Origin of the sequence: Nonomuraea sp. NPDC049419, assembly GCF_040676995.1 — a bacterium.
In the GTDB taxonomy this organism is placed as follows: domain Bacteria; phylum Actinomycetota; class Actinomycetes; order Streptosporangiales; family Streptosporangiaceae; genus Nonomuraea; species Nonomuraea salmonea.
This window is the reverse complement of sequence record NZ_JBFAQB010000003.1, coordinates 398,936-629,621: the sequence shown is the minus strand read 5'-3', so window position 1 is coordinate 629,621 and position 230,686 is coordinate 398,936. Positions and strand designations below refer to the sequence as shown.

186 protein-coding genes (1 of these 186 only partly in view) are annotated in these 230,686 nt (G+C 72.2%); 104 read left to right on the top strand and 82 right to left on the bottom strand.

Annotated elements, in window-relative coordinates; genetic code table 11:
• Positions 1-891, bottom strand: the 5' portion of a protein-coding gene (locus AB0K12_RS12810) for a Gfo/Idh/MocA family oxidoreductase (protein ID WP_364559209.1). It extends 183 nt beyond the left edge of the window; the window shows 891 of its 1,074 coding nt (coding positions 1-891); it begins with the start codon at positions 889-891; its stop codon lies off the left edge, out of view.
• Between the two features lie 128 nt (positions 892-1,019).
• Here AB0K12_RS12810 and AB0K12_RS12805 point away from each other — a divergent pair, with 128 nt between their 5' ends.
• On the top strand, positions 1,020-1,667 hold the full coding sequence (locus AB0K12_RS12805) for a helix-turn-helix domain-containing protein (RefSeq protein WP_364559206.1): 648 nt from the start codon (positions 1,020-1,022) through the stop codon (positions 1,665-1,667).
• On the opposite strand, the gene AB0K12_RS12800 is transcribed toward AB0K12_RS12805, so the two are convergent.
• From AB0K12_RS12800 to AB0K12_RS12790, 3 genes are all read right to left on the bottom strand, one after another.
• Positions 1,645-3,348 carry an ABC transporter ATP-binding protein gene (locus tag AB0K12_RS12800; RefSeq protein WP_364559204.1) on the bottom strand — a complete coding sequence of 568 codons (1,704 nt, stop codon included), beginning with the start codon at positions 3,346-3,348 and terminating at the stop codon, positions 1,645-1,647. The genes AB0K12_RS12805 and AB0K12_RS12800 overlap by 23 nt on opposite strands.
• Positions 3,345-5,144, bottom strand: coding sequence for an ABC transporter ATP-binding protein (locus AB0K12_RS12795; RefSeq protein WP_364559201.1), 1,800 nt, complete (start codon positions 5,142-5,144; stop codon positions 3,345-3,347). Before AB0K12_RS12795 ends, AB0K12_RS12800 begins: the two co-directional genes overlap by 4 nt.
• A 116-nt stretch (positions 5,145-5,260) precedes the next feature.
• Positions 5,261-6,217 carry a helix-turn-helix domain-containing protein gene (locus AB0K12_RS12790; RefSeq protein WP_364559198.1) on the bottom strand — a complete coding sequence of 319 codons (957 nt, stop codon included), beginning with the start codon at positions 6,215-6,217 and terminating at the stop codon, positions 5,261-5,263.
• 84 nt (positions 6,218-6,301) lie between these two features.
• Between AB0K12_RS12790 and AB0K12_RS12785 the strand changes: the two genes are divergently transcribed.
• On the top strand, positions 6,302-7,183 hold the full coding sequence (locus AB0K12_RS12785) for a hypothetical protein (RefSeq protein ID WP_364559195.1): 882 nt from the start codon (positions 6,302-6,304) through the stop codon (positions 7,181-7,183).
• Between the two features lie 548 nt (positions 7,184-7,731).
• Here AB0K12_RS12785 and AB0K12_RS12780 read toward each other — a convergent pair.
• Positions 7,732-9,075: an MFS transporter gene (locus AB0K12_RS12780; RefSeq protein ID WP_364559826.1), complete on the bottom strand. Its 1,344-nt coding sequence runs from the start codon at positions 9,073-9,075 to the stop codon at positions 7,732-7,734.
• A gap of 464 nt (positions 9,076-9,539) precedes the next feature.
• Here AB0K12_RS12780 and fxsT point away from each other — a divergent pair, with 464 nt between their 5' ends.
• Together fxsT and AB0K12_RS12770 are read left to right on the top strand one after the other, a co-directional pair.
• Positions 9,540-12,020 (top strand): FxSxx-COOH system tetratricopeptide repeat protein, encoded by a 2,481-nt coding sequence (fxsT, locus tag AB0K12_RS12775; protein ID WP_364559192.1) that lies wholly within the window; start codon positions 9,540-9,542, stop codon positions 12,018-12,020.
• A gap of 358 nt (positions 12,021-12,378) precedes the next feature.
• On the top strand, positions 12,379-12,831 hold the full coding sequence (locus AB0K12_RS12770) for a hypothetical protein (RefSeq protein WP_364559189.1): 453 nt from the start codon (positions 12,379-12,381) through the stop codon (positions 12,829-12,831).
• Between the two features lie 124 nt (positions 12,832-12,955).
• Here AB0K12_RS12770 and AB0K12_RS12765 read toward each other — a convergent pair whose 3' ends face one another.
• Entirely contained in the window at positions 12,956-13,414 is a 459-nt protein-coding gene (locus tag AB0K12_RS12765; RefSeq protein WP_364559186.1) for a hypothetical protein, read from the bottom strand.
• Positions 13,415-13,717: 303 nt separating this feature from the next.
• On the bottom strand, positions 13,718-14,896 hold the full coding sequence (locus AB0K12_RS12760; protein WP_364559183.1) for a hypothetical protein: 1,179 nt from the start codon (positions 14,894-14,896) through the stop codon (positions 13,718-13,720).
• A gap of 172 nt (positions 14,897-15,068) precedes the next feature.
• On the opposite strand from AB0K12_RS12760, the gene AB0K12_RS12755 reads away from it, so the two are divergent.
• Positions 15,069-15,368 carry a DUF6355 family natural product biosynthesis protein gene (locus AB0K12_RS12755; protein ID WP_364559180.1) on the top strand — a complete coding sequence of 100 codons (300 nt, stop codon included), beginning with the start codon at positions 15,069-15,071 and terminating at the stop codon, positions 15,366-15,368.
• Positions 15,369-15,459: 91 nt separating this feature from the next.
• Here the strand turns inward: AB0K12_RS12755 and AB0K12_RS12750 are convergent, their stop codons facing one another.
• Positions 15,460-16,683, bottom strand: coding sequence for a site-2 protease family protein (locus AB0K12_RS12750; protein ID WP_364559178.1), 1,224 nt, complete (start codon positions 16,681-16,683; stop codon positions 15,460-15,462).
• Between the two features lie 230 nt (positions 16,684-16,913).
• Positions 16,914-18,644 (bottom strand): ubiquinol-cytochrome c reductase cytochrome b subunit, encoded by a 1,731-nt coding sequence (locus AB0K12_RS12745; RefSeq protein WP_364559175.1) that lies wholly within the window; start codon positions 18,642-18,644, stop codon positions 16,914-16,916.
• A 235-nt stretch (positions 18,645-18,879) separates the two neighbouring features.
• Between AB0K12_RS12745 and AB0K12_RS12740 the strand changes: the two genes are divergently transcribed.
• The 4 genes from AB0K12_RS12740 (at position 18,880) to AB0K12_RS12725 (ending at position 22,859) form a co-directional block, all read left to right on the top strand.
• Positions 18,880-19,338 (top strand): hypothetical protein, encoded by a 459-nt coding sequence (locus AB0K12_RS12740; RefSeq protein ID WP_364559173.1) that lies wholly within the window; start codon positions 18,880-18,882, stop codon positions 19,336-19,338.
• A gap of 87 nt (positions 19,339-19,425) precedes the next feature.
• Positions 19,426-20,592 carry a zinc-dependent alcohol dehydrogenase gene (locus AB0K12_RS12735; RefSeq protein WP_364559824.1) on the top strand — a complete coding sequence of 389 codons (1,167 nt, stop codon included), beginning with the start codon at positions 19,426-19,428 and terminating at the stop codon, positions 20,590-20,592.
• A gap of 63 nt (positions 20,593-20,655) precedes the next feature.
• Entirely contained in the window at positions 20,656-21,477 is an 822-nt protein-coding gene (locus AB0K12_RS12730; RefSeq protein WP_364559170.1) for a DUF817 domain-containing protein, read from the top strand.
• A gap of 227 nt (positions 21,478-21,704) precedes the next feature.
• Complete coding sequence (locus tag AB0K12_RS12725) at positions 21,705-22,859, top strand: magnesium and cobalt transport protein CorA (RefSeq protein WP_364559167.1); 1,155 nt, start codon at positions 21,705-21,707, stop codon at positions 22,857-22,859.
• A gap of 4 nt (positions 22,860-22,863) precedes the next feature.
• Here AB0K12_RS12725 and AB0K12_RS12720 read toward each other — a convergent pair whose 3' ends face one another.
• The gene (locus tag AB0K12_RS12720) at positions 22,864-24,315 is read right to left on the bottom strand and encodes a protein kinase (protein WP_364559164.1); all 1,452 of its coding nucleotides are present in this window, start codon (positions 24,313-24,315) and stop codon (positions 22,864-22,866) included.
• A 304-nt stretch (positions 24,316-24,619) separates the two neighbouring features.
• Here AB0K12_RS12720 and AB0K12_RS12715 point away from each other — a divergent pair, with 304 nt between their 5' ends.
• From AB0K12_RS12715 to AB0K12_RS12700, 4 genes are all read left to right on the top strand, one after another.
• Positions 24,620-25,930: a family 43 glycosylhydrolase gene (locus AB0K12_RS12715; RefSeq protein ID WP_364559161.1), complete on the top strand. Its 1,311-nt coding sequence runs from the start codon at positions 24,620-24,622 to the stop codon at positions 25,928-25,930.
• A gap of 54 nt (positions 25,931-25,984) precedes the next feature.
• Positions 25,985-26,275: a DUF3817 domain-containing protein gene (locus AB0K12_RS12710; RefSeq protein ID WP_345400348.1), complete on the top strand. Its 291-nt coding sequence runs from the start codon at positions 25,985-25,987 to the stop codon at positions 26,273-26,275.
• 79 nt (positions 26,276-26,354) lie between these two features.
• A complete protein-coding gene (locus AB0K12_RS12705) occupies positions 26,355-26,933 on the top strand; it encodes a helix-turn-helix domain-containing protein (protein ID WP_364559158.1) in 579 nt (192 codons plus the stop codon).
• A 119-nt stretch (positions 26,934-27,052) separates the two neighbouring features.
• Entirely contained in the window at positions 27,053-28,531 is a 1,479-nt protein-coding gene (locus AB0K12_RS12700) for a hypothetical protein (protein ID WP_364559155.1), read from the top strand.
• Positions 28,532-28,622: 91 nt separating this feature from the next.
• Here AB0K12_RS12700 and AB0K12_RS12695 read toward each other — a convergent pair whose 3' ends face one another.
• Entirely contained in the window at positions 28,623-29,831 is a 1,209-nt protein-coding gene (locus AB0K12_RS12695; RefSeq protein ID WP_364559152.1) for an SRPBCC family protein, read from the bottom strand.
• A 288-nt stretch (positions 29,832-30,119) separates the two neighbouring features.
• Here AB0K12_RS12695 and AB0K12_RS12690 point away from each other — a divergent pair, with 288 nt between their 5' ends.
• Positions 30,120-31,508 carry an APC family permease gene (locus AB0K12_RS12690; protein WP_364559149.1) on the top strand — a complete coding sequence of 463 codons (1,389 nt, stop codon included), beginning with the start codon at positions 30,120-30,122 and terminating at the stop codon, positions 31,506-31,508.
• Between the two features lie 55 nt (positions 31,509-31,563).
• Here AB0K12_RS12690 and AB0K12_RS12685 read toward each other — a convergent pair whose 3' ends face one another.
• From AB0K12_RS12685 to AB0K12_RS12670, 4 genes are all read right to left on the bottom strand, one after another.
• A complete protein-coding gene (locus tag AB0K12_RS12685) occupies positions 31,564-32,055 on the bottom strand; it encodes a hypothetical protein (RefSeq protein ID WP_364559147.1) in 492 nt (163 codons plus the stop codon).
• A 129-nt stretch (positions 32,056-32,184) separates the two neighbouring features.
• On the bottom strand, positions 32,185-32,391 hold the full coding sequence (locus tag AB0K12_RS12680; RefSeq protein WP_139637865.1) for a cold-shock protein: 207 nt from the start codon (positions 32,389-32,391) through the stop codon (positions 32,185-32,187).
• A gap of 276 nt (positions 32,392-32,667) precedes the next feature.
• Positions 32,668-33,957 carry a tetratricopeptide repeat protein gene (locus tag AB0K12_RS12675; RefSeq protein ID WP_364559144.1) on the bottom strand — a complete coding sequence of 430 codons (1,290 nt, stop codon included), beginning with the start codon at positions 33,955-33,957 and terminating at the stop codon, positions 32,668-32,670.
• Between the two features lie 45 nt (positions 33,958-34,002).
• Positions 34,003-34,746 (bottom strand): hypothetical protein, encoded by a 744-nt coding sequence (locus AB0K12_RS12670; RefSeq protein WP_364559141.1) that lies wholly within the window; start codon positions 34,744-34,746, stop codon positions 34,003-34,005.
• A gap of 282 nt (positions 34,747-35,028) precedes the next feature.
• On the opposite strand from AB0K12_RS12670, the gene AB0K12_RS12665 reads away from it, so the two are divergent.
• Entirely contained in the window at positions 35,029-36,192 is a 1,164-nt protein-coding gene (locus AB0K12_RS12665) for a citrate synthase/methylcitrate synthase (RefSeq protein ID WP_364559139.1), read from the top strand.
• 266 nt (positions 36,193-36,458) lie between these two features.
• Positions 36,459-36,899 (top strand): cold shock domain-containing protein, encoded by a 441-nt coding sequence (locus AB0K12_RS12660; RefSeq protein WP_364559137.1) that lies wholly within the window; start codon positions 36,459-36,461, stop codon positions 36,897-36,899.
• Between the two features lie 29 nt (positions 36,900-36,928).
• Here the strand turns inward: AB0K12_RS12660 and AB0K12_RS12655 are convergent, their stop codons facing one another.
• Both AB0K12_RS12655 and AB0K12_RS12650 read right to left on the bottom strand, forming a co-directional pair.
• Positions 36,929-37,405: a hypothetical protein gene (locus tag AB0K12_RS12655; RefSeq protein WP_364559135.1), complete on the bottom strand. Its 477-nt coding sequence runs from the start codon at positions 37,403-37,405 to the stop codon at positions 36,929-36,931.
• Positions 37,406-37,453: 48 nt separating this feature from the next.
• Positions 37,454-38,236 carry an alpha/beta fold hydrolase gene (locus tag AB0K12_RS12650; protein ID WP_364559133.1) on the bottom strand — a complete coding sequence of 261 codons (783 nt, stop codon included), beginning with the start codon at positions 38,234-38,236 and terminating at the stop codon, positions 37,454-37,456.
• A gap of 84 nt (positions 38,237-38,320) precedes the next feature.
• Between AB0K12_RS12650 and AB0K12_RS12645 the strand changes: the two genes are divergently transcribed.
• Positions 38,321-39,043 (top strand): 4'-phosphopantetheinyl transferase superfamily protein, encoded by a 723-nt coding sequence (locus AB0K12_RS12645; protein WP_364559130.1) that lies wholly within the window; start codon positions 38,321-38,323, stop codon positions 39,041-39,043.
• Positions 39,044-39,047: 4 nt separating this feature from the next.
• Here AB0K12_RS12645 and AB0K12_RS12640 read toward each other — a convergent pair whose 3' ends face one another.
• Both AB0K12_RS12640 and AB0K12_RS12635 read right to left on the bottom strand, forming a co-directional pair.
• Positions 39,048-40,361: a hypothetical protein gene (locus tag AB0K12_RS12640; protein WP_364559127.1), complete on the bottom strand. Its 1,314-nt coding sequence runs from the start codon at positions 40,359-40,361 to the stop codon at positions 39,048-39,050.
• A gap of 82 nt (positions 40,362-40,443) precedes the next feature.
• A complete protein-coding gene (locus tag AB0K12_RS12635; protein ID WP_364559124.1) occupies positions 40,444-41,022 on the bottom strand; it encodes a TetR family transcriptional regulator in 579 nt (192 codons plus the stop codon).
• Between the two features lie 150 nt (positions 41,023-41,172).
• Between AB0K12_RS12635 and AB0K12_RS12630 the strand changes: the two genes are divergently transcribed.
• The 4 genes from AB0K12_RS12630 to AB0K12_RS12615 all read left to right on the top strand — a co-directional run bounded on the left by AB0K12_RS12630 (position 41,173) and on the right by AB0K12_RS12615 (position 47,256).
• Positions 41,173-42,714, top strand: coding sequence for an MDR family MFS transporter (locus AB0K12_RS12630; protein ID WP_364559121.1), 1,542 nt, complete (start codon positions 41,173-41,175; stop codon positions 42,712-42,714).
• A gap of 228 nt (positions 42,715-42,942) precedes the next feature.
• Positions 42,943-44,610: an aromatic amino acid ammonia-lyase gene (locus AB0K12_RS12625; RefSeq protein WP_364559118.1), complete on the top strand. Its 1,668-nt coding sequence runs from the start codon at positions 42,943-42,945 to the stop codon at positions 44,608-44,610.
• Between the two features lie 130 nt (positions 44,611-44,740).
• The gene (locus tag AB0K12_RS12620) at positions 44,741-46,489 is read left to right on the top strand and encodes a glycosyltransferase (RefSeq protein WP_364559115.1); all 1,749 of its coding nucleotides are present in this window, start codon (positions 44,741-44,743) and stop codon (positions 46,487-46,489) included.
• A gap of 143 nt (positions 46,490-46,632) precedes the next feature.
• Positions 46,633-47,256 (top strand): YoaK family protein, encoded by a 624-nt coding sequence (locus tag AB0K12_RS12615; RefSeq protein ID WP_364559112.1) that lies wholly within the window; start codon positions 46,633-46,635, stop codon positions 47,254-47,256.
• Between the two features lie 34 nt (positions 47,257-47,290).
• Here AB0K12_RS12615 and AB0K12_RS12610 read toward each other — a convergent pair whose 3' ends face one another.
• Positions 47,291-48,481, bottom strand: coding sequence for an aminotransferase class I/II-fold pyridoxal phosphate-dependent enzyme (locus tag AB0K12_RS12610; protein WP_364559109.1), 1,191 nt, complete (start codon positions 48,479-48,481; stop codon positions 47,291-47,293).
• A 442-nt stretch (positions 48,482-48,923) separates the two neighbouring features.
• On the opposite strand from AB0K12_RS12610, the gene AB0K12_RS12605 reads away from it, so the two are divergent.
• The 4 genes from AB0K12_RS12605 to AB0K12_RS12590 are packed head-to-tail and all read left to right on the top strand — an operon-like array spanning position 48,924 to position 52,773.
• Positions 48,924-51,446, top strand: a complete 2,523-nt coding sequence (locus AB0K12_RS12605; protein ID WP_364559106.1) for a nitrate- and nitrite sensing domain-containing protein — start codon at positions 48,924-48,926, stop codon at positions 51,444-51,446.
• Positions 51,439-51,864: a roadblock/LC7 domain-containing protein gene (locus AB0K12_RS12600; protein ID WP_345400254.1), complete on the top strand. Its 426-nt coding sequence runs from the start codon at positions 51,439-51,441 to the stop codon at positions 51,862-51,864. Before AB0K12_RS12605 ends, AB0K12_RS12600 begins: the two co-directional genes overlap by 8 nt.
• Positions 51,861-52,211 carry a DUF742 domain-containing protein gene (locus AB0K12_RS12595; protein ID WP_364559102.1) on the top strand — a complete coding sequence of 117 codons (351 nt, stop codon included), beginning with the start codon at positions 51,861-51,863 and terminating at the stop codon, positions 52,209-52,211. Before AB0K12_RS12600 ends, AB0K12_RS12595 begins: the two co-directional genes overlap by 4 nt.
• On the top strand, positions 52,192-52,773 hold the full coding sequence (locus AB0K12_RS12590) for an ATP/GTP-binding protein (protein ID WP_364559099.1): 582 nt from the start codon (positions 52,192-52,194) through the stop codon (positions 52,771-52,773). Before AB0K12_RS12595 ends, AB0K12_RS12590 begins: the two co-directional genes overlap by 20 nt.
• Before the next feature lie 18 nt (positions 52,774-52,791).
• Here the strand turns inward: AB0K12_RS12590 and AB0K12_RS12585 are convergent, their stop codons facing one another.
• Complete coding sequence (locus AB0K12_RS12585) at positions 52,792-53,721, bottom strand: LysR family transcriptional regulator (RefSeq protein WP_364559096.1); 930 nt, start codon at positions 53,719-53,721, stop codon at positions 52,792-52,794.
• A 113-nt stretch (positions 53,722-53,834) separates the two neighbouring features.
• On the opposite strand from AB0K12_RS12585, the gene AB0K12_RS12580 reads away from it, so the two are divergent.
• On the top strand, positions 53,835-54,677 hold the full coding sequence (locus AB0K12_RS12580; protein ID WP_364559093.1) for an SDR family NAD(P)-dependent oxidoreductase: 843 nt from the start codon (positions 53,835-53,837) through the stop codon (positions 54,675-54,677).
• A gap of 18 nt (positions 54,678-54,695) precedes the next feature.
• On the opposite strand, the gene AB0K12_RS12575 is transcribed toward AB0K12_RS12580, so the two are convergent.
• The 4 genes from AB0K12_RS12575 to AB0K12_RS12560 all read right to left on the bottom strand — a co-directional run bounded on the left by AB0K12_RS12575 (position 54,696) and on the right by AB0K12_RS12560 (position 58,844).
• Positions 54,696-55,169: a proteasome activator gene (locus AB0K12_RS12575; protein ID WP_364559090.1), complete on the bottom strand. Its 474-nt coding sequence runs from the start codon at positions 55,167-55,169 to the stop codon at positions 54,696-54,698.
• A 318-nt stretch (positions 55,170-55,487) separates the two neighbouring features.
• Complete coding sequence (locus AB0K12_RS12570) at positions 55,488-57,185, bottom strand: ABC-F family ATP-binding cassette domain-containing protein (RefSeq protein ID WP_364559087.1); 1,698 nt, start codon at positions 57,183-57,185, stop codon at positions 55,488-55,490.
• 135 nt (positions 57,186-57,320) lie between these two features.
• A complete protein-coding gene (locus AB0K12_RS12565; protein ID WP_364559084.1) occupies positions 57,321-58,157 on the bottom strand; it encodes a hypothetical protein in 837 nt (278 codons plus the stop codon).
• A gap of 132 nt (positions 58,158-58,289) precedes the next feature.
• Entirely contained in the window at positions 58,290-58,844 is a 555-nt protein-coding gene (locus tag AB0K12_RS12560) for a hypothetical protein (RefSeq protein ID WP_364559082.1), read from the bottom strand.
• Between the two features lie 124 nt (positions 58,845-58,968).
• Here AB0K12_RS12560 and AB0K12_RS12555 point away from each other — a divergent pair, with 124 nt between their 5' ends.
• Entirely contained in the window at positions 58,969-60,108 is a 1,140-nt protein-coding gene (locus tag AB0K12_RS12555; RefSeq protein ID WP_364559079.1) for an acyltransferase, read from the top strand.
• On the opposite strand, the gene AB0K12_RS12550 is transcribed toward AB0K12_RS12555, so the two are convergent.
• Complete coding sequence (locus AB0K12_RS12550) at positions 60,099-62,816, bottom strand: glycoside hydrolase family 78 protein (RefSeq protein WP_364559075.1); 2,718 nt, start codon at positions 62,814-62,816, stop codon at positions 60,099-60,101. The two genes, AB0K12_RS12555 and AB0K12_RS12550, sit on opposite strands and share 10 nt — an antisense overlap.
• Positions 62,817-63,025: 209 nt before the next feature.
• Between AB0K12_RS12550 and AB0K12_RS12545 the strand changes: the two genes are divergently transcribed.
• Entirely contained in the window at positions 63,026-64,102 is a 1,077-nt protein-coding gene (locus AB0K12_RS12545) for a LacI family DNA-binding transcriptional regulator (RefSeq protein WP_364559072.1), read from the top strand.
• On the opposite strand, the gene AB0K12_RS12540 is transcribed toward AB0K12_RS12545, so the two are convergent.
• From AB0K12_RS12540 to AB0K12_RS12530, 3 genes are read right to left on the bottom strand one after another with little or no spacing between them, the layout of a single operon-like run.
• Positions 64,085-64,741 (bottom strand): TetR/AcrR family transcriptional regulator, encoded by a 657-nt coding sequence (locus AB0K12_RS12540; protein WP_364559069.1) that lies wholly within the window; start codon positions 64,739-64,741, stop codon positions 64,085-64,087. The genes AB0K12_RS12545 and AB0K12_RS12540 overlap by 18 nt on opposite strands.
• On the bottom strand, positions 64,738-66,618 hold the full coding sequence (locus AB0K12_RS12535) for a TIM barrel protein (protein WP_364559065.1): 1,881 nt from the start codon (positions 66,616-66,618) through the stop codon (positions 64,738-64,740). The genes AB0K12_RS12540 and AB0K12_RS12535 overlap by 4 nt, the downstream gene beginning before the upstream one ends.
• Positions 66,619-66,641: 23 nt before the next feature.
• Complete coding sequence (locus AB0K12_RS12530) at positions 66,642-67,565, bottom strand: shikimate dehydrogenase (RefSeq protein ID WP_364559062.1); 924 nt, start codon at positions 67,563-67,565, stop codon at positions 66,642-66,644.
• 209 nt (positions 67,566-67,774) lie between these two features.
• On the opposite strand from AB0K12_RS12530, the gene AB0K12_RS12525 reads away from it, so the two are divergent.
• Positions 67,775-69,145: an MFS transporter gene (locus tag AB0K12_RS12525; RefSeq protein WP_364559059.1), complete on the top strand. Its 1,371-nt coding sequence runs from the start codon at positions 67,775-67,777 to the stop codon at positions 69,143-69,145.
• 32 nt (positions 69,146-69,177) lie between these two features.
• On the opposite strand, the gene pcaC is transcribed toward AB0K12_RS12525, so the two are convergent.
• From pcaC to AB0K12_RS12490, 7 genes are read right to left on the bottom strand one after another with little or no spacing between them, the layout of a single operon-like run.
• Complete coding sequence (pcaC, locus tag AB0K12_RS12520) at positions 69,178-70,269, bottom strand: 4-carboxymuconolactone decarboxylase (RefSeq protein ID WP_364559056.1); 1,092 nt, start codon at positions 70,267-70,269, stop codon at positions 69,178-69,180.
• Complete coding sequence (pcaB, locus tag AB0K12_RS12515) at positions 70,269-71,519, bottom strand: 3-carboxy-cis,cis-muconate cycloisomerase (RefSeq protein WP_364559053.1); 1,251 nt, start codon at positions 71,517-71,519, stop codon at positions 70,269-70,271. Before pcaB ends, pcaC begins: the two co-directional genes overlap by 1 nt.
• A complete protein-coding gene (gene pcaG / locus AB0K12_RS12510) occupies positions 71,506-72,030 on the bottom strand; it encodes a protocatechuate 3,4-dioxygenase subunit alpha (protein ID WP_364559051.1) in 525 nt (174 codons plus the stop codon). Before pcaG ends, pcaB begins: the two co-directional genes overlap by 14 nt.
• Positions 72,027-72,776 (bottom strand): protocatechuate 3,4-dioxygenase subunit beta, encoded by a 750-nt coding sequence (gene pcaH, locus AB0K12_RS12505; RefSeq protein ID WP_364559048.1) that lies wholly within the window; start codon positions 72,774-72,776, stop codon positions 72,027-72,029. The genes pcaG and pcaH overlap by 4 nt, the downstream gene beginning before the upstream one ends.
• A 16-nt stretch (positions 72,777-72,792) precedes the next feature.
• A complete protein-coding gene (locus AB0K12_RS12500) occupies positions 72,793-73,941 on the bottom strand; it encodes a thiolase family protein (RefSeq protein WP_364559045.1) in 1,149 nt (382 codons plus the stop codon).
• Positions 73,938-74,567 carry a CoA transferase subunit B gene (locus tag AB0K12_RS12495; RefSeq protein WP_364559043.1) on the bottom strand — a complete coding sequence of 210 codons (630 nt, stop codon included), beginning with the start codon at positions 74,565-74,567 and terminating at the stop codon, positions 73,938-73,940. The genes AB0K12_RS12500 and AB0K12_RS12495 overlap by 4 nt, the downstream gene beginning before the upstream one ends.
• Positions 74,564-75,316, bottom strand: a complete 753-nt coding sequence (locus tag AB0K12_RS12490) for a CoA transferase subunit A (protein ID WP_364559041.1) — start codon at positions 75,314-75,316, stop codon at positions 74,564-74,566. Before AB0K12_RS12490 ends, AB0K12_RS12495 begins: the two co-directional genes overlap by 4 nt.
• Before the next feature lie 121 nt (positions 75,317-75,437).
• On the opposite strand from AB0K12_RS12490, the gene AB0K12_RS12485 reads away from it, so the two are divergent.
• On the top strand, positions 75,438-76,979 hold the full coding sequence (locus tag AB0K12_RS12485; protein ID WP_364559038.1) for an IclR family transcriptional regulator C-terminal domain-containing protein: 1,542 nt from the start codon (positions 75,438-75,440) through the stop codon (positions 76,977-76,979).
• Positions 76,980-77,055: 76 nt separating this feature from the next.
• A complete protein-coding gene (locus tag AB0K12_RS12480; protein ID WP_364559035.1) occupies positions 77,056-77,979 on the top strand; it encodes an NAD(P)-dependent alcohol dehydrogenase in 924 nt (307 codons plus the stop codon).
• Positions 77,980-77,998: 19 nt separating this feature from the next.
• On the opposite strand, the gene AB0K12_RS12475 is transcribed toward AB0K12_RS12480, so the two are convergent.
• From AB0K12_RS12475 to AB0K12_RS12465, 3 genes are all read right to left on the bottom strand, one after another.
• Positions 77,999-78,766 carry a hypothetical protein gene (locus AB0K12_RS12475; protein ID WP_364559032.1) on the bottom strand — a complete coding sequence of 256 codons (768 nt, stop codon included), beginning with the start codon at positions 78,764-78,766 and terminating at the stop codon, positions 77,999-78,001.
• Positions 78,763-79,419 carry a hypothetical protein gene (locus AB0K12_RS12470; protein ID WP_364559029.1) on the bottom strand — a complete coding sequence of 219 codons (657 nt, stop codon included), beginning with the start codon at positions 79,417-79,419 and terminating at the stop codon, positions 78,763-78,765. Before AB0K12_RS12470 ends, AB0K12_RS12475 begins: the two co-directional genes overlap by 4 nt.
• A 72-nt stretch (positions 79,420-79,491) precedes the next feature.
• A complete protein-coding gene (locus tag AB0K12_RS12465) occupies positions 79,492-81,144 on the bottom strand; it encodes a metallophosphoesterase family protein (RefSeq protein ID WP_364559027.1) in 1,653 nt (550 codons plus the stop codon).
• A gap of 195 nt (positions 81,145-81,339) precedes the next feature.
• On the opposite strand from AB0K12_RS12465, the gene AB0K12_RS12460 reads away from it, so the two are divergent.
• The 4 genes from AB0K12_RS12460 (at position 81,340) to AB0K12_RS12445 (ending at position 85,501) form a co-directional block, all read left to right on the top strand.
• The gene (locus tag AB0K12_RS12460) at positions 81,340-81,804 is read left to right on the top strand and encodes a hypothetical protein (RefSeq protein WP_364559024.1); all 465 of its coding nucleotides are present in this window, start codon (positions 81,340-81,342) and stop codon (positions 81,802-81,804) included.
• Positions 81,805-81,869: 65 nt separating this feature from the next.
• Positions 81,870-82,340, top strand: a complete 471-nt coding sequence (locus AB0K12_RS12455) for a (2Fe-2S)-binding protein (RefSeq protein WP_364559021.1) — start codon at positions 81,870-81,872, stop codon at positions 82,338-82,340.
• Positions 82,341-82,343: 3 nt separating this feature from the next.
• Complete coding sequence (locus tag AB0K12_RS12450) at positions 82,344-83,345, top strand: xanthine dehydrogenase family protein subunit M (RefSeq protein ID WP_364559018.1); 1,002 nt, start codon at positions 82,344-82,346, stop codon at positions 83,343-83,345.
• The gene (locus AB0K12_RS12445; RefSeq protein ID WP_364559015.1) at positions 83,342-85,501 is read left to right on the top strand and encodes a xanthine dehydrogenase family protein molybdopterin-binding subunit; all 2,160 of its coding nucleotides are present in this window, start codon (positions 83,342-83,344) and stop codon (positions 85,499-85,501) included. The genes AB0K12_RS12450 and AB0K12_RS12445 overlap by 4 nt, the downstream gene beginning before the upstream one ends.
• A gap of 14 nt (positions 85,502-85,515) precedes the next feature.
• On the opposite strand, the gene AB0K12_RS12440 is transcribed toward AB0K12_RS12445, so the two are convergent.
• Complete coding sequence (locus AB0K12_RS12440) at positions 85,516-86,280, bottom strand: phosphotransferase (RefSeq protein WP_364559012.1); 765 nt, start codon at positions 86,278-86,280, stop codon at positions 85,516-85,518.
• 181 nt (positions 86,281-86,461) lie between these two features.
• Between AB0K12_RS12440 and AB0K12_RS12435 the strand changes: the two genes are divergently transcribed.
• Entirely contained in the window at positions 86,462-86,809 is a 348-nt protein-coding gene (locus AB0K12_RS12435; protein ID WP_364559009.1) for an STAS domain-containing protein, read from the top strand.
• Between the two features lie 125 nt (positions 86,810-86,934).
• Here AB0K12_RS12435 and AB0K12_RS12430 read toward each other — a convergent pair whose 3' ends face one another.
• A complete protein-coding gene (locus AB0K12_RS12430; protein WP_364559006.1) occupies positions 86,935-87,801 on the bottom strand; it encodes an FRG domain-containing protein in 867 nt (288 codons plus the stop codon).
• Between AB0K12_RS12430 and AB0K12_RS12425 the strand changes: the two genes are divergently transcribed.
• On the top strand, positions 87,713-88,006 hold the full coding sequence (locus tag AB0K12_RS12425; protein ID WP_364559003.1) for a zinc ribbon domain-containing protein: 294 nt from the start codon (positions 87,713-87,715) through the stop codon (positions 88,004-88,006). The genes AB0K12_RS12430 and AB0K12_RS12425 overlap by 89 nt on opposite strands.
• Positions 88,007-88,236: 230 nt before the next feature.
• Positions 88,237-88,464: an alpha/beta hydrolase fold domain-containing protein gene (locus tag AB0K12_RS12420; protein WP_364559000.1), complete on the top strand. Its 228-nt coding sequence runs from the start codon at positions 88,237-88,239 to the stop codon at positions 88,462-88,464.
• 117 nt (positions 88,465-88,581) lie between these two features.
• Here the strand turns inward: AB0K12_RS12420 and AB0K12_RS12415 are convergent, their stop codons facing one another.
• Entirely contained in the window at positions 88,582-89,964 is a 1,383-nt protein-coding gene (locus AB0K12_RS12415; RefSeq protein WP_364558998.1) for an OFA family MFS transporter, read from the bottom strand.
• Positions 89,965-90,109: 145 nt separating this feature from the next.
• Here AB0K12_RS12415 and AB0K12_RS12410 point away from each other — a divergent pair, with 145 nt between their 5' ends.
• Positions 90,110-90,256: a hypothetical protein gene (locus AB0K12_RS12410; RefSeq protein WP_364558995.1), complete on the top strand. Its 147-nt coding sequence runs from the start codon at positions 90,110-90,112 to the stop codon at positions 90,254-90,256.
• Between the two features lie 127 nt (positions 90,257-90,383).
• On the opposite strand, the gene AB0K12_RS12405 is transcribed toward AB0K12_RS12410, so the two are convergent.
• Positions 90,384-91,727, bottom strand: coding sequence for a hypothetical protein (locus AB0K12_RS12405; RefSeq protein ID WP_364558992.1), 1,344 nt, complete (start codon positions 91,725-91,727; stop codon positions 90,384-90,386).
• 136 nt (positions 91,728-91,863) lie between these two features.
• Here AB0K12_RS12405 and AB0K12_RS12400 point away from each other — a divergent pair, with 136 nt between their 5' ends.
• A complete protein-coding gene (locus tag AB0K12_RS12400) occupies positions 91,864-93,339 on the top strand; it encodes a hypothetical protein (protein WP_364558989.1) in 1,476 nt (491 codons plus the stop codon).
• Here the strand turns inward: AB0K12_RS12400 and egtE are convergent.
• From egtE to egtA, 5 genes are read right to left on the bottom strand one after another with little or no spacing between them, the layout of a single operon-like run.
• Positions 93,320-94,519, bottom strand: a complete 1,200-nt coding sequence (gene egtE, locus AB0K12_RS12395) for an ergothioneine biosynthesis PLP-dependent enzyme EgtE (protein ID WP_364558986.1) — start codon at positions 94,517-94,519, stop codon at positions 93,320-93,322. The genes AB0K12_RS12400 and egtE overlap by 20 nt on opposite strands.
• Positions 94,516-95,496: an L-histidine N(alpha)-methyltransferase gene (egtD, locus tag AB0K12_RS12390; protein ID WP_364558983.1), complete on the bottom strand. Its 981-nt coding sequence runs from the start codon at positions 95,494-95,496 to the stop codon at positions 94,516-94,518. The genes egtE and egtD overlap by 4 nt, the downstream gene beginning before the upstream one ends.
• Before the next feature lie 19 nt (positions 95,497-95,515).
• Entirely contained in the window at positions 95,516-96,223 is a 708-nt protein-coding gene (egtC, locus tag AB0K12_RS12385) for an ergothioneine biosynthesis protein EgtC (RefSeq protein ID WP_364558980.1), read from the bottom strand.
• A gap of 1 nt (position 96,224) precedes the next feature.
• The gene (gene egtB / locus AB0K12_RS12380; RefSeq protein ID WP_364558977.1) at positions 96,225-97,514 is read right to left on the bottom strand and encodes an ergothioneine biosynthesis protein EgtB; all 1,290 of its coding nucleotides are present in this window, start codon (positions 97,512-97,514) and stop codon (positions 96,225-96,227) included.
• On the bottom strand, positions 97,511-98,698 hold the full coding sequence (gene egtA, locus AB0K12_RS12375; protein ID WP_364558974.1) for an ergothioneine biosynthesis glutamate--cysteine ligase EgtA: 1,188 nt from the start codon (positions 98,696-98,698) through the stop codon (positions 97,511-97,513). Before egtA ends, egtB begins: the two co-directional genes overlap by 4 nt.
• Positions 98,699-98,809: 111 nt before the next feature.
• Between egtA and AB0K12_RS12370 the strand changes: the two genes are divergently transcribed.
• Positions 98,810-99,106: a zf-HC2 domain-containing protein gene (locus tag AB0K12_RS12370; protein ID WP_364558971.1), complete on the top strand. Its 297-nt coding sequence runs from the start codon at positions 98,810-98,812 to the stop codon at positions 99,104-99,106.
• Here AB0K12_RS12370 and AB0K12_RS12365 read toward each other — a convergent pair.
• Complete coding sequence (locus tag AB0K12_RS12365) at positions 99,072-99,311, bottom strand: zf-HC2 domain-containing protein (protein WP_345400157.1); 240 nt, start codon at positions 99,309-99,311, stop codon at positions 99,072-99,074. The two genes, AB0K12_RS12370 and AB0K12_RS12365, sit on opposite strands and share 35 nt — an antisense overlap.
• An 80-nt stretch (positions 99,312-99,391) precedes the next feature.
• Positions 99,392-100,030 (bottom strand): sigma-70 family RNA polymerase sigma factor, encoded by a 639-nt coding sequence (locus tag AB0K12_RS12360; protein WP_364558967.1) that lies wholly within the window; start codon positions 100,028-100,030, stop codon positions 99,392-99,394.
• Between the two features lie 183 nt (positions 100,031-100,213).
• Here AB0K12_RS12360 and AB0K12_RS12355 point away from each other — a divergent pair, with 183 nt between their 5' ends.
• Positions 100,214-100,762 carry an NUDIX domain-containing protein gene (locus tag AB0K12_RS12355; protein ID WP_364558964.1) on the top strand — a complete coding sequence of 183 codons (549 nt, stop codon included), beginning with the start codon at positions 100,214-100,216 and terminating at the stop codon, positions 100,760-100,762.
• A gap of 18 nt (positions 100,763-100,780) precedes the next feature.
• On the opposite strand, the gene AB0K12_RS12350 is transcribed toward AB0K12_RS12355, so the two are convergent.
• Positions 100,781-101,812, bottom strand: a complete 1,032-nt coding sequence (locus AB0K12_RS12350) for a TerC/Alx family metal homeostasis membrane protein (protein ID WP_364558961.1) — start codon at positions 101,810-101,812, stop codon at positions 100,781-100,783.
• A gap of 211 nt (positions 101,813-102,023) precedes the next feature.
• On the opposite strand from AB0K12_RS12350, the gene AB0K12_RS12345 reads away from it, so the two are divergent.
• Genes AB0K12_RS12345 through AB0K12_RS12335 form a run of 3 tightly spaced genes read left to right on the top strand, consistent with a single transcriptional unit; the run spans position 102,024 to position 104,124 of the window.
• Entirely contained in the window at positions 102,024-102,650 is a 627-nt protein-coding gene (locus AB0K12_RS12345) for a TetR/AcrR family transcriptional regulator (RefSeq protein WP_364558958.1), read from the top strand.
• Positions 102,647-102,847 carry a ferredoxin gene (locus AB0K12_RS12340; protein WP_364558955.1) on the top strand — a complete coding sequence of 67 codons (201 nt, stop codon included), beginning with the start codon at positions 102,647-102,649 and terminating at the stop codon, positions 102,845-102,847. Before AB0K12_RS12345 ends, AB0K12_RS12340 begins: the two co-directional genes overlap by 4 nt.
• A 2-nt stretch (positions 102,848-102,849) precedes the next feature.
• The gene (locus tag AB0K12_RS12335) at positions 102,850-104,124 is read left to right on the top strand and encodes a cytochrome P450 (RefSeq protein WP_364558952.1); all 1,275 of its coding nucleotides are present in this window, start codon (positions 102,850-102,852) and stop codon (positions 104,122-104,124) included.
• Here the strand turns inward: AB0K12_RS12335 and AB0K12_RS12330 are convergent.
• Positions 104,121-105,131, bottom strand: a complete 1,011-nt coding sequence (locus tag AB0K12_RS12330) for a LacI family DNA-binding transcriptional regulator (RefSeq protein WP_364558950.1) — start codon at positions 105,129-105,131, stop codon at positions 104,121-104,123. The two genes, AB0K12_RS12335 and AB0K12_RS12330, sit on opposite strands and share 4 nt — an antisense overlap.
• Positions 105,132-105,368: 237 nt before the next feature.
• Between AB0K12_RS12330 and AB0K12_RS12325 the strand changes: the two genes are divergently transcribed.
• From AB0K12_RS12325 to AB0K12_RS12315, 3 genes are all read left to right on the top strand, one after another.
• The gene (locus AB0K12_RS12325) at positions 105,369-105,962 is read left to right on the top strand and encodes a hypothetical protein (protein ID WP_364558946.1); all 594 of its coding nucleotides are present in this window, start codon (positions 105,369-105,371) and stop codon (positions 105,960-105,962) included.
• Between the two features lie 124 nt (positions 105,963-106,086).
• A complete protein-coding gene (locus tag AB0K12_RS12320) occupies positions 106,087-107,229 on the top strand; it encodes a beta-1,3-glucanase family protein (RefSeq protein WP_364558942.1) in 1,143 nt (380 codons plus the stop codon).
• Positions 107,230-107,289: 60 nt separating this feature from the next.
• A complete protein-coding gene (locus AB0K12_RS12315) occupies positions 107,290-109,311 on the top strand; it encodes an alpha-glucuronidase (RefSeq protein WP_364558939.1) in 2,022 nt (673 codons plus the stop codon).
• Positions 109,312-109,335: 24 nt separating this feature from the next.
• On the opposite strand, the gene AB0K12_RS12310 is transcribed toward AB0K12_RS12315, so the two are convergent.
• The 6 genes from AB0K12_RS12310 to AB0K12_RS12285 all read right to left on the bottom strand — a co-directional run bounded on the left by AB0K12_RS12310 (position 109,336) and on the right by AB0K12_RS12285 (position 120,467).
• The gene (locus tag AB0K12_RS12310) at positions 109,336-110,025 is read right to left on the bottom strand and encodes a DUF624 domain-containing protein (protein WP_364558936.1); all 690 of its coding nucleotides are present in this window, start codon (positions 110,023-110,025) and stop codon (positions 109,336-109,338) included.
• Positions 110,026-110,212: 187 nt separating this feature from the next.
• Complete coding sequence (locus AB0K12_RS12305; RefSeq protein WP_364558934.1) at positions 110,213-111,856, bottom strand: extracellular solute-binding protein; 1,644 nt, start codon at positions 111,854-111,856, stop codon at positions 110,213-110,215.
• A 47-nt stretch (positions 111,857-111,903) separates the two neighbouring features.
• Entirely contained in the window at positions 111,904-112,782 is an 879-nt protein-coding gene (locus tag AB0K12_RS12300; protein ID WP_364558932.1) for a carbohydrate ABC transporter permease, read from the bottom strand.
• Entirely contained in the window at positions 112,779-113,765 is a 987-nt protein-coding gene (locus AB0K12_RS12295; protein ID WP_364558929.1) for an ABC transporter permease subunit, read from the bottom strand. The genes AB0K12_RS12300 and AB0K12_RS12295 overlap by 4 nt, the downstream gene beginning before the upstream one ends.
• A complete protein-coding gene (locus AB0K12_RS12290) occupies positions 113,762-116,128 on the bottom strand; it encodes a glycoside hydrolase family 3 N-terminal domain-containing protein (RefSeq protein ID WP_364558927.1) in 2,367 nt (788 codons plus the stop codon). The genes AB0K12_RS12295 and AB0K12_RS12290 overlap by 4 nt, the downstream gene beginning before the upstream one ends.
• A 481-nt stretch (positions 116,129-116,609) precedes the next feature.
• Positions 116,610-120,467, bottom strand: a complete 3,858-nt coding sequence (locus tag AB0K12_RS12285) for a BTAD domain-containing putative transcriptional regulator (protein ID WP_364558924.1) — start codon at positions 120,465-120,467, stop codon at positions 116,610-116,612.
• 304 nt (positions 120,468-120,771) lie between these two features.
• On the opposite strand from AB0K12_RS12285, the gene AB0K12_RS12280 reads away from it, so the two are divergent.
• Positions 120,772-121,701: an alpha/beta hydrolase gene (locus AB0K12_RS12280; RefSeq protein ID WP_364558921.1), complete on the top strand. Its 930-nt coding sequence runs from the start codon at positions 120,772-120,774 to the stop codon at positions 121,699-121,701.
• On the opposite strand, the gene AB0K12_RS12275 is transcribed toward AB0K12_RS12280, so the two are convergent.
• Positions 121,698-123,026, bottom strand: a complete 1,329-nt coding sequence (locus AB0K12_RS12275) for an MFS transporter (RefSeq protein ID WP_364558918.1) — start codon at positions 123,024-123,026, stop codon at positions 121,698-121,700. The two genes, AB0K12_RS12280 and AB0K12_RS12275, sit on opposite strands and share 4 nt — an antisense overlap.
• Before the next feature lie 175 nt (positions 123,027-123,201).
• Here AB0K12_RS12275 and AB0K12_RS12270 point away from each other — a divergent pair, with 175 nt between their 5' ends.
• A complete protein-coding gene (locus AB0K12_RS12270) occupies positions 123,202-123,759 on the top strand; it encodes a hypothetical protein (protein ID WP_364558915.1) in 558 nt (185 codons plus the stop codon).
• Here AB0K12_RS12270 and AB0K12_RS12265 read toward each other — a convergent pair.
• The gene (locus AB0K12_RS12265; RefSeq protein ID WP_364558912.1) at positions 123,745-124,461 is read right to left on the bottom strand and encodes an IclR family transcriptional regulator; all 717 of its coding nucleotides are present in this window, start codon (positions 124,459-124,461) and stop codon (positions 123,745-123,747) included. The genes AB0K12_RS12270 and AB0K12_RS12265 overlap by 15 nt on opposite strands.
• A gap of 88 nt (positions 124,462-124,549) precedes the next feature.
• On the opposite strand from AB0K12_RS12265, the gene AB0K12_RS12260 reads away from it, so the two are divergent.
• From AB0K12_RS12260 to AB0K12_RS12235, 6 genes are all read left to right on the top strand, one after another.
• Positions 124,550-125,716, top strand: a complete 1,167-nt coding sequence (locus tag AB0K12_RS12260; RefSeq protein ID WP_364558909.1) for an aminotransferase class V-fold PLP-dependent enzyme — start codon at positions 124,550-124,552, stop codon at positions 125,714-125,716.
• Positions 125,713-128,484, top strand: a complete 2,772-nt coding sequence (locus AB0K12_RS12255) for an FAD-linked oxidase C-terminal domain-containing protein (RefSeq protein WP_364558907.1) — start codon at positions 125,713-125,715, stop codon at positions 128,482-128,484. Before AB0K12_RS12260 ends, AB0K12_RS12255 begins: the two co-directional genes overlap by 4 nt.
• Positions 128,485-128,509: 25 nt before the next feature.
• A complete protein-coding gene (locus tag AB0K12_RS12250) occupies positions 128,510-129,901 on the top strand; it encodes an SLC13 family permease (RefSeq protein ID WP_364558904.1) in 1,392 nt (463 codons plus the stop codon).
• A 103-nt stretch (positions 129,902-130,004) separates the two neighbouring features.
• The gene (locus AB0K12_RS12245; protein WP_364558901.1) at positions 130,005-130,316 is read left to right on the top strand and encodes an EthD family reductase; all 312 of its coding nucleotides are present in this window, start codon (positions 130,005-130,007) and stop codon (positions 130,314-130,316) included.
• 141 nt (positions 130,317-130,457) lie between these two features.
• Positions 130,458-130,847 (top strand): hypothetical protein, encoded by a 390-nt coding sequence (locus AB0K12_RS12240; RefSeq protein WP_364558899.1) that lies wholly within the window; start codon positions 130,458-130,460, stop codon positions 130,845-130,847.
• Positions 130,848-131,028: 181 nt separating this feature from the next.
• Positions 131,029-132,312, top strand: coding sequence for an NBR1-Ig-like domain-containing protein (locus AB0K12_RS12235; protein ID WP_364558896.1), 1,284 nt, complete (start codon positions 131,029-131,031; stop codon positions 132,310-132,312).
• A gap of 7 nt (positions 132,313-132,319) precedes the next feature.
• Here the strand turns inward: AB0K12_RS12235 and AB0K12_RS12230 are convergent, their stop codons facing one another.
• Positions 132,320-134,182, bottom strand: coding sequence for an ABC transporter ATP-binding protein (locus AB0K12_RS12230; protein ID WP_364558894.1), 1,863 nt, complete (start codon positions 134,180-134,182; stop codon positions 132,320-132,322).
• A 233-nt stretch (positions 134,183-134,415) separates the two neighbouring features.
• Between AB0K12_RS12230 and AB0K12_RS12225 the strand changes: the two genes are divergently transcribed.
• Positions 134,416-135,570, top strand: a complete 1,155-nt coding sequence (locus AB0K12_RS12225) for a hypothetical protein (protein ID WP_364558891.1) — start codon at positions 134,416-134,418, stop codon at positions 135,568-135,570.
• A gap of 99 nt (positions 135,571-135,669) precedes the next feature.
• On the top strand, positions 135,670-136,191 hold the full coding sequence (locus AB0K12_RS12220; protein ID WP_364558888.1) for a snapalysin family zinc-dependent metalloprotease: 522 nt from the start codon (positions 135,670-135,672) through the stop codon (positions 136,189-136,191).
• Between the two features lie 144 nt (positions 136,192-136,335).
• Here AB0K12_RS12220 and AB0K12_RS12215 read toward each other — a convergent pair whose 3' ends face one another.
• Positions 136,336-138,804: a glycoside hydrolase family 3 N-terminal domain-containing protein gene (locus tag AB0K12_RS12215; protein WP_364558885.1), complete on the bottom strand. Its 2,469-nt coding sequence runs from the start codon at positions 138,802-138,804 to the stop codon at positions 136,336-136,338.
• A gap of 235 nt (positions 138,805-139,039) precedes the next feature.
• Here AB0K12_RS12215 and AB0K12_RS12210 point away from each other — a divergent pair, with 235 nt between their 5' ends.
• From AB0K12_RS12210 to AB0K12_RS12200, 3 genes are all read left to right on the top strand, one after another.
• Positions 139,040-139,201 (top strand): hypothetical protein, encoded by a 162-nt coding sequence (locus tag AB0K12_RS12210; protein WP_364558882.1) that lies wholly within the window; start codon positions 139,040-139,042, stop codon positions 139,199-139,201.
• Positions 139,198-140,526, top strand: coding sequence for a glycosyltransferase family 2 protein (locus AB0K12_RS12205; RefSeq protein WP_364558879.1), 1,329 nt, complete (start codon positions 139,198-139,200; stop codon positions 140,524-140,526). The genes AB0K12_RS12210 and AB0K12_RS12205 overlap by 4 nt, the downstream gene beginning before the upstream one ends.
• 85 nt (positions 140,527-140,611) lie before the next feature.
• Positions 140,612-141,007 carry a peptidase inhibitor family I36 protein gene (locus tag AB0K12_RS12200; RefSeq protein ID WP_355419055.1) on the top strand — a complete coding sequence of 132 codons (396 nt, stop codon included), beginning with the start codon at positions 140,612-140,614 and terminating at the stop codon, positions 141,005-141,007.
• Between the two features lie 85 nt (positions 141,008-141,092).
• Here the strand turns inward: AB0K12_RS12200 and AB0K12_RS12195 are convergent, their stop codons facing one another.
• The 8 genes from AB0K12_RS12195 to AB0K12_RS12160 form a co-directional block, all read right to left on the bottom strand.
• On the bottom strand, positions 141,093-142,799 hold the full coding sequence (locus AB0K12_RS12195; RefSeq protein WP_364558875.1) for an ABC transporter family substrate-binding protein: 1,707 nt from the start codon (positions 142,797-142,799) through the stop codon (positions 141,093-141,095).
• Positions 142,796-144,862, bottom strand: a complete 2,067-nt coding sequence (locus AB0K12_RS12190) for an ABC transporter ATP-binding protein (protein ID WP_364558872.1) — start codon at positions 144,860-144,862, stop codon at positions 142,796-142,798. The genes AB0K12_RS12195 and AB0K12_RS12190 overlap by 4 nt, the downstream gene beginning before the upstream one ends.
• Positions 144,859-145,701 (bottom strand): ABC transporter permease, encoded by an 843-nt coding sequence (locus AB0K12_RS12185; protein ID WP_364558869.1) that lies wholly within the window; start codon positions 145,699-145,701, stop codon positions 144,859-144,861. The genes AB0K12_RS12190 and AB0K12_RS12185 overlap by 4 nt, the downstream gene beginning before the upstream one ends.
• 3 nt (positions 145,702-145,704) lie before the next feature.
• Positions 145,705-146,682 carry an ABC transporter permease gene (locus tag AB0K12_RS12180; protein ID WP_364558866.1) on the bottom strand — a complete coding sequence of 326 codons (978 nt, stop codon included), beginning with the start codon at positions 146,680-146,682 and terminating at the stop codon, positions 145,705-145,707.
• Positions 146,683-147,036: 354 nt separating this feature from the next.
• Positions 147,037-148,017 (bottom strand): aminoglycoside phosphotransferase family protein, encoded by a 981-nt coding sequence (locus AB0K12_RS12175; RefSeq protein ID WP_364558863.1) that lies wholly within the window; start codon positions 148,015-148,017, stop codon positions 147,037-147,039.
• An 8-nt stretch (positions 148,018-148,025) separates the two neighbouring features.
• Positions 148,026-149,405 (bottom strand): four-carbon acid sugar kinase family protein, encoded by a 1,380-nt coding sequence (locus AB0K12_RS12170; RefSeq protein ID WP_364558861.1) that lies wholly within the window; start codon positions 149,403-149,405, stop codon positions 148,026-148,028.
• Between the two features lie 139 nt (positions 149,406-149,544).
• On the bottom strand, positions 149,545-150,792 hold the full coding sequence (locus AB0K12_RS12165) for a RuBisCO large subunit C-terminal-like domain-containing protein (protein ID WP_364558858.1): 1,248 nt from the start codon (positions 150,790-150,792) through the stop codon (positions 149,545-149,547).
• Entirely contained in the window at positions 150,785-151,435 is a 651-nt protein-coding gene (locus AB0K12_RS12160) for an aspartate/glutamate racemase family protein (RefSeq protein ID WP_364558855.1), read from the bottom strand. The genes AB0K12_RS12165 and AB0K12_RS12160 overlap by 8 nt, the downstream gene beginning before the upstream one ends.
• A 216-nt stretch (positions 151,436-151,651) precedes the next feature.
• Between AB0K12_RS12160 and AB0K12_RS12155 the strand changes: the two genes are divergently transcribed.
• Genes AB0K12_RS12155 through AB0K12_RS12130 form a run of 6 tightly spaced genes read left to right on the top strand, consistent with a single transcriptional unit; the run spans position 151,652 to position 157,105 of the window.
• Positions 151,652-152,368 carry a FadR/GntR family transcriptional regulator gene (locus tag AB0K12_RS12155; RefSeq protein ID WP_355419037.1) on the top strand — a complete coding sequence of 239 codons (717 nt, stop codon included), beginning with the start codon at positions 151,652-151,654 and terminating at the stop codon, positions 152,366-152,368.
• Positions 152,369-152,382: 14 nt separating this feature from the next.
• Complete coding sequence (locus AB0K12_RS12150; protein ID WP_364558853.1) at positions 152,383-153,147, top strand: enoyl-CoA hydratase/isomerase family protein; 765 nt, start codon at positions 152,383-152,385, stop codon at positions 153,145-153,147.
• A 1-nt stretch (position 153,148) separates the two neighbouring features.
• The gene (locus tag AB0K12_RS12145; protein WP_364558850.1) at positions 153,149-154,339 is read left to right on the top strand and encodes a CoA transferase; all 1,191 of its coding nucleotides are present in this window, start codon (positions 153,149-153,151) and stop codon (positions 154,337-154,339) included.
• Positions 154,327-155,361 (top strand): hypothetical protein, encoded by a 1,035-nt coding sequence (locus AB0K12_RS12140; RefSeq protein WP_364558847.1) that lies wholly within the window; start codon positions 154,327-154,329, stop codon positions 155,359-155,361. Before AB0K12_RS12145 ends, AB0K12_RS12140 begins: the two co-directional genes overlap by 13 nt.
• Positions 155,358-156,062, top strand: a complete 705-nt coding sequence (locus tag AB0K12_RS12135) for an SDR family oxidoreductase (protein WP_364558844.1) — start codon at positions 155,358-155,360, stop codon at positions 156,060-156,062. The genes AB0K12_RS12140 and AB0K12_RS12135 overlap by 4 nt, the downstream gene beginning before the upstream one ends.
• A complete protein-coding gene (locus AB0K12_RS12130) occupies positions 156,059-157,105 on the top strand; it encodes an aldose 1-epimerase family protein (RefSeq protein WP_364558840.1) in 1,047 nt (348 codons plus the stop codon). Before AB0K12_RS12135 ends, AB0K12_RS12130 begins: the two co-directional genes overlap by 4 nt.
• Here AB0K12_RS12130 and AB0K12_RS12125 read toward each other — a convergent pair.
• Positions 157,102-157,989, bottom strand: coding sequence for an amidohydrolase family protein (locus AB0K12_RS12125; protein WP_364558837.1), 888 nt, complete (start codon positions 157,987-157,989; stop codon positions 157,102-157,104). The genes AB0K12_RS12130 and AB0K12_RS12125 overlap by 4 nt on opposite strands.
• A gap of 202 nt (positions 157,990-158,191) precedes the next feature.
• On the opposite strand from AB0K12_RS12125, the gene AB0K12_RS12120 reads away from it, so the two are divergent.
• The gene (locus AB0K12_RS12120; RefSeq protein ID WP_364558835.1) at positions 158,192-160,606 is read left to right on the top strand and encodes a glycoside hydrolase family 95 protein; all 2,415 of its coding nucleotides are present in this window, start codon (positions 158,192-158,194) and stop codon (positions 160,604-160,606) included.
• Here the strand turns inward: AB0K12_RS12120 and AB0K12_RS12115 are convergent.
• Complete coding sequence (locus tag AB0K12_RS12115; RefSeq protein ID WP_364558833.1) at positions 160,582-161,691, bottom strand: FCD domain-containing protein; 1,110 nt, start codon at positions 161,689-161,691, stop codon at positions 160,582-160,584. The two genes, AB0K12_RS12120 and AB0K12_RS12115, sit on opposite strands and share 25 nt — an antisense overlap.
• Before the next feature lie 161 nt (positions 161,692-161,852).
• Here AB0K12_RS12115 and AB0K12_RS12110 point away from each other — a divergent pair, with 161 nt between their 5' ends.
• From AB0K12_RS12110 to AB0K12_RS12075, 8 genes are all read left to right on the top strand, one after another.
• Positions 161,853-163,124 (top strand): extracellular solute-binding protein, encoded by a 1,272-nt coding sequence (locus AB0K12_RS12110; protein ID WP_364558830.1) that lies wholly within the window; start codon positions 161,853-161,855, stop codon positions 163,122-163,124.
• Positions 163,121-164,056, top strand: a complete 936-nt coding sequence (locus tag AB0K12_RS12105; protein WP_364558828.1) for a sugar ABC transporter permease — start codon at positions 163,121-163,123, stop codon at positions 164,054-164,056. The genes AB0K12_RS12110 and AB0K12_RS12105 overlap by 4 nt, the downstream gene beginning before the upstream one ends.
• On the top strand, positions 164,053-164,859 hold the full coding sequence (locus tag AB0K12_RS12100) for a carbohydrate ABC transporter permease (RefSeq protein WP_364558825.1): 807 nt from the start codon (positions 164,053-164,055) through the stop codon (positions 164,857-164,859). The genes AB0K12_RS12105 and AB0K12_RS12100 overlap by 4 nt, the downstream gene beginning before the upstream one ends.
• A 2-nt stretch (positions 164,860-164,861) precedes the next feature.
• Positions 164,862-166,769, top strand: a complete 1,908-nt coding sequence (locus AB0K12_RS12095) for a hypothetical protein (protein ID WP_364558822.1) — start codon at positions 164,862-164,864, stop codon at positions 166,767-166,769.
• An 8-nt stretch (positions 166,770-166,777) separates the two neighbouring features.
• Positions 166,778-167,545 carry a hypothetical protein gene (locus AB0K12_RS12090; RefSeq protein ID WP_364558819.1) on the top strand — a complete coding sequence of 256 codons (768 nt, stop codon included), beginning with the start codon at positions 166,778-166,780 and terminating at the stop codon, positions 167,543-167,545.
• On the top strand, positions 167,542-169,374 hold the full coding sequence (locus AB0K12_RS12085; protein WP_364558816.1) for a right-handed parallel beta-helix repeat-containing protein: 1,833 nt from the start codon (positions 167,542-167,544) through the stop codon (positions 169,372-169,374). The genes AB0K12_RS12090 and AB0K12_RS12085 overlap by 4 nt, the downstream gene beginning before the upstream one ends.
• 236 nt (positions 169,375-169,610) lie before the next feature.
• Positions 169,611-172,583, top strand: coding sequence for a glycosyl hydrolase (locus tag AB0K12_RS12080; RefSeq protein WP_364558813.1), 2,973 nt, complete (start codon positions 169,611-169,613; stop codon positions 172,581-172,583).
• A gap of 100 nt (positions 172,584-172,683) precedes the next feature.
• A complete protein-coding gene (locus tag AB0K12_RS12075; RefSeq protein WP_364558810.1) occupies positions 172,684-173,703 on the top strand; it encodes a LacI family DNA-binding transcriptional regulator in 1,020 nt (339 codons plus the stop codon).
• Positions 173,704-173,757: 54 nt separating this feature from the next.
• Here the strand turns inward: AB0K12_RS12075 and AB0K12_RS12070 are convergent, their stop codons facing one another.
• Both AB0K12_RS12070 and AB0K12_RS12065 read right to left on the bottom strand, forming a co-directional pair.
• Positions 173,758-174,630: a nucleoside hydrolase gene (locus tag AB0K12_RS12070; protein WP_364558808.1), complete on the bottom strand. Its 873-nt coding sequence runs from the start codon at positions 174,628-174,630 to the stop codon at positions 173,758-173,760.
• Positions 174,631-174,725: 95 nt separating this feature from the next.
• A complete protein-coding gene (locus AB0K12_RS12065) occupies positions 174,726-174,854 on the bottom strand; it encodes a hypothetical protein (RefSeq protein ID WP_364558806.1) in 129 nt (42 codons plus the stop codon).
• 208 nt (positions 174,855-175,062) lie between these two features.
• On the opposite strand from AB0K12_RS12065, the gene AB0K12_RS12060 reads away from it, so the two are divergent.
• The 17 genes from AB0K12_RS12060 to AB0K12_RS11980 all read left to right on the top strand — a co-directional run bounded on the left by AB0K12_RS12060 (position 175,063) and on the right by AB0K12_RS11980 (position 198,407).
• Positions 175,063-176,499, top strand: coding sequence for a pectinesterase family protein (locus AB0K12_RS12060; RefSeq protein ID WP_364558803.1), 1,437 nt, complete (start codon positions 175,063-175,065; stop codon positions 176,497-176,499).
• Entirely contained in the window at positions 176,496-177,872 is a 1,377-nt protein-coding gene (locus AB0K12_RS12055) for a hypothetical protein (protein ID WP_364558801.1), read from the top strand. Before AB0K12_RS12060 ends, AB0K12_RS12055 begins: the two co-directional genes overlap by 4 nt.
• 59 nt (positions 177,873-177,931) lie before the next feature.
• Positions 177,932-178,831, top strand: coding sequence for a nucleoside hydrolase (locus AB0K12_RS12050; protein ID WP_364558798.1), 900 nt, complete (start codon positions 177,932-177,934; stop codon positions 178,829-178,831).
• A gap of 143 nt (positions 178,832-178,974) precedes the next feature.
• Complete coding sequence (locus AB0K12_RS12045; protein WP_364558795.1) at positions 178,975-179,991, top strand: sugar-binding transcriptional regulator; 1,017 nt, start codon at positions 178,975-178,977, stop codon at positions 179,989-179,991.
• A 324-nt stretch (positions 179,992-180,315) separates the two neighbouring features.
• Positions 180,316-182,649, top strand: coding sequence for an Ig-like domain-containing protein (locus AB0K12_RS12040; RefSeq protein WP_364558792.1), 2,334 nt, complete (start codon positions 180,316-180,318; stop codon positions 182,647-182,649).
• Between the two features lie 20 nt (positions 182,650-182,669).
• A complete protein-coding gene (locus tag AB0K12_RS12035; RefSeq protein WP_364558789.1) occupies positions 182,670-184,661 on the top strand; it encodes an ABC transporter substrate-binding protein in 1,992 nt (663 codons plus the stop codon).
• 9 nt (positions 184,662-184,670) lie between these two features.
• On the top strand, positions 184,671-185,669 hold the full coding sequence (locus tag AB0K12_RS12030) for an ABC transporter permease (RefSeq protein WP_364558786.1): 999 nt from the start codon (positions 184,671-184,673) through the stop codon (positions 185,667-185,669).
• Between the two features lie 6 nt (positions 185,670-185,675).
• Positions 185,676-186,827: an ABC transporter permease gene (locus tag AB0K12_RS12025; protein WP_364558783.1), complete on the top strand. Its 1,152-nt coding sequence runs from the start codon at positions 185,676-185,678 to the stop codon at positions 186,825-186,827.
• 41 nt (positions 186,828-186,868) lie between these two features.
• Positions 186,869-187,918, top strand: a complete 1,050-nt coding sequence (locus AB0K12_RS12020; RefSeq protein ID WP_364558780.1) for an ABC transporter ATP-binding protein — start codon at positions 186,869-186,871, stop codon at positions 187,916-187,918.
• Positions 187,915-188,955 carry an oligopeptide/dipeptide ABC transporter ATP-binding protein gene (locus tag AB0K12_RS12015; RefSeq protein WP_364558777.1) on the top strand — a complete coding sequence of 347 codons (1,041 nt, stop codon included), beginning with the start codon at positions 187,915-187,917 and terminating at the stop codon, positions 188,953-188,955. The genes AB0K12_RS12020 and AB0K12_RS12015 overlap by 4 nt, the downstream gene beginning before the upstream one ends.
• On the top strand, positions 188,952-189,989 hold the full coding sequence (locus AB0K12_RS12010; protein WP_364558774.1) for a sialidase family protein: 1,038 nt from the start codon (positions 188,952-188,954) through the stop codon (positions 189,987-189,989). Before AB0K12_RS12015 ends, AB0K12_RS12010 begins: the two co-directional genes overlap by 4 nt.
• Positions 189,989-191,176, top strand: coding sequence for a sialidase family protein (locus AB0K12_RS12005; protein WP_364558771.1), 1,188 nt, complete (start codon positions 189,989-189,991; stop codon positions 191,174-191,176). Before AB0K12_RS12010 ends, AB0K12_RS12005 begins: the two co-directional genes overlap by 1 nt.
• A complete protein-coding gene (locus tag AB0K12_RS12000; protein ID WP_364558768.1) occupies positions 191,173-192,609 on the top strand; it encodes an extracellular solute-binding protein in 1,437 nt (478 codons plus the stop codon). Before AB0K12_RS12005 ends, AB0K12_RS12000 begins: the two co-directional genes overlap by 4 nt.
• Before the next feature lie 14 nt (positions 192,610-192,623).
• A complete protein-coding gene (locus AB0K12_RS11995) occupies positions 192,624-194,003 on the top strand; it encodes a DUF5060 domain-containing protein (protein ID WP_364558765.1) in 1,380 nt (459 codons plus the stop codon).
• The gene (locus AB0K12_RS11990) at positions 194,000-195,001 is read left to right on the top strand and encodes a DUF5605 domain-containing protein (RefSeq protein ID WP_364558762.1); all 1,002 of its coding nucleotides are present in this window, start codon (positions 194,000-194,002) and stop codon (positions 194,999-195,001) included. Before AB0K12_RS11995 ends, AB0K12_RS11990 begins: the two co-directional genes overlap by 4 nt.
• Entirely contained in the window at positions 194,998-197,094 is a 2,097-nt protein-coding gene (locus tag AB0K12_RS11985) for a hypothetical protein (RefSeq protein WP_364558759.1), read from the top strand. The genes AB0K12_RS11990 and AB0K12_RS11985 overlap by 4 nt, the downstream gene beginning before the upstream one ends.
• Complete coding sequence (locus AB0K12_RS11980; protein ID WP_364558756.1) at positions 197,091-198,407, top strand: glycoside hydrolase family 28 protein; 1,317 nt, start codon at positions 197,091-197,093, stop codon at positions 198,405-198,407. The genes AB0K12_RS11985 and AB0K12_RS11980 overlap by 4 nt, the downstream gene beginning before the upstream one ends.
• A 17-nt stretch (positions 198,408-198,424) precedes the next feature.
• Here the strand turns inward: AB0K12_RS11980 and AB0K12_RS11975 are convergent, their stop codons facing one another.
• Positions 198,425-200,308: a beta-L-arabinofuranosidase domain-containing protein gene (locus AB0K12_RS11975; protein WP_364558754.1), complete on the bottom strand. Its 1,884-nt coding sequence runs from the start codon at positions 200,306-200,308 to the stop codon at positions 198,425-198,427.
• Between the two features lie 131 nt (positions 200,309-200,439).
• On the opposite strand from AB0K12_RS11975, the gene AB0K12_RS11970 reads away from it, so the two are divergent.
• Entirely contained in the window at positions 200,440-202,146 is a 1,707-nt protein-coding gene (locus AB0K12_RS11970; protein ID WP_364558751.1) for a hypothetical protein, read from the top strand.
• Positions 202,140-203,315 (top strand): GDSL-type esterase/lipase family protein, encoded by a 1,176-nt coding sequence (locus AB0K12_RS11965; RefSeq protein ID WP_364558749.1) that lies wholly within the window; start codon positions 202,140-202,142, stop codon positions 203,313-203,315. The genes AB0K12_RS11970 and AB0K12_RS11965 overlap by 7 nt, the downstream gene beginning before the upstream one ends.
• 58 nt (positions 203,316-203,373) lie before the next feature.
• Here AB0K12_RS11965 and AB0K12_RS11960 read toward each other — a convergent pair whose 3' ends face one another.
• Both AB0K12_RS11960 and AB0K12_RS11955 read right to left on the bottom strand, forming a co-directional pair.
• Positions 203,374-205,197, bottom strand: coding sequence for an acyltransferase (locus AB0K12_RS11960; protein ID WP_364558746.1), 1,824 nt, complete (start codon positions 205,195-205,197; stop codon positions 203,374-203,376).
• Positions 205,198-205,207: 10 nt separating this feature from the next.
• The gene (locus AB0K12_RS11955) at positions 205,208-208,156 is read right to left on the bottom strand and encodes a glycoside hydrolase family 2 TIM barrel-domain containing protein (RefSeq protein ID WP_364558743.1); all 2,949 of its coding nucleotides are present in this window, start codon (positions 208,154-208,156) and stop codon (positions 205,208-205,210) included.
• Between the two features lie 144 nt (positions 208,157-208,300).
• On the opposite strand from AB0K12_RS11955, the gene AB0K12_RS11950 reads away from it, so the two are divergent.
• From AB0K12_RS11950 to AB0K12_RS11925, 6 genes are all read left to right on the top strand, one after another.
• Positions 208,301-210,400 (top strand): beta-galactosidase, encoded by a 2,100-nt coding sequence (locus AB0K12_RS11950; protein WP_364558741.1) that lies wholly within the window; start codon positions 208,301-208,303, stop codon positions 210,398-210,400.
• The gene (locus tag AB0K12_RS11945; protein ID WP_364558739.1) at positions 210,397-211,893 is read left to right on the top strand and encodes an alpha-L-fucosidase; all 1,497 of its coding nucleotides are present in this window, start codon (positions 210,397-210,399) and stop codon (positions 211,891-211,893) included. The genes AB0K12_RS11950 and AB0K12_RS11945 overlap by 4 nt, the downstream gene beginning before the upstream one ends.
• A gap of 12 nt (positions 211,894-211,905) precedes the next feature.
• Entirely contained in the window at positions 211,906-214,446 is a 2,541-nt protein-coding gene (locus tag AB0K12_RS11940; protein ID WP_364558737.1) for a family 78 glycoside hydrolase catalytic domain, read from the top strand.
• A complete protein-coding gene (locus tag AB0K12_RS11935) occupies positions 214,422-215,447 on the top strand; it encodes a hypothetical protein (RefSeq protein WP_364558734.1) in 1,026 nt (341 codons plus the stop codon). The genes AB0K12_RS11940 and AB0K12_RS11935 overlap by 25 nt, the downstream gene beginning before the upstream one ends.
• A gap of 135 nt (positions 215,448-215,582) precedes the next feature.
• Complete coding sequence (locus tag AB0K12_RS11930; RefSeq protein WP_364558731.1) at positions 215,583-216,959, top strand: glycoside hydrolase family 28 protein; 1,377 nt, start codon at positions 215,583-215,585, stop codon at positions 216,957-216,959.
• Between the two features lie 42 nt (positions 216,960-217,001).
• On the top strand, positions 217,002-220,523 hold the full coding sequence (locus AB0K12_RS11925; RefSeq protein WP_364558729.1) for a serine/threonine-protein kinase: 3,522 nt from the start codon (positions 217,002-217,004) through the stop codon (positions 220,521-220,523).
• Between the two features lie 8 nt (positions 220,524-220,531).
• Here AB0K12_RS11925 and AB0K12_RS11920 read toward each other — a convergent pair whose 3' ends face one another.
• The 3 genes from AB0K12_RS11920 to AB0K12_RS11910 form a co-directional block, all read right to left on the bottom strand.
• Entirely contained in the window at positions 220,532-221,167 is a 636-nt protein-coding gene (locus AB0K12_RS11920) for a hypothetical protein (protein ID WP_364558726.1), read from the bottom strand.
• Positions 221,168-221,250: 83 nt separating this feature from the next.
• Positions 221,251-222,537, bottom strand: coding sequence for an ArsB/NhaD family transporter (locus AB0K12_RS11915; RefSeq protein ID WP_364558723.1), 1,287 nt, complete (start codon positions 222,535-222,537; stop codon positions 221,251-221,253).
• Between the two features lie 223 nt (positions 222,538-222,760).
• Positions 222,761-223,216 carry a CBS domain-containing protein gene (locus AB0K12_RS11910; protein WP_364558720.1) on the bottom strand — a complete coding sequence of 152 codons (456 nt, stop codon included), beginning with the start codon at positions 223,214-223,216 and terminating at the stop codon, positions 222,761-222,763.
• A gap of 171 nt (positions 223,217-223,387) precedes the next feature.
• Here AB0K12_RS11910 and AB0K12_RS11905 point away from each other — a divergent pair, with 171 nt between their 5' ends.
• Positions 223,388-224,410, top strand: a complete 1,023-nt coding sequence (locus tag AB0K12_RS11905) for a histidine kinase (protein WP_364558717.1) — start codon at positions 223,388-223,390, stop codon at positions 224,408-224,410.
• On the top strand, positions 224,407-225,057 hold the full coding sequence (locus tag AB0K12_RS11900; protein ID WP_364558714.1) for a response regulator transcription factor: 651 nt from the start codon (positions 224,407-224,409) through the stop codon (positions 225,055-225,057). Before AB0K12_RS11905 ends, AB0K12_RS11900 begins: the two co-directional genes overlap by 4 nt.
• Before the next feature lie 89 nt (positions 225,058-225,146).
• Here AB0K12_RS11900 and AB0K12_RS11895 read toward each other — a convergent pair whose 3' ends face one another.
• The gene (locus AB0K12_RS11895; RefSeq protein WP_364558711.1) at positions 225,147-226,259 is read right to left on the bottom strand and encodes an FAD-dependent oxidoreductase; all 1,113 of its coding nucleotides are present in this window, start codon (positions 226,257-226,259) and stop codon (positions 225,147-225,149) included.
• A gap of 128 nt (positions 226,260-226,387) precedes the next feature.
• Here AB0K12_RS11895 and AB0K12_RS11890 point away from each other — a divergent pair, with 128 nt between their 5' ends.
• Positions 226,388-226,696, top strand: a complete 309-nt coding sequence (locus tag AB0K12_RS11890) for a helix-turn-helix domain-containing protein (RefSeq protein WP_364558708.1) — start codon at positions 226,388-226,390, stop codon at positions 226,694-226,696.
• Here AB0K12_RS11890 and AB0K12_RS11885 read toward each other — a convergent pair.
• A partial coding sequence (locus AB0K12_RS11885) for a tetratricopeptide repeat protein (RefSeq protein WP_364558705.1) occupies positions 226,697-230,686 on the bottom strand: 3,990 nt, incomplete at its 5' end. It lies immediately after the preceding gene.

Genomic DNA, 230,686 nt, shown 5'->3' with positions numbered 1-230,686 from the left:
CAGCTCCAGGTGCAGCGTCGTCGGGAAGTGCCGCACGTACGGGGTGTCGTAGCGCACCTTCATCGTGCCGCTCGCGCCGTACACCTCGATGTAGGTGTCGTAGCGCAGCTGCTGGTCCACGCCCGTCTCGTACGTGACGACGAAGTCGCCGTAGTCGAGCAGGGCGACGACGTAGCCGCCGCTGCGCCACATCTTGGCCGCCGATACCTCCTCGGGGCGGCCGAGCAGCTCGCGCATGGCCGACAGGTCGTGGCTGCCGAGGCCGCACAGCAGCCCGTACGTCCACTCCAGCTCCTGCGGGACGTCCCCGATCGCCTCCTTGACCAGCGCGGACCTGCGCGCCCATTTGTCGTCGATCGCCTCCTGGGGGACGTCGTCCGGGCGGTCGACGTAGGAGGTCTGGTCGACGATGAGCCGGTTCTCGCCGATCACGTCGTGCACCCGGGCGTAGCGGATCGGGCCCAGCTCGGGGAGCCGCTCGACCGCCTCGGTGAACGCCGGGGCGAAGCGCCGCATGTAGGCGACCATCACGGTCCTGCCCGACCGGTCGCGGGCGGCGATGACGTCCTGCGCCTCGCGGGGGCTGAGGCACATCGGCTTCTCGACGAGCACGTCGAGGCCCGCGTCGAGTGCCGCGATCGTGCAGTCGGCGTGGTATTCGTCGCTGTTCAGCACGATCACGCAGTCGAGACCGCCGGCGGCGATCATCTCCCGGTAGTCGGTGTGGCGGCGCCCGACCCGGTGGCGTTCGCCCATCCGCTCCAGCAGGCCGGGCGAGATGTCGCAGATCGCGGCGAGCTCGTAGCGGTCGGGCAGCGATTCGAGGACGGGCAGGTGGATGACCTGGGCGACCTCGCCCAGCCCGATGACGCCGACGCGCAGCTTGCTCAACTCTTCGCCTTTCGGTGGTGGTGTCCCCCAGCGATGCAAATCGGTTTGCAGAGCAACGGTAAAGGGACGCACACCGTCGGGTCAACGCCCGTGCGACGGGCGGGACGGCTCCCCATAGGCTGGTGACCATGGCACAGGACCGCGCGAAGGGCGTCGGCCGCCCGCCGCGCCTCACCCTCGAGGCGATCCTGGCGGCGGCCGACCGCATCCTGCGCTCGGAGGGCCCGGAGAAGCTGTCGATGCGCCGGCTGGCCCAGGAGCTGGGCAGCGCGCCGATGACGCTCTACTACCACGTACGCGACAAGGACGAGCTGCTGCTGCTCCTGATGGAGGAGCAGGCCAAGGCCCTCCCCCGCCCCGAGCTGCCGGAGGATCCGCGCGAGCGGCTGCTGGCGGTGGCGGCCCTGCTGTACGAGGAGCTCGCCGAGCGGCTGTGGATCGTGGAGGTGCTGGCGGGCGGCGACCTCATCGCGCCCTCCGCGCTGTGGTTCGTCGAGGAGATGATCGACGCCGCCGTCGAGTGCGGCAACCCGCCGGAGCGCGCGCTGTTCGTCTACCGGTCGATCTGGTTCTACATCGTCGGTGACCTGATGATCCGGGTGAAGGGCGCGCGCCGCCGGGCGGGCGTCCCCGCGTACGAGGACCGGGTGGTGGCCGGGCTGCGCGGCGGCACGCATCCGAGGCTGGCGGCGCTGGCCGGGCGCTGGGCCGAGCTCAACGCCCGCGACACGCATCGGGAGGCGCTGGCGGCGCTCATCGACGGTCTGCTGCGCTGACCGCCCAGAACGCGGCGTACCGGCCGCCCAGGCGCACCAGCTCGTCGTGGCCGCCTTCCTCCGCCACCCGGCCGCCGTCGAGGACCACGATGCGGCCGGCCCGCCGGACCGTCCGCATGCGGTGCGCGACCATCACCACCGTGCGGCCCGCCATCAGCCGCTCGATGCCCGCGTGCACGGCGGCCTCGCTGACCGGGTCGAGCGCGGAGGTCACCTCGTCGAGCAGCACGATGGGGGCGTCCTTGAGCAGCGCCCGCGCGATGGAGACGCGCTGGCGCTCGCCGCCGGACAGCAGCGCGCCGCCCTCACCGACGTGCGCCGACCAGCCGCCGGGCAGGCGTTCGACGACCTCGTCCAGCCGGGCCGCCCGCGCCGCGGCCCTGACCTCGGCGTCGGTGGCGCCGGGCCGGCCGAGCCTGACGTTCTCCTCGATGGTGCCGTCGAAGAGGTAGACGTCCTGGAAGACGATGGCGACGCGGGACATGAGGGCCTCGGCGCCGATGTCGCGCACGTCCACGCCGCCGACCCTGACGGCGCCCGCGTCCACGTCGTAGAAGCGGGCGAGCAGGTGCAGCAGCGTGCTCTTTCCCGCGCCCGACGGCCCGACCACGGCGAGCCGCTCGCCCTGCGCCACGGTCAGCGACACGCCGTCCAGCACCGTGCGGTCGCCATGCTTGCAGGTGACCGCGTCGAGCTCCAGGTCATGCCGGTCGGGGAGGACCGGCGTCGCGGGCTCGGGGAGCGGCTCGGTGCGGAGCACGGCGTCCAGCCGGTCCAGCTCGGCGCGCGCGGCGCGCAGCTTGCCGCCGATCTCCGACAGCGACAGCAGCGGGTCGGCGCAGCGGGCCGCCAGCACCAGGATCGCCGGCAGTTCGGCGGCGCCGATGCTCCCGCCCAGCGCCAGGTAGGCGCCGAGTGCCAGCAGCGCGGTGAAGACCACCTGCACGGTGAGCGTCAGGCCCACGGCGGCGGGCACCGTGGCCAGCACCGCGGCGCGGGAGGCCCGCCGCACGCCCCGCAGCGCGTCGTCGAGCAGCGCGAACCGCTCACTGCTCCGGCCGCCCGCCCGCAGCACGGGCTGGGCCTGGAGGAACTCGATGACCCGGCCGGTGGCCTCCTTGTCGCGCTCGTGCCGGTCGGCGTCGGCGGCGGCCGTCGCGCGGGCGGCCCGCGCCTGCACCGCCACGACGGCGGGCGCCGCGGCCAGCGCGGCCAGGCCCATCCGCCAGTCGTACGCGGTCATCACGGCCACGATCGTCAGCGGCGTCACCAGCGCGGAGACGAACGGCCCCAGCAGGTGCGCGGCCACGCCCATCGCCTGGAGCAGGCCGCGGCCCGCCATGACGGAGACCTCGCCGACGCGGGTGGTGTCGTACCAGCCGATGGGCAGCCTGGCCAGGTGCTCCCCGAGGCGGTGGTACATGCCGCGCAGCAGGGTGGTGCCGACGCGCATGCCGGACAGGTCGGCGGCGTAGCGCAGCACGGCGTAACCGGCCACCGCCGCGCCGAACGCGACCAGCCACGCCGTGGCCGGCTCGCCCCCGAGCAGCGCCCGCAGGACGGGGACGAGCAGCGCGTACGCCAGGCCCTCCGCGACGGCGGCCACCGTCATCAGGGCCAGGGTGCGGCGCATCGGGCGGGCGTAGGCGTCGCCCAGCACCCGCAGCAGCGTGGTGATCATCGCAGCTCCTCCTCTTGGCGCGTGGGATTCCTGGCGTGCCAGAAGGCGGCGAACCTGCCGCCGCGCTCCAGCAGCTCGCCGGGCGCTCCCCGCTCGGTGATCACGCCGTCCTCCAGCAGGACGACGGTGTCGGCGCCGGCCACGGTCTCCTGACGGTGGGCGATGACCAGGATCGTCCTGTCGCCGCCGAGGCTCGCGAGCGCGCGGCGTACCGCCTGCTCGGTCTGCGGGTCGGCGAAGGAGGTGGCCTCGTCGAGCACCAGGACGGGCGCGTCGGCCAGCAGCGCGCGGGCGAGCGCGACGCGCTGCGCCTCGCCGCCCGACAGCCGCGCCTCCTCGCCGATCACGGTGTCGTAGCCGCGCGGCAGCTCCATGATTCGGTCGTGGATGCCGGCCAGCCGGGCGGCGCGGACGACGGCGTCGCGGCTCGCGTACGGCACCGCGAGCGCGATGTTGCCGGCGACCGGCGCGCGCAGCAGCCGCACGTCCTGGAAGACGAACGCGACCCGCCGGTAGAGCTCGTCCGCGTCGATGTCGCGCAGGTCGGCGCCGCCCAGCAGGACCGCGCCGTGCTCCGGGTCGAAGAACCGCGGCAGCAGCCGGACCAGCGTGGACTTCCCGCCGCCCGACGGGCCCACCACGGCGGTCGTGGTGCCGGGCTCCAGCACCAGGTCGACGCCGCGCAGCACCTCGCAGCCGGGCTCGTAGCCGAAGCGCACGCCGCGCAGCTCCACCCGGTGCCCGTGCGGCGTGACGGGCGTGGCGGGCTCGGGCAGGGGGCGTACGGCGAGCACGTCCTTGATCCGGCCGAGCGCGCGGCCCGCGGCGGTCAGGTCGTCGAAGCCGTGGCCGAGTGCCGCCACAGGAGCGGTCAGCCCCAGCCCGAGCAGCAGGAACGGCAGCAGGTCCGCCGGAGCCAGGCCGCCATCGGAGATGAGCGCGGCGCCGCCGGTCAGCACCACCAGCAGCACGAACGGCGGCGACAGCGCGAGCTGCATCCCGGCGGCGACCAGCGACATCCCGCGCACCCAGCGCACGAAGGTGGCGATGAAGTCGTCCACGGCGACGAGGAACGCGCGGTGGGCGCGTCCCGACCCGCCGAACGCCTTCACCACCGCGATCCCCTGCACGAACTCGACCACGGAGCCCGCGATGCGCCCCATCGCCGCGTCGAACTCCTCCTGCTCGCGCGCCCTGGCGGGCAGCATGAGCAGCGGCACCAGCGCGAGGGCGAGTGCGACCGGGATCAGCGTGACGAGCGTGAGCCGCCAGTCGATCATGAGCAGGTAGACCAGCGACGCGACCGGCACCACGAACGCCGCCACCAGCTCGCCCGGGGCATGCGCGATGAGCGGGTGCACGGCGCCGACGTCCTCGCCTGCCACCTTGGCCAGCTCGCCGGTGCTGCGGCGGGACAGCCAGCCGATCGGAGCCCGGCCGAGCCGCGCGGCCAGCCTCCGGCGCAGCCCGAGCTGCACGTCGGCGTCGAGGACGTGCCCGAGCCCTGACGAGGCGGCGGTGCACAGGAGCCGGACCAGCAGTCCCGCGGCGCCCGCGATCACGACCGTCCGCACGTGGCCGGGATCGGCCGGGCCGGGCGCGAGCAGGGTGCGGCCCAGCTCGACGACCGCCAGCAGCGGCGCCAGACCGGCCAGCGCGCCGGCGATCTGGAGGGTCACGACGGCGGCGAAGGCCGGGAGGTGCGGGCGCAGCAGGGCTGTCATGCTCGCGTCGTCCGCGGGGTCACGGACACGTTCGCGCCGCGTCGCCGACGGCGCGGAGTCGATGGCGGTCATCGCGCTCCCTTCAATTTTCGTACGCGTACGAATAAGGGTACGCGAGGAGGACCGCCGGTGCGCGAGCCGTGGGGAACGACCGTCCGCGCAGGAAGGAGCCGGAGCGGCCGCCGGCGTCAGGGAAGCTGGCGGAAGGCGCGGCGGTAGGCGGCGGGGGCGATGCCCCGGCGGGCGGCGAAGTGGTGCCGCAGGGTGTCGGCGCCGCCGAACCCGGCCCGCGCCGCCACCGCGTCCACGCTCAGGTCGGTGGTCTCCAGCAGCTCCTCGGCCAGCTGCAGCCGGTGCTCCAGCAGCCAGCGGTGCGGCGTGGTGCCGGTCAGCGCCTTGAACCGGCGGGCGAACGTCCGCGGCGACATGGCGGCGCGGGCCGCGAGCGCGTCCACGGTGAGCGGCTCGCCGAGGTGCCGCAGCATCCAGTCGAGCAGCTCCGACAGCTCGTACGGCGTGCGCGGCGGCGGCATGGGCGCCTCGACGTACTGGGCCTGGCCGCCGGAGCGGTGCGCGGGCACCACGAGGCGCCTGGCCAGGGCGTTGGCCGTGGCGGCGCCGTACTCCACTCTCATGAGGTGCAGGCAGGCGTCGATCCCGGCCGCCGCTCCGGCGCTGCTGAGCACGGGGCCGTCGGAGACGTACAGGATGTCCGGCTCGACCTGGACGCCCGGATAAGTGCGGGCGAGCAGCCCGGCGAACTGCCAGTGCGTGGTGGCCCGCCGCCCGTCGAGCAGCCCCGCGGCGGCGGCGAGGAATGCGCCGGTGCAGACGGTCAGCACCCGCGCGCCGCGCTCCGCCGCCGCGCGCAGGGCGTCCAGCAGCGGCTCCGGCACGGGTGCGGTGAGCGCCGGCCAGGCGGGCACGGTCACCAGGTCGGCGCGGGCGACGCGGTCGAGCCCGTGCTCGACCCGCACGGCGAACCCCGACGTCGTCGGGACCATGCCGGGCTCCGGCGCGCAGAGCGCGAAGTCGTGGACGGGCAGCCCGTCGTCGGCGCGGTCGAGGCCGAACACCTGGCAGACGATCCCCAGCTCGAACGTGGCGGCCAGGTCTCCGACCACGGCGACGACATCCCGGATCACACCTCCGAGTATGGCAGGAAATTCCGGTATGTGGGCGTTCCTGCCACTCCCCCGCCACCCACTTGTCCCGCGACGCTGAGACGCATGACCCTCACCACGCACCTGCCCTTCCCCCTGCCGGGCCAGGGCCGCTCCGAGATCGCCGTCCCCGCGCCGGGCCCAGGGCCGCAGCGCTGGGCCGGCGCGCCGAGCGCCGCGCTCGACGACGACGGCACGTACGTGCTCGCCTACCGCGTACGCGACGGCGAGGACCACAACGTCATCGCCCGATCCACCGACGGCGAGCGCTTCACCACGGTCGCGCTGCTGCCCCGCGACCGGTTCCGCGCGGCCATGGTGGAGCGCCCCGCCCTGGTCCGCACGCCGTCGGGCCGCTGGCGCCTGTACGTCAGCTGCGCCACCCCCGGGACCAGGCACTGGTGGATCGGCGTGCTGGAGGCCGACTCACCGGAGGGCCTGGCGGCGGCCGGCGTGCGCACGGTGTTCGCGGGCGACGCGCGCACCGGCGTCAAGGACCCCGTCATCCGCCACGACGGCCGGACCTGGCGGGCGTGGCTCTGCTGCCACCCGCTGGACGTGCCGGGCGCCGAGGACCGCATGAGCACCGCGTACGCGACCAGCCAGGACGGCCTGAGCTGGCTCTGGCACGGCACGGTCCTGACCGGCCGCCCCGGCACGTGGGACGCCCGCGGCGCCCGCCTGACGAGCGTGCTGCCGGACGGCCGCGCCTGCTACGACGGCCGCGCCTCGGCCGCCGAGAACTGGCGCGAACGAACGGGCCTGGCCGTGCCCGGCGCATCGGGCCTCCTGACGCCGGTGACCGGCGGCCCCGTCGCGGACGTCCGCTATTTGGAGGTCCTCCCCCTCCCCGACGGCACCCACCGCCTCTTCTACGAGGCCCGCCGCCCGGACGGCAGCCACGACCTGCGTACGGAGCTGATCCCGCCGCCGAACCGCCCCTCATGACGCGCGACCCCGGACACCTCCACGGGGGCCGGGGCGTGGACGCACGTTCCTCAGGTGTCGTCTTACAATCCCTCGACACCACCGTGCGTCCTCCTTGCATATCGTGCAGACCTTCTTCGGATTGGCCGGGTCGGGCGCCATGTCGCATTCCCTGAGTTTCGGTTTGTTCTCCTTCTTCTCGCGGTATTGGCGTTTCCAGCCACCGCGCTTCCCCTTGCAGTGGAGACACTTCCTGCCGGAGTCGCCCGTCATCCCTTTGCACGGGGCCGCACGCGACTCCGAGACACCGGCCGCGATGCTGACGCAGGCCGCGGTACCGGCCTGGACCTGCGATGTCGACGGGAGGAGGGTGGCGGCCGCCAGTGCGGCGGTGGCGCATGCTTCCTTCAGCATGTCTCCTCCCTTTCCTCTCGCCCATCGCGACGGACGGCCTCGGGGAAACGTCAACAGCCTGTGCAATTTTCTGTTTCAGCATGCACCTATACGGCGTGAAACACGTCCTTGCGACATGCATACGGTGGAATGCGCGCGTCACCACCTTTCTCAGGCTAGCCACCGGAGATGCCGACCAGGTATTTGGGCATGCTTGGGTGCACGAAATGGTAAGTCGCCCGCGTGCGCCACTTCAGGACAGTTGTCACGAGCCAGGCCGAGGCGATCGTTTGCCCCGCCAGGATAAGCAACGCGACAGCGGGACCCACGCACTCGACGAGCAGACCCGCAAGCGGCGGTCCGGCGACCGCAGCACTGGAGGTGCAGAGCCAAGAGGTTCCGACGACACGGGCCACTCGGTCGCTGGGCACTCGGCTGAACGCCTGGCGCATGACGACATTACTCAGCCCGCCCGTCATACCGATGGCGAACAGGGAGAGCGCGAACGCCCACGGCAGACCGGCGAGCGACACGGGCAGCAGCAGCGCGAAAGCGCACGACCAGAAGTGCACCAGCATCATCAAGCGGCCCAGCCGGTGCGTGCCGTGCCGTCCGGCCAAGCGGGTGATCCAGCGCCGCAGTGCAGGCCACGCCTTGAACCGCCTCCGGATGCGGTGCCTCCGTGTGAACAGGAACGCCCCGACGACGCCACCCAAACCGGATGCGGCCAATATCGCGCCCGTGAAAAGGCCGGACAACTGATCGTTCGTCGCCTCGGTTAGGAAGATCGTGATAAGACCCTGCGCCGAGAAGTTGACTAAAGCGGTCACCAGGGTCGCTGCCCGCAGAAACCGGTCTTGCCACAGCCCCGCCAGCCCGACGCCGATCTCGCTCAGACGCCATGACCGGCGCCTCGGCTTGGAAGCAGGCATGCCGGGCCCCAACCGACGCAACATGAGAGCGGCAGAGAAGGACATGACGAAGTTCACGCAGAACGAGCTGCTCGGCCCGATGCTGAACAGCAGCCCGCCCAGCGGCCGGCCTATGAGCGCCGCGCCTTGGATGGAACCCTCCTGCAAAGCCGGCGCGGGCCCTGGCCGGTGGGGCTTCACCAGAGATGGAAGAAGCGCGGTGTCCGCGATGGACGCGGCAGTCGACAGTGCACCTTCGAACAGCGCGAAGGCGATGAGAATGTCGATCGTGAGTACCCCCCAGAACACCAGAACACAGAGAAGAGCGATGAGCACGCCACGGAACCCCGCGCTCCACACCATGACCCGATGCGGCCCCAACCGATCGGTGAGCGCGCCGGCAGGGAGCTGTGCGAGCAGAACCGGCACGGTGGAAGCGAACATCACCCAGCCAGTCCATGCAGCCGAGCCGGTGAGCTCGTAGGCCAGCAGAGGATAGGTGACACCAATCGTGCGACTGCCCAGCATGGACATTGTCGAGCCTGCCCAGAACCACCTGAACTGGGGATGCTCGGCGAGCAACTGTTTGAGGCCCTGATTCTCCCCCACGGCTGCCAACCTGATTCACTCCTTTGAAACTCAGAGGCCACTATCGGGAGCCGGCGGAATATCAAAAGAACGGGCACGCATTAGGAAGGACACCGTAGCAGCGTTTATTCTCGGGCTCGCACTCCGTCAGGCCGTTCCCTGCAAGCCCCGCGCGTGACGAGCCCTTCTCCGAGAATTACGGCGCCCACCGGAGAATAGCTTGTCGCCGCAGCAGTTGTGGACCTTTGAGACGCAGATCACTCACGCACATCGATCCCAAATCGTGCACTCATCTCCTCAAGCACACCCAATGACCGATTTCGGTCGCCTGAAATCTGCGCGTGTCATGCGAAAAGCAACGAAGGTACCAAACCCTTGACACAATCGACTCAGCCCAATCGCAGGACACATGGGAGGGTGAGAACAACGTGACGAAGTCAGCGAATCGGTCGACATCTCGCAGGCCCCCGATTTGGGGCACGTGCATGCCGGGGCGCAACAAACATTTCACCGGACGTGAGAGTCTGCTCGAAGGGCTGCGGACGAGCCTGGAGAGCAGCACCAAGACGGCCGCCGTCGTGCCACTCCCCCAGGCCCTCCAGGGCCTCGGTGGAGTGGGCAAGACCCAGCTCGCGATCGAGTACGCCTGGCGCTTCCGCGACCAGTACGACCTGGTCTGGTGGATCCCAGCCGACCAGCCGATGCTGGTGCCCAGCTCGCTGGCTGCGCTCAGCAACGAACTCAAGCTGCCGTCGGCCAGCAGCACCGGCATCGAGGAGGCGGCCGCGACCGTCCTCGAGACCCTCGAACGCGGCGACCCCATCGACCGATGGTTGCTCATTTTCGACAACGCGGACGAACCCGAGGACATCCGGGAGTTCATCCCACAGGGCGGCCCCGGCCACGTGCTCATCACCTCCCGCAACAGCCGGTGGAGCGGCGTGGCGGAGACAGTCCCCGTCGATGTCTTCTCCACCTCCGAGAGCGTCGCTTTCCTCCGCAAACGTCTCCAGCGCGACGTGGAGCAGAAGGAAGCCGAACGCCTGGCGGGCGAACTCGGAGATCTTCCTCTCGCCCTCGAACAGGCCGCCGCCCTGCAGGCCATGACCGGCATGTCCACCGACGAGTACGTCGAACTGCTGACCGAGCAGACCAGGGCGCTGCTCGGCATGAACAAGTCCACCGGATATCCGCACTCGATGACGGCGGCCTGGCAGCTGTCGGTGATGGAGATCGAGAACCGCCTGCCCGCCGCCGCCGAGGTGCTGCGCTGCCTGGCCTTCTTCGGTCCAGACCCGATTCCCCGCGATGTCTTCCGCCGCGGCAACAAGAGCGGTGCCCAGCGTATGGGGCCGATCCTGTCCGACCCCCTCACGCTCAACCAGGCGTTCGCCGAGCTCAGCCGGTTCGCACTGGTCAAGATCGAGATGGAGGCGGGCACCGTCCTGGTGCACCGGCTGGTGCAGGCGCTGCTGCGCGACTCGCTCGAACCGGACGAGCGCGACCAGATCCGCCACGAGGTGCACCAGCTCCTGGCCACCGGATCGCCGAGCGACCCAGAGAACACCCAGAACTGGGACGCGTACGCGACTCTCCTGCCCCACGTGCGCCCGTCCGGCATGATCGCCTGCAACGACGAGGCCGTGCAACGCTTCGGCGTCGGCATCGTTCGCTACCTCCACCAGACGGCCAACTACAACTCCGCCAAGGCCTTCGGTGAGGAGTTCCTTCAGAACTGGACCGCAGAGGGTGGTCCATACAACCGGAACGTGCTGAGCCTGCGCCGGAACGTCGGCCCGCTCCTGTGGCTGACCGGCGCCTATGACGAGTCGTACGCCATGAACGAGGAGACCCTCGACCTCATGCGGAAGGAACTCGGCCCCGACGACGAGGAGACGCTCTGTCAGACCTTGATCTACGCGGCCGACCTCCGCTCGCAGGGCAACTTCAACGAGGCCCTGGCCCAGGACAAGCGGTCACTGCAAGCGCACGAGGAGAAGTTCGGCCCGTACGCTCCGCAGACGCTGCGCGTGATCAACAACATGGCGCTCGATCAAGCCCTGCTGACGCGGTATGACGAGGCATTCGAATTACAACAGCTCGCGTTCGTGGAGCAGAGCAGCGCCGTCGTGGGCGTCAGCAAATGGGACGTGCAGTCGAGCTGGAACGGCCTGGCACGCGTGGCGTGCCTGGCCGGCGAGCACGCCAGAGCCGTGGACCTGGGTGAGGAGGCCTACGCCCACGGCATCCGCGAGCTGCAGATGGAACACGCGCTCACCCTCGCCACCGCTCGTGACCTGTCGATCGCCAAACGCCGCAACGGTGACCTGGAGGGAGCGCTGGAGCTCATCCAGGAGACGCACGGCCGATTGATGAAGCTGTACGGTCCCGACGACCCCGAGACGATGGCCGCCACGGTCGCGCTCAGCAACACGTTACGCCAGGCCGGTGAGCCGCAGGAGGCCATGAAACTGGCTCGGGAGGTGCTCCCCCGCTATCAGCGCAGGTTCGGCGCCGATCACCCGTTCACGTACGGCTGCGTGATCAACCTGGCCCTGTTCTACCGGCTGCGCGGCGACGCCAGGCGGGCCATGGAGATGGACGAGGAAGCCCGCGAAGGGCTGCTCGCCAAGATCGGCCCTGATCACGCTTACACCTTCAGCAGCGTCATCAACCTCGCCGACGACCTTGCCGCCCTGGGCGAGCACGAGAAGGCACGCAAGCTGGACGAGAAGAATCTGGAGCAGATCCGAGCCTTCTACGGCGACGAGAACCTGCTGTCACTGGCCGCCGCCATCAATCTCTCCATCGACCTGCGTACGGGCGGCGAGCTGACGCAAGGTGAGGAGCTGTACGCGGACACAATGGCTCTCTACGCCCGGCAGTTGCCGCCCGACCACCCTGAGCGGCTGGGCGCGGCAAGAGGCGAACGGTTCAGCTGGGACTTCGACCCGTTCAGTCTGTAGCCACGCTCGGTGAGACGTGGTCGAGCCATCCCAGCGGCTCAGCGAGCTTTTTTGCGCCGAAAGCCCTTCAAGCGCCGTCCAGAGGTTCGGATTACCGGGAAAGCGTTCTCCATTCACCGGCGACCGCCAGGCGATTTCTGAACAACGGATGAAAATTTCACCGCCTCCAACGCATTACGGGTGCGCTCGGCGGTCTTCCCGTGCTGGTGGCATACAAAAGGAACGGATCGCGACCGGTGGTGGTACGACCGGAAATAGTGGGCGTGTGGACCGGTGGTCATCGGTGATCGCATAATGCGCCGAGCTTTCCCTCGAAGAGATGAGGTGTGACTTGGCAGCACGTTCCACGGTCCGGCGCGTGGTGAGGGCGATGGCGGTCGTCGTCGCGGCGCTGGCCGCCGTCTTTCTGCCGCTCTCCCCCGCGCACGCGGCGTACGGGCCCGATCAGCCCGTCTACATCCAGCTGAACGCGACCGACCCCAGCAACACCGGGCTGGCCCGGCTGGAGGGCACGATCGCGTTCGACGACGGGGACACGATGTTCCGCTACGCGGTGCGGCTGTGCTGGTTGCACGCCTATCCCGCGCCCAACCTGCGGATCTACGTCAACGGCAGCACCCAGATCTGGCCGGTGTCGACCGGGACGACGTCCACGCCAGGCTGCCAGATGACCACCTTGTACGCCGCCGAGGTCGCCCACGGCGCCGCCGTCGCCAGCGTGCGCTTCGAGGTGACCGGTGGCTGGTTCTACCCGGGCAACCAATACAACACCCGTACCAAGTCGTACACGTCGGACAACCCGTTCACGTGATGCCGCGACAGGGCCGCGGCGCGGGCGGCCGGGGACGGGTCCGCGTGGCGCGTGGCGCCCGCGGTCCCGTCGCACCCACCGCTTGCACCGCGGCCCTGTCGTGCGTACGAGCACCGCTCGCGCATTAGCGCAGCTCGTTCGGCCACCACCAGCGGCCGTCGTTCCTCACGGGCTCGTTCTCCTCGATCTCTTCCTCGATCGGCGGCTGCTCTTCTTCGTTGCCCTCGGGCTCGACCTCCTGCTGCGGCAGAACCCGCTCGTGGCGGTGGTGGCGCATCTCGTGGTGGCGGCGGTTCTTGTTGTGGTTGCGGTTGTGGATGATCACCCTGATCCGCGGCATGTGGTACCGCGGGTTGTGCAGGATGGGCTTCTCCCTCGGGACGTGGCGCACCTTGGTGACGTGGCGCACCGGCGCCGCCGGGGCGGGCGGGCCGCCGGCCTGAACGGTGTGGAAGCCCGCGCTCGCGGAGGCCACACCCTGGGCCACTGGAAGGAAGATGACGCTGGAGGCGGCGGCGGCCACGGCCAGCATCGCGTACCGTCCGCGACGAGACGCGCGCGCTTGGCGAATGTTGGTATTCACTGCTCTCGTTTCCTTGCCTGGATAAATCGGCCAGAATCCGGCACCCGCACTTTTGTCGGGACACCTAGACGCAAGCAGACGTACCCATGCAGATGTTCTCAGTTACCTCCTTAAACCCAAACAACCCGTCAAAACCCACAGATTGCATTCAATAACAGGACGCTCATCCGGCCCCAGAAGACGACTGGAAGCGCTTCGTGGAAGGGGTTTCGGGCTGGAACCACCGGCGCGCCGAGGTCACCTGAGCGCGTGGGATCGCGAGCCCGTCAGGCGGCCGGACCGGCCTGGCGCGGGTGGGGTCGCTCAGCGGACGGTCCAGTCCTCCTTGGACGGCGGGTACGCGAACGTCTGCTGCCCGCGCCAGCCCTCGCCCCCGATGCGGTAATCGTGGGCGGCCTCATCCGCGACGTGATCGGGGCCGACGTCCAGGGTGTCCGCCGTGGACCAGCGGCCGCCGACCTGGTGCTGGACGTCGTACCGGAACTCGTTGAAGCCGTCGTTGTGCGAGGCGAACGTGTTCACGACGGTGAGGGAGCGGCGGCCGGCGGTCACCTCAGGGGGAAGGTCCACCACCTGGTCGCGCCACTTGTAGACGTCGTCGCCGAGCAGCGGCGGCCAGGCGCCGGCCGGGCGGCCGTTCACCGTGATGGTGGCCTGCTGGAGGGGGACGCCCACGTCGAGGCGGCGGATCAGCCGCACACCGGTGTTGGCCGGCGAGACCCGCACCGTGAACCGGCTCCACCCGCCCGGACCGAACGCCCGCCCGTCGTCGGTGACGATGCGGCCGACGACGGTACGGCGCGGCGGCGGATCCACCCGGTGCAGGCCGATGACGACCACCGCGGTCACCCCTGCCGCCACCACCGCCGCCAGCACAGTGGCCACGACCACCTTGCCCCAGCCTCGCCCGGGCGAGCGGCCCGCCACGGGCATCACCTCGCCGGGGATCAGGGCCGCACCCGACACGAGAGCCCCGCCCGCCGCGCCGCCGGGGACGAGGGGCGCCTCAGCGTAGGTGAGCGCCTTGGACGGCGCGCCGTGGGTGAGCTCCCCACCGGGTGTGAGAGCCTCACCGTCGGAACCGACACCACCCGCAGCCGCGCCCGCCTCGCCGGGCACCGCGGCGGCCGTCCCGCCACGCGCCGCGTCCTCCGTGGTCACGGGCAACCGCCCCACCCGTACGCGCTCCCAGGCCCGCTCCCACTCCGGCAGCCGCTCCTCAGGCACCCGGCAAGCCCGCAGGAACGCCAGCATCACCGCCTTCTTCGGGAACCGCCGCCCGGCCAGCATGTCGGCGCACGTGGCGCGGGGCAGGCGGGTGCCGCCCAGCTTGCCGGCCCGCGACTCCAGCTCCCGCAGCGACGCGTCGGCCCGCGCGAACTCCTCGGCCAGCAGCCTCACCAGCTCCTCGTGTGAGGTGACCGCCGCCAGCGCGTCGACGTCGCCGCGACGCTCCGTACCCCCTTGCAGATCCGCGCTCATCGCCCCTCTGTCCCGTCCGCCGATCCTTGCGGAAAGTTTACGATCCCTTACTCTCCGCGTCCGAGTCTGGCCGAATCCGTCCGAGGGCCTGTTGGACACCTCGCCGCCACGACTTCACTGGCGGACGTCTCCCGCCGCCCGGCGGGAGCGAGCAGCACGAAGGAGAACCACCATGACCAGGACGAACACCGCACGACGTATGGTCCTCGCCGCCTCGATCGGCGCGATCCTGCTCGCGGGCGGCACGGTGGCGGTGCCGGCCGGGGCGACGGCAGCGGCCGCGCGCAACCCGTGCGGGCTGTACCGGGACAACGACCAGGCGATGTACAAGAACTGCTCGCAGGCCAACGAGAACCTGTTCGTGACCCGCATCCTCTCGTCGAACACCTACCACTGCGTCACGCCGGGCAGCGTCGCCCACCTGGGCAGCTGGAACAACGTCTTCAGGGTCTACCACCGCGGCACCTGCTGACCGGAGACGAGCTCGGGGAACGCGGTCCCTTGCCGGCGGAACACGGCGGCACCCCGCCCGAGAAGGCCGGACGGGGTGCGCAGGGAGGGCGTCAGGTGGCGTCGTGGGGGTGACGGGCGCGGGCGTCGTCCTCGCGGCGCTGGTGCGGTACGGCGACGTCGGCGCCGCGCGGCCCCAGGTACGGGTCCGTCGCGCGCAGGCCGGCCGTGGCGACCACGCGGCTGATGTCGCTGGGCGTGATCAGGCCGACGAGGTGCCCGCCGGGGTCGAGGACGACGGCGCGGCCGTCCGCGCAGCCGTCCATGCGGCCGAGCAGGTCCGTCAGCGGCTCGTCAGGACGCGCCTGGGGCACCTCGTGCGGCGGGCAGGCGATGTCGCCCAGCCGGGTGGCCGCGCGGGCCTCGGGAGGCACCCGGCGGATGCGGTTGAGCGTGACCAGCCCGGTGAACACGCCGAGCCGGTCCACCAGCGGGTACGTCGACAGCCGATGCCGCATGACCACCCGATCGATCAGCCCCGCCACGGTCTCCTCGGGGTGGGCGGTGACGGGCCTGGCGGACATGACGTCGCCGACGCGCAGCCCGTACAGGGCGCTGCCGAGCTGGGTCTGCTGTTCCTCTGCGGTGGCGGCGTTCACCAGGAACAGGCCGATGAGGGCCAGCCACAGCCCCTGGAACCCGAGCCCGGTGACGACCTGGAGGAAGCCGAGGGCGATGAGCGCGTACCCGAAGACCCGGCCGGCTCGGGCCGCGGCGACGGCCGCCCGCGTACGGTCGCCCCAGCGCGCCCACAGGGCGGCCCGCAGCACCCGTCCGCCGTCGAGCGGCGCGGCCGGGACGAGGTTGAAGATCGCGAGCAGGACGTTCACCCCGGCCAGGTACCAGAAGACGCCGGCCAGCAGCGGCACCCCTGTCACGGCGCCGGCGAGCACCGCGATGACCGCCGACACCACGCCGGCCAGGAGGCTCGTCAGCGGCCCCACGACCGCGATCTTCAGGTCGGCGCCCGGCGTCCGAGGCTCGCCGCGCAGCTCGGCGACGCCGCCGAGCAGCCACAGGGTGATCTGCGACACCTCGATGCCGTGGCGGCGCGCGGTCACCGCGTGGGCCAGCTCGTGGGCGAGCAGCGAGGCCATGAACAGGACGGCGGCGACCAGCCCGGCCAGCAGGTAGACCGCCGGAGAGTGGCCGGGGAAGACGACCGGGAACCGCCCGAACGCCAGCCCTGCGACCAGGATGACGACGATGACCAGCACGCTGATGTTGAGCCCGACCCGGACTCCGGCGACGCGGCCAAGAGGAATCGAGGAGCGCATCTTCCCTCCCGCGAGAAGGCTGTCGCCGTCACTTACCCTCAGCCCGCCGCAGGTCACCTGCCCCGCGGTGAGGCCCCGGCGCAAAGGCGGGCCCGCGCGAGGACGGCAGCCACCGAAGGGCCCCGCGCGGAGGCAGGAGCCGCACAAAGGCGGGCATCGCATAGAGGCGGAGGCCGGCGCGGAGGCTGGGGCCCGCGAAGGCTGGGCCACCGAGACGTGTCCGGGGAGGGCTACCGTTCGGGCGGGCCGGTCCTGGCGGGTGGGGGGCTGTCGCGGTCGTCGAGGTCGGTGCCGTGCCCATGCCCGTACCCATCCCCGTACCCATCCCCGTGCCCATCCCCGTGCCCATCCCCGTGCCCGTCGCCATGAGGACCGTGCCCGTCCCCGTGCCCGGCACCCAGCCGGATCTTCTCGCCCCCGTACGCCCGGCTCATCTTCACCCTGAGCCGGCCGAGCGGCCCGCGCGCGACCTCGGGCGGCACCCCGTCCCCGTCCGGCGCGGACGGCAGCATCGGGACGGGGGTCTTGCCCCGTACGTGCGCCTCGATGTCGTCCGACGGTTTCGTGTGCACCTCGATGAACTCGCCGTGCGGCAGCCGCTGGATGACCCCCGACTCGACGCCGTGCGCGGCCACGGCGGCGTCGGAGCGCTGCAGGCCGAGGCAGATGCGGTAGGTGATCCAGTACGCCAGCGCGGGGGCGATGAAGATGAGCGCGCGCCCGATGTACGTCGTCCAGTTGAGGCTGACGTGGAAGTTGGCGGCGAACAGGTCGTTGGCGCCGAGCAGCCACAGCACCCCGTAGAAGGTGATGGCGGAGATGCCGATGGCGGTGCGGTGCGGGTTGTTGCGGGGCCGGTCGGCGATGTGGTGCTCGCGCCGGTCGCCGGTGACCCATCGTTCCAGGAACGGGAAGAGCACGAGCCCCGTGATGATCAGACCGAGGGGCACGAGGGCCGGGATGAGGACGCTGAGCGGCAGCGTCCCGCCGGCGGTGCCGAACAGGTTGATCTCCCAGGGCGGCATGAGGCGCAGCGAGCCCTCCAGGAAGCCCATGTACCAGTCGGGCTGGGAGCCGGCGGAGATGTCGGCCGGCGTGTAGGGGCCGAACAGCCAGATGGGGTTGATCTGCGCGAACGTCGCGAGCCCGCACACCACCGCGAGCGTGAACAGCAGGTACGCCCCCGACTTGCCCATGAAGGCGGGCAGCAGCGGCGCGCCCACCACGTTCCGCTCGGTACGTCCCTTGCCCGGCATCTGGGTGTGCTTCTGCACCCACATCAGGGCGAGGTGGGCGGTGATGAGCGCGAGCAGGATGCCGGGGATGAGCAGGATGTGCAGGGCGTAGAAGCGTTCGATGACGGTCTCGCCGGGATATTCGCCGTTGAAGAGGAAGAACGACACGTACGTGCCGACCAGCGGGATCGACTGCAGCACGCCCTGCGTGATCCGCAGCCCGGCGCCCGACAGCAGGTCGTCGGGCAGCGAGTAGCCGGTCAGGCCCTCGAACAGCGACAGCGTGAACAGGCCGATGCCGATCAGCCAGTTGATCTCGCGCGGCTTGCGGTAGGCGCCGGTGAAGAACACCCGCAGCATGTGGATGACCAGGCTGGCCACGAACAGCAGGGCCGCCCAGTGGTGGATCTGCCGCATCAGCAGGCCGCCACGCACCTCGAAGCTGATCTCCAGCGCCGACGCGTACGCCTCGGACATCTGCACGCCGAGCAGCGGCGCGTACGGGCCGTCGTAGATGACGTGGCCCATGCTGGGACGGAACCAGAAGGTGAGGAACGTCCCGGTCAGCAGCAGGATGATGAACGTGTAGAGCGCGATCTCGCCCAGCAGGAACGACCAGTGGTCGGGGAAGATCTTGCGCAGGTTGCGCTTGAGGAAGTTCGCGCCGCCGATGCGGTCGTCAAGGAACCTGGCCGGCCCGCTGATGAACTTCGGCGGTGTTTCCATCGATGGCCTCCCCCATAGCCGCGGCCCCGGCAGGACGATCTCAGGCCCCCGTGATCGCCTGCCCCCACGCTGGAACCGCCGGGGCAACTGGTAAGGCGGCTGCCCCCGATCTCCTCCACGAAAACACAAGCCCCAGCAAGGACTTCCCCGCCGAGCAGCGCACCGGCCCTGGGGGCGGGGGGCGGGCGAGGCGAATGGCGGTTTGCCCATGGGTGTGACGGGCAGCCGCGCAACCATGAGAACCACATCCACGATCACCGTGCGCACGCGCCGCCACCGCGCCCGCGGCTCGAAGCGGCGGGGGCTGCTCCTGGCGGGCGCGGCCGCGGCGGGGGCGGCCGCGATGGCGGCCAGGCGGGTGTTGCGCAACCGGCATCCCGGCACCGTCCCCTGGTACGCGGTCACCGTCGCGGTCGACCCCGCCGAGCTGACCGGCAGGGAACGACCGGACCTGCTCGCCCGGCTGGCCGAGCGGCACGAGGTGCGCATCACGCGGGCGCCGGGCGGCCGGGGCACCGAGATCGCGGTCCGCACCGCCGACGGCGCGACCAGGGAGCAGGTACGGGCGCTCAAGCAGCTCCTGGAGACCGGCGAGGTGCTGGTGGTGGAGGGACAGCCGGAGGGCCGGCGCACCCCGCTCGGCCGCGCCGCCCGCCCGGCGATCCGCCAGCTCACACGAAGGGGAGCCCGGTGACCACCCGGCACGCACGAAGAGAACCCCAAGGAGAACAGCGCAGGCGCGCACGATGAGCGCGCCGAGCGGGCGAAGGAGGAGGGCGTGATGAGGGCGTTGTGCTGGACGGGCGTCAACGAGGTGGCGGTCGAGGACGTGCCGGAGCCGAAGCTGCTCAACCGCCAGGACGCGCTGGTCAGGGTGACGGCCAGCTCGGTGTGCGGGTCCGACCTGCACCTGCTGGACGGCTACGTCCCCGCGATGCTGAAGGGCGACGTGCTGGGCCACGAGTTCGTCGGCGAGGTGGTGGAGGTCGGCGAGGACGTACGGCACCGCCGGGTGGGCGAGCGCGTCACCGTGTGCTCGATCCTGGGCTGCGGCCGCTGCCACTACTGCCAGGAGGGCCTGTGGTCGCTGTGCGACAACACGAACCCGAACCCGGGCCTCCAGGAGAAGCTGAACGGCCACTCCAGCGCCGGCATCTTCGGCTACTCCCACGCCATGGGCGGCTTCGCGGGCAGCCACGCCGAGTACGTCCGGGTTCCGTACGCCGACGTCAACGCCTTCCCCGTGCCGGAGAACGTCCCGGACTCGAACGCGGTGTTCGCCTCGGACGCGGTCCCGACGGGGTGGATGGGCGCGGACCTCGGCCAGGTGGGCCCGGGTGACGTGGTGGCCGTGTGGGGCTGCGGCGGGGTGGGCCAGATGGCCGCGCTGGCGTCCCTGCGCATGGGCGCCGAGCGGGTGATCGCGATCGACCGCTTCCCCGAGCGGCTCGGCATGGCCGCCGCGCTCGGCGCGGAGCCGCTCGACTACGAGCGGACGGACGTGCTGGACGCGCTCAAGGAGCTGACCGGCGGGCGCGGCCCGGACGTCTGCATCGAGGCGGTCGGCATGGAGAGCCACGGCACCGGCCCCCAGTACGCCTACGACCGCGCCAAGCAGGCGGTGCGCCTGCAGACCGACCGGGGTCTCGCGCTGCGCCAGGCGGTGCAGGCGTGCAGGAAGGGCGGCACGGTGTCGGTGCTCGGCGTGTACGTCGGGATGGTCGACAGGTTCCCGATGGGCGCGCTGATGAACAAGGGCCTGACGATGCGCGGCGCCCAGCAGCACGGACACCGCTACATCCCGATGATCCTGGAGCGGATGGGCCGGGGCGAGATCGACGCCTCCGCGCTGCTGACGCATCCGATGAGCCTGGACGACGGCGCGAAGGGGTACGAGCTGTTCAAGCGGAAGCTGGACGGCTGCGTCCGCGCCGTCTTCCGCCCGTGACCTGCACCGACATTTCACACAATCTCATGAACTCCGGCGTGGCAGCCGCCATCGGATACAGGCGTGAGATTCTTCGTCACCCAGCTGCTCCGCTTCGCCTGGGCGGAGGCGCGGTCGTGCACGTTCGCGCTCGCCATGTTCGCGGGCCTCGCCGCCTCGTCGGTGCTGCCGCTGCCGGTCCCGCGTTACGACGCGCTGCTGCTGTACGCCGTCGCGGTGACCGCGCTGCTGCGCCTGACCCGCTGGGAGACCGGCGCGGAGACCGCCGTCATCGCCGCGTTCCACCTGGTGGGGCTGGCCTTCGAGCTGATCAAGGTGAAGCTCGGGTCGTGGAGCTATCCCGAGGACGCCTACACCAAGATCGGCGGGGTGCCGCTCTACAGCGGCTTCCTCTACGCGGCCGTGGGCAGCTACGTCTGCTCGGCGTGGCGGATCTTCGAGCTGCGGCTGGCGAACTACCGCACGGTGCCGACCACCCTCGTCGCACTCGCCGTCTACGTCAACTTCGTCAGCCAGCACTACTGGATCGACCTGCGGCTCCCGCTGGCCGCCGCGCTGCTGCTCGTCACGTGGGGCACGGTGGTGCACTTCACGGTGGGCGGCCGGCGCTACCAGATGCCGCTGGCGCTGGCGCTCGCCCTCATCGGCTTCTTCCTGTGGGTGGCCGAGAACATCGCCACCTTCCTGGGCGCCTGGCAGTACCCGCACCAGCAGGAGACCTGGCATCTGGTGCACCCGGCGAAGTTCGGGGCGTGGGCGCTGCTGGTCAGCGTCACGTTCGTGATGGTCGCCTCGTGGCAGGCGAGCCGCGGACGGCTGCACCTCGCCGCCTCGCGCGGCCAGGTGAGGGGCTGGGCGGCGCCGGTGCGCCGCGTGCCCTCATGAGACACGAACCGTCCATCTGCACGTCACATGCGTGCGGTACGTTTAGCGGGTTCTTCCGGATGCCACCGCGCCGTGGCCCCAGGGCGAGGAGGTGAGGCTGCATGAGCAGTCAACCTCCTAGTCGCACTCACTGAGCCGCCGACGTCCCCCCTTCACCCGGCAGCGCCGCGCGTTCCCCCGTCGCGCGGGCCGGGTCGTCGCCCCTTGAGTCTTTCCGGAGGTCCCTGATGATGTCCGATTGGCGGTCCCGCGTTCTGCGTCCCGTCCGCCGCATCGCCACCGCTCAAGCAGAGCCCGCGCCCGAGCAGTCGATGGACCCGCGCGGCCGCCGCCCGTCCGGTGACCGTGAGCTCGGCGCGCAGGTGCTCGACGCCGCCCTCTACCGCGACGGCCGGCGTCTCGACAGCCCGTCGTCGCCCGCCGACGTACGCGCCCGCCTGCGCAAGGAGCCGGGCACGATGGCCTGGATCGGCCTCTACCAGCCCGACGAGGCGCACCTCGCGGAGCTCGGCGAGGAGTTCGGGCTGCACGAGCTGGCCATCGAGGACGCCGTCGTCGCCCACCAGCGGCCCAAGCTGGAGCGCTACGGCGACACCCTGTTCGTGGTGCTGCGCGCCGCCCGCTACGACGACGCCGCGGAGGAGGTGGAGTTCGGCGAGATCCACCTGTTCTGCGGCCCCGACTTCGTGCTGACCGTCCGCCACGGCAACGCTCCCCCGCTGCACCCGGTGCGCGCCCGCATGGAGGCCCGCCCTGGGCTGCTCGCCCGCGGCTCGGAAGCCGTCCTGTACGCCGTCCTCGACCACGTCGTCGACGGTTACGCCCCCGTCATCGCCGGCCTGCAGAACGACATCGACGAGATCGAGACCCAGGTCTTCGGCGGCGACCCGGGCGTCTCGCGGCGCATCTACGAGCTGTCGCGCGAGGTGATCGAGTTCCAGCGGGCGACCAGGCCGCTGCTGGCCATCCTCGACGGCCTGACGGCGGGCTTCGACAAGTACGGCACCGAGGAGGAGTTGCAGCGCTACCTGCGCGACGTCGCCGACCACGCCACCACGGTGGCCGAGCGGGTCGACGGGTTCCGCCAGATGCTGGCCGACATCCTCACCGTCAACGCCACCCTCGTCACGCAGGCGCAGAACGAGGAGATCAAGCATATGACGGAGGCCAGCCTGGCCCAGAACGAGGAGATCAAGAAGATCTCCTCGTGGGCCGCCATCCTCTTCGCGCCCACCCTCATCGGCACCGTCTACGGCATGAACTTCGAGGCCCCCGGCATGCCCGAGCTGCGCTGGACGTACGGCTATCCCTTCGCGCTCGGCCTGATGGCGCTGACCTGCCTCAGCCTCTATCTGATCTTCAAACGCCGCGACTGGCTCTGAGCCCCTACAAGCCCTGGGTCAGGGCGACGATCACCGTGATCAGCGCGATCGGGCCGAGGATCGCGGTGTTGACCACGACCGCGCTGCTGCCGGGCAGCACGCGGGCGAGGGCGCCGGAGGCGACGCGGCGCACCCGGCCGGCGCCGGGCAGCGCGAAGAGGCCGATCGTGAAGACCCCCGCCGCCAGCGACTCGGCGTGGCCGGCGCTCAGCAGGCCGGTCATGTTCAGGAGCGTGCCGGCGACGAGGCCGAACGCCAGTGACAGGAGCAGGTGGCCGACCGCCACGAGCGCGGCCCTGGAGACGTCTTCGCGCTCCTCGCCGAGGAAGTGGCCGGCGACCCGCAGCGCCAGCGAGAGCCCGGCCGCGATCAGGCCGACCGCGACCGGCTCCAGCACGGTGAACGCCGCCAGCATGACCAGCACGAGCACGCCGGAGAAGCCGCTGCTCTTCATGAACCTGCGCAGGTCGAACGGCTCGGCCGGCGGCGCGGGGCGCGGCGGCTCGGGCAGGGGGTCCTGCACGGTCTCTGCCGCGGTGGTCGCGGGGTGGCGCTGCTCGTGGACGCTCGTGGCGTACGCGACGGGCGGCAGCAGGTCGGAGACGGCGTCCATGGTGAGCGTACGGTCGGCCCGCGTGGCGGGGCGGGGGCTCCCGCCGTCGGGGTCGAGCTCGGCGGCCATGCGGGCCAGCTCGCGCGCGGTGGGCCGCTCGGCGGGGTCGAGGGTCAGCGCCCTGGTCAGCCAGCCGCGCAGCCACGCCGGGGCGTGCTCGGCCTGCCAGCGGCCCTCCATCGTGTTGAAGCAGACGGACTCGAACGTCCCCGTGCCGAACGGCGGCAGCCCCGTGGCGGCGAAGAACACCGTCGAGGCGAGCGCGTGCACGTCGGCCGCCTGGGTGACCAGCGACTCGCGGATGATCTCGGGCGCGAGGTAGCCGGGCGTGCCGACGAACATCCCCGTCTGCGTCAGCCTGGCCGCGTCGACCAGGTGCGCGATGCCGAAGTCGATGACCAGCGGCGCGCCGTCGACCATCATGACGTTGGACGGCTTGAGGTCGCGGTGGATCACCCCGGCCGCGTGGATGTCGACCAGCGCCTGGCACAGCCCCTGGGCGAGCCTGACGACGTCGTGCGGGCTCAGCGGGCCCCCGGTCAGCACGGTGTCCTCGAGCGTGCGGCCGTTGGCGAAGCGGGTCACGACGTAGGGCCGGCCCCCGGCCAGCTCGGCGTCGAGCACCTCGGCGACGAAGCGGCTGCGTACCCGCCGCATGGTCTCGACCTCGCGGAAGAGGCGGTCGCGCGCCTTGAGGTCGGCGGCCACGTGCGGGTGCAGCACCTTGATCGCGACGTGCCGTCCCGCCTCGTCGAGACCGAGGTGGGCGACCCCCATGCCGCCCTCGCCGATCTTCCTGAGCACCCGGTAGGGACCGAGTTGTTCCTGCGCCTGCGTGCTCATCCTCGACGTCATCCTCCGTGTTCCCCCGTTGGCCGCTGGTCGTCCGTACAGGACGGGACATTGTCCCGCATCTCCGCCCTTCGCCACGCGTTGTTCACCCTTCCAACGCCTGGGCGGGCCCGCAAGGTTTCCCACCGCAGCACTTCTCTGCGCCGGATCCCCCGTCCGGTACGGGGTTTCCGGGGCGTCCGGAACCAGCCAGCCGATTTCTTCCGGGTTATTGACGAAATTTGCGCGACTTCGGCAGACTCTCCGGCAGGTCGCGGCGAGCCGCGCCGGATCACCGCAGCGGGAGGACGTACTGATGACTGGTTCCGACAACGGCGCGCAGGTCGGCCGGAGGGCCCTGCTGGCCGGCGTGGCAGGTCTGGCCGGGGCGGCGGCGCTGCCCGCGACGGCGGCTCAGGCGGCGCCGGGACGCTATCCCGCGAACTGGCCGGAGCAGGAGCCGTACGGCATTGCGGACACCCGGCCCGACCTGTGGCCCAGGGAGGACAACTCGTTCGTGCTGCCGCTCGAACTGCGCCCCCGCGACAGGGAGCTGGGCCGGGTGTGGATGCGGGACACGTACGTCAACTGCTTCATCGTGCGCGGCCGCCCGCTCTATGTCGCGACGGGCACCACGCGGGTGCCCGGCCTGCAGGCGGCGGGCCCCTGGAACGACGGCATCTTCGTGTGGACCGCGCCGTCGCTGAAGGGCCCGTGGCGGCTGGCGGACACCACCCGCATCAGGCCGGACGCGGAGAAGGGCAAGGTGTGGTCGCCCGAGTTCGCCGGCGAGAACCGGGAGGGCCGCACGGTGGTGGCGCCGTGGCAGGAGTACTGGACCGACGACAGGTTCGGCAAGCGCGGCCAGGCGTGGGCGCCGGAGGTGCACTACTTCCGCGGCAAGTGGTACATCGTGGCCTGCATGGGCGACCACTCCCGGAAGGTGGGCTCGTTCCTGCTGGTGAGCGAGGGCGGGGTCGAGGGGCCTTACCGGCTCGCGGAGGGCAACCTGGACAAGCCGTTCGGCGAGTCCTTCATCGGCGGCCCCGAGTTCATCGAGCCGGGCGCGTACCACCACATCGACGGCAGCCTCTACAGCGAGGGCGGCGAGGCGTGGCTGGTGCTGCACAACCACCTGTACGCCAAGTTCCGCGACGACATGGAGGACATCGTCCCGGCCACGGGGCTGCCCGCGTTCCAGCAGCAGCCGTACACGCCGGAGCCTTACCTCGAAGGCGCGTACGTCTTCAAGCACGAGGGCAGGTACTACCTCCTGCACGCCGCCTGGGACCGCACCTCGACCAACCCCGACGGCAGCACCCGCTACGGCTACGACCCGGGCGGCGCCGGACGGACGCAGTACCAGTACGACGCGGTGATCGCCGTCGCCGACCGGTTCGAGGGCCCCTACTCCAAGCGGTGGACGCTGGGCGTCGGCGCCGGGCACAACAACGTCTTCCGCGACCACGCGGGGCGGTTGTGGGCCACGTTCTTCCGCAACCCGAACGTCGGCTACTGGGCCGACCCGTCCCGCGTCGGCGACGCGGCGGTGGCCGGCGTGGTGCGGCTGGAGTGGACGGGCCCGCGCGGGAACCGCCTCTACGTCCAGCGCCGCCACGGCCGCTGACCCGGCCTTGCTCTACAGGCTGTAGAGTGACGCGGACCTAGGAAAGGGGCGAAAGTGCTGCGCTGGTTCCGGATCGCGGCGGTGGCCGAGGCGTGCTCGTGGGCGGGCCTGCTGGTCGGGATGTTCTTCAAGTACGTGACCGAGACCGGCGAGCTCGGCGTCAAGGTGTTCGGGCCGATCCACGGCGCCCTGTTCGTGCTGTACGGGCTCGGCGTGCTGCTCTCGGCGCGGGAGGCGGGCTGGAGCCGCGGCGCGATCGTGCTCGGGCTGGCGTGCGCGGTGCCGCCGTTCACCTCGCTCTGGTTCGAGCGCCGCATGGCCGCCCGCACCCCGCAACCCGCCTGACCCACCCCGCCCCCGGCCCGCTGAGGCCGGGGGCTTTTTCTGTGTGCACGAATTGTCGTGCACGACTTATGATGCATACATGCCGGAAGACGGCATGGCCGACCTGGGCGCGGCCAAGGCGCTGGCCAACCCGCTCCGGCAGCGCATACTCAGGGAGCTGGAGCTGCTCGGCGAGGCCACCTCCACGACCCTGGCCGCCCGCCTCGGCGTCACCACCGGCGGCACCAGCTACAACCTGCGGATCCTGGCCGAGCACGGGTTCGTGGAGGAGGTGCCCGAGCGGGCGCGCGGCAAGGAACGCTGGTGGCGTTCGGCGCGCCGCAGCGTACGCTTCGAGCCACGCGGCGCGCAGGAGCCCGCCATGCGCGACGCCGTCGACCTGCTCGCCGAGGTGTGGTTCGGCGAGGACAAGGAGCTGCTGGCCCGGCTGGACGAGGTCCGCGACGAGCTGGGCCCGTGGGCTGACGCGCGGCCGTTCTCGCGCGGGGTCATCACGGTCGACCTCGACGAGCTGATGGCGTTCTTCACCGACTATCTCGCGCTGCTCAAGCGCTATCAGCGTCCGCACGGCCAGGCCGCGCCCGGCGCGCGCACCGTGCACACCAGGTTCGTCGCGTTCCCCGACCCCGAGGAGGGCGCCACCGGCCGACACGACTGACGACGATGATCCGGGCCGCCGAGCGGCAACTCGGCGACCCGGCCTCTGCGAAAGCTGCGATGCCTCGCCACCAGGCGAGTTCCTCATGCACACAACTTCCCTCGTTAGGAGAGCACTCCATGCTGTCCGTACGCAAATCAGCCGGATTACTGCTGCTGGTCGCGCTGCTGGCGCTGCTCCAGCCCGTACGCCAGGCCGCCGCCACCGACCTGACCACCGCCGGTCTGACCACCGCCGGTCTGACCACCGCCGACCTGACCGCCACCGACCTGACCGCCACCGACGTGAGCTTCACCAGCGACGGCCGGACGTTGCACGGCACTCTGCTCGCCCCCGCCGGCGCCCGCGGGCTGCCCGCGATGGTGCTGGTCGCCGGGTCGGGGGGCACGTCACGCGCGGAGTACCGGCCGGAGGCGGAGGCGTTCGCCAGGGCCGGCGTCGTCACGCTCGTCTATGACAAGCGGGCCGGCCACTCGCGCGCGACCACCTCGTTCGACGACCTGGCCACGGACGCGCTCGCCGCCCTGGACCTGCTGCGCCGCCGCCCCGAGGTCGATCCGCGGCAGGCGGGGCTGTGGGGGCACAGCCAGGGCGGCTGGGTCGTCCCGCTGGCCGCCGCACGCGCGGCCACGGTCGCGTTCGTGGTCACCGTGGGGGCCGGCGCCCTGCGCCCTGATCGCACGCAACTGTGGAGCAACCGCGCCCACCTCGCGCACGCCGGCGTCGCCGAACAGCTGATCGACCCGATCGGTACGCGGCTCAGCCGGGTGCTCATGGCGGCCGGCCTGTTCGGCGACACCGGCAACGACCCCGTCGCGAACCTCGCCCGCGTCCGCCGGCCGCTGCTCGCCGTCTTCGCCGAGCACGACCGCTCCACCGCGCCCGGGGAAAGCCTGGTGATCTTCCGGCAGGCGCTGGAGCGCGGCGGCCACGGGCACTACGCGCTGAAGGTCGTCCGCGACGCCGACCACGACCTGCGGGCGAGCCACGACGGCTTCACCCGGGGCACCGGGTTCGCGCCCGGGTACGTCGACACGGTCGCCTCCTGGGTCAAGGGCCTCGCCGCCGGTCCCCCGGCCGTGGTCGCCGACCCGCCGCCCGCCCAGCCGTTCGCCAGCCGGCCGGTCGCGGCGCCCGCCTGGCACGAGTCGCCTGTCCTGCACGTGGTGGTGTTCGCGGCGATGCTCGCGGCGTTCGCCTGCTACGGGATCGGCGGCGCCGTACGCCGCGTGCGCGGCCGGGCGGGCGACGGCCGGGCGGGCGACGGCCGGGCGGGCGACGGCCGGGGAACGGTGGCGCGGTGGGCGCCCAGGGTGGTGGCCGCCGGCGGGACGGCCGTGCTGGTCGGAACGCTCCTCTACCTGGGGTCCGTCGTCATGACGGGCGCCACGGAGGTGGACGCGGCGGTGCTCGGACGGCCTCCGTGGTGGCTGGCGCTGCAACTCCTCACCGCGCTGACCGTGGTCGCGGGCGTGGTGAGCGCGGTCGGCGCCCGGCGGTCCGGTTTCCGGCGATCCGGTTTCCGGCGGGGCGTGCTGCTGTCAGGGGCGCTGCTGCTGGTGCCGTGGGCGGCGTACTGGGGACTGCTGACCCCATGAGAGGGCTCGGCCCGCTTCCGGTGCGATCACCGGAAGCGGGCCCAGCAGCCCACGACCCGCGCGGGTGCGCGGTGGCCGCCCCCGTCACCCGTCAGGCGCCGACGATGACGGCGCCCTCCCTGCGGGCGCCGCGCCGCCGGTGCTCGCCTTCGACGTGCTGCTTCAGCCGCGCGAGGTCCTGACGCAGCTTGTGGCCGGGGTCCGCGCCGAGGAGCCTGGCGATCGCGTGCCCGGCGGCCCCCACCACCGGGTTGTACGTCAGCCGCACCTGCACGCGGGTCCTGCCCCGCCCCCTGTCCACCAGCCGCAGCGACCCGGTGTGCGCGATGAGCTGCCCCTCGGTGGACTTCCAGGCGATCTCCTTGCCCTCGTCGCGCTTGGTCTCGGTGGCGTCGAAGCGGATCGGCACCCCGGCGGGGCCCTTGATCATCCAGTGCGACAGCTCACCGTCGGGCGAGCGGCGCACCTCGTACACGTCGGGCATGACCCGGGCGAAGACCGAATAGTCGCTCACCAGCTCCCAGATGGCCTCGGGCGGGGCGGTGATCTCGACCGCCTCGGCCACGTCCACGGCGCTCCGGCCGGCGTTGATGCCGGTGAGCCTGCGCAGCGGCAGGTTCGTCAGCGCGCGGGCGGCCACGGCGACGCCCGCCGTGCGGACGACCCAGGAGAGCGGGCCCGGCAGGCGGCGGGCGGCGGTCAGCGCGTACGCGGCCGCCACCCCCGCCATGAACCTGGCGGTCGGCGACCAGCGCTGCTGCCGCAGCTCGGGCACGGGCTCGCGGGGCCGGCCAGGCCCCTGCAACGTGGGCACGCCGGTCGGGTCGAGATGCGGGGTCCAGCGGGCCACGACCGACTTGACGCCGGGGATGCGGCGCACGGCCTTCCTGGCCCGCTCCTCCTCGCCGGCCAGCAGGTCGCCGTCCAGCGTCACCACGTGGTCCGCGACCGTGACATGGACGGCGTGCGGGTGGCTGACGTGGCGGCCCAGCTCGGCGCGTACCCGCTCGGTCAGCACCCGGTCGTCGGCGGAACGGCCGCTGACCTGGTAGCGCAGCGCGGCGCCCGCGCCACGCCCGCGGTTGCCCAGGTCGCGGCTGAGCACGCCGGCGCCGTCCCGCACCTCGTGCGTGGCGTGCGCGGCCTGGTCGCGCACGCGCGCCCGGCGGGCTCGCCCGCGCGCGGGGTCCAGCAGGTACACGGCCGCGGCCCCCGCACAGGCCCCCGCCCCTGCCGACTTGAGGACGATCGGAAGGCGTGACCGGCCGTCCCCCGCGCTTACGTCGCGATAGGTGCTCATGACTCCCCCAGTTCGCACCCGGCATCATGCTCGCGTTCATGCTCGCGGAGGGCCGCTACCCGCCCATGACCTGCGCTAACCGAGGCGCGCGCCGACTCTGCGTGACGACGTATTCACGGATGACCACCGGAGCCGTAAAGTGTCAGGATGACTGTCGTGATCACGCGGCCGGTCCGGCCTGAGCAGCCTCCTGTCGGCGCCGTGGTCCCCCGTCTCACGAGGTTCCCGCGCGCGGGACGTGTTCCCCTCCCCCAGCAGCCGTACAGCTGACGCACGACAAGGACCCTTATGTCACAGATCAGTCCCCCCGGCCCTGCGGAAACGGGCAGCGACGGCCAGCCCGCGCTCAAGCGCGTGATGGGCCCAGGCCTCCTGCTGCTCTTCATCGTCGGCGACATCCTCGGCACCGGCATCTACGCCCTGACCGGTCAGGTGGCCGGCGAGGTGGGCGGCGCCGCGTGGCTGCCGTTCGCCATCGCGTTCATCGTCGCGCTGATCACGGCGTGCTCCTACCTGGAGCTGGTCACGAAATATCCGGAGGCGGCGGGCGCTGCGCTCTACGTCCACAAGGCGTTCGGCAAACACCTGCTGACCTTCCTGGTGTGCTTCGCGGTGATGTGCTCCGGCATCACCTCGGCGTCGGCGGCCTCGCGGGCCTTCGCCGCGAACCTCGCCACCGGCTTCGGCTTCGAGGCCGGCAACACCGTCATCCTGCTGATCGCGATGGCGTTCATGCTGCTGGTGCTGGCCGTCAACCTGCGCGGCGTGGGCGAGAGCGTCAAGGTCAACGTGGTGCTCACCGCGATCGAGCTGTCCGGCCTGCTGCTCGTCATCGTGCTCAGCCTCTACTTCATCACCGGCGGGCAGGCCGACTTCTCCCGGGTGGTGGCGTTCGAGACGCCCGAGGACAAGAGCGTGTTCCTCGCGGTCAGCGCGGCCACGTCGCTGGCCTTCTTCGCCATGGTCGGCTTCGAGGACTCCGTCAACATGGCCGAGGAGACGAAGAACCCGGTCAAGATCTTCCCGCGGATGATGTTCACCGGCATCGGCATCACCGGGCTGATCTACGTCCTGGTGTCGATCTGCGCGGTCGCGGTGGTGCCGGTCGGCACGCTGGCGGACAGCGAGACGCCGCTGGTGACGGTGGTGGAGACGGCGGCGCCGGGGGTGCCGATCGGCGAGCTGATGCCGTTCATCTCGATGTTCGCCGTCGCGAACTCGGCGCTGATCAACATGCTGATGGCCAGCCGCCTGCTGTACGGGATGAGCAAGCAGGGCGTGCTGCCGCCGTTCCTCGCCAAGGTGCACCCGACGCGGCGCACCCCGCACGCGTCCATCGTGTTCACCACCGGCATCGCGCTGCTGCTCATCGCCTACGTCTCGCTGGTGCCCGACAGCCCGGTCGTCGCGCTGCTCGGCGGCACCACGTCGCTGCTGCTGCTCGCGGTGTTCGCGCTGGTCAACGTCTCCGTCCTGGTGCTGCGGCGGGAGGACACCGGGGTCGAGCACTTCAAGGCGGGCCGGGTGCTGCCCGTCGTGGGCACGGTCACCTGCCTCTACCTGGTGCTCCCCTGGTCCTCCGGCCGCCCGGCCGGCCAGTACGAGATCGCGGGCGTCCTGCTGGCGGTCGGCCTGCTCCTGTGGGGCGTCACCTGGTGGTCACGAAGAAGAGCCTGACCCCAGGCACCAGGGCCGCTCCCCCGGGAGCGGCCCTTTCGCTTGCGAGATCTCGTCAGCCGGCCCTGGTGTAGATGAGCTTGAAGTCGTGGCGCCACGTGTGGCCGTCCTCCGAGACCTCCCAGGCGCCCTCGATCGTCTTGCCGTCGGCCGTGATCGTGCCCCGATAGCGCTGGGCGAAGGCCGGGTCCGCGCGCCAGAAGCGCAGCTCGCCGTTCTCGAGGGTCATCAGGTAGTCGCGGGTTTCGCCGCGCGAGTCGTGGTAGTGCTGGACGAACACCTCGGGCTGGTCGCTCAGGCCGATGGCGCAGAGGCCGTCGGGGGCGTCGGGGTGGTCGTTGGTGAAGGTCTGGGCGAGCACCCGCCGTCCCTTCAGCCAGGCGAACGTGGTGCGGCCGTGCCCGACGACCTCCGGGCTGCCGGGGCCGAAGAAGCCGGCGTCGAAGACGGCGGCCGTCTCCCACTCCCCCACCAGCACGTCGAGGCGGTCGAGGGCGGGTGAACGGCCGGACGTCGGGTCGGCGGGGGTCGTCTTCTCCTCGTTCATCGCGGTGGGTCCTCTCGTCGCGCCGGAAATCGTGCTTACGAAAGGTTGGACCGTCCACGGCGCGAGAACTCATCGGCGGGCACGCGAGAGCCCGGGCACGGTGAGGTGCCCGGGCTCAGGGAACGCGGGTCAGGCGGCGACGATGTTCTCCGCCTGCGGGCCCTTCTGGCCCTGCACGACGTCGAAGGAGACCTTCTGGCCCTCCGTCAGCTCGCGGTAGCCGCCGTTGGCGACGATGTTGGAGTAGTGGGCGAAGACGTCGGCGCCGCCGCCGTCCTGGGCGATGAAGCCGAAGCCCTTTTCCGAGTTGAACCACTTCACGGTGCCAGTAGCCATGTCGATCTCCTTAGATATGCGCAGATCTGACGGAATCCGCACCTTGCGGAATCCGTGTCGCCACGATGTGCCCATCCGGAAATGACCGGCGAACAAAAAATGCGCCCGAAGATTACAATCTGTCAGGCGCACACAAAGTCTTTTATGGGAACCACAACTGCAACGCCATCAGGCTAGCACACCCCCTCGGCATTGACGCATTGTGCGTGTCGTCCATTTATCAGAGCTTGTGCGGAATTTAAGAGGTTTACTCCGCATTCCGGGAGGGGAAAGCGGTCACGCGGTCTGGGCCAGCAGGGCGCGGGCGCGCACGGCGCCGCCCGGCGAGAAGTGCGGATTGATGGACAGGGCGCGCGTCAGGTGGGTGCGCGCCCAGGCGAGGCGGCCGCGGGCGTACTCGATCTCGCCCCGGTGGTAGGAGAACAGCGCGTTGCGCCCGCCGAGCGTGGCGGCGCGGGCGGCGTACCTGGCGGCCTCGGCGGACCGGCCGGCCCGGTGGAGCGCCCAGGCCAGCGCGTCGGCGACCTCGACGGCCTGCCGCCGCGCCCATTCGAGCCGCAGATGCCGTACGGCGGCGCGCGCGTCACCGTGCTCGGCCTGGAACACCCCGATGGCGTAATGGTCGGTGTCACCGTTGGCGGCCAGCACCTTGTGGTGGGCCACGAACGCGGCGTACTGCCGCCTGGCCTCCTCGCGCTCGCCGAGGTGGTCGAGCAGCTCGCCGTACTCGACGGCGTAGGCGGGCGAGCGGGCGACGGCGGTGGCGTAGTCGCGCCTGGCCTGGTCGGGGTTGCCGAGCGCGGCCTCCGTACGCGCCTTGCCCGCGCGGGCGGGCACGTGTCCAGGGTCGGCGGCGAGTGCCTGCGTGTATGCCGCCCGCGCCGCGGAAGGGTCGCCTTCGTGCCAGGCGAGATCGCCGAGCCGCCACTGGCAGAAGGCGTACTCGGCGGGGTCTCCGGCGACCTGGCAGGCGCGGCGCAGCAGCTCGCGGGCGGGGCCGACGCGGCCGCGGAGGTGTTCGACGCGGGCGGCCCTGGTGAAGGAGGCGAGGTCGGGGCGGCCGTCGAGCATGCGGCGCAGCGCCCGCTCGGCCTGGTCGTAGCGGCCCAGCGCCAGGTAGGCGTCGGTGAGCACGCCGTAGAGCGCCCAGCTGTTCGGAGCTGCGGTGCGGGCGCGGGCGGCCCAGCGGACCGCGCCCGCGTGGTCGTGCCGGGCGTTGGCCAGCTCGCCCATGCCGATGAGGGCCTCGACGGGGGGCCTGCCGAGCCGCAGGGAACGTTCCAAGGCGGCCTCGGCCTTGGCGTGGAAGGAGGTCTCCGCGGTGCGGAGTGCCTGCCGGAGGTACAGGTGGCCGAGGTTCGCCCAGTCCGCCGCGTCGCCGGGGTGACGGCTCAGGCGGCGCTGGGCGGCCTCGATGCCGTCCGGCAGGTCGTGCGGCGTCCAGCCCACGGGGCCCGGCGGCGGCTCCTCCTGGCTCAGGAGCCCGGTGGGGGCGTACATGGCCATCAAGGCACAGGCCACCAGCACGCATCCCAGCAGGGGCAGCACGAGCCGTACGCGTTTCATCTGATCGGGGTGTCCTCGTGGTGGGGGATGAACGGGACGGGAAGGTCAGGACGTGCGGCGGATGGCGGCGTTGACGAGCTCGATGCCGCGCAGGCCGGGCGACGTCCCGGCGGGGACCGGCCTGCTGGGCGTGCCCTGCCAGGCGATGGCGAGGTCGGCCCAGTGGGCGCCGCCGCGCAGGCGGGTGCCGAGCTCGCGGTTGAGGTCGTCGGCCCAGCCCTGGTGCAGGGTCAGAGCGACCTTGCGCGGGCCGACGCCGCCGCCGTGCCGGACGAACGTGCCGGGCGCGAGGGCCTCGCGGAGGCTGAAGCCGGCCAGCGTCAGCTCGCCGCGCGGCCGTGGCCGCCCGTTGACGGCGGGGGTGGCGAGGAGCGCGCTGCCGCCGGTGGCCGCGAACACCACGCGGAAGGTGTCGATCTCGTACGTCACGTTGGTCTCGGGGTCGGAGAACGAGAAACCGCCGGGGTGGCAGATCCGGCCGCTGGGCGTCGCGACGGTGTCGTACCGCTCGCCGACCGGCGTCCACAGAGCCTTGCCGCCGTCCACCGGTTCGACCGGGCCGAGCGCGGAGAGCCCGATGCCCGCCCGCCGCAGCTCGGCGAGGAAGCCGGGCGAGAGGGTCAGCTTCAACCCGCCCTCCCTGGACAGATAGCTGCCGACCTGCCCGTACGCCAGGCAGCCGGTGCCGACCGGGGCGGCCACGGCAGGCTGAGCGGCGGGCTGGGCAGTGAACAGGAGGGCGGCGAGGGCGGTGCCGCCCGCGACCAGGGACGCACGGGTCGAGCGCATGCTTGCTGCTCCTTCGGGGGGAAGAGCCGGGGGGACGGCGCCGGGGGTGTCCGCACCGGCACGCTTGGTCGATTACGGTGAGTAGTTATACCACCGCGTTACGCATCGGCGGGTGAGGTTCCCCCAGCTCGCCATCACCTTGGCGTGTTGATGAAAATCAATATGCCGCCATCCGGTGAGTGCCGTAAATCCTACGGTGATCTCGATCATGTGGACGAAAATCAATGTTGACGCGCCCATGGCGCAGGCCGGAGAGTGCCGGTATCGGAGGAGGTTCACCACATGATCAGCACCACCGCGCCGGCGGGCAATGGACACGGCATCGAGGTGCCCAGGGGGCTCAGCGGCGTCGTCGTCACCGAGACGCGTCTGAGCGACGTCCGCGGCCGTGAGGGCTTCTACCACTACCGCCAGTACTCCGCGATCGAACTCGCGGAGAAGCGCACGTTCGAGGACGTCTGGCACCTGATGCTGCTCGGCGCGCTGCCGTCCGCCGAGGAACGGCGGCGCTTCGCCGAGCGCACGCTGCCGCTGCGTCACGTGCCCGAGGCGCTGCGGCCCCTGCTGCCCGCGCTGGCCACGGCGGGCGGCGGCCCGCTGGACACCGTGCGCGGCGCGGTGTCGGCGGCCGGCTCCGTGCTCGGGATGCGGCCGCTCTACGACCTCGGGCCCGACCAGCGCCTTGACGACGCGCTGCTGGTGAGCGCGCTGACGCCGACGCTGCTGACCGCGCTGCACCGGCTCTCGCTCGGCCTGGAGCCGGTCGAGCCGCGCGACGACCTGACGTACGCCGCCAACTACCTCTACATGCTCACCGGCGAGGAGCCGGAGCCCGCGCACGCCAGGGCGATCGAGCAGTACCTGATCTCGACCGTCGACCACGGCTTCAACGCCTCCACCTTCACCGCGCGGGTGATCGCCTCGACGGGCGCCGACCTGGCGTCCTGCGTGGTGGGGGCGCTGGGCGCGCTGTCGGGGCCGCTGCACGGCGGCGCTCCGAGCCGCGCCCTGGACACCCTCGACGCGATCGGCACGCCCGACCGCATCGACGCCTGGGTCCGTGATCGCGTGCTCGCGGGCGACCGCATCATGGGCTTCGGTCACCCCGTCTACCGCACCGAGGACCCGCGCTCGCGCATGCTGTCGGGCATCGCGCGGAGCTTCGGCGGCGACCTGGTGGACTTCGCGCACGAGGTGGAGCGGCGGGTCATCGAGCTCCTGGCCGAGCTGAAGCCGGGCCGCGACCTGCACACCAACGTCGAGTTCTACGCGGGCGTGGTGATGGAGCTGTGCGGGGTGCCGCGCTCGATGTTCACGCCGACGTTCGCCGCCGCCCGCACGGTCGGGTGGTGCGCCAACATCCTGGAGCAGGCCGCCGATAGCAAGATCATCCGACCGGCGGCGCGCTACGTGGGCGACACCCCGCCGCAGCCGGTGCCCGCCTGAGGCTGGAGCCTTCGCCCATGAGTGCACGGTCATGGCGCGCTCCAGGTCCAGAGTCCCGCGGGGAGGGTGCCGGCGACGGGCATCGTGCGGAGTTCGTCCCGGGTGGCGATGGCCGGGCCGCGGTCGTCCATGGGGTGCGGCTCATCGCCGAGCGGCCGTGATCCGGCTCGCGGGGCGGGCCGTTGTGCCTGCGCTGCGGCGCGCGATAGCCTGCGCACGGGCGTTCAACTGGTGGAACGCCCGCGGTTTGGTCGAGTGAGGTGCTGGTGGTAACGGGTAGGGTCCTGCGGTTCGATCAGGTTCGGGGTTATGGGTTCATCGCGCCGGACACCGGCGGTGCCGACGTCTTCCTGCATGCCAACGATCTGCTGGACGACAAGCACGCCGTACGTCCCGGCACGGTCGTGGAGTTCCGGCTGGAGGGCGGCGACCGGGGGCTGAAGGCGTCCGACGTCCGCATCGTCGGGCAGCGGGCCGCGGTCTCGCCTTCGCACTCCCACGAGAGCTCCTACGAGAGCTCCTACGTGCCCTCCCATGAGGGCAACGCGGGCGACGACCTGTGCGAGGTGCTGTCGGAGTCGGAGTTCAAGCGGGAGATCACGGAGCTGCTCATCACGACGGTCCCGACGCTGACGGGCACCCAGATCGTGGCCATCAGGCAGGAGCTGTCGTCGCTCGCGAAGAGCTACAAGTGGGTCGAGAGCTGACCCTGGGCCGATAACCGGGCCGGGGCGGCTCAGGCGTCGGTGTGGGCCCTGAAGCGTTCGTGGGCGGCCTGCTTGGAGATGCCCATCGCCTCGCCGACCTCCGCCCACGAGGCGCCCGCCGCTCTGGCGCCCGCGACGGCCTGGTCGAGCAGTGTGCGCTGCCAGCTCTCGACCTGCGACAGCAGGGAGAGCGCAGCGAGCGGGCGGTCGCCGGCCAGCCGGACGATCTGCTCGCACAGCAGGTCCGACTTGACCACCAGCTCCTTCGGCGGCGCGGCGGCGAGCAGCGGCGGCACGTGCCTGCTCCACCACCGGTATTCGGCGTCCTTGACGCCCTCGGACGTGGGCGGCAGCTGGCGACGGTCGCTCCATCCGCACGAGCACGAGGCCCGGTAGCCGACGAACGTCTTGGTGAAGACGGGCGAGGTCGGGGCCTGCTCGCCGCCGGGGAGCACCGGCGCGGCGAAGCCTTCGTGGTCGGGGAGGTCAGCACACCTGAACGTCATAGTCGTCAAGAATCCCTGACGATTTCGTTGGGCGCAACTCGATCTCGCTCAGGTGAGCCTGCGGGTCAGCTCGGCGGCCAGCCGCGGCCAGTGATCCTCGACGTAGAAGTGGCCGCCGGAGAAGCGCTCCAGGTCCAGGCCGGCGGTGGTGTGCTCGGCCCACGCGCGGACCTCGGGCTCGGTCACCTTCGGGTCCTCCGTGCCCAGGAACGTGGTGATCGGGCAGCTCACGGTCGCGCCCTCCGTGCAGCGGTAGCGTTCCACGGCGCGGTAGTCGTTGCGCAGCGCGGGCAGCACGATGGAGAGGAAGTCGGCGTCCGCGAAGGCGTGCGCGGCTGACGGGTTCAGCGCGCTCACCTCGGCCACCAATCCTTCGTCGTCGAGCCGGTGCACGCCGTCGTCGCGCGAGCGGGACGGCGCCCGCCTGGCCGAGGCGAACAGCCGTACGGGCGGGGTCTGGCCCTTGCCTTCCATGAGCCTGATCACCTCGAACGCGACCGTCGCCCCCATGCTGTGGCCGAAGAAGGCGACCGGGCCGTCCAGCGGCGGGGTGAGCACCTCATGGATGCGCTCGGCCAGCACGAAGAGGTCGTCGATCATCGGATCGGCGAAGCGGTCCTGCCGCCCCGGGTACTGCACGCCGTACACCTCGACGGACTTCGGCAAGCTGCGCGCCAGCGGGACGTAGTAGCTCGCCGAGCCGCCGGCGTGCGGGAAGCACAGCAGCTTGACCGCGTGCCCGGGGGCCGGGCGCAGGGAGCGGATCCACGGCTCGCGGTCGGCGGCGGCGCGGGCGGGCATGTCGTCCTCCAGGCGGGTGGCACGAATCATCAGAAGTCCACCCAACTTACGCCGATCTCTGGGCCCGGCGCTCGCCTACAATGAGGCCATGATCGGCCCGATCCCGGTGTCCACGTGATCGACCACCTCCTTCCCCCGCAGGTCGTCGCGGTCGAGTCGCGCGGCGACGACTATCCGGACGGCGGCCTGTTCCCCGAGGAAGCGGCGCTGGTCGCCCGGGCCGTCGCCAAGCGCCGCAGGGAGTTCACCGCGGCCCGCGTCTGCGCCCGCCGGGCACTCGCGCGGCTCGGCCGGCCACCGGCGCCCATCCTGTCCGGGACGCGGGGCGAGCCGCTGTGGCCCGACGGCATCGTGGGCAGCATCACCCACTGCGACGGCTACCGGGGAGCGGTGGCCGCCGACTCGTCGGCGGTGGCGTCCGTCGGCATCGACGCCGAGCCCAACGGGCCGCTGCCCGACGGGGTGCTCGACACGGTCGCGCTACCCGAGGAGGCCGCGTTCGTCAGGAAGCAGGCGGGCGACGGCGGGGTGAGCTGGGGGCGGCTGCTGTTCTGCGCCAAGGAGGCCGTCTACAAGACCTGGTATCCGCTCACGGGCCGGTGGCTCGGCTTCGAGGAGGCCCGCATCGACCTCACCATCGGCCCGGCCACGGCGCCAGGAGCGACGCCGCCGGGGACGGGATGTGTAGCGGGCGCGGTCGCCGGGGGCTTTCGTGCGCGGTTGCTCGTCGAAGGGCCGCAGGTCGGAGGGCGGGCGGTGCAGGAGTTCTCCGGGCGGTGGCTGGCGGCCGAGGGGCTGGTTCTCGCGGCGATCGTGCTGCCCGCCCCCGCCGGATGACGGTTCATGACGTCCGGCGGATGCGGATGCCGTGGGGGTCGGCGCGTTCGACACCGCCCGCGTCCACGTTCGTGATGGGGATCAGGCCGCGTACCTGACCCGTCCTGCCGTCGCCGGTGAGGCGGAGGATCAGCAGGCCGGGGTCGGTGCCGTGGGAGGAGTGCGGGTCGCCGGAGAGCGGGTTCGGGCCGCGCGTGGAGGCGAACGCCCAGGCGCGGTCCGGCGACGAGGCGAACAGGTCCACCGTCGGGTCGGCGCTGAATCTCGACGTCAGCGGCACCGTGCCGGCGTGCGCGCCGGTGCGGCCGTCGAAGACCTCCGCCACGTTGGCGTCCCTGTCGCCCACCCAGACGTACCGGTCCTTGGCGCTGACCACGGTGCCGTGCGCGTCGCGGTCCGGCGCCTCGTCGTCGTAGAGGCGCTCGACGGGCGGCGTGTTCGGCGGGTTCGCGGCCGAGTAGCCGGTGCGCGGCAGCCGGAAGACGGTGAACTGGTCGAGGTTGGCCGGGGTGCCGCCGCCCCCGTCGCCGAACACCCGGCCGTGCGCCTCGGCGAAGCCGCAGCCGTTGGCGGGCACGTGCGCCGCGTCGTACTCCCCGGCGATGGCCATCGGCGTACGGCGCCAGTCCACGACGAACAGGCCACCGCCGCGCAGGCTGATGAAGACGGGCCCGTCGTCCGAGGCGATGAACGGGCAGATCGGCGCGTTGTCCGGGCGCAGCCCAGGGGCCTCGCAGGGGGCGCCGCTCGGGGTGGTGCAGCCGGCCAGGTCGAGCGTGGCGGCGGGCTCCTGGATGAAGGTGTTCGTCGCGTAGTCCGTACGGATGCGCTCCAGCTTCTTGCCGTTCTGGTTGGCGATGATCAGGTGGCGGTCGTCGCCCGTGGGCCACAGCGCGTGCGCCTGGCGGGCCCCGCCCGCGCCGGTCTCGGTGGCGAAGCAGGCGAGCGGCCGCCTCGCGGGGGCGTCGAAGACGACCACATGCCCGCTGGCGACGAACGCGAGCGCCGCGTGCGTGTCGCGCCGGCTGAAGACCAGCATGTGCGGCCTGACCGGGTCACGGCCCGTGCTCGCCCGGCACAGGGCGGACGTCGCGCCGCCCAGGTCGATCACGTCCGACGGGCGGGCGTCCGACAGGCGGCGGGTGACGTCGTGGCCGTCGTAGATGTGGATGGTGCCGCCGTGGGCGAGCCCGTTCGTGTCGGACTGGTCGACCAGCCAGATCTCGTACGCCTCCCGCCCGCCGGGCGCCGCCGCGGCCCCCATGGTGAACGTCAGCAGCAGCGCGGCGATCGCGGCCCGCCACCTCATACCCCGCATGAGCACCCCTCCGGCCCGTGACCATCCCCCGCCCGGAGTGTCTCCGCGATCCCCTTCCGCGACAAGAGCCGATTTCCGGGGATCAGGTGAAGGGCTGCGTCACCTGGTCGAGGGCCCGGGAGATCAGCTCGGGAAGCTCGCGGGTCTCGTGCTCCGCGCACCACTGCTGGCTCGCCACCCGCAGCGCCGCCATGAACACGGCGGCGACGAGCCGGGGCTCGACGGGGCACTCGCGTTCGGCCATCGCCTCGCTCAGGTCGTGCTCCAGCCGGATCCGGCCGGTGACCTGCCGGGCGAGCAGGGACGGGTGCCGCATGGCGAGGCGGGCGCGCAGGTGCCACTCGCGGTCGGGCCCGCCGTACTCCTCGAAGAGGCTCTCCACCGCCCCGCGCAGCGCGAGCCAGGCGGAGCGGTCGCTGGGTTGCGCGCGCAGGCGGTGGACGAGGGTGCCGAGGATCTGCTCGTCCCCGTACAGCAGCGCGTCCTCCTTGCCGTCGAAGTAGTTGGAGAACGTCCGCCGCGAGATGTTGGCGGCGTCGGCGATGGCCTCGACCGTGACGTTGTCGAGCCCGTGGTCGACGGTGAGCCGCAGCGCGGCCTCGTGCACCGCTCGCCGCGTCTCGGCCTTCTTGCGCTCGCGCAACCCTGCTGTACTTCCCATGGTGCGCCACAGTTTACCCGTTGGGAATAAATGCTCAATGCGCAAAGTTGCCACTTGAGCATGTAAAGTATCCCAGTTGCTTCCCTTAACACCCTTGATCGGAGGTTGCGTGTGAGTGCCCAGCCGGCAGCGCCGTCCGCGGCGGAGCCGATGACCCACCGCCAAATCCTCGAAGCCCTCAGCGGCCTCCTGCTCGTCCTGTTCGTGGCCATGATCAGCGGCACCATCGTCTCCGTGGCGCTGCCCCAGATCATCGGCTCGCTGAACGGCAGCCAGTCGCAGTACACCTGGGTCGTCACCGCATCCCTGCTGGCCTCGACCGCCTCGACGCCGATCTGGGGCAAGCTCGCCGACTTGTTCAACAAGAAGCTGCTGCTCCAGATCTCCATCGTGATCTTCATGGTCAGCTCGCTGGCCTGCGGGTTCGCCCAGGACACCGGCCAGCTCATCGCCTTCCGCGCCATCCAGGGCCTCGGCATGGGCGCGCTGCAGATCCTCACCCAGGTCGTCATCGCCGCGATGATCTCCCCCAAGGAGCGCGGCCGCTACAACGGCTACCTCGGCGCCGTCATGGCCGTCGCCACCGTCGCGGGCCCGCTGCTCGGCGGCCTCATCGCCGACACCTCGTGGCTCGGCTGGCGCTGGTGCTTCTTCATCGCCGTGCCGTTCACCATCGCCGCCTTCGCGCTGCTGGCCAAGACGCTGCACGTCCCGACCGTGCGCCGGGCCGACGTGAGCATCGACTACTGGGGCGCCGGCCTCATCGCCGCCGGCGTCAGCGTGCTGCTCATCTGGGTGACCTTCGTCGACAACTCCTTCGCCTGGCTGTCCTGGCAGACCCTCGCCATGGTCGGCGGCGGCGTGCTGCTGCTCGCGCTGGCCACGTTCGTCGAGACCAAGGTCCGCGAGCCGGTCGTGCCGCTGCACGTCATCAAGCGCCGTGACCCCGCGCTCGCCATCCTCGCCAGCCTCGCGGTCGGCATGGCCATGTTCGGCGGCGCGGTCTTCCTCGGCCAGTACTTCCAGATCGGCCGCGGCTACGGCCCCACGGCCGCGGGCCTGCTGACCATCCCCATGATGGTCGGCGTGCTGTTCTCCTCGACGATCAGCGGCCGGATGGTCTCCAAGAGCGGCAAGACGAAGCCGTACATCCTGGCCGGGCTGGTCGTGCTGCTGGCCGGGTTCGCCGGGCTGGCGACCATCGACCACGAGACGTCGCTGGTGCTGGTCTCGACCTACATGCTCCTCGTCGGCGTCGGCGTCGGCATGTCGATGCAGAACCTCGTCCTCGTCATCCAGAACACCGTCCCGCTGCGCGAGATCGGCGCGGCGAGCGGCGCGATCACCTTCTTCCGCTCGCTCGGCGGCACCGTCGGAGTGTCGGTGCTGGGCGCGGTGCTCGCCAACCGGGTGGCCACGAACATCGCGGAGGGCCTGGCCAAGGCCGGCATCCCGACGACCGGCGACGGCGCCGCGGCGGGCGGCAGCCTCAACATCGCCGCGCTGCCCGAACCGATCAAGGGGATCGTCAGGGCCGCGTACGGCGACGCGACCGGCCACATCTTCATGGTCTCGGTCGGCATCGCGCTCGTCGGCCTGATCGCGGCGTTCTTCCTCAAGCCGGCCGAGCTGCGTGACAGCCTCGACCTGCCCACGCCGCCGGTCAAGGACGAGGCTCCGACCCCGGCCTGACCGTCCCGAAGCCCGGAAGGCCGCGTTCCCGTCTCGCCCGCGGGGACGCGGCCTTCCGTTTCCCCGCGGCAGGACGACCGTACGGCCTCCTCCGTCCGCGCGACCACGGTCGTTCCGTCGCCTCCATGGATCCCGACGGTACCGGGGGTCTCATCACTTCTTCCTGATCAGGTCAGCTCTCCGCCCGGCGCCGCCGGGACCCGCGCGCTCCTCGCCTATACAGGTCCGATGAGAGCCGTACGGATCGTCACGGGGATGGGCCTGCTGGCCGCGCTGCTCGTACCGGCCCAGGCCACGGCGGAACCGGTCGCGCCGCGCCCGCTGAACCTGGTGCTGGACGGGCGTTCGTTCACGCTCGACGACGCCTTCGCGATCCTGGCGGGCCGCCCCGTGGCGGCCAGGATCGCGCCGTCCGCGCAGGCCACGATGGCGCGGACCAGGGCGGGCGCGCTGGCCGCGCTCAAGGACGGGCAGCGGGTGTACGGCTGGAACCAGGCGCTCGGCCCGCTCAAGGACCGGCCGCTCACGCCGGAGCAGGCCGAGCAGTTCCAGCGCAACGTGCTGCGCTCGCACGCCGCGGGGGTCGGCGAGCCGCTGCGCGACGACGTGGCCAGGCTGGCGCTGATCGTCAAGGCCAACCAGATGGCCAGAGGCAGGTACGGCGTCCGCCCCGACGTGCCGCAACGCCTGCTGGCCCTGGTCAACGCCGGGGCCGTGCCCCTGATGCCGCAGATCGGCTCGCTCGGCACCGGCGACCTGCAGCCGCAGGCCGCGGCCGGGCTGGCGGCGATCGGCGAGGAGGCGCCGGTGCGGTACGGCGGCGAGCAGGGCCCCGCCTCCGCCCTGCTGCCCAAGGCAGGGCTGCCGATCGGCTTCACCCTCCAGGCGGGCGAGGCGCTGCCGATCGTCAGCGGCAGCACGGTCGTGGCGGCCCTGCTCATGGACGCCGTACGCCGGGCCACGGTGCTGGCCGGGCAGGCGGAGGGCGCGCTGGCGCTGTTCATGGAGGCGACCAGGGCCGAGCAGGGGGCGCTGGACGCGCGTACGCACGCGGAACGGCACATCCCCGAGGAGAACGCGGTCGCGGCGCGGCTGCGGGCGATGGTGGCGGGCTCGGGCTGGATGACGGAGGAGGGCCGCAAGCGGCTCGACCCCGAGCACTACGAGCCGCGTGTGCAGGACGCGGTGTCGGTACGGGCCGCGCCGCACATCCTGGCCGGGCTGCGGCACGTGCTGGCCGACGCCCGCCGCACCCTGGTCCGCGAGGCGAACTCCGCCACCTCCAACCCGCTGGTCTTCAGGAAGAAGCAGGGCGCCGGGTACGAGTTCGTCATGGGCGGCAACTGGGACGCCTCGATCATGGGGCACCTCGCCGACAGCATGAACGCGGAGATCGCCGACGTCGCCGTCCTGTCGCAGGAGCTGTCCGGGCGGCTGCTGTCGCCCCGGTGGAGCTACGGCCTGCCGGCGAACCTCGCGGGCGGCGCCCCCGGGCTGAACTCCGGCATGGTGCAGGCGCAGACCGTGGCCGCCGCGCTGATCCCCGAGCTGCAGGTCAGGGCCACCCCGGCCGGTACGCTGTCCCGCCCGGTCAAGGACGGCCAGGAGGACCACAACACGATGGCCATGGCCTCGGCCCGCCACCTGCACGAGAACCTCGACCGGCTGGAGGTCGTGCTGGCCGTGCAGTACCTGATGGCGGCCCAGGGCATCGACCTGATCGCGGAGAAGATGGCGGGCCTGCCGCTCGGCCCCGCCGCCCGCGCCCTGCACGCGGAGCTGCGCCGGCACGTCGCGCCGCTCGGCGACGACCGCTACCTGACGCCCGACCTGGAGCGGGTCGTCACGCTGGTACGCGGCGGACGCCTCCTGCCGCCGGGCGCCCCCCTTCCTTGACAGATCCTGACAATCCTGACCTGCGACAACCCCCGATCCCGCGATATCGGCTCGTTGCTTTCTCAGGTAAGGGCTCTACAGTGGGCTCTCGCCAATGCCCCGACCGACGCATGAGGGAGCAGCAACGCGCATGTCCGCCACCCCTCGGGACCGTGCCGACAGCCAGGTGCCGCGCGTCCGCGGCAACGACTACCGCATCCTGCGGCCGCCGGAGGACTACACGCCCCGGCTGCGGGTCAGCGTGGTGATCCCCGCCTACGGCGCCCAGGACAAGCTGGACCTGGTGCTGCAGGGGCTGGCGCGGCAGACGTACCCGGCGGAGCTGACCGAGATCATCGTGGTGGACAACGGCAGCTCGCCGCCGCTGCGGGTGCCCGAGGGCAGCGCCGCGCGCCTGGTCGTGTGCGAGCGGCCAGGACGGGCCGCCGCCCGCAACGCCGGGCTGGCCGCGGCGGACGGCGACGTCATCCACTGGCTCGACTCCGACGTGGTGCTCACGCCGGGCGCGCTCGACGCGCACATGCGCTGGCACCACACCGCGCCCTACCTGTCGGTGACCGGCTACATCCGCTTCACCAGCGCCGCGCTGCCCGACGAGCTGCCCGACGACCTGGAGGCGGCGTTCGAGCCGGCCGAGCCGCACGCCTGGCTGGTGGGCCTGGTGGAGCGCACCGACGGGCTCACGAACAACCCGGTGCGGCCGTTCAGCCTGCACGTCGGCGGCGCGACCTCGGCCGGCCGGCGGCTCATCGAGGCCGCGGGGCCCATGGACGAGGAGCTGATACTCGGGCAGGACACCGAGATGGGCTACCGGCTCGCGCAGGCGGGGGCGGTGTTCGTACCGGAGCCGGCGGCTCGCGCGTACCATCTCGGGCCGACCATGCGGATGCGGCACCAGAAGCGCATCGACCGGGTCAGCCACGCCTTCGTCGCCGACCGCATCCCCACCTACCAGTGGCTGCGCGGCCATCCCGGGCGGCAGTGGAAGGTGCCGCAGGTGACCGCCGTCGTCTCCGGCACCGCCGGGTACGAGGCCGTGCGGGCGAGCGTGGACGCGCTGCTCGCCTCGACGGTGGCGGACCTGTCGGTGGTGGTGACCGGCCCCTGGGACACCCTGGGCCGCGACCGCCGCGCCCCGCTCAAGGACCCGAACCTCGACCTGGTGCTGGTCCACGGCCACTACGAGCACGAGGGCCGGGTACGCCTGGCGACGGCCGAGGAGGTGGACCCGTCGACGCCGTTCGTGCTGCGGCTGCCTGCCGGGTGGGTGCCGGGCGAGGACAGCGTGGCGCGGCTGCTGGGCCTGATGCGCAACGACGGGCTCGGGCTCGTCAGGGTGCTGCTGGAGGAGACCGCCGACGGCGTGGCCGAGGCGCGGCTGGAGCGCGTGTCGTCGTTCGCGCGGGCCCGGCTCGTCGCGCGCACCGGTGAGCCGCTGGACGACGCGGTGGACGACGTGTCCGGGGTGCGGTGGGTGACCGGCGAGGAGTACGCGTTCTCCGCCGCGCCCGCCGAGGGGCTGCCCGAGGTGGTGGGCCGGCGGGCGGCCTACAAGGCGCGGGTGCAGGCGGAGGCCGAGGTGGCCAGGCTGACCAAGGAGGCCGAGCGGCTGCGCGGGCAGGTCGACAAGTGGCGTGAGGAGGCGGGCAAGTGGCGTAAGAGCGCGGTGGAGCTGCGGCGCGAGGTGGGCACGCTGCGCCGCGAACTGCACGCGGCGCAGCGCCGGCAGCCCGCCGCGCCGACGACCCTGACGGGCCGCGTCAAGCGCGTCATCCGCCGGCGCGTCCTCAACCGCCTCCCCGCCGACGGCGGCCAGCCCGCACACGACGCCGCCCAGCAGCCGGAGCCGAAGGCGGGTGAGCAGCAGGGAAGCAGCTAGGCCGCCAGCGCGTCCTCCCTTCGCGAGCGGCAGGGAAGCAGCTAGGCGGCCAGCGCGTCCTCCCTTCGCGAGCGGCGGGGAAGCAGTCAGACGGTCAGCGCGTCCTCCCCGGGTGAGCGGGGCCGGCGTCGGACGATGGGGGGATGCGATCCGTCCGTCGCCTGCCGGTGCTGACCATGGCGCTGGCCTCGGGAGCCGTCGACGCCTTCACCTTCCTCTCCCTGGGCCAGGTGTTCACCTCGAACATGACCGGCAACCTGGTGCTGCTGGGCGTGTCGGCGAGCCGGGGCAGGTTCGCCGACGCGGTGGGCTCGCTGGTGGCCTTCGTCGCGTTCACCTGCGGGCTGGTGCTGGCGTTCCGGTTCACCCGCGGAGCGCGCGGGTGGGCGGTGCGCACCAGGCTCACGGTGGCGGCGGAGGCGGGGCTGCTGGTCGGACTGCTGACGGGGTGGGCGCTGTCGGGACCGCAGCTGGTGCTGATCGCGACGGCCGCGCTGGCCATGGGCATGCAGAGCGCGGTGACGCACCGGCTGCACACGTTCATCGGCTCGACGACGTTCATCACGGGCGCGCTGACCAGCACGATCGCCCGCCACCTCACTCCCGGCACCGGGCCGCCGCACGGGCCGGAGCTGGTGGCGGTGCTGGGCGCGCTGGTGCTCGGCGCGGCCGGCGGCACGCTGCTGGTCGTCCTGCTCCCCCTGGCGGCGCCCGCGCTCGCGCTGCTCGCGGTGACCGTCACCCTGGTCGCCAGCGCGTACGGGTGACGGGAGGTTGTCGGCGGCCGGCTTCCGTCCCTGATCAGGGGATCAGACCAAGGCGGCGGCCGGCCACCGCGAAGGCGGTGGCGATGCGGTCGAGCTGGGCGTCGGTGTGCAGGGCCGTGGCGCTGACCCGGATCAGCGCCCGGCCCTCCGGCACGCTGGGCGGCACCATGGCGGTGGCGAAGACGCCCTCGGCGAACAGCTCCCGCCACAGCAGGCAGCACGGCACGATGTCGCCGACGTGGACGGGGATGATCGTGGTGCGCGAGCCGCCGGTGTCGTAGCCGAGCCCGGTCAGGTCGGCGCGCAGGCGGTCGGCCGCGGCCAGCGCGCGACGGCGGCGCTCGGGCTCGGTCTCGACGATGTCGAGCGCGGCCAGCGCGGCGGCGGTGCTCGCCGGTGACAGGGCCGCCGAGTAGACCATCGAGCGCGCGTGGTGGCGCAGGTAGACGATGATGTCGGCGGGCCCGGCGACGGCGCCGCCCGTCGTGCCGAAGCACTTGGAGAAGGCCAGCGTGTGCAGGTCCACGGCGCTCTCCAGGCCGAAGTGCTCGGCGGCGCCGCGGCCTGCCGCGCCTAACAGGCCGATGTCGTGGGCGCCGTCCAGGACGAGGCGCACGCCGTAGCGGCGGGCCAGGGCGGCGGTGCCGGGCAGGTCGCAGAGTGTGCCGGTGGTGGAGAACATGCCTTCGGTGAGCACGAGCGCGGCGGCGGCCGGGTCGCAGCCGTCGAGCAGCCGGTCCAGCTGCTCCATGTCGTTGTGGCGGTAGCGGCGCAGGCGGGCGCGGGAGACCCGGACGGCGTCGATGAGCGAGGCGTGGATGAGCTGGTCGGCGAGGACGGTGTCGCGCGGCCCGACCAGGGCGCCGAGCGCCATGTTGGCGAGGAACCCGCTCGGCGTCACCATGGCGGCCTGCTGCCCGAGGAACGCCGCCAGCCTCGACTCCAGCGTCTCGTGCAGCGCGAGCGAGCCGTTGACCAGGCGCGAGCCCGACGTGCCGGTGCCCAGGCGGCGCACCGCCCGGCAGGCGGCGTCCTTCAGCCTGGGGTCGGCCGAGAGCCCTAGATAGTCGTTGGACCCCGCCGACACCAGCACCCGCCCGTCCACCAGCACCTCGCCGGTGGCCAGCCGCTCCTCCACCGGCCGGTAGTACGGGTTGGCGCCCATCTCGGTGACCGGCTCGAAGTCCTCATGGAGCCGGCACCTGGCGAACGCGTCGAGCATCATCACGACCCTTCTGCGCGGCGGCGTACCAGACGCGCGCCAGTCTGCCTCTTCTCGCGCCTCGGCGTCGTGTCGCGGGACGGGCGCCGCGTTCCCGATCGACCGGGTCGAGGAGTAAGCGCAGCCGGGCGCGCGGTGACGGGGCACGGCGCGTTCGTCTGATCGTGATCGCTCATTTGACCGGTCCTGCGATCGGTCACTTGATCAATCACCCGGATTCGTCACTGTGCGTGGACGTGACGGCGGTCACGGTTCACGAATCGTGTGTTGACAAAGAGTCAACACGTCATTCGCGATGATTCTTCGCATCCGTACCTTGAAGTACATGTGCCCCATCGGCATAGTGGACGAACCACAAGCGCACCGGTCGTGGCGGGCAACCTCGGGGGCGGCAGCACGTCCACGACTGCCCGGCAGCGCACACTCGCGCGGAATTGGATGAAGGATGAGCTCGCCCCCGCCGATCCGTACCAAGCTGCTCAGGATCCTCCTGCTTCCGCTGGTCTCCATGGTGGCGTTATGGGGATTCATCGCTTATTCCAGTGTGGATGAGATCGCCGAGGTCTCGCAGACGCAGGACCGCTGGGAGGCCATCGGCTCGCCGCTGCTCCAGCTGATCGTCGAGCTGCAGCGCGAACGCCAGCTCTCCGCCGAGGCGCCCGGCAGCACGGCCGCGTACAAGCCGCTGGCCGAGCAGCGGCAGCAGACCGACGTCCAGGTCGGCAAGGTCCGCGAGATCGTCAGGACCATCATCGAGGGCGACAGCGACGCGACGCCGGCCCAGGTCGAAGCGATGGTGCAGGCCCTCGACGGGCTCCAGTCGCTGCGGGCCTCCGCCGACGGCGGCGTGCTGGCCCCGACGCTGACCATCATCGAGGCGTACAACAACCTCATCGCGGTGGTGAACCGGCAGTTCACCGACCGCGACGCGCTCAGCGACGTCTCCTCCTACCGCGCGGTGCGCGGCATGGCCGCCTTCAGCGCCACCGCCGAATACCTGTGGCGCGAGCACGCGGTGCTGACCAGCACGATCGTGCAGCGCAGGATGACCCCCACCGACCGCGCCGCGTTCGTGGCCGCCATGTCCAGCCGCCGGCTCCTCTTCGCCAACGCCGAGCGCGACGCCGGGCCCGAGCTGCGGGCCGCCTACGACCGGCTGGTGGCGAGCGAGCCCTACAAGCGCGTGGTGGCGGTCGAGGACGAGCTGTTCACGTTCGACACGGGCGGCGCGCCGCCGGTCACCGCCCGGGAGTGGAAGGGCGACGCCGAGGTCGTGCTGGGCCAGATCAACCAGGCCACCCAGGCCGAGCTGACGCGCGCCGCCGCCGAGGGCCAGAGCCAGAAGGTCGGCGCGTACTGGCGGATCGGGCTGGTCCTGCTGCTCGGGCTCGCGGCGGTGCTGGTGTCGCTGGCGCTGTCGTACCGGTTCGGCCGCTCGCTGGTCGACGAGCTGCTCCGGCTGCAACGGTCGGCCGTCGAGCTGGCCGAGCAGCGGCTGCCCCGCCTCGTCGAGCGGCTGCGCCGCGGCGACGACGTGGACCCCGCCACCGAAGCCCCGGCCCTCGACCCGGCCGAGACCGCCGAGGTGGACCGCGTGGTGCACGCCTTCGCCGCCGTTCGCCGCACCGCCGTCGAGGCCGCCGTCGGGCAGGCGGCGCTGCGCAAGGGCGTCAGCCAAGTCTTCCTCAACCTGGCCCGGCGCAACCAGGCGCTGCTGCACCGCCAGCTCGCGCTCCTCGACACGATGGAGCGCAGGGTGGAGGAGCCCGAGGTCCTGGAGGACCTGTTCAAGCTCGACCACCTCACCACCCGCATGCGGCGGCACGCCGAGAACCTCATCATCCTGTCCGACTCCTCCCCCGCCCGCCGCTGGCGCGACCCGGTGCCGCTGTTCGACGTCGTACGCGCCGCCGTCCTGGAGGTCGAGGACTACACGCGGGTCACGGTCGCGCCCATGCCGGACGCGCCGCTCCTCGTCGGCGCCGCCGTCACCGACGTCATCCACCTGGTGGCCGAGCTGATCGAGAACGCCACCGTCTACTCGCCGCCCAACACCACCGTGCAGGTGCGCGGGGTGACGGCGGCCAACGGGGTGGCGCTGGAGGTCGAGGACCGGGGGCTCGGCCTGAACGACGCCACGCTCGCCGAGCTGAACGCCCGGCTGTCGGACAGGCCGGAGTTCGACCTGGCCGACACCGACCGGCTGGGCCTGTTCGTGGTCGCCAGGCTCGCGACCCGGCACGGTATCAAGATCATGCTGCGGCGGTCGCCGTACGACGGGACCACCGCGATCGTCCTCCTGCCCGCCTCGCTGCTGGCCGAGGCCGAACGCCCCGCGCTCACCGCCGGCGGCCAGCCCGCCCTCGGCACGTCGGCGTCGTCAGCCTCGTCGTCCTCGTCGGCCTCGTCGGCCTCGTGGGGGCAGGGGACGAGCACCGCTCCCGAGCGCGGCACGTGGTTCGACGCGCCCGACCGTACGGGCGACCACGACCCGGTCTGGACGCCCGACCCGGCCTGGCTGTCCGGCGGCACCGCGCAGGACCCCACGCCCGCCTCCTCACCGGCCTCCTCACCGGCCTTCTCGCCGGCGCCCATGACCGGCTCGGTGCTCGGGCCCGGCACCGACGACGTGGAGCTGCCGATGCGGCGGCCCACCGGCGGCGCCAAGCCCACGCCGGTGCCCGGCTCCGCCAAGCCCGACGGCCGGCCGGAGGCGTGGAGCGTCACGGTGCCCGCCCAGGACGCCGACGAGGATCTCGACGGGCTGCCCATGCGGATCCCGCAGGCCAGCCTGGCTCCCCAGCTCCGCGACTCGGGACGCGTGCACCGTCGCGTCGTCGCCGAGCGCACGCCGGAGGAGCTCGCACAGCTCATGTCGTCCATGCAACGCGGCTGGCAGCAGGGCCGCCGGCAGACGGGGCACGAGCACGACATGTGGAACCGAAAGGACGACCAATCCGATGCCTGACTCCAGAAGCGAACTGAGCTGGCTGCTCGACGACCTCATCCAGCGCGTGCCCGGCATCCGGCACGCCATCGTGCTGTCCGCCGACGGGCTGTCCATGGGCAGCTCCAGAGGCTTGACCAGGGAGGACGCGGAGCACCTGTCCGCCATCTCGGCCGGCAGCCACAGCCTCGCCATGGGAGCGGGACGGCACTTCGGGCTCGGCGGCGTGCGGCAGACCATCATCGAGATGGAGGAGGGCTTCCTGTTCGTCACCGCCGCGGGGCAGGGCGCCCGGCTGGCCGTGCTCGCCACGGCGGACGCCGAGCTCGGCATGGTCACGTACGAGATGGCCCTGATGGTCAAGAGGGTCGGCGAGCACCTCTCCGCGCAACCGAGGGGAGCTGCACCGGCACCGGCCTGGAACGGTACGAGACAGTGAGCGGGGACGATCCAGGACCGCTGATCCGGCTCTTCGGGCTGACCGGGGGCCGGGCGCGGCCCCAGGGCGAGACGTTCGACCTGGTGGCGATCGTCACCACGATCGGCGACATCCCGGAACCCGCGGACCTCATCCCCGAGCACCGCGCCGTGCTGACGCTGTGCCGCAGGCCCACCCCCGTGGCCGACGTCGCGGCGCACCTGCGGCTGCCGCTCAACATCACCCGGGTCATCCTGGGCGATCTGCGCCGCGACGGCCTCCTCGCCATCGACCGCCCACGCCCCGTCGCGCAGACGATCGACGAACGCATCTACAGGGAAGTGCTCCATGGGCTACGCAGTCTCTGAGGCGGGGACGGCGCCGGCCGTCCCCGCACTGGCCATCAAGATCCTCATCGCGGGTGGTTTCGGCGTCGGCAAGACGACCATGGTGGGCACGATCAGCGAGATCCGGCCGCTGCACACCGAGGAGCTGCTGAGCGACCGCGGCATCGGGGTGGACGACACCTCGGGCGTCGAGTCCAAGATCACGACCACGGTGGCGCTCGACTTCGGCCGGATCACGATCCGCGACGGGCTGTGGCTGTATCTGTTCGGCACGCCGGGGCAGGACCGGTTCTGGTTCATGTGGGACGAGCTCGCGCTCGGCGCGCTCGGCGCCGTCGTGCTCGCCGACACCCGCCGGCTGCAGGACAGCTTCCCCGCCGTGGACTACTTCGAGCAGCGCGGCATCCCGTTCGTGGTGGGGGTCAACTGCTTCGACGGCGCCCGCCGGTACGAGCCGGGCAAGGTGCGGCGGGCGCTGGGGCTCAGCGAGCACATCCCGATCGTGCTGTGCGACGTGCGGCGGCGCGACTCGGTCAAGGAGGTGCTGACGACGCTGGTCACGTACGCGGTGAAGGGCATGTGACCGCACGGCGCGCGGCGTCTATGGTGTGGGCGCGGCGTCGCGCAGCGCCCCGGCGAGGCGGGCGGCGGGCTCGGGCAGCGGGCCCGGCAGCCTGGCCAGCAGGCAGCGGCGCTGTTCCTGGGGGCCGCCGCGGACCGGGAGCACCCGTACCCCGTCAGGGACGGCTTCCGCGAGCATCGCGGGCACCGTGGTCAGCCCGGCGCCCGCGGCCACCAGGCTGAGCTTGGCCAGCCAGTCGCGGGCCGAGTGCACGATCTCGGGACGCTCGTCCAGGCCGGGCCACGCGCCCATGCCGGTGCTGTCGCCCGCTCCCCCGGCCGCCGCGCTGCCTGGACCGGCGATCCAGCGCTGCCCGTGCAGGTCGGCGACGTCGATGTAGTCACCCCTGGCCAGCGGATGGGCGGCGGGGACGGCGACGCGCAGGCTCCGCTCGTACAGGACGCTCACCTCAAGGGCGGGGCTCTCGGCGTCAGGCGGACGGAACGGCGGCGCCGAGCCGAGCAGCGCGAGGTCGATCGCGCCCGCCCGCAGCGCGCGGACCAGCGACGGCGTGCTGCCCTCCCGGGTGTGCACGGTGATGGCGGGATGCCCGGCGCGCAGGGCCGCCAGCGCGCGGGGCACCAGGACGGCGCCCGCGCTGGCGAAGAAGCCGAGGCGTACGGTGCCGGGCTCGTCCGGCAGCCCGGCCAGCTCACGCGCGCCCGCGTCCACCTGGTCGACCACCACTGCGGCGTGCCGCAGCACGATCCGCCCCGCCGGGGTCAGCCGCACGCCGTCGTGGCGGCGCTCCAGCAGCTCGGCGCCCGCCGCGCGTTCGAGTGCGGCGATCTGGCGGGAGACGGCCGACTGCGTGTAGCCGAGCGCGGTGGCGGCGGCCGTGAGCGTGCCGCGCCCGGCCACCTCGCGGAAGACCCGCAGGGCGGTGAGCGACGCGTCGGTGAATGCCATGAGGTTTACGCATACCATACTTGACGAACTTGCGCTGGCGGCATGGCCCTCCGCCTCCCTAGGCTGGACGACCGGGAGCTCCCTCCATCCCTTTCCGATTGAGGAGCACTACAGTGAGCAACGCCAAAGTCGCCCTGGTCACGGGCGCGACCCAGGGCCTCGGCCTGGCCCTCGTCGAGGGCCTGGCCCGCCGTCTGGGCCCCGGCGACACGGTCTACCTGACCGGCCGCGACCCGGAACGCGTCGCGAAGGCCATCGCGCAACTGCCTGAGACCGCCGCCGAGGTACGCGGGCAGCTTTACGACGTCGCCGACCCCGGCGCCGCCACCCGCCTGGCCGATCTGCTGCGGGACCGGCACGGCGGCGTGGACATCGTCTTCGGCAACGCCGTCATGCGCGTCGGCCCCGGCGACGACCCGGCCGCCGTGATCGACGAATACACCGAGGTCAGCAACTTCGGCACCACCCGCCTGCTGCGCGCCTTCCTCTCGCTGCTGCGCGACGGCGGCCGGCTGCTCGTGGTCGCCAGCTCACTGGGCACCCTGCACCAGCTGGCCCCGGTGCTGCACGACCGCTTCGACGGGCTGTCGTCGCTGGACGAGGTGGACGAACAGGTCGCGTCCTGGCGGGACGCGATCAAGGACGGCAGCGCCAAGGCGGGCGCCTGGCCGATGTTCGTCAACATCCCCTCGAAGATCGCCCAGGTGGCCGCCGTACGAGTCCTGGCCGGGCAGCGCAGGCCGGAGGACACCCGCCGGGGCATCCTCCTGGCCGCGGTGTGTCCCGGCATGATGAACACCCCCACCTCAGCCCTGTGGTGGGACGTCACCACTGCCGCCCTCCCCGCCGAGGCCGCCGTCCCGCTGCTGGACCTGGCGACGGGCCCGGTGAATCCCGGCCACTACGGCCGGCTGATCCGCCACGGCCGAGCTCTGCCCTGGTCACCAGCCGCCTGAGCCCCCGGTGCCCGAGCTCTAGAGGTAAGGGCCGGTGCCGGGGGCGGTGGGCGGGCGGCCTGGGGCGGGAGGAGGGCCGGGGAACTCGGGGTGGGCGGCCTGCTGGAGCGACAGACCCACCCTGATGCCCTGGAACACCCCTTCCAGCCAGCCCACGAGCTGGCTCTGCGCGATGCGGATCTCGCCCTGGGTCAGGGTGCCGGACGAGGTGGGCAGCAGCCGTTCCAGCTCCTCCCGCAACTCGGGCGCCACCGAGTCGCCGATCTCCGCGACGACCCGCGCGTGGATGTGTCCCAGCTGCTCGCGGGCGTGCTCGTCCAGCGGCAGCCCGCGGGCCTCGTCGAGCAGTGACCGGGCCATCGTGCTGACGCGCAACAGCCGCGCCGGCTCCTTGACGCGCCCGATCTCGGCCTCCACCGCCGACTCCGCCTGCTCCGCCGCATGGGGCGGGACGGGAGCTACCGGCCGGTGGGGATCGGGTGTAGAGGTCATGTCGCCGTCCTGTCATCGCAGGTCGCCCCACGCGGGGGCGCGGTCTCCACTGACCCCTGCCCAGGCACACGCCCCTCACGCCAGAGACCTCCGAGACAGAAGTGACACCCCCACCAGCCCCGCGCACCCCTCTCGAACGCGGAGGAAGCCGAACGCGGGGGTGGGAGCCGAAGGCGAGGGAAGCCCAACGCAGGGGAAACCGAACGCAGGGGAAACCTTACGCAGGGGAAACCGAACACCAGAGAAACCGAACGGGGTGCCTCTCCCCCGGCCGCCGATCCCGGGGAAGGGCCGTGCGGGCTCTTCCCCGGAGCGGGGTCAGGCGAGGGCGATGAGCTCGGCGTAGTCGTCGTTCCAGAGGTCCTCGACGCCGTCGGGGAGCAGCAGGACGCGGTCCGGGGCCAGGGCCTCGACGGCTTCCTCGTCGTGGGTGACCATCACGACCGCGCCCTCGTACGCCGCCACCGCCGCCAGCACCTCGGCCTTCGAGGCCGGGTCGAGGTTGTTGGTGGGCTCGTCGAGCAGCAGCACGTTGGCCTGCGAGCTGACCAGCCCGGCCAGGGCGAGCCGGGTCTTCTCGCCACCCGACAGCACCCCGACGGGTTTGTCCACGTCATCCCCGCCGAACAGGAACGACCCCAGGACGGTCCTGGCCTCGCCGTCCGTGAGGTGGGGCGCGGCGGTGGCGAGGTGGCGGGCGACGGTGTGGGCGGGGTCGAGGGTGTCGTGTTCCTGGGCGAAGTAGCCGAGCCGCAGCCCGTGGCCGTGCACCACCCGTCCTGAGTCGGGCCGCTCGTGCCCGGCGAGGATCCTGAGCAAGGTGGTCTTGCCGGCGCCGTTCAGGCCGAGCACGACGAGGCGGCTGCCCCGGTCGATGGCCAGGTCCACGCCGGTCAGCACGGGCAGGCCGCCATACGCCTTGGTCAGGCTGATCGCGCCGAGCGGCGTGCGGCCGCTGGGTGCGGGCTCCGGGAGCCGGATCCTGGCGACCTTGGCGGCGCGCCGTACGGGGCGGGTCTCGGCGAGCATGCGGTCGGCGCGGCGGGCCATGTCACGGGCGCGTACGGCGGTGGACGAGCGGGAGCGCATCCGGTCGGCCTGGGCGTGCAGGGCGGCGGCCTTGCGCTCGGCGGCGGCGCGCAGCCTGGCCCTGCGCCGTTCGTCGGCGTCCCGTTCGGCGAGGTACGTCTCCCAGCCGCTGTTACGGATCTCCAGCGCGCCCGCCTCCAGGTGCCAGACCCGGTTGACCACGTCGGCCAGCAGCCCGGTGTCGTGGCTGATGACGACGAGCCCGCCCGGGTAGCCGAGCAGGAACGTCCGCAGCCACGCGATCGAGTCGCGGTCGAGGTGGTTGGTGGGCTCGTCGAGCAGCAGCACGCCGGGCTCGGCGAACAGCACCCTGGCCAGCTCGACGCGCCGCCGCTGCCCACCGGACAGCGTGCCGAGCGGCTGGTCCAGCGCCCGATCGGGCAGCCCGAGCCCGGCGGCGACCCGAGCCGCCTCCGCCTCGGCGGGATAACCGCCGCGCGCCTGGAACTCGGCCTCGGCCCTGACGTAACGCGCCATCGCCCGCTCCGCGGCCATCGCCCCGGAGGCGGCGCGCTCGGAAGCGACACGCCCAGAGGCGGCGGGGTCGGGGGTGGCGGGGCCAGAGGAGGCGGGGTCGAGAGCGGCGGGGTCGGGGGTGGCCGACGCGGTTTCCGCGAGGGCCGTCTCGGCGGCGCGTAGGTCGCGGACCGCCGCGTCCAGGCCACGGGCGGACAGGATGCGGTCGAGGACCGTCGTCGCGGGGTCGGCCGCCGCGGGGTCCTGGGGCAGGTAGCCGACAGGGCCCGTACGGACGATGTCGCCGGACGCGGGCTGGAGGCGGCCGGCGAGGGTCGTCATCAGCGTGGTCTTGCCGGCGCCGTTACGGCCGACGAGGCCGATGCGGTCGCCGGGGCCGACGTGCCCGGTCACACCGGACATGAGCAGGGAGGCGCCGGCGCGCACGGCGACGCCACGGAAGGTGAGCATGGGATGACGCTCCGGAATGGCTAGTGGACACAAGGGTGCGTGGAAGCAGGTGTCCTAGCTAAGAAGTCCGGGGCGTAGACATGCGGCCAGAATACGGGCGGGCCACGAGGGCCCGCCACGGGTTTTTTCGGCGGGTCAGTTCCAGATGCCCGGCACCTGGGCCGGGGTCTCGTCCTTGACCTCGGTGCGGTCGATCACGTCGCCCTCCAGCGGGAGGAGGACCGTGGCCTCGCGGCCCCAGTCGGTGTAGCGGGTGTCGGACTCGACCTGGACGGTGCTCTTGTCGATGGGCAGCACGGCCTTGGCGGCGATGCGCCGCACGAGGCCCTTGTCGCCGAACCAGATGGTGTAGCCGATCTTCCCGTCACGCTTGGCGGTGAAGCGGGTGCCGTAGAAGGCGGCGAACGGCTTGGAGGACTTGGCGAGCGTGCTGGCCTTGACGCTGCCCTTGAGAATGCCGTCCTTCCACGAGGTACGGCCGGCGACGAGCGTCTTGAGCGTGGCCGGGTCGAGCGCCTCGACGACCAGGTTGCTGGGCGGCTGGACGACCTTGGGGTAACGCACCCAGCTCGTGCCCGGCGGCAGCGCCTGGTCGACGACGGGGCCGGAGACGTAGCTGACGCCGCCGGAGGAGAGCATGCGGACGGGCCCTTCCTGGAGGGCCTCGGTCTCGGCGGGGGCGGTCTTCTGCATGGTGCGCAGCAGTGCCGCGCTGTACTGCAGGGTGTGGGCCACGTCGGAGGCGACGGGCCCGCGCGGGCCGAAGCCGACCGTGCCGTCGAGGGCGGAGGTGGCCACCTGCCCGGCCTTGAAGGTCACCTTGGCGGTGGCCCGCAGGTTGACCGCCTTGCCCTGCCCTAACTGGGCCTGCAGTGCCTTGACCGGGTCGGTGGTGGGGGCGGCGTACGCGGGCATGGCGACGAACTGCGCCAGGCCCGCGACGGCGACCGCACCGATGAGGGTTCGCTTCATGAGGGTTTCCTTGGGAACGGTCCTGAAAGACGCGAACAATCTGGTGCATCTAAGATCGCGTCGTCAAGCCGGACCCATGGATGCGGCATGGGAGTCGCGGGCGGAGATCACCGGGCTCCGCTGCGTGATCGTTCAGGCGGGGAAGTCCTTCGGGTTGACGTAGGTGGTCCTGGCGTTGCCGCCCTTGACCGGGTTGAGGGTGAGCGTCCAGGCGGTCGCGGTCCTGGAGGTCGTGGTGAAGCGCAGCTTGCTGGTGAAGCGCTGGTAGCTGGCCGCGCGGGTGAACCTGCCCTTGGAGACGCTGAAGCGGGTGCCGGTGGTGAAGTAGATGCGGTAGGTGCCGTCCCTGACGTCTCTGATGGTCGCGGTGGATTTGGCGCGTACGTAGATGCTGATCGCCTTCTTCTTGCCCTTGACCAGGGCGACGACGCCGTCACGTGACGTGCCGTTCTTGATCTTGAGCCGGCCGAGCCCGCCGCTGATGCGGTCGTAGAGTATGCGGCCGTTGCGCGGGCGCACAGCGGCCTGCTGGGCGGTCAGCTGGGCGGTCAGCGTCACGGTGGTGACGGCGGGCGCGCTCGCCACGGGGGCGGCGCTCGCGGGCGGGGTGGCCAGCAGGCCGCCGGCGAGGGCGACGGCGGCGACGGCACTGGTACGAAGAGCTGCTCGGCCGGAGGGGCTTCTCACGATCACCATCTCCTTCGTGACGCGGGTCACGGCAAAGATAAGAGATCGAACGCGTGCGCGAAACCGGATATTCACGACGGGACTCGCAGCGGCTTTTCGTGACCCATGGCCTAGACTGCGGCAGATGTTCCTGGCCCCCGCCCGGCTGGCCTGGCTGGACGCCCTGCGGGGGCCGGCAGCGCTGGCCGTCACCCTGCACCACGCCGGCTGGACGTTCATCCCCGCCGTCTGGGCGGAGGTGGACCGGCACATCGACATGGGCACGTGGGGCGTGTTCGTGTTCTTCCTGGTCAGCGGCTACATCATCCCGGCGTCGCTGGAGCGCAAGGGCGACCTGCGCGCGTTCTGGACCGGGCGGGCCTTCCGGCTGCTGCCGCTGCTGCTGCTCGCCTGCGCGCTGATGCTCGGGCTGGCGCTGGCCGGCGTGCTGCCGGTGCCGGACGGCCTGGGCGACCGGCCGGCGGCGCTGGTCGTGCTGGGGAACGTGACCATGCTCCAGGAACTCCTGAACCTGCCGGCCGTCGTCAACGTCACCTGGACGCTGTCGTACGAGATGGCCTTCTACCTGATGTGCGTGGCGCTGTTCGCGGTGGGACAGGAGCGGCGGTCGGCGGGGATCGCGGTGGCGCTGGCGGTGCCGGCCGTGCCGCTCGGGCTGCTGCTGCCGAGGCCGGTGATCGGCGGGCGGGCCGACCTCCTGGCGGCGGCGCTCGGGCTCGCGGTGGTCGCGGCCGTCGCGGTGACGGTGCTGGCCAGGGACCGGTTGAGGACGGCGGGCGCGGTCGCGGGCGGGTTGCTGGGGCTGGCGCTGGTGGTGCTGGGCAGCAGGGGCGGCACCTGGCAGGGCGTGATCATCCTGGCCACGATGTTCGCGGGGACCGCGGTGTACCGGGCCGAGCAGGGCACGATCTCCTGGCGGGCCGCGATCACGGCGGTGCTGGTGGTGCTGGGCTGCGGCCTGCCCGCCAAGGACGACCCGGCGTGGGTGTCGGCGATCGTGCTGGCGTTCTGCACGTTCTGGCTGGCGTACCGGCTGCGCACGCGGACGTTCCCCGCCTGGCTGGCGCGGCTCGGCGTGATCAGTTTCTCCGTCTACCTGCTGCACCCGATCCTGCTGTACGTGCTCCCCGGCCTGCCCAGCTACCTCCTCGTCCTGATCCCGCTGAGCATGCTGACCTACCACCTGGTCGAGGCGCCCGCCCAGCGGCTCGGCAAGCGGCTGGCGGGCCCGGCAGGGCCGGGCCCGCACCGCGCTCAGCCCTGAAGCGCACCGGTGAAGGTGTGCGTGCCCGCCCCCGCCTCGGCGGGCCCGCCCTCGATCGGCAGGTCGAGCTCCGCGGTGGCGCCAGGCGGCACGGTGACGGTGACGGTCAGCTCGCCGCCGGCCCTGGTCCAGGCGACGCGGGCGGTCCCGTACGGGGTGTCGAGCGCCGCCTGCGCCTCGGTCAGCCCGCCGCCGGGACGCGGCGCGACGCGCAGCCGCCGGTAGCCGGGGGCCGCGGGGGCGAGCCCGGCGACCGTGCGGTGCAGGAAGTCGGCCACCGCGCCCAGCGCGTAGTGGTTGAAGGAGGTCATCTCGCCCGGATTGACGCTGCCGTCGGGCAGCATGCTGTCCCAGCGTTCCCAGATCGTGGTGGCGCCCATGGTGACCGGATACAGCCATGACGGGCATGCGCGCTGGGTCAGCAGCTCGTACGCGGTGCCGTACGCGCCGACCGCCGCCAGCGCGTCGCAGACCAGCGGCGTGCCCACGAAGCCCGTGCCGATGCGGTGCCCGTCGGCCGCGACCAGCTCGGCCAGCCGCCGCCCGGCCCGCTCACGCTGCCCGGGCGTCTCCAGCAGGTCGAAGCAGATCGCGAGGGCGTGCGCGGTCTGGGTGTCGCAGGCCAGCCGCCCCGACGGCGTGACGAACTCGCGCCCGAACGCCGCCCGCACCTCCCCCGCCAGCCTCGCGTAGTGGGCCGCGTCGTCGTCGTGGCCGAGCAGCGCGGCGGTCTCGGCGACGAGGTGGGCCGTCCAGGCGTGGTAGGCGGTGGCGACCAGGGCAGAGTCCGTGCGTGCCTGGCCCGGTTTGTCGGGCGGCGCCGCCGGGTCGAGCCAGTCGCCCCACTGGAAGCCGGTGTCCCACAGGTGGCTCTCGCCCGCCCTCTCTGCGATGTGGTCCACCCACGCCCTCATGCTGGCGTACTGGGTGTGCAGCAGCCCGATGTCGCCGTAGCGCTGGTACAGCACCCAGGGCACGATGACGGCGGCGTCGCCCCACGCCGCGGCGGGCTCTGCGGGCATCAGCGGCACCCACGGCACGTAGTGCGGCACGGTGCCGAGCTTGGCCTGCTCGGCGGCGAGGTCGGCGAGCCAGGAGGCCAGCGGGCCCGCGCAGTCGTAGAGGAAGGCGGCGGTCGGCGCGAAGACCTGGAGGTCGCCGGTCCAGCCGAGGCGCTCGTCGCGCTGGGGGCAGTCGGTGGGGACGTCGACGAAGTTGCCGCGCAGGCTCCAGACGACGTTGTCGTGCAGGCGGTTGAGGTCGGGATCCGAGCACCGGAACGTGCCGGTCGGCCGCAGATCGGTGTGACACACGACCGCCTCGATCGCGGCCTCGACCCCGGCACCGTCGCCACCGCCGGCCTCGACCCCGGTCCCGGCGCCGGGCTCGGGCAGCGGGCCAGGCCAGCCGTCGATCTGGGCGTAGCGGAAGCCGTGCATGGTGAAGCGGGGCTCCCACTCCTCCGGGACGTCGTCGCCGCGCAGCGTGTACGTGTCGGTGGCGGCGGCGTGGCGCAGCGGGCGGAGGCTGAGCGCGCCGTCCTCCAGGACCTCGGCGTGGCGAAGGGTGATCGTCTGCCCGGCGGGGCCCTGGACGCGGATGCGCAGCCGGCCGGTGAGGTTCTGGCCGAAGTCGAGGATGGTCTCGCCGGACGGGCCTGTCAGCACCTGCCGCGGCCTCAGCGTCTCGACCCGGCGCACCGGTGGACCCGTCGGCGCGACGAGCCGGGCGGGGTCGTGGCCGAGCACGTCGGCGAGCGTCCAGGCGGCGGCGTCGAAGCCGGGCTCCGACCAGCCCTGGGGCAGCAGGCGGGCGTCGTACCGCTCGCCGTCGTACAGGCCGGCGGCGGTGATCGGGCCCGTGGCGCAGCGCCAGTGCTCGTCGGTGACGACCAGGTCGGTGCCGCCGTCCTCGTAGGTGACCTCCAGCTGGGCGATGAGCGCGGTGCGATCGCCGTAGATGGCGGTCTTGCCGCCGCCGAAGCCGATGCGGCCGCGGTACCAGCCGTCGGCCAGGGTGGCGCCGATCGCGTTGGGGCCCTCGCGCAGCAGGGCGGTGACGTCGTGGGTGCGGTAACGCAGCCGCCGGTCGTAGCTGCTCCAGCCGGGGGCGAGCACGTCGTCGCCGACGGTCCGGCCGTTCAGCTCGGCCTCGTACAGGCCGTGGGCGGTGACGTACAGGCGGGCACGCGCGACGGGGCCGCGCAGGGTGAAGTCGCGCCGCAGCAGCAGGGCGGGGCCGTCGGGCGGGCCGAGCAGGTCGCGGGGCGGCGCGGCGGCCCCCGCCTGCCAGTCGGCGGCCTCCAGCAGGCCGGTCTCGACCGCCGCCCAGTCGCTCCAGCCGCCGGAGGAGCCGTCGGCGCCGTGCACGCGGACGCGCGCCTCGCGCCGCTCGCGCGACCCCAGCGGCGCGCCCGGCCAGGGCACGAGCACCGACTCCCCCGACTCGACCCGCCAGGCCGCTGTGCCGGACGCGTCGCGGATCTCGATCTCGTACGCCGCCTGCGTCCAGCCGGGCGCGTCGGTGGTCGTGGTCCAGGACAGTCGTGGGCGGCTCTCGCCGATGCCGAGCGGGTCGCGGTGGTGCTCGAAGGCAGGTGGTGTGACGTGTAGCAAGGCGCTCCTTCTGGTCAGCCCTGGATGGCCCCGGCGGTCGTCGCCGGCCACGATCGTGCGGAAGAGGCGGTGGTTGTTGAAACGTTTTAACACCCTGACGCGAGCTAACGTAAACCGCCGTGCGCCGGTGCGTCAAGACGTCATTTGGGGAACGTTGTCCACGATTGTTCCCAGTTCCAGCACCAGATCGGAGGCTTGAACAGCACAGCCAGGGCATCGTTGCTCATCAGGCTGCCGGGGGTGCGCGCGGGCTCCTACACTCGTCACCGACGAGCGGCGACGCGGGCGGGAAGGCGGGACACATGGCCGGACACAGGGCGGGCCGCAGGGCGGAGCGCGAGCCCAGGCGCCGGGTGACGATCGCGGACGTCGCCCGCCACGCCCAGGTGTCCACCACCGCCGTCTCCAAGGTCCTGCGCAACGCCTACGGCGCCAGCCCCGCCATGCGCGACCGGGTCAAGGCCGCCATCGAGGAGCTGGGCTACCGGCCCCACGCGGCGGCGCGGGCCATGCGCGGGCGCACGTTCACGATCGGCGTGCTGATCCCCCACGTGCGCAACCCGTTCTTCGCCGACGTGCTCGACGGCGTCGGCGAGCAGCTCGGAGGCAGCGGCTACCAGGCGATCCTGGTGCAGGGCGGCAGCACCGACCTGGCCGCCGAGAGCCGGGCCATCGAGGCGCTCATCGACCGGCAGGTGGACGGCATTCTCATGATCGCGCCGATCACCCCGAAGTCGCGGCTGGAGGAGGTGGCCGGGGAGATGCCGCTCATCGTGCTCGGCCGCCACGAGCGCTCGTCGGCGTACGACGCGGTCTTCGACGACGACGACGCCGGCACCGAGCTGGTCGTGCGCCACCTCATCAAGCTGGGCCACCGCCGCATCGGCCACATCTCGCAGCGCAACGCGGGCCGCGGCAAGCCGGTCGCGCTGCCGCACCTGACCAGGGCGGAGACGTACCGCAGGGTGATGGCCGAGCACGGGCTGGCCGGCGAGATCGCGATCGCGACGACGAGCTGGACCGAGGAGGGCGGCTACGACGGCACGCGCGAGCTGCTGGCCCGCTCGCCCCGGCCGACCGCGATCTTCGCGGGCGCCGACCAGGCGGCGTTCGGCGCGCTGTCGGCGCTGCACGAGGCGGGGCTGTCGGTGCCCGGTGACGTGTCGGTGGCCGGTTACGACAACACCCGGCTGGCGGCGATGGCCAACATCTCGCTGACCAGCATCGACCAGGACGGCACGCTCATGGGCAGGACGGCGGCCCGGCTGCTGCTCGAACGCGTCGAGGGGCGCACGGCCGCGATGCGCTTCTCCGTCACTCCGGCCCTGGTGCCCCGGCTGTCCACCGGCCCCGCGCCCGGGTCAGGGGCGGGGGCCTGAGCCGCACAGGTAGCCGACCGTCATCTCGCCGACCATCCGCCGCAGCCGGTCGCGGTGCTCGGGCGCGGTCATGTCGCGCCCGAACAGCGCACCGAACGTGTGCTGGTTGGCCACCCTGAAGAAGCAGAACGCGCTGATCATCATGTGCACGTCGATGGCGTCGGCCTCGGTGACGAAGTCGCCCGAGGCCCGCCCCGCCTCCAGGATGCGGGTGATGAGGTCGAGCACCGGCGCGCCCAGGCCGGCCAGCGCCTCCGACTTGCGGATGTGCTCGGCCTGGTGGATGTTCTCGATCGCGACGAGCTTGATGAAGTCGCGGTGGGCGTCGTGGTGGTCGAACGTCAGCTCCGCCAGCGTGCGGATGGCCTCGACGGGCGCCAGGTGCTCGACGTCGACCGTGCGCTCGACCGCCCGCACCTCGGCGTACGCCTTCTCCAGGACGGCGATGTAGAGCCGTTCCTTGCTGCCGAAGTAGTAGTAGATCATGCGCTTGGTGGTGCGCATGCGGGCCGCGATCTCGTCGACCCTGGCCCCGGCGTAGCCGTAGCGGGCGAACTCGCGCTGGGCGACGTCGAGGATCTCCGCCCGCGTGCGGTCGGCGTCCCGCCGGCGCTCGGCGGTGGCGGGGGTCGAGGTCATTCGCTCATCATAGGCGGCTCTGTCCGGCTTCCGTGGTGCTGGGCGGCGAGGCGGATGGGGGCGTTGACCGCGCCGTACCCGGCGTAGCCGTCGATCCGCTGGACGATCTCGAAGAACACCCGGCCCACGGTGACCGTGTAGAGGTGCAGGAACGCGCCGCCGTGCGCGTCGCGGTCGTACAGGACGCCCAGCTCCCGCAACTCCGGCGGCACGTCGTGGCGAGCCTCCAGGTCGTCGTAGTAGTTGGCGGGTATCGGCAGCAGCAGCTCAGGGTGCTCGGCGCGCAGCCTGCCGGCCACCGCCAGCACGTCAGGGCCGGCCAGCGCCACGTGCTGGGGCGGGGGCTGGCCGGCGCCGACCTGGGCCAGGTTGAGCACCATGCGCACGCCGGGCCCCTGCGCGGTGGACCCCGGCGGGGTGGACCCCTGCGAGCTGGACCCCCGCGAGCTGGACCCCCGCGAGCTGGACCCCTGCGAGCTGGACATGGCGCGGCTGCGCACCAGCCCGTACGGGTCGGGCACCTCCAGGCTCTCCTGCGGCTGCAGCCCGAGCACGCCCCGGTAGAACAGCGCGGCCTCGTCGAAGTAGTGCGGCGGCTGGGCCAGCGCCACGTGGTCGATGTGGGTGATCCCCGTGATCCCCGTGCCGCCGGTCCCCTCGGGCGCGAAGTCGGCGAGCCAGGCGTCGTCGCAGAAGAAGATCTCCGTGCCGTCGGGCGCGGCGACCGCGTGCAGCGGCGCGTCCTGCGGGGCGCGCTCGCGCGGCAGTACGGGCGACAGCAGGGACTCGGCGTGCGCGACGGCCCGCCCGGGGTCCGGGCTGTCCAGCCCGATCGCCACCAGCCCAGGTTCCGCGCCGGCCGCATGGGCCCGCCCCGGCTCCGGGTGCTCGCCCGTGCCGGTGGCGTTGACCAGCAGGCGGGCTTCGCCCTGGGACCACAGCTCGACCGGCTTGCCGCTGTGCCTGCCCGTACGGGCGAAGCCGAGGGCAGGGAGTACGCCGTTCAGCGAGCCGGTGCCGGACAGCTCGGCGAAGGCGAACCCCGACGGCACGGACGGGTGCGCCACCCCTTGAACCTGCCTTTCGAGCGCGATGAGCGAACGCATGCCGTCGCGCGCGGTCCGCCCGGTGCCGGCCTGCCGGAAGTGGTCGTTGAACACCTCCAGCGACAGCGGCCCCGCGTACCCGGCGTTCAGCGCGTGCCTGACCAGCCCCGCGACGTCGAAGCCGCCCTGCCCTGGGAAGCAGCGGTGGTGGCGGCTCCACTGCAGCACGTCCATGGCGAGCAGCGGCGCGTCGGCGAGCTGCAGGAAGAAGATCTTCTCGCCGGGGATGGCCTCGATGCCGAGCGGGTCGGAGCCGCGCGACAGGATGTGGAAGCTGTCCAGGCAGGTGCCCAGGTTGGGGTGGTCGGCCTGGCGGACGATGTTCCAGGCGTGCAGGTACTCGTTGACGTGCCGGCCCCAGGCCAGCGCCTCGTACGCGACGCGGATGCCGTGCCCGGCGGCCCGCTCGGCGAGCAGCCGCAGGTGCTCGGCGGCCAGGCCGTCGTCGCCGATCGACTCGGGCGAGACGTTCGAGCAGACCAGCAGCAGGTCGGCGCCGAGCCGCCGCATCAGCCGGAACTTGTGCTCGGCCCGCTCCAGGTTGGCCCGCAGGCGGGCGCGCGGCACGCCTTCGAAGTCGCGGAACGGCTGGTAGAGGTCGATGGTGAGCCCCAGGTCCGCCGCTCTGGCGCGGATCTCCTCGGGCGGGAGCGGGCAGGCGAGCAGGTCGTTCTCGAAGATCTCCACCCCGTCGAACCCGGCCGCCGCCACCGCCGTCAGCTTCTCCGTCAGCGTGCCGCTCACCGACACGGTGGCGATCGACTTGCGCATGGCTTCTCCTCGTGCCGGGGCGGTCAGGTGAGTTCGGTCAGGTGGGCGAGCATGCGTTCGGCGTCCGGGGAGCGGCCGGTGAACAGGCGGAAGGCGTGCGCGGCCTGGAAGACGACCATGCCGCCGCCGTCGAGGGTGCGGCAGCCGAGCGCCCTGGCCCGCTTGAGCAGCTCGGTCTCCAGCGGCCGGTAGACGATGTCGGCCACCCACAGGCCGGGACGCAGCAGCTCGGCCGGCAGCGGCAGCCCCGGGTGGTGGGCCATGCCGGTGGGCGTGGCGTGCACCAGGCCGTCCGCTTCGGCGAGCAGCGCGGGCAGGTCGCCGGTGCCGCCCTGGCGGACGCGGCCGGAGCCGTGATGGACGGCGTGGCGGCCAGCGTGGCGGGCGGCATCGCGCGCGGCATCGCGGGCGGCATCGCGGGCGGCGTGGTGGACGGCGTGGCCGGCGGCGAGCCGGTCGACCAGCGCGGCGGCTCTGGCGGGGTCGGCGTCCACGATCGTCAGCACGTCCACGCCGAGGGTGAGCAGCGCGTACGCGACCGCCGCGCCGGCGCCGCCCGCCCCGAGCTGGACGACGTGGCGGGTGGCCGCGCCCGGCAGGCCCCGGGTGAACGACTCGGCGAAGCCCGTCCAGTCGGTGTTGTGCCCGACGGCGCGCTCGCCGTCGAAGACGACCGTGTTGACCGCGCCCAGCATGGCGGCGTCGGGTGACAGCTCGTCGAGGTGCGGGATGACGGCCTGCTTGCAGGGGTGGGTGATGTTGAGCCCGTCGTAGCCGAACCGGCGGGCCGTGCGCAGCAGCTCGCCGACGTCGTCGCCGAGGCGGTCGGTGTCGAGCAGCCGGTAGACGTAGCGCAGGCCATGGTGCGCGGCCTCGCGTTCGTGCAGCGGCGGGCTGAGCGAGGGACCGATGCCCGAGCCGATCAGCCCGGTCAGGTACGAGGTCATGCGGCGCTCCCCGATCAGCAACGTACGGACTAGTGAGTTCGTTATAACCCACCATCCGCGCCCGCGGGAAGCCGTCCTTGACATGTGACGCGCGCCACGTCAGCATTGCTCCCACATTAATTAACTATCTAGTTCGTAAAACACGGGTAACCGGCGCCGGGGGCCGCCACCACCACGCTCACCGAGGAGCCAGAGCCCGAGGAGCTCACGTGACCGACAACGCACCAGGCAACTCCCCAGGCAACTCGCCAGGCAGCCCCCTCGGCAGGGGCACGCCGCGCAAGGCCGCCGTCGCCGCCTGGATCGGCAGCGCGCTCGAGTACTACGACTTCTTCATCTACGGCAGCGCCGCCGCGCTGATCTTCGGCCGGGTGTTCTTCGACGACTCCGACCCGGCGACCGCCACCCTCCAGTCGCTGGCCAGCTTCGGCGTCGCCTACGCGGCCCGGCCGGTGGGCGCGTTCTTCCTGGGGCACGTCGGCGACCGGTTCGGCCGCAAGAAGATCATGGTGTTCACGCTCGTCCTCATGGGGCTGTCGACGTTCCTCATCGGCTGCCTGCCCACCCGCGACCAGATCGGCGGGGCCGCGCCCGTCCTGCTAGTGCTGCTGCGCATCATGCAGGGGCTGTCGGCGGCGGGCGAGCAGGCCAGCGCCAACTCCATGACCCTCGAACACTCCCCCGCCGACCGTCGCGGCTACTTCACCAGCTTCACCCTGAACGGCACCCAGTTCGGGCAGATCCTGGCCACGTTCGCGTTCATCCCGGTCGCCGCCCTGCCCGAGGAGCAGTTGCTGACCTGGGGCTGGCGGGTGCCGTTCTGGCTGAGCGTGGCGGTGGCGGTGGCCGGGTGGATCATCAGGCGGCGGCTTGAGGAGACGCCGGCGTTCGAGGAGGAGGTGGCCGCGGGCACCGTGCCGCGCATGCCGCTCGCCGTGCTCTTCCGCGACCACTGGAGCAGCGTGCTGCGGGTGGTGTGCGCGGCGCTCATCGCCACCGTCAGCACGATCTTCACGGTCTGGGCGCTCAACTACGCCACCAGCGACGAGATCGGGCTCGACAACGCCACCATGCTCTGGGTCGGCGTGGCCGCCAACGCCGTCGCGCTCGTCGCGATCCCGCTGTGGGCGCGGCTGTCGGACCGGATCGGGCGCAAGCCGGTGTTCCTCATCGGGGCCATCGGCAGCCCGATCATGATCTTCGCCTATCTGGCGGCCATCAACTCGGGGAGCTATCCGCTGGTGTTCCTCGTCGGGATCCTCACGCTCGGCGTCGTCTACAGCGCCTCGAACGGCATCTGGCCTGCTCTGTACGGCGAGATGTTCAGCACCCGCGTACGTCTGTCCGGCATGGCCATCGGCACCCAGATCGGCTTCGCCATCGCCGGGTTCGCCGTGGCCTCCGCCGCCGGGATCGTCTCCCCCGACGGCTGGCTCGGGCTGCAGGGGTGGACAGGGGTCGGGGTGTTCACCGCGATCCTGTGCGCGATCAGCGCGGTCGCGGTGGCTACGGCGCGGGAGACGTACCGGGTGCCGACGGAGGAGCTCGGCCAGACACCCGCCCCGGCACCGGCCCGCTGACCACCTGCTTGGGGGGGCGCGGGGCCGACGGCTCAGCCCTTCTCCTCCTCGTGCAGGACGCGTTGGGCGACGGCGAAGGCGGCGTTGGCGGCGGGGACGCCGCAGTAGACGGCGCTCTGCAGCAGCACCTCGCCGATCTCGTCAGGAGTCAGGCCGTTGCGCAGCGCGGCGCGTACGTGCATGGCCAGCTCGTCCAGGTGGCCCCCGGCGACGAGTGCGGTGAGCGTGACGCAGCTGCGCGTCCGCCGGTCGAGGCCGGGGCGGGTCCAGATCTCGCCCCAGGCGTAGCGGGTGATGAAGTCCTGGAAGTCCCTGGTGAAGTCGGTGGTGCGGGCGACGGCGCGGTCCACGTGCGCGTCGCCGAGCACCTCGCGGCGCACCCGCACGCCGGGGACGGACGGCAGGTGGTCGAGCAGTGCCTTGGTGACGCGCTCCGGCTGGTCGGCCGGGGCCAGGTGGGCGGCGCCGGGCAGCTCGACCAGGGTGGCGCCGGGGATGCCGTCCGCCAGCTCCCTGGCGTGCGCGGGCGGTGTCGCCGGGTCGTCGCGACCGGCCACCACCAGCGCCGGCACGGTGATCTGGGCCAGCTCGGCGCGCAGGTCGTAACCGGCCAGGGCCTCGCAGCAGGCGGCGTACGCGGCGGGGTCGGCGGCGGCGAGGTCGTCCAGCAGCGCCTGGTCGGGCGGGCCCGCGAACCAGCGGCCCGCCGCGCCCTCCAGCAGCGGGCCCGTGCCCTCCGCGCGCACCAGCGCGGCCCGCTCGTGCCAGCCCTCCGGGTCGCCGAACCTGGCGCTCGAGCACACCATCGCCAGCGACCTGACCCGGCCGGGGTGGCGGACGGCCAGCGTGGCGCCGATCGCGCCGCCGATCGAGACGCCCGCGTAGTGGAAGCTCTCCATGCCCGCCGCTTCCGTCGCCTCCAGCACCAGCGCGGCCAGCTCCTCGACCGTGCTCGCCGGGAGCGGCTTGGAGCCGCCGTGGCCCGGCAGGTCGAACCTGAGCACCCGGTACGTGCGGGCCAGCGTCCGCACCTGCGGCTCCCACAGGCGGGTGGAGGTTCCGAGCGAGGGGGCGAGGACGAGCGGCTCTCCCCGCTCGGGGCCGTCCAGACGGTGCTGCAACATCAATGGCGTGCCTTGTCTCGGTGTTCGTGGTGGGTGAGGGCTTGGTCGACGAGGGCGGGGGCCGGGGCCGGGGTGCCGTCGACGGAGAGGTTGGCGGCCATGCGGTCCGGGTGGACGCGCAGGTCGGCGACGAGTTCGGCGGCGTCCCTGGTGGCGCCGGCGACCAGGCGGAGGGCCTCGCGCAGCGGCTGCCACTCAGCGTGCCAGGCGCCTGAGGGGCGTTCGTCCTCGGCGGCGAGTGCGGCGTACAGGGTGGCGGCCAGCGGGGGCACCTGGCGGGCGGCGGCGGCGATCATCGTCGCCCGCACCGGGTTGTGCTTGTGCGTCATGGACGACGACCCGCCGCCGACGCCCTCGGTCACCTCGCCGATCTCGGTACGCGACAGCACCAGCACGTCGGCCGCCACCTTCCCGAGCGCCCCCGCCGTGAAAGCCAGCGCCCCGGCCAGGTCGGCCACCGGCGTCCGCAGCACGTGCCACGGCAACACCGGCACGGCCAGCCCCAGCTCGGCCGCGAACCGCGCCGGCAGTTCCAGCGCCACCGGCCGCGCGCCGGACTCCGGCGACCCGGCTTCCCGTCCCCCTCCTGGCCGGGCGGCGGGCTCCTGCTCGGGCTCCCGTCCCCCACGTGACTTCTGGGCGTCGGTGTGGAAGGCGGTGAGGGTGCCGGCGGCGCCGCCCAGCTGAGCGGGGAGGGCGTGGCGGGCCGCCGTGAGGCGTACAGAGGCGTCCGTGACCAGGGTCAGCCAGCCCGCCGCCTTGAGGCCGAACGTCGTCGGGACCGCCTGCTGGGTGAGGGTCCGTGCGGCCATCGGGGTGGCGCGGTGGTCGGCGGCCAGCGTGGCCAGGCGGTCGATCACGGTGTCCAGCTCGGCGAGCACGGGGCCCAGAGCGCGGTGGGCGACCAGCATCAGGGCGGTGTCGAGGATGTCCTGGCTGGTGGCGCCCCGGTGCACGTACGGGCCGTGCGGCCCGGCCGCCCGCCGCAGGTCGGCGACGAGCGGGATGACCGGGTTGCCCCCTGACCTGGCCCGTACGACCAGGCCCGGCAGGTCGAAGGCGTCGGCGCGGCAGGCGGCCGTGACCGCCTCGGCAGCCGCGGCGGGCGCGAGGCCGAGCGCCGCCTGCGCGCGGGTCAGCGCGGCCTCGGCGTCCAGCATCGCCTGGAGCACGGCGGCGTCCCCGGTGGTCTCGGCCGCGCCCCGCATCGGGGACAGCAGGCCGAGGTCAGCGGGATCAGCCGAAGTCAAGGAAGACCGTCTCCTTCTCGCCCTGCAGATGGACGTCGAACCGGTAGACCCCGTCCCGCTCCTGCTCGGCCAGCAGCGTGTGCCGCCGCTCCGCGGGCACGGAGTCGAGGAAGGGGTCCTGCCCGAGGTAGATGCGGGTGTAGAGGTGGTGCAGCAGGCCGCGGGCGAACACGCACACGCTGATGTACCCGTTCCCGGGCCGTACGGTACGCAGCGCCCAGTGGCCGTCGAGGTCGGTGGCGACGCGGCCGAAGCCGGTGAAGACGACGCCGTCCCTGCCGAGCACGGCCCCGGTGGTGGGGTCGCGGCGCAGCGTGCCGGGCGCGCCGCGCACCTGCCCGTCCTCGCCGGCCTGCCAGAACTCCAGCAGCGCGTCGGGCACCGGGTCGCCGGCGCCGTCGTAGACGTACCCGTGGACGGCGATGCCGCCGGTCGCGATGTCGCCGCCGCCGGGGAAGGGCAGCGCGTACCCGTAGAACGGGCCGACGGTCTGCGAGGGGGTGGGGTTCACCGGCCTTCCTCCATCCAGGTCGCGGCGGGGCCGTCGAGCACGATGTCCCATCGGTAGCCGAGCGAGAACTCCGGCTCGGACAGGTCGTGCACGTACTCGGCGACGAGCCGCTGCCGGGCGCTCGCGTCGGTGACGGACTGCAGGATCGGGTCGTACGGGAACAGCGGGTCGCCGGGGAAGTACATCTGGGTGACCAGCCGCTGCGTGAACGCGCTGCCGAACAGCGAGAAGTGGATGTGCGCCGGTCGCCACGCGTTGCGGTGGTTGCGCCACGGGTAGGCGCCGGGCTTGATCGTGGTGAACACGTAACCGCCGTCGTCGCCGGTCAGGCAGCGGCCCACGCCGGTGAAGTTGGGGTCGAGCGGCGCCGGGTGGTCGTCGCGCTGGTGCAGGTAGCGTCCCGACGCGTTGGCCTGCCAGATCTCGACGAGCTGGCCGCGTACGGGCCGTCCCGACCGGTCGAGCACCCGGCCCCGCACGGTGATCCGCTCGCCCAGCGGCTCGCCGAGGTGCTGCCTGGTGAGGTCGTTGTCCAGGGGTGTCACGTCGGTGGCTCCGAACACCGGCCCCGACAGCTCCACCGCCTCGGGGTCCTTGACGGCGATGAGCGGCTGCTTGGGGTGGCGCAGGAGGGTGCTGCGGTAGGGGGCGTAGTCGCGGGCGGGGTGACCGGTCGGGGTGGGGGTCTGCTCGCCGTACTCGGCGATCTCCCGGTCGATGTCGGCCTGCTGGAGGGGTTCGGACATACAGCTGCCTTTCGAGCTATCTGTCGAGGACGACGGCCAGTCCCTGGCCGACGCCGATGCAGAGCGCGGCCAGCCCGGTGCCGGAGCCGGCGGCGGCCAGCCGGTGGGCGACCGCGCCGGTGACGCGGGCGCCCGAGGCGCCGAGGGGGTGGCCGATGGCGATGGCGCCGCCGTCGGGGTTGACGATGGCGGGGTCGAGGTCGGGCAGCTCGGCCAGGCAGCCGAGCGCCTGCGCCGCGAACGCCTCGTTCAGCTCGGCGGTCGCGAGGTCGCCGAAGCGCCGGCCCGCCTTGGCGAGTGCCCTGGTGGACGCCTCGACGGGGCCGAGCCCGAAGTAGCGCGGCTCCAGCGCGCTGACGCCGGTGGCGGCGATCCTGGCGAGGGGTTCGCGCCCGCGCAGCCCTTCCTCGTCGGTGAGCAGCAGGGCGGCGGCGCCGTCGTTGAGCGGCGAGGAGTTGCCCGCGGTGACGGTGCCGCCGTCCTTGCGGAAGACGGGCTTGAGCCGGGCCAGCGCCTCCAGGGACGTGTCGTGGCGGATGCCCTCGTCGCGGGTGACGCCTCCGATGGGCACGATCTCCCGCTCGAACGACGCCTTGGCCGCCTTCTGGTGGCTGGCCAGCGCGAACGCGTCCTGCTCCGCGCGGGTGATGCGGTGCTTGTCGGCGATCAGCTCCGCGCCCTCGCCGAGCGCGACCGTGTGCTCGGCGGGCATGGCGGGGTTGACCAGCCGCCAGCCGAGCGTGGTGGAGACCAGCTCCTGCCCACCGGCGGGGAACGCCCTGTCCGGCTTGGGCAGCACCCAGGGCGCGCGGGTCATCGACTCGACGCCGCCCGCGATCACGGTGCCGGCGTCGCCCATCGCGATCGCCCGGTACGCCTGCACGACCGCCTCCATGCCCGACCCGCACAGCCGGTTCACGGTCGCGCCCGGCGTGGTGATCGGCAGGCCGGCGAGGATGGCGGCCATCCTGGCGACGTTGCGGTTCTCCTCGCCGGCGCCGTTGGCGTTGCCCAGCACGACCTCGTCGGCGCCGTCCAGGTCGTTGCGCTCGACCAGCGCCTTGATGACGTGCGCGGCCAGGTCGTCGGGGCGGACGCCGGACAGGGCGCCGCCGTAGCGGCCGAAGGGGGTGCGTACGGCGTCGAGGATGTAGACGTCTTTCATGCCAGAACCTCCGCGTCGGTGCGCTCACGCACGTCGTCCACGCTCACTCCCGGCGCGCGTTCGACCAGCGCGAGCCCCTGCTCGGTGACGTCGAGGACGCCGAGGTCGGTGACGATCCGGTGGACGCACTCCTTCCCCGTGAGCGGCAGCGAGCACTCCTTGACGATCTTGGGTGAGCCGTCCTTGGCGGTGTGGTCCATGATCACGATGACCTTGCGCGCGCCGTGCACGAGGTCCATGGCGCCGCCCATGCCCTTGACGAGCTTGCCGGGCACCATCCAGTTGGCCAGGTCGCCGCGGGCCGAGACCTGCATCGCGCCCAGCACCGCCACGTCGATGTGCCCGCCGCGGATCATGCCGAACGACGCCGACGAGTCGAAGAACGCGGCGCCCTCCCGCACGGTCACGGTCTCCTTGCCGGCGTTGATCAGGTCGGGGTCCACCTCGTCCTCCGCCGGGTAGGGGCCGACGCCGAGGATGCCGTTCTCGGAGTGCAGCACGACGTCCACGCCGGGCGGCAGGAACGACGGGATGCGGGTGGGCAGGCCGATGCCCAGGTTGACGTAGTCGCCGTCGCGCAGCTCGGCGGCGGCCCGCGCGACCATCTCGTCCCTGGTCCAGCTCATCCGGTCACCGTCCGCTTCTCGATGGACTTGTCCGCGGCCTGCTCGGGGGTGAGCACGAGCACGCGCTGCACGAACACGCCGGGCACGTGCACCTCGTCGGGGTCCAGCTCGGTCAGCTCCTCGACCTCGGCGACCGTGACGCGGCCGGCCATCGCGGCGAGCGGGTTGAAGTTGCGGGCGGCCTTGCGGAAGACCAGGTTGCCGTGGCGGTCGCCCTTGGCGGCGCGGACGAGGGCGAAGTCGGTACGGATGCCGCGTTCGAGCACGTATTCGCGGCCGTCGAACTCGCGTACCTCCTTGGGCGGCGAGGCGACCGCGATCGAGCCGTCCGGGTTGTGGCGCAGCGGCAGGCCGCCGTCGGCGATGGGGGTGCCGACGCCGGCCGGGGTGTAGAAGGCGGGGATGCCGCTGCCGCCCGCGCGCAGCCGCTCTGCCAGGCTGCCCTGCGGGGTCAGCTCGACCGTCAGCTCGCCGGACAGGTATTGGCGGGCGAACTCCTTGTTGTCGCCGATGTACGAGGCGGTCACGTGGGCGATGCGCCCGGCCGCCAGCAGCACGCCCAGGCCGCCGCCGTCCACGCCGCAGTTGTTGGAGACCACGGACAGGCGGGTGACGCCGGTGTCGTACAGGGCCTTGATCAGGACGTTGGGGATGCCGCTGAGGCCGAAGCCGCCGACGGCGAACGACGCGCCGTCACGCACGCCTGCCAGCGCCTCCGCGGCCGTGGCGACCACCTTGTCTCTCGGCACGACGCTCCGATCGTGGATGTGTTCGCTCTGCGAACTTTTGTTCACTATTATGAGGATTTCAGTATGTGTCTGGGTTGGCTGGCCTGTCAAAGGTCTGCTTCATCCCTTCCAGGAGGAGCCGATGGAACCGGCCGGAACCCTCGAACGCGGGCTGAGCGTGCTGCGCGCGCTCGCCGCCGACCCGCGGCGACCCGCCCGCGCCACCGACCTCGTGCGGGCGACCGGGCTGGCCAGGTCCACCGTCGACCGGGTGCTCGGCACGCTCGCGCACCTCGGCTACGTGCGGACCGACGGGCGTGACGTGGTGCTGGCGCCGCGGCTGATGGAGCTGGGCGAGGCCTATCTGTCCGGCTCAGGGCTGCGCGACGCCGTCGCCGGTCCCGCCGCGCGGCTCGCTGACGAGCTGGACGAGTCGGTGTCGGTGGCCGTACGGGACGGGGACGGGGTGCGGTTCGTCGCGCAGTTCACCCGGCGGCGGCGCATGTCGGTGACCTTCCGCGTCGGTGACGTCCTGCCCGCCTCCCGCTGCGCCGCCGGCCTCGCCCTCCTCGACCCCGCGAAGCCCTGGGCCGAGGACGACCAGCTCATCGAGCCCGGCCTGATCGCCGTGGCGGTCCCGGTCCGAGGCGAGCCGGGCTGCGCGGTGAGCGTGGTGAGCCACACCAGCCGGCACACGGTCGCCGAGCTGCGCGACCACTGCCTGCCCGCCCTCCGCGAGACGGTCGCCGAGATGGAAGCCGCCCTCGCCGCCCCCGCCCCGCCGAACGCGCCCCCGCCCCCCGCCCTGCAAACCGCGCCCCCGGCCCCCGGCCCGCCGGCTCTTCCAGCGGGCCCCGCCGGAGCCGCCACCCCCGCGACCTCCTCGCCCTTGGACGCGGCCAAGGAGGCGAAGCGGGAGCTGGGGATGGGGTTCCTGCAGTCGCTGGCGCGGGGGCTGGCCGTCATGGTCGCGCTCGGGTCGGCGCGGGGCGGGGTGACGCTCGCCGGCTGCGCGAAGGTGACCGGCCTGCCGCGGGCGACCGTGCGGCGGGCGGTGCAGGCGCTGGAGCGGCTCGGCTACGCCGCCGCGCGCGGCACCCGGTTCACGCTGCTGCCCCGGGTGCTGGAGCTGGGCTACGCGCACCTGTCGGGGCTCACGTTCCGCGAGATCGTCCAGCCGCACCTGGCCGACCTCGCCGCCCGCGTCGACGAGTCGGCGTCCGTCGCGGTGCTGTCGGGCGACGACGTCCTGTACGTGGCGCGGGTCCAGACCGTGAGCCTGATGAGCGTGAACATCACCGTCGGCACCCGCTTCCCCGCGTACGCGACCTCCATGGGCCGGGTGCTGCTGGCCGAGCAGCCCGACGAGCGGCTGGCCGCGATCGAGCCGCGCCGGCTGGCCGCGCGGACCGTCACCTCCCGCGACGAGCTGCGCGCCCTCGTCCGGCGGGCCGCCGCCGACGGCTACGCGCTGGTGGACCAGGAGCTGGAGGAGGGCGTACGGTCGATCGCCGTCCCCATCAGGGACGGCACAGGGCGCACCGTCGCCGCCGTGAACGTCGCCACCCACGCCGGGCGGGCCGGCAACGACGCGCTGCTCCGCGACGTGCTGCCGGCGCTGCGCGAGACGGCCGCGAAAATGGCGGCGGATCTCGCGTACACGGGCGCCGTCGCGGCCGAGTGAACGCATTAGTATCCGAGGCATGAAAGCCGCAGTGCGCGCCAGATATGGCCCGCCGGAAGTGGTTCGCGTTTCAGAGGTGGAAAAACCGGTCCCCGCTCCTGGTGAGCTGCTCGTCAAGGTACGCGCGACCACGGTCAACCGCACTGATTGCGCGATGCGGGCGGCCAAGCCGTTCCTGTGGCGATTCTTCACGGGGCTCGTCCGGCCTGCGAAGATGCCCGTTCTCGGCACCGAGTTCGCCGGCGAGGTGGTGGCCGTGGGGGCGGGCGTCGGGTCGTACAAGGCCGGGGACGACGTGTTCGGCTACAACGACGGCAGGTCGGGGGCGCACGCGCAGTTCCTGACCGTTCGCGAGAGCGGCACGCTGGCGCCGTTGCCCGAGGGGCTGACGTACGAGGAGGCGGCGCCCGGCACCGAGGGCGCCCACTACGCGCTCTCGATGATCAGGGCGGCCGGGGTGCGGGCCGGTCACGACGTGCTGGTCCACGGCACGACCGGGGCGATCGGGTCGGCCGCCGTGCAGCTTCTCAAGCACCACGGCGCCTGGGTCACCGGCGTCTGCGGGCCGCATCATCTCGATCTCGTCCGCGGGCTCGGGGCCGACAAGGTGGTCGACCACACCTCCACCGATTTCACCGCCGACGAGCGCCGATATGACGCCGTGCTGGACGCCGTCGGCAAGAGCACGTTCGGGCGGTGCAGGAAACTGCTCAAACCCCGGGGCGTTTATGTCGCCGCCGACGTCGGTCCATTCTGGCAGAACCTCTTACTCGCCGCCGCCGGGCCCTTACTCGGGGGCCGGAGGGTGAAATTCCCGCTGCCCCGGCATGACGCGGAGATGGCCCGGACACTCAAGGAGCTGCTCGAGTCGGGCGCATTTCGGCCGGTCATCGACCGCCATTATCCCCTGGACGAGATCACGGATGCCCACCGCTATGTTGAAACAGGCCAGAAGGTCGGAAACGTAGTGATCGTCGTTACTCATGCCGAGGAGGCGTGATGCCTCGCAGAAAGGCCGGTCAGGGGGTCAGGGCGGTGACGGCGGTGGCCAGGTAGAGGCAGCCGCCGGCCGCCACGGCCACGCCGGCCAGCGCCGGCGTCCACGCCGCCGCCGCCCGCAACACCCGCAGCCGCGGCGTGCGATGGCGCAGCATCGTCGCCCCGCGCACGGTCACCACGCCGACGCCGGTCAACGTGACGGCCATCCCCGCGCCGAACGCCAGCACCAGCACGACCGCGCCGAACGACCGGCCGGTGAGCAGCCCGCTGACGAGCACGATGAACGCCGACGGCGACGGCACCAGCCCGCCTGACAGCGCCAGCGCGGTGAGCCCCCGCGGCGACCACGGATCCCGCAACTCCCCGTGCCCGTGCCCGTGCCCATGCCCGTGCCCGTGCCCGTGGCTGTGCGTTCTGCGATGGCGGAGGTGACGGTAGGTGAGGTGGGCGCCCACGGCGAACACGATCGCGCCGGCGAGCACCTGCAGCCAGGCGGTGACGGCCTCGGTGCCGGCGGCGGCGGCGCCGCTGCTCAGCCCCACCCAGGCGAGCGCCAGGGCGAGCACCGACACCGTGTGCATCAACGCCACGACCACGCCGAGGCGCAGCGCGTCGCGGTAGCGGCCGTGCGTTCCGATCAGGTAGGCGGCGGTGACGCTCTTGCCGTGGCCGGGCGCGACGGCGTGCAGCGCGCCGACGCCCAGCGCCACGAGCAACGCCACCCAGAACGCCCCTGCCCCGTCGAACAGGGTGATGAGAAAGTTCTCCGGCCCGGTCAGCCCGTTCATGCGCCCGCCCCCGTGGACAGGTGGCGGCGGCGTACCAGGAGAGCGACCAGCAGGGCGAGGACGGCGAGCAGCGCGACGGCGGGGACCACGAGCGGGACCCCGCCGCCCGCCTGCGCGTCGAAGCGCACGCGCCGGGTGTCGGCCGTCGCCGTGAGGAGCGCCTGCGCGGGTTCTGCCGGTGTGTCGGCGGTGAGCATGGTGCGGTACGCCTCGTGCAGGTCGGTCAGCGCCCCGACGCGGACGTCCACCGCCGTCACCGGCTCGGGGCACGCGAAGCTGAACCGGGCGCCCTCGGTCCGCAGCCGCTCCAGCGGGGCCAGCTCGGCGGCACACGGGCGGCCCGCCTGGGTGACGCCGACGTGGCCGAGCAGGTAGTCGCGGACGGCGGCGGACCTGGCCAGCTTCTGCTCGCCGGTCAGCGTGGTGTCCGCGCCCGCGGCCGGGTCCTCGAACGCGCCGAGCGACTGGCCGAGCGCCACCCAGTCGTCCTCGGCGGGCAGCCAGGCGAGCGTCACGCGGTCGCCGTCCACGGCGATCCTGGCCGTGGACGGCGGCCCGAACGGATGCGCCCCCGCCGCCTGCGCGGGCACCAGCAGCGCCCCGACGGCGGCGAAGAGCGGCACGCACACACGCGCCACGAAACCGAACCTCAAGAGGAGCTCCTTCAAGAGCCGGGCTGCCCCGCGATCGGGGCAGCCCGGCCGGTGTTCAACGCGGGGCCGGGGTCACTTGGTGACGGTGATGGGCGGGCTGGTGATCTTCTGGTGCTCGCTGTCCAGGTACACGACGTACTCGGCGCCGCGCTTGGCCAGCACGGGGACGCGCACGGTCTCCGAGAGGCGGCCCAGGTCGTCGGCCTTCTCGTAGCCGATCAGCGTGCCGTTCTTGCGGCCGGGCTCGCGCCACCAGATCGCGACGCGCTCCCCCGGGTCGTAGCCGTACGCGGACACCTTGACGGACTCCAGGCGGCGGACCGACGTCTTGTCGACGGTGACCTGCTCACCGACGGTGTTCTCCGGGGTGCGCAGGTCGTTGACGGTGCGTTCGCCCTCGCGGTTCTTGCGGATGACGAACCCGTCGTGGTGGGTGCCGTCGGCGTAGCGGGCCTCGAACGTGATGGTGTCGCCGGCGACGTCGATGAGCTGGTAGAGCTGGGTGTTCTCGCTGGTGCTGCGGACCTCGGCGCCGTTGCCCGTCCAGTTCTCGCCGCCGTTGAGCGCGTACATCTTGCCGCCGGAGACGGACACCACGTACGCGACCCCGTTGTGCACGGTGGTGGACTTGCGGGCCGCCACCTGGTTGCCCCGCCCGTACGAGTGGTCGTGCCCCTGGAGCACGAGGTCCACCCCGTACTTCTCGAACAACGGCGCCCACTGCTCGCGCACGTTCGGGTTGTTGCGGGTGCCGGTGGTGGAGTAGACGGGGTGGTGGAAGGTGACCACGGTCCACTTGTTCGGGTTGTCCTTGAGCAGCCCTTCGAGCCAGGCGGTCTGGGCGGCCATGAGCGTGGCGTTGCTCTGGTGGTTGGTGTCCAGGCCGATGAAGCGGACGCCCTGGTAGTCGAGGGTGTAGACGGTCTGCTTCAGCTCGGGGTTGCCGGGCCCGTTGTCGGGATACGGGAACTGCGGCCGCCAGAACGCGGACAGCCCGCCGCTGTACTCGTGGTTGCCGGGGATCGAGATGTTGTTGATCTGGCCGTCGATGAAGCCGCCGGCCTGGAACCACTGGCCCCACTGCTCCTCGCTGTTGGCGGAGTCGATGAGGTCGCCCGCGTTGACGATGGCCTTGGCCTGCGGCCGGTCGGCGAACGCCTGGCGGAAGACGCGCGGCACGGCGGAGTCGAGGTAGTTCTGGGCGTCGCCGTAGTAGATGAACGAGAACGGCTCGAAGCCGTCGGCGGCGGTGGTGAAGTCGGTCCAAGGGCTCCAGTTGGTGCCGTCGCCGACGCGGTAGGTGTAGCGGGTGCCGGGCTTGAGGCCGGTGAACTCGACGGTGTGGTACGTGGAGGCGTACCCGAGTGTGGTGTTGACCGGCGTGCTGGCCATGGCCCTGACGGTGGCGACGGCGCCGGGCGCGGGCTGCACCTGGCCGAGGGCGCGCGGCGCCTCCAGGATCTGGGCCTGCGCGGTGTCGGCGGTGGCCTCCGCCCGCCACGAGACGCGCTGGCTGGTGGCGGGCGCGGTGGTGGGGATGAGGATGACGCGGTCGGGGATGGGGGTGGGCTTGTGCGCCTCAGCGGCGGGGAAGACGGGCGGCGCCGCCGCGCCGACGGCGGCGGGGCCGAACGCTAACCCGGCGGCGAGCAGCGCCGCGGTGCCGGCGGTCGCCAGCTTCGCCTGCCGCGACCAGGACCGTCGCGGCTTGGTGGGGTGATTCACTGGGTGCTTCGCTCTCTTCGAGGGTGCTGTCGGGCGGCCCGTCCTGGTGCGGGACGGACGCGAGCGCATTCACCCAGACGTCGCTGACGATCTCCCGTCGCGCAGGGGACCGCCAGGTGAATTCGCGGGCGGAAAGCCGCCGTTCACCCGCCGTTGGCCGGCCGCCTCCTACGATCACTCGCGAAGGAGGGACGGATGGCGGTGACGCGGCGCTGGGGGCTGCTGCCCGCCGTGGCGGCGCTGGGGACGTTGTTCGTGGTGCCGCCCGCGCAGGCGACGGTCAAGACGGAGACGTTCATCACGGCGGAGACGACGGGCATCCTGCTGATCGAGGCGGGCGAGTGCTTCAGCGACCCGGCGTACTCGGTGCGGGCGGGCGAGCGGCTCGTGCTCTACACGCCGTGCGCGCGGGGGGCGGACAACCAGGCGTACGGGTTCACGCACGTCCCCGACGGCCCGTACGACCGGATGAAGCTGACGGCCTTCGCGTGGCGGAGCTGCGGTGAGCGGTTCGCGAGCCTGTGGGGTGAGAGGCGGGACGGCCTGGCGCACTACCCGATCATGCCGACGCCGGAGACCTGGGCGGACGGCGACCGCGACGTGATGTGCGCGGTCTACCGGCCCGAGGGGCGGCTGGAGGGCTCGGTGCTGCCGGGCTGAATCTTGACCCGCTCTTATAACGACATAGAGGGATGAACACGGCGGCTCCCGTTAGCGTTTCGCTTATGACCGGACCGACCGCGTTCACGGTGAACGGCCAGCCCGTGCGGCTCGACCTCGACCCGCGCGAGTCCCTGCTCGACGTGCTGCGCGAGCGGCTGGGTCTCACCGGCTCCAAGAAGGGCTGCGACCACGGCCAGTGCGGCGCGTGCACGGTCCACCTGGACGGCCGGCGGGTCGTATCCTGCCTGACCCCGGCCGTCCAGGTGCACGGCAGGTCGGTGACCACGATCGAGGGCGTGTCGGGCGCGGGCGGCCTGCATCCGCTGCAGGAGGCGTTCGTGGACAACGACGCGCTGCAGTGCGGCTACTGCACGCCGGGCCAGGTGATGTCCGGCCTGGCCTGCATCGCCGAGGGGCACGCGGGCGACGACGGCCAGATCCGCGAGTACATGAGCGGCAACCTGTGCAGGTGCGGCGCGTACACCGGCATACTCGCCGCCGTACGCCAGGCCGCGGCGCTCCGGGAGGAGTGAGCCGTGCGCCCCTTCGCCTACACCGCCCCCGCCACCCTCGACGAGGCCGTCAGCGCGCTGGCGGCGGCCGGCCCAGGAGCGCGGGTGCTGGCCGGCGGCACCACCCTGTACGACCTGATGAAGCTGGACATCGAGACCCCGCACAGTGTCGTGGACGTGCGCGCGCTGCGCGAGCTGGCGGGCATCGACACGGCGGGCCCGGGCGAGCTGTCGTTCGGCGCGGGCGCGCTGATGGCCGACGTGGCCGAGGACCCGGTGCTGCTGCGCGACTACCCGGCGCTGGCCGAGTCGCTGGCCAAGGCCGCCTCCCAGCAGCTGCGCAACATGGCGACGGTGGGCGGGAACCTGCTGCAGCGCACCCGCTGCGGCTACTTCAGGGGCGGCCCGCCGTTCGCCTGCAACAAGCGGGAGCCGGGCAGCGGCTGCGCCGCGATCGGCGGGCTCGACAGGGGGCACGCGCTGCTCGGCGGCAGCGAGGCGTGCGTCGCGACGTACCCGGGTGACTGGGCGGTCGCGCTGATCGCGTTCGACGCCGTGGTGGACGTGGCGGGCCCGGGCGGCACGCGGACGATCCCGCTGGCCGAGCTGCACGTCGAGCCCGGCGACACGCCCGCCAGGGAGCACACGCTGGCCGCCGGCGAGATCATCACCCGCATCCGCGTGCCGGTCACGCCGGTCGGGCGCGGCTCGACCTACCACAAGGTCAGGGACCGGGAGTCGTACGCGTTCGCGCTGGCCTCGGCCGCCGCCGCGGTGCGCATGGACGACGGGACCGTGGCGGAGTGCCGCATCGCGGTGGGCGGGGTCGCCACCAGGCCGTGGCGCTGCCCGGACGCCGAGCGGGAGCTGACCGGGGCGGTGCTGGACGAGCGGTCCGCGCGCCGGGCGGGCGAGGCCGCGTTCGCCGGGGCCCGTCCTGGCGCGCACAACGGTTTCCGGGTCGAGCTGGGCATCCGTACCGTGGCCGAGGCGCTGCGGATCGCCGGAGAGCGGGCCGTACGATGACGGACTTCGCGATCCCCCGGGTCGGCGCGCGGGAGAAGGTCACCGGGGCCGCCCGCTTCGGCGCCGACCGCACACCAGGGGGCTGCGCGTACGCGATGCCCGTGGTGGCGACCGCCGGCAAGGGCCGCATCACGCGCCTCGACACCACCGGGGCCACCGCCGTGCCCGGCGTGCTGCTCGTCCTGTCGCACCTCGACGACCTCGGCGTCGTCTCGGCCGGCTCGCTCATGCGCGGCGGCTACGCCTTCCAGAGCCTGCAGCCGCTGCTGGACGACCGGATCGCCTACCGGGGCCAGCCGATCGCGCTGGTCGTGGCCGACACCCTGGTCGCCGCGACGGAGGCGGCCGCCCTTGTGCGGGCCGAGTACGACGAGGAGCCGATCGCGGTGGAGCTGGGCGCGGCCGGCACCGAGACCCAGGAGGCGGCGCTGGCCGACGTGGTGGCAGGCGACGCCGACGGCGAGTACGAGCGCAGCCCGCTGCGCATCGACGAGACGTACGAGGCGGGGCCGCAGCACCAGGTGCCGATGGAGCTGATCGGCGGCGTGGTCGAGTGGCACGGCGACACGGTGGTGGTGCACGAGGGCACGCAGACCGTCGGCGCGCTGCGCGGCGGCCTGGCCAGGCAGCTCGGCATCGACCCCGCGCGGGTGCGGGTGATCTCGCCGTACGTGGGGGGCGCGTTCGGCCAGAAGAACGCGCTGCAGCCGCACCTCGCGCCGCTGGCCGTGGCCGCCCGGCGGCTGGGCAGGCCGGTCAAGCTGGTGCTGCCGCGCGCCCACACCTTCCACGCGGCGAGCTTCCGCCCGCTGAGCAGGCATCGTGTACGGCTGGGCGCCGACCGCTCCGGCCGGCTGCTGGCCGCGATCCACGAGGTGGAGCAGCAGGACTCCCGGCACGACCTGCTGCCGGCCACCTACACGGAGCTGACCTCCCGCCTGTACGACATCAGGAACTTCCGCGGCCGCCAGCGCCACGTCAGGACCGACACGCAGTCGCCCGGCTTCATGCGGGCCCCGTTCGAGCACCCGGCGGCGTTCGCGCTGGAGTCGGCCATCGACGAGCTGGCCGTCGCCACCGGCCGCGACCCGGTCGAGCTGCGCCTGGCCAACGACGCGCGCACGGACCCGGTGACCGGCAAGCCGTTCTCGTCCCGGCACCTGGCCGACTGCCTGCGGCGCGGCGCGGAGCTGTTCGGCTGGGCCGGACGCAGCCCCGACCCGTGCTCGATGCAGGCGGCCGACGGGACGCTGGTGGGCTGGGGCGTCGCGGTGGGCGCGTACCCGTCGAAGACCGTCCCGATCCAGGCCAGGCTCACCGCCGACGCCGATGGACGGGTGCTGCTTGAGGTGGGCGGCCACGAGATGGGGCAGGGCATCACGACCGCCCTCGTCTCCGCCGTGGCCGGCGACCTCGGCATCGCGCCCGACTCCGTCGCCGTCGCGGTCGGCGACACCGCCCGCGTCCCGCACCACCTCACCGCCGGTGCCTGGGGCACCAACAGCACGCTGCTGGCCGTGCACGCGGCGCTGCTGCGGCTGCGCGAACGGCTCGGCGCCGCCCCCGACGGGCCGGTGGACGTGGCGGCGGCGGTCAAGCAGGCGGGCGGGGACGACGTGGTGACCGAGGCCGTCACCCAGGCGCCCGGCCAGCCGCCGGAGATGGCCGACCGCATGCGCACCGGTCTCGCCGCGCCGGCCGGCCCCGAATATCCCGGCTTCGTCTCCTTCAGCTTCATCGCCCACTTCGCCGAGGTCAGGGTGGAGCCGGTGACGCGCCGCATCCGCGTGCCCCGGGTGGTCAGCGTGGCCGACTGCGGCAGGGTGGCCAGCCCGGTCACCGCCGACGCCCAGGTGCGCGGCGGGGTGGTGTGGGGCATCGGCGCGGCGCTGCACGAGCACAGCGAGGTCGATCCCCGCTACGGCGGCTTCGTCAACAGCGACCTCGCGGACTACGTGATCCCGGTCAACGCCGACGTCGGCACGATCGAGGTGGACTTCATCGGCGAGCCCGACTTCGCGCTCAACCCGATGGGCGTCAAGAGCCTCGGCGAGGTGGCGCTGGTCGGCGTCGCCCCCGCCATCGCGAACGCCGTCTTCCACGCCACCGGCCGCCGCGTCCGCCGCCTGCCGATCCTCATCGAGGACGTGCTGTGAGCCGTCCCGCGTGCTCAGCGGGGGAAGTCGTCGAGCTCACGGACGGCCTGGTCGAGGTCGTCGGCGACGCCGTCGCGCAGCAGCCGCCCGTACAGGCCCTCCCCGGCCGCGCCGTAGCGGCGGATGCGGGCCGCGCGGGCGGTCATGCGCGACTGCAGCTCCCTGATGAGCGCGTCGGTGCTGCCGTCCCAGCCGTAGGTGTCGAGGAACAGCCGCAGCCTGCGGGGGCGCGCGTCGAAGTCGGTGAAGCCCTCCAGCTCGGCGGTGCGGCGGGCGTGCAGCGGCACCCAGCCGTGCGCCATCCAGCTCACGTCGGAGTCGGCGCTGACGGGGCCGGCGAAGTCCCAGTCGAAGAAGCCGGTGATGCGGCCGTCGTGCCAGGCGGCGTTGAACGGGCTGGCGTCGTTGTGCGCGATGATCAGGCCGGGTGCCCACCTGCCGCCCATCCGCCAGCGCGCGCCCACGGACGGCACGAAGTCGGCGACCGCCTCGTGGTAGGCGCGCGTCCACTCGGCGACCTGGACGAGCGACTCCTCCGTACGGGTCCACCAGGGCCACACGACCTCGCCGCCCATGGTCTCGCCCTCGAGGTAGGTGAGGATCTCGCGGCCCTCGTCGTCGATGCCGAGCACGCGGGGGGCGCCCGCGAACCCCTTGCGCTCGAGGTGCCGCAGCAACTCGTGGACGGACGGGGTCCAGGGGCGTACTTCACGGCGTACGGTGTGGCCGATCCGCACGGCGCCGCCGTCGTTGCCGCCGTCGAGCCGATCCCGCCCCACGCCGAGGACACTGCCAGCCCACGCGGGTCCCGTCAACAGCCCTCGGCCCATGGCGACGGTCGCACACGGTTCCCGCGTCGTACACATCACCGTGTTGTACACGATCACTGCGAAACCCGTAGCGGGCGATTGCACCATGCAAAGATAAGAGGGGCGAACCGTAGGGATGCGGAGGGGTGGAATGGGCAGCATCGACCGTGCCGGCTTCTCCTGGGTGGTCACGCAACGTGATGACACCGCCGTCCTGAGTCCCTGCGGGGACCTGGACCTGTCGTCCATGGAGGAGTTCCGCAGCGGCCTGGCGGAGGCTATGTCGTGCCTGCGCCCGCCGCTCGTCGTCGTGGACCTGCACGAGGTGGACTTCTGCGACTCCTCGGGGCTGAACGCGCTGATCTGGGCGGCGAACACGGTGGAGGCCGCGGGTGGGCGGCTGCGCCTGAGCGGCCTGCAGCCGAGGGTGAGCCGGCTGATGCGGATGACCGGCCTCGACCGGCGTTTCCCCGTCCAGGACGCACCGACCGGGCAGTGAAGGCCGGGGCGGCCGGGGCGAAGGCGCCGGCCCGCGCCCCCGACGGCACGAGACCTCACGAGACCTCTGCCCACCCGGCTGCCCGGCCCCTGGGAGGCCGCCTCGGGCCCGGGCCGCTGGCCTGGTCAGCCGCCCATGCGGCCGTCCTGGCTGTGGCGGTTCTCCAGGCCGGCCATCGAGGAGCCGTCGTCCTGGACGCCGCGCCCGTTCTCTATGGAGCCGGGCGAGTAGTAGCGCCGCAGCCAGTCGGCCAGCCCGTCGAGGCCGGGCAGCAGCACGCGCTCGGTGATGTTGGCCTGGTCGAGCCGCTGCCTGATCTCGGCCTTGACCGGGGCCGGGATCACCCACTGCCGCCCCAGCCCGGGGTGGTCGGCCAGCCAGTCCTCCAGCTGGTAGGTCACGTCCGACAGCACCGACAGCACCGACGACTGGTTGATCACCCGCTCGTCCAGCGACGGCGGCTCGAAGAAGGCCAGGAACGGCCCGCCGTCGCCGAGCCGGTCGAAGCGGTCGAGCGAGGGGGCGACCCCGGCGAGCATCTCGGTGGTGAACACCAGCGCGCCCTCGGCGGCGAGCGGGGCCCGCAGCGGGTCGGGCAGCAGCCGGTGCGCGGCGGCGCAGTCGACGGACAGCAGCACGCCGTCGTCCTCCGGCCAGGTCGCGGTGGCGAAGTGGAGGGCGACGAGCGGGGAGAACGTCCAGTCGAGCAGGCGGGTGGGCAGGCCGTGGTGCTGGCCGAGCGCCAGCCAGTCCCAGACGGTCGGCCCGGGGGCCTGCCGATGAGCATATTTTCGGAAATTTCGTACGAGATGGGACTCGACCTGCCCGTAATGGCCGCGCAGCCGCGCCAGCCCCGACATGTGCGAGTACGTGCTGCGCGCGAGCCCGCGGAAGACCAGCGACGTGTGCGCAGGACCGCACCCCTCGCTCCGGCCCGCCTCCCCGATCGCGTCGTCCAGCTCGCGCCACGACGACACCGTGACCACTTCCATCAGACTCTCCCGAGGGGACCGTCGCCTTCAATCCGGCACCTCCCGCGCATGCGCCCGATGCGGGCATTGCGCGAAGGACAACCGCCTCACCCAGGCCGCGTTCGCCTGTACGGCGTGCGGGCATGCCGCGCACGCCGACGTCAACGCGGCCGTCGACATCCTCAGGGCAGGGCCTGCCCTTCGCCAGGCTGCGCATGCGGCTTAGCGAGAAGCCGCTCCCTTCACAGAGCGGAGGAGTCACCACCCTTGCGTTGCCCCAGCTCACGCCCTCCACACCTGCCGGCGGCCGAGGTCTGCACAAGGTCGGGCGCGGATCCTACGGTCGAGTGATCCCGATCACTCCTCCCTGATGAGGTGAGGTCTCCTGGCGCTGGACGAGGCCACGACCCGGTTTCTCGCGACGCTGCGGAGGCCGGAGGCAGACCGACCCACGAGATGAGCGTGGCCGAGGCGCGCGCCGTGAGTGCGGGGCCGGCGGCCGAGCACGACGTCCTGCGCGACGAGGGCGAGGTGTACGCCGAACGCCTGGCGCAGGCCGGGGTGCCGGTGGAGTTCAAGCGGTTCGACGGCCGGACGCACGTGTTCTTCACGATGGTGAACGTGCTGCCCGCCGGGGACGCCGCACTGACGATGGTGGCGTCGGCGGTGCGGCGCTCCCTGTGACGAGCGATCAGCCGGAGAAGAGCTGGGTGAGCTTCAGGAGCAGCTCGTACACCCCGTACGCGAAGGGCACGCCCACCCACACCCAGGCCAGCGCCATCAGCCAGGTACGCCGCTCGCTCATACGGTCTGTCCCTTCTGCACCGGCTGCGCGGGTCGTTCGTGGAACCTCTCGTGGACCGGCCTGATCAGCTCGTTGGCGAGGAAGCCGATGGCGAGCAGGCCGATCATGATGAACAGCGAGGTCGTGTAGAGGTCGGAGCCGGAGCGCCCGGCGTTCTCCTGGGCGTCGGCGATGGCGTTGACGATGAGCGGGCCGAGCACGCCCGCGGTGGACCAGGCGGTGAGCAGCCGGCCGTGGATGGCGCCGACCTCGTACGTGCCGAACAGGTCCTTCAGGTACGCGGGCACGGTGGCGAAGCCGCCGCCGTAGAAGGACAGGATGCCGAGCGCGCAGAGGATGAACAGCGGCTTGGACGCGTCGCCCGCCAGGGCGATGGCGAGGTAGAGCAGCGCGCCGACGCCCAGGTAGACCCGGTACATGTTCTTGCGCCCGATGAGGTCGGAGGTGGAGGACCAGACGAAGCGGCCGGCCATGTTGGCCAGCGACAGCAGCGCGACGAACCCGGCGGCGGCACCTGCCGCGACGGCGGCCGTGGTGCCGGCGAAGAAGTCCGTGATCATCGGGGCGGCCTTCTCCAGGATGCCGATGCCGGCCGTGACGTTGCAGCACAGCACGACCCACAGGAAGTAGAACTGCGGGGTGCGGATGGCGTTGCGGGCGGAGACGTCGGCGGTGGTGATGAGCGGCCTGAGCCGGGTGGTGGGCGGTTTCCAGCCCTTGGGCGTCCAGCCGTCCGGCGGGACGCGGACGAGCAGCACGCCCATCGACATGAACACGGCGTAGACGACGCCGTGCACGAGGAACGTCGTGGCGATGCCGGTCGTGCCGGTGCCGAAGGAGGAGAGCATCTGCGCCGACCAGGGCGAGGCGATGAGCGCGCCGCCGCCGAAGCCCATGATCGCGATGCCGGTCGCCATGCCGGGCCGGTCGGGGAACCACTTGATGAGGGTGGAGACCGGGGAGATGTAGCCGATGCCGAGCCCGATGCCGCCCACGAAGCCGTAGCCGAGCACGACCAGCCAGTACTGCCGGGTGATCACGCCCAGCGCCGACAGCAGGAACCCGGAGGAGAAGCAGGTCATCGAGACGAACATGGCCCAGCGGGGGCCGTTGCGCTCGACGAGCGTGCCGCCGAAGGCGGCCGACAGGCCGAGCATGACGATGCCGAGCTGGAAGGGCAGCGCGCTCTGGGTGCCCGACAGGCCGAGCGCCGACTCCAGCGGGGGTTTGAAGACGCTCCACGCGTACGCCTGGCCGATGGCGAGGTGCACGGAGAGCGCAGCGGGCGGAACGAGCCAACGGCTCCAGGTGGGCGCCGCCACAATACGGGAACGGCTGAGGAAAGCTTGGGGACTCGCGGACCTCGTACTGTCTGCCACGCACACACGGCTACCACATACGGTATGCAGTATTTAAAAGTTGTACGACCTTTACGACGAGCGGTCAGATCCTGTCGGCGAACGGCGGGAATCTTGGAGGCGACTTCGACGGAGCCGAGGGCCACGACGGGCGATCGCGCAGAGCGTGCCGGGCACGTACTTCTCGGCGCCACCGGCCGACGTCGCCGCCGCGCTCGCCGGCGAGCTGGGCCTGCCGCCCATGCCGAACCTCTCGTGCCCGTCACCCCCGAGCGGCTCGTGGGCGCCGCGGACGCGCTGGCGGCCAAGATGATCGCGTACGAGGACCGCTGGGGCGTCGTCGCCCACACGCCCACGCCGTTCTCGCCCGTCGTGGACGGCGACGTGCTGCCCCGCGACCCCTCCTCCGCCAGGTCCGGCCCGCACGTTCCTGACCGCTTTCAGCTCCTTCCCGCCATGGCGAGGTCCGCCTCGGCGACGAGCGGGCTGCCCCGGTGGCGCTGCCAGCCGGCTCGCAGGCGGCGGAGCTCGTCGCCCACGCGGGCCGAGGAGATCAGCGGGACGTCGTCGCGGAGGAGGAGCGCGGTCACGGCGGCCTGCTCCGGGTCGCCGGCGCGCAGGTAGGCGTGGGCGGTGCGGAGGCCGATGAGGACGCGGGTGCGGGTCTCGACCGGGCGGCGGGCGCGCATGGAGGCGGCGAAGTGGCGGGCGGCGGTGGCGTGGTCGCCGAGCCTGGTGAGGGTTAGCCCGATCTGGTGCTCCAGCGACTCGCGCCGGTAGTTGCCCGTCCACTCCGACTCAGGCGCCGAGTCGGCGCGTTCGAGCTGCGTCTCGGTGCTGCGCAGCAGGTTGAGCGCGTCCCAGCGGGTGCCGGCCGCCGCGTGCGTCTCGGCGCGCATGCCGGTGATCCAGGCCAGGGTCCGGCCGGGGCCGCGCCCGCCGAGCACGGACGCGGCGGCGTCGGCCAGCGCCAGCGCCTCGCCGTCGTGGCCCAGCTCGGCGGCCTGCACCGCCATGCTGCGCAGCGCCGTCGCACGCAGCACCAGGTCGCCCGCCTCGTCGGCGAGCCGCACGGTGCTGATGTAGTAGCGCTGGGCCAGGGCGTTCGCGCCGGCGTCCATCGCCATGTACGCCGCCAGGTAGCTCAGCTCGGCCGCCGCCGTGAACAGGTCGGGCCTGCTGCGCCCGGTCGCGTTCGCGAGCAGCGGCGTGACCTCGCGCGACAGGTACGCCGCCACCGCCTGCCTGGCGTGGCCGCCGCCGTACCGGTCGTCGAGGTCGGCGAAGCTCGCGGTGACGGCGCGGACACGGACCACGTCGCCCGCGCCAGGACGGCCCACGGGGCGCCGGGCCGGCCCCCGGGTCCCACCGTCTGCCAGGCCCGACAGCGCGGCCAGCGTGAACGTGCCGGCCGTCAGCACTGTACGGCGGTTGAGCAGGTCGTCCTCCCCCAACCCCGCCAGCCGGGCGACCGGGTCGCCGCGCCACGGGTCGTCGGGCGGCGGCGGCACCCCGGGGTCCGGCCAGCCGAGGTGCGCGGGGCGCAGGTCGGGCCGGTTGAGGCGGCGCCGGAACGCCTCCACCGCCGCGTGCACGGCCTCGGGCCGCGGCACCGTACCGGTCAGCCAGTGCCCCACCGCGGACCGGTCGTAGTGGATCCGCTCCCCGCTCTCCGCGGCGACCGCGTTGACCTGCCGCGCGGTGGCGGCGTGCGTCCAGCCGGCCTGCTCGATGAGCGCGGCGAGCGCCCGGTTCGCGACGGGGCGGGTGCGTCGTGGCGGCATCGCATCTTCACATCGCTTCACATCGCCGTGCCCTCGACTCTCCGCTCCACGCAAAGCACCGTCAATAGTGCGGACGGTGACGTTCTGCCACGGCCGGCCGGCGAGCGAGAGGAGGCGGCACATGGAGGGGGCGGCAATGGAAGGGGCGGCATACGAGGGCGCGACGTCCAAGGACGCGGCGTTCGAGGTGGCGCATGCCGAGTTGCTGGCGGCGCTCGACGGCCGGCCGCTGGTCGCGATCGACCGGTACGGCACCGTGCTCCGCACCGGCTACACCGGCCCGGCGCCCGTGGAGGCGCTGCGGCCGGCGCTGGCCGTCGGCTGCTACGCGGCGTGGGACCCGGCGCTGCCCGGTGTGACGGTGTCGGCCGAGGAGCGTACCGGAGTGCGGTCGGTGGCCGAGCGGCACGGCTGGCTGCGCCGGGTCCGCCACGACGCGGCCAGGCAGCTCGTCAAGCTGGACCGGCCGCCGGTCGTCGCCACCTGCATCGCCGGCGCCCAGCTGCAGGAGCTGGCGCACGGCGGCACGATCGCGGCCGTCGACCCGGGCGTCAGGGCCACCATCGAGGCCAGGCACCTCTTCGACGACCTGCTGCGCGCGGCAGGGGTGCCGCCGGCGGCGCGGATCACGAGCGTGCCGGTCGAGCGGCTGCCCGGCCTGGCCGAGCTGCGGCGGGCCGTCGGCACCGAGCGGGTCGTGGTGCAGGCGGGCGGCGCGGGAGGCGGGCGCGGCACGGTCGTCGTGTCGGGCGAGGACGACATGGGGCGCGCGGCGCGGCTGCTGGGGCCGTACCGGGTGGCGGCGTACGTGGACGGCCTGCCCTGCGCGGTCACCGCGCTCAGCGTGCCGGACGGCGCGGGCGGCGTCTCCGTGTACGTGGACCGCCCCGCGCACGCCGCCACCGGCGTCCCCGAGGCGGGCGCGGGTCCGCTGGACGGCGCCGGCCACGACTGGTCGCGCCCCTGGCCGCTGCCGGCGGCGGCGCTGCTCATCGAGTGCGCGGAACGCCTCGCGGTGTGGGGCTGGCGCCGCTACGGCGTGACCGGCCTGTTCACCGTGCGCGCGCTGCTGACCCCGGCCGAGCGGGTCTTCCTGTCGGCGATCAGGTGGCGGTACGACGCGGCCACCGAGGTGTCGGCGGCGAACCAGCAGGCGATGGGCGTGCCCCCGTTCACCGCCGCACACCTGAGCGTGCTGCTCGGCGGACGGGTCACCTGGCTGCCCGATCCGCAGGAGTTCAACCAGCTCAGCCTGCTGCGCGCGACCCGGCCGGGCGGGCCGTTCACGATCCGGCTGCGGGTGACCGGCGAGACCCCGGTACGGGTGACGGCCGGCCGCGGTCCCGGCGTCTACCGGCTGGACGAGGCCGACCGGCCCCGCTTCGTCCGCCGCGCCGCCCACCCGGCCGAGGCGACGGCCGACCAGGGCGAGTTCCTGCTCGCGGGCCTTCCCGGCCCGGACGTGCTCTGTCACCCCGGCGCCGACCTGGCGACGATCGAGGCGGTCACGGAGGGCGCGACGGAGCCCTTCCACGGCCCAGCGACCGCCTCCCCCTTCACCCGCCGCGTCACCGCCGCCGTGAACCGGCTCCTCACCCCCGCCGGCCCGTGAGGACCTCGGCGAGAGACTCCAGGGTCTCCGGCGAGGTGCCCGGCGGCGGGGAGACGCGGAGGAGCGGCTCCTGGAGGTCCAGCGGGGCGCGGGCGGCGGGGACCGTGCCGACCAGGAGGGACGCGGCGGCGGCGCGGGCGGCGGCCCCTTCCACCGTGTCGTGGGGTGGCGGGCGGAGGGTGATCAGGGCGGACGGCTCGTCCAGGGGTTCTGCGACGCGCCAGCCGCCGGCGCCGTCCAGGAGCTCGCGGGCCGTGCGGCCCAGTCCCGCCAGGTGCTCGTGGACGGCGGCGGGGCCGAGCTCGTGGTGTTCGAGGACTGCGGCGCCGAGACCGGCGCGGGCCGCGATGGCGCCCTCCGAGCTCTCGTAGCGGGCCGCGCCCGGCACGGGCTCCGGGTCCTCGGCGGGGTCGTCCCAGGTGTGGCCGCTGAGGGTGGGGGCCGGGGCGTCCATGGCGGGGGTCAGGCCGGGGGTGATGAGGAAGCCGACGCCGCGCGGGCCCGCCAGCCACTTCCTGGACGTCCCCACGTACGCGGCGGCCCCGGCGCCCAGGACGTCCACGTGGCCGAGCGACTGGCAGACGTCCAGCACCAGCGGCACCCCGGAGGCCCGGCACAACGCGCCCAGCTCGGCCACCGGTTGCACGACGCCCCGGTGGGAGGCGATGTGGGAGACGACGACCAGGTCGAGCCCGGCCGCCAGCGCCGCCCTGAGCCCGTCGGGGTCGATCCTGGTGTCGCCGCCGACCGGCAGGTCGACCAGCCGCCAGCCGTTCCGCTCCGCGAGGCGGTGCAGGAGCATGAGCGTGCTCCCGTACTCGGTGCGGGCCCGCCCCACCCTGGCACCCGGGCCGAGCCGCCAGCCGCCGAGCAGGGCCGCCATCGCCGCCGTGCCGCTCTCCAGGAACGCCACGTCCCGCGGCCCCGCCCCCACCAGCGCGGCCAGCGCCCGCCGCGGCTCGGTGAGGTCGGGGACGGCGCGGTACCCGCCGCGCTCGCGTTCCAGCGCCAGGTGGACGGCCATCGCGTCGAGCACCCGATCGCCGGGCACGTTGCACCCCGCCGCGTCGAGGTGCCCGCCCGGCATCACGGACCGCCCCGCCCGCCAAACCTTCCCGACGGACGACCGGCGCTCCCCGACCGGCCCGGCCCGCACCTCCCCGGCCTGGCCTGTCGTCATGCCCCGGCCAGGAGGAGGGCGAAGTCGCCGGCCGGGTCGGTGTGGTCGCGGAGCGGGGTGAAGCCGGCCGTCTCCAGTTCGGCGCGCAGCCCGTCGAGGCGGAACTTGGCGCTGATCTCCGTGCGCATCTCCTCCCCTTCGGCGAAGTCCACGCTCAGGCCGAGCCCGCCGACTCGCACCCGCATGGCGCGCGTGGCCCGCAGCCGCATCTCGATCCAGTCGTGCTCCTCGTCGTAGACGGCGACGTGCGCGAACGCCTCGGGCTCGAAGTCGGCGTCCAGCTCCCTGTTGATGACCCGCAGCACGTTCCTGTTGAACTCGGCCGTCACCCCGGCCGCGTCGTCGTACGCCGCCACCAGCCGCCCGGTGTCCTTGACCAGGTCGGCCCCGAGCAGGAACGTCTCCCCCGGCCGCAGCGTCTCGCGCAGCCCGGCGAGGAACGCGGCCCGCGCCCCCGGTTCGAGGTTGCCGATGGTGCCGCCGAGGAAGGCGACCATCCGCCGCCCGTCGCGGGGCAGCAGCGCCAGGTGCCGCTCGAAGTCGGCGCACACCGCCTGCACGGCCAGCCCGGGATAGCGCGCGGCCAGCCGCCTGGCGGCGCCCTCCAGGGTGACGGCGTCCACGTCCACCGGCGTGTAGCCGCGCAGCGTGCCGGCCGCGGCCAGCGCGTCGAGCAGCAGCACGGTCTTCTCGCTGGTGCCGGAGCCCAGCTCGACCAGCGTGTCGGCGCGGCCCGCCGCGGCAAGGTCCTTGGCCCGCGCCCGCAGGATCGTCAGCTCGCGGCGGGTCGGGTAGTACTCGGGCAACCGGGTGATCTCCGAGAACAGCTCGCTGCCCCTGGCGTCGTAGAACCACTTGGGCGGCAGCCACTTCGGCGTGGCCGTCAGGCCATTCCTGACGTCGGTCTCGAGCGCCTGGCGCAGGTAGCCGCGGTCGAGGTGGTTGATCAGGCGGACGGTTGACTGGGTGGCGGGCACGAGGCCTCCTGAGGTGAGTTCACAACGGCTGGACCTGGACGTCGTCGCCTGACACGGTCAGCAGGGCGCGGTCGGGCAGGGCCTGCCAGCCCGGCGAGTCGTCGAGCGGCTCGCTGGCGACCAGCACGCCGTCGTGGAGCCGGTGATGGAACAGGGTGTCGCCCCAGACGGTCGCGGCGATGGACGCGCCGTCGCAGGCGAGCAGGTTGAGCCGGGCGGCGGGGTCCTTCTCCCCCGCCCGTACGACCACGTCGGCCAGCGCCTCGCCCAGCCCGGCTCCCGCCCTGCCGCGCTGGAACACGGCGGCGGCGAGCCAGGCGGCGTCGCAGGTGGACTCGGCGCCGTCGGCGAGGTCCTTGACCGCGTCGCGGTCGACCCGGCCGTTGTGGCTGAGCAGCCACCTGCGGTCGGCGAACGGCGCGGTGGCGCTCTCCTCGATCGGCATGCCCACGGTGGCCGAGCGGACGGCCGCGAGCAGGCAGGTCGAGCGGGCGATCTCGGCGAGCGCGGTCAGGTTGGCGTCGGTCCACATGGGGACGGAGCGCCGGTAGCGGACGGGCTCGGCGCGGGCGGGGTCGTACCAGCCCATGCCGTAGCCGTCCGCGTTGATCGTGCCGTGCCGCTGCCGGCGCGGCGCGTACGACTGGGTGAGCAGCCCGTGCGGCGGCTGGTGGATGAGCGAGGTGAGCGGCCGTGCGGCGCCCAGCCAGGCGGCGTGCCTGCACACCTCAGGTCTCCGACCTGGCGCAGCGGAAGCCGGTGAAGATCTGCCGGCGGATCGGGTAGTCCCAGTTCCTGAACGTGGTCCGCACCGCCGCCGGGTCGGCCGCCCACGAGCCGCCGCGCAGCACCCGGTACTCCTCGCCGAAGAACACCTCGCTGTACTCCTTGTACGGAAAACTGCGGAACCCCGGGTAGCCGTCGAACCAGGACCCGGTCCACTCCCACACATCGCCCACCATCTGCTCCACCCCGTACGCCGAGGCCCCGCCCGGGTAGGCGCCGAGCGGCGCGGGGTGGGAGGCGCGGTGGCCGAGGTTCGCCAGGGCGGGCGTGGGCTCGGTCTCGCCCCACGGGTAGCGGCGGGAGCGCCGCCGCTCGGGGTCCCAGCCGCACGCCTTCTCCCACTCGGCCTCGGTGGGCAGCCGCTTGCCGGCCCAGCGGGCGTAGGCGTCGGCCTCGTACCAGCAGACGTGCTGGACGGGCTCGTCCATGGGGAGCGGCTCGGTGCGGCCGAAGCGGTTGCGGTACCAGGTGCCGCCGTCCTTGGTCCAGAAGAGCGGCCCGGTGGCGCCGCTGGTCTGCCGCCAGTGCCAGCCCTCGGGGGTCCACCAGCGGGGGTCGTCGTAGCCGCCGTCCTCGATGAAGCCGGCGTACGCGCGGTTGCCGACGGGCAGCCGGTCGATCCAGTAGCCGGGCAGGTCCACCCAGGTGGCGGGGCGCTCGTTGTCGTAGGCCCAGGGCAGCGTGTCGGTGCCCATGAGGAACGGCCCGGCCGGCACGTGCACCTCCTCGGGGCCGCCGCGACGTCCCTCCGGCAGCTCGCCGTCCTGGACGAGGCCGGGCTGTCCCGACAGCTGCAGGGTGGCCAGCATCGTCTCGTCGTGCTGGTGCTCGTGCTGGATGACCAGGCCGAAGACGAAGCCGTCGCGGTTGAGCGGGCTGGGGTCGTCCAGGTCGATGGCGTCCAGCACGTCGAGCACGCGCCCGCGCACGCCCTCGATGTAGCGGCGGGCCTCGGCGGGGCCCAGGAAGGGCAGGCTCGGGCGGTCCTTGCGCGGGGTCTTGAACGCGTCGTAGATGTCGTCGATCTCGGGGCGCAGCGGCGTGATGCCGCCGGCGGCCCGCAGCACCCACAGCTCCTCGTAGTTGCCCACGTGCGCGAGGTCCCAGACGAGCGGCGACATCAGCGGGGAGTGCTGGCGGACGAGCAGGTCGTCGTCGGCCTCGGTGTAGGCGAGCGAGCGGTCGCGGACCGCGAGGAGTTGCGCGGCGATGCGTTCCTTGGCGTCGGTCATAGCAGTCCTTCGAGGGTCAGGTCGGCCGCCGGCGAGCGGCCGGTCGTCACGTGCCGGTCGGCGAACGCGGCCACCGCTCCGACCAGGGCGGCGTCCGCGCCGAGCCGGGGCAGGGCCTCCAGCGCGGCCCTGAAGCAGGTCTCGGCGGCTCGTCCTATGCGCGGGTCCGCCAGCCCGCACCGCGCCGCCGCCTCCCACGCCTGCCGGTGCGGCTCCACGGCGGCCATCGCGGTGTCGGCCGCTCTGTCGTCGGTGACGAGCGCGTACGTCACCGCCGCGCACACCGGCCAGGCCGACGGGTGCTGCGCGTCGAGGTAGCGGATCTCCAGCCAGCCCCGGGGGCGTACCGGGGGGAAGACGGTGGTGGCGTGGTAGGCGAGGTCCTCGGCCGTGGGGCGGCGGGGGCCGCCGCCGGCCAGCCAGTCGCGGAACGTGGAGCCGTCGCGGATCGTGCGGTAGTGGTCGTCGTCCTCGCGTACCAGCATGAGGCGGGCGTCGAGCAGGTATTCCGCCCAGTCGGCCGCGGGGTCGCCGGTCCTGGGGACGGGTGCGGTCCTGGTGGGGTCGAGGTTGTCCCAGACCGCCTGGCGGCCGGACATCCAGCCGCTGGGCCGTCCGTCGCTCAGCGGCGAGTTGGCGAAGGCGGCGAGCAGCATCGGGCCGAGCGCGTGGGCACGCTCCCAGCGAGGGGCGGGGCGGTCCCCCAGGTCCAGGTTGACCTGGATGGAGGCGGTCGAGCACATCATCAGCGCCCCGTACGGGCGGCCGAGGAACTCCGCCATGGCGTCGTACCGGGGGAGCGTGAGCTGGCGGCGGGCCGGGCGCACCGGGTCGAGCCCGACCCCGGCCAGCGCCAGCCCTTCGGCGTCGAGGGCGTCGCGGACCGCCGCCACGTCGGCGGCCAGCGCGGTCAGCATCAGCGGGAGCGACCCCGCGGGCCCGGACAGCTCAAGCTGGCCGCCGGGCTCGAACGTCACCTTGCTCCCGCCCGGCAGCTGCGCCGGCAGGGCCCGCTCGACCCTGGACACCGGCACCTGCCCCGTGACGTCCGTACGGTCGAAGACCAGGAACTCGAGCTCCACGCCCACGCGGTCACCCGCCGATGGACGGAAGCTGTTGCGCGCGAAGTCGGCCACCTCTGAGGCGTCCCGCAACGGTGCGCTCTCGGCCGTGACACCGATCATCGTCCTCCCCTCGCCGGTCAGTACGGAGCTACAGATCCGCGAGGCGCGAGAACGTTACGCACAAATCGGGGTGTAACGGATAAAGCGGGCCGAGAACTAGGTCACATGGGCATGAAGCGACGGCGAGGAGGAGAAACGCGGACGTGCGAGCACGTGCTCGCCTCGCTGACCGACTATTTGGAAGGGGCGCTCCCACCGGTCCGGCACCGCGCCCTGACACGGCACCTGAACGCCTGCCCCGGCTGCGCGCGCCGGCTCGACCAGCTGCGCGCCACGATCGCCGCGCTCGGCTGCCTGCGCGCCGGCGCGCTCACCCCCGCCGTGCTCGCCGCCCTGCACGCCGGGTTCGCCCGCGAGCGCGAACGAACCTCCGCTAGACGCCGCGGCGCTCGCGGAAGGCGACCATGAGGCGGTCGCGGACCCCGGCCGACAGCTTCTCCGGCGGCTGGTCGCCGAGCGCCCTGATGGTGGCGCGGAACTGCTCGAAGTAGCGCTCGCACCACTCGCACCCGGCCAGATGGGCCTTAATGCCGTCGCGGGCGAGCCGGTCGAGGGCCCCGTCAAGGTAGGCAGTGAGGAGTTCCGCCAGCTCGTCGCAGGTGAACCGCTTCACGACGTGGACCGCCCTTGTCATTGAGATGAACCGCTTCACTTCATTGTCGCCGCTCTTCGCGCCAGATGGGACAGGCGACGTCATTCCGGTTGCTTGACCGAGTCGTAGTAGTCGGCCAGCCAGCCGCGTACGGCCGTGCGGGCGCGGTGCAGCAGCACCCGCTGGTTGGCCGCGGAGATCTCCAGGATCTCGCAGACCTCGTCGGAGCTGCACCCCTCGACGTCGCGCAACGTGATGACCACCCGCTGCCGCGGCGGCAGCCGCGCCAGGGCCTCCGCGATCAGCGTGCGCACCTCGGCGGCCAGCGCCTCACCCTCGGGCGTCGGCCACCAGCCCGGGTCGCCCCAGCCGCCGGGCAGCGGCCCGGGCCCGAACGCCCCAGGCTCATAGGGCTCGCCGTCGGCCCCGAACGCGCTCCACGGCAGCGTGCGGCTCTCCCGCACCCCGCGCTTCTTCGCGGTGTTGACGAGGATGCGGTAGACCCACGTCTTGATCGACGACCGCTGCTCGAACCCGTCGATGCCGTCGATGACGGCCAGCCACGTGTCCTGGACGACCTCCTCGGCCGAGTGGTCGGTGGACACATAGGACCTGGCGACCCGGAGCATGCCTCGTGACCAGGTGTCGAGCAGCACCGCGAACATCGCCTCGTCGCCGGCGCGCAGGGCCGTGACGACGACCTCGTCAGGTGGCAGCCCTCCGCCTGCGCATGACCCCACGATCGCTTCCCCTCCGGTCGGACGCCGGGACGCCCCGGACCCCCGTGCCGCCCCTCCGCGAAACGGCGCAGCCCAGGGTAGCCTCCCCCACTGACGTTTCCCCCGAGCGCCCGGCTCTAGCCCTACCGGTGCGTATCGTCGAGGAGAGTGGGGATAGGAGCGGTGAGCGGTGAGGAGAATCCCATGCGACGGCGGTCGGAGCGATTGCTCTACGCGGCGAACGGGGTCGGCCTCGGAGTCGCCGACGTCGAGCTGACCGGTGGTGAGCGCGTCGAGCGGCCCTTCATCAGGACGCCGCAGGCGGCCGGCGCGGTCGTCTTCCACGACGGGCGGGTGCTGCTGCTGTGGCGGCACAGCCCCATCACCGACACCCGCGGCTGGGAGATCCCGCTCGGCGACGTCGGCCCGGGCGAGGAGCCGGAGGAGGCGGCGGCCCGCCACGTCGAGGAGCAGACGGGCTGGCGGCCCGGCCCGCTGGTGCCGCTGATCCGCACCAGGCCGGCCGGCGACGTCGCCGACTGCGAGCACGTCGTGTTCGCCGCCCACCGGGCCACCGAGCTGGCCGGCGGCCCGGAGAAGGGCGAGGACGACGAGGAGCGCGGGCGGGCCGAGTGGGTGCCGATGCTGCGCGTGCAGGGGCTCATCGAGGAGCAGGCCATCACCTCCGCCACCACCTCGGCGGCCCTGCTGCACTTCCTCGCCGACCTCCTCCAGGCCCGCGCCGCCCACTGACCGGGCACTGACCGCCCACTAAGCGTGCCGCTCGGCCTCTTCGAGCGGTTGCCGCGGCGCGCGCCGCCGTTCGCGGCGGTTGGCGAGCAGGCTGGTCGCGGTGACCGTGGCCAGGACGCAGACGATGACGCCGAGCGAGAGCGGCGTCGGGATCTCCGGCACGCCGGGCCAGACGCCGTGCGCCCAGTGCAGGATCAGCTTGGCCCCGATGAAGGCCAGGATGACGGCCAGCCCGTGGTTGAGGTGACGCAGCTTGGCCAGCACGCCCTGCAGCACGAAGTACAGCGCGCGCAGGCCGAGCAGGGCGAACGCGTTGGTGGCGAACACCAGGAAAGGGTCCTCGGTGACGCCGTACACCGCGGGCACCGAGTCCACGGCGAAGACGATGTCGGTGGCCAGGATGGCGACCGCGGCCAGCGCGAGCGGGGTCAGCGCCGTACGCCCCTTCTCCCGGACCACCAGGCGCGAGCCCCGGTAGTCGGCGGTGACGGGGACGAACCGGCGTACCAGCCGGACCGTGCGCATGGAGGAGATGTCCACCTCCTGCTGCTCCCCCGCCATCACGTCCTTGACGATCTTTCCGGCGGTCAGGATGAGGATCCCGCCGAACAGCAGGAACGCCCACGTGCCGCTCTGCAGCGCGGCGGCGCCGAGCCCGATGAAGATCGCGCGCAGGACGAGGGCGCCGACGATGCCGTACAGCAGCACCTGCCTGGCCAGTGCGGACGGCACCGCGAAGGCGGCCAGCAGCAGCATGAACACGAACAGGTTGTCGACCGACAGCGACTTCTCCACCACGAACCCGGTGAAGAACTCCACCGCCACGCCGCCCCCGTGATCGGCCCACAAATAGAAGCCGAAGAGCACGGGCAGCAGCAGGTAGAACACCGACCAGCCGGCCGCCGCGCGCACGCTCTCCTCACGCGGCCTGCGGGTCAGCAGGAGATCGAGCGCCAGCAGCAGCACCAGGGCCGCCACCGTGATCGACCATAGGGCCGGTGAGGCGATGGTGCGCAGCTCGACGGCATGCGAGAACAACCCCGCGGACATGGGAAACCTCCCTCGAACGTACTTCTCCCGTTCGAGGTCTCCTTCACCCTGGGGGTGGCCGTCCGGGGACGCGTGGACGTCCGTACTGACCGGGCCGGCTCTTGCGAAGTACTCCCCTCGCCGCGTTCAGCCTAGATGAGATCAGGACGGCGGGCCACCCCCGGCCCTGGTGCACTTGACGCGGCAAATGAACGACTTTTTAAATTCGTTCATGGGACGCATCCCCGGAGTGACCGCCGCCGAGACCCGTGAGCGCCTGCTGCGCGCCGCCGCCGACGCCTTCGCCGAGCGCGGCTACGACGGCACCCGCGTGGCCGACATCTCCGCCGCGGCCGGCGTGAGCAACGGCGCCCTGTACGCCCACTTCGGCTCGAAGGCCGACCTGATGGTGGCCGCGCTGCGCGCGCACGGGCGGCGCATGCTGGCCGGGCTGTTCGCCGCCGACCCCGACAGGTCCGCCACCGACCTGCTGCTCGCCCTGGGGCGCGGCCTGCCGCGCCGGCGCGACGCGCAGGGCAACCTCATCGTGGAGGCGCTGGTCGCCGCCCGCAGGGACGACGACGTGGCCGCCTCGATGCGCGACTACCTCGGCGAGCGGGCGGGCTGGATCGCCGACCTCGTACGCGTGGCGCAGGCCGACGGCGAGATCGACCCGGGCGTCTCCGCCGACGCGTTCGCCCACTTCTGCACCCTGCTCGCGATGGGCAGCGCGCTCGTCACCTCCGACCTGCATCCCGTGGACGACGAGGAGTGGACGGCGCTGCTCGTCCGTATCATCGCCGCCCTCGCACCGACCGGCTCCACCGACCCGACACCTCAGACGGAGGCCACCCCGTGAAACTGCACATCGACCCGGAGCGCTGCCAGGGCCACGGCCGCTGCTACGACCTCGCGCCCGAGCTGTTCGGCGAGGACGGCGAGGGCTACGGCACGGTGCTCGGCGACGGCCTGGTGGCGCCCGGGCAGGAGCGGGCGGCCCGCCTGGCCGTCTCCAACTGTCCCGAGCACGCCATCGACACCGGCGAGGGATCCTGACGATGACCGTGGACGACCGTTTCACGGCGGGCCCGCAGGAGGCGTCCGAGGTGCCGGAGGGCACGCGGAGCGAGATCGTCACCGGCCCGGTCTCCGACTGGGCGACCGACTTCTCCCACCTGGAGCCCGAGTGGGCGGCCGACCCGTACCCGATCCTGGACGACCTGCGCGAACGCTGCCCGATCGCCCGCACGGAGCGGTTCGGCGGCGGCTGGCTGCCGACGCGTTACGCGGACGTGGCCGCGGTCGCGTACGACACCGAGCGGTTCTCCTCGCGCGCGATCATCATGGGAAACGTCCGGCCGCCGCGCGAGCTGGCCCCGATGGGCGACTCGCCGCCGATCTCGTCCGACCCGCCGTTCCACCACCACGCGAGGAAGCTGCTGCTGCCGGCGTTCACCAAGTCGGCGGTGGCCCGGCGGGAGGCCGCGACGCGCGCCTACTGCCACGCGCTCGTGGACACCCTGGAGGGCCTGCCGGTCGTGGACGCCGCCCGCGACTACGCCCAGCACATCCCGGTCCGGGTGATCGCCGACATGCTGGGCTTCCCGCCCGAGGACGGGCCCCGGTTCCGGCGCTTCATCGAGAACGTGCTCGAAGGCGTCAACAAGCCGGCCGAGGAGCGTACGGAGGCCCTGGACGAGCTGTACGACTACCTGCTCGACCAGATCCGCGACCACGTCGACCACCCCCGCGACGACCTGACCACCTACCTGGTGAACGCCGAGCTGGGCGGGAACAAGCTGGAGGCCGCGCACGTCGCCGGCACGATGGCGCTGCTGCTCATCGCGGGCATCGACACCACGTGGAGCGCGATCGGCGCCTCGCTGTGGCACCTCGCGAGGACGCCGGCCGACCGCGAGCGGCTGGTCGCCGAGCCCGGGCTGCTGCCGACCGCGATGGAGGAGCTCCTGCGGGCGTACGCGCCGGTCACCATGGCCAGGCTGGTCAGGGAGGACATGACCTGGAACGGCGTGCGCATGCGGGCCGACGACTGGGTGCTGCTGTCGTTCCCCTCGGGCAACCGCGACCCGGCCCAGTTCGAGCGGGCCGGCGAGGTGGTCATCGACCGCGAGGCGAACCGGCACGCCGCCTTCGGCCTCGGCATCCACCGCTGCGTCGGCTCCCACCTGGCCCGCATGGAGCTGCGGGTCGCGCTGGAGGTGTGGCTGGCCCGCATCCCGTCGTTCGAACTGGCCGACCCGGCAGCGGTGACGTGGTCCACCGGCCAGGTACGCGGCCCCCGCACACTCCCGATCCGGCTGGGCGTCCGCTAGCGCGCGGTCGCGGCCGTGGAGGCGCGGGCCATCAGGTCAGGCTGGAAGATGACCTGGCGGTGCTCGTGCTCGCCCGGCCGGTTGGCCTCCTCCAGCAGGAGCATGGCGGCCGTGCGGCCGATCTGCTCGCGCGGCTGGCGGACGGACGACAGCGGCACGGCGGCCGCCGCGGCGAAGTCGATGTCGTCGTAGCCGATGATCGCCAGGTCGTCGGGGACCTTCAGCCCGCGCAGCGTCATCTCCTGCAGCACGCCGATCGCGACCAGGTCGTTGGCGCAGAACACCGCCGTGGGCCGGTCGGCGGGCGGCCGGGCGGCGATCTCCTGGCCGACCGTGCGGCCGGTGGCGACCGTCAGGTCGGGCAGCGGGATCTCGGTGAGCGTGTCGCCGGGGCCGAGCGCGGCGGCCAGCCCGTCGCGCCGCTCGCGCACCTGGCGGACGGTGAACGGGCCGCCGGCGAAGGCGATGTGGCGATGGCCGGCCGCGCGTAAGTGGTTGCCCGCCAGGCGCCCGCCGAGCACGTCGTCCACGGCGACGGAGCAGCCGTTGCCGTGGCCGGCCGAGCTGTCGAAGCGCACCACGGGGATGCCGCGCGCGACGAGCCTGCCCAGCCGCTCCTCCTCGCCGCTGTCGTTGACCGGCGTGATCAGCACACCGAGCGGCCGCTGCTCCTCGAACGTGTCGAGCAGCCCCGCTTCCCTGGAGGCGTCCTTGTTGCTGTTGAACACCATGACGGTGAGGTCGGACTGCTGGGCCGCGGTCTCGACGCCGCGCAGGACGTCGATGAAGAACGGGTTGCCGAGGTCGAGCGCGACCACCCCGATGGTGCGGCTGCGGCCGGCGCGGAGCTGGCGGGCCGAGCCGTTGCGGACGTAGCCGAGCCGCTCGATGGCCGCCTGCACCCGGCGCCTGGTGTCGGGGGCGACCAGGTCGGGCCGGTTGAGCACGTTGCTCACGGTGCCTACGGACACCCCGGCGAGCCGGGCGACCTCTTTGATGCTCGACATCGTTCCTCGTGTCCCGTGAGCGGCGCGACCTGAACCGCGACCTGAACGACGTGTCCGGGCCGGTGCGGATCGTTCCAGGTCGCGAGCCCGTCGTCGCTGCGATCATAGCGCAGCACCTCGGAACGGCCCCTGGGTCGTTGGTCCCCGCTTGACCACGATCATCTTTCGTGCCTAGATCGAGAAACCCGTTCGTCCCCCCACCCCCCGGAGGACCCTCATGGCACGAACGCGTACGCCGTGCTGAGCGAGCGGCCCGGTCCGGCCGGTGCGCGGCGGCGGCGGGTGCTGGGCGTCTCGGCGTTGCTGGCAGGCGTGCTGCAGCTGGCGGTGGCCGGGGTGCTGATCGGGGTCCCGGGCAGCTCGCCGACGCTCGATCCGCTGACCTTCCCGTACGAGGAGGACGCGCGCGGCCGGCGCCCGCTGTCGGCCCTCAGCCCCCGCCCGATCGCGACCCCGGCCGGCGATCCCAGCGGCGGCCCCAGCGGCGACCCGAGCGACGGCCCCAGCGACGGCCCCAGCGACGGGCAGAGCGGCGCCCCGACCAGCGGCCCGCGTATCGGCGCGATCACGACGGCGCCGTCCTCCGCCGCCACCGCCGGCCCGAAGCCGTCCGCGCGGGACGGCGGCTCCGCACGGCCGCGGTCGCGCGAGAGCGAGGCGGTGCCGCCGCGTGCGGCGCGTACGTCACCCCGCGAGGTCTCGGTGCTGACCCCCGAGACGCCGCCCCTGGTCGCCGGCCGCCGCCCGGCCAGGACACCGCGCCCGTGGCGCACCCAAGCCCCATCCGGCCTGGTCCAGGGCCACCAGGCGACACCCGCCGCCGGCAGGTAGACCGGGACTCCGCATGCGGCCTTGACAGTGCGCCATTACAGGAAAGAAACTTAACCGAAATCGGCGAGAGAGCGCTCTCTCGACGCGTCGCTCTCTCGAAGCGCACCCCCCGAGGAGTCGAACGATGATCACCAGAAGGGCGCTGCTGGCCGGCGCGGCGGCCACCCCCGTACTGGCCCTCGCCAAGCCCGCCCAGGCGGCCACGTCGCTGCCCATGACCGTCGTCAACCACACCTTCCGCTACGCCAACAACCAGATCTGGCTGTACGTCGTCGGCACCGACCAGGCCACCGGCAACCAGGTCTTCGCCCGCGCCGACGGCACCAGGGTGCCGGTCTCGCTGTCGCACAACGGCCCCGACGGCTTCGCCGACCTGTCGATCCCGCTGGCCGCCAGCGGCGACACCCGCATCACGCTGCCCTGGATGTCCGGCCGCGTGTACGTCTCCATCGGCCAGAAGATCAGGTTCAGGGTCGTCATCGACGGCAACGGCCGCCCGGCGCTCCAGCACCCGGCCGGCTGGGTCAGCTCGGACCCCAGCTACAACGTGCTGCACGACTTCATGGAGTTCACCTTCAACAGCGGCGGCATGTTCTGCAACACGACCATGGTCGACATGTTCTCCATCCCGATGGAGCTCAAGCTGGACGGCCGCACCAGCCAGGTCTCCGGCACGCTGGTGCCGAACGGCCGCGACCAGATCTTCGCGGGCGTGGCGGCGCAGCCGGCGTTCCGCAACCTCGTCGTGGGCGACCTGCGGGTGATCGCGCCGGGCCATGGCATCGACTCGGGCCTGTTCTCCGGCGGCTACCTGGACCCGTACATCAACGACGTGTGGAACTCCTACACCGGCAGGAACCTGCGCGTGGTGGCCAACGGCGTCACCTACACCGGGCGCGTGCAGGGCGGGCAGTTCGTCTTCGACAAGGGCATCCGCTCGTTCTCCAGGCCGAGCACCCGCGACGTGTTCTACTGCAACGGCGCCCTGCACTCCGAGGGGATCTCGGGCCCGATCGCGGCGATCCTCGGTGCCGCGTTCAACCGCACGACCCTGCTCAGCCACCCCGACCAGCCGGTCACCGACCGGTCGCAGTACTACCGCACCTCGCTCACCAACCACTACGCCCGCGTCCTGCACGCCAACACCCGCAGCGGCAAGGCCTACGGCTACCCCTACGACGACGTGGCCGACGGCTCCACCTACATCGAGGACACCGCGCCCACCGCGATCAGGCTCCGGCTGACGCCCTTCAACGACGCTGCCTGAGGGCGGTTCGCGGGGCGGCGATAGATTCGCTCCTTGGAGTTTGACCTAAGGAGCCCCCCCGTGACCGTTCCCCATGTCGATGACGTCCATCCGGCCTGGCTGCCCCCCGAGGCGTTCCGTGCGCTCGGCGCGCGCCGCGTGCTCGTGCTCGCCGACGCCTCGGAGGTCGCGCAGACCGTCCGGGCCGAGGTGGCGGACGCCTGCGCGCGGCACGGCGGCGCCGTGGCCACGCCGGGCGGACCGTACGACCTCGTGCTCGCGCTGACCTCCGACGGCTCGCTGCCCGCGGCCGCGCAGGCGGTCAAGGGCCCCGAACTGGGTGCTGAGGGCTTCCTGCTGGCCCGCTCCGGCGGCGTGACCGTGGTGCTGGCGGACAAGCCGGCGGGCCTGCTGTACGGGTTCTTCGCGGTGGTCAGGCTGGGCGAGGCGGCGTTCGAGGGCGACCGCCCGGCCGAGACGCACCGGCCCGCGCCGGCCAGGCGCATGCTCGACCACTGGGACAACATCGACGTGCACCCCGTGATGGGCCAGGTGGAGCGCGGCTACTCGGGCGGCTCGATCTTCTGGCGGGACGGCGTCCTGCGCGAGGACCTGACCCGGGTACGCGCCTACGCCCGGCTGCTCGCGGCCACCGGCGTCAACGCGGTCGCGGTCAACAACGTCAACGTGCACGCCGCCGAGGCCCGCCTGCTGACCGACCGGCTCGGCGAGGTGGCCGCGCTGGCGGCGGAGTTCCGCGCGTACGGCATCCGCGTGCACCTGTCGGTCACCTTCGCCTCCCCCATCGTGCTCGGCGGCCTGGAGACGGCCAACCCGGTGGAGGAGGACGTGCGCGCCTGGTGGGCGCGGACGACGGAGCGGGTCTACGAGACGATCCCCGACTTCGGCGGTTACGTCGTCAAGGCCGACTCGGAGGGCCAGCCTGGGCCGTTCGCGTACGGGCGTGACCACGCCGACGGCGCGAACGTGCTGGCCGACGCCCTCGCCCCGCACGGCGGCGTGGTGCACTGGCGGGCGTTCGTCTACAACCACCGCCAGGACTGGCGCGACCGCAGGACCGACCGTGCCCGCGCCGCCCACGACCACTTCTCGCCGCTCGACGGCCGGTTCAGGGACAACGCGATCCTCCAGGTCAAGTACGGCCCGATCGACTTCCAGACGCGCGAGCCGATCTCCCCGGTGATCGCCGCCATGCCGGCCACGAAGCTCGCGGTGGAGCTGCAGGTGACGCAGGAGTACACCGGCCAGCAGCGGCACGTCTGCTATCTCGCGCCGATGTGGAGCGAGGTGCTCGGGTTCCGCTTCTGGGGCCCCGGCGAGCGGGCGGTGGCCGACGTGACGACGAGCGGCGGTCTCGTCGCGGTGTCGAACGTGGGCGACGACCCCTACTGGACGGGCCACCCGCTGGCCCAGGCCAACCTGTACGCCTTCGGCCGCCTGGCCTGGAACCCCGGCCTCGACCCGGCGGCGATCCTGGACGAGTGGATCGGGCTCACCTTCCCCGAGGGCGGCGAGGAGCTGCGGGAGACGCTGCACGGCATGATGGACGGCTCGTGGCGCACGTACGAGCGCTACACCGCGCCGCTGGGCGTCGGCTTCATGGTCAGGCCCGGCCACCATTACGGCCCCGACGTGGACGGCTACGAGTACACGCCGTGGGGCACCTACCACTTCGCCGACCGCGACGGCGTCGGCGTCGACCGCACCAGGGCCACCGGCACCGGCTACACCGGCCAGTACCCGGCGCCGTGGTCGCAGGTGTACGAGTCGCTCGCGGAGTGCCCCGACGAGCTGCTGCTGTTCTTCCACCACGTGCCGTACGAGCACGTGCTGCAGAGCGGCACCACGGTCATCCAGCACATCTACGACGCCCACTTCGCCGGCGCGGAGGAGGCCGCGGAGATCAGGGCCTTGTGGGCGAAGTTGGAGGGCGACGACGTGGTGGATCCCGCGCTGTACGCCCGCGTGTGCGAGCGGCTCGACGAGCAGGTGCGCTCGGCGGAGGAGTGGCGTGACCAGATCAACGCCTACTTCTTCCGCAAGTCGGGCGTGCCCGACGCGCACGGCAGGACGATCCACTAGGGACGGGCTGCGAGAGGCGGGCTGCTAGGGGCGGGTGAAGCGCTGCTGCACCTCGGTGATCATGGCGCGGCTGTTCCACAGGAGCGTCGCGGTGAGCACCGAGGCCAGCAGCGCCAGCACCGCCTCCGAGGCGATCAGCACGACGCCGCCCGCCACGATGAGCAGGCAGGCGTTGGCGAGGGTGGCGGCGGGGAAGCGGCCGAGCGCGTACGCCGCGAGCTTGGCGACGTCCACCGCCCTGAAGGCGAACAGCGATGTGATGACCAGCGCGTTGGCCACCCACAGCGTGCCGCCGGCGGCGAGCACGATCAGCAGGGCGCCCCACCAGCCGGGCACCCCCGCGGCGGCGAAGTTGGCCAGGTTGGTGCCGGCCAGGGCCAGCACGAGCAGCCACGGCACCCAGATCTTGAGCGCGGCGCCGAAGTTGAGCCTGTAGCCGCGCCAGAACGCGGTGGCCGGGCTCAGCTCGGTGAGGTCGCCGCTGCGGTGGCGCAGGGCGTAGAGGGCGGCGGAGAGCGCGGGGCCCGCGGGCAGCAGGCAGGCCGCCATCAGCGGGACGTTGCTGGCGTCGCGGTCGAGCAGCACCAGCGCCACCAGTCCTGGCACGGCGGTGAGCAGGACGAGCAGCTTGACGATCAGCAGCGTGTAGATCAGCGCGGAGCCGCGCGACAGCGGGCCGGTGCCGAACTTCCGCGAGGTCGTCAGGTCGCTCATCGCGTGTGCTCCTCCGAGGCGAGATTTTCCCGGAGGATACCGATCCGTCCGGATCCGGGCGCGGGGGTGGCCGGGACCGCCCTGGCGCTCGCGCCCGGGTGACCGGGCCGTCCGGGTTCGGGCGCGGGGCCGGCCGGGCCGTCCCGGTGCGGCGCGGACGGCCCGGCCGGCGGGGAGGTCGGCCGCGTCAGCTGCCGTGCTCCTTCTTGAACCGCTCGTACGCGCCGTTGACCAGGGTGACGTACTGGGTGGCGCCCTTGCCCTCGACCTCCTTGACGTAGGCGTCCCACTCGCTGAGGTCGCGCTGGCCGAGGATGAACTTGAGCGTGTTCTGGGTGACGTGGTCCTTCAGCGGCGTCTCCCAGAGGGAGGCCTGCTCGCGCTCCTCCTCGGTGAGCGGCGCGGGGGGCTCGACCGGCCAGGGCTTCCTGGCGTTCATCACGTTCTGGAACTCGATCTCCTCGTCCGAGAACGTGGACTGCAGGAGCTGGGTGGCGCCGCCGTAGGCGAAGACGCCGTTGCCGAAGCCGAAGTCCTTCTGCAGGTGCTTGGGCGCGCCGGCGTTGAGCCCGACGTAGTCGACGTCCTTGGCGAGCTTGTACTTGCCGGACTCCTTGGTGAAGGTGACGCCCTCGACGCCCCACTTGGCGAACTCCTGGCCGGCGTCGGAGTACCAGAGCCAGTCGATGAACTGCATCATGGCGACGAAGTTCTTGTTCTCCACGGCCTTCTTGGAGATCATGATGCCGTTCTCCAGCCGGGTGGCGATCTTGTACTCGCCGATGGGGCCGACCGGGACCGGAATCTTGACGATCTTGGCGTCGGGGATGTTCTCGATCAGCGGGCCGCGGTAGTCGTTGATGAGCGACTGCGCGTTGGTGCTGATCACGAACGACTTGCCGGAGACGAACTTCTGCTTGGCCGCGTCGTCCTGCTGGGTGAAGCTCTCGGGGTCGAGCAGCTTCTCCTTGACCAGCTTGTTCAGATACTCGATCATCTGCTTGTAGCCCGGCATGATGCCGGTGTAGACGAACTTGCCCTGCGCCTGGTCGAACGTGGCGTGCTGGTACTCCCAGCCGCCCTTGCTGCCGTACGCCTGGGCGATCAGCTTGATCAGGTTGCCGCCCGGCGTCGGCACGCCCCACCGGTCCGTCATCGGGTAGAGGTCGGGGTACTCCGCCTTCATCGCCTTGAGCATGTTGTAGAAGTCGTCGAGCGTCTTCGGGACCTCTAGCTTGAGCTTCTCCAGAATGTCGGTGCGCACCGCGAAGGAGTAGTCGGCCCAGGCCGCCTCGTGCAGGCCGGGCAGCAGGTAGATACGGCCGTCCGACTGCATGATCGAGTTGAGCTCCGGCTGGAGCTGCCACTTGGCGACCTTGTCCTGGAAGTTCGGCATGAGGTCGAAGTACTCGCTGACCGGCAGGATCGCGCCGGAGGAGACGAACGCCTCCTCCTGCGGGTGGTACGTCTTCGGGATGATCAGCGGGGCGTCGCCGGCGCCGATGATCAGGCTGCGCTTCTTCTCGTAGTCGCTGAGCGGCACGGTCGTCGGCTGGATGGTGACGTTCGTGCGCTTGGTGAGCTCCTGCCAGAGCAGCCAGTCGTTCTTGAGCGGGTAGAACGGATGGTTGTTGTAGAGCATGCTGAACGACACCGGTTCGGTGGCCTTGAACTGCTGGCCGACGGCGAAGCCCGCCATCGAGCCCGCCTTGTTGGCCGCCGTTTCCGCGCCCTTCGCCGGGGTCTCGCTGTCGCTGCCGCAGGCCGTCAGGGCGAGGGAGGCGAAGGCACCGAGACCGATGATCGCCTGACGCCGCGAGATGTCGCGCATGGGGGGATTCCTTCCCGTGATTCTGCTGGGTAGAGGGGGCGGGGACGTCAGCCCTTGACCGCGCCGAGCATGACGCCGGAGACGAAGTACCGCTGGACGAAGGGGTAGATCAGGAGGATGGGCAGGACGGTGAGCACGATCGTCACCGCCTGGATGTTGGCCGCCGCCTGGGTCACCTCGGTCGCGGCGGCGCCGTAGGAGTCGGCGCCGGTGGCGCCGGCGATGAGGTTGCGCAGGTAGACGGTGACCGGGAACAGCTCGGACTCGTTCATGTAGAGGAACGCGGGGAACCAGGAGTTCCAGAACGAGACCGCGTAGAACAGGATCATCGTGGCGATCACCGCCTTCGACAGCGGCAGCACGATCTTCCACAGGATGCCGTACGTGTTCAGGCCGTCGATGGCGGCGGCCTCCTCCAGGTCCTGGGGCAGGTTCTCGAAGAACGCCTTCATGACCAGGAGGTTGAACACGCTGATCGCGTTGGGCAGCACGATGGCCCAGATGGAGTTCTTCATGCCGAGGCTGGTGATCAGCACGTAGTTGGGGATCAGGCCGCCGGTGAAGAACATGGTGAAGACCGCGACGCCGATGAGGAACGTCCGGCCCTTGAGGTGCTTCTTGGACAGCACGTACGCGTAACACGTGGTCATCACGATCGCGATGAACGTCGCGACGATCGTGTAGACGATCGTGTTGCGGTAGTTCGTCCAGAACATCGGGTCAGAGGCGACGATCTTGTACGTCGTCAGGTTGAACCCCTTGGGCAGCAGGTTCACCTCGCCCGCGCTGATCGCGCTCTGGCTGCTGAACGAGCGCGCCAGGATGTTGACGAACGGATAGAGCGTCACGATCACGACGACGGTCAGGATGAGAGCGTTGAACCACTGGAAGACGCGGTAGCCCCGGGTCAGGTCGTGCGTAGTCACCACAGGCTCGTCCCAACTGTGCGACGGGAGATCACATTGGCCGAGAGGATCAGCACCAGGCCGACCAGCGCCTCGAACAGGCCGATCGCCGCCGCGTAGCTGAAGTTGCTGGCCTCGAGGCCCATCCGGTACAGGTACGTCGAGATGACGTCGGCCGTCGGATAGGTCAGCGGGTTGTAGAGCAGGAAGACCTTCTCGAAGCCCACCGCCATGAACGTGCCGATGTTGAGGATCAGCAGCGTGACCGCCGTCGGCCGGATGCCGGGCAGCGTCACGTGCCAGATCTGCCGCAAGCGGCCGGCGCCGTCGATCCTGGCCGCCTCGTAGAGCTGGTCGTCGATGGTGGTCAGCGCGGCGAGGTAGAGGATCGTGCCCCACCCGACCGTCTGCCAGACCTCCGAGCCGACGTAGATCGTCCTGAACCAGTCGGGGTCCTGCATGAAGGAGACCTTCTGGCTGCCGACGAAGTCGAGGAAGGCGTTGATGGGCCCGTCCAGCGCGGTGATCTGCATGACCAGACCGGCCACGATCACCATCGACAGGAAGTGCGGCAGGTACGTCACCGACTGCAGGAACCGCTTCAGCGTGCGCCGCCTGACCTCGTTGAGCAGCAGCGCCAGCACGATCGGCAGCGGGAAGCAGAAGATCAGCGTCAGCGCGCCGAGGACGAGGGTGTTGGTGAAGACGTTCCAGAACGTGGGGTCGTTCAGGAACAGCTTCACGTAGCGCAGGCCCACCCACTCCTCGCCGAAGATGCTGCCGCCCGGCTCGAACTTCCTGAACGCGATGACGTTGCCGATCATCGGCGCGTACCGGAAGATCAGGAAGAACAGCAGCGGCAGGATCGCCAGCGTGTAGAGCTGCCAGTCGCGCCGCAGCGCCCGCCGCCACGAGCCGTTCTTCTCGCGGCGGCGGCGGCCCGAGGCGGGTTTCTCCTTGGCCGGCTGCGGCCTGGCCGGGCTCAGCGTGTCGGGTGTGCTCATCCTCGGCCCTCCGGGGGGTTGCGATCGATCTGCGCCGGCGCCTGGAGCCGGCGGCCGTGGCCGATGTCGCGTACGTCGCCGGTGAGGCGCAGCGGCAGGGTCGCCACGGTCTCGGCGCACGAGCGGCCGAGCCGCAGCTCGACGTCGCCCGGCTCGACGATGCGCCGGCCGTGCGTCCCGGTGAAGGACGTCACGTCGGCCGGCACGGCGAAGCTCACCCGCGCGCTCTCCCCCGCCTCCAGCGGGACGCGCGCGTAACCGATCAGGCGGACCACAGGCCTGGTGGTCTGCGCCACGGGGTCGTGCAGGTAGAGCTGGACGACCTCGGCGCCGGCCCGGTCGCCGCTGTTGCGCACGGTGACCTCGACCTGCACCTCGCCGTCCACCGGCCAGTCCGTGACGCCGCCGGCGACGCGGGCCTCGCTCCACTCGTACGTGGTGTAACCCAGGCCGTGGCCGAACGGGTAGGCGGGCGTCGGGTCCACCGACGACACCTGGGTGCGGCGGCCGAGCGGCGGCGCGAGGTAGGTGGCCGGCAGCCCGCCCGCGTCGCGCGGGACGCTGACCGGCAGGCGGCCGGTCGGGTTCACCGCGCCGGTCAGCACCTCGGCCAGCGCCTGGCCGCCGCGCTGGCCGGGGAAGAAGCCGAACAGCACGGCCTTGGCCGCGTCCGTCTCCTCGCCCAGCGCGTACGGGCGGCCCGCGAGCAGCACCAGCACGACCGGCGTACCGGTCGCCAGCACTGCCTGGACCAGCTCCGCCTGCACGCCGGGCAGCCGCAGGTCGGTGGCGTCGCAGCCCTCGCCCGACGTGCCGCGCCCGAACAGCCCGGCCCGGTCGCCGACCGCCACCACGCACACGTCGCTGTCCTCGGCCAGCGCCACCGCCTCGGCGATGCCGGAGAGGTCGGTGCCGCTGATGTCGCAGCCGGGGGCGTAGGCGAGATCGGGCACCAGTCCGGCGAGCGCCTCGCGCAGGGACGGGATCTTCAGGCCCAGCCCGTGCTCGGGGTGCGGGCCGACGTGCGCGGGGAAGGCGTAGCAGCCGAGCATCGCCATCGGATCGTCGGCCACCGGGCCGACGAGCGCCACTTTCCGCCCGGCCGGTAGGGGCAGGACGGCGTCGTCATTGCGCAGCAGCACGATCGCCTCGCGCGCCAGCCGCAGCGCCAGCTCCTGGCTCTCCTCGTCGTCCAGCCGCACCTCGTCGGCCGGGCCGGGCAGCGGCTGCCAGTCCGGGTCGAGCAGGCCGAGCTCCGCCTTCTGCGTCAGCACGCGGCGCAGCGCCCGGTCGATCAGCGCCTCGTCCACGGCGCCCGCCTTGACCGCGTCCACCAGCGGGGCGCCGAACGTGTCCACCGTCGGCAGCTCCACGTCGATGCCCGCCCGCAGCGCGAGCCCCGCCGCCTGCCCGCCGTCGGCGGCCACGCCGTGCAGCCGCTCCAGGAACCGGACGGCGAAGTAGTCGGCCACCACCGTGCCGTCGAAGCCCCACTCGTCCCGCAGCAGGCCGGTGAGCAGGCTCTCGTCGGCCGCCACCGGGACGCCGTCGATCTCGGCGTAGGAGTTCATCACCGAACGCGCCCCGCCGAGCCGCAGCGCCATCTCGAACGGCGGCAGCACGACGTCCGCCAGCTCCCTGGCGCCCATCGGGACCGGCGCGAGGTTCCTGCCACCCCTGGAGGCGGAGTAGCCGGCGAAGTGCTTGAGCGTGGCCACCAGGCCGGCGCCCTCCAGGCCGCGGACGTAGGCAGCGCCGACCGTACCCACCAGGTACGGGTCCTCGCCGATCGTCTCCTCGGTGCGTCCCCAGCGGTAGTCCCTGGTCACGTCCACCACCGGCGCGAGGCCCTGGTGGATGCCCGCCGCGCGCATCGAGCGGCCGATCCTGGCCGCCACCTCCTCGACCAGCCCGGGGTCGAACGAGGCGCCCCAGCTCAGCGGCGCCGGATAGACCGTCGCCCGCCACGCCGCGAAGCCCGTCAGGCACTCCTCGTGGACCTGCGCCGGGATGCCGAACCTGCTGGCCCGCACGATCTCCTCCTGCGAGGCCGCGAGCGAGCGAGCGCCCGCCACCGGGTCCACGGGCGCGGTGCCGAACGGCCTGGTCAGCTGGCCCAGGCCCTGCCTGATGGCGTCGGGCCACTCGGGGCCGCCGCCCATGTCCGTCTGGTGCGGGGCGACGCCGCCCCCCGAGGCGTCGGCGCCGACCCACACCCCGACGAGCTGGGCCACCTTCTCTTCCAGCGTCATCAGAGGGATGAGGGCCTCGGCCCGCTGGGCGGGGGTCAACCGCGTGTCCCGCCACTGCTCGCGCTCGCCGGACTCCGCCGAGCGCGTGTCATCTGGTTCGTGGCCCCTCATGCCGTCCCTTCGCCCCATGCCCTTATGCCGGCGCCGTCCCGCGAGCGCTAGCGGGGTGTTACGCGAGAGTGACGCCGAAAGTTTCAAGCAGTTCCGGTTAATATTGCGGCAACATAAGGGGGCCAGTTGAATCGTGTCAAGAGCGCTGCCAACTGCTGCGTTGCCGGTCCAGCCGGTTATCGCGCCGGGCGAGCTCCGGGCGTCGCGACGGCTTCATCCGGCAACAAGTTGCCCGAAACTTTCGGAAAGACGAACGGAGCGAAGGGCGCCTCGCGATGGGCGATCCCACGCCACCACGGCCGCGCTCCTGACCGCCCGTTTTGACAAGAAGGTTACAACTACCCCTCTTATTCGTCAGCGCCCGTCACCGCCCGGCCCGCTCCTTTCCTGACGCCGGCTCTGCGGCTCCGCGGAGACCGCCCTCCGTGTTCTTCGCGGCGGCGTCCTTCGCGGTGGGGACGTCCTATGCGGTGGGGGCGTCCTATGCGGTGGGCGCGTCCTTGCCGATGGGGGCGTCCATCGCGACGTGGGCGTCCTTCGCGGTGACGGCGCTCTTCGCAGTGGCGGCCCAGTGCGGGGATTTTGCGCGGGCCGCGACGGCGGTGGCCTGGCGAAAGTGCTCCTCGGCCAGATCCGGCCGGTCCAGCGCGGCGGCCAGGCGGCCGAGGTAGAGCGCCACCGGCCCAAGGGTGACCAGCCCGCTGCCCGCTCCGGCCAGCTCGTCCCGGGCCGGCAGCAGGCGGTCGTACAGGTCCTGGAGGTGATCGGTCACGCCGGCCGCGAGCGCCGCCGTGGCGTGCAGGCAGGTCCTCAGCTCGTACAGCAGGTCGCGGGGCGACTCGGGCACCGCCCGCACGGCCTCGCGAGCCTGCTCGGAACGACCCTCCGCCAGCAGCACCAACGGCCGCACCCACTCCTCGTAAGGCCCCCACTCCAGACCGCGCTGGGCGAGACCCGGTCGAGTGGGGATGGGCGGGGCTTGACTGGGCTTGACTGACCCGGCATCGATGACGTCCAGCGTCACCAGGGCCAGAGGCAGCAGACCCTGCTCGACGCCGGGCATACTCGCCCCGTCGAGGCGGGCGGCGGCCGCCCGGTAGGCGGCACGGGCCGCGTCCCTGTCGCCGGACGTGACGGCCAGGCGGAGCGCGGCGTACCAGGTGGTGAAGACACCGACGAGCGGCAGGTCGTACTGTTCCGCCAGCCGATCAGCGGCGGCGGCGTGCCGGTCGGCGGCGGCGAGATCCCCCATCCCAGCCCTGGCCTGGAGCAGAACGAGATGCCCCAGCACCGCGAACGTCACCATGCCCTCCCGCACCCCGGCGCCCGCACGCTCCGCCGCCCCCGTACCCGAACCGGTGGCGCCCGCACACTCCGCCGCCTCCGCCCCCGCACCGGTGGCGCCCGCACACTCCGCCGCCTTGGCACCCGCACCCCCGCGTGCGCCCGCACCCGTGCTGTCCGCGCGTGCGCCCACACCCGCGTCCGGGTCCGTGGCGTTCGCTTGGGCTGGGGGTGCGGCGGCGGCGAGGGTCAGGAGTTCCTCGCCGATCGCGGCTCGTTCCGGTGCCAGGCCGGCTCGGTGGAAGGTCTGGAGGGCGCGGCCGTTGAGGGCGTAGGCCAGCAGCGTGCGGTCTCCCAGCCGCCGCGCGATGCTCTCCGCCTCCCGGGCCGCCTGGTCGGCCCGGCGGCCGGGGTCGGCGCGGCGTTCCATGGCGATGGTGATGAGCAGGCGGGCGCGCTCGGCCGCATACCGTCCTAGGGATACGGAGGTGGTGTCGTCGGGTAGGGCGGCAAGGGTGCGTTCGGCGGCGGCGACCAGGCGTTCGGACAGGGCCGGGTCGTCGTTGGTGGTCCAGTTGGCCGGCACGTCGAACGAGCCGATGACGGTGGCCGTCAGCAGCGGGTCGCCGAGCACTTCCGCCACGTCCACCGCCTCGGCCCGCAACCGGCGCGACTCCTGCAACCGCCCGGTCACCGCCAACGCCCGCCCGAGCCCCATGACGGCCACCAGCCGCTCCTCAAGCAGCGTCCCCTCCGCACCCTCAGGGTGCGGCGCGACCACCGTCCCGCCGCCCGAGACCGGGCTGCCGGATGATGCCGCCTCCTCCCAACCGGACGGACGAGCGAGCCCCGAGCCGCCGGCCTCGTCGCGGGCCGCACGGTCCGAGGACGTGTGGCCGGCAGCAGCCCGGTCGGGGCCGGCTGGAGCCGAGGGCGTGCGGTCCGCAGCAACCCGGTCAGGGGCGGCTGGGGTGGTGCGGGAAGGGGTGGGTGTCTTCCTGATGGCGCGGTCGAGGGCGGTGAGGGTGGCGTGCCAGAGGCGGGCGGCCTCGTGGGGAGCGGAGCGGTGTTCGGCGCGTTCGGCCGCCGCGCGGGCGTAACGGGCGGTACGGAGGTCGCCGGCCCGGCCCTCGGAGCGCACGCAATGGTGGGCGATGGTCTCCACCTCGCCGGGACGCGTCCGTTCCACGATGCCGGCCACGGCGGCGTGCCAGCGGGCGCGGCGGGCACGGGCGACGTCGTCGTACAGGGTCTCCTGGACGAGCGCGTGCGCGAACCTGAGCCGGTCGGCGTCGCGCTCGACGAGGAAGCCCGCGAGCAGGGCCGACTCGACCGAGTCCAGGACGGCGTCCTCGTCGCCTGCCAGCTCCGTCAGCACGTCGAGATCCACCTCCTGGCCGATGACGGCGGCCTGGCGCAGGTGCGTACGCGCCGCGCCGGGCAGCCCGGCCAGCCGGTGCCGGATGACGTCCCGCACCCCGGCCGGGACGGTGTGCAGGGCGGCGTCGCCGTCGCTCTCCCACAGGCGGGTCAGCTCGCGGACGAAGAACGGGTTTCCGGCGCTGCGCCTTTGGATCGTCCTGATGTGGGCGTCGACCGGCTCGCGGGTGGCCAGGGCGCCCACCAGCTCGCGCACCTCGGATTCGGTCAGCCCGCCCAGGTACACCCGCACCGGCTCGGCCCGCGCCGCCCTGCCCAGGGCCTCGGTGAGGGGGATGGTGAGATCGGTGGAGCGGTACGTACCGACGATCAGCACGCGCGCGGGCCCGAGCCCGGTCGCCAGCCTGGCGAACACGGCCAAGGTCTCCTCGTCCGCTTCATGCAGATCGTCGAACACCAGCAACACCGGCGCCTCACGCGCCGCGACCACCACCGTCTCAAGGGTCTCGCAGGTGGGCGGGGCTGTCTGCCAGCCGGTTGCTCGGAGGCGGCGGGCCAACGTGTCCACCAGGGCTGTCTTGCCCGCGCCTGCCGCGCCCGAGATCAGCACGAGTCGCGAGCGGCCGGATGTGGCGACGCATGCCGCCGCCCGTCCCAGCTCGGCCAGTTCCGCGTGCCGGCCCACGAAGGGGTGCTCCGCCACCGCGAAGTGCGCCGCGGCCAGGCCCGTCGCCCGAGCTTCCGGTGCCCCCGCCGCCAGGTGCGCGGTGGCCAGGCCCGTCGCTTGAGCTCCCGGTGCCGCAGTCTTCCGCGCCGCGAGGTGCGCCACTGGCAGAGCCGTCACTTCGTCTTCTGGCGCCGGTGTCTTTCGGGACGTGTTCTCCGCTCGTTCGGAAGGGCCGGTGGGTCTCTTCGCCGGGGGCGGGGTGAGGTGGGGGGCTTGGGAGAGGATGTCGGATTCGAGGGCGCGGAGGGGCTCGCCCGGGTCCACGCCCAATTCCGTCAGCAAAGTGTTTCTCGCGCGGCGCAGCGTGCCCAGGGCGTCGCCCTGGCGTCCTGTCGCGTACAGGCTGCGGGCCAGCAGGTGCCAGCCGTCCTCGCGGAGGGGGTGGGCGGAGACGTGGGCCTCCAGGTCGGCGACGCACTCGGCGGCCAGCCCGGCGGCCAGGCCGGCCTCGGCGCGGCGTTCCACGGCGAGCAGGCGGAGTTCGTCCAGGCGGGCGGCCTCGCCCCGCGCCCAGTCCTGGTCGGCGAATTCCGCGTACGCGGGCCCGCGCCACAACTTCAGTGCCGCGTCGAGCAGCCGGTACGCCTCGGCGGCCGGGCGGCTTGCGGCGTCGGTGAGCGCGGACTCGAAGCGCCAGGCGTCCACCGCGTCCGGTTCGGCGCGCAGGGCGTAACCCGGAGGTGAGGTGACCAGGAGGCGGGACGGCGTGCGGGGCGGGCGGTCCGGTTCGAGTGCCTTCCTGAGTGCCCCGACGAACGTCTGCACGGCCCCCACCGCGCCCTGCCCCGGCTCCTCCCACAGGTCGCCGACCAGCCACGGCACCGGCACGACCCGTCCCCTGGCGACCAGCAGCCGGGCCAGGACCGCCCGGTGACGCGGCCCCTTGAGCGGGATCGGGCCCCGCTCGCCGACGGCCGTCAACGGGCCCAGCACACCGAAACTCACCATGGCGCCACCCAACCTATGCGCCCGTAGGACCCGACTGGGACCGCTCCCCCTCAACCGGCCTCTGACCGGACTGCTGAGTGAGCGCTGAGTGGCTGCTGATCGGCGGGCGGCATGGTGGGGGCCGTTCCGGAACCCCGGACCACAAAGGCGTCGGCGGCTCCGGGGCCCGAATCCCGGCCCCGAAGCCCGAGCCCCGGAGCTCGGAGCCGGGGCCCCGAACCCGGGAGCCCGGAGCCCGGAGCCGGAGTCCGGAGTCCGGAGTCCGGAGCGTCACGACACCTAACTCTCAAGGAGGTGAGCCTTGATGGCTCCCGAGATTCCTGGATTCGCTGAGCGGCGGATCCCCGTCGCCGATGGGGTGGCGCTCAATGTGGCCGTCGGTGGGAGTGGGGATCCCGTCGTGTTGCTGCACGGGTTCCCGCAGACCCATCTCATGTGGCGTCATGTCGCCGCCGACCTGGCGGCCGATCACACCGTCATCTGCCCCGACCTGCGCGGCTACGGCGCCAGCGACAAGCCGGAGGACGTGGACGGCGAGACCTACTCCAAGCGGACGATGGGCAACGACGTCGTCGCGCTGGTGGAGGCGCTCGGCTTCGAGCGGTTCGCGCTCGTGGGCCACGACCGGGGCGCGCTGGTCGCGGTCAGGGCGGGGCTCGACCACCCGGATCGGGTCACGCACCTGGCGGCCCTCGACGTGCTGCCGACGCTGGACTCGTGGGAGGTCATGCAGGGGCGCTCCGCCGCCGTGGGGTTCCACCTGTTCCTGATGGCCCAGCCGAAGGGGCTGCCCGAGGCGATGATCGAGGCGACGGCGGACGCGTTCTTCGGGTACTTCCTCGACCTGTGGGTCTCCAGCCCTGACGCGATCCCGCAGGACGTCCGGGACGCCTACCTGGCGGCCTCGCGAGCGGCCGTGCCGTCCATCGTGGCCGACTACCGCGCCACCGCCACGATCGACGTCGAGCACGACGAGGCCGACCGGCGGGCGGGCCGCCGGTTGCGGATGCCGGTCACGGTCCTGCAGCAGGACTGGGGCTCGGCGCTGGGGTTCGACGCGGCGGCGCGGTGGCGGGCGTGGGCGGACGACCTGGATCACCGTACGGTCTCCAGCGGCCACTTCATGGCCGAGGAGGCGCCGGCGGAGGTGGTCAAGGCGATCCGCGACCTCCTCGCCAGGCGCCCCACGAAAAGCCCTGCGAAAAGCCCTGCGAAAAGCCCCGTGGACGGCTAGGACGTCGCCTTCGGGTCGTCGTACTCGATGGCGTAGTCCTGTTGTGAGCGGTCCTTCAACGCCCATGCCGCCACCACGCTGATCGCGGCGCAGATCGCCATGTAGACGGCGATGGCGAACGAACTCTCGTACGTCGCGTACAGCCACACCGCGATCAGCGGCGCGGGCCCGCCGGCCGTCAAAGAGGCGAGCTGGTAGCCGAGGGACGCGCCGCTGTAGCGCAGCCGCCCGGTGAAGCTCTCCGCGATGAACGTGGCCTGCGGCCCGTACTGGATGTCGTGGATGGGCGCGGCCAGCACGATGGCGAGGAAGACCAGGGCGGGCACGCGGGTGTCGAGCAGCGGCCAGTAGACGAACGACCAGACGACCATGAGCGCGGCGCCGACGATGTAGAGGCGCCGCCGCCCGACCAGGTCCGAGATGTACCCCCAGAACGGCACGGTGACCAGGGAGACGAGGCCAGCGACGATCACGTACGTGTAGACGTCGCTCGCCTCGAACCCCAGCGCCGTCGTGGCGTAGGTGAGGATGAAGACGGTGAAGATGTAGAACGGCGCCTGCTGCCCGGTGCGCAGCAGCGCGCTGAGCACGATCTCCCGCCAGTTCTTGACCAGCACCTCCTTGACGGGCACCCGCTCGACCTTGTTCTCCTTCATGACCTTGGCGAAGACGGGCGTCTCGAGGATGCCGAGCCTGATGTAGAGGCCGACGGCGGCCATCACGATGCTGAGCAGGAACGGGATGCGCCACCCCCAGTACGGGTGCAGCGGCTCGAAGATCTGCAGCGCCAGGTAGCCGAGCACGAGCCCGACCGGCACGCCGAACTGCGGCCAGCTGCCCAGGAACCCGCGCTTGCCCCCGCGCGTCTTGCCCCATTCGGTGGCGAGGAGCACTGATCCGCCCCATTCGCCGCCGACGCTGATGCCCTGGAGCAGGCGCAGCAGCGTGAGCAGGATGCCGCCCCAGATGCCGATCTGCTCGTACGTGGGCACGAGCCCGACGAGGGCGGTGGCCACGCCCATGGTGACGAGGGTGGTGATGAGGGCGGCCTTGCGGCCGATGCGGTCGCCGTAGTGGCCGAAGATGGCGGCGCCGATGGGCCGGGCGGCGAACCCGCCGAAGTAGGTGCCGAGGGCGAGCAGGAGTCCTGTGGTGGGGTCGCTGGTGGGGAAGAAGAGCTCCGCGAACAACGTGCTGGCGGCGAAGCCGTAGAGGAAGAAGTCGTACCACTCGATCGAGGTGCCGACGGCGGAGGCGACCACCGCGCGGACCAGTTGCCGTCTTCTCTGCTGACCTGATGCGTCGAGTTCTTGCTGCTCAACCATCTGCCGCTCCAGGGGAGGTCTGGCGTCACCCGCGACGGTACATGAACGTTGACCGGTGGTCATCAGCCGAATTCGCCGGGGGTCCCGGCTTTCCATGAACCGGGCGGGTTCCGGGTTGGTCACGTGGGGTAGCGGGAGGGCCACGAGGGGGACATGCCGGAAGGGGGGCGGCGCGATGCGTCGTTCGATCATCGCCGCCGTGGTCGTGGGCCTGGTGGTCACGGGCTGCACGAAGACGGAGAAGGACTGGGCGAACCAGGCGCCGCAGAACGACGGGGCCAACGCCAACGTGGGGCAGAGCCTGCAGTTGCGCAACGCCTTCCTGCTGGGCAGTGCCGACCCGGCGTCGCCGGCTCCCGAGCAGGCGCTCTACGTGGTGCTGGTGAACGGCTCGAGCCGCCCGAACCGGCTGGAGAACGTCACGATCGAGGGCGGCGGCCAGGTGCGGCTGGCCGGGCCCGTCGAGATCCCGCCCGACCACGCGATCGGCACCGGCAACCGGCCGATCGGCACGGTCTCGGGCGCGCGCGGCACGTCGGTGCCGATGACGTTCACGTTCCAGGACCGTTCGAAGGTGCGGGTGATGGTGCCGGTCATGGCGCGGACCGGCCAGTACGCGAACCTGCCGACCACCCCGACGGCCCCGCCGTCGGCCTCGCCGCCCGCCACCGCGCCGCCCACGGCTCCGACGAGCCCTGACACGATCAGCGGCAGCCCGTCACCGACGGGCTGAGTGTTCGGAGAGCGCGGCGGCCGCCCGCGTGACCAGCTCGCCGTATTCGGCGCGCAGGTCGTCCGGCATGCGGCTGGCCGGGGTGGAGATGCTGAGGCTGGCGACGGGCCCGGCAGGTCCGAGTACGGCGGCGGCGACGGCCGCGATGTCGGAGCGCCACTCGCCCCGGTTGTCGGCGTAGCCCCGGGCGCGGACCTGCTCCAGCTCGGCCCGCAGCGCGACGGGGTCGGTGATGGTGGTGCCGGTGTAGCCGGGCAGCTCGCCGAGCGGCCGGTCGAGGTGGGCGAGCACGGCCTTGCCGTTGGCGGAGGCGTGGAGGGGGAGCCTGATGCCGAGCGGCAGCACGATGCGCAGCGGCTTGTCGGTCTCCAGGCGTTCGATCAGGACGACGGCGTCGCCCTCGGGCACCATCAGGTGGATGGTCTCGCCGGTGCGCTGGCGCAGCTCCTCCATGACGGGCATGGCCGCGTCGCGCAGGCCCAGCTCGGTCGTACGCGCGATCTGTAAGACCTTGCTCGTCACCTGCCAGCGCGTGACCTCGCCGCCCGCCCGCCTGATCCACCCGGCGTCGTGCAGTGTCCGCAACGACCGCTGCACGGTGCTCTTGGGCAGCCCCAGCGCGCGGGAGAGCTCGCCGACGCCGATGGGCTGGCGCGCGGCGACCGCTTCGAGGGCTCGGAGGGCGTTGACCACGTTCTGCATGCATTGACTCCTCTGCGGGCCGATCTTAATGTTAATGAACCGTCAAGCGGCACGCCGTGCCGTCTCGCGGCACGGAGGTGATCCATCAGTGGGCCGGCACTTCCTGCAGATCCCAGGGCCGACCAACGTCCCCGACCGGGTGCTGCGCGCGATCGCGCAGCCCACGATCGACCATCGGGGGCCCGCGTTCGCCCGCCTCGCGGGCGAGGTGCTGGAGCGGCTGCGGGGCGTGTTCAGGACGTCGGGCCCGGTGGTCTGCTACCCCTCCTCCGGTACGGGCGCGTGGGAGGCGGCGCTGGTCAACACGCTGTCGCCGGGTGACAAGGTGGTGGCGTTCGAGACCGGGCACTTCTCCTCGCTGTGGTGCGAGATGGCCAACAAGCTGGGCCTCGTCGTGGACGTCGTGCCCGGCGACTGGCGGCACGCCGCCGACCCGGCCGCGCTGGCCGACCGGCTCACCCCCGACGTGGCCGCCGTCATGGTGGTGCACAACGAGACCTCGACCGGCGTGCGCAGCCCGGTGCCGGAGATCCGCGACGCCATCGACCGGGCCGGGCATCCCGCGCTGCTGCTGGCGGACACGATCTCGTCGCTCGGCTCGATGGAGTACCGCCACGACGACTGGGGCGTCGACGTCACCGTCGGCTGCTCGCAGAAGGGTCTGATGCTCCCGCCCGGCCTCGGGTTCAACGCGGTCAGCGAGAAGGCGCTGGCGCACCGGGGGCGGCTGCCGCGCTCCTACTGGGACTGGGAGCCGGTCATCGCCGCCAACCGGCGCGGCTTCTTCCCGTACACGCCGCCCACCAACCTCCTGTACGGCCTGCGCGAGGCGCTGATCATGCTGGAGGAGGAGGGCCTGGACGCGGTCTTCGCCCGCCACGACCGGCACGCGGAGGCGACCAGGCGGGCCGTGCGCGGGTGGGGCCTGGAGGTGCTGTGCGCGGACGAGCACGCGTACTCCAGCTCGCTCACCGCCGTGATGCTGCCCGCCGGCCACGACGCCGACGCGGTCAGGGAGCTGGTCCTCGACCGGTACGACATGTCGCTCGGCACCGGGCTCGGCCGGCTGGCGGGCCGCGTGTTCCGCATCGGGCATCTCGGCCACTTCAACGACCTGATGCTCGCGGGCACGCTGAGCGGCGTCGAGATGGGCCTGGCGGCGGCCGGGGTGCCGATCAAGGAGGGCGGGACGCGAGCGGCGCTGACCTACCTGGAAGGCACGGAGGGCACGGAGGGCGGGGAGGGCGCCGAGTGAGCCTGGCACGCACGCTGGCCCCGCTGCTGGCCGGCGACGTCAGGGACGACCCGTACACCCGGCACCTCTACTCCTCCGACGCCAGCATGTACGCCATCGAGCCGCTGGCCGTCGCCTTCCCCCGCCATGCCGACGACGTGCAGGCGCTGGTGGCGGCCTGCGGCGAGCTGGACGTGCCGGTGCTGCCGCGCGGCGCCGGCACCAGCCTGGCCGGGCAGACGGTCGGCGCCGCGGTGATCGTGGACTTCTCCCGGCACATGAACCGGATCCTGGAGATCGACGGCGATACCGCCCGGGTGCAGCCCGGCGTGGTGCAGGACCAGCTCAACAGGGCCGCGCGCAGGCACGGCCTGATGTTCGGCCCCGACACCTCCACCAGCAACAGGGCCACGATCGGCGGCATGATCGGCAACAACTCGGCCGGCAGCCACTCCGTCCTGTACGGCTCGACCATCGACCACGTCCAGGCGCTGAAGGTGGTGCTCGCCGACGCCACGACGCCCGACCTCGCCACCGACGCCCGGCTGCGGACGGCGGTCGGTGAGGCGCTGGACGGCGTCGATCTGTCGGGTTTCCCGCGTTTCTGGCGGCACGCCGGCGGCTACCGGCTGGACGCGGCCACGGCGGGCGGCGGGCTCGACCTGACGAAGCTGATCGTCGGCTCGGAGGGCACGCTGGCCGTGGTCACCGAGGCCACGGTCGGGCTGGTGCCGCTGCCGCGCGCGAAGGCCATCGCGGTGGGCCACTTCGCCTCGACCGCGGCGGCCGTCGCGGCCACCGCCGACGCGCTGTCGTTCGGCGCCGCCTCGGTCGAGCTGCTGGACAAGGCCATCCTCGACCTGTCCAGGCGGCGGGTCGACTACGCGGCGCTGGCCGGCATCCTGGAGGGCGACCCCGAGGCGCTGCTGTTCGTGGAGTTCTTCGGCGACAGCCCGGCCGAGGTGGCCGGGCGGGTGGACGAGCTGGCCATGACGTGGCAGGCCGGCGGGCACGGCTACCACACGCTCAAGGCGGTCACCAAGGCCGGGCAGGAGGCCGTGCTGAAGGTCCGCAAGGCGGGGCTCGGCCTGCTCATGGCGTCCAGCGTGGGCAGCCGCAGGCCGCTGGCGTTCGTCGAGGACACCGCCGTGCCGCCGGAGCGGCTGCTGCCGTACGTCGAGGAGTTCGCCCGCGTCCTCGACCGGCACGGGCTGAGGGCCGGCTTCTACGGCCACTGCTCGGTCGGCTGCCTGCACATCCGCCCGTTCGTCGACCTGCGGGCGCCCGGCGAGATCGCCACGATGCGGGCGGTCGCCGAGGAGGTCGCCGACCTCGCCGCCCGCTACGGCGGCGTCAACTCCAGCGAGCACGGCGACGGCCTGGCCCGCTCCGAGTTCAACCGGCACCTGTTCGGCGACCGCGTCTACGAGGCGATGCGGCAGGTCAAGCGGATCTTCGACCCGGAAGGGCGGCTGAACCCCGGCAAGATCGTGGACGCGCCGCCGATGACCGACCACCTGCGCGACCCGGCCATGCCGGAGCCGCGCCCGCTGGCCACCACGCTGGCGTTCGAGGGCGGCATGCACGCCGCGGCCGACCGGTGCATGAACGTCGGCGTGTGCCGCAAGGACGACACCGGCGTCATGTGCCCGTCGTACATGGCGACCCGGGAGGAGGAGCACTCCACCAGGGGCCGCGCCAACGCGCTGGTCAAGGCGCTGTCGTCGCCCGACCCCCGGCGGGCGCTCGGCGACGAGCGGCTGCACGGCATCCTCGACCTGTGCCTGGAGTGCAAGGCGTGCCAGTCGGAGTGCCCGCTCGGCGTGGACATGGCGGCGCTGAAGAGCGAGTTCCTGCACCAGTACCAGAGCGAGCACGGCGTGCCGCTTCGCGCCCGCGCGTTCGGCGCGATCAGGACGCTCAACCGGCTCGGCTCCGCGACAGCGCCGCTGTCGAACTGGCTGGCCGGCGCCGTACGCGGCCCGCTCGGCCTGAGCCGGCGCCGCCCGCTCCCCCGCTTCCGCCGCGACACCCTGCCGCGCTGGTTCGCCCGCCGCATACCTGCTGAGGGCAGGGACGTGATCCTGCTGGCCGACTCGTTCACCAGCTTCACCGAGCCCGGCATCGGCCGCGCCGCCGTCGAGCTGCTGGAGCGGGCCGGTCACCGGGTGCGGCTGGAAGCCTCCGGCTGCTGCGGCCGGTCCAGCATCTCCAAGGGGCTGCTCGACCGGGCCCGCACGATGGCCGCCGACATGGTGGGCCGCCTGGCCGGCTCGGACGCGCCGATCGTCGGGCTCGAGCCGTCCTGCCTGCTCACGCTCAAGGACGAGTACGCCGCCCTGCTCCCCGGCGACCCCCGGGTGGCCGACGTCGCGGCGCGCGCCAGGCTCGTCCCCGAACTGCTCACGGAGGCCATCGACGACGGCCGGCTGGTGCTCGGCGACGCGCTGCGCGGGCGCGAGATCCTGCTGCACGGCCACTGCCACGAGAAGGCCGTCACCGGCACGGCCGCCACCCGCGCGCTGCTGTCCAGGATCCCAGGAGCGGAGGTGACCGAGATCGACGCCGGCTGCTGCGGAATGGCCGGATCGTTCGGCTTCGAGGCCGAACACTACGACCTGTCCATGAAGATCGGCGCTCTCCGGCTCTTCCCGGCGATCGCCGCATCGTCGCCCGACACCCTGCTCGCGGCCACGGGGGTCTCGTGCCGCCAGCAGATCGCTCACGGCGCGGGACGCACGGCGCGCCACCCGGTCGAGCTCGTCCACGAGGCGGCCGGTCCGACCTGACTCTCGGGGGAGATCGGAGTTAGCAGTGTCCGCAGAGCTCCTGTCCATTCTCGCCCTCATCCTCATGTTCGTCGTGGCCACGATCTTCCCCGTGAACCTGGGAGCGCTCGCACTCGTCGGCGCCTTCCTGGTCGGGACGCTGGCCGCGGGCATGAGCACCGACGACATCCTCGGCGCGTTCCCCGGCGGCCTGTTCGTGATCCTCGTCGGAGTGACGCTGCTGTTCGCCATCGCCACCAACAACGGGACCGTGGACTGGCTGGTGCGGGCCGCCGTGCACCTCGTACGGGGGCGGCTGGCCGCCATCCCGCCCGTCGTCTTCGTCATCTCGGCGCTGCTGACGGCGGTCGGCGCGCCGGCGCCCGCCGTGGCGGCCATCCTGGCGCCGATCGCGTTCGGCTTCGCCGCCGAGTACCGCATCCACGCGCTGCTGATCGGGCTGATGGTGGCGCACGGGACGCAGGCGGGCGCGTTCTCGCCGATCAGCGTGCTCGGCGGGATCGTGAACGGGGTCGCCAAGGACGCCGGGCTGCCGATGGATTATCTGGTGCTGTTCCTGGCCAGCTTCGCCTTCAACGCGGCCGCCGCCGTCATCGTGTTCTTCCTGTTCGGTGGGCGGGAGCTGATCAGGCGCGGGACGTACGTGCCGGAGGCGCCCGCCGGTGACGAGAGCCCGCCGGCGCCGGACGCCGGCGGCACGGGCGGCGGCGGGGGCGGCACCGCGACCACCACCGCGACCACCTCTAAGGCGGCCTCCACAGCGGCCTCCACGACGACCGGCGTGGCCGCCCCCACGGCCGCCGGAGGCGGGCTGCGGCTGACCGCGCACCAGGCGCTCACGCTGACCGGCATCGTCGCGCTCTGCGTGGCCGTCCTCGCCTTCAAGCTGGACGTCGGCCTGACCGCCGTCACCGTGGCCGTCGTGCTCTCCCTCACCTCGCCCAAGTCCAACAAGGGTGCGGTGGAGCGGGTGGCCTGGCCGACCGTGCTGCTGATCTGCGGCGTCGTCACGTACGTCGGCGTGCTGCAGGAGATCGGCACCGTCGACCACGTCGGGGCGACGGTGGCCGCGATCGGCGTCCCACTGCTGGTGGCGCTGCTCATCTGCTACGTGGGCGGCGTGGTGTCGGCGTTCGCCTCGACGGTCGGCATCCTGGGCGCGCTGGTGCCGCTGGCCGTGCCGCTGCTGTCGCAGGGCACGCTCGGCCCCGTCGCGATGATCGCCGCGCTGTCGGTGTCGTCGGCGATCGTGGACGTCAGCCCGTTCTCCACGACCGGCGCGCTGCTGGTCGCCAACGTGCGAGGCATGCCGAGGGACGACTTCTACCGCAGGCTGCTGGCGTACGGGGGCGCGATCGTGCTGGCCGGGCCGCTCGCGGCGTGGGCGGTGCTGGTGGCGCCCGGCTGGCTCGGCTGACCCGCGCGATCTTCCGGTGCCGCCGCCGCGTGCCCCCTGTCGCGCGGCGGCGGATCCCGGTTTGATCGGGGGGACATTCCGCGATCAGGGAGGACGACCACCCATGGCTTTCCAGCTCATCGTCATGTACCACCACCCCGAGGACGTCACGGCGTTCGACGAGCACTACGACTCGGTCCACGCCCCGATCGCCGCCCGCCTGCCGGGGCTGTGCTCGTACACGGTCATGCGGCCCGCCCCCGTACGCGGGGAGCGCCCGCCGTACCACCTGATCGCCGTCCTGACGTTCGACGACGAGGACGCCTATAACGCGGGAATGGCGGGCGAGGAGGGCAAGGCGGCGGTCGCCGATCTGGCCAATTTCGCCGGCGCCGGCGTCACGATGGTGACGGGACCGGCGAACGCGGTCGTCTGAGTCCTGACCAGCCGCGTCAATTGTCCAAATGGCTTTTGGAGAAATGCCCGGACAATTGCTGGACGGTCACCTCATAGGCGCATTTCCGCGTAGCTGGCATGGTGAGTGGCGAAAGGAACACGACAACCGGGGGAATTCATCATGAGAATGCGTGTGAAGGCCGCTCTCGCCATGGCGTCCACGGCGGCGGCCCTGTTCACCCACGCGCCGGCGGCGGGCGCGACGCCCGCCACCGCCGCTCCGGCCGCTCCGGCCGCTCCGGCTGCGGGCCCGGCCACCGCCGCCCTCGGCGTCCTCGACGTCAACCGCGGCAAGACGCGCTGCTTCAGCTACTCGTACGGCGACGACGGCACCACCAGCGTCACCGTCTACTTCCACAACCGCTGCAAGCACTCGCGCGGCATCAAGATCCGCGTCGCCCAGGCGAAGGACGCGTGCATCTGGGTGCGCGGCGGCGACTACGACAAGAAGAAGTTCAAGGGCCCGCACCCGACCGTCCAGTCGATCCGCGAAGTCTCCCACTGTGGCTGACATGTGGCTGACATGCGGCTGACATGCGGCTGCCGCCGGTCCGGAAGCGTCCTGGGGGCCGCTTCCGGACCGGCCCATGCTTGGCGAACTTCGTCCATCCGATAGACGTTTGCTAACCTCTCGTGGTCTTGGTGTGGTACGGCATCGTGCCGTACGTGCGGCTGACCGAAGCAGGGGTGGGATGGCGCAGTCATCCGGACGTCAGGACGAGGGGACGGGCACCCGGCGGGGTCGCAGACCCATCCGCCCGGATCCCGCCTCAGGCCCCGTCGCGCTGTTCGCCCACCGTCTCTGGCAGCTCAAGGAGGAGGCGGGCGACCCGTCCTTCGCCGACATGGCCACCAAGCTCGGCGCCGCCGCCTCGAAGTCGTCACTCGCCGCAGCAGCCCGTGGCACCTCGTTGCCCAGCTGGGAGACGACGTGGGAGTTCGTCAGGGTCCTGGCAGTGGACCGCCTCGGCCACGACGAGGAGGAAACCCGCCGTAAGTGGCGCACCCACTGGGAACAAGCCACCACCCCACCCGAGCCAACCCGCACCACCGACACCACCCCGGCATCTCCGGACGACACACCCCGCGACGCCGCGCCTCCCGAGCACACGCACCCCGGTGACCACGCGCGGAACACCGCGCCACACCTGAGCGCCACGGATGACCGCGCGCAGGACACCGCTCCACACCAGCGCGACACAGATGACCACGCGCAGGACACCGCTCCACACCAGCGCAACACGGATGAAGCCGCCCCCACGCCCAGCGACTCCGTTGCGGCAGGGCCCGGCACCTCATCCCCCTCCGGCCTCTCCGACTCGGGCGGCCCTGCCGGGGGTCCCGGCGACTCCGGGGCTGAGCTTGGCGCCTCATCCCCCTCCGGCCTCCCCGGCGCGATCGGCCCTGCCGGGGTCTCCAGCGGCTCCGCCCGGGGAGAGCCCGGCGCCTCCTACGCGGAGCCGGTCGTCGCCGGGCGGCGGCGCAGGGTGGCGATCGTGACCGTGGTGGCGGCGGCGGTGGGAGTGGTCGCCGTGCTCGCCGGGTGGCTGTGGCCGGTGGTGACCGATGACGGGCCGCCTCGGACGACGCCGCACGCCCAGCCCAGCCCGGCGCCCACCTCGACCCCGGCCGCGTCGCCGCACGACGACTCCGTGTTCGAGCGGGACGTGACCTACCCCGACGGCTCCGTCGTACGGGCCGGCGAACGGTTCGACAAGACGTGGCGGATCAGGAACTCGGGCGGCGTGCACTGGCACGACCGCTACCTCACCCGCATGAACGACACCCCCTGCAAGGCCCCCAAGCGGGTCGGGATCGGCCCGGTGCGGCCGGGCGAGTCGGTCGACATCACCGTACGAGTCAAGGCCGCCGAGTCGCCGGGCCGATGCAAGGTCTATTGGAAGATGACCGACAAGGACGGCACCCCGCTCATGGCCGGCAAGCGCCCCATCTTCCTCGACGTCACCGTGGCGTGAGGTCAGGTCAGCGGTAGGCGGTGGCCTGCAAGGTGTAGAGGTCGGCGTACAGGCCGCCCAGGGTCATCAAGGTGTCGTGGTCGCCCTGTTCCGTGATCTCGCCGTGGTCGAGGACGTAGATGCGGTCGGCGTAACGCACGCTGGCCAGCCGGTGCGTGATGAGCAGGACCGTGCGGCCGTCGGAGTGGGAGCGGACGCGTTCGAAGAGGGCGTGTTCTGCGCGGGCGTCGAGGGCGGCCGTGGGTTCGTCGCAGATGAGCAGGGCGGCGTCCCGATGGAAGCCTCTCGCCACGGCGATGCGCTGCCACTGGCCGCCGGACAGCTCGTGGCCGTCCTTGAAGCGGCGGTCGAGCAGGGTGCGGTAGCCGTGGGGCAGCTCGGCGATGACCTCGTCGGCGCCGGCGACCGATGCGGCGGCGTGGAGGGCGGCCTCGCCCTTGTCGGTGCCCATCGTGATGTTGTAGTGGGCGGCGAGCGGCCAGCGGGTGTGGTCCTGGGCGATGACGGCGGTGCGCAGCCGCAGGTCGTCGGGGCTGACCTGGCGCAGGTCGGTGTCGTCCCAGCGGACGGTGCCCGTGTCGGGCTCGTAGAGGCCGGACAGGATCTTGGCGAGGGTGGTCTTGCCTGAGCCGTTCTCGCCGACGAACGCGATCACCTCGCCCTGCTTGATCTCCACCGACACCCCGCGCAGGGCCGGGCGGTCGGCGCCGGGGTAGGTGAAGGTGACGTGCTCGGCCGTGATGCAGGAGAAGCGGCCGGGGGCGGGAAGGGGGCGCGGGCGGGTGACGCGGCGCTCGGCCTCGGCGCAGAACTCGAGGAAGTCGGTGAAGTAGAGGCCCTGCTCGTAGAGGCGGTTGGTGGCGTACATGAGGTTGGCGAGGGAGTTCTGGCCGGAGCGGATGGCGAGGACGGCGGTGCCGGCAACGGCGAGCGGGATGGCGGCGACGGCCAGCAGGACGCCGAGCGCGACGTAGACGAGCGCGGTGCCGATGCCGCCGAGCGCCTCGCCCACCAGCCTGGCCGCCGTCTGGCGGCGGGCGAGGCCGAGCATGACGTCCTGTTCGGAGCGGGCCACGATGTCGTAGAGGCGCAGCAGGAAGCCGCGCATGGTGAACGAGCGCACCTCGGCGGCCGACGATCGCTCGGCCAGCAGGTCGGCCATGATCCACTTGCGGCGGCGTACGGGGATCAGGGCGTACATGGCGGCGTAGCGCATGCGGGCGCTGCGCACCGCCGCCCAGGCGTCGGGCAGGACGGCGAGCAGCAGCAGCGGGAGCAGAACGGGGTGCAGCACGCCGAGCACGCCCGCGGCGGCGGCGATGCCGACGGCGGCGGTGACGACGTCGACGGCCGAGCTGACCACGGAGTCGGGCACGGTCACGCCGCGCGTGGTGGCGCGTTCGAGCGAGTCGTGGAAGTCGGGGTCGTCGTAGGCGACGAGCTCGACCTGGCTGGTCAGGCCGTAGAGGCGCTCTTCCGTGAGCCGGGAGATCTGCGGGGTGAGCCGGGACTGCGCCCAGCCGGCCCCGGCCTGGACGGTGGTGCGCAGCACGGCGGCGGCGCCGACGAGGGCGAGGCTGGGCAGCGCCGCCATGACCCTGTCGGGGGTGGGGCCTTCGCTGAACAGCGCGGTCAGCACGCCGGTGGTGGCCAGCAGGCCGAACGCGGTGAACAGCCCGCCGAGCAGGCTGAGCGCGACCGTGGCCAGGGTGTCGCGGGGGCTCGCCTGCCAGGCCATGCGCAGCGCCTGGCCGACGAGCGAGGGCAGCCGTCTGGCGATGGTCAGGAAGCCGACCTCCGCCATCTTGTCGGTGTGGGCGCTCCAATTGGGAACGGTGAGTTCGCCGATGTCGAGCGGCTCGTTCTGCATGCTTTGAGTGTGCACGCGGGCACCGACGGTTTCCGGTGGCGGCAAGGGTCGGCTTTTGTGAGGCGTTCGATGGTGGTCAGGGGGCTTGTCATGTAAGTTTCACGGCCGGTTGACGGCCGATTTGAACGTTGTAATACTCCGTGCGATTCATCCCCCGTTCCATCTGCTTTCCATCGCATAAGTGAGCAGGTCAGCAGTTTCGTCGTAAATGAATCGATTCATGGGAGCGGAGTATGTCCAGCAGAAAACTCCTCACCGGTCTCGCCGCGCTCGTGCTCGCGGCGAGCGCGCTGTCCGGCCCGGCCGCCGCCGCAGAGACGCGCTCCAGCAAGGCGCTGGCCTGCGGCGACGGCTCGTACAACGCCGAGGCCGTGCTGAGCGGCGGCACCTGGACCGCGCGCAACGGCTCCAGGACCGTCTACACCGGCGGCAGCATGCTGTCGGCCATGCAGGCCGCCGTGAACAGCCTCACCGCGGGCCGCACCTCCAAGCAGCGCGTCGTCGTGCGCGGCTCGGGCTCGATGAGCGCCGGCTCGCGTCTGTCGCTGCCGAGCTACACGGTGCTGGACGTCTGCGGCACCGTGAACGTGACCGGCTCGGGCTCGGGCGACCAGGCCGTCGTGTACGCCAGAGGCGTCACGGACGTCGAGGTCCAGCACCTGAACGTCACCGGCGCCCCGCTGTACGGCATCTTCGTCCGCAACGGCGTCAACGTCACCCTCGGCCAGATCGACCTGCGCCTGTCCAGGGGTCTCGGCATCCGCATCGACAACCACGGCGACCGCAGCGTACGGACGAGGAACGTGCGCATCGACAACGTCTACGTCTCGGGCACCAGCACGCACGGCGTGGAGACGTACGGCGTGGACGGCCTCACCGTCGGCACCGTCACGGCCAGGAACACCGGCCACTCCGGCCTGCTCCTGAACGACACCGTCAACGCCACGGTCGGCACCGTGGACGCGCAGAACGCGGGCACCGGCACGGGTTACGCCGCCTTCCGCATGGCCAACAGAAACGGCAGGATCGGGTCGAGCTATCCCACCAACATCCGCGTCGACCAGGTCATCGCGCGGGGCGGCGGCCGGGGCGTGTTCTGCGTCTCGGAGAGCGGCGGCGCGGTGATCAACCGCATCGACATCGCCCAGACCGGCAGCAACGCGATCCTCATCGAGAACTGTTACAACGTGAACATCGCCGCCCAGGGCGGCAGCGTGCAGGGGCCGGGCGACATCAGGCTCGCGGCCCGCTCGGAGTTCCCCAACACCTCCGACGTCATCATCCAGAACCTCACCGTGACGAACTCCGCGATCAACGAGAACCCGTGCGGCGTCAACACGACCTTCAGGAACAACACGCTGGTCAACAGCCGCCAGACGATCTGCTGAAGGGCCATATCACGGCGATAGGGGCAATCTGCTACCTCTTCCGGGGCCGATGGGGCGCATACCGTCACAACGACCCCCAACTTCCCCGGAGGAGGCTCCGTGTCGAAACGCCTTCGCATCGTCCTGTCCGCCGTCCTGAGCCTGGCGTTCCTGCTCGTCACCGCGCCGGCGCAGGCCACCGCCCTGGTCACGGTCATCCGGTACGACGCGAGCCGCGCCGCCGAGTTCAGCGCCACCCTGGACCAGGCGGCCCAGGTCTGGAACGCCGGCGTGTCGAACGTCCGGCTGGTCCGCGGCACCCCCGCGCACTTCGTCGTGCTGGCCGACAACGGCTGGCCCCGCGCGCTGCCCACCGGGCTCGGGCGCGGCACGATCTGGATGGGACGGCAGGCCGTGGACCAGGGCTACTACCCGCTGCGCATCGCCACCCACGAGATCGGCCACATCCTCGGCCTGCCCGACCGGCGCACGGGCCGCTGCACCGACCTGATGTCCGGGTCGAGCGCGCCGGTGAGCTGCCGCAACGCCAACCCGAGCGCGGCCGAGCGCGCCGAGGTCGACCGCAACTTCGCGGGCGCCACCCCGCAGGTGGAGTTCGGCACGCTCCACGTGAACCGCTGACCCGGGCGGCGCGCCGCAGGCAGGGTCCCCCGGCCCGGCGCCGGGGACCGTGGCGCGTCGGCGACAGTGGCAGGAGGGGCGGCCCGCCCACCGGGGCCGCCCCTCCCCCGCCGCTTCCCCCCTGGGGTGGGAGCGGCTTTCCGTTCAGTCGCAGGTGTAGCCGGAGGGGAGGGAGGTGTCGCCGTTGGGGCGGCTCGCCTGGAAGCCGAACGACGTGCTCGCGCCCGCCCCCAGCGTCCCGTTGTGCGGCGCGTTGCGCGCCGTGACGGTCCCGCCGCTGACGCTCAGGCCGGCGTTCCACGAGCCGGTGATCGTGTGCCCGGCGGGCAGGGTGAAGGTGGCGGTCCAGGAGGTCCTGGCGGCGCCGCCGTTGGTGACGGTGGCCTGGACGACGTACCCGTTGCCCCACTGGCTCTGCGTGGACGGCGTGAGCGAGCAACTGCCGCCCGTGCCGCCGCCGGACGTCGTCAGCGTCACCGTACCCGAGCGGGGCGAGCGGTTGCCCGCGGCGTCCCTGGCGTAGACGGCGAAGGTGTAGGAGGTGTCCGGCGACAGGCCGGTGATGGTGGTGGAGGTGGTGCTCACGGAGGCCGCCGGCGACTCGGCGGAGCCCTGTAAGCGGACCACGTCGTACCCCGTCACGCCGACGTCGTCGGTGGCGGCGGCCCAGGCGAGGGTGGCCGAGGTGGAGGTGACGCCGGAGGCGGCGGGCGTGCCGGGCGCGGTGGGCGGGCTGGTGTCGTCCTCCTCGCCGCCCGGCTCGTACGTCAGCCCGAACCCCTGCGCGAACAGCGGCGTCTTGCCGTCACCGGCGTTGATCGGCTGCTGGGACGCGCTGCTCATCCAGGTCATGGGCAGCTTCCCGGTCGGCTCGACGGCGCCGAACAGCACGTCCGCCACTCCCCGCCCCTCGGTGCCCGGCAGCCAGGCGGCGACCAGGGCGTCCCAGCCGGGCAGTTGCGCGGCGATGTCGAGCGGCCGGCCTGAGACGAGCACCACGACGAGCGGCACGCCGGAGGCCCGCAGGGTGGCGAGCGTGCTGAGGTCGGTGGAGTCGAGGCCGAGGCCGCCGGGCCGGTCGCCCTGCCCCTCGGCGTACGGGGTCTCGCCCACGACCGCGACGGCCACCCGGTAGGAGCCGTCGATGCCGCTGCCGTCCCTGCTGTAGGTGACGGTGGCGCCGGAGCCGACGGTGTCCCTGATGCCTTCGAGGATGGTGGTGCCGGGGGTGATGTCGCCGGACGAGCCCTGCCAGGAGATCGTCCAGCCGCCGCTCTGGTTGCCGATGTCGTCGGCGCTCTTGCCGGCCACGAAAATCTTGCCGCCGGTCCTGGCGAGGGGCAGCAGGTCGTTCGCGTTCTTCAGCACGACCTGCGACTTGGCGACCGCCTCGCGGGCCAGCGCCCGGTGCGCGGCGCTGCCCACGGTCGAGGTGTACGACCGGTCGGTGAGCGGCTCCTCGAACAGCCCGAGCTCGAACTTCTTGGTCAGGATCCGGCGTACGGCGTCGTCCACCCGGGCGGTGGTGACGCGTCCTGCCTGCACCTCGGCGCGCAGCAGCTCGATGAAGCGGCGCCACTCGGTGGGCACCATCGCCATGTCGACCCCGGCGTTCACGGCGGTGCGCACGTCCTGCGCCGAGGTGCCGGGGGCGCCGTCGATCTGGTCGATGCCGTTCCAGTCGGAGACCACGAAGCCGTCGAAGCCCAGCTCGCCCTTGAGCACGTCGGTGATGAGGTAGCGGTGGCCGTGCAGCTTGGTGCCGTTCCAGCTGCTGAAGGAGATCATCACGGAGCCGACGCCGCGCTCGACGGCGGCCTCGAACGGCGGCAGGTGCACCGCGCGCAGCTCGGACTCGGACACGCGCGCGTCGCCCTGGTCGGTGCCGCCTTCCGTGCCGCCGTCGCCGAGGTAGTGCTTGGCGGTGGCGAGCACGGACGCGGGGCCGTTCAGCGTGTCGCCCTGGAGGCCGGTGATGATGGAGGCCATCTGCGAGGGCAGGTCGGGGGTCTCGCCGTACGACTCGTACGTGCGGCCCCACCGGTCGTCGCGGGCCACGCACAGGCAGGGGGCGAAGTTCCAGTCGATGCCGGTGCCGGCCACCTCCTCGGCGGTGGCGCGGCCGATGCGCTGGACGAGGCCGGGGTCGCGGGTGGCGCCGAGCCCGATGTTGTGCGGGAAGATCGTGGCGCCGACGACGTTGTTGTGGCCGTGCACGGCGTCCACGCCGTAGACGAGGGGGATGCCGAGCGGGGTGGCCAGGGCCGCGTTCTGGAACCTGTCGTACATGTCGGCCCAGCCGGTGGCCGTGTTCGGCGACGGGGCCGAGCCGCCGCCCGACAGCACCGAGCCGAGCCGGTACGTGGTGACGTCGGACGTGCTGACCGAGCCGCGCTCGGCCTGCGTCATCTGGCCCAGCTTATCGTCCAGCGACATCCTGCCCATGAGGTCGTCGACCCGGGTGGCGACCGGGAGGCTCGGGTCCTGATAGGGCAGAGCCGCCGCGCCCATCACAGCGGCCGTCGCCGGGGAGGGTGCCGTCAGGGTCGTGGCGAGGAGGGCGAGCACGACGGCCCCGCCCGCCCGCCTCCTTCTGCTCGGGTTGCTGCTCATCGCACGCTGCTCCGGCTGGCTAGAAGGGATATGGGAGCGCTCCCAACAGCACTGTAGGTCACGATCCCCGAGTTTCCCCGCCGCGTTCGACGCACCACCCCGGCGACGGCGGGCACCAGCGGAAACGGGCCGTACGCCGGTGAAACTTTCAGCTCCTCTTGACCGGCGGCGAGGCCGGCGGGTCCCCGGTTCAGGCGACACTGTCCGCCGTCACTTCCACCTCAGGAGGCCCTCGATGGCGTACGGATCCCTGGCCGGCTACGGCGGCGGCGTCGCGGTGGCCGCGCTCGCCGGCGGTCACCCCTGGCTGGTCGCGCTCTGCGCGTCGATCGCGCTGGGCACCGCCTTCCTGGTACGCGCCCGCTTCCGCCGCGACCGCACTCCCCTGCTCCCATGACGGACCCGTCCGCCGAGCACGCCGGCCACCCCAGGCTCCTCGCGCTCCTCGTCACCGGCGTCACCGCCTGGAGCGTGGCCAGGCTGGCGGCGGCCCTGCCCGAGAACGACGCGGGCCCGGCCACCTGGCTGCTCGCCGCGATGCTCCTGTGGTGGCTGCCGCTGTCGTGGTGCGAGCGCCGGATCATCGCGCCGCCGGGCGAGCAGGCCCGGCTGGACGCGCTGCGGGTGACCGTCCAGGTGCCGGTCTACAACGAGGATCCTGAGGCGCTGCGCGCCTGCCTGCGCTCGGTCCTGGCGCAGAGCAGGCCGGTCACGCGGGTGCGGGTGGTGGACGACGGCTCGCACGTCCCGTACGACGACGTCCGCCACGCGTTCGAGTCGGAGGCGGCGGCCCGCGGCGTCGAGACGACCTGGGACCGCACCAGGAACCGGGGCAAGCGCCACGCCCAGATGCACGCGCTGGCCGAGGACGACGGCGACGTGTTCGTCACCCTCGACAGCGACTCGGTGCTCGACCGGCACGCCGTCAGAGAGGGCCTGGCCCCGTTCGCGGACCCGGCCGTGCAGTCGGTGGCCGGTCAGGTGCTGGTGCTGAACCGGACGGCGGGCTCGATCGGCCGCCTGACGGGCCTGCTCTACCTGCCGTTCACGCTCGGCCTGCGCAGCGCGGGCTCGGTGCTGCGCAGGGTGACGCTCAACTCGGGCGCGCTGGCCTTCTACCGGGCAGGCGTGGTGCGCCGGTGCGCGGGCGCGTACGAGAACGAGCGCTTCCGCGGCCGGGAGATGCAGATGAACGACGACTCGCTGCTCACCTTCCACGCCCTGCTGGCCGGGCGGACCGTGCACCAGCCGTCGGCGATGGTGTTCACGCTGGCCCCGGCCCGCCTCGGTCATTACGCCAGGCAGCAGGTGCGGTGGATGCGCGGCACGGCCGTACGGCACCTGTGGTGGCTGCGGTACCTGCCGCTGACGAGCGTCGTCTTCTGGACCACGGTGGCGCAGCACCTGCACCTGCTGCTCATGGCGGCGCTCCCGGTCGTGCTGCTGGCCCGGCAGGACGTCGATCTGGGTGCGGTGGCGGCGGCCGGAGCACAGGCAGGGCTGGCCATGAACTACGTGATGGCGCTGCGGCTGTTCACCGTGCGGCGCGCCGACGAGAGCACGGGGGCGCGGCTGCTGGCGTTCGCGCTCGCCCCGCTGGCCGCGCTGTGGCGGCTGCTGGTGCTGCGCCCGCTGCTGGCGTACGCGGTGCTGACCTGTCACCGGGTCGGCCGCTGGGGCACCAGGGACGGCGTGGAGGTCGGACTGACGGCCGGAAAATGATCCCTTTCCTGACAAGATCGCGGCGTGTATGTTCGAGCTGAAAGAAAGTTTCACCCTTGGAGGAAGTGTGGGCAAGAAGCTTCAGATGCTGGCATTACCGCTCGCCGCCGCCGTCGTGGCGGCGCTCGGCACGCCGGCTCAGGCCGCCGAGGGCTACGACCGGTGCCAGGAGGGCTACTACTGCATGTTCTCCGGCCTCGACGGCACCGGGGACGTCATCCAGATCAACGCCGACACCCCCGACCTGGCCGCGCTGGGCATGGCCGACCGCGCCAAGTCGGACTGGAACCGTACGGACAGCCTCATCTACCTCTTCTCCGAGGCGAACTACGACGGCTGCGCCGCCGTCACCTTCGCCCGGGACAAGGGCAACTTCTTCTCCACCTACCGCGACTTCTTCGACTCCGTGCGCTTCGACGGGCCCGGCGGCCCGTCCTGCGGCATCACGGTCAAGAGCGGCGCGGCCGACTCCCACGGCTGACGGGCCCCCGGCACGGGAAGACCCCCGACACGGGAAGACCCCCGGCCGGAGCAGCTCCGGCCGGGGGTCGCCCGGTGAGAGAGGGTCAGCCGGTGAAGCCGACCATCGTCCAGTCGTAGGTCTTGTAGCCTTCGGCGCCCAGGTTGGCGAGCGTCTTCTTGGCGGCCTGGATGTCGGGGCGCTGGTACAGCGGGATCGTGTGCACCATGTCCCAGATCATCTTGTCGGCCGCGTTGGCCTTCTCGATGGCCTTGGCCGGGTCCATCTCGCCCACGGCGTCATCGATGGCGGCGTCCAGCTCGGGGTTCTCCGACTTCGGGAAGTTGCTCTCGGAGCCGGTCTTGTAGATCTGCGGCAGCGAGCCGAGCGGCAGCGGCGTGCCGATCCAGGAGAACGGCACCAGGTCGAAGTCGCCCTTGATGATGTAGTCGGTGAAGAACTTGTCATCGGGGACGGCGCGGATCGACAGCTTGATGCCGGCCTCGGCCAGCATCGCCTGGGTGAGCTCACCCTCGGTCTTGGCGTACGGCACGCCCGCGGGCACCACGAAGGACAGCTCGAACTCCTTGCCGTCCTTCTTGCGGGTCGCGCCCTCGCTCTCCTGCTTCCAGCCGGCCGCGTCGAGCAGCTGCTTGGCCTTCTCGACGTTGTACTTGCCGAGGTCGCCGGAGTTGTCGACGTAACCCTTGTGGTTGTTCATGAAGACGTGGTTGCCGAGCGTCTGCAGCGGCCAGTCCATGTCCTTCAGGTCGGACTGCGTGATCACGTCACGGTTGATCGCGTACTGGACGGCCTGGCGGACCGACTTGTCCTTCAGGAACTCGCTCTGGTTGTTGACGGTGATGTGCCGCCAGTTGGGGCTGAGCGCCTTGCGGATGTCCACGTTCGGGACTTCCTTGGCCCGCTTGAGGTCGGCGGGGCTGCCCGGCGGGATCTCCACCATGTCGATCTCGCCGTTGGCGAAGGCGTTGACCTGCGCGGCGGGCGTCTCGATGGTACGGAAGATGACCTTGTCGAGCTTGGCCTTCTTGCCCCACCACTTGTCGTCACGCACGACGGTCAGCGTCTTGGTGCCCTCGTCGATGCTCTCGACCTTGAAGGGACCCGCGGTGACCGGAACCTTCTGCAGGTAGTCCTTGTCGAACGCGTCGGGCGAGTCGATGTGCTTGGCCGGCATGAGGGGCGAGAACAGGCCCTGCCACTCCGGGTACGTCTTGGAGAAGGTGACGACCACGACCCGGTCCGAGTCGCCCTTGGCGACCGACTCGATCCGGTCCCAGCCGTCGGTGGAGGCCGGCTTGTACTTCTTGTTCTCGCCGTTCTGGGCCTTCCAGGCCGCCTCGAAGTCCTTCCACGTGATCGGCTCGCCGTCCGACCAGGTGGCCTTCTCGTTGATGGTGTAGGTGATGACCTGCTTGCCGGACGCCGTGTCCACCTTCACGTCGGTGAGGTAGTCGGGGTTCGGCGTGAAGTTGGCCTCCTCGTCCGCCACCATCACGCTCGGCAGGAAGGTGTCACGCATCTCCGTCGTGTCGGCCTGGTTGCCGTCCACGTGGTACGGGTTCCACTGGCTCGGCCACTGGCCGACGGTCAGGGTGAGCGTGCCGCCGTCCTTCACCTGCTCGTAGGGGACGGGGTTGATGCTGATGGCCGGGGTCTCCGACATCTGCTGCTGAGCCTGCTGCGACTGCTCGGCGCTCGGCTGCTTGGTCTCGGAGCCGCCGCCACCACAGGCCGCCACGGCCATGGCCAGGACCGCCAGCCCAGCGGCCGCACGGTGATGAACCTTCACTCTTCCTCCTGATTGTCCGAGGCCGTGATGACCTCGACTTCCTCCGCGTAGTGGCAGGCGGCGCCGTGATCGGCGCTCGTCAGCCGGGCAACCGAGGGCTCTTCGTCCACACACCGCTGCCGCTGGCCCTCACTGAGCCGGGCGAACTTGGGGCAGCGGGTGCGGAACCTGCACCCGGACGGGGGGTCCGCCGGGCTGGGCAGGTCGCCTTCGAGCAGGATCCGCTTGCGGGTGCGTTCCATCTCGGGGTCGGGCAGCGGGATCGCCGACAGCAGGGCCTGCGTGTACGGATGCGCGGGCCGGTCGTAGACGTTCTCCACCGCGCCGATCTCGGCGATCCTCCCGAGGTACATGACGGCCACCCGGTCCGCCAGGTGCCGTACCACGGCGAGGTCGTGCGCCACGAACAGGTAGGACAGGCCCAGCCTGTTCTTCAGCTCCTCCAGCAGGTTGATCACGCCTGCCTGGATCGACACGTCCAGGGCCGAGACGGGCTCGTCCAGGACGAGCAGCTTGGGCTCCAGGGCCAGCGCGCGGGCGATGCCGATGCGCTGCCGCTGGCCGCCGGAGAACTGCTGCGGGTAACGCTCGGCGTGCTCCGGCGCGAGACCGACGAGCCGCAGCAGCTCGGCGACCTTGGCGGCGACGTCCTTCTTGCCGTGCGCGCGCAGCGGCTCGGCGATGATGTCGCCGATCGGCATGCGCGGGTCGAGCGCCGCCATGGGGTCCTGGAAGACGATCTGCAGGTCCCGCCGCAGCTCGCGGCGGGCCGCCTTGTCCAGCTTGCCGCTGTCCTTGCCGAGCACGACGACGCGGCCGTCCTGCGGCGGCTCCAGCTGCATGATCTGCTGCAGCGTGGTGGTCTTGCCGCAGCCGGACTCGCCGACCAGGGCCAGCGTCTCGCCTTCGGCGATGTCGAAGCTGATGCCGTCGACCGCGTAGACGGTGCCCACGCGGCGCTTGAAGATCGCGCCCTTCATCAGCGGGTAGTGCCGCTTCATGCCGTCGAGCTCCAGCACGGTCGCGCGCTCGGCGCGCGGCACGCGGACGACGTCGCTCGGCGGGATGACCGGCACGGGGAACACGTCCGCCCCGGTCAGGCCCTTGTGCTCGATCTCGTGCGCGCGGATGCAGGCCACGTGGCGTCCCCCGCCGAACGGGGTCAGCGGCGGCTCTTCCTCGTCGCACATGTCGACCTTCATCGGGCAGCGCGGCGCGAACGGGCAGCCGGGCGGCAGCGAGGCCGGCGACGGCGGGTTGCCGTCGATCGGCACCAGCGGCCCCTCCTCCCCGTCGACCCTGGGGATCGAGGCGAGCAGGCCCATCGTGTACGGCATGCGCGGCCGGTAGTAGATGTCGTCCACCGGTCCCTGCTCGACCGGGCGGCCCGCGTACATGACGAGCACCCGGTCGGCCATGCCGGCGATGACGCCGAGGTCGTGGGTGATCATCACGATGCCGGCGCCGGTCTCCTGCTGCGCGGTCTTGAGCACCTCCAGGACCTGCGCCTGGATGGTGACGTCGAGCGCGGTGGTCGGCTCGTCGCAGATCAGCAGGTCGGGGTCGTTGGCGATGGCCATGGCGATCATCGCGCGCTGGCGCATGCCGCCGGAGAACTCGTGCGGGAACGCCTTGGCCCGCAGCTGCGGGTTGGGGATGCCGACCAGGTCGAGCAGGTCCACGGCGCGCTTGGCCGCCTTGTCCTTGCCCACCTTCTGGTGCACGCGGACGGCCTCGGCGATCTGGTCGCCGATGGTGTAGACGGGTGTGAAGGCCGACAGCGGATCCTGGAAGATCATGCTGATCGCCTTGCCGCGTACCTTGATCAGCTCGTCTTCCTGCATGCCGAGCAGCTCCTGCCCGTGCAGCTTGACCGAGCCGTCCACCACCGCGTTCTTGGGCAGCAGGCCCATCACGGCCAGCGACGTCACGGACTTGCCCGAGCCGGACTCGCCGACGATGCCGAGCACCTCGCCGCGCTCGACCTCGTAGCTGACGCCGCGCACGGCGTCGATGCCGCCTGGGAAGGTGACGGTGAGGTCCTTGACCTCCAAGATGCTCACGAGTTGCTCCCCGGGTCGAGTGCGTCACGCAGCCCGTCGCCGATCATGTTCACGCTGAGCACCAGCGCGACCAGCAGGCCGGCGGGGAAGGCGAACAGCCACGGGTAGCCGGTGGCGTTGCGCGAGCCCTCCGCGATCAGCGTGCCGAGCGAGACGTCGGGCGGCTGGATGCCGAAGCCGAAGAAGGACAGCGCCGCCTCGCCGATGATCGCGCCACTGACGTTCAGCGTCGCGTCGATGATCAGCAGCGACGACAGGTTGGGCACGATGTGCCGCATGATGATCTTCCAGCGCGGGATGCCCATGTAGACGGCGGCCAGGACGTACTCGCGCTCGCGCAGCGAGAGCGTCATGCTCCGCACCACCCGTGAGGTGATCATCCAGGAGAACGCGGCCAGCAGCACCACGAACCACAGCCAGGACGCGCCGTCCTTCAGCTGCGGCGAGACGATCGCGATGATGAGGAAGCTGGGCAGGACGAGGAGCAGGTCCACGCCCCACATGAGGGCCTTGTCCGCCCAGCCGCCGAAGTAGCCGGCGAACGCGCCCACCAGCGCGGCCAGGCCGGTGGAGATCAGCGCCACCAGCAGGCCGATGACGATCGACTTCTGCATGCCGCGCAGCGTGACCGCGTACATGTCCTGGCCGATCGAGGTGGTGCCCCACCAGTGGTCGGCGCCCGGCGGCGACAGGAAGGCGAGGAAGTCCTTGTCGGTCCAGTCGTACGGGCCGATGAAGGGGCCGACGTAGGCCAGCGCCACGAGCAGGATCAGCGCGATGACCCCGTAACGGGCCTGCTTGTTGCGCAGCAGGCGCCTCAGGACGACTTTCGATCGCATCTTCTAGCTCACCCGCACCCGTGGATCGAGGGCCGCCACCAGCAGGTCCGACAGGAACGACGCCGCGAGCACGCACACCGCGGCGAAGAAGGTCACCGCGGCCACCGAGTTCACGTCGTTCTGGTTGATCGAGTCGACCAGCCAGGCGCCCATGCCGTGCCAGGCGAAGATCTTCTCCGTGAACGTGGCGCCGGTGAACATCGTCCCGAACGCGAACGCGAAGTACGTCGCCGACGGGATCAGCGCCGTGCGCAGCGCGTGCTTGATGAGCGCCGTCCTGCGCCGCAGGCCCTTGGCCATCGCGGTGCGGACGAAGTCCTGGTTCAGCACGTCGAGCATCATGTTGCGCTGGATCCGGCTGTAGAACGCGATGGAGCCGAGGCTGAGGGAGATCGTCGGGAGGATGAGGTGGTTCAGCCGGTTGAGGAACTGGTCCCAGCCGGAGAGCCGGGGGTCGTACTCGCCGGTGTACTCGATCAGCGTGAACCCGAGCCCTCTGTTCAGGTTGTACGTCGCGATCGCCAGCAACGTGGCCAGCACGAACACCGGGATCGCCATGATGACGAAGGAACTGACCCCTATTAACCGATCACTGAGCCTGTACTGCTTGACCGCGGAGATCGCACCCAGCGCCACGCCCACCGCGAACCCCAGCAGGGTGCCGATGAGCAGGAGCCGGAGGCTGACCATGACCCGGCGGCCCATCTCGGAGTTGACCGAGCCGCCGTTCCAGGTCTTGCCGAAGTCTCCGGTGATGACGCCGGAGGCCCAGGTCGCGTAGCGCTCGAGCACGGGCGTCTTGTCGTTCAGGTTGTAGGCATCAAGTGTGGCGTCGATGGTCGCCTCGGGAACCGGGGGCTGCCGCCCCTCGTACGCCGCTCGCGGGTTCATGGTGGTGGCCGCGAGCATGTACGCCAAGCTTGCCGCGATAGCGACCAAGATCACATTTATCGCCAACCTGCGGAGCAGGTACTTGCCCATCACTCTCCGTTCGCGTTGATCGAGGGCGCGAACCCCTCGCGGAGCGACGCCTCCTCAACGGAAATCCCATCTCACATCGCGAAATTCACGTGACGCCAAGATGACTGATCACCGCGCAATATATAAGCAAAGCGATAACAGTCAGAATCGTGAAATATAACGGTCAGGTCACTCGCAATAGATCGTCCCAGCCTGCTCCGAGACCCGGAAAACAGGGGGCCACCTGCGGAAATGCGGCTGATCAGATGGCCGTTCCGGCGCCTCTCGCGGGGGCTTGTGTCACAGAATCCGGACATCAATTGACGGCCCTGATCGATGATCAACATCATATTCGGAGAGGCGGCGCTGTGAGCCTCAATCGATCTCCGCGAGCACGGCGGCCACGTCGTCGTAGGACCGCGCGACGCCGTCGCACTCCCCGTGACGGTGGCGCTCCAGCCGGACGGCGCCGAGATGGCGGATCTCGTAGATCAGCGAGCGCCAGGCCGCGGCGGGGCTCGGGTCCTGCTTCCCGTACGTCTCCCAGAACGCCAGCCGCTCGTCCTGCTTGGCGTTCGCCATCCTGATCGTCCAGTCGGCGGCCGGGTCGCCCCACCACGTACGGTCGAAGTCGAGCACCCCGGTCAGCGTGGGCTCGGGCGCCTTTTCGGCGATCATGGTGTTGACCGTCCACAGGTCGCCGGTGAGCAGGCGCGGCTCGGTGATCTCGTCGAGCACGTCACGCCGCTCCTCCGCCAGCGCGGCGGCCTTGCGCAGGTCGGCGGCGTGCAGGCCGGCGTCTTCCGCGTCCGCCGCCAGCTCGCGCAGGGCGCCGGCCACGGCCTCGCTCCACGTCCGGTACGCGGGCGCCGCCACCGGGCCGAATGCCGGGCCGCGCACGTCGTGGACCTTTCTGGTGATCTCCCCCATCTGCCTGAAGAAGCTCGTCCAGGTGGGGCGGGGGTAGCCGGGCAGGCCGTCGGGGGCGGGCACGCCGTCCAGGAGCGTCTGCACGAGGTAGTCGCGGCCGATCAGCTCGTGCGACCAGTCGGCGGCGATGATCCTGGGCATCAGCGGGGCGATCGGGGCGAGGTAGGGGGCGGTCGCGTACTCGTTGCGCATCAGCTCCCGCTCGGAGCGGGCCTGACGGGCGGGCTCCGGAGCGAACCGCATCACCACCGGCCGGTCCCGCCCCTCGATCGTCACCTTGTACGTGGTGTTGTACATGCCGAGCCCCAGCTCGACCGCTTCCACGGCGTCGCGGCCGAAGACCCGGCGGCTGATCTCCTGGAGGTGGGTGGCGGTCACGGGCTGCTGGAACGCCTGGGCGGGGCGCTCGATCGGCTGGAAGTGCATGCCGACCATCATCCCGCCCCGCGCCCACCGCCGAGGGCCGGAACGGAACCCTCGGCCGCCCGCAGAAAGAAGTCATCCGCCCCCACTTGGCCGCCCTTGAGCGCCACCTCCAGCCCATCGACCACCGGATCATCGGAGGAGAGCACGCACACGGGCCCACCCACCGCCAGGGATCCGGCCACGTCGAGCGCGTAGGCACCCAACGCCGCCACCACCTGCCCCGAGGTGTCACCCCCGGCCACCACCACCCGCCGCGTCCATCCACCCCGCACCGCGGCTACGGCCACCCGCCCCAGCGTTTCGCCGATGCCTTCCGGAGCACGAAGGGGCCCCAGGGTGGACTGCACAATGGTGTGCCGCCCCGCCCGCAACCTCTCCTCCACCGCTGAGAGCCCCTCAGCCACATCCACGACCTCCCACCCGGCTCGTGCAGCGACGGCGATCTGCCGCGCGGTAACGGGCGACCGGCTTCCAGAGACCACCAACACCGGCACCGCCACCCCCAGCACCGGCTGCCCGGCCGCCGGGCGAACGGGAGCGGGGTGGACCGGAGCCGGATGGGCGGGAGCTGACAGCGGCTCTGCGCCTCCCGGCGGCTGCCCGGCCGCTGCCGGGCTCTGTCCGACCGGTCGGGGCCCGTGTCCCATGGGCGCCCGCCGCTCTGCCGCCGCCCACGCCAGCGCCTGGCTCAGTCCCCCGGACCCCGCACACCACAGCACCCGCCCGGCGGGGAGAGGCTCCGAAGCCGAGGGGCGAATGGTGGAGAGGAGGAGGTGGCCGAGGGCGTGGAGGTGGGCGTCGGTGGTGGCGTCGGCGATGAAGGCGTCGTCGCCCCGGCGGGCGAGGTACTGCTCGGGCGTCGCGTCCGCCGGCAGCCGGCCGACCCGCCCAGCGCCCTGCTCGGTGAGCCGGACCCGCAGGTCCGCCTCAGTGGCGGGGGTGACCGGATGGTCGCGGGCCGGAGGGTAACGGTCGAGGCGGAGCACGTCATCGCCATAGCGGACGAAGTGGGTGGCGTACCAGGTGTAACGCCCGAACTCGGGCTGCGCGGCCAGCACCGGCACCGGCCCTTCAGCGAGCCCGGCGTGGTGCAGGGCCGCGATGACGGCCCCGATGCTGCCCCGCTCGGGCGAGGAGTCGAACGTCGAGCAGACCTTGTACTGCACCACCGCCGGCCCGACAGCCGCCACCGCCTCAAGCGCCGGCAGCGCGACCGCCACCGGATCCTCGGCGGCCCTCGCCGTGGTGGCGAGCCCGATGACGTCGGTGCGATCATGCAAGCGCCGCACATCGGTGACCAGCGACCCGCTCAGCCCGAAGCGCCTGAACTGCCACAAAGCGTCCGTAGCCCCGGTGAAGTCATCGGCAACAAACCCGAAAAGCGTCACGACACCACCCCTGATCGGAGGCTTCCGAAGGGGCGGGGCTGGGGCGACACGGTGGCCGCCCCAGAGGAGCGGGAAGCGGGCGCGAAGGTGGCGGGCCGCAGGGTGTGGGGCGGGAGGGTGCGCGTCTTCGACGGGTGGGTCATCGGGGGACCGCTCCGCCGAAGTGGGTCAGGGCGCGGGTCAGTTCGGGGGTGTCTGCTTGCTCCAGGGGGATGCCAGAGGTCGTCGCTGTCCAGGCTTGGCGGATGCTGGCCACTCCGGCCGCAGGGCCGTCGGGGTGACCGAGGATGCCGCCGCCGGCCAGGATCAGCAGGTCGTCCGTGCCCGTGCGGTCGAAGGTGACGGGGGCGGTGCCGGCCCATTGGGCGGAGGACAGGACGGGGAGGCAGGAGAAGCCGCTGAGCAGCGGGGTGCGGACGGCGGTGACCGTTGCGGCCACCTCGTCGTCGGTGACGTAGAACTTGCTGTGGAAGCCGCCGCAGTGCAGGTGGTCCACGCCGGCCAGGCGGGCCAGCTTCTGGTACGCCACGTACCCGATCCCCAGCCCGGGGTGCCGGGTGAGGGCGCCGATGCCGGTGACGTGGGCGTGGATGGGGACGCGGGCGTGCCGCCGCAGCATGGCGACGGCCGGGAGGCCGACGACGTTGAGATTGACCATCACGCAGGTCCCGCCCGCGGCCACCACCAGGTCATGGTTGCGCAGCATGCGGTCGGGCTCGTCGCTGATGTTGAAGGCGTACATGGGCCGCCGCCCCGTACGCCGTTCGACCTCGTCGAGCGCCCCGGTGACGGCCTTGACCCGCTGGGCGAGCGGCGCGGGCGGGCAGTCGGCGTTGACCTCGTCGTCCTTGATGAAATCGGCCCCTGCCAGCCCCAGCTCGCGCACGAGCGGCACGTAGTCGGCGGGCCGCAGCCCGACGTTGGGCTTGACGATGGTGCCGATGAGCACCCCGTCGGGCCGCCCGACGAGCCGCCTGGTGCCTTCGACGGCGTACGCGGCCGGCAGGTACGCCGTCCCGAACGCGGCGGGCAGCTCCAGGTCGACGAGCTTGAGCCCGGCCGCCTCGCGCAGCTCGTAGAGGTTGCCGGCGACGACGGGCAGCAGGTTCGTCAGCGAAGGCCCGGTGTTCTCCAGGGGAAACCCGATGCGGACGAGCGCCGCCCGCAGCGGCCCGTCACCGCGCGCCCCCGGCAGCGGCTCGGAGATCGGCGGCGGGACCTCGGTGAGGTCCAGCACGACGGCGCCGTGCCGGGCGCGCAGCTCGTCGGTCTCGCCGGCGACGCTGACGAACGTCCCGGTGCTCTGCTCGCCGGCGATCGCGCCGGCCGCCTGGTCGAGCGGCAGCCGGGTGACGACCTGGTAGGTGGCGACGGTCAGCTCACGCATGCAGCTCCTTCGCGAGGTGCTCCATGGCCAGGGGCGGGCTGGCCAGGATGGGCACGGGCGAGACGACGGCGTCCGCGACCCTGGCCATGGACGCCTGGGCGAGCACGATGACGTCCACCTCCCCGGCCAGCTCGGTGAGCGCGGCGGCGACGCGGGCGTCGTGGGTGGCGGCGTCGCCGCTCATCAGCGCCTCGAACGCGCCCTCGCACAGCCGGGCGGTGAGCGTGACGCCGGCTCCTGCCGCTTCGGCGCGGCGGCGTACGAGGCCGGCGGTGGGGTCGAGGGTGGTGGCGAGGGTGGCGATGACGCCGATCCTGCGCCCGATGGCGACGGCGCGGTCGGCCATGGGCCGGTCCACGCGGGTGACGGGCACGCCGGTCAGCGGCTCGGCGGCCTCGACGGCGGCGCCGATGGACGAGCAGGTGACCAGGATGCGGTCGGCGCCCGCCGACTCGGCGGAGGCGATGTGCCCGGCGACGCGGCGCGCGGTGCCGGGGGTGAGGCGCCCGGCGGTGACGGTGTTCTTGATCAGGCTGTCGTCGACGATGTTGAACGTCTCGATGCCCGGCAGGTGCCGCGCGCACAGGTCGGCGAAGACCGGCACGAGCGTGGCCGAGGTGTGGATGAGTCCCAGGGTCGTCATGGCCGCTCCCTCGCGAACGGAGGTGGGGGTGGGTCGAAGTCGGCAAATGTCAGCAGATGTCCGGAAGATGTCGGTCGGCGCCTCACGGCGAGCTACCAGCCTCACGGCAAGCTACTACCGGACCGCGGCCCTGTGAAGACTTCATCAGATGAAACTCGAACTTCATCTGATGAAGGGTCTAGGAATTCGGCCGCGCTCGGGATAGCGTGCGGGTCCGTGGCTACTGATCCCCGCAGTGACGCGGCCCGGCACGTCCAGGTCGTACGCGCGCTCGGCGCCCGCATCGTCAACGGCGAGCTGGCGCCGGGCACCTCCATCCCCATCGAGGAGGAGCTGGTCGGCGAGCTGGGCGTGGGCCGCTCGGCGGTGCGCGAGGGCGTGAAGGTGCTGGCCGGCAAGGGCCTGCTGGAGACCAGGAGGAGCGCGGGCACGATCGTGCGGCCCCGCGAGTCGTGGAGCCTGCTCGACGCCGACGTGCTGAGCTGGCGCTTCGAGCCCGAGCCGCGCCCCGAGGACATCCGGGTGCTGGCCGACCTGCGGGTCGCGCTGGAGCCCGGCGCCGCGAGGGTGGCGGCCGAGCGGGCCGACGCGGCGGCGTTGCGCCGCATCGACGAGGCCCTGGCCGCGCTGTACGCCACGGCCGATGACCCCGAGCCGTTCATCGAGGCCGACCTGGCCTTCCACCAGGCGGTGTTCGCCGCCGCCGACAACGACCTGCTGCTCTACCTCTACGACATGATTAGCATCGCCCTGCGGTCCGTGCGCCAGGTGCACACCCGCTCGGTGGCGCACAACAAGGAAACGCTGCCGAACCACGAGCGCGTGGCCCAGGCCATCAGGCGCCGCCACCACCGCAAGGCCGAGGAGGCCATGCGCACGGTGGTCGAGGTGGCCCGCGCCGACGCCGAACAGCACGTACGTCTCTGCTGCTAGAAAAGAGCCTCCCCTTGGACGTCCTCATCGACGTCGACGGCCCGGTGGCCGTCGTCACCCTCAACCGACCCGCCAAGCTCAACGCCATCACCCCCGACATGGCCGCCGCGCTGCGCGCCTGCCTGACCAGGGTGGACGCCGACCCGCAGATCAGGGTGGCCGTCCTGACAGGCGCGGGCGAGCGCTCGTTCTGCGTCGGCAGCGACATCCGCGAGCTGGACGAGTACGCGACGCCGTGGGAGTTCCGCAACCGCGGCGACTACGGCGACGCGGTCCGGGCGCTGCGCAAGCCGATCATCGCGGCGATCAACGGTTACGCCTACGGCGGCGGCCTGGAGCTGGCGCTGGCCTGCGACATCCGGCTGGCGTCCGAGACGGCGACGTTCGCCGCGCCGGAGATCAAGCTCGGCTGGATCGGCGGCAGCGGCCAGTCGGCGCTGCTGGCGCACGCGGTGGGCCCGAGCAACGCGGCCACGATGCTGCTGACCGGCGACCCGATCGACGCCACCCGCGCGCTGTCGTGGGGCCTGGTCACCGAGGTGTACCCGCCCGGGGCGCTGGCCGCGGCGGCCAAGGAGCTGGCCGCCACCATCGCCGGGCGCCCGCCGATCGCCGCGCAGACCGCCAAGGCCAACCTGGGCGCCGCCTACTCGATGCCGCTCGACCAGGCCATCAGGTACGAGCGCGACCTGCAGACCGTCTGCTTCGCCACGGCCGACGCCGCCGAGGGCAGGGCCGCGTTCGCCGCCCGCCGCGCGCCCGTCTTCGAGGGACGCTGACGTGGGCGTGCTCGACGGCTACCGGGTGATCGACCTGTCCATCGCGATGGCGGGGCCGCTGGCCGCGATGCGGCTCGGCGACCTCGGCGCCGACGTGGTCAAGGTGGAGCCGGTCACGGGCGAGTGGCAGCGCCACGCCCCGGCGGGCGGCGCGACCGGCACCAAGGTCAACGCCTCGTTCCTGTCGCTCAACCGCAACAAGCGCAGCCTCGCGGTGAACCTCAAGTCCGAGGCGGGCCGTGAGATCGTGCACCGGCTGGCCGCGACGGCCGACGTGTTCCTGCAGAACTACCGGCCGGGCGTGGCCGAGCGGCTCGGCATGGACCACGACACGATCAGCGGGCTCAACCCGTCCATCGTGTACGTCTCCATGTCCGGCTACGGCGAGACCGGGCCCTATGCCGCCCGCCCAGGCCAGGACCTGCTGCTCCAGGCCATGAGCGGGGCCATGCTGAGCACGGGCAGGGAGGGCGACCCGCCGGCGCCCGCGGGCTCGTACGCGATCGACGCCATCACCGCCTACAGCGCCTTCGAGGGCGCGCTGGCCGCGCTGCTGCACCGCGAGCGGACCGGCGAGGGCCAGCGGGTGAGCGTGAACATGCTGGACGCGGCGGTCGCCGTGCAGATGCAGGAGCTGTCGATCTTCACGGTCGGCAAGGTGCCGCAGCGGCGCGGCCGCGAGCCGCACGGCCACACCTACATCAGGGCCCCGTACGGCGTCTTCGCCACGAAGGACGGCCACGTCGCGCTCGGCATGCCCAGGCTCGACGGCCTGGCCGTGGCGCTGGACCTGCCGGAGCTGGCCGCGATGGACGGCGACGCCGACGGCCACACCAGGCGCGACGAGATCACCGCGCTGGTGGCGTCCCGGCTGCCTGAGCGCACGACGGCGGAGTGGCTGGAGATCTTCGCCCGCCACGACCTGTGGGCCGGCCCGGTCTACGGCTACGCCGACCTGGTCGCCGACCCGCAGGTGGAGCACAACGGCTCGTTCGTCACCTACGAGCACCGCACCGAGGGCACGGTCACCACGCCCGGCTTCCCCTACGGCCTCAGCGCCGCCCCACCGGAGGTGCGCAGGGGCGCGCCGCTGGTGGGCGAGCACACCAGGGAGCTGCTCGCGGAGCTCGGCTACCCGGCCGAGCGCATCGCCGAGCTGGTGGCGGAGGGCGTGCTGGCATGCGAGGACTGACCTGGGACCATCCGCGCGGGTACGCGCCGCTGGAGCGGCTGACCCGGCTCGACCAGGCGGGCGAGCACCCGTACGGGCGGGTGCCCGAGCCGATCAGGTGGGACCGGCAGCCCTTGGAGGGCTTCGAGTCGGAGCCGATCGCGACGCTGGCCGAGACGTACGACGTGCTGGTGATCGACCATCCCGGGCTGGGCGCGGCGGTGGACGCGCTGGTGCCGATGGAGGAGCTGTTCGCCCCTGGGGAGCTGGCCGGGCTGCGGTTCGCGGGCCGGTCCTGGGAGAGCTACCGGCTGGACGGCCGCCAGTGGGCGCTGCCGCTGGACGCCGCGGCCCAGGTGGCCGCCGCCCGGCAGGGCCTGCGGGTGCCGGGCACCTGGCCGGAGGTGGCCGCGCGGGCGCGGGGCGCGCGGATGGCGCTGTGTCTCGGCGGGCCGCACGCGTTCCTCATGTTCTGCGCGCTGACCGGCGGCGACTTCCTGGACGCGGCGGCCGGCGAGCGGGCGCTGGAGCTGATGGCCGAGCTGCTGGCGCACGCGAACCGCGAGGTGTCGCTGCTCAACCCGATCGGCGTGCTGGACGCGATCGCGGCGGGCCGGATCGACTGGTGTCCCCTGCTGTACGGCTACGTCACGTACCCGCTGGCCTTCTCCGACGCGCCCGCCTGGCCCGGCGGGCCGCCCGGCAGCGTGCTGGGCGGCACCGGCCTCGCGGTCTCGCGCCGCGCCGCCGGCAGGCGCGAGTCGGTGCGGACGCACCTGCTGCGGCTGACGTCGGAGCCGGTGCAGGCCGGGCTGTTCCCCGCCACCGGCGGGCAGCCGGCCGCGCACTCCGTCTGGGAGAACGGCGACGGCTTCTACCGCGACACCCGCGCGACCCTGGAGGCCGCCTGGATCAGGCCGCGCTTCCCCGGCTACATCGAGCGGCAGCGGCGCTCGTCCGCGATCGTCCGCGACGGGCTGCTGGCCGGGACACCGCCCCGGCGCCTGCTCAAGGACCTGCACGAGGAATGGAGGACCACATGACCACGGCGCTCGTCACGGGAGCCGCCGGCGCGCTCGGCGGCGCGATCGTGCGCCGCCTGACCGCCGACGGCCACCGGGTGGCGGCACTCGACGTCGACGCGGGCGGCCTGACCGGCGCGCTCAACCTGAAGACCGACCTGCGCGACCCGGCCGCGATCGAGGCCGCCTTCGCCGAGACGGCCGAGCGGCTCGGCCCGGTCGGCATCCTGGTCAACAACGCCGCCGTCTACCCGGCCAGGCCGTTCCTCGAGGTGCCGCCCGCCGAGTACGACGAGGTGGTGGCGGTCAACCAGCGCGCCTACTGGCTGTGCGCGCAGCACGCCGCCCGGCAGATGCTCGATCTCGGCGGCGGCGCGATCATCAACGTCGCCTCGATCACCATGCACGGCGGCTGGCCCGACCTGGCCGCGTACGTCTCGACCAAGGGCGCGGCGGCGGCGCTCACCCGGGCGCTGGCCCGCGAGCTGGGCCCGCGCGAGATCAGGGTCAACTGCGTCTCGCCCGGCGCGTTCCCGACGGCGGCCGAGGAGATCCACGAGGACCTGGAGGCGTACAACCGCATGGTGCTGGAGCGGCAGGCGCTGCAGCGGCGCGGCACGCCGGACGAGCTGGCCGCCGTGGTGTCGTTCCTGACCGGCCCCGACGCCTCCTTCGTCACGGGCCAGACCATCGAAGTCAACGGAGGGTGGGTGATGGCATGATGCCGAACCGCGGCCGGCTGGCCGAGCTGACGGGCGATCCGAGCGCGGCCGGCGGGGTCCGGCTGGTGACGCTGGGCGACGGGGTCGAGCGCGGCATCAGGACGCTGGAGTTCCGCACCGGCTCTGGGCTGGCGTTCGACGTGCTGGTGGACCGGTGCATGGACATCGGGCACGCCGAGCACGCCGGGCGCGCCTTCGGCTGGCGCTCACCCACCGGCTTCCGGCACCCGGGGCTGCACGAGAACAACGATGAGGACGGGCTGTCGTGGCTGCGCTCGTTCTCGGGGCTGATCGTGACGGCCGGGCTCGACCACACGCTGTTCGGCGGCGACGTGCCGGCCGAGGGCTACCGGTATCCGCCGCGCGCGTCCGTACGGCACGGGCTGCACGGCCGGGCCGGGAACCTGCCCGCGCGGCTGACCGGCTACGGCGAGCGGTGGGACGGCGAGCGCTGCGTGCTGTGGGCGGAGGGCGAGATGCGGCAGGCGGCGGTCTTCGCCGAGAACCTGCGGCTGGTCCGCCGGATCGAGGCCGACCTGGGCGGCGACGAGATCCGGCTGACCGACACGGTGACGAACGCCGGGTTCGAGCCGACGCCGCACATGTACCTGTACCACATCAATCTGGGCTGGCCGCTGCTCGACGAGGGCGCCAGGCTGGAGGCCGACGTCCGCGAGACGCTGTGGCAGAGCGACAGCGTCGCCGAGCAGAAGGCCGACCACGTCGTCTTCCCCGGGCCGACGCCGGGGTTCGTGGAGCAGGTGTACGAGCACGCGCTCGTGCCGAGGCCCGACGGGCTGCACCGGGTGGCCGTGGTCAACGACCGGATCGGCATGCGGGTGGCCGTCGAGTGGCGGGCGGCGGAGTTCCCGTACTTCTTCGAGTGGCTGAACCTGCGCTCGGGCAACTACGCGGTCGGTCTGGAACCCTCCACCCACCACGTGGCGGGCGACGCGGCGGCCCGCCAGGACGGCAGCATGATCTGGCTGGGCCCGCAGGAGTCGCGCGGCTACCACACGACGTTCAGGGTGGAGGCCGTCTAGATCCGGTACGCGCGGCGGGCGGTCCCGGCGAAGACGGCGGCCCGCTCGTCCTCCGACAGGCCGGCGCACAGCTCGTCGGCGGCCGCCACGACCTGGTCGTAGCGGGCGGCGAGCAGGCAGACCGGCCAGTCGGAGCCGAACATCACCCGCTCGGGCCCGAACGCCTCCAGCACGGTCTCGGCGTACGGCCGCAGGTCGGACACCCGCCAGGACGTGCGGCCGGCCCCGATGTCGGCCTCGGTGTCGGCCTCGGTGTCGGCCTCGGTGTCGGCCTCGGTGTCGGCCTCGGTGACCATGCCGGACAGCTTGCAGAAGACGTTCGGGTACGCGGCCAGCTCCCTGATGTGGCCGCGCCACGGCTCCAGCTCGCCGCTCGCGATCGGCGGCTTGGACAGGTGGTCGAGCACGAACGTCAGCTGGGGCAGCGCGGCCACCGTCCTGATCGCGGAAGGGAGCTGGTGCGGCAGCGTGAGCAGGTCGTAGGCGAGCCCGGCGGCGGCCACGTCGGCCAGCCCGCGGCGCACGCCTGGCCGGTCGAGCCAGGCCGGGTCGGGCTCGGACTGCACGCCGTGGCGCACGCCCACGAGGCCTGGCGGCAGCGCGGCCAGCGTGTCGGCGACGCCCGGCGCGGTGAGGTCGATCCATCCGACCACGCCGGCGACCAGCTCGGACGCGGCTGCCAGCGCGAGGAAGTCGCGGGTCTCGTCGAGGTCGGGCAGCACCTGCACGAGCACCGTGCGCGTCACGCCGGCCGCCGCGGCGTGCCCGGCGAGGTCGTCCAGCGTGTACGTGCGCCGCACCGGCGCCATCGGCTCGGGGTCGAGCCAGGCGTGCGGGCGGGCCGCCAGGTCCCAGACGTGGTGGTGGGCGTCGATACGGCTCACGGCTTTCCTCCGATGTTTCAACGAAATTACGCCGGGTCTGGACAGATATCGGCAGTGTGACGTAAAGATACATCCCATGTATAGGGCGTTTCCGCCCTTGGCTCGTGCTCACGGCAGTGCGCACCCGGCACTGACCCCGGGGCAGCCGGCTCGTCTCCCCCGGGCGAGCGTCCATCCCCCACCCCACCGAACAGGAGCAACCGTGACCAACGACGGCTACACCCGCCGAGGCGTGCTCGCGACCGGTCTGACGGCCGCCGCCGGATCCCTGCTCGTGAACGGCGTCGCGGCCGGCCCCGCCTGGGCCGCCGCCGGCGACGACGCCCTGACCCTCTGGTACACCCGCCCGGCCGCCCAGTGGCTGGAGGCGCTGCCCGTCGGCTGCGGCCGGCTGGGCGCGATGGTCTTCGGCGGCGTGGCCACAGAACGGCTCCAGCTCAACGAGGACAGCATCTGGGCCGGCGGCCCGCACACCTACGACAACCCCGAGGCGCTGGCCGCGCTCCCCCAGATCCGGCAGTGGGTGTGGGAGGACAAGTGGAAGGCGGCCCAGAACCTGGCCGACCAGAAGTTCCTCGGGCAGCCCAGCGAGCAGGCGCCGTACCAGGTGCTCGGCGACCTGACGCTGACCTTCCCCGGCTCCGAGGAGTTCACGGACTACCGCCGCGAGCTGGACCTGACCACCGCCGTCACCTCCGTGAGCTTCGTGCGCGACGGCGTGCGGCACACCCGCGAGGTCTTCGCCAGCAACCCCGACCAGGTCATCGTGGTCCGGCTCAGCGCCGACAAGCCGGGCTCGGTGACGTTCCATGCCGCCTTCTCCAGCCCGCAGGACGTCACCTCGTCGGCGGCCGGGCGCGACACGATCGCGCTCGACGGCGTCAGCGGCGACACCCAGGGCCTGAAGGGCGAGGTGCGCTTCCGCGCGCTGGCCAAGGCGGAGGCCGAGCGGGGCAGCGTACGCACCGAGGGCGGCACGCTGTCGGTCGAGGGCGCCGACGAGGTCACCCTGCTCATCTCCATGGGCTCCAGCTACCGCAGCTACCGGGACGTCGGTGGTGACCCCGCCGAGGTGGCCGGGCGGCATCTCAAGCGGGCGAGCGGGCAGCCGTACGAGGTGCTGCGGCGCAGGCACGTACGCGACTACCAGGAGTTGTTCGGCCGCGTGTCGATCGACCTCGGCACGTCCGGCGCGGCCGCGCTGCCGACCGACGAGCGCATCGCCCGCCGGCAGCTCGACACCGACCCGCAGCTCGCCGCGCTCTACTTCCAGTACGGCCGCTACCTGCTCATCTCCTCCTCCCGCTCCCCCGGCCACGCGGCGAACCTCCAGGGCGTCTGGAACGACTCGCTGACCCCAGCCTGGGAGTCGAAGTACACGATCAACATCAACCTGGAGATGAACTACTGGCCGGCCGCGCCGGGCAACCTCATCGAGTGCATGGACCCGCTCTTCGACCTCATCAAGGACCTGTCGGAGACGGGCGCGAAGACCGCGAAGACGCAGTACGGCGCCAAGGGCTGGGTAGCGCACCACAACACCGACGGCTGGCGCGGCACCGCGCCGGTGGACTTCGCCTTCTACGGCATCTGGCCGACCGGCGGCGCCTGGCTCTGCCTGACCCTGTGGGAGCACTACCTCTACACCGGTGACGAGCGGCGGCTGCGCGAGCACTTCCCGCTGATCAAGGGCTCGGTGGAGTTCTTCCTCGACACGCTGCAGACCGACCCCAGGTCCGGCTACCTGGTCACGAACCCGTCGCACTCCCCCGAGGTCGGCCACCACGAGGACGACGACGAGAACGTCAGCATCTGCGCGGGCCCGACCATGGACATGCAGATCCTGCGCGAGCTGTTCGGGGCCTTCGCCGAGGCGTCGGAGGTGCTCGGGGCCGAGCCCGAGCTGGCGGCCAAGGCGTCGGAGGCGCGCGGGCGGCTCGTCCCCAACCAGGTCGGGCATCTCGGGCAGATCCAGGAGTGGCAGGAGGACTACCGGGGCGACGCGGCGCTGTCGCGCAGCCGGCACATCTCCCACCTGTGGGGGCTGTTCCCCGCGCACCAGATCGACCCCAGGCTCTCGCCGGAGCTGGCCCGGGCCGCGCGGCGGACGCTGGAGCTGCGCGGCGAGGCCGGCGCCGGGTGGTCGCTGGCCTGGAAGATCAACTTCTGGGCGCGGCTGCTGGACTCCGTCGAGGCGTACAAGCGGCTGTCGAACCTGCTGGTGCCCGCGCGGACCGCGCCCAACATGTTCGACCTGCACCCGCCGTTCCAGATCGACGGGAACTTCGGCGGCACCTCGGGGATCACCGAGATGCTGCTGCAGAGCCACGCCGGCCAGGTGCACCTGCTGCCCGCCCTGCCCGCCGCCTGGCCGGCCGGGTCCTACCGGGGGCTGCGGGCCCGTGGCGGGTTCGAGGTGGACGTGGAGTGGGCCTCCGGCGCGCTGCGGCGCGGCAGGATCAGGTCGGACCTCGGTCGGCGGCTGACGCTGCGCACGGCGGGGCCCGTGACGGTCACCGAGCACGGCCGGCCGGTCAAGGCCGGGCGGCCGGAGCCGGGCGTGATCGTGCTGGACACCCGCCGCGGCGCCACCTACGAGGTCACCCCGTCCGCCTGAACCATCACGGTGTCTCCCGCGCTCGCCGCGTTCTTGGGGCGGGTGCGGGAGGCCTCGCCGCGGGCGTGGGCGGCGAAGAGCCGGGCGGCCTCCTCGGGGTCGCCCGCGGCCAGCGCCGCGACCAGGTCGTCGTGGTGGCCGGCCATCGCGCCCCAGTCGCCGTCGTAGAGCGGGTTGCCCACGACGTGCAGGCTCCACAAATTCGACTCGATCGTCCGCCACAGCCGCAGCAGGAAGGAGTTTCCGCAGGCCGCGCAGACCCGGCGGTGGAAGGCGAGGTCGGCGTCGCGGAAGGCGCCGATGTCGCCGTCGCGTGCCGCCTTGCGCATGGCCAGCACGTCGGCCGAGAGCTGGCGCAGCGTCTCGGGCTGGATGCGGGCAGCCGCACCTCGTGCGGCATACTCCTCCAGCAACACCCTGATGTCGCGAACCTCCCGGGCCTGCTCGTCCGAGATCTCGGCGACGTAGCTGCCCCGGTTCGGATAGGAGATGACCAGGCCCTCGTGCGCCAACCGCTTGATCGCCTCACGTGCCGGCGCCTGGCTGGTGCCGACCCGGCGGGCGATCTCGGCTTCCACCAGGCGCTGCCCGGCCGTCAGCTCGCCGGAGACGATCCAGCCGCGCAGCAGCGCGTAGACGCGGTCGGACAGCAGCTCTCTGGGCAGCAGGCGGGCGGCGGGCGGCGCGATCTGCTGCTCCTGCCAGATGCGCGCCACCGTGGACTGCGAGAGGCCGAGCTGGGCGGCCATCGTCCTGGTGGACGGCACGGCGGCGCCGTCGGCCGCGGCGGCGATGACCCGCTCGGCCTCCTGCCGCTCGGGGCTGCGCGGGCGGCCCGGCCTGGGCGCGTCGTCGAGCCCGTCGATGCCTCGCTCGACGAAGCGGGCCCGCCACTTGGCGACCGTGGCGGGGCTCACCCCGAGCCTGCTCGCGATCTCCTTGCGGGGCAGCCCCTCGGCACAGGCCAGGACGATGCGGCTGCGCAGCGCCGTCCCCTTGGCCGGCTCGCGTGCGGCCCACTCTCGCAGCGTGGCGAGCTCCTCGTCGCCCACCACCAGCCGCTTGTCGTCATCGGGTGCGTTCACGGGCCAACTTTAACGTACTTATGACTCAGCAAGCCGCTAGAAACGTTTTTGTAGCGTCACATATCCCCTTGACGACCCCATGTGACCAACGTATTAAATAATCGCTAATCGAGTGCCGACCCATTAAAAGGCGTCGCAGATCTCGCCCCTTTGGAGGTGCGATGCGTTCCCCCCGACCGTCCCTCGCCCTATCGGCCCTCGGCTGCCTGCTCGTCCTGACCGGCTGCGGCGGGGGCGGCTTCGCCGGCGACTCCCAGGCGCAGCAGAACGAGGACGGCCAGGTCACCGTCCGGATGCTGGTGAACATCAGCCCGAACCTCACCCAGACGTACTGGGAGGGCCTGGTCAAGCCGTTCGAGCAGGCCAACCCCGGCATCGACGTCAAGATCGAGGCGCCGACCGGCAAGGGCGTGGCCGACACGCTGCCGCAGCAGCTCGCCGCGGGCAACGCACCCGACGTGGTCGAGACGCTGATGGCCGACGAGACGCTGGCCCAGCAGCTCCTCGACCTGACCGACCAGCCGTGGGCCAAGGACACGCCGCTCGCCGAGCAGGCCAAGCTGGGCGGCAGGATCTACACCGTCGGCGTCGGCGTGCAGGCCCAGTCGCTGGTCTTCTACAACAAGACCGCGTTCGAGAAGGCGGGCATCGAGGAGCCGCCGACCACGTTCGACGAGTTCGACGCCGCGATGGGCCGGCTCAAGGACGCGGGCTACCTGCCGCTGCAGACCGGCGGCGACTTCCTCACCGGGCTGCAGCTGCTGCAGCTGTCCAACCCCAGCAGGGCGCAGCTGCACCCTGCCTGGCAGCAGGACGTCAAGGCGGGCAAGATCAAGGCGGGCGAGTCGCTGCTGCCCTACCTGGAGCGCTACCGCACCTGGATCGACAAGGGGTACGTCGACAAGAACGCGCTCGGCATGAAGTACGCCGACGCCGAGACCAGCTTCCTGTCCGGCAAATCCGGCATGTACGTCATGGGGAGCTGGTTCACCGCCACCGAGGCCAAGGCGAAGAAGGACTTCGAGGTCGGCGTCTTCCCCGCCCCGGTCGACAAGGGCCAGACCTACCCGGGTCCGCAGGGCGCGACGCCGGCGGCCCCGTACATGATCCTCAAGTCCACCCCCAACAAGGACGCCGCGCTCAAGCTCGTCCAGTGGCTCGTCACCGACCCCGGAGCGGTCAAGAGCCAGCTCGCTCAGGACGGCAACTTCCGCACCGGCGTTGAGCGCGAGTTCACCCCGCTGGAGAAGCAGGTCCAGGAGATCCTCGACCAGGCGCCGCAGGGCGTGCCGCAGGGTGAGGGCTACGGCGACGCCACCCTGCCCAAGGGCTTCAACGCCGCGTGGAACACCGAGGTCCAGGGCCTGTACGTGGGCAAGTCGCCCAAGGAGGTCGCCGAGGGCGTGGACCGCTGGGTGGCCTCCAAGTCATGACGCTCACCCGGGAGGCACCCCCGACCGTGCGACGGCCCCCCGCAGGCGAGCGCTCCAGGCGCCGCACCGAGGGCCTGGCGACCACGCTGATGGTGGCGCCGGCGACCGTGCTCTACGTGGTCATGCTGATCGTCCCGGTCGGCCTGGCCCTCTACCTGAGCCTGACCGACTGGGACGGCTTCAGCGCCGACCCGGCCTTCGTCGGCGCCGCCAACTACGTCGACCTGCTCGACGACCCCGAACTGCGCCGCGCCGCGCTGGTCACCCTGCTCGTCGCCGCGGCCGGCACCGCCGGGCTCAACCTGTGCGGCCTCGGCTTCGCCCTCCTGGTGAACGGCGCCTCCCGGCTCAACACGTTCTTCCGGATCGTGCTGTTCTACCCGCACGTGCTCAGCGCCCTGGTGGTCGGCTTCCTCTGGTCGGCCATCCTCGGCACCACCGGCGCGGTCAACAACCTCATCACCACGTGGGGCGGCGAGGTGCTGCCGTTCCTGTCCGACCCGGCGTGGGCCACCGTCACCATGATCGCGGTGCTGGTCTGGGCCGGGTTCGGCGTCAACGTGGTGCTCTACCTGGCCGGGCTGCAGGCGGTGCCGCACTCGCTGATCGAGGCGGCCCGCATCGACGGCGCCACGCGGTGGCAGGTGTTCAGGAACGTCACGCTGCCCGCGCTCGGGCCGTCGGTGACGGTGAACGTCGTGCTGTCGCTGGTGACGCTGCTGAAGACGTACGACCTGGTCGTCTCGCTGACGGCGGGCGGCCCGGCCGGGCAGACCCAGACCGTCGCCTACCTCATCCTCTGGAACTCCTTCCACGACGCCCGCCTCGGCTTCGGCTCGGCGCAGTCGGTGATCCTCATGCTGGTCACGGCGGCGCTGGCGTTCGTGGTGACGAAGCTGCGCAGGCGCGGCGAGCTGGCGGTGCACCAATGAGAAAGACGTTCCTCTGGGCGGCCGCCGCCTTCATGCTCATCCCCCTGTACGTGCTGACCGTCAACGCCTTCAAGGGCCAGCAGGACATCCTGGCCAACCCGTTCGGCCTGGGCGGCCTGACCCTCGAACCGCTCGGCAGGGCGCTGACCAACCCCAGCTTCAACGTGGCCAAGGGCTACGCGATCACGCTGCTGTTCGTGGTGGCGGTCAACGTGCTGTCGGTGGGGCTGGCCGCGCCCGCCGCGTACGTGATCGCCCGCAGCCCCAGGCGCCGCTTCCGCGTCCTCATGCTGTTCTTCCTGGCCGGCACCTTCATCCCCGGCCAGGTGCTGGTCATCCCCGTCGTGTACGTGCTCAAGACCCTCGGCCTGATGGGCACCATCCGCGGGTTCGTGCTGTTCGAGACCACGCTCACGCTGCCGTTCTCGATCTTCCTGTACGCCGGCTACATCGCGACCATCCCCGCCGTGCTCGACCAGGCGGCGGCGGTGGACGGGGCGGGCAGGCTGCGGACGTTCTGGCAGATCGTCTTCCCGCTGATGCGGCCCGCGGTCGCCACGATGATCATCCTGAACACCTTCTCGGTGTGGAACGACTTCGTGAACCCGCAGATCATCCTCGGCCCCGGCAGCGGCCTCTACACCGTCACCACCGGCGTCTACGCGGCGGTCAGCCAGTACTCCACCGACTACTCGGTGGTCTTCCCGACGCTGCTGCTGGCCATCGCTCCCCTGCTCGTCTTCTTCGTCTTCATGCAACGGCACATCATCAGCGGCCTCACGGCAGGAGCTACGAAAGGGTGACCATGCGCGAGATCAGAGCGACCGTACCGCTCGGCGCGCCCCCGGCCTGGGCGGTGCTCGAACGCCGGCTGTTCGACGCCCTCGACGAGGCCTGGCGGGCCTTCGCCGGCCGCTACTGCGGACCCGACGGGCGGCTGATCTACCACGGCCCGGCGGCCGACCGCGACGGGGCCGACGACTTCTACGAGGCGTTCTTCAACTGGCCGACCCTCTACCAGCTCGGCGGCGCCGACGACCTGCTCGGCGCGGCCAAGCAGCACTGGGAGGGCGTCACCGCCCAGCTCACCGAGCTGGGCTACCTGGTGGAGGAGTACGAGCGCGGCTACGACTGGTTCCACCAGGGCGAGTCGATGCTGCTGTTCTACGGCATCTGCGCCGCCGACCCGGGCGACGAGCGGTTCGCCGAGCGGGCCCGCCGCTTCGCCGAGCTGTACCTGCCGGGCTCGGCCAACTACGACGCCGAGCACGACATCATCCGCGCCCCGCACAACGGCGCCGTCGGCCCCCGCTACGGCCTGCAGTGGGAGTGGGCCTCCTACCACACCGACCTGGTCAGCATGCGGCCGTTCGGCCTGCCGCTGCGCGACCTGCCCGGCATCACCCGCTGGGAGGACCTCGGCGACCCGTGCAACGCCGCCCGCATGGGCGCCGCCATGAGCGAGCGCATCGGCCGCGGTGACGTCGCGGTCAACCTCGCCGCGACCAGCCTGGCCGTCAACGCCTGGCTGTACGACGGCGACGACCGCTACCGCGACTGGGCGCTGCGCTACATCGGCGCCTGGCAGCGCAGGGCCGAGGCCAACGACGGCATCATCCCCGACAACGTGGGCCCGTCCGGGATCGTCGGCGAGCTGCACGACGGCCGCTGGTACGGCGGCAACTACGGCTGGCAGTGGCCGCACGGCCTCTACAGCGTGGGCGCCGCCGCCGCGATCGCCGCCGTCAATGCCCACCTGCTGACCGGCGACGACGCCGCGCTCGCGATCGGCCGCGACCCCTTGGAGGCGGTGTACGAGCGCGCCACCCAGGGCGCCGTCACCCAGACCGAGATGAGCATCAGCGACCGCTGGCTGGCCGAGCTGGGCGACGAGGCGGGCAAGCCCACCATGCTGGTGCCCAACCGGCACGACGACTCCGGCTGGTTCGACTTCCAGCCGCCGCAGCTCGGCCTGCCCGTCTGGCTCTGGCACCGCTCGCTCGGCGGCGCGGACGCCGACCGGCTGGAGCGGCTGCGCCGCGCGTCCGGCTACGACTGGACGACCGTGCGGCCGTTCCGCAACAAGGAGGAGGCGGGGCACGAGGCGCCCTGGCTGGAGTACCTGCGCGGCGCCAACCCGGCCTACCCCGAGCTGATGCTCACCACCGCGCTCGGCCAGGTGCAGCGCCGCATGGCGCTCATCGAGGCCGACGACGCCGACCTCGCCACCATCCACGTGCACCACTGGCAGCGGCTCAACCCCGTGCTCACCGAGGCGCTGCTGCAGCTCGTCACCGGCACCCCGCAGGTGCTCTACAACGGCGGCCTGCTGCCGACCCGCCTGGCCTACTTCGACGCCGACCGCCACCGCCCCGGCCTGCCGCCGGACGTGGCCGCCCTGGTCAGCGCGGTCCGCGCCGACGGCGCCGAGCTGGAGCTGGTCAACCTCAGCCTGAGCGGCACCCGCCGGGTCGTGGTGCAGGCAGGCCAGTTCGGCGAGCACGACATCGACCACGTCACCACCACCAGCTTCGCCGGTGACGGCTACCCGGGCGACCCCCGCGCCTACACCGCGCCCCCCATCCACGAGAGCGAGCAGGACGTGCCGGTGCACGGCCCGCGGCTGCTCGTGGAGCTGCCGCCCGGCCGCCGCATCCGGCTCGACCTGTACACGACCGCGCGCGTCCGCACGCCGTCCCACCAGCACTACTGAGGAGTCACATGGACGAGGCCATCTGGGATCTCCCCGTTCGCGGGCCGCTGCCCGCGGACCCCGATCCCGCGCTCATCGCGGGGCTGTCCCGGATCAGCTCGGCCACCGCCTGCGCCAAGCTGCACGCCCAGGGCATCCGGCGGACCTTCATCGAAGGCCCGCGCCCCATCGCCCAAGGACAGAAGATCGCCGGACGGGTCCGGACGCTGCAGTTCATGCCGCAGCGCGAGGACATCGCCTCCGGGCTCGGGCAGGAGTACGTCGAGCGGCACACGGCCCTGTGGCACGTGCTCGAGGACATCAGGCCGGGAGACGTGCTCGTGGTGCAGGCGTACGGGAGCGCCTACACCGGCTGCTTCGGCGACATGCTGGTCCGCTACTTCAAGCGCAGGGGCGGCGCGGGCATCGTCGTGGACGGCAGGATCAGGGACCTGCCCCGCGTCAGCGGCGTCGGCCTGCCCATCTGGTGCACCGGAGCCACCCCGCACTACGCCTCGCAGGCCGAGTTGTTCCCCTGGGCGTACGACGTGCCGGTGGCCGTGGGCGGGGCGCTCGCGCTGCCCGGCGACCTGTGCGTGGCCGACGACGACGGCGCCGTGGTGGTGCCGCTGCGCCGGGCCGGCCAGGTGCTGGAGGCCGCCGCCGACCACGAGCAGTGGGAGCGCTACAGCAGGGCCCGCATCGAGGAGGGCGGCGCACTGTCCGACTACTACCCCCTCACCCCCGAGACCCGCGCCGAGTACGAACGGTGGCGGGAGGTTAAGGAGAGCCAGTGATCCTCAGGTCCATCGGCGCCGTCGCGTTACTCCTGGGCGGGCTGACCGCCCCGGCGACCACGTCGGCCGCCACCAGCGCCACCACCAGCGCCAGGACGTGCGACTACTACGTGGCCACCACCGGCAGCGAGCGTGGCGACGGCAGCGCAGGAAACCCGTGGAAGACGATCGAGCAGGCTCGGGACGCGCTCAGGAACCCGAAGTACCAGAAGAACTGCGACATCGTGGTCAACGTCAAGGCCGGTGACTACGTCGTCGACAAGACCATCGAGTTCACCGACGCCGACTCCGGCCGCGACGGCCACACCATCACCTACCGCAGCGCCGACGGCCCCGGCAAGGCCCGCCTGGTCGGCGCCCGGCCGGTCACCGGGTGGGAGAAGTACAAGGACAACATCTACAAGACGAAGGTCGACCGGACCTTCTACACGCTCTTCGAGGACGGCGCCCGCGCCACCACCGCCCGCTACCCCAACAGGACCGCCGACGACCTCTGGTCTCCCTACCTGTTCTCGGTGACGCCCGAGGCCGAATACCAGGCCGTGCACAACTGGCTGTTCTTCGACCCCAAGGACATCCCGCAGGAGTGGGACGCCGACTTCGACAAGAACGCCCAGATGGTGGTCTGGTCGGGCGGGTCGTGGAGCTGGTTCACCGACCACGTGCCGCTCGGCGGCGCCGACTTCCGCAAGAACTTCTTCACCCTCAACCACGACAGCCGCTTCGCCCTGGTCAACAGCCGCAGCGGCTCCCGCTACTTCGTGCAGAACACGCTGCGCTTCCTCGACCAGCCCGGTGAGTACTACTTCGACTTCGCCAACAGCGAGGTCTACTACTGGCCGAAGACCTCCATCGACAAGGTCATGGCGCCGACCGTGAAGACGATCATCTCGCTGGCCGGGTCGTCGCCCGACAAGCGGGTCGAGCGGCTCACCTTCGACGGGCTCGCCCTGCAGTACTCCGACTTCGTCAACTGGTACCGCTACGGCTGGAACTCCTCCGGCGACTCCGGCTACGAGCACAAGTACCCGATCTACGACCGGCAGATCGAGATGCCGCGCAACCGGTTCGGCATGATCACCCTGGAGAACACCCGCGACATCGGCCTGACCAGGCTGCACGTCTCCGACACCGGCTTCACCGGCATCTTCCTGCTCTTCGCGAACGAACGGGTCACGATCGCCGACAGCCTGCTCGCCAACCTCGGCGGCGACGGCATCAAGGTCGAAGGCGGCTACCCCGGCGAAGGTGACATCTCCGGCCACCACACCATCAGCAACACCTACATCGACCACGTCGGCGAGCTCGTCCCCGGCGACGCCTCCGGCATCGAGCTGATGAGCACCGGCCACAACGAGGTCAGCAACGTGGTCGTCAAGCACAGCGCCCGCTACGGCATCAGCCTGGAGGTCCGCCCCGAGATCGCCAACGCCGACAACTACGCCAGGGGCAACCGCTTCTCCTACATCCGCCTGGAGGAGACCGGCCTGGACAGCGGCGACATGGGCGCCTTCTACACCTACGGCGTGCACAACGTCGAACCGCACGCCATCGACAACCACGTGACGCAGATGGTCATCGGGGACGTCATCAACGACCCCGCCGGCCAGATGCCCGACTCGGGGACGCGCGGCGTCCACATGGACGCCGGCGGCTGCGGCTTCTCCCTCTCGAACGTCGAGGTGGGCGAGGTGAGCGACGACAAGTACCAGTCGTACCAGTGCAACGAGGTCACGAACGCCAACTGGCAGGACGACTTCGACCCCTCGAAGATGGAATACGACAAGATCGGCGTCACCAGTTCCTTCCCCTACCCCCTCCCCTCCTGACCACCTGACCACCCGGCAGGCGCTTGAGGCCGGCGCCCGGGAACGTCCGGACACCGGCCACCGCCCGCGGGCCGACAGCGCGTGTCGATCAGCAGGCCGGACCGGCCACCCGAACCGGTCGCGGCCCGCCGGGCGGCCTCGGGTGGTCGCGTTCAGGTCGGTCTTTGACCGGGGCGTCGGGCCCAGTGGCCCGGCGCCCCATCCACCCCGGCAGGACCTTGTCTCCTGGAGGACCCGTGCCCGATTCCACTCCCCACGGCCACACTCCTGCTCCCACCTCCACGCCCTCCCCTGCCGCTTCCGTGACGCGGCGGGGGTTTCTTGTGCTGGGTGGGGTGGCCACGGCTTCCGTTGCGCTGGCCGGGCAGCCCCTTCCTTCCCCCGCTGCCGCTGCCCCCGCGCCCGGGGCGGGGTGGTTTCAGCGGCCTGAGGCTGCGGTGCGGCCGATGGTGCGGTGGTGGTGGCCGGATGCGCATGTCACGCCCGGCGAGGTTCGGCGGGAGGTTGATCAGCTGGCCGATGCCGGGTTCGGTGGGGCGGAGATCGCGGCTGTTCATCACAGCATTTCGGATAAGTCCGTACTCGATCCCGCGCAGCACGGCTGGGGCACGCCCGCCTGGAACGCGGCCGTCGAGGCGGCGCTGGATCAGGCCGCCCGGCGGGGCATCACGATCGACCTGACCATCGGCCCCTCGTGGCCGGCCGCCGTCCCCACCATCACCCCCGAGAGCGAGGCCGCCTGCAAGGAGCTGGCCCACGGCTCGGTGCAGGTGGCGGGCGGGAGCACGTACCGGGGTCCGGTGCCGCCGCCCGCCGTCGAAGGGCGGAGTGAGCGTACGTTGCTGCTGGTCCAGGCGGCCAGAATCGAGCCCGCCCACTCGGCCCGCGACGAGACCGGCCTCGACCCCGCCTCCGTACGGACCGTCCCGGTGGACGGCGGCACGATCACCTGGACGGCCCCCGGCGACGGCGATTGGCTGCTCATCTCCTACTGGCAGCGCGGCTCGGGCCAGCGCCCCGAGTCGGGCCCGCACACCGCGCCAGAGGCGTACGTGGTGGACCACTTCAGCCGCACCGGCACTCAGGCGGTGATCGACTTCTGGGAGCGGCGGCTGCTCACCCCCAGCATCAGGAAGCTGCTCAAACGAGCGGGCGGAGCGCTGTTCGAGGACTCGATCGAGATCGAGAGCGACGCCCTGCCGTGGACGCCGGAGTTGCCGGCCGAGTTCGAGCGGCGGCGCGGCTACCCGCTGACGGACGTGCTGCCGGTGGTCGTGCTGGCCGACGAGGACCCGGTGTTCGCGTTCGACCCGGTGCTGACCAGACACGCCCGCAAGGACTACTGGGACACGGTGTCCGAGCTGTTCAACGAGCACCACTTCACCGCGCTGCGCGACTGGGCGCACTCGCTGGGGCTGCGGTTGCGGGCGCAGCCGTACGGGCTGCAGACCGACGCCATCGAGGCGGCGGCCATCCTCGACGTGCCCGAGGGCGAGTCGCTCGGCTTCAAGAACCTCGACGACTACCGCTGCCTGGCCGGCGGCCGGGACATGGCGGGGCGCGCGGTGCTGTCCTGCGAGGCGGGGGCGTACCAGGGCGGGGCCTACACGACGACGTGGCGCAAGCTGCTGCTGACGATGGGCGGCGCGTACGCGGCGGGGCTCAACCAGACGGTGCTGCACGGCTTCTCGTACGCGAGCGCGCCGGGCGCGGGGTGGCCGGGGTTCGCGGCGTTCACGCCGTACGGGGGTTCGGTGGGGTACGCGGAGTCGTGGGGCCCGCGCCAGCCCACCTGGGACCACGTCACCGACATTTCCCGATATTTCGCGCGAATTCACCTGATCATGCGGCAAGGGACGCCTCGGGTGGACGTGGCGGTGTTCCGGCAGACCGGCTACACCAAGACCGGCATCGGCGCCACCTGGTTCACCGCGAACGGCGTACCGACCGGCTGGACCCACCAGTTCGTCAGCGGCCCGCTGCTCGACCTGCCCGACGCCCGCGTCAGGGACGGGCGGCTGGGGCGGCCCGCGTACAAGGCGCTGTTCGTGGAGGGCGACCGCTTCGGGGGCAACGCATGCACGATGACGCCGCGAGTGGCCGAACGGCTGCTCGCGTACGCCAGGGACGGGCTGCCCATCGTGCTGCTCGGCGCCTGGGAGTCGGCGTCGGTGCCCGGCGTCCCCCGCGACGGCGACGACGAACGCCTGCGCGCCCTCGTCTCCGACCTCCTCACCCAGCCCACCGTCCGCCGCGTCTCCACGGCCGACGAGGTGCCGGGCGCGCTCGAAGACCTCGGGGTCCGCCGCGACGTCCGGTACGCGACCCCGTCCACGCTGCTCACCATGCGCCGGGTGGCCGGCCGGGTGGACTACTACTACCTGTGCAACGGCAAGCATCAGGAGAACGCCAAGCCCCCGGTCACCGCCGTCGACCACGAGGTCACGCTGGCGCGTACGGACAGGAACGGCGTCCCGTACCTGCTGGACCCGTGGACCGGCCGGGCCGAGCGCATCGCTTGCTACACCGAGGACGCCGACGGCATCCACCTGCGCGTCGCCCTGCACCCCGGCCAGGCCCGCGTGATCGCCATCGGCCGCCCGGGCCTCTTCGGCGACCACACCGGCACCCGCCCGCACGCCACCGACACCTCCGCCGACCTGGTCCGCTACGACAACGCCCACCTGGTAGTCCGCACGACCAAAGCCGGCCGGCACACGACGACCCTCTCGACAGGCCGCACGATCACCACTCGCATCGACGAGATCCCCCAGCCCACCGAATTGCGAACCTGGCACCTCAAGGTCCGCGACCGCCGCCCGGACGGCGACCACATCCACACGCTCAACCTCGACCAGCCGGCGCCTTGGCACGACCTCCCGGGCCTGGCGGACGTCTCAGGCGTCGGCACGTACACGACCACGGTGCACCTGGACGGCCCCGCGTACCTGGAACTGGGCGAGGTCACCGACACCTGCCGCGTCCGCGTCAACGGCCACCTTCTCGACCCGGTGGACCTCCTCCACCCCGTCATCGACCTGGGCCCGCACCTGAAACGCGGCAGGAACACCATCGAGGTAGAGGTCGCCACCCCCCTGGGCAACCGCCTCCGCCAAGCCGACCCCACGACCTACGCCTCCCTGACCCCCCAGGCCTACGGCCTGCTGGGCCCGGTCCGGCTGGTGCCGTACGGCGAGAAACGGATATAGAAGTGGACTTTTAATAGGCTCGTCCCCCTCTCGGCCGGCGCGGGCCGGGTGAGGGGCTCGGATCGTAAGCTGGGGGCGTGAGAGCCGAGGTGGGACGCGTATGGTGACGCGCAATGATGTGGCGCGTCTGGCGGGCACCTCGCCGGCCGTGGTCAGCTATGTGATCAACAACGGGCCCAAGCCTGTCTCCGAGGCGGCGAGGCAGCGGGTGCTCGCGGCGGTCGAGCAGCTCGGATATCGGCCCAATGCGGTGGCCAGGTCGTTGCGGTCGCGGCGTACGTGGACCATCGGGGTGATCGCGTCCGACAGTGCCGGGGGCACCAGTCCGTTCTTCGGGCAGTTCACCCGGGCCTGCGAGGAGGTGGCCTGGCAGCGGGGGTACTCCGTGTTGCTGGGCAACTCGGCCGAGGATCCTGAGCGGGCCGAGGGGTATGTGCGGCGGTTCATGGAGCGGCGGGTCGATGGGCTGGTGCTGATGCGGGTGCCCGTCTCGGTCGAACGGGCGGCCGAGTTGCGGGGCGTGCCCGTGGTGACGATCGACCATGAGGCGCCGGCGCATTTCTCCCGGCTCGCGGTGGACGACGAGGAGGGCGGCTACCAGGCCACCCGGCATCTCATCGCGCACGGCCACCGCCGCATCGGGTACGTCGCCGGGCCGCTCGGCGTCACTCCCGTCGGGCTGCGGGCCGACGGGTGGCGCCGCGCCCTCCACGAGGCCGGCGCCCAGGCGGACGCCGATGCGCTCGTCGCCGAGGGGGAGCTGAGCCTGGAGGGCGGGTACGACACGGCGCTGCGGCTGCTGTCCCGGCCCGAGCGGCCGACGGCGTTGTTCGCGTCCACCGACGACCAGGCCATCGGGGCCATGCGGGCCGCGGCCGATCTCGGGCTGCGGGTGCCGGACGACGTCGCGGTGGCCGGGTTCGACGGGGCGCGGGAGGCGGCGTACACGGTGCCGGGGCTGACCACGATCAGCCAGCCGATAGACGAGATGGCACGACACGCCACCGAGACCCTGGTCGGCGCGATCGAGGAAGCCGCCGAGCCGGTCACCAAGATCTTCTCGGCGAGCCTGGTGACTCGCGGCTCCTGCGGCTGCCCGGAGCCCCACCTCATCCGCTGACGGCCGGGGCCGGATCCGGCCCCGGCCGTCACCCGCCGTCCCGCGGCCCCGCCGTCACGTCGCGGCTGCCACGATGCGCCGGACGATCTCCTGGGCGACGCGGTCCGGTGGGGCCGAGGTGGTGATGCGGGTGCGGCCGTCGCCCGGGGTGAAGGTGCTGGAGCCGTCCGGGCCGATGGTGACGTGGCCTTCCGGGCTGAAGCCGAACAGGTCGGGCACCAGCATCGTCAGGACGGTGATCGGGTCGTGCGGGCAGTTCCACTCCTCGTTCCAGAACCGCCACCACTGCTCGATCTCCGCCTTGAGCGTCTCCCCCAGCGGCCCGGCTCCGGCGATGGCGGCCACGTCGGCGGCATCCATCCGGACGGTCGTGGTGATCTCTAGGCCGGTGACGGTGATGGGCGCGCCGGAGCCGAAGACGATGGCCGCGGCCTCGGCGTCGCACGTGAAGTTGTGCTCGGGCTCGGGGCCGTCGAAGCGGCCGCCCATGATCCACAGGTGGCGGACGTCGCGGGCGAAGGCGGGTGACGCGGCGACGGCGTGGGCGATGTCGGTGAGCGGGCCGACCGCCACGACGTCCACCTGGCCGGGCGCGGCGGTGACCCGGTCCACGAGGTACGCCACCGCGTCCCCTTCGTCCACCTGCTCGGTGCCGAGGTCGGGGAACAGCCGCCCTTCGTGCCCCGCCCACCACACGGGCCGCCCGCTCAGCGTCTCGGCGGCGCCGGCCACCACGGGCAAGGTGCGACCGGCCAGGCCGGCCAGCCGCTTGGCGAGGCGGGCCCGCAGGAGTGTGTCGCCGTAGACGGTGGTGCAGCCGATCAGGTCCACCTCGGGCGAGCCGAGCAGCACGGCGAGCGCGAGCGCGTCGTCCACGTCGCTGCCGATGTCGGTGTCGAAGATGACGCTCCTGGACGAGGGTGCCATGGTGACCTTTCTCGAGAGCCACGTGAGCCCGGTGGTGGCGATGGACTGCGTGAAGTGCCGCTGGAACCGCAGAATGATCAGCAGCGGGATGACGGTCAGGACGACGGAGCCGGCGAGGAGCTGGCCGTAGTCGATGTGAACTGGCCGCGCAGGTTGGCCGGCGCGATCGGGCCGAGCTGGTGGGCGGTGTCGGTGCCGATGAGCAGCGGCCGGACGACTGCCACTGGATGTCGACATCCTCCCCCTCGTCAACGAGGGGGATTCCCACGGTCGCCCGTGGGCGAGTCTACACGTGTCACTCGGAACGATGGCCGCCATCGTGCCATGGGCGCGCGGGAACGGACAAGGTCTCACAGCCCTTGACCTTGGATGCCAGACGGTCTACATATATATTCACAGCCAACTATCCATTCGTGCATAGAAGGGCCGAATGTGAAGGCATCGATCCCGGTTCTCGCCGCCGTCACCGCACTCGTCTTAGGCGCCGTCCCCGCCGCGGCGGCCGAGGCGGGCCCCCGCTTCTCGGTGCCCGGCCGGGCGGGCGCGACCTGCGTGGACGCACCACTGACCATCACGTTCCCCGAGCCCGTCGAGCTGGGCACGTCGGGGGCGATCGAGATCCGCGCGGCGGACGGCACGCTCGCCGACCGCATCGAGGCGGCCAAGGCGAAGGACGACAGGAAGAACGTCGGCCAGGCGGTCTCGGACACGGGGCTGCCGCACGACTTCTCGTACGAGTCGATCATGGTGGACGGGAACACCGCCACCGTCTACCCGCACCACCACCTCGACCACGGCAGCACGTACACCGTCACCGTCGACGCCGGCGTCTTCCCCGGCCACGACGCCGCGCGCTGGCGCTTCACCACCGCCAAGCGCCGGCCGCACGACCAGCGCAGGCTGACCGTCTCCGCCAAGGGGAACGGCGACTTCTGCACCGTGCAGGGCGCCATCGACGCGGTGCCGCTCGGCAACGACCGGCCGGTGACCATCGACGTCAGGCCCGGCGTCTACACCGAGATCGTCTACGTCCGCGAGGACCGCCCGCACCTCACCGTCAAGGGCGCGGGCCCCGGCCGCACGGTGATCCAGTACCCCAACAACGACCTGCGCAACGGCGACAAGGCGCTGAGCGACGGCGGCCCCGCCGACGTGTGCCCGCGCCGCGTGCTCGACACCTCCGACCTGCACAACTGCTGGCGGCAGACGTTCGGCGTGGACGCGGCCGACTTCCGGCTGACCGGGCTCACCGTGCACAACACCACCCCCGACGGCGGCTCGCAGGCCGAGGCGTTCCGCGGCAACAACGACAGGATCGTGCTGGACCGGGTGCACCTGGTCAGCTTCCAGGACACGCTGCGGCTGCAGGGCAAGGGCTTCGTCACCGACAGCAGGATCAGCGGCGACACCGACTTCGTGTGGGGCACGGGCACGGTGTTCATCCAGGACTCGGTGCTGGAGTCGACCGACCGCGGCTACATCTCGCAGAGCCGCAGCGACGAGACGCGCCCCGGCTACGTCTTCGTGCGGACGAAGCTGACCAGGGCGCCCGGGGTGCCGGACGCGTCGGTGGTGCTCGGCCGCACCGCCGTGTGGCGCTTCACGCACAGCCAGGCCGTGTTCATCGACACGAAGATGGACGCGCACGTGGCGCCGGTCGGCTGGCAGATCGACCCGGACGACTGCGCGCGGGCCCAGACGGCCCGGATGTGGGAGTACGGCAGCTCCGACCTGGCCGGCAACCCCATCGACACCTCGCAGCGGCTGGCCTGCTCCCGGCAGCTCACGCCCGAGGAGGCGGAGCGGTGGCGCGACCCGGCGTTCGTCCTGGACGGCTGGGACCCCCAGGCCAAGGGAGCGACCCGATGACGGACCAAGACCCGATGACGGACCAAGACGCGATGACGGACCACAGCGCAACGGACCCGCAGCAACCCGGCGGCCGGCCCGCCGCACTGCGCGGTGAGCAGGGCCGCGCGCGATCCGACGGCCGCGCGAGCCGGCGCGGGCTCCTGGGCGGCGCGCTCGGCAGCATCGGCCTCGCGTTGGCCGCGGCGGGCCCGGCCGCGGCGGCGGCCCGCACGGGAGGCGGCACGGCGCAGGTTCAAGCGACGCCGGGGCGGCCTGCCGAGGCGCGGCCGGTGGCGCCGGTGAACGAGGAGGTGGCCGCCCGGTTCGGCCCCGAGTACAAGACGCTGCCCACCGCCGCGGCAGGCGTGGACATCGAGCCGCTCATCGGCATCGACCGGCCGGACGACATCGAGACCAGGCGCCGGCAGATGATCGGCTTCATCTGGAAGGGCGCCGGCCTGCCGCAGGGACGGCCGGAGGTCGAGAAGGGCGTGAGCGCCCCCGACTTCGCCCCGCTCACCGGCGTCCGCGGGATCGACCTGCTGACCGTCCCCCTGCGCTACGGCATCAACGCCAAGGTGTACGACCTGCGGCCCCGCAAGCCCTGGAACCGCCGCCTGGCGCTCTACCACAACGGCCACGGCGAGCCGCTCGACACGATGCTCCGCACCGTGCAGGCCCTGCTGGACCGGGGCTACCGCGTGATGGCGTACGCGATGCCCTTCCATCACTGGAACGGCGGCCAGCTGATCGAGGACCCGGCGAACCCGGGCACGATGCTGCCGCCGCCGTCGCACCGGGAGCTGGTGCCGTGGGAGAGCGAGACGTTCTCGACGCTGACGTTCTTCCTGGAGCCGCTGGTCGTCACGCTCAACCACGCGGAGGCGACCTACCGCCCCGCCTCGGTCGAGATGCTGGGCCTGTCGGGCGGCGGCTGGACGACCACCGTGTACGCCGCGCTCGACCCGCGCGTCAAGCACAGTTACCCGGTGGCCGGCTCGCTGCCGTTCTTCCTGCGCCCCGCCTCCCCCAAGCCCAGCCCGACGGTGGGCGACTGGGAGCAGACGAAGGCGTCGTTCCCCGGCTTCTACTCCTCGATCACGGCGGGCACGGCGGACGACTATCTGCAGATGTACGTGATGGCGTCCGTCGGCGAGGACCGGGGCCAGCTGCAGATTCTCAACAGGTTCGACGACTGCTGCTTCAACGGGGTCAGCCACCGGGTCTACCAGGCGCCGGTGCGCGACCGGGTGCGGCTGCTGGCGGGCGGCAGGCCGGAGCGGGGCCGCTGGGATCTGCTGGAGGACGGCAGCCACGGCGATCACACGATCTCGCCGTACGCGCTTTCCGTCATCCTCTGGGATCTTGACAGCGCAAATGTCACAACCTAATATCAGAATATAGATACATTATCGAATAGATATTCACCACGGCCATTCTGGAGGGCCGCATGGCGGGCAGGACCTTTTCCCACCGGCGCCGCGTCATCATCGACACCGATGCGAAGAACGAGGCGGACGACCAATTCGCCGTCGTGCACGCCCTGCTCTCCCCGAGCTTCGACATCAGGGGCCTGATCCCCGCGCATTTCGGCAACCGGCGCACCCGGCACAGCCTGGAGGAGAGCCGCGCGGAGATCGAGCTGCTGCTGCGGCTGATGAAGCTCGACGGGCAGGTGCGGGTGGCGGACGGGGCGCCGTACGCGCTGCCCGACGCCCGCACCCCCGTGCCCTCGCCAGGGGCCGAGCTGATCGTCGAGGAGGCCATGCGCGACGTGGAGGAGCCCCTCTACGTCGCCTTCCTCGGCCCGCTGACCGACATGGCGGCCGCCCTGCTCATGGAGCCGCGCATCGCCGAGCGGGACCTCACCGTCGTCTGGATCGGCGGCGGCGGTTACGACGGGCGCGGCCCCCAGGACGGGCGGCCCGAGTTCAACCTGTCCAACGACATCGCGGCGGCCAACGTGGTGTTCTCCTCGGCGCTGCGGGTCTGGCAGGTGCCCGCGCCGACGTACCGGATGACCGCCGTGAGCTACGCCGAGCTGGACGCCAAGGTCGCGCCGTACGGGGAGATCGGCGACTACCTCGTACGCCAGCTCGTCGAGTGGAACGAGCGCGAGCACGGCGGCTCCATCGAGTTCCGGGTGCTCGGCGACTCCCCCGCGGTCGGCCTGATGCTGCACCCCGACTGCGGCACCTGGGTCGAGCGGCCGGCGCCGGCCTTCCGCTACGACGGAAGCTACGACTTCTCGGCCGCCAACCGGCCGATCCGCACGTACGACAGCATCGACGCCCGGTTCATCCACGAGGACTTCTTCGCCAAGATCCGCGCCTTCACGGAGGGCCGATGAGCACCGGCTGCATGGCCGGCGGCACGCGCCCGTGCTGACGGTGTGCGGACGGCGCCGCGTGCTAGCACAATGGCACTCGGCAGTGGCCCGGGCTCGCCACCGGACCAGCAGGAGCGGCGGAGCCGAAGCGGAGGCCAGCGATCGTGGGAGCTGACAGTGGGTTCGACAAGGGCCGCTCGGGCGAGGTGAGGTTCGGCGGCCGGCGGCTCGGCGCGGAGTCCGAGCGCATGCGGCTGCTCGTCCGCGTCGCCCGCCTCTACCACGAGCACGGCGTACGCCAGCCGCAGATCGCCGCCCAGCTGCGCATCTCGCAGCCCCGGGTGTCGCGGCTGCTCAAGGAGGCGGCGGAGCTCGGCATCGTGCGCACGGTGGTCGTGGTGCCGTCCGGGGTGCACGCGCTGCTGGAGGAGGACCTCGAGCGCAAATACGGCGTGGAGCAGATCATCGTCGTCGACGCGGCGGGCGAGAACCACGACGTGGTGGCCGCGCTGGGCTCGGCGGGGGCTACCCACCTCGACGCCACGCTGATCGGCGGCGAGCACCTCGGCATCTCCTCATGGAGTGCGAGCCTGCTGGCCACGGTCGAGGCGATGCAGCGCCGTCCCGTGCGGGTGGCGGAGGAGGTCGTGCAGCTGATCGGTGGCGTCGGCAAGGGCTCCGCGCAGGTGCAGGCGACCCGGCTGGCCGCCCACCTCGCCGACCTGACGGGCGCCGAGCCGGTCTTCCTGCCCGCTCCAGGGCTGGTGGGCTCGCCGGTGGCGCGGCAGGCGCTGTCGGACGACGACGTGGTGCGCCAGGTGGTCGAGGCGTGGTCGCGGCTCACCACGGTGCTGGTGGGCATCGGCAGCCTCAACCCGTCGCCGCTGCTGCGGGAGAGCGGCAACGCGATCTCCGAGGACGAGCTGGAGGCGCTGCGCGGGCTCGGCGCGGTGGGCGACGTGTGCCTGCGCTTCTTCGACGCGGAGGGCCGGCTGATCGACTCGCCGCTGGAGGAGCGCATCCTCGGCATCCCGGCCGCCGACCTGCGGCGGGTGCCGCGCCGCATCGCGATCGCGGGCGGCCGCCGAAAGACGGCCGCGATCAGGGCCGCGCTGAAGGGCGGCTGGGTCAACACCCTCATCACGGACGTCGGTGTCGCCGAGGAGCTCCTCAACGGCTGACCCCCGCCCCGCACGAGGACCGGGCCGCCGGAGCCTGGCGCCGCCGCTCGCGGCGGCCGTGATCCGCCCAGGGCCCTGTGCCCCCTTTCCCTTCGACGGCCGTCGCGCCATGCGCGGCGGCCTTTGTCGCGTTCCCCGGCGCACGCGCGAAAGTTGACCAGCAGGGAAACGACTCTTGACAGTCACATCGGCGTCGTTCACGATGTGATGAATCCACTCCATTCATGGCTGAATAAAAATTCTCACCCACTACAGGGTGGTCCGGAGTGTGCCGATTCAGCGGCACGGCCCTGCCTATTTCCAGGGCGGAAAGAGAGCGTTTCGATGACCGAGGCCCTTGGCTTCGACCCCCTGAGGTCAGGATTCGGCCGCCGCGCTTTCATGCGCTCGGCGGCCCTCGCCACGCCCGCCGTGGCCTGGGGGACGACAGCGGGTCAGGCCGCGGCGGCGGCCCCCACCCCGACGCCCAGCCCGCCGGCGACGGCCTCCGCCGATGACGCGCTCGCCGAGAAGGCGCCCGCCTTCCCGGGGGCGGAGGGCGCGGGCAGGTACGTGACCGGCGGCCGGGGCGGCGCGGTGTACGAGGTGACCACCCTGGACGACGACGGGCCTGGCTCGCTGCGCGAGGCGGCCGCCAAGTCGGACGGCACGATCGTGTTCCGGGTGGCCGGCACCATCAAGCTCAAGGGCGGCCTCGACGTCACCGGCTCGAACCTGACGATCGCCGGCCAGACCGCACCCGGCCACGGCATCACCGTCACCGGCAACGAGACGCAGATCAAGGGCGACAACATCATCCTGCGCCACCTGCGCTTCCGCGGCGGCGACGAGTTGGGCACCCCGATCGACACGTTCAGCGCGCGGGGCGTGCGCGACCTCATCATCGACCACTGCTCGTTCAGCTGGGGCGTGGACGAGTGCTGCTCCGTCTACGGCAACACCAACGTGACCGTGCAGTGGTGCATCATCTCCGAGGGCCTGACGAACTCGGTGCACGACAAGGGCCGGCACGGCATGGGCGGCCTGTGGGGCGGCGACACGATCACGTACCACCACAACCTGCTCATCCACCAGAACGCCCGCAACCCGCGCTTCAGCTTCGAGGAGGGCATGGCGCTGCTGGTGGACCACCGCAACAACGTGATCTACAACCCCGGCATCACGTCCTGCTACGGCGGCGAGTGGTCCAACGGCATCAACCTGGTGGGCAACTACTACAAGCCGGGCCCCAACACGCTGCCCGCGATCGCCAGGGAGATCGTCGCCCCCGGGCGGTTCGGCCAGTGGCACGTCAGCGGCAACGTCATCGAGGGCCACGCCGACGTCACGGCCGACAACGGCAAGGGCATCACGTTCCCGATCGGCGGCGTCACGCTGCTGCCGAGGCCGGTGGAGTTCGCCGAAGGCATCACCGAGCAGACCCCTCAGCAGGCGTTCGCGAGCGTCCTGGAGCAGGCCGGCGCCACCCTGCCGCGCCGGGACGCCATCGACGCGCGGCTGGTCAATGAGGCGCGCACCGGCACGGGACGGCACATCGACTCGCAGAAGGACGTGGGCGGCTTCCTCCCCTTACCCGGTGAGGTGCCCGCGCCCGCCGACGGCGACCACGACGGCATCCCGGACGCGTGGGAGAGCGCGCACGGCCTCGACCCGGCCGACCCCGCCGACGCGCAGGCGATCGGCCCCGACGGGTACACGAACCTGGAGCGCTACCTCAACTCCATCGAGCGGGCCGGCGCCCGCAACCCCGAGGTGGCCATCACCTCTCCCGCGATCGACGAGGTGTTCGCCGCGGCCAAGGACGAGCAGAGCGTCACGATCACCGCCGACGCCACGGCACTCGACGGGGCCTCCATCGCGAAGGTCGAGTTCTTCCACGGCGCCACGAAGATCGGCGAGGCCACGGCCGCGCCGTACCGGGTGACGTGGGACGGCGTGAAGGACGGCAGCTACTGCCTGACCGCCAGGGCCACCGACAGCACCGGCACGGCGACCACCTCCTCGCTGGTGCCGATCCACGTCAACCGCACCAGGACGCACACCGGCTGGCAGGTCAAGGACATCGGCCAGGTGCCCATCCCCGGCAACACGGCGCTCAAGGACGGCGTGTTCACGATGAAGGGCTCCGGCAGGATCGCCGGCTGGAACGACTCCTTCCACTTCGCCTACAAGGCGGTCGGCTTCAGCAGGCGCGGCGAGGTGCTGGAGATCACCGCCCGCGTCGACGGCGTCAGCAAGAACCACGTGGACGCGGTGGCCGGGATCATGGTCCGGCAGGACCTGGAGCCGAACTCGCCGTTCATGATGGCCGGCATCGGCTACTCGGCCAGCGGCGAGGACGGCTCGGGGCGGCGCGCCAAGGCGATCAGGGTCGCCTCGCACGGCCGCCGGCCGAGCGTCGGGTTGTGGTCCGACGCGCTGAGCGAGAAGCCGTACTGGCTGCGCCTGGTCTGCCGGAGCCTGGCGACCGGCTCCGACCTGGAGTTCGAGGCGTTCCTGTCGGACAACTCGCTCAACTGGGACCGCATCGGCTACGAGCGCATCGTGATGCGCACCAGCCGCTTCTACGTCGGCCTCGCCGTGGACGGCAACCAGGAGGCCAACGGCGTCCACCCCTACATCACCGCGACCTTCAGCCAGGTCAAGGTCAATCGTTAGACCCCCGGAACGGAGCACCGATGACAGAGCACGTGTTCACGCGGAGGAGCCTGCTCCGCGGCGGCGGCGGGCTGCTGCTGCTGGCCACGGCCGGTGGCTGCGGCTTCTTCGACACCAGCCCCGACACGGGCGGCGCGGGACCCGCGGCGGCCGCCGACCCGGCGGCCAAGGAGGCGCCTGCGCTGGCCGAGCTGGTCAAGGCCGGCAAGCTGCCCCCGCTGGAGCAGCGCCTGCCGAAGAACCCGGTGGTCGTCACCCCGCTGAAGGAGGCCGGCGCATACGGCGGCACGTGGACCTCGGCGATCGTCGGCGAGGACGACTTCGACTGGCTGTATTACTCGCTCGGCTACGAGCCCCTGGTCAGGCTCAAGGCCGGCACCAACGGCCAGAAGGGCCCGGACGACATCATCCCGAACGTGGCCGAGTTCGAGGTCAGGGACGACGGCCGGGTGTACGTCTTCAAGCTGCGCGAGGGCCTGAAGTGGTCGGACGGCGAGCCGTGCACGGCCGACGACCTGCTGTTCGCCTTCGAGGACGTGGCCGTCTACAAGGATCTGCACACGACCGGCGTCTACGACCTCTACCTGGAGAACGGCAGCACGGACGAGCTGGTCAAGGTGGAGAAGGTGGACGAGCGGACGGTCACCTACACCTACAAGGAGCCGAAGGCGGGCCTGCTGTTCCAGATCGCGGTCTCGACGTTCGAGCGCGGTGGCGCGGCCGGGTTCCTGCTGCCCAAGCACTACCTGAAGCAGTTCCACAAGAAGTACAACCCGGACGCCGACAAGCTGGCCAAGGAGGAGCAGCTGGAGGACTGGACCCAGTTGTTCATGAACAAGAACGACGTCGCACACAACGCCGACATGCCGACCTTGCACCCGTGGAAGATCACGAACCCCGTGGGGCGCGGCACGGCGGTCGTGGCGGAGCGGAACCCGTACTACTGGAAGGTCGACGAGCAGGGGCGGCAACTCCCGTACATCGACCGGTTCAGGGCGGAGGTGCTCGGCGACGTCGAGGTCGAGCTGCTGAAGATCATGAATGGCGAGCTCGGCCTGCAGCTGTACAACTTCAACACGCCGGAGAACAAGCCGCTGGTCGCCCAGAACGCGGCCAAGGGGAAGTACCGGCTGTTCGACGTGCCGAGCCGGCTGAGCAACACGATGATCCTGCAGTTCAACCAGACGATCAAGGACGACGGCCTGCGCGAGCTGTTCAGGAAGAAGGACTTCAGGATCGGGCTGTCGTACGCGATCAACCGGCAGGAGATCATCGACGGCGTGTACGCCGGCCAGGGCGAGCCGTGGCAGGGCGCGCCGTCGAAGAACAACGCGCTCTACGACGCCGGCTTCGCCAAGCAGTACACCGAGTACGACGTCGCCAAGGCGGGTGAGCACCTGGACAAGGCCGGCCTGACCGAGAAGGACGCCGACGGCCGACGGCTCGGCCCCGACGGCAAGCCGCTGATCGTCACCGTCATGGCCTCCACGGAGTTCCCGCATCACGTCGAGGCGCTGGAGTTCGTCAAGAAGGGCTGGGAGGCGGTCGGCGTCGGGCTGCGCGTCGATCCGGTCGCGGCCACGCTCTTCACCGAGCGCTCGATGGGCAACCAGCCGCAGTGCTCGACGTACACGTGCAGCGACTTCGACGTGATCACCGGCACCGGCGGCGACCACTACTACGTGCCGAGCAACTCCGGCAGCGCGCGTTACGCCATCCGCTGGGCGCAGTGGTACGGCAGCAAGGGCAAGAGCGGCGACGAGCCGCCGGCCGAGGTGCGCGCGCAGCTGGAGAAGTTCACCGAGATGCGCACCGAGCCCGACTTCACCAAGGCGCTGGAACACGCCAAGGAGGTGGTGCGGGTGGCCAAGGAGCAGTTCTACGCGATCGGCGTCAGCTCGTACCCGAACGAGTACGGCATCGTCGGCACCGCGTTCAAGAACGTGCCCGACGCGATGGCGAACACGGCCGTGAACCCCGGGCCGACGCAGCCCGAGCAGTACTCCCTCTGAGGGGCCGGCGTGCTGGGCTACTTCGGGCGCCGCCTGGTCTACGTGGTGGTGACGCTGTGGGCGATCTCGATCGTCACGTTCGTCATCATCAACCTGCCGCCGGGCGACTACGTCTCGACCCTCGTGGCCAACGCGCAGGCGGGCGGCGAGGGCATCACTCCGGCGGAGATCGCCAACCTGCGGCAGCGGTACGGCCTCGACGACCCCCTGCTCGTGCAGTACTGGCAGTGGATCTCCGCCATCGTCCTGCACGGTGACTTCGGTCAATCGTTTGCCTGGAACCAGCCGGTGTCCACGCTCATCGGCGAGCGCATCGCGCTGTCGGCGATCCTGTCGCTCAGCTCGCTGCTCATGGTCTGGGCGATCGCGTTCCCCATCGGCATCTACAGCGCGGTCCGCCAGTACTCCTGGGGCGACTACGGCTTCTCCTTCCTCGGCTTCATCGGGATGGCGGTGCCGGAGTTCATGCTCGCGCTGGTCCTGATGTACATCGGGTTCCGCTTCTTCGGGCAGAGCGTGGGCGGCCTGTTCTCGCCGGAGTTCCAGGACGCCGCATGGAACCTCGGCAAGGTGCTCGACCTGGCGAGCCACCTGTGGGTGCCGATCGTCGTCATCGGGGTGTCGGGCACCGCCGGCATGATCCGGGTGACCAGGGCGAACCTGCTGGACGAGCTCTACCGCCCGTACGTCGTCACCGCCAGGGCCAAGGGCCTGCCGGAGTGGAAGCTGCTGCTGCGGTATCCGGTGCGGATGTCGCTCAGCCCGTTCTTCAGCACCGTGGGCTGGCTGCTGCCCGGCCTGATCGGCGGCGAGACGATCGTCTCGGTCGTCATGAGCCTGCCGACCGGCGGCCCGCTGCTGCTCAGCGGCGTGATGAACCAGGACATGTATCTCGTCGGCAGCTTCGTGCTGATCCTCAGCACGCTGACCGTGATCGGCACCGTGATCAGCGACCTGGCACTGGCGTGGTGGGACCCGCGCATCCGCAAAAGGTACAAGAGAGAGTAGCGCCAGATGTTCCTCAGGCGACCGACGGCGAGGGAAGCAGGGACGCTGCCGCAGTGGCGGCTGATGTGGCGGCAGTTCCGCCGGCACCGGCTCGCGATGGCGGGCGCGGCGATCCTCATCCCGATCTACTTCGTGGCGATCTTCGCGGAGTTCTTCGCGCCGATGTCCAGCTCGACGGCGGACACGACGATGACGTACGCGCCCCCGCAGGTGCTGCGCGTCTCCGGCGAGCACGGGCTGCACGTGTACGGGTACACCAGCGAGCGCGATCCTGACACGTTCGCCCAGACCTACACCGAGGATCCCTCCCGGGTGATCGAGGTCGGGCTGTTCGTGCACGGGGATCCGTACAAGCTGCTCGGGGTGATCCCGTCCGACATCCACCTGATCGGGCCCGTGCACAAGGGCGAGCCGTTCTTCCTGCTCGGCTCCGACCAGAACGGCCGTGACCTGCTGTCGCGGCTCATCCACGGCGCGCGGGTGTCGTTGTCGATCGGGCTGGTGGGCGTGCTGGCGAGCTTTATGCTCGGCATGCTCATCGGCGGCGTCTCCGGCTATTTCGGCGGCGCGGTGGACAACGTCGTGCAGCGGGCCATCGAGTTCCTCATGGCGATCCCGACGCTGCCGCTGTGGATGGCGCTGTCGGCGGCGCTGCCCACGGACTGGGGGCCGCTGACCCGATACTTCGCCATCACGGTGCTGCTGTCGCTGATCGGGTGGACCGGGCTGGCCAGGGACGTGCGCGGCCGGTTCCTGTCGCTGCGCGAGGAGGACTTCGTCACCGCGGCCCGGCTGGACGGCGTGGGCCGCCTGTCGATCATCTTCCGGCACATGATCCCGTCGTTCGCCAGTCACATCATCGCCTCGTTGTCGCTGGCCATCCCCGGGATGATCCTCGGCGAGACCAGCCTGAGCTTCCTCGGCCTGGGCCTGCAGGCGCCGGCCGTGAGCTGGGGCGTGCTGCTGGAGGGCGCCCAGAACGTGCGCGTCGTCGCCGACGCCCCGTGGCTGCTGGCGCCGGGCGTCGCGGTGGTGGTCGTGGTGGTCGCCATGAACTTCTTCGGGGACGGCCTGCGGGACGCCGCCGATCCGTACGGAGCGGCGAGCGGAGCCCGGAGAAGGAAGCCGTTCAGGCGTAACCGCGTAGGGCGACAGTGAGCGCGACCATTCGACACGCGACAACAAGGGGGTGGGCAGGCGTGGCCGCAGGCGACGTGCTGCTTGAGATCGAGGACCTGCGTACGCACTTCCACCTGGACGACGGCGTCGTGAGCGCCGTGGACGGCGTGGACCTGCGGGTGCGCAAGGGCGAGACGCTGGCCATCGTCGGCGAGTCCGGCTGCGGCAAGAGCGTCATGGCCCGCTCGATCCTGCACCTGGTGGACCCGCCAGGCCGCATCGAGGGCGGCAAGGTCACCCTGCACCGCCCCGACGGGCCCGTCGAGCTGGTCGGCGCGGGCAAGCGGCTGCTGCGGCAGGTCAGGTGGAACGACATCGCGATGGTCTTCCAGGAGCCGATGGCCTCGCTGAGCCTGGTGCACACGATCGGCAGCCAGATCATCGAGGCGGTGCGGCTGCACGAGAACGTCGGCAAGGCCGAGGCCCGCAGGCGCGCGATCGACCTGCTCGACCGGGTCGGCATCCCGATGCCGCAGCGGCGGGTCGACTCCTACCCGTTCGAGCTGAGCGGCGGCATGCGGCAGCGGGCGATGATCGCGATGGCGCTGTCGTGCCGACCGAGCCTGCTCATCGCCGACGAGCCGACCACCGCACTCGACGTGACCACGCAGGCGCAGATCCTTGAGCTGCTGCGCGACCTCCAGGGCGAGCTGGGCATGGCGATCATGCTGATCACCCACGACCTCGGCGTTGCGGCGCAGGTGGCCGAGCGCATGGCGGTGATGTACCTGGGCCGGGTCGTCGAGTACGGCTCCGCCGAGCAGGTGCTGTCGCAGCCGCGCCACCCGTACGCGCAGGCGCTGCTGCGCTCGATGCCCCGGCTGGGGCAGGCCAGGCAGCGGCGGCTGACGGCGATCAGGGGCACGGTGCCGCCGCCGTACGCGCGGCCGGACGGCTGCTTCTTCCACCCGCGCTGCGACCACGTGATCGCGGGCCGGTGCGACGTGGTGCCGCCGCCTCTGGCGGACATCGGTGATCGGGAAGTGGCGTGCCTGCTCTACCAGGACGAACCAGACCAGGACGGACCAGACCAGGACGGACCGGACCAGGACGAGAGGGAGACGGCGTGAGCACGGAGCCGCTGCTCGAAATCGAGGGGCTGAGCAAACACTTCCCCGTCCGCAGCGGCCTGCTGGGCCGGCAGGTGGGCGCGGTGCGCGCAGTGGACGAGGTCGATCTGAGCATCGCGCCGGGCAGCACGCTCGGCCTGGTCGGCGAGTCGGGCTGCGGCAAGACGACGCTCGGCCGGTGCATCGTGCGGGCGCACGACCCGACGGGCGGGCGCATGCTCTACCGGCGGGCCGACGGCTCGGTGATCGACGTGGCGGGGCTGAGGGAGAAGGAGCTCAAGCCGTACCGGGCGGAGGTGCGGATGATCTTCCAGGACCCGCACTCGTCGCTCAACCCCCGCAAGACGCTGCGCGAGATCATCGGCGAGCCGATGCGGGTGCACGGGTACGGCTCGTCCGACGAGGTCGCCGAGCGCGTCGGCGAGCTGCTGGAACGGGTGGGCCTGCGCCGCGAGTACGCCGACCGCTACCCCCACGCCTTCAGCGGCGGCCAGCGGCAGCGGGTCGGCATCGCGCGGGCCCTGGCGCTCTCGCCCCGGCTGGTGGTGGCCGACGAGGCGGTCAGCGCGCTGGACGTGTCGGTCCGCGCGCAGATCCTCAACCTGCTGATGGACCTGCAGGAGGAGTCGGGGCTGGGCTTCCTGTTCGTCAGCCACGACCTCGGCATCATCGAGCACGTCGCGGACGTGGTGGCGGTGATGTACCTCGGCCGGGTGGTCGAGGAGGCGCCGACGGAGGAGCTGTACCGGCGGCCGCTGCACCCCTACACCGAGGCGCTGCTGTCGGCGGTGCCCGACCCCGACCCGGCGGCCAGGCGGCAGCGGGAGCGGATCAAGCTGCTCGGCGACATCGCGGACCCGGCGAACGTGCCGCCCGGCTGCCCGTTCCATCCCCGCTGCGTGTACGCCAAGGAGGAGTGCCGGGTGGACCGACCGCCGCTGCGCGAGGTCGGCGGGCGGCGGGTGGCCTGCCACTTCGCCGGCGAGCTCGACCTGCGCGGCGTGCCGGGCCCCGGCGTTCGGGAGGTGACGGCGTGAGCGACCCCCGATTCGACGGCGTCGTCCGGCCGTCCGCGGCGCTGCCCGGCGCGATGGAGGCGCTGCTGCCCGCCCCGCACGGCGTCGACAACCACGCCGCCAACCTGCTGCTCACCTCATCGGGCGAGCTGCTGTGCACCTGGTTCAGCGGCCCGCAGGAGGGCGATCCCGGCACGAACGTGGTGGTGTCGCGGCTGGCCGGTGGGCGCTGGGAGCGGCCCGCGCTGGTGGCCGCCGACCCGGAGCGCACCGAGCAGAACCCGGTGCTGTTCGAGGCGGGCGGCCGGGTGTGGCTGCTGAACACCTCGGGCGAGCCGCACGACCAGGCCACCGCGCACGTGGTGGCCCGCACCTCGGGCGACGGCGGCCGCACGTGGAGCGCGCCGCGCGTCCTGCTCCCCGAGCCGGGAAGCTGGGTCAGGCACCCCCCGATCGTCCTGGACGACGGCACGTGGCTGCTGCCCGCCTACCACTGCGCCGCCGCGGGCGACCGCAGCGTCGTGCACGTCAGCACGGACGGCGGCGGCACCTGGGCCGCGCACGACGTGCCGGACAGCGCGGGCGTGGTGCAGATGACGATCGCGCCGCGGCCCGGCGGGCTGCTGGCGCTGTTCCGCGACCGGCGGGCCGGGCGCATCCACGCCTCGGTCTCGGCCGACGGCCGCACCTGGTCCGCTCCCGAGCGGACCGAGCTGCCGAACAACGACTCCTCCGTCCAGCTCACGAGGCTCGGCGACGGCCGGCTCGCGCTCGTCCACAACGACGCGAGCCTGGAGCGCGACCAGTTCAGGTGGGTGACCAAGAACGGGCGGCGGCGCAGGAAGGCGCTGCGCACCCCGCTCGTGCTCGCCCTGTCCGAAGACGGCGGCCTGACCTGGCCCGATCGGCATGTCCTGCAGGAATCCGACTCCGAGTACTGGCAGAACGAGCTCGGCTACTCGTATCCGAGCGTGATCGACGGCGGCGGCGGGCGGGTGCACGTCGCCTTCTCCTACCTGCGCAAGACCATCAAGTATCTAGAGATTGGCGTGTGATGAAAGTTCGGCAGAGCCTTTTATACGGCGCTCTGGCCGTGGCGGTCGCGGTGCCGTCGTACGCGGCGGGCGATCGCGGCGGAGGCGACGACACCGTACGGGTCCAGCCGACCGGCGCGTACGCCTGCCGCCAGGACGTGGCGCCGCCCGACCCCGACGTGCCCAAGGTGCACGCGGCGGCGGTGGCCCAGGCCCCGCAGGGCGACGTCCTCACCGTCTACTACGGCGGCACCACGGAAGGAGCGCCGGACCAGGCCCTCTACCTGTCGCGGCTGGCGGCCGGCAAGCACACCTGGTCCAAGCCCGAGGTGGTGTTCGACGAGCCCGGCAAGGCCGACGGCAACCCGGTGCTGTGGTCGGACGGCCGGCGCCTCTACCTGTTCTTCGTCACGATCGAGGGGCACGGCTGGGAGCAGGCGCCGATCCGGCTGATCACCTCAGACGACGGCGGCCACACCTGGAGCGAGCCGGTCACCATCCGCGAGGAATGGGGGTGGATGGTCGGCACCAACCCGATCCGCATGTCGAACGGCGAGGTGCTGCTGCCCCTCTACGACGAGTCGCGCTCCACGTCCGGGTTCTACGTGTTCAGCGAGGACATGAGCACGTGGAAGGCGTACCCGGAGGACACGGGGAGCTGGATCCGCACGCCGGAGGGCTCGATCCAGCCGACCGTGGTCGAGGTGGAGCCGGGGCGGCTGGTGGCGTACCTGCGGACCGGGGACGGCGCGATCTACACCAGCCAGTCCACCGACTTCGCCCGCACGTGGAGCGCGCCGGTGGCCGAGCCGATCGGCAACCCGAACTCGCGGGTGGCCGCGCTCAAGCTGGCGAACGACAAGCTGGTGCTGGCCTACAACCCGTGGGTCGAGCACCGCTCCCCCATGCGGCTGTCGCTCTCGCCCGACAAGGGCCGTACGTGGGAGCACACGGTGGACGTCGAGGCGCAGTCGGGCCCGCAGTTCACCTACCCGGTGCTGACGCAGAGCGCCGACGGCTTCATCCACCTCGTCTACTCCTACAACCGCAACAACATCCGGCACGTCGTCTTCAACGAGGAATACCTGCGTGACGCCGTGGGCCTGCTGTCGAACTGGCCCGAGCACACCATCACCGAATTCAGGAACGGCGTCCGGCGGAACGTCGTGCGCCAGTGTGATTACGCGCCCGCGAAGGGGAACTCATGAGGAACCAGGTTCGTGGCATCGCCCTGCTCGCGCTCGCGCTGAGCGTGACCGCCGTCCCCGCCCAGGCGTCCGTCTCGGCCGCCGCCTGCAAGGACGTGCCGAACAAGTACGACCAGCCATTCCAGGTCTGCGACGACGAGCTGTTCATCTTCGCGGCCAACTACAAGCCGTTCGAGTCGACCGTGGACGAGTCGCGGCAGGGCACCCGCGTCTTCGACGAGATCATCGGGAACAAGCTGCGGGCCGCGTTCCCCGACGTCAAAATCAAGTACGCGACGTGGGACCTGCCCATCCGCTACGAGGACCTCAAGAACGCCGGGGTCACGCCCGACATCATCATCGAGGACCCGAAGAACCGCATCGACCGCGACCTCGAGCCCATGGGCTGGGTCGGCGACCTCACCGCCGACCTCGAGCAGGCCGGCATCGACCTGAGCACGCTGAACCAGGCCACGGTGGAGCTGACCAGGTCGCGCTCCGACGGCGGCATCTACGGGGTGCCGCTGTTCATCGACGAGCACGTGCTGCTCTACAACAAGAAGATCTTCGACAAGTTCCGGGTGCAGCATCCCAGGCCCGGCATGACGTACGACGAGGCGTACAAGAAGGCCAAGCAGCTGACCAAGGACGACGGCCTTGATCACTACAAGGGCTACATGCAGCACCCCGACCAGTATCTGGACTTCAACCAGGCCGGTCTCTACCCGTTCCTGCCGACGTCGGGCGAGGAGCCCGCGCCCGAGGACGTCAAGGTCGACGTCAGCAGCGACGCCTGGAAGCAGTACGTCGACAACCTGTACCGCTTCCTGGAGATCCCGCGCAACGAGTTCACCACCGTCACCGACTTCTTCAAGGGCGACATGAGCCAGCCGGGCCACCTGGCCATGGCGGTCGACACGCTGTCCCGGCTCACCATGTACGCGGGCAGCGAGCTTTTCATCGAGGACGGGGACGAGGAGTCCTTCGCCGAGCAGGGCAAGAACGTCGACATCGGCGTCAGCGCGATCCCCGTGCTGAAGAAGGGCGACACGACGACCTACCAGCCGAACACGCGCGCCGCGTTCATCCCGCCGTCCTCGCAGAAGAAGGACCAGGCACTGCGGATCGTGAAGTGGCTGGTCTCCGAGGAGGGCCAGACCGAGCTGTCCAGCCACGGGCTCAAGGCGGTCCTGCAGACCGACAAGGTCGTGCGGAGCTTCGGCACGGCGATCCCCGAGCTGGCGAAGATCGACACCTCGGCCGTCTACTGGGGCGAGAACGCGACGATCTCCAACTACCGGAACACCGAGTACTGGGACCTGCCGCTGTGGTCGGTCTACCGCCAGCACATCCTGCGTGACGGCGGCACGCCCGACCAGGCGCTGGCCCTGACCCAGCAGCAGGACATCCCCACCTACATCAAGGCGCAGAGCGAAGCAGGGAAGGACTGGTAACACTGTCCCCCACCGTGGAACGCTGGGGCGTCCACGAGATCGAGCTGTCCGGGCCGTCCGGCGGCAACCCCTTCACGGAGGTTCGCCTGTCGGCCCGGTTCAGCTTCCGTCACCGCGTCGTCGAAGCCGACGGCTTCTACGACGGTGACGGCGTCTACCGCGTCCGGTTCATGCCGGACGCGGCAGGCTCGTGGAGCTACACCACCGTCAGTAATGTGACCGAGCTGGACGGCCATGGGGGCGCCTTCGAGGTGTCGCCCGCGTCCGAGGGCAACCATGGCCCGGTGCGGGCCGCCGGCACCGGCTTCGTGTACGCCGACGGCACGCCGTACCTGCCGTTCGGCACCACCGCCTACCACTGGACGCACGACCTGGACGAGGAGCGCGAGCAGCGCACGCTGCGGACGCTGGCCGGCTCGCCGTTCAACAAGCTGCGCATGTGCGTGCTGCCGGCCGGGCCGATGCGGCCGCCGCTGGTGCCGTTCGCCGGCACCGACCCGGACGGGCTCGACTTCACGCGCTACGACCCCGCTTTCTTCCGCCACCTGGAGTCCCGCGTACGGGACCTGCGGGACCTCGGCGTCGAGGCCGACGTCATCCTGTTCCACCCGTACGACGGGGGCGTGCGCGGCATCGAGGACATGGGCCGCGAGGCCGACCACGCCTACCTGCGGTACGTCATCGCCCGCCTGGCGGCCTTCCGCAACGTGTGGTGGTCGGCGGCCAACGAGTACGACTTCAACAAGGCCAAGACCGTCGAGGACTGGGACGACATCCTGCGCACGATCGTGCGGCTCGACCCGTACGAGCATCTGCGCTCGATCCACAACGGCACCCGCATGTACGAGGTCGCCTCCCTCTACGACTTCACCAAGCCGTGGGTGACGCACCAGAGCATCCAGCACTGGGACGCCACCCCCACCGGCGCCTGGCTGCGCGCCTGCCGGAAGCCGGTGGTGATCGACGAGATCTCCTACGAGGGCGACCTGGGCAAACGCTGGGGCAACGTGACCGCGCAGGAGCTCATGGACCGCTTCTGGGAGGGCGTGGCGCGGGGCGGGTACGTCGGGCACGGCGAGTCGCTGATGGGCCACCAGCCGCGCGCGTGGATCAGCAACGGCGGCGGCCTGTTCGGCGAGAGCCCGGCGCGGATCGCGTTCCTGCGGCGCGTCGTGGAGGACAGCGCCGCCGGGTCGTTCCTGCGGTACCTGGGGCGGCGGCAGCAGGCGCACGTGACGGTCGAGCTGCCGGACGACGGCGCGTACCGGGTGGAGCTGATCGACGCCTGGGCCATGACGATCACCCCGGTGGACGGGGAGCACAAGGGGCGGGCGCGGGTCGCGCTGCCGGGCCGGCCGTACCTGGCGCTGCGGATGACGAGGGTGAGCTCATGATCGACAAGGGGTTGGCGACGACCGCGCTCGGCTGGCACCTGCACGACGAGCGGCGGCGCGCGCGGACGCTGGCGGCGCTGCGTTCCTCGCCGTTCGACCGGGTGCGGATGGCGGCGCTGGCCTCCCGCTGCTCGCTCGACGCGCTGGAGGAGCGGGTGGAGGAGCTGGCCGCGATCGGCGTGACGGCCGAGCTGGTGCTGCTGCGGCCGGGCGAGGGGGTGGAGGACGCGCAGGCCGCCGCCCGCTACCTGAGCGAGGTGGTGCCCCGGCTGGCCGCGCACCGGAACGTGTGGTGGTCGCTCACCGACGACCCCGCCGCGTTCCCCGCCTTCGACGAGCACGACTGGGTGGCGCTGGGCAACCTCGTCGCCGAGGAGGACCCGCTGCACCACCCGCTGTCCATCACGGCCGAGGCCGGCTCGCCGCTGCTGTGGCGGCGGATCTGGACGCACGGCAGCGTACGGGCGCGCAGCCCGCGCGACGCCTGGGTGGCCACCCGCCACCACCACAAGCCGGTGCGGATGGACATGTGCGGGTACGAGGGCGACGCCGCCGACCCGTGGCTCAGCCTCACCCCCGAGGAGGTGGTGACCCAGGCGTGGGACGGCGTCGTACGGCGGCGGCCCGTCACCCACGGCGAGGCGTACGCCGGGGACGACGGGCTGACCTGGTCGCAGGACGGCGGGACGCTGACCGGGGCCGCAGTGCCCAGGCTCGCGCTGCTGCGCCAGGTGCTCGCCGCCATCCCCGGCGAGGCCGCCCACCGCGACAGGGACGCGCCGATGCTGGAGCTGACCGGGGAGTTCTACCTGGAGTTCTGCGGCGAGCACCGGTTCCCCGAGCGGTCGTTCGACGTGCCGGACGGGCGGTACGAGGCCGAGGTGATCGACACGTGGGAGATGACGGTGACGCCGCTCGGCATCATGAAGGGGCCGGTGGTCACGGTGCCGCTGCCCGGCACGGTCGGCCAGGCCATCCGCCTGCGCCGCGTCCCATGACCGCCCCCCACGCCTTCCCCCGGGGCGGGCAGGCGGCCCCGCCGCTCGCCTCGCTCACCGGCCCCGGCGGCAAGCTGGTCGAGGTCGTGAGCGGCGCCGGAGACTCCGGCGCCGCGGGCGGCGGGGCCCGGGCCGGCGAGGCGCACCTGCGACTGGGGCGCACCGGCGCTCGGGCGCCGCACCTCCAGGTGCCGTTGCACGTCCTGTTCACCGCCTCGGCCGGGCGGCCCTGGCGGTTCCAGGGCGCTGACCCGGCCTCCGTGCGGGTCCGGCCGCCCGATCCCGGGGGCGGGATCGTGGTGACGGCGCGAGCCGGGGAGCTGAGCGTCCGGCTGGAGCTGGGCTTCGGCCGCGAAGGGCTGCTGGAGCTGCGCACCGCCTGGCACAACGAGACCGGCCGCCACCTCACCGACGTGGCGGCCGGCCTGCTGCTCCCGCTGCCCGCCGAGGACGTCCACCTGACCATGCCGGGCGTGCTCTACAACGACAACCCGTCGTCGGACCCGAGCCGCGAGGTCCCGCACGTCGGTTTCGTGTGCGAGGAGCACCGCCTGCCCATCCCGGCCGTCAACGCCGCATGGGACGGCCACTACGTCAGCCTGTTCGCCCACCCGGACCCGGTCAGGGACGAGAGGGACGGCACGGTCGCGTACGGATCACTCGGCGTGGTCCGCGCGCCGGGCCCGGCGGTGACGGCGCTGACGGGCGTGATCGCGTTCAACGGCCGGCCTGACGTCTGCTATGTCAGCAAGGCCACGACGGAGGAGCGCCCGCTCGGCTACCGCGACCTCGCCCCAGGAGCGGCGACCACCACCCGGCACAGCCTCGACTGGGGCGAGGTCGAGCCGCGCGGCTTCGGCTTCAGGACGCTCGTGCACACCCCCCTCTACCGGGACGAGGGCGCCGCCCCGCTGACCGCGTCCGAGATCGTCCGGCTCAAGACCAACGCGATGGACGCCCGCTGGAACGGCGACGGCTACCTCGCCTACGAGGGCGTGCGCCACGGCCGCCCGCGCTCCTACCTGTACGGATGGACCGGCCAGTGCATGAAGCTGGCGCTGTGCGACGCCATGCTCGGCATCGAGGACGGCGAGCCCGAGCGCGTCGAGCGGGCCCGCCGCGCCGCCGGCTTCTACGTGGACGGCAGCAGGACGCCGGTGCGTGGCCTGCACGCCGCCCGCTACCTGGTGGACGACGGCCGGTGGGAGATGTTCGACAAGGACGGCTGGGGCGCGTTCGTCTCCAGCAGGGCCCACGGCGAGACCATCACCGACCTGGCGGCGCTGGCGCTGCTGTTCGAGGAGGCCGGACTGGAGGTGCCGCGGTCGTGGGTGGAGACGGTGACGGACGCCGCCGCGGTGTTCTGGCACACCAGGCTGACCGAAGGGGTCGTCCCGGTCGGCTGGAGCCCGCTCGGCACCCCGGTCTCCGACCTGGTCAGCGCGGCGGGGGTGGCGTGCGTGCCGGCGATGCTGGGGGCGTACCGGCTGAGCGGGGAGCGGATGTGGCTGCTGCGCGCCGAGGAGATGCTGGCCTGCTACCACCGGGTGCACGCGGCCACGTACGAGCGGCCGTTCGCGCACGCCACCCTCGACGCCTCCGGTGAGGACAAGGAGGCCGGGATGTACTTCTTCCTGGCGGCGTACGAGCTGCACCGGCTCACCGGCGACGAGCGTCACGCGGAGTGGGCGGAGGCGGCGGCCGACTGGCTGCTGACGTTCGTGTACGCGTGGTCGCCCGAGTTCGCCGCGGACAGCACGTTCGCCAGGCGCGGCTTCAAGGCGGCCGGCTGGCCGGCGGTGAGCGTGCAGAACCATCACCTCGACGTGTTCTTCCCGACGTCGGAGCTGTGGGAGTTCGGCAGGACGACCGGCCGGCCGCGCTACGCCGAGCGGGCGGTGCGGATCCTGCACGCCATGGGCCAGGGCGTCTGCACGGAGCCGGGCGACTGGGGGTTCGCGACGCCGGGCGAGCAGGGTGAGGGGTTCTTCCAGACCAACTGGCAGCGTACGGGCGAGGCGAACACGTGGAACCCGTCCTGGGTGATCGCGCTGCCGCTCTATCACGCGCTGCGCATGAGGAAGGTGGCATGAGCGAGTTCCTGAGCGAGGCGGACGCCTGGCGGTACGCCGACGAGCTGCGCGAGCGGGTGCGCCCGCCGGACTTCCCCGACCGGTGGTTCGACGTGACCGCGTACCGGAGCGGCGACACCTGGACGGAGGCGTTCCGCGCGGCGATCAGCGCCTGCCACGAGGCGGGCGGCGGCCACGTGCGGGTGCCGCCCGGGACGTACCCGACGGGCGCCATCCACCTGCTCAGCAACGTGGATCTGCACGTCGAGGAGGGGGCGGTGATCCTTTTCTCCACCGACCCCGCCGACTACCTGCCGGCCGTCCACACCCGCTTCTCGGCCATCGAGTGCTACAACTACTCCCCCTTCATCTACGCCTACGGCCAGGAGAACATCGCGATCACCGGCCGCGGCACGCTCGACGGCTCGGCGGGGCCCGAGCACTGGTGGCCGTGGGTGGGCACGCCGGAGTTCGGCTGGCGGCCCGGCACGCCGGAGGAGAGCGAGGACTGGGCGGCGCTGCAGCGCATGGCGGCCGACGGCGTGCCGGTCGAGGAGCGGGTCTTCGGGGCCGGGCACTACCTGCGGCCGAACATGATCCAGCCGTACCTGTGCCGCAACGTGCTCGTCGAGGGGGTGCGCGTCGTGCGCTCCCCCATGTGGGAGATCCATCCGGTGCGCTGCGAGAACGTGCTGGTCAGGGACGTGACGATCCACTCGCGCGGCCCCAACAACGACGGCTGCGACCCCGAATCGTGCCGCGACGTCGTCATCTCGGGCTGCGTGTTCGACGTCGGCGACGACTGCATCGCCATCAAGGCGGGCCGGGGCCCCGACGGGCGCCGGGTCGGGGTGCCGTGCGAGAACGTGCTGATCGAGGACTGCGACATGCGCTACCGGTACGGCTCGGTCGCCATCGGCACCGACACGACGGGCGGCATCCGCAACGTGTTCGTGCGCCGCTGCCGCTGGGGCGGCCCCGGGCTGTACTTCGGCCTGTACGTCAAGACGAACTCGGTGCGCGGCGGATTCGTGGAGAACGTCTTCGTCAAGGACGTCACGATCAGCGAGCTGACCAAGGAGGCCGTCTCCATCGACCTCTACCACGGCGACGGCCACAACGGCGACGACCCGCCCCCGATCCGCAACGTGCGGGTGTCGGGGCTGCGCAGCGACAGGACGCGCAGCGCGTACCTGCTGCGCGGCTATCCCGAGCAGCCGCTGCGCGACATCGCGATCAGGGACAGCTCGTTCGCCCGGGTGCTGCGGGCGGACGTGGTGAGCGACGTCGAAGGGCTGTCGGTGACCGGAGTGACCGTGGGCGAGACCCCCTAGAGGGTCTCGCCCGGTGGTCAGTGCATCGGCGTCCAGATCGTCATGGCGCCCGGGGTGCGGTTGGCCCAGGCGTGGTACGGGACGAAGGTCAGGTCGACCGGGCCCACGTGCTCCGGCTCAAGAGGCGCGGCGGCGGTGCGGTAGGGGTAGCCGCCGTCCTCCTTCCTGTGCACGTGGGCCCGGCCGCGCGCGTGGACCGGCACCACCTCGGCGGGCAGGCCGGCGATCGGGCCCCCATCGGACAGCCCGCCCTCCAGGCACAGGTCGTCCACGCCGGCACCCGGGTGGTCAGCCTGCTCCAGGCAGTAGACGAGCGGCCCGCGTTCCACCGCGACCTGACCGCGGGCCACGTCGAGCCGGGGCACGGCGGCGGTCAGCCGGGGGCGGATGGCGAAGTCGAGCACGATGCGGTCGCCCCGCCGCCAGACGCGGCGGGCGCGGTAGTACGAGCCGGGCCGCGTGGGGAGTCCGGTGCCCGACAGGCCGTCCACGCTGGCGCCGTCGGCCCACGACGGGATGCGGGCGGCGAGTGTCCACGGGGTGTCCGGGGCCTCGGCCACGGTGATCGCCACCCGGCCGTCCCACGGGTAGCCGGTCTCGACGCGCAGCACCACGTCGCCGGCCCTGAGCGTGCCAGGGGCGTACAGGTGGAGCTGGACGCCGCCGTCGTCGCGGGTGGCGAGGTAGCGGTCGAGTGAGGACAGCAGGCGCATGACGTTGGGCGGGCAGCAGGCGGTGCCGTACCAGTCCTGGCGGCCGCGGGCGGCGGCGCGGCGGTCGTCGGGGTTCGCCCCCGCGCGCACGCGCAGCGCGTTGACGTAGAAGAAGCGGTCGCCGGAGAGCGAGACGCCGGGGAGCACGGCGTTGTAGAGGGTGCGTTCCATGAGGTCGGCGTAGACGGACTCGCCGGTCGCGAGAAGCATCCGGTACGCCCACTGGACGCTGCCCACGGCGGCGCACGTCTCGCAGTACGCGGTCTCCGGGGTCAGCTCGTGGGGGCCGCCGAACTGCTCGCCGTACCAGACGGAGCCGAGCCCGCCGGTCAGGTACGTCTTGGTCGCCACCATGTCGCGCCACTGCGTCGCGAGCGCGGCGAGCAGCTCGCGGTCGCCGGTCTCGGCGGCGACGTCGGCGGCGCCCGCGGCGAGGTACATGGCCCGCACGGCGTGCCCCTCGACGGTGGTGGCGGCGCGCAGCGGGACGCGGTCCTGGCGGATGCCGGGCCCGTGGTGCCCCTTGAGCGGCAGCGTCTCGTGCCCCCTGCCGTCGATCATGCGGGCGGCCAGGTCGAGGTACGCGCGCACGCCGGTTTCGCGGTAGAGCTCGGCCAGCGCGGTCTCGATCTGCGGATGCCCGTCGAGCGCGTCGGGCGGCAGGTCCTTGACGAGGTGGTCGGCGAACCGGCCCGCGACGCCGAGCAGGCGTTCGTCGCCGATGGCGCGGCGGCCGGCGACGGCGGCCTGCATGAGGTGGCCCGCGCAGTAGAGCTCGTGGCTGGATGCCATGTCGCTGTAGCGCGGGCGGCCGGTGAGCTGGGTGTGGGTGTGCAGGTAGCCGTCGGGGGCCTGGGCGGCGGCGACGAGCGCGGACGCCTCCTCGTACGCGCCCGCCAGCTCGGCCGACTCGGCCCTGCCGCGCTCCCAGGCGAGGGCTTCGAGCCACTTGTAGACGTCGGAGTCGGCGAAGACCTTGCCGTGATGCCGCCCGCCGCCGCGTGCGGCCTGTTCGAGGTTGGCGAAGGCGCCGGATTCGCGGATGCGCACGCCGCCCAGGGGAATGGTGACCTCGCGGTTGACCCGCTGCCGTGCTGCCCAGAAGCCGCTTTCGATCCGCATGCCGGGTACGGGTCGCAGGGTCACGGCGGCTTCCGGGCGGGGTCGTACCACCGAATCATCGCTCATGCGGACATCCTGCCTCACGGTTTATATATCCAACAAGATACGAATATCTATGCTCACCTTGACGCCACAGGAGAGGCGGCGGAGGCTGGAGAGTAGGTTTTATGCGGCAGTGAATATTTATAAGGGGAACGATGGCTGAGATACCCGACACGGTCGTGCTCGAAGAGCGGGCCGAGCTGGCGATGAACGCCGTGGCCGGGCTGCCGGACGCCGGCATGGACGGCATCCCGTACTTCAGCGCCGACCTGCTGGCCCGCCCCGCGGTGCTGCGGCACGGCGACTGGGACTGGGGCTCCAGCCACGGGCGGCTGCTCGACGCGTGCGTGCTGGCCAGGCACATGACGGGCAAGGACACGTGGCGGGAGGTCGAGGACGGCTACCGGCGGCGGCTGGCCGGCTTCTTCGGCCCCGACGGGCTCAGCTACCGCCGGGCCCGCCCCGAGGCCGGCTGGCCCGCCCACGCCAACCTCATCGACCAGCGGGCCGTGCTGCTCTCACTGACCACCTCCTACCTGTCCGACGGCGACCCCGAGGTCAGGAGACTGGCCGACGGGCACGTGGCCGCGCTCAAGCGCATCGCCGTCAAGGAGCGCGACGTCTGGTTCTACCCGGCCTCGGAGTACACGCCGGACGGCTGGCCCTCGCCCAACGCGATCGCGCTGCACCTCGCGCCCGACCCCGCCTCGTTCAGCGGCCGGCTCATCATGCCGCTGCTGCGCTACCACCAGGCCACCGGCAACGAGGACGCCCTTGAGCTGTGCGGGTGGTTCGCGCGGCTGATCGTCGAGAAGAGCGGCGTCTACCACGAGGACGGCAGCTTCAACCCGGCCCGCGCCTACCGCAGCGGGCACTTCCACACCCGGCTCGGCACCCTCGAAGGACTCGCCCGGTACGCCCTGCACACCTCCGACCACGAGCTGACCGCGTTCGTGCGCCGGTCGTACGACTGGGCGCTCGGGCAGGCCACCGCGTTCGGCTGGACGCCCGGCGACCTGGCCGACCAGCGCTACGAGCACGAGAGCTGCTCCCTGGTCGACCTCATCGGTCTCGGCGCCACGCTGGCCCGCGCCGGGCACACCTCTTATTGGGGCGTGGTCGAGCGGTTCCTGCGCAACCACCTGGTGGAGTCGCAGCTGCTGGATCTGAGCTGGGTTCAATCCGCGCCCGACACCTCGGGTGACGAGCCCGGCTGGACGACGCACGTGCGGGTGGGCGAGCGCGTCCTCGGCGCCTTCGCCGGGTACGGCGCGCCCAACGACTTCGTCTGCGACGTCGAGCTGGGCCGCGGGCACACCGCCGACGTACAGGCGTGCTGCGTGGGCTCCGGGGTGCGCGGGCTGTTCTGGGGCTGGAACAACGTCGTCGCCGCCGACGACCGGGCCACCCGCGTCCACCTGCTGCTCAACCGGGCCACCCGCCAGGTCACCGTGCTCAGCCACCTGCCCCACGAGGGCCGGGTGGACCTCGACGTGCACGAGGACCTGCGCGAGCTGCGCGTCCGCATCCCCGGCTGGGCCGGCTACGCCAAGGTCCGCGTCACCCGCCCCTCGGGCGACTTCGACGGCACCCGCACGGGGGCCTGGGCCCCCGACGGCTACCTGTCGATCCCCGCCCCGCGCCGGGGCGAACGCGTCACCGTCACCTTCCCCGTCCCCGAGCGGACCAGCACGGAGGTGGCGGCGGGCCGCGAGTACCAGGTGCGGTGGCGGGGCGACGACGTCACCGGCATCAGCCCGGAAGGCACGGCCCGCCCGATGTACAGCGCCCGCAAGGTCCACCCGACCGCCCCACGCCGCCCGTACGAGCTGAACCGGCCCACCACCGAATGGACATGGTGACGGCCTGGTCGGCCGCCGCCGAGATCCTCGCCGGAGACCTGCACGAGATCACGATCCGCAACATCGTCCGCCCCGCCATGAGCGGAACGGACCTGCGCCTCCACCTCACCAACGCCTACGGCACCCACCCGCTGCACTTCGGCCACGTCCGCGTCGGCGTCCCGAGCGGCGGACCGGCCCTTGAGGCGGGCTCCAACCGCAGGGCGACCTTCGCCGGCACCACCGAGGTCACCCTGGCACCCGGAACGACAGCCGTCAGCGACCCGCTCCCCGGCTCGGTACGGGCCGGGCACCTCCTCGCCGTCAGCCTGTACCTACGCGGCCCCAGTGGCACCCTGACCGGCCGCAACCGCGCCTTGCTGCCCCTGGACGGACGCGAAGGACCGGGGGCGCCCTGCTACCGGTCGGTGCCCGGTGACCATGCCGGGAACGAGCGCGGCGACGCCTTCATCGAGGAGGTCACGGTCTGGCACTGGCTGGAGGCCCTGACCGTCGTCCCCGCGGCGCCGGTGGGGGTTGTCGCTGCGCTGGGCGACTCGATCACGGTCGGGGTCGGCTCGGAGACCGGACAAGCGTGGCCCGACTTCCTCGGACTCGCCATCGTGAACGAGGGCATCTCAGGCGGAAAGGTCCTCAGGGCAGGAACCGGCCGCCCAGCAGAGACCCGCCTGACCGCGGAGGTCCTGCCCAAGCCCGGCATCACCACGGTGATCGTCCAGGCCGGCATCAACGACGTCGGCGCAGGGGCGCGAGCAGAGCACCTTGTCGCCGCCTACCAGCGTATGGCAGCAGCGGCCCACGCCGCCGGAGTGCACCTGGTCATCGGAACGCTCACCCCGTTCGAGGGCGCGGAGTACTACACACCGGCCAGAGAACAGGTCCGCCAGGAGGTGAACACCTTCCTCCGCCGAAGCCGCATGTCCAACGCCCTGACCGACCCCGGCGCCCCGCGCCGCTCCAGCACCCTGACCGGCTCCGGCGTCTTGACCGCATGCGACGCCCGGACCGGCTTCGGCTCTCTGGCCGACTTCGACGCCGTGCTCCGCGACCCCGCCCACCCGACCCGCCTCCTGCCGGCCTATGACAGCGGCGACCACCTCCACCCCGGCACAGCCGGCCACCGCGCCATGGCCGCCGCAGTGGACCTCCGCGCCCCGCGCCCCTCCTGACCCGCGACGCAGCCCCGCGCCGGCCTCGGCCGGGCGGGGCGGGCATACCCCGGAGCCGTTACGTCGGGGAGGTCGTGGCGGGTTCTGGGCGGTGGACGCCTCGGGGGCGGTAGCCGAGGGTGTCGGAGAGGCCGAGGTAGTCGGCGAGCAGCCAGATGATGGCGAGCCACATCTCCGTGCCTTGCAGGCCGGGGGTGCGGGTGGGGCCGGTGCCGGTGGTGAGGGCGAAGCTGAGGCCGGCGCCGTCCTGCCAGCCGCTCAGGGCGCGGTTGAGGTGGTCCCTGGCCCAGGACTCGCCCTCCGCGCGCCGGTGGCCCGTCTGACGGCCGGTCAGCCAGAGCGGGTGGATGACGTCGAGGACGTTGCAGGCGTTGCCGGTGTCAGGGCCGAAGTAGCGGGGGTCGCGGGCGTGGGCGAGCACGGTGTCCACGGCCCGTTCTGGGTATGGCAGCGGCAGCCCGAACTGCGCGTACGTGCCGCGTGTGAGCCGGTAGAAGCCGTTGACCACGTGCAGCCGGCCCGCGTCGGAGTCGGGCTCGCCCCACATCCCGTGCGTCGGCCTGCACCGGGTGAGCAGCCAGCCGTACAGGGTCTCCAGCTGGGGGCCGGTCAATCCGAAGTCGGTGAGGTTGCGGTGGAGGCCGGTGCCGATGGCGTCCACGACCGAGCCGGCCGTCCATGCGCCGCGCGCCCAGTCGAGGCCGTCGAGCAGCGCGATGAGGTCGGCGGGCGGCAGCTCGGAGATGGCTCTGATCGGGTGGCGGAAGCGGGTGCCGAGCAGGTCGAGCGCGTAGCCGACGGACAGGATGTGGTACGCCGTGATGCCCTCAAGCTCCAACCCGCCCTCACCGGCCCCTTCGCCGGCGGCCCCCTGCCCGCCGATGACCGCCTCGCCGGCCTCTCCGCCGCCGGCGGCCCCAGCGTCAGCTCCCTTCCCGCCGACGGCCCCCTTTTCGCTGGTGGCTGCCTCTGGGGAGCCGGGGGCGCCGATCTCTGGGACGAGGCCGGTGGCAGGGTCCTGGCGGTCGCGGAGGAAGGCGATGATCTCGTCGCGGGTGGGGGTGGGTGGCGGGCCGCCGAGCAGCAGGTCGGCGATCTCGACGGCGTCGGCCCAGGCCCGCACGGTGGGCTCGGCGCCGGGGCGGTCCACGTAACGCTCGCCGGTCCAGCAGCGGGCGAGCACGTCGTGCGCCTGCTCCCTGGCCCGCTCAGCGAACGCGACCAGCCGCCCCTCCAGGTCACGCGGCGCGGCGGACCGTCCCTGCCGGTCGCTCGACGCGGCAGGCCGTCCCTGCTCGCCGCTCGGCGTGGCAGGGCGCGGGTGTTCATCGCGGGGGGTGCGGCGGTCGCGGATCGCGCGGGCTGGGTTGCCGGCGACCATGGCCCAGGCCGGTACGTCCTTCGTGACGACCGAGCCGGCGCCGATGACGGCGTGGTCGCCGATCGTGACGCCGTCGAGGATGACGACGTTGGAGCCGATCCACACGTCGTCGCCGATGCGGATGCCCTCGCTGGTGATGGGCTGGCGGAAGACCTCACGGTCGGGGGCGGTGCCGTGGTTGAAGCCCAGTAAGGAGGTGTGGGCGCCGATCCGTACGGCGTCGCCGAGCGAGATCGTGCCCCGGACGACGGCGTACGGGTTGACGGTGCAGTCGCGGCCCATGGAGACGTCGCCGGTCACGTACGCGTGCGCGGCGAGGTAGCAGAAGTCGCCCATGCGCAGCCGTTCGGTGTGCACGGCGGCCAGCGGCGAGATGTACACCTTGCCCGCCGCCTCCAGCCCGATCTCCGAGCGCAGCCCGGCGACGTGGGCCTCCTGGGCGCGGCGGTCGTCGTCGGTGGCGTGGTCCCAGTAGAGCCACGGACGGAAGTCGAACGTCATGTCATTCCTCTCAGGGGCGCACCGGCGTCAGCGTCATCGACCAGGTGTAGGGGCGGACCTTGAGCCGGTACCGCTCGGGCAGCGCGGGCCCGCACGACGCGCTGCCGATGCCCTGCTGGCCGTGGTCGAGGTTGAGCCACACGCGACCGGCGTCGGTGAGGTCGTGCGGGTGGCGGGCGGCCCGCAGTGCCTCGCTGGTCCAGCGGCGGGCGGTGAAGTCGACGTGCGGCTCCCCGTCCACGCGCAGGGTGGGCAGGCCGTCGCCGGACACCTCCAGCCAGCGGGTCTCGACGTGGTTGCCGTTCTCCTGGGGGACGACGTACGGGGTCTGCAGCGCGTCGATGGAGCCGCGGAACCGGCCGACGCGGACGGCGGCGCGGCTGTCGGCGTACGACTCGCCCGGCCCGAGCCCGAACCACGTGACGTCGGTGTAGCCGCCGGGCAGCGCGAACCTCGTGCCCATGCGGGGTGGCGTCACCGTCAGGTGACCGTAGGCCGTGTCGTCCCAGTCGCCCACGGGGTCGGCGTCGATCCGCAGGTGGAGGGTGCCGTCGTCGTGCAGCCGGTAGGTGTACGTGGTGCGGAGGCCCAGGGTGCGGGTGGCGGGGCCGCTGCGGCCTCGGACGACGAGGGTGCGTTCGTCGGGGCGGTCCAAGGCGGCGGTGCGGTGCAGGAACCTGTCGATGCCGACGGCCTCCCAGTCGGCGGCCAGCGCGTTGGCGCCGCCCAGGCCGTGGTCGTTCTCGATGGGGGCGCGCCACACGTCGAGGACGGGCCCGTCCAGCTCGACGTCGCCGAGCCGGGCCAGCCGCCCGGTCCTGCCGTCGAACACCGCCGCCCCCAACCGCACCTCCCCCGCACGCCCGCCGACAGCCGGCGGCGAGGCAGGGGCAGGGGCACGGGCAGGGGCAGGGCGCCGGCGGGTGGCGGTGCCCAGGTGGGTCTGGGTGAAGGCGATCACGTGGCCGGCCGGTGCCCACCTGGTCGCCTCGGCCAGGACCGCCTCCACCGTGAGCCACGTCTCGCCGTCCCCGCCGGCCTCGGCCGAGGGCAGCGGGACCCGTACGGACGAGCGGGCCGGGCAGTGCGGCACGGAAAGCGTCCCGGAGGCGCCGCGCACCCCGTCGCTCTCCACGAACCACCGGAAGGCCAGGTGATCAAGTGCGGCGAAGTCGTACTTGCTGGTGATGACCAGCTCGCCGCCGGAGACCTCCATCGACACCGGCTCGATGGCCTTACGCAGCTCCAGCAGCCCGGGCGACGGCGTGCGGTCGGGGAAGAGCAGGCCGTCGAGGCAGAAGCGCTCGCCGTTGGGGCTGGCGTCGATGTCGCCGCCGTGCCGGTAGTAGAGGCGGCCGAGCGCGTCGCGCCCCGCCAGCCCGTGGTCGATCCACTCCCACACGAACGCGCCGCAGAACCGCTCGTAGGACTCCAGGATCCGCTGGTAGTCCACCAGTGACCCGGGCCCGTTGCCCATGGCGTGCGCGTACTCGCAGAGCAGGAACGGCAGCTCGCGCCGCCGCACGTCGTCCGGCGAGCCGGGCTCGACGCCCGCGGGCGTGTCCTCCTTGCGCTGCCCGATGCGCTCCAGGGTGTCCTGGGCGGGATACATGAGGCTGTAGAAGTCGGAGTGCCGGTAGGAGGGGTCGCGCTCGTAGTGCAGCGGCCTGGTGGGGTCGCGCTCGCGGATCCACTCCTCGATGTCGCCGAACGTGGCGCCGCTGCCGCTCTCGTTGCCCAGCGACCAGATGATGACGCTGGGGTGGTTCTTGTCGCGCTCGACCATGCGCCGGGCTCGGTCGAGCAGGGCGTCGCGCCACATGGGCTCGGCGGGCGGGTTGCCCTCCCAGCCGGCGTAGACGAAGCCGTGCGTCTCGATGTCGCACTCGTCCACGACCCACAGGCCGTACTCGTCGCACAGCCGCAGGAACTCGGGGTGCGGCGGGTAGTGGGAGGTGCGGACGGCGTTGACGTTGTGCCGCTTCATCAGCTCGATGTCGCGGATCATGGTGGCGCGGTCGAGCGAGCGGCCGCGATCGGGGTCGTGCTCGTGCCGGTTGACGCCGCGCATGAGGACGGGCCTGCCGTTGACGAGCAGCCGCCCGCCGGCGATCTCGACGGTCCTGAAGCCGACGGCGAGGTCGATGGCCTCGCCCGCGGCGGTGAGCGTGCCGCGGTAGAGGCAGGGGTCCTCGGCGCTCCACGGGCGCACGCCCGGCACGGTGACCTGCTCGCCGGTGGGGATGGCGAGGCCGAGCGCGGGCAGCTCGACCAGTCCAGGGGCGTCGGCGGTGACGAGCAGGGTGCCGGCGCCGTCGCGGTAGGAGGCGTGCACGGTGAAGTCGTCGATGCCGCCCTCGGGCCGTGACAGCAGCTCGACGTCGCGGAAGATGCCGGGCAGCCACCACATGTCCTGGTCTTCGAGGTAGCTGCCGGACGACCAGCGGTGCACGCGGACGGCCAGCACGTTGCCGCGCTCGCGCAGCCGTCCGGTGACGTCGAACTCGAACGGCAGCCTGCTGCCCTTGGAGTGGCCGAGCAGCTCGCCGTTCAGCCAGACCGTGCCGCAGGAGTCGACGCCCTGGAAGCGCAGCACGTCCCGCGCCGCCGGCCAACCGGCCGGCAGGTCGAAGCGCAGGCGGTAGTCGCCGGTGGGGTTGTCGTCCGGCAGGTGCGGCGGGTCGATCGGGAACGGGTAGGCCGTGTTGGTGTAGAGAGGCCGGTCGTGGCCTTCCAGCACCCAGTGCGACGGCACCCTGATGCGCTCCCAGCCGCTGTCGTCGAGTGCGGGGTCGGAGAGGCCGGGGCCGGTGCCCGCTGCGGTGCCGGAGAGCAGGAAGCGCCACTGCCCGTTCAGTGAGAGCCTGGGGGCGTCGGAGACGAAGTCCGCCCGGGGCGTCCGCCTTCCGGTGCCTGGTGCTGGGTCCCCGTGGAAGTCGGCGTGGAAGTCGGCGATCACGTACGTCCCTCCGGAGGATGAGACAAAACGTTTTAACCCTAATATCCCGACACCGATGACACCAGACCTTCCATGCATTGACATGAAGGCGTGAATAAATATATTATCTGGTAAATCGTTTTAAGATCATCATGGGGTACCTCCATGACGCCTTCACCCCCGAAGAGTCCGACCCACGTCCGCTTCGGCACCGCGTACTACTGGGAGTACCAGCGGGCCCCCGATCTGCGGCGCGACCTCGACCTCATGGCCCAGGCGAAGATCGACACGATCCGCGTCGGCGAGTCCGTCTGGTCCACCTGGGAGCCGCGCGACGGTGTCTTCGACCTCGACTGGCTGACGCCCGTCCTCGACGGCGCGCACGAGCGCGGCATGAAGGTGCTGCTCGGCACCCCCACCTACGCCATCCCGCCGTGGTTGCAGCGCAAGCACCCCGAGCTGGCGATCGAGCGCGCCGACGGCCGCCGCGTGCCGTGGGGCGCGCGCCAGGAGATCGACTTCACCTCCCCCACCTTCCTGCGGTACGCCGAACGCGTCATCCGCCAGGTCATCGGCCACCACGGCGGCCATCCCGCCGTGCTCGGCGTCCAGCTCGACAACGAGCCCGGCCTGCACCTGATCCACAACGAGCCGGTGTTCGAGCGGTTCAAGGCGTGGCTGGCCGACCGGTACGCCGGCGTCGAGCGGCTCAACGAGGAGTGGGGCCTGACGTACTGGTCGCACCGGATCGGCGGCTGGGACGAGCTGTGGCCGCCGGCCGGCAACACCACCCCCTCCTACGACCTGGCCTGGCGGCGCTTCCAGGCCGAGCTGACCACCGAGTTCATCGCCTGGCAGGCCGATCTGGTGCGCGAGCTGGTGCCGGAGGACCGCGAGCTGACCACGTGCCTGGCCTACCAGCGGCCGGCGCTGCACGACGTCCAGCTCTCCGAGCACCTGACGGTGACCAGCGGCAACGCCTACTACCTGCCCCAGGACCATCTCATCCTGGACCCCGGTGACGCGCCGATCGAGGTCTCCTGGTTCAGCACCACCCCGGAGGGCCTGTTCCAGGCGGCCGACCGCATGTACGCCTCCCGGGGCCGCCGCTTCTGGGTGACCGAGACGAACGCCACCTCGATCGCCGGCTCCCAGCTCAACCTCACCCCGTACGACGGGCAGCTCCGCCAGGCGGCGTGGGCCCTGGTGGCGCGCGGGGCGGAGATGATCTCGTACTGGCACTGGCACACGCTGCCGTACGGCGCGGAGACGCACTGGGGCGGCATCCTCGGGCACGCGCTGGAGCCGGGCCGGGTCTACCGCGAGGTCGCGGCGCTGGGCGCGGAGCTGGAGCGGGCGGCCGGTGACGTGGCGGGGCTGACGCCGGACGCCGAGGTCGGGTTCCTCTACTCGCACGAGAGCAAGTGGGCGCTGTCCTTCCAGCCGCCGCTCACGCTGGACGGGCGCAATCCGGACAAGGACGCCTACGAGCGGATCGTGGCCACGTTCTACCGGGGCGCGTCGGACGCGGGACTGCAAGCCGCCTTCGTCCCACCCGCATTGGTCAATCGTTTGCCCGTCGTCGTGGCGCCCGCCTTCCACTGCCTGCCCGACGCCGTGGCCGAGGCGCTGACCTCGTACGTCGAGGGCGGCGGCCACCTCATCCTGACGTTCCTCACCGGGTACGCCGACGAGGAGGCGCGGGCCCGTACCGAGATCGCGCCCGGCCCGCTGCGCGACCTGGCCGGCGTGCGGTACCTGGAGTTCGCCACGCTGCTGGACCCACTCCCCCTGCACGGGCTCGGCGTCCAGGACGTGGCCAGGCACTGGGCGGACGCGCTGGAGCCCGAGGGCGCCGAGGTGCTGGCCCGCTACGACCACCACCACTACGGACGCTGGCCCGCCATCACCCGCAACCGCGTGGGCGCCGGCACCGTCACCTACGTCGGCACCCTCCCGGGCCGCGACCTGACCGCCGAGCTGTTCCGCCAGGCGAGCGCGGACCTGAGCCGGACGGACGCGGCTGGAGGCCGGGCGAGCGCGGGCCCCGGCGGGAAGCCGCTGGTGGTGGCGGATGAGCCGCGGGTCACCATCCGGTCGGCGGTCAACGCCCGGGGCGAGCGCCTGTGGTTCGTCCACAACTGGTCCGATCGCGCGAGCACCGTGACCCTCACCGCCCAGGCGACCGAGGTCACCGGCTCCCGCGAACCGCTGCCGCCCGGCCCGCTGCGCCTGGCGCCCTTCGACGTGCGAGTGGTGAGATGACCTGCTTCAGACCCGACTGGGAGTCGTTGCGCACCCACCGGATCCCCGGCTGGTTCGGCGAGGCGAAGTTCGGCATCTGGTCGCACTGGGGCCCGCAGTCGGTGGGCCGCTCAGGCGACTGGTACGCCCGCCACCTCTACGGCATGCAGCCCTGGTCAGAGCCCTGGGAACGCAAGCGAGCCACCAGGCAGCACGAACACCATCGCGCCCACTTCGGCGGGGGCGGCGCGAAGGACCTGTTCCCCCGCTGGCGGGCCGAGCGCTTCGACCCCGACGAGCTGATCGACCTCTACGTGAGCAGCGGCGCCCGCTACTTCGTGGCGCTGGCCGCCCACTGCGACAACTTCGACCTGTGGGACTCGAAGCTGCACGGCTGGAACGCCACCCGCGTCGGCCCCCGCCGCGACATCGTGGGCGCCTGGGAGCGCGCCGCGCGGGCGGCCGGCCTGCCGTTCGGCATGAGCTTCCACCAGAACTGGACGTGGCGCTGGCTCGACGTGGCCCACGGCGAGGACCCGGAGACCGGCGAGCCGTACGACGGGGGGCTGACCGCCGCCGACGGCGCCGGCACCTGGTGGGAGGGCCTCGACCCGGCGCGGCTCTACCCGGAGCGGCACGAGCCGGGCGCCCGCCCGCCGGCGAGGGTGGCGGAGCACTTCTACGCCCGCGTCCGCGAGGCGCTCGACCGCTACCGCCCCGACCTGGTCTACCTGGACGACGGCCGGCTGCCGTTCGGCGAGGGCAGCGTGGTGGAGTCGGAGCCGGTCAGCGCGGCGGGCCTGGAGCTGCTGGCCCACTACTACGACACCTGCCCGACCGGCGGCATCGTCACGATCAAGGACGTCCCGGACGCCGACCGCACGGCCGTGGTGCTCGACAGCGAGCGCCGCCAGCTCGACACCGCGCAGCCGTACCCGTGGCAGTTCGACACCAGCGACGGCGAGTGGTTCGACTGCGCGGACGACGACCCGATGTTCCACCCGCGCAAGAGCGCGCACCAGGTCATCCACACCCTGATCGACGTGGTGAGCAAGAACGGCTGCCTGCTGCTGAACGTGCCGCAGCGCGCCGACGGCACGGTGGACGAGCGGGCTCGCGAGTTGCTGGCCGGGGTGGGCGGCTGGTTGCGGGTGTGCGGCGAGGGCGTGTACGGCACCACACCGTGGGTGCGCGCCGCCGAGGGCTCGACAGGGATGGGCGAGACCAAGGGCTACGAGGGCTACAACGAGGCCGACCGCGCCTACGGCCCCGGCGACATCCGCTTCACCCGGCGCGGCGAGACCGTCTACGCCACGCTGCTGGCCTGGCCGAAGGACAGGACGGCGGTCATCACCAGTTTGGGCACGTCCGCGGGCCTGCTGCGCCGCCGCCCGCAGCGGGTCGAGCTGCTGGGGCACGGCCCCGTCTCCTGGCGGCTCGCCCCCGACGCGCTGCGCGCCGACCTGCCGCCCGTGCCGCCGACCACCGCCGCCTACATGTTGAAGATCACCTGAGGAGTGTCCCCGTTGCCGACGAACCTGCGAACGTGTGACCTGACCGACCCCCTCGGCATCGAGGCCACCCGTCCCGTGCTGAGCTGGCGGCTGACCGGCGCCGCCACGCAGACCGCCTACCACGTGCGCGTGGACGGCCTGTGGGACAGCGGCGAGGTCGAGTCCGCCGGCCAGCGCGTGGTGTACGGCGGCGCGCCGCTGGCGAGCAGGACCGCCGCGCGCTGGCAGGTCAGGACGCGCGACGAGGCCGGCCGCTGGTCGGGGTGGAGCGAGCCGGCCCGTTTCGAGCTGGGCCTGCTGGAGCCGGGCGACTGGACGGCGTCCTGGATCACCCACCCCGGCTGGTACGACGAGGGCGGCGACCCGCGCGTCGGCGAGGGCCGCCCGCTGCCGCTGCTGGCCGGCGAGTTCACCGCGTCGGGCCGGGTGACGCGGGCCCGCCTGTACGTCGCCGGGCTCGGCGTCTACGTGGCCTCGCTGAACGGCTCCCCGGTGACGGACGCCGTGCTGGAGCCGGCGTACACGGACTTCACCCGGCGGGTCGCGTACGCCGTGCACGACGTGACGGCGCTGCTGCGGGACGGGCGCAACGCGCTCGGGCTCGCGCTCGGCCCCGGCATCGCGCACGTGTTCCCGCACCAGGACCGCTACATGAAGTTCTACGGCTCGAAGGCGGCGCCGAAGGCGATCGCGCAGCTGGAGGTGCGCTACGCCGACGGCCGCGAGGAGCGGTTCCGCACGGACGCCGGCTGGCTCGCCGGCGAGGGCCCGACGACCCGCTCCCACTGGTACGGCGGCGAGGATTACGACGCCCGCCTGGAGCTGCCCGGCTGGGACGTCCCCGGCGCGGACCGCTCCGGCTGGCGGCCCGTGGTGGCCCTTCCCGACGCGACCGGCACGCTGCGGGCGCGGGCCTGCCCGCCGATCCGGGTCACCGAGGAGCTGCCGGCGGTGGAGAAGCTGACGGCCGCCGACGGCACGCCGGTCTTCGACGTGGGCACGGTGATCGCGGGATGGGCGGAGCTGCGGCTCGACCTGCCGGCCGGGCGTTACCTGCGGCTGGTGCCCGGCGACCAGCTCGACGCGTTCGGCCGGGTGATCCAGTCGAAGCCGACGACCGGCGCGCCGATCTTCAACACGTACGTCACCAAGGAGGGCCCGCAGCGCTGGCGCCCGAGCTTCCGCTACGACGGCTTCCGCTACGTCGAGGTGCAGGGCCTGCCCGAGCAGGCGGGCCGCGAGGCGCTGGCGGGGCTGGCGCTGCGCGCGGACAACGACGTGATCGGCCGGTTCGAGACCTCCGACCCGCTGCTCGACGGCATCCACCGGATCATCGACCGCGCGGTGCGCGGCAACATGTACAGCGTCCTGACCGACTGCCCGCACCGGGAGAAGCTGGGCTGGCTGGAGCAGACCCACCTGCTGTTCGACGTGGTGGCCTACAACTACGACGTGGCCGCGTACCTGCGCGAGCTGCTGGTCACCATCGCCGAGGCGCAGACGCCCGAGGGCCTGGTGCCGGACATCGCGCCGGAGTACCTCGTCTTCGACGGCGCCTTCAGGGACGACCCGAACTGGGGCGGCGCGATGGTGCGCATCCCGTGGCAGATGTACCGCTGGTACGGCGACGCCTCCGCGCTGGAGCGGCACTACGACGCGATGGCCCGCTACGTCGGCTACCTGACGGGCAAGGCCGACGACGGCATCCTGCGGCACGGGCTGGGCGACTGGTTCGGCCTGGACGACACGACGCAGGTGCCGCTGGTGTCCACGTGGGGCTACTGGCGGGCGGCGGGCACGCTGGCGCGGGCGGCCGAGGCGCTGGGCCGCGGCGACGACGCCAAGCGGTATAAGGCGCTGACGGACGCGATCTCGGCCGCGTTCACCGGCGCGTTCCTCAAGGACGGGCGGTTCGGCGGCGGCGGCCAGGCCTCGCAGGTGTTCGCGCTGGACATGGGCGTCGTCCCGGCCGAGCTGGTGCCGGACGCGCTGGACGAGCTGAGCGCGGCCGTGCGGGCGGGCGAGATCACGGTCGGTGAGGTCGCGCTGCCCGCGCTCTACCAGGTGCTGACCAGGGCGGGCCGGCACGACGCGCTCTACGGGTTCGCCACCTCGACCACCCACCCGAGCTACGGCTACCAGGTGCGCAACGGCGCCACCGCGCTCACCGAGGCGTGGGACGGCCCGACCCGCGGCCTGTCGCAGAACCACTACATGCTGGGCGCCATCGACGCCTGGTTCTACCGGGGGCTCGGCGGCATCGGGCAGGCGCCTGGCTCGACCGGGTTCCAGAACCTGCTGATCGCGCCGGCCGCGCCCGGCGACCTGGCGTCCGTGACCGCCCGCACCGCGACCCCGTACGGGGAGGTCGGCGTGGCGTGGCGGCGGGCGGACGGCGCGTACGAGCTGGAGGTCGAGGTGCCGCCGGGCTCGACGGCCGAGGTGCGGCTGCCCGACCTCGGCGCGGCGCGGGCGCCCGACGCCGCCCAGGCTGTCGGCGAGCGCGCCTGGGAGGTCCCTGCGGGCCGGTGGACGTTCGGGGCGCGGCGGTGACCGGGCCGGTGATCCCGTACGACCCCGCCCGGCTGCGCACGCCGTACAAGGCGGACCGGCTGCTCATCGGCCCGTCGGGCGAGCCGGGCGCGTTCGACGCGTTGTTCGTGGACTGCCCGTTCGTCTGCTCCGACGGCGGCGAGTACCTCATGACGTACGTCGGCTTCGACGGCACCGGCTACCAGACCGCGCTGAGCCGCTCACGTGACCTCACGACGTGGACGCCGGGCGAGGTGGTGTTCCCCCGCGACCCCGATCACCCCTACCGCCGCTACAACGCCGCGCTCACCTCGATCGTGCGCGACAACAGGCTCGGCTCGGACGGGCAGGTCACCTGGCTGGACGGGCAGGCCGTGGGCACCTACCACGCCTACCCGGAGGCGGGCATGGAGTCGGGCGCGGCGATCATCGGGTTCGTGGTCAGCGACGACCTGCGTACCTGGGCGGACACGGGGTCGCTGCTGCGGCCGCAGGACGGCGGCGCGTGGGAGCGGGGCGGCCTGTACAAGTCGTGGCTGCTCCGCCACGACGGCCTCTACTACTGCTTCTACAACGCCAAGAACCGCACCTACGACGGCTGGCGCGAGCAGATCGGCTACGCCGTCTCCCCCGACCTCCGGCGCTGGGAGCGCCCCAGCCCGCTGCCGGTGGTGCCGAACGGCGGCCAGGGCACGTTCGACGAGCGCTTCGCCTCCGACCCGTGCGTGCTGCGCGACGGCGACTGGTGGGTGATGTTCTACTTCGGGCTCTCCTTCGACGGGCACGCCCGCGAGGGGTACGCGGTCTCGCGCGACCTGCGGACCTGGGAGAAGGGCTCCGAGATCCTCGTTGACGTGGGCCCGCCCGGAAGCGTGGACGACACGTACGCGCACAAGCCCGCCGTCGTGGCCCATGACGGCCGCCTGCACCACTTCTACACGGCGGTGCGGCGGGCGGAGCCGTACCTGGTGGGCGAGCACCGCATGACCGAGCACAGAGGGGTCGGCGCGGCATGGGCATGAGCAGGCGCGCGGCGCTACCTCAGCCCGTACATGCGGTCCGCACTGCCGGCCACCATGCCCAGCGCACCTTCATCCGGGGCATCACGCTCACCGGCGTGAAGGGTTGAACCCCCCGCTTCGATCCGGAGGACATCGATGCAGCACTCCCGCAGAACGTTCCTGGGCGCCGCGCTCGGCGGCTTGGTCATCGCGCCGGCCCTGGCCGGGCCCGCCGAGGCGGGCACCGCGTGGAGCCGGGTGCCCGCCATCAGGCGGCGCATCAGGCCGCCGCGCTTCCCCGCCCGCACGTTCCCCATCACCCGGTACGGCGCCACCGGCGACGGCGCCACCCCGTGCACCGAGGCGTTCCGCCGGGCCGTCGAGGCGTGCGCGGCGGCCGGCGGCGGCCGGGTGCTGGTGCCGGCGGGGACGTACCTGACCGGCGCGATCCACCTGGCCGACGACGTCGAGCTGCACCTGGAGGCGGGCGCGACCATCCGCTTCAGCCGCGACCCCGCCGACTACCTGCCCGTGGTGGCCACCCGGTACGAGGGCATCGAGCTGATGAACTACTCCCCGTTCATCTACGCCCACGGCCGTACCAACATCGCCATCACCGGCTCAGGCGTGATCGACGGCCAGGCCGACGCCACGCACTGGTGGGACTGGTCGAACGACCCCCCGCCCTCCGAGGGCCCGGACAAACGGCTGCTGGCGCAACTGGCGGAGGACGGCGTGCCGGTCGCCGAGCGGGTGTTCGGCGAGGGCCACCACCTGCGGCCCAACCTCATCCAGCTCTACCGCTGCCGCAACGTGCTCATCGAGGGCGTGACGGTCAAGGACTCCCCCATGTGGAACATCCACCCCGTCCTGTGCAGGAACGTCACGATCCGCGGCGTCACCGTGGACAGCCCGCGCGGCCCCAACAACGACGGCTGCGACCCCGAGTCCTGCGTGGACGTGCTCATCGAGAACTGCACGTTCGACACCGGCGACGACTGCGTGGCGCTCAAGGCGGGCAAGAACGCCGACGGCCGCCGGGTGAACGAGCCCTGCCTCAACGTCCTCGTCACCGGCTGCGTCATGCGCGACGGCAACGGCGGCGTGACCGTCGGCAGCGAGACCACCGGCGGCGTGCGCTGGGTGTTCGCCTGGAACTGCGAGATGAGCAGCCCCCGCCTGGAGCGCGCGATCCGCATCAAGACCAACCCCGAGCGCGGCGGCTACGTCAGGGACGTTCACGTCAAGGACGTCAAGGTCGGGCAGGCCGCCGACGCGGTCATCGAGGTCGCGCTCAACTACGAGAACAAGCACACCGGGCCCCACTTCCCCGACGTCGGCGGCATCGAGATCACCCGGCTGCGGGCCGGGACCGCGCCCAGGGCGTTCACCCTCATCGGCAACCCCGGCAACCCGATCAGGGGCGTGAAGGTGAGCACAAGCGTGTTCGAGAACATGACCGAGGCCGACGTGGTGACCGACGTGACCGGGTTCGAGCTGCGTAACGTCTGGGTCAACGGACACAGGGTGTGACCTTTACCCAACCTCTGCGTCACCACCGCCGTCCAACCAGGCATGAGCAGTCCACTGATCGACGGGGACCCGCAGCGGCTCGGCGGCTACTGGCTGGCCGGCCGGCTCGGCGAGGGCGGCCAGGGAGTCGTCTACGAGGGCTATGACCAGGACGGCACGCGGGTCGCCGTCAAGGTGCTGCGCGGCGACCCGGCCGGGGCGCCGCGGCTGCGCGAGCGGCTGGCCAAGGAGGCCGCCGCCGCGCGGCGGGTCGCGCCGTTCTGCACCGCCCGGGTGCTGGACGCCGACCTCGACGGGCCGCGGCCGTACATCGTCAGCGCGTACGTCGAGGGGCCCAGCCTGCGGGATGCCGGGCGTACGTTCGGCGGCGACGACCTGCACCGCCTGGCCACCGCGATCGCCACGGCGCTCGCCGCGGTGCACGACGCCGGTGTCGTGCACCGCGACCTCAAGCCGGGCAACGTGCTGCTCGGGCCCGACGGGCCGCGGGTCATCGACTTCGGCGTGGCACGTACGCGGGAGATGACGCTCAGCTCCACAGAAAACGTGACCGGCACGCCCGGATACCTCGCGCCCGAGGTCCTCTCCGGCCTGCGCGCCGGCCCCGCCGCCGACGTCTTCGCCTGGGCCGCCGTCGTCCTGTACGCCGCCACCGGCGAGGACCCGTTCACCGGCGACTCGGCCGGCGCGGTCATGCACCAGGTCCTGACCCACGACCCGGACCTGTCGGTGCTGCCCGCCTCCCTTCACCGCCCGGTCAAGGCCGCCCTGTCCAAGGACCCGGACCTCCGGCCGTCCTCCCGCGACCTCCTGCTCTCCCTCCTGACCGGCACCGACCCCGCTGCCCACGTCCTCATGAGAAGCACCGCCGATCGCGGTCGCCGTGGCCAGGCCACCATCGCCGGGCGAGGCGCCATCGACACGGCGCAGCTGCTCGCCCTCGGGGCCGGTGACGGGGGCCGGATCGGGGCCGCGTTCGGCGCGAAGGCCGACCCCGCGCTCGGGGTGATCGCCGAGGACGCCTATGCGTCGCTCGCGCCCGAGGACCGGCTGCTCGTGCCCGTGTTGTTCCTGCGGCTGGTGACCGTGACCGACGCGGGCGAGCTGGCGTTGCGCGCGCCCCGCAGGTCGGAGCTGCCCGACGGGACGGACCGGGTGCTGAGGGCGTTCACGTACCTGGTGTCCTGCGGCGACCCCGTACGCCTGCTGCGCCCCGCGCTCCCGCTCGCCTGGCCCCGGCTGCGCGAGTGGATCGAGGCCGATCGCGACGGCCTGGCCGTGCACCGCCGCATCACCGTGGCGACCGGCCGCTGGCAGGAGCACGGCCGCAGGGACGCCGACCTGTTCCACGGCAGCACCCTGGACGACGCGCTGCGCTGGGCCGCCGCCGACCGCACGCACCTCACGCTCACCCCGGCGGAGCGCGACTTCCTGGCCTCCTCCGCCACCCTCACCCGCCGTCGCTCCCGCCGTGTCAGGCTCCTGACCGTGGGCCTGGCCGCCCTGCTCGCCCTCGCCGTCGGTGCGGGCGGGCTGGCCTGGCGGCAGAGCGCGACCCTGGCCGGGCAGCGCGACGCCGCCGACTCGGCGAGGCTGGCCGCCGCCTCCGACGCCGTACGGGGCCGCGACCCGGTGCTCGGCATGCTGCTCGCCGCCGCCTCAGGCACGCTCTCCCCCACCGCCGAGGCCAGGTCGAGCCTGCTGGCCGCCGCGTCCGACCCGGCCACCACCTCCTTCCGCGACCCGGCGACGGGCCCGGACGTCGTCCGCACCCTGACCGCCGACGGCCGCTTCCTGATCAGCGTCACCCCGGACGAGGTGACGGTCTGGGACGTCACCACCGGCCACCGCACCAGAAGCTTCACCGCCCCCATCACCACCCTGCCCCGCTCCGGTGCCGAGGCCGGAGTCCGGAGCGTCGCCCAAGCCGGAACCCCCCAAGGCGGGAGTGGGAGATTGCGGGAGGTGGCGGTCAGCCGCGACGGGAAGGTGGTGGCGGTCGCCGACGACTCCGGGATCGGGGTCTGGGAGGTGGCCACCGGGCGGCCGGTCGGGCGGCGGATCGCGGCGCCCGGCGGCGTGGACGTGTCGGTGGCGTTCAGCGGGGACCGGCTGCTGGTGACGATCGGGCAGGGGACGCAGGTCCACGACTGGCGTACCGGGACGACGACCCCGCTGCCCGCGCTGCGGCGGCCGGCCGTGCACCCCCACGGCGGGTACGCGGTCGCCGGCCCCGACCGCTACCTGCTGCCGTCGGGCAAGCGCCGCCCCGGCTACCCGGGCGTCTGCGCCGACTGCGACAGCGCCGCCGCGTTCAGCCCCGACGGCACGAGGGTGGCGATCAGCGACGACGACGGCCTGACCGTGTACGACACCCGCACCCGCGAGGAGCTGGCCGTCCTGCGCGGCTGGGAGGACCACGCGATCCCGGTGTTCAGCCAGGACGGCGAGCTGGTCGCGGGCGTCGGTGCGAAGATCACGGTGTGGCGGCCGGGCGCCGACGAGCCGCTGCTGCTGGAGCGCCGCCCGCCCGACCCGGTGACGGCCGCCGCGTTCGGCCCCGACGGCCTGCGCTACCTCAGCGACGACACGGTGGTGACGCTCGTGCCCGCCCCGCCGTCCGACGAGCCGATGGACACCGTACGGCTGAGCGGCGACGGCCGTACGGTGGCCATGCACGCGCTCGGCAGCACCGAGATCACCCTCAACGGCCGCCGCCGCGAGACCGGCGCCTTCGACGACTACGACAGCGAGCTGGCGTTCAGCCCTGACAACCGGCTGCTGGCCGTCCGGCGCGGCGACCACGTCACGGTCCGCGACGTCGCCTCCTGGCGGGAGCTGGCCGCGCTCGCCCCGAGGTTCGCCGACGAGAGGGAGGCGGCGTCGGTGCTGCCCACCTCGAAGGGCCTGTGGACGGCGGGCGAGCGGACGTTCACGCTGTGGGGGCTGCCCGGCGGGCGGCGGCTCAAGCAGGTGCCGCGGCCGGAACGGCTGCTCGGCTGGACGGCCACCGCCGACGGCCGCCTCGTCGGCCTCGACACGGTCCGTCGGCGGCTGGTGGACCTGGAGACGGACACGCCGTTCGGCGCCCGGCTGCCGCTGCCGGGGCGGGCCGACGACGTGTGGTTCGGCGCGCGGCTCGACCTGGTCGCGGTGAACTTCGCCGACAAGGTCGGGGTCTGGGACACCGCGACGGGCGCGCAGATCGGCGGCTGGATGCGGGTGGAGGGCGCGCCGTGGGACGCGGCGCTCTCGCCGGACGGGCGGCTGTTCGCCTACGCCTCCCAGGACAACACGCTCAGTCTGTGGGACGTCCGCCAGGGGCGGCGGATCGGCCCGCCGGTCGGGCTCACCGGCAGCGCCCGCTCGGTCGCCTTCACCGCCGGCTCCGCCGAGGTGCTGGCCGTCGGCAGAGGCGGCCGCCTGACCCGCCTGCCGACCACGGTCGAGGGCCTGACCGAGGCCGTCTGCATCCGGGCCGGCCGCACCCTGACGGCCGCCGAGTGGCACCGCCACCTGCCGGACCGCCCGTACGAACCGGTGTGCCCGCCCCTCGCCCGCTGAACCGCGCGTCAGACCTGGGTCGGGGTGGCGGCGGGGAGGCCGTCGCCGGACGGCCCCCGGCCCAGGAGCAGCGTCCCGAGCCACATGACCGCCATGCCGACGGCGGCCAGCGCCGTCGCCTTGCCCTCCTGGAGGGTGGCGGCGCCCAGCAGAATCACTCCGCCGGCGGTGACGGCGGCGCTGATCGGGGTGACGCGGCGCAGCACGGCGAGCACGGCCGCCAGCGCGAGCACCGCGCCGAAGAACAGCTGCGCCCCCGGCGTGTAGACGACCAGCTCGATCCCCGGATAGCCGCGCGCCTGCGTCAGCAGCGCCCGCAGCCCGGCCCCGTCGGACGCGACGAACCCGGCGTGCAGGTCGATGACGAGCTGCGTCAGGTTGGCCGCCACGCCGAACAGCGCGACCCCGGTCGCCGCCTCCACCACCACCCGGCGGCCGCCGGAGACCGGCTGGGCGAGGCCCCGCATGGCCAGCGTCATCAGCCCGAACATCAGGAAGCCGCCGAACCAGGCGAGGTGCGCCGCCGTCCACCACAGCCCCGGCTGCGTGTCGCCGTGAACGGGACGCAGGAGGAACCAGCCGGCGAGCAGGGCGGCGGGTCCGGCGGTGAAGGAGATCTGGGCCAGACGGCTTGCGGGGTTCATACAGGCCACAATGCCCGCTGCCGCCCGGCCGGATCATCGGTGATCGCCCCTGATTCAACCCTGAGGACACCAGGGGCGCCGGGTCAGGTGAAGTAGCGCAGCCAGACGTACAGCCAGGCGAGCACGGTGCTCAGCACGGTGACGACGATGCCGTACCGGGTGAACTGCCAGAAGGTGATCTTGTGGCCGTTGCGCGCGGCGATGCCGAGGGCGACCACGTTCGGGCTGGCCGCGACCGCGGTGCCGTTGCCGCCGAAGTCGGCGCCGAGCGCGAAGGCCCACCACAGCGCCTGACCGGCCTGCGGGTCGACGGCGGCGTCGACGACGCCTTCCACGATGGGGGCGGTCGTGGCGACGTACGGGATGTTGTCGAAGAACGCGCCGAGCGCGCTGGAGCCGAACAGCAGCGCCGTCGCGGCGACCAGGTAGTCGTCGCCCAGGGCGTCCAGCGCCCAGGTGCCGATGGCCGCGATCACGCCGGTGTGCACGAGCCCCGCCACCATGACGAAGAGCCCAGCGAAGAACACCAGCGTCGGCCACTCGACCTCGCGCAGCACCTCGTCGACGTTCGCACGGGAGACCAGCAGCATCACGCCGGCGCCGACGAGCGCCACGATCGACGGATCGACGTGCACCACCGCGTGCAGCCCGAACCCCGTCACCACCGCGGCCAGCACGATCAGGCAGCGCACCAGCAGCCGCATGTCGGTGATCGCCCGCCGCTCCTGCAGCGCCATCACCTCGGCGACGTGCTCGGCGTTGTACTGGAACGACTTGCGGAACAACACCCGCGTGAACAGCACGAACACCGCGAAGATGACCACCACGACCGGCGCCATGTGCACGAGGAAGTCGTTGAACGTCAGCCCCGCGCGGCTGCCGATGATGATGTTGGGCGGGTCGCCGATGAGCGTGGCCGCGCCGCCGATGTTGGACGCCAGCACCTCGGCGATCAGGTACGGTTGCGCCGCGATCCGCAGCCGGTTGCACACCACGATCGTGACCGGCGCCACCAGCATGATGGTGGTGACGTTGTCGAGGAACGGCGAGGCGACGGCGGTGATGCCCATCAGCATGACCATCAGCCGGTACGGCCGCCCTTTCGAGCGTTTGGCCGCCCAGATGGCCAGGTAATCGAAGACGCCCGTCTGCTTGATGACGCCGACGATGATCATCATCCCGAGCAGCAGGAAGATGACGTTCCAGTCGATGCCCTCGTGCTCGGAGAAGAACACCTCGGCGCCGGGGATCAGGCCGAGCACGGCCATCAGACCCGCGGCGACGAGGACGACTTTGACCTTGTTGGCCTTCTCCGTGGCGATGAAGAAGAACGCCACGATGAAGATGGCCAGTGCGAGTATCGCGCTCATCCGTTCCGCCCCGGCGGGCCGGCCTGCCCGTCGGCGGAGAGCCCGCGTTCAACGGGCACGTGACGACACAGCAGCCGTCCGGGACATGACGGCAGCGCAAAGTGAAGGGCGAACACGGCGATGACCTTTCGCGATAAGAGGAGTCGCCGCGGCGGTGCCGGCGGCCCGCGCCCGAAAGGTCGGGGCGTGGCCGCGCGGCACACGCCCGGCGGGCCTGGTTCTGTCAGTCGTCGGGGGCCAGGGCCAGACTGGTGAGCAGGCGTTCGAGGGTGATGGCTCCGGCGAGCACGCCGTCGCGGCCGACGACGGCGACGATCGGGCTGCGCAGCCGCGCCATCAGCGCGGCCACCTCCAGCAGCGTCGCCTCCATGCGGACGGTCGCCGGGGTGACCGGACGCCGGGGCAGGCAGTCGCCGACCGTCCGCTCGCCCAGCTCCCCCCAGAACACGTCGGCGTGGGCCTCGTCGATCGTCCGGCACAGCGCCGGGTCCTCCTGGTACGCCCCCGGCACCGCCAGCCGCAGCACCTGCGTCCCCGGCAGGACGCCGGCGGGCCGCCCCCGCCCGTCCACCACGATCAGGCCGGGCATGCGGCCCAGGGCCATGAGGCGGACCGCCTTGGTGACGAGGTCGTCGGCGGTGACGGTCGGCAAACTTACGGCGATGTCGCTGGCATGCATGGCATCCGCTGTCTCTCCAATCCGGCTCTGCTCAAGTCTGGCGGCGGACAGGGGTCGCGAACCATCGGGTCTGTCACCCATCTCCGCGGGGATACAACATGTAGGCGTGGGCACGGGATGAGAGTCAGCCCGGATGGACGACGACGCCCTCGGACGAGAAGGCTGATAACCATGGACGACCGCGTGGCCGGCGGGGCGGCGCAGCGGGCGGTGCACCTGCCGCGCACTCCGGCTCAGGCGCTGTTCCGGCGGCTGGTGCTGATCAACGGGCTGGTCTTCACGATAGGCACGCTGGTGCTGGCGTTCTCCCCCGCCACCATTTCCGCACCGATCGTGCTGGCCGAGGCGCCGGTGCTGCTGATCGGGCTGGCCGCGATGCTGGGGGCGAACGCGCTGCTGCTGCGCCGCAGCCTGGCGCCGCTCGACGCGCTGACGGCCCTCATGCAGCGGGTCGACCTGCTGCGCACCGGTGACCGCCTGCCCGACGGCGGCAACAGCGACCTGACGTACCTCATCGGGACGTTCAACTCGATGCTCGACCGGCTGGAGGCCGAGCGCAGCGCGAGCAGCGCCCACGCCCTCGCGGCGCAGGAGGGCGAGCGGCGGCGCATCGCCCGCGAGCTGCACGACGAGATCGGCCAGAGCCTGACCGTGGTGCTGCTCGGGCTGAAGCGGGTGGTGGACCGCGCGCCCGACGATCTGCGGGAGGAGCTGCACGGCGTGCAGGAGACCGTACGCGCGAGCCTCGACGAGGTCCGCCAGGTCGCCCGCCGGCTGCGGCCTGGCGTCCTGGAGGACCTCGGGCTGCACAGCGCGCTCAACGCCCTCGCCGCGGACGTGTCGCAAATGAGCGGCGTGAAGGTGCTGCGCTCCGTCCAGCCCGACCTGCCGCAGCTCGGCTCCGACGTCGAGCTGGTGCTGTACCGGATCGCGCAGGAGAGCCTGACCAACATCGCCAGGCACGCCCACGCCGAGCACGCCGAGCTGTCGCTGCAGGCCGAGGACGGCCGGCTCGTGCTGCGGATCGCCGACGACGGGCAGGGCGGCGCGCGCCAGGACGGCGCCGGGATCCGCGGCATGCGCGAGCGCGCCCTGCTGATCGGCGCCCGGCTGAGCGTCGACTCCCCGCCAGGCGTGGGCACGTGCGTACGCCTGGACATCCCGGATCCCGCGAATCGGAGCGCAACCTCGTGAACAAGACCCGGATCCTGCTGGCCGACGACCACGCCCTCGTACGGCGGGGGCTGCGCCTGATCCTCGACGCCGAGCCCGACCTCGAGGTGGTCGCCGAGGCCGCCGACGGCGCCGAGGCGGTGGCGGCGGCCGACGAGACCGAGGTGGACCTCGCCATCCTCGACATCGCGATGCCCCGCATGACCGGGCTGCAGGCGGCCAGGGAGATCTCCCGCCGGGCGCCCGGCATCCGCATCCTGATCCTGTCGATGTACGACAACGAGCAGTACTTCTTCGAGTCGCTCAAGGTCGGGGCGTCCGGCTACGTGCTCAAGTCCGTCGCCGACCAGGACCTGCTGGAGGCGTGCCGGGCCACCATGCGGGGCGAGCCGTTCCTCTACCCGGGGGCGATCACCGCGCTCATCCGCGACTACCTGCAGCGCGACCGGGAGGGCGAGCGCATCCCCGAGAGCATCCTGACGCCGCGGGAGGAGGAGATCGTCAAGCTGATCGCGGAGGGCAACTCCGCCAAGGAGATCGCGGAGACGCTGGTCATCAGCGTGAAGACAGTCGATCGGCACCGGGCGAACATCCTGCAGAAGCTCGGCATGCGCGACCGCCTCGACCTCACCCGCTACGCCATCCGCGCCGGCCTCGTCGAACCCTGACCGGCGGTTCCCGCGCCGGCCTGCCGGACCCCTGACGGGCGGCTTCCGGGCGGCTGCCCGGGCGGGCCGCGCTCCGGGCCCGAAGCGGGTCAGGCGTTCTTCTCCGGGACGTCGAAGGCGGCGCTGGCGTAGGTGGCGAGCATGTCGCGGCCCTTGATCTCGGCGGCGGCGTCCGCGCCGACGACGCCCTGGCCGGGCAGCTGGCCCGCGCCGCCCTCCGGGCCGAGGGGGACGACGATGACCGTCGGCTGCCGCTCGTACGGGACCGGTTCGCCCTCGCCGGTGATGATCGCGCGCAGGTTGGCGGCCAGCAGCTCGCCCTGCCGCCCCGCGTACCCGGCCATGTCGCGGTCGGCGTCGGCGATGTCGCCGATCGCGAACACCCGCTCCTGCCCGCGTACCCGCAGCAGCTCGTCCACCTGGACGTAGCCGCGCTCGTCGAGGGCGCCGGCCAGCTCGCCGCGCAGGTAGCCGGTCCGCAGCCGCCCGCCGAAGCAGCGGAACCACATGTCGGCGACCAGCTTGTCCCCCGACTCGGTGGCGATCGCGATGGGCGCCACGGTGGCGGGCTCGGCGGCCGGCAGCTCCCGCAGCGCGGTGCCGAGCTTGAGCTCGACGCCGATCTCGGCGAGCTGGCGGCGCAGCTCGTCCCGCAGCGACGGCTCGAACGGGCCGGGCAGGATGTCGTCGGACACGTCGGCCAGCGTGACGTGCTTGCCGGGGAAGGCCGCCTTGATCTCCCCCGCCAGTTCGAGGCCCACGGGCCCGGCGCCGACGAGCAGCACCCGTCCCGCCTCCCTGAGCGCGTCGTGCGCGGCGCGCACCTGGGCCTTGGCGGCGTCCGTGTCCGGGGTGTCGATCTTGGCGGGGAACGCGTACGCCGACCCTGTGGCCAGCACCAGGTAGTCGGGCTCCAGCGTGGTCCCCGACGCCAGCGTCACGCGGCGGCCGTCCACGGCCACCGCGCTGTCACGCAGGAACCGGCCGTGCTCCAGCAGCCGCCGGTAGGGCAGGAAGATCCGGTCGAGCCACTCGGGCTCCACCAGCGCCCGCCATGCGGCCACGTTGTGCACGAAGGCGTCGGACGGATCCACGAGTGTCACGTCGGCGACGTCGTCGAGCAGCTTTGCCACCTTGTGGCCGCCGTAGCCGCCACCGAGCACCACGACGGACGGGCGGGTGCCCGCGAGGTTCTCACTCATCACGCATCTCCTCACTAGGCATCGAGATGCAGCTACGTTATACATACTCACTACTAAAATCAAAGTGGCAGTTTTTCTGCTAGTTTGGAGGCATGCCGGCACCGACACCCCACACCGTGGAAGCCTGCATGCGCCGTGACGAGGCGCTGACCCGCGCGTTCACCCTGCTCGGCAAGCGCTGGGTCGGCGTCGTGCTGGCGAGCCTGCGCATGGGGCCCGCCGGGTTCCGCGAGCTGTCACGAGCCATCGAAGGAGTCAGCGACTCGGTCCTGTCCGACCGGCTGTCCGCGCTGACCAAAGAGGGGCTGATCGTCCGCAAGGTCGACGAGGGCCCGCCGGTCGCCGTGTCGTACGAGCTGACCGAGGCCGGCCAGGCGCTCATGCCGGCCCTGGAGCAGATCTCCCAGTGGGCCCACGAGCACCTGCCGCCCCGCTGACTACTTGCGGTGCGGCAACTGCCCGGTCGGCCCTTCCGCCAGCGCCAGCTTGCCCGGCCCCGACGTGACCGTGAACCTGCCGGGCCCGAACGTGTTCTCCCCCGTGGGGCCCGGTGACACCGACATGCCGCCGGCCTGCAGGTCCGCCTCGAAGCCCGGCAGCTTCAGCCGGATCAGCGCCGGCAGGAGCGCCGCCACCGTGATCAGGCCCACCAGGATCGGGGTGTTCACCATCAGCAGCGTGGTCGGCACCTTCGCGGTGAAGAAGAACATCGTCCACATCACGGCCAGCAGTGCGAACGAGATGCACGCCACCACGAACCCGCCCCACAACGCCGGCGCCGCCGCCTTCACCTCACGTTGCAGCAGGTTGAGGTTGCGCTGCGCCTCGACGTGGTTCGGCTCGCGCCGCAGGCACTCGCGCAGGTGGTGCATGGCCCGGCGGCGGTAGGCGAAGCGGCCCCGCGCCTCCGCCGTCAGCGAGCCCAGCCGGTGGTGCGCGACACCGGCCACGAAGTGCGGGTCGGCCTCCGTGTCGGGGGCCAGGCCGATCGCCCGCTGCGCCTCGGTGTACGCCTCCGCGTACAGGTCGGAGTTCTGCTGCTTGTCGCCCCGCTGCACCAGGAGCCTGGCCAGCGCCGTACAGGTGTGCCAGCGGTCCCGGTGGTCCTGGCGCGCCAGCACCTGGCGCAGGACCCGCTCCGCCTCCGCCTCGTCGCCCGTGCGCGCCAGCGCCTGCGCCAGCCCGATCGAGGCGGGTCCGGAATCGGGGTCGATCGCCAGCGCCTGACGGAACTCGCGCTCCGCCGCCGGCAGGCGTTCCTCGTCGCCTTGCAGGTAGAGATTGCCCAGCTCGATGTGGGCTGCGCTCTCGTGCCACTTCCGCGTCACGGCCAGCCGCAGCTGCTCCTCCGCCTCCTCGTGGCGGGCCATCTGGACGTACAGGGCGCCCAGGTCGATGTGGCCGCCGTGGTGCGGGTCGATGGCGAGCGCCTTCTTCAGGTGGTACTCGGCCGACAGCAGGTTGCCCGACTTGAAGGCCAGCACGCCCAGGCACACGTGCGCGGAGGCGTTCACGCCGGCGGCGGTCAGGTCGTGCGCGATCCGCACCGCCTCTTCCCTGGCCTCCTTGCCGCTCTGCCGGGTCAGCGCCCAGGCCAGGCCCAGCTCGTACTCCCTGGCGCCCGGCGCCTCCTCGATGGCGGCGCGGAAGCGGCGCTCGGCCTCCGCGTACTCCTGCGCCGAGAACGCCACCCAGCCGAGCCCGCCCTGCGCCTTCGCCCGCTCCCGCCCGCCGATCGCCGTCTCCAGCAGGCCCTCGAAGATCCGCCGCGCCTCGCCTGCCCGCCGCTCGTCGTGGTGGATCCAGGCCAGCTCGGCCTTGAGCGAGCGGTCCTCCGGCTTCTCCTCGATCCAGCGGGCGATGTCCCGCTCCGCCTCCGGGCACAGCCGCCGCGACCGCAGCACCGCCGACCTGGCGATCCTGGCCTCCACGTTGTCCGCTTCCCTGGCCAGCACGTCGTCGTAGCAGGCCAGGGCCTCCTCGAACCTGGCCTGGTCGTCGTACACGCGGCCCAGCTCGATCCGCAGCCCCATCCTGTTGGGCCGCAGCGCGATCGCCTCCGTCGCCGCCCGCTCCGCCTCCTTGAACGCCCGCATCGCGCGCAGCGTCCTGACCCGGCGTCCCAGGGCGTTGGCGTTGTCCTGGTCGATGGCCAGGGCCCGGTCCAGGTGGGCCAGGGCGTCGTCGTACCGATCCTGGTCGGCGTCGACGCGCGCCGCGGCGACGTGCGCCTCGGGATCGTTCGGCCGCAACCGCAACGCCTCGGCCGCCGCGCTCTCCGCCTCCTGATAGCGCCGGGCGAGGCACAACGCACGAACCCGGCCGCGCAGCGCCGGGGAGTTGTGCGGGTCGATCTCCAGGGCCCGGCCGAGGTGGGCCAGGGCTTCGTCGTAGCGATCCTGGTCGCTGAAGACACGCGCGGCGGCGACCTGCGCCTCCGGATCACCGGGCCGCAGCTCTCCGATCTCCGCCGCCGCCTGCCCGGCCTCCTCATAGCGGCGGCTGTAGCGCAGGAAGTCGACGCGGCTCCGCAGCGCCCACCCATCGCGGCGGTCGATGGCCAGCGCACGACCTACGTGCTCCAGTGCTTGGCCCTCGCGGTCCTGGTCACTCGCCACCCACGCGGCCGTCGTGTGCACGTCGGGATCGTCGGGCCGCAGCCGGACGGCTTCCGCCGCCGCCCGTTCGGCTTCGTCGTAACGCCAGGCGTAGCGCAGGAAGTCGACGCGGCTGCGCAGCGCCCACGAGTCGCACGGGTCGACGGCCAGCGCGCGTCCGGCCCAGACCAGCGCCTCCTCCTCGCGGTCCTGGTCACTGAAGACCCACGCCGCCGCCGTGTACATGCCGGCGTCCCGGGGCTGCAACCGCACACTCTCCGCCGCCGCCTGCTCGGCCGCTTTGTAGCGACCGCTGTAGCGCAGGAAGTCGATGCGGGCGCGCAGAGCCCGCACGTTGGCCGGCTCGATGGCCAGGGCACGCTCGATGTACGCCAGCCCCTCGTCCTCACGATCCTGGGCGCACAGCACCCACGCCGCCGACGTCAGCGCCTCGGGGTCATCGGGCCGCTGACGGAGCAGCTCCTCCGCCGCCCGCTCCGCCTCCTCGAAGCGCCGGCTGGAGCGCAGGAAGTCGACCCGGTCACGCGACGCCTGCGTGTTACGCGGGTCGATGGCCAGGGCCCGCCCGGCGTAGGCGAGCGCCTCGTCATCCCGGCCCTGGTCGCTGAAGACCCAGGCGGCCGTCGCGTACAGGTCGGAATCGCCGGGCCGCAGCCGCACGGCCTCCTCCACCGCCCGCTCCGCCTCCTCGAAGCGCAGTGCCCGGCGCAGGAGGTCAATCCGATTGCGCAGGAGCAAGGACCGGCCAGGGTCGAGCTCCAAGGCTTTCTCGAGGTGTTCCAGCGCGGCATCGAACCGGTATCGGTCGCTGTGGACCCACGCGGCGCTGAGGTGGACGTCAGGATCACCGGGACGGACACCCACGGCCTTCGCCGCCGCCCGCTCAGCCTCCTCGAACCGACCGCTGAACCGCAGGAAGTCCATCCGGCTCCGCAACGCCCACACATCACGCGGATCGATCGCCAGCGCACGCTCGACCCACTGCAGCGCCTCCTCCTCACGATCCTGAGCACTGAACACCCACGCGGCCGTCGTGAACACGTAAGGATCATCGGGACGGAGCCGCACGGCCTCCTCCACCGCCCGCTCCGCCTCCTCGAACCGGCGACCGGACTGCAGGAAGTTGACACGCCAGCACAAGGCCCACACGTTGCGCGGATCAACCGTCAGCGCACGCTCGACCCACTCCAGCGCCTCCTCCTCACGGTCCTGATCGCTGAACACCCACGCCGCCACCGTGAGCACATCAGGATCATCAGGACGCACACGCACGGCCTCCTCCGCCGCCCGCTCCGCCTCCTCGAACCGACCGCTGAACCGCAGGAAGTCCATCCGGCTCCGCAACGCCTGCGAGTGACGCGGATCGATCCCCAGCGCGCGCTCGACGTGTGCCAGCGCCTCCTCCTCGCGGTGCCGGCTACTGGAAACCGACCCAGCCGCCACATGCAGGCGCGGATTTCTCGGGTGCAGCCGCACGGCCTCCGCCGCAGCCTGCTCGGCCTCCTCATAGCGCCGGGCGTACCGCAGGAAGTCGATCCGGCTCAGCAGCGCCCACGGATCACGCGGATCGATCGCCAACGCACGCTCGACCCGCGTCACCGCCTCATCCTCGCGATCCTGAGCGCTCAGCACCCACGCCGCCGTCGTGCACACGTCTGGGTCCCTGGGCAGGAGACGCTCGGCTTCTGCCGCTGCCCGCTCGGCCTCCTCGAAGCGCCGGGCGTACCGCAGGAAGTCGATCCGGCTCAGCAGCGCCCACGGATCACGCGGATCGATCGCCAACGCACGCTCGACCCGCGTCACCGCCTC

What these genes read in the sequence shown, in the direction of transcription:
- AB0K12_RS12135 (WP_364558844.1), top strand. Translation starts at nt 155,358, where the DNA reads ATGACCACGGCGCTCGTCACGGGAGCCGCCGGCGCGCTCGGCGGCGCG.
- AB0K12_RS12000 (WP_364558768.1), top strand. Translation starts at nt 191,173, where the DNA reads ATGAGGAACCAGGTTCGTGGCATCGCCCTGCTCGCGCTCGCGCTGAGC.
- AB0K12_RS12090 (WP_364558819.1), top strand. Translation starts at nt 166,778, where the DNA reads ATGGACGAGGCCATCTGGGATCTCCCCGTTCGCGGGCCGCTGCCCGCG.
- AB0K12_RS12100 (WP_364558825.1), top strand. Translation starts at nt 164,053, where the DNA reads ATGAGAAAGACGTTCCTCTGGGCGGCCGCCGCCTTCATGCTCATCCCC.
- AB0K12_RS11980 (WP_364558756.1), top strand. Translation starts at nt 197,091, where the DNA reads ATGAGCGAGTTCCTGAGCGAGGCGGACGCCTGGCGGTACGCCGACGAG.
- AB0K12_RS11965 (WP_364558749.1), top strand. Translation starts at nt 202,140, where the DNA reads ATGGTGACGGCCTGGTCGGCCGCCGCCGAGATCCTCGCCGGAGACCTG.
- AB0K12_RS12210 (WP_364558882.1), top strand. Translation starts at nt 139,040, where the DNA reads ATGGCGTACGGATCCCTGGCCGGCTACGGCGGCGGCGTCGCGGTGGCC.
- AB0K12_RS11985 (WP_364558759.1), top strand. Translation starts at nt 194,998, where the DNA reads ATGACCGCCCCCCACGCCTTCCCCCGGGGCGGGCAGGCGGCCCCGCCG.
- AB0K12_RS12650 (WP_364559133.1), bottom strand. Translation starts at nt 38,236, where the DNA reads ATGATTCGTGCCACCCGCCTGGAGGACGACATGCCCGCCCGCGCCGCC.
- AB0K12_RS12350 (WP_364558961.1), bottom strand. Translation starts at nt 101,812, where the DNA reads ATGTCCGCGGGGTTGTTCTCGCATGCCGTCGAGCTGCGCACCATCGCC.
- AB0K12_RS12555 (WP_364559079.1), top strand. Translation starts at nt 58,969, where the DNA reads ATGTTCCTGGCCCCCGCCCGGCTGGCCTGGCTGGACGCCCTGCGGGGG.
- AB0K12_RS11890 (WP_364558708.1), top strand. Translation starts at nt 226,388, where the DNA reads ATGCGCCGTGACGAGGCGCTGACCCGCGCGTTCACCCTGCTCGGCAAG.
- AB0K12_RS12140 (WP_364558847.1), top strand. Translation starts at nt 154,327, where the DNA reads ATGCGAGGACTGACCTGGGACCATCCGCGCGGGTACGCGCCGCTGGAG.
- AB0K12_RS12590 (WP_364559099.1), top strand. Translation starts at nt 52,192, where the DNA reads ATGGGCTACGCAGTCTCTGAGGCGGGGACGGCGCCGGCCGTCCCCGCA.
- AB0K12_RS12305 (WP_364558934.1), bottom strand. Translation starts at nt 111,856, where the DNA reads ATGCGCGACATCTCGCGGCGTCAGGCGATCATCGGTCTCGGTGCCTTC.
- AB0K12_RS12405 (WP_364558992.1), bottom strand. Translation starts at nt 91,727, where the DNA reads ATGCCGCCACGACGCACCCGCCCCGTCGCGAACCGGGCGCTCGCCGCG.
- AB0K12_RS11925 (WP_364558729.1), top strand. Translation starts at nt 217,002, where the DNA reads ATGAGCAGTCCACTGATCGACGGGGACCCGCAGCGGCTCGGCGGCTAC.
- AB0K12_RS12280 (WP_364558921.1), top strand. Translation starts at nt 120,772, where the DNA reads ATGGCTCCCGAGATTCCTGGATTCGCTGAGCGGCGGATCCCCGTCGCC.
- AB0K12_RS12630 (WP_364559121.1), top strand. Translation starts at nt 41,173, where the DNA reads ATGACCCACCGCCAAATCCTCGAAGCCCTCAGCGGCCTCCTGCTCGTC.
- AB0K12_RS12105 (WP_364558828.1), top strand. Translation starts at nt 163,121, where the DNA reads ATGACGCTCACCCGGGAGGCACCCCCGACCGTGCGACGGCCCCCCGCA.
- AB0K12_RS12675 (WP_364559144.1), bottom strand. Translation starts at nt 33,957, where the DNA reads ATGAAACGCGTACGGCTCGTGCTGCCCCTGCTGGGATGCGTGCTGGTG.
- AB0K12_RS12635 (WP_364559124.1), bottom strand. Translation starts at nt 41,022, where the DNA reads ATGGGAAGTACAGCAGGGTTGCGCGAGCGCAAGAAGGCCGAGACGCGG.
- AB0K12_RS12200 (WP_355419055.1), top strand. Translation starts at nt 140,612, where the DNA reads ATGCTGGCATTACCGCTCGCCGCCGCCGTCGTGGCGGCGCTCGGCACG.
- AB0K12_RS12225 (WP_364558891.1), top strand. Translation starts at nt 134,416, where the DNA reads ATGTCCAGCAGAAAACTCCTCACCGGTCTCGCCGCGCTCGTGCTCGCG.
- fxsT (WP_364559192.1), top strand. Translation starts at nt 9,540, where the DNA reads ATGCCGGGGCGCAACAAACATTTCACCGGACGTGAGAGTCTGCTCGAA.
- AB0K12_RS12355 (WP_364558964.1), top strand. Translation starts at nt 100,214, where the DNA reads ATGCGACGGCGGTCGGAGCGATTGCTCTACGCGGCGAACGGGGTCGGC.
- AB0K12_RS12185 (WP_364558869.1), bottom strand. Translation starts at nt 145,701, where the DNA reads ATGCGATCGAAAGTCGTCCTGAGGCGCCTGCTGCGCAACAAGCAGGCC.
- AB0K12_RS12460 (WP_364559024.1), top strand. Translation starts at nt 81,340, where the DNA reads ATGGCGGTGACGCGGCGCTGGGGGCTGCTGCCCGCCGTGGCGGCGCTG.
- AB0K12_RS12435 (WP_364559009.1), top strand. Translation starts at nt 86,462, where the DNA reads ATGGGCAGCATCGACCGTGCCGGCTTCTCCTGGGTGGTCACGCAACGT.
- AB0K12_RS11990 (WP_364558762.1), top strand. Translation starts at nt 194,000, where the DNA reads ATGATCGACAAGGGGTTGGCGACGACCGCGCTCGGCTGGCACCTGCAC.
- AB0K12_RS12295 (WP_364558929.1), bottom strand. Translation starts at nt 113,765, where the DNA reads ATGAGCACACCCGACACGCTGAGCCCGGCCAGGCCGCAGCCGGCCAAG.
- AB0K12_RS12245 (WP_364558901.1), top strand. Translation starts at nt 130,005, where the DNA reads ATGGCTTTCCAGCTCATCGTCATGTACCACCACCCCGAGGACGTCACG.
- AB0K12_RS12615 (WP_364559112.1), top strand. Translation starts at nt 46,633, where the DNA reads ATGCGATCCGTCCGTCGCCTGCCGGTGCTGACCATGGCGCTGGCCTCG.
- AB0K12_RS12755 (WP_364559180.1), top strand. Translation starts at nt 15,069, where the DNA reads ATGACCAGGACGAACACCGCACGACGTATGGTCCTCGCCGCCTCGATC.
- AB0K12_RS12040 (WP_364558792.1), top strand. Translation starts at nt 180,316, where the DNA reads ATGACCGAGGCCCTTGGCTTCGACCCCCTGAGGTCAGGATTCGGCCGC.
- AB0K12_RS12070 (WP_364558808.1), bottom strand. Translation starts at nt 174,630, where the DNA reads ATGGCACCCTCGTCCAGGAGCGTCATCTTCGACACCGACATCGGCAGC.
- AB0K12_RS12035 (WP_364558789.1), top strand. Translation starts at nt 182,670, where the DNA reads ATGACAGAGCACGTGTTCACGCGGAGGAGCCTGCTCCGCGGCGGCGGC.
- AB0K12_RS12445 (WP_364559015.1), top strand. Translation starts at nt 83,342, where the DNA reads ATGACGGACTTCGCGATCCCCCGGGTCGGCGCGCGGGAGAAGGTCACC.
- AB0K12_RS12240 (WP_364558899.1), top strand. Translation starts at nt 130,458, where the DNA reads ATGAGAATGCGTGTGAAGGCCGCTCTCGCCATGGCGTCCACGGCGGCG.
- AB0K12_RS12345 (WP_364558958.1), top strand. Translation starts at nt 102,024, where the DNA reads ATGGGACGCATCCCCGGAGTGACCGCCGCCGAGACCCGTGAGCGCCTG.
- AB0K12_RS12475 (WP_364559032.1), bottom strand. Translation starts at nt 78,766, where the DNA reads ATGAACGGGCTGACCGGGCCGGAGAACTTTCTCATCACCCTGTTCGAC.
- AB0K12_RS11970 (WP_364558751.1), top strand. Translation starts at nt 200,440, where the DNA reads ATGGCTGAGATACCCGACACGGTCGTGCTCGAAGAGCGGGCCGAGCTG.
- AB0K12_RS11915 (WP_364558723.1), bottom strand. Translation starts at nt 222,537, where the DNA reads ATGAGCGCGATACTCGCACTGGCCATCTTCATCGTGGCGTTCTTCTTC.
- AB0K12_RS12050 (WP_364558798.1), top strand. Translation starts at nt 177,932, where the DNA reads ATGGCGGGCAGGACCTTTTCCCACCGGCGCCGCGTCATCATCGACACC.
- AB0K12_RS12640 (WP_364559127.1), bottom strand. Translation starts at nt 40,361, where the DNA reads ATGCGGGGTATGAGGTGGCGGGCCGCGATCGCCGCGCTGCTGCTGACG.
- AB0K12_RS12565 (WP_364559084.1), bottom strand. Translation starts at nt 58,157, where the DNA reads ATGAAGCGAACCCTCATCGGTGCGGTCGCCGTCGCGGGCCTGGCGCAG.
- AB0K12_RS12500 (WP_364559045.1), bottom strand. Translation starts at nt 73,941, where the DNA reads ATGAAAGACGTCTACATCCTCGACGCCGTACGCACCCCCTTCGGCCGC.
- AB0K12_RS11910 (WP_364558720.1), bottom strand. Translation starts at nt 223,216, where the DNA reads ATGCATGCCAGCGACATCGCCGTAAGTTTGCCGACCGTCACCGCCGAC.
- AB0K12_RS11950 (WP_364558741.1), top strand. Translation starts at nt 208,301, where the DNA reads ATGACGCCTTCACCCCCGAAGAGTCCGACCCACGTCCGCTTCGGCACC.
- egtE (WP_364558986.1), bottom strand. Translation starts at nt 94,519, where the DNA reads ATGACGACAGGCCAGGCCGGGGAGGTGCGGGCCGGGCCGGTCGGGGAG.
- AB0K12_RS12230 (WP_364558894.1), bottom strand. Translation starts at nt 134,182, where the DNA reads ATGCAGAACGAGCCGCTCGACATCGGCGAACTCACCGTTCCCAATTGG.
- AB0K12_RS12165 (WP_364558858.1), bottom strand. Translation starts at nt 150,792, where the DNA reads ATGCGTGAGCTGACCGTCGCCACCTACCAGGTCGTCACCCGGCTGCCG.
- AB0K12_RS12575 (WP_364559090.1), bottom strand. Translation starts at nt 55,169, where the DNA reads ATGACCTCTACACCCGATCCCCACCGGCCGGTAGCTCCCGTCCCGCCC.
- AB0K12_RS12095 (WP_364558822.1), top strand. Translation starts at nt 164,862, where the DNA reads ATGCGCGAGATCAGAGCGACCGTACCGCTCGGCGCGCCCCCGGCCTGG.
- AB0K12_RS12215 (WP_364558885.1), bottom strand. Translation starts at nt 138,804, where the DNA reads ATGAGCAGCAACCCGAGCAGAAGGAGGCGGGCGGGCGGGGCCGTCGTG.
- AB0K12_RS12750 (WP_364559178.1), bottom strand. Translation starts at nt 16,683, where the DNA reads ATGCGCTCCTCGATTCCTCTTGGCCGCGTCGCCGGAGTCCGGGTCGGG.
- AB0K12_RS12160 (WP_364558855.1), bottom strand. Translation starts at nt 151,435, where the DNA reads ATGACGACCCTGGGACTCATCCACACCTCGGCCACGCTCGTGCCGGTC.
- AB0K12_RS12130 (WP_364558840.1), top strand. Translation starts at nt 156,059, where the DNA reads ATGATGCCGAACCGCGGCCGGCTGGCCGAGCTGACGGGCGATCCGAGC.
- AB0K12_RS12495 (WP_364559043.1), bottom strand. Translation starts at nt 74,567, where the DNA reads ATGAGCTGGACCAGGGACGAGATGGTCGCGCGGGCCGCCGCCGAGCTG.
- AB0K12_RS12055 (WP_364558801.1), top strand. Translation starts at nt 176,496, where the DNA reads ATGACGGACCAAGACCCGATGACGGACCAAGACGCGATGACGGACCAC.
- AB0K12_RS12270 (WP_364558915.1), top strand. Translation starts at nt 123,202, where the DNA reads ATGCGTCGTTCGATCATCGCCGCCGTGGTCGTGGGCCTGGTGGTCACG.
- AB0K12_RS12485 (WP_364559038.1), top strand. Translation starts at nt 75,438, where the DNA reads ATGGAACCGGCCGGAACCCTCGAACGCGGGCTGAGCGTGCTGCGCGCG.
- AB0K12_RS12685 (WP_364559147.1), bottom strand. Translation starts at nt 32,055, where the DNA reads ATGAACGAGGAGAAGACGACCCCCGCCGACCCGACGTCCGGCCGTTCA.
- AB0K12_RS11895 (WP_364558711.1), bottom strand. Translation starts at nt 226,259, where the DNA reads ATGAGTGAGAACCTCGCGGGCACCCGCCCGTCCGTCGTGGTGCTCGGT.
- AB0K12_RS12665 (WP_364559139.1), top strand. Translation starts at nt 35,029, where the DNA reads ATGATCAGCACCACCGCGCCGGCGGGCAATGGACACGGCATCGAGGTG.
- AB0K12_RS11960 (WP_364558746.1), bottom strand. Translation starts at nt 205,197, where the DNA reads ATGACGTTCGACTTCCGTCCGTGGCTCTACTGGGACCACGCCACCGAC.
- AB0K12_RS12455 (WP_364559021.1), top strand. Translation starts at nt 81,870, where the DNA reads ATGACCGGACCGACCGCGTTCACGGTGAACGGCCAGCCCGTGCGGCTC.
- AB0K12_RS12205 (WP_364558879.1), top strand. Translation starts at nt 139,198, where the DNA reads ATGACGGACCCGTCCGCCGAGCACGCCGGCCACCCCAGGCTCCTCGCG.
- AB0K12_RS12600 (WP_345400254.1), top strand. Translation starts at nt 51,439, where the DNA reads ATGCCTGACTCCAGAAGCGAACTGAGCTGGCTGCTCGACGACCTCATC.
- AB0K12_RS12540 (WP_364559069.1), bottom strand. Translation starts at nt 64,741, where the DNA reads ATGACCTCGACCCCCGCCACCGCCGAGCGCCGGCGGGACGCCGACCGC.
- AB0K12_RS12695 (WP_364559152.1), bottom strand. Translation starts at nt 29,831, where the DNA reads ATGAGCACCTATCGCGACGTAAGCGCGGGGGACGGCCGGTCACGCCTT.
- AB0K12_RS12620 (WP_364559115.1), top strand. Translation starts at nt 44,741, where the DNA reads ATGTCCGCCACCCCTCGGGACCGTGCCGACAGCCAGGTGCCGCGCGTC.
- AB0K12_RS12330 (WP_364558950.1), bottom strand. Translation starts at nt 105,131, where the DNA reads ATGTCGAGCATCAAAGAGGTCGCCCGGCTCGCCGGGGTGTCCGTAGGC.
- AB0K12_RS12760 (WP_364559183.1), bottom strand. Translation starts at nt 14,896, where the DNA reads ATGAGCGCGGATCTGCAAGGGGGTACGGAGCGTCGCGGCGACGTCGAC.
- AB0K12_RS12265 (WP_364558912.1), bottom strand. Translation starts at nt 124,461, where the DNA reads ATGCAGAACGTGGTCAACGCCCTCCGAGCCCTCGAAGCGGTCGCCGCG.
- pcaC (WP_364559056.1), bottom strand. Translation starts at nt 70,269, where the DNA reads ATGTTGCAGCACCGTCTGGACGGCCCCGAGCGGGGAGAGCCGCTCGTC.
- AB0K12_RS12740 (WP_364559173.1), top strand. Translation starts at nt 18,880, where the DNA reads ATGAGAACCACATCCACGATCACCGTGCGCACGCGCCGCCACCGCGCC.
- AB0K12_RS12670 (WP_364559141.1), bottom strand. Translation starts at nt 34,746, where the DNA reads ATGCGCTCGACCCGTGCGTCCCTGGTCGCGGGCGGCACCGCCCTCGCC.
- egtB (WP_364558977.1), bottom strand. Translation starts at nt 97,514, where the DNA reads ATGACCGACGCCAAGGAACGCATCGCCGCGCAACTCCTCGCGGTCCGC.
- AB0K12_RS12370 (WP_364558971.1), top strand. Translation starts at nt 98,810, where the DNA reads ATGAAGCGACGGCGAGGAGGAGAAACGCGGACGTGCGAGCACGTGCTC.
- AB0K12_RS12605 (WP_364559106.1), top strand. Translation starts at nt 48,924, where the DNA reads ATGAGCTCGCCCCCGCCGATCCGTACCAAGCTGCTCAGGATCCTCCTG.
- AB0K12_RS12530 (WP_364559062.1), bottom strand. Translation starts at nt 67,565, where the DNA reads ATGACCTCGTACCTGACCGGGCTGATCGGCTCGGGCATCGGTCCCTCG.
- AB0K12_RS12805 (WP_364559206.1), top strand. Translation starts at nt 1,020, where the DNA reads ATGGCACAGGACCGCGCGAAGGGCGTCGGCCGCCCGCCGCGCCTCACC.
- AB0K12_RS11905 (WP_364558717.1), top strand. Translation starts at nt 223,388, where the DNA reads ATGGACGACCGCGTGGCCGGCGGGGCGGCGCAGCGGGCGGTGCACCTG.
- AB0K12_RS12585 (WP_364559096.1), bottom strand. Translation starts at nt 53,721, where the DNA reads ATGGCATTCACCGACGCGTCGCTCACCGCCCTGCGGGTCTTCCGCGAG.
- AB0K12_RS11920 (WP_364558726.1), bottom strand. Translation starts at nt 221,167, where the DNA reads ATGAACCCCGCAAGCCGTCTGGCCCAGATCTCCTTCACCGCCGGACCC.
- AB0K12_RS12420 (WP_364559000.1), top strand. Translation starts at nt 88,237, where the DNA reads ATGAGCGTGGCCGAGGCGCGCGCCGTGAGTGCGGGGCCGGCGGCCGAG.
- AB0K12_RS12690 (WP_364559149.1), top strand. Translation starts at nt 30,120, where the DNA reads ATGTCACAGATCAGTCCCCCCGGCCCTGCGGAAACGGGCAGCGACGGC.
- AB0K12_RS12285 (WP_364558924.1), bottom strand. Translation starts at nt 120,467, where the DNA reads ATGGTGAGTTTCGGTGTGCTGGGCCCGTTGACGGCCGTCGGCGAGCGG.
- AB0K12_RS12075 (WP_364558810.1), top strand. Translation starts at nt 172,684, where the DNA reads ATGGTGACGCGCAATGATGTGGCGCGTCTGGCGGGCACCTCGCCGGCC.
- AB0K12_RS11945 (WP_364558739.1), top strand. Translation starts at nt 210,397, where the DNA reads ATGACCTGCTTCAGACCCGACTGGGAGTCGTTGCGCACCCACCGGATC.
- AB0K12_RS12705 (WP_364559158.1), top strand. Translation starts at nt 26,355, where the DNA reads ATGCCGGAAGACGGCATGGCCGACCTGGGCGCGGCCAAGGCGCTGGCC.
- pcaH (WP_364559048.1), bottom strand. Translation starts at nt 72,776, where the DNA reads ATGTCCGAACCCCTCCAGCAGGCCGACATCGACCGGGAGATCGCCGAG.
- AB0K12_RS12005 (WP_364558771.1), top strand. Translation starts at nt 189,989, where the DNA reads ATGAAAGTTCGGCAGAGCCTTTTATACGGCGCTCTGGCCGTGGCGGTC.
- AB0K12_RS12720 (WP_364559164.1), bottom strand. Translation starts at nt 24,315, where the DNA reads ATGAGCACGCAGGCGCAGGAACAACTCGGTCCCTACCGGGTGCTCAGG.
- AB0K12_RS12275 (WP_364558918.1), bottom strand. Translation starts at nt 123,026, where the DNA reads ATGGTTGAGCAGCAAGAACTCGACGCATCAGGTCAGCAGAGAAGACGG.
- AB0K12_RS12625 (WP_364559118.1), top strand. Translation starts at nt 42,943, where the DNA reads ATGAGAGCCGTACGGATCGTCACGGGGATGGGCCTGCTGGCCGCGCTG.
- AB0K12_RS12290 (WP_364558927.1), bottom strand. Translation starts at nt 116,128, where the DNA reads ATGAGGGGCCACGAACCAGATGACACGCGCTCGGCGGAGTCCGGCGAG.
- AB0K12_RS12400 (WP_364558989.1), top strand. Translation starts at nt 91,864, where the DNA reads ATGGAAGGGGCGGCATACGAGGGCGCGACGTCCAAGGACGCGGCGTTC.
- AB0K12_RS12725 (WP_364559167.1), top strand. Translation starts at nt 21,705, where the DNA reads ATGATGTCCGATTGGCGGTCCCGCGTTCTGCGTCCCGTCCGCCGCATC.
- AB0K12_RS12175 (WP_364558863.1), bottom strand. Translation starts at nt 148,017, where the DNA reads ATGCACTTCCAGCCGATCGAGCGCCCCGCCCAGGCGTTCCAGCAGCCC.
- AB0K12_RS12800 (WP_364559204.1), bottom strand. Translation starts at nt 3,348, where the DNA reads ATGATCACCACGCTGCTGCGGGTGCTGGGCGACGCCTACGCCCGCCCG.
- AB0K12_RS12545 (WP_364559072.1), top strand. Translation starts at nt 63,026, where the DNA reads ATGGCCGGACACAGGGCGGGCCGCAGGGCGGAGCGCGAGCCCAGGCGC.
- AB0K12_RS12025 (WP_364558783.1), top strand. Translation starts at nt 185,676, where the DNA reads ATGTTCCTCAGGCGACCGACGGCGAGGGAAGCAGGGACGCTGCCGCAG.
- AB0K12_RS12795 (WP_364559201.1), bottom strand. Translation starts at nt 5,144, where the DNA reads ATGACCGCCATCGACTCCGCGCCGTCGGCGACGCGGCGCGAACGTGTC.
- AB0K12_RS12680 (WP_139637865.1), bottom strand. Translation starts at nt 32,391, where the DNA reads ATGGCTACTGGCACCGTGAAGTGGTTCAACTCGGAAAAGGGCTTCGGC.
- AB0K12_RS12180 (WP_364558866.1), bottom strand. Translation starts at nt 146,682, where the DNA reads ATGGGCAAGTACCTGCTCCGCAGGTTGGCGATAAATGTGATCTTGGTC.
- AB0K12_RS12735 (WP_364559824.1), top strand. Translation starts at nt 19,426, where the DNA reads ATGAGGGCGTTGTGCTGGACGGGCGTCAACGAGGTGGCGGTCGAGGAC.
- AB0K12_RS12235 (WP_364558896.1), top strand. Translation starts at nt 131,029, where the DNA reads ATGGCGCAGTCATCCGGACGTCAGGACGAGGGGACGGGCACCCGGCGG.
- AB0K12_RS12610 (WP_364559109.1), bottom strand. Translation starts at nt 48,481, where the DNA reads ATGATGCTCGACGCGTTCGCCAGGTGCCGGCTCCATGAGGACTTCGAG.
- AB0K12_RS12430 (WP_364559006.1), bottom strand. Translation starts at nt 87,801, where the DNA reads ATGGAAGTGGTCACGGTGTCGTCGTGGCGCGAGCTGGACGACGCGATC.
- egtA (WP_364558974.1), bottom strand. Translation starts at nt 98,698, where the DNA reads ATGATCGGTGTCACGGCCGAGAGCGCACCGTTGCGGGACGCCTCAGAG.
- AB0K12_RS12570 (WP_364559087.1), bottom strand. Translation starts at nt 57,185, where the DNA reads ATGCTCACCTTCCGTGGCGTCGCCGTGCGCGCCGGCGCCTCCCTGCTC.
- AB0K12_RS11975 (WP_364558754.1), bottom strand. Translation starts at nt 200,308, where the DNA reads ATGAGCGATGATTCGGTGGTACGACCCCGCCCGGAAGCCGCCGTGACC.
- AB0K12_RS12785 (WP_364559195.1), top strand. Translation starts at nt 6,302, where the DNA reads ATGACCCTCACCACGCACCTGCCCTTCCCCCTGCCGGGCCAGGGCCGC.
- AB0K12_RS11930 (WP_364558731.1), top strand. Translation starts at nt 215,583, where the DNA reads ATGCAGCACTCCCGCAGAACGTTCCTGGGCGCCGCGCTCGGCGGCTTG.
- AB0K12_RS12335 (WP_364558952.1), top strand. Translation starts at nt 102,850, where the DNA reads ATGACCGTGGACGACCGTTTCACGGCGGGCCCGCAGGAGGCGTCCGAG.
- AB0K12_RS12310 (WP_364558936.1), bottom strand. Translation starts at nt 110,025, where the DNA reads ATGAGCGACCTGACGACCTCGCGGAAGTTCGGCACCGGCCCGCTGTCG.
- AB0K12_RS12655 (WP_364559135.1), bottom strand. Translation starts at nt 37,405, where the DNA reads ATGACGTTCAGGTGTGCTGACCTCCCCGACCACGAAGGCTTCGCCGCG.
- AB0K12_RS12745 (WP_364559175.1), bottom strand. Translation starts at nt 18,644, where the DNA reads ATGGAAACACCGCCGAAGTTCATCAGCGGGCCGGCCAGGTTCCTTGAC.
- AB0K12_RS12715 (WP_364559161.1), top strand. Translation starts at nt 24,620, where the DNA reads ATGACTGGTTCCGACAACGGCGCGCAGGTCGGCCGGAGGGCCCTGCTG.
- AB0K12_RS12535 (WP_364559065.1), bottom strand. Translation starts at nt 66,618, where the DNA reads ATGCGCAAGTCGATCGCCACCGTGTCGGTGAGCGGCACGCTGACGGAG.
- AB0K12_RS12700 (WP_364559155.1), top strand. Translation starts at nt 27,053, where the DNA reads ATGCTGTCCGTACGCAAATCAGCCGGATTACTGCTGCTGGTCGCGCTG.
- AB0K12_RS12110 (WP_364558830.1), top strand. Translation starts at nt 161,853, where the DNA reads ATGCGTTCCCCCCGACCGTCCCTCGCCCTATCGGCCCTCGGCTGCCTG.
- AB0K12_RS12320 (WP_364558942.1), top strand. Translation starts at nt 106,087, where the DNA reads ATGATCACCAGAAGGGCGCTGCTGGCCGGCGCGGCGGCCACCCCCGTA.